We start from the raw sequence: 225,242 nt of genomic DNA, 5'->3' as shown, positions 1-225,242 counted from the left end.
GGTCGAAGGCGAGCAGGCCGGCGACCACGTTCTTCTCGTGGCTGTAGCGATCGAGCCAGGAGTTGCCCTTGTCGTGGGCGTAGATGAAGCGCCCGCGCACGTTGCCGCTGTCGGTCAGCGGCCCGGAGACGTCCACGTCGATACGACGGTTGTCCCAGGACCCGACGCTGGTGTCGATCTGGGCCTGGAAGGTGTCCGTGGGCCGCTTGCGCACGAAGTTGACGGTGGCCGAGGGATTGCCGGTGCCGCTCATCAGGCCATTGGCACCGTGGAGCACGTCGATCTGCTCGTATTCGGCCATGTCCTGGTCACCGATCAGGATCGTCTGGGCGAAGGGCATGCCCATGCCGTCGTATTCGAAGGTGCCGATGTCGAACCCCCGCGAGGTGAATTCGGTGCGGTCGGTTTCGCTCTGTTCCACCGTCACCGAGGGCGCGGAACGCAGGGCGTCCTTGACGCCATTGAGCTTGAAGTCGTCCATCTGGGCGCGGGTGATGGTGGTGATGGCTTGTGGCGTTTCCTTGTCCGTCAGTCCCAGCTTGGTGGTGCTGGACGAGGGCTGTCCCTGGTAGCCCTCGCTCTGGGCGTCGCCCGGAGTGACTGTGCCTTGAATTTGCGTGGCGGGCAGGCTGAGCTCGTCGGCATTCGCCTGCGGCAGCACACTGATAGCGCCCACCAGGAGCAAGGTGGTGGAAAGGCAAGGATTCAAAGTTGTGTTTCCTGATGTGTCCAAAGGAAACGCCATTCTTAATCAATATGATTATCATTACCAAATGTGTCTGGTTTGTTACCTGATACCCAGGTGATTTCATCGTGCGCGAGCCGTCGTGATAGGTGCAGCAGCAGTGCCAGAGCGGCGATCAGTGCTAGGCTTCGCCCTCCCGGTGGCCGGCTTCGCCCGAGCGGGCACCGGATGCCGCCCGCATCGGCAGGTTTCCCTTCCAAGGCTCGCTGCAACCGGGCCCCTGCACTACGAGGAACAATCAGATGAGGCTCTGCCGTTTTGGCCAACCCGGACAGGAACGTCCAGGTGTTGTGGATGCCCAGGGACGGATCCGCGACTTGTCGGCGCACTTGACCGACATCACGCCCGCCGATGTCACGCCCGCCGGCCTGGCACGCATCGCCCGGATTGATATCGACTCGCTGCCGCTGGTCGAGCAGGGCGTTCGCCATGCTGCGCCGGTGGCGGGGATCCGCAAGTTCATCGCCATCGGCCTCAACTACCGCGATCACGCCGAAGAGGCGGGCATGGCGATTCCGGATGAGCCGGTGATCTTCACCAAGGCGATCACCTGTATCTGCGGCCCGCACGACAACATCGTGCAGCCACGCGAGTCGACCCGGCTGGACTGGGAGGTGGAGCTGGGGGTGGTCATCGGCACCGAGGCCCGCTCGGTTGGCGAAGCGCAGGCCCTCGATTTCGTCGCCGGGTACTGCGTGGTCAACGATGTCTCCGAGCGCGCCTTCCAGTTGCAGTCATCGCAGTGGGACAAGGGCAAGGGCTGTGACACCTTTGGCCCCCTCGGGCCCTGGCTGGTGACCCGCGACGAGATTGCCGACCCGCAGAACCTGGACATGTGGCTGGACGTGAATGGCGAGCGCCGCCAGACCGGCAACACCCGAACCATGATCTTCACGGTGGCGCAGATCGTCTCCTACGTCAGTCGCTATATCACCCTGCAACCCGGGGACGTGCTGTGCACGGGTACGCCGCCCGGTGTCGGCATGGGCATGAAGCCGCATCCCCAGTGGCTGCAGCCAGGCGACACGGTACGCCTGTGGATCGAGGGCCTGGGTGAACAGCAGCAGACGGTGGTGTCGGCGCCTTGAGTGGCGCGGGCCGTCAGTCCTCGCTCCCCGCGTAAGGCCATGCAGGGGCCGTCGATGAAGGCTGCCAGTCGATGGCCTGCATGGCGCTGACGGCGTCCTCGAGTTTCCTCGACTCGATCAGGGCGGCATGGGCGATTTCGACATAGCCGGCCTCAGCCAGGATCATGGATTGCCGGGCCAGGTCGCTGGCCAGGGTACTCAGTCGTCCCGAGAGTCGTTCAGCCTGAAAGTGGATCGAGTGTCCCCTGTCATTCACCAGGTCGCTGGAGAGTGCGTCGGTTTCCACCCATGAGCCAGCCGACGGGGAGGCCCATGGGCTGCCGTTGGCTTCACAGGCCTTGCTCGAGGTTGTCTCGGCGCTTGGCTGCGGCTCGCAGGGTGTGCTCCGGTTCTTTTCAGCACAGGCCCTTTGCGCCTCGGCCTGGCTGGGAAATGACGCGACGATCCGACACTTCTCCTGGTTGTCATAAATGTCGAAGCCAGGCTGCGCGAGCCCGGCATCGAAGGCGTGGCCGTTGCGAGGATGGCAAGCCCTGTGTGGGGGCAGCGCCGGGATCACCACGAACCTGGACTTCATCGAAGGCCCCCTTTCATTCAGCTCTTGCGAGAGGTCGGAAGCATGCGCACCAGCGTGTTGTCCCTGACCCAGTAGTGGTGGAACAGGCCCGCTGCGGCGTGCAGGGCAATCAACCAGTAACCGGCGCTGCCGATGAACTCATGCCAATGCTTGAGCTGTTTCGCCAGGTCGGGGCTGACCTCGACCGGGGCCCACACGCTGAAGCCGAAGTAGGGAAACGGCTTGTCTGCTGCGGCAAGCATCAGCCAGGCGAACACCGGTGTGGCGATCATCAGTCCATACAGGGCCAGGTGCATGACGTGGGAAAGGTTTTCCTGCCATTTCACCAGCCTGGGGGTAATCGGCGGGCGTGGCGCCAGGCGTCCGAGCAGGCGAAGCCAGACCAGCGCAAAAATGCTCATCCCGAAGGCGCCGTGCAATCCCAGCAACAGGCTGCGCGCATTGCTTCCCCGCGGGAGAAAGCCCTTGATCTCTATGCAGGCATAGACGCCCACAAACAGGGCCAGCATCAACCAGTGCAAGGTGATGGACAGTGTTGCATAGCGCTGAGGCTTCGTATTGCTGGTCATGAAATACCTCATGAATCCGGGTGGGGAACGACGATGCGCTGAGCCTACTGACGAAATCTTAAGCCAATCTGAAGGCCCCGGCAGCTCTAGCTCAACAGTTTTCAAGTGATGCCCGGTCCGCAGCCGCTGTCACGCTCGATGCCTGGAAGCGCTGGAGCGGTTCTGCGGGCCTCATGTCGGCCTGTACTTGCCGGGTAATCACCTCTACCGTAAAGCCAACGGGGATACCCCGAAGAACCACTACTGAAGGGAAAGAGCGTGCGGCTATTGCTGATCGAGGACGATGTGGCCTTGGGGGAGGGTATCCTCCAGGCGTTGACCCGTGAGGGCTATACCGTCGATTGGGTCCACGACGGACAGGATGCGCTGCACTCACTGCTCAGTGAGACCTTCGACCTGGCCGTGCTGGATCTGGGGCTGCCGCGCCTCGACGGCCTGGAGGTGTTGCGTCGGCTGCGCGACAGCGGCTCGACCTTGCCCGTGCTGGTGCTGACCGCCAGGGATGCGACCGAGGACCGTATCGCGGGCCTGGATGCCGGCGCCGACGACTATCTGGTCAAACCCTTCGACCTGGCTGAGCTCAAGGCCAGGTTGCGGGCGTTGCTGCGGCGCAGCGCCGGGCGGGCCAGCCCGCTGATCGAGCATGCCGGTATCACCCTTGACCCGGTCAGCCAGCAGGTGTGCTGGGGAGGCCAGCCGGTTGCCTTGACACCCAAGGAATACCAGCTGCTTTACGAGTTGCTGTCACCGCCGGGACGGGTGATGACGCGCGAGCGCCTGACCCAGTTGCTGTACGGTTGGGGGGATGAGGCCGAGAGCAATACGCTGGAGGTCCATATCTACAATCTGCGCAAGAAGTTCTCCACTGATCTGATTCGGACCATCCGCGGTGTCGGGTACCGCATGGAAAAGACTTCATGATCTCGATCCGGCGCCGCACGGTGACGCTGATCATCGGACTGCTGTTGCTCGGGCGGCTGATCATCACGCTGCTCAGCCTGCACGATAGCAACCGTGAGATCGACGAAGTCTATGATGCGCAGCTGGCGCAGAATGCCCGCCTGCTCCAGGGGGTGATGCGCATGCCCCTGGCGCCGGGTGACGAGAACAAGCTCTACGAGGCCTTCAACCAGGCGCTGGGGGAAGGCGTGTCGAAGCCCGATGGTCACCCCTACGAGCGCAAGATTGCCTTCCAGGTCTGGAACCCGGCGGGCGACGTGCTGGTGAAAACCGCCAGCGCCCCGAGTTTCGAGCAACGGCCGTCGATCGCGGGGTTCAGTGACGTGGTCGACCTCAAGCACCATGCCTGGCGGGCCTTTGTGCTTGAAGACAAGCAGAATCATCTGCAGATCTGGGTCGGCGAGCGTGACGACGTCCGTTCCGACCTGGTCTATCGGATCATCCGCCACACCCTCTGGCCTAATGTCTTTGGCACGCTCATCCTCGCCGTCCTGGCCTGGCTGGCCATTGGCTGGGGGCTGGGCCCCCTGGCGAAGATGGCCATGATCCTGAGGGGGCGGCACCCAGGCTCCCTGGAACCGCTGCGCCTGGAGCCCTTGCCCTCGGAACTCGAGCCCATGCAGTCGGCCCTCAACCGGGTGTTGGTGCAGGTGCAGGAATTGCTGGGGCGCGAGCGCCGTTTCATCGCCGACGCGGCCCACGAAATGCGCACCCCGCTGGCGGTATTGCGGGTCCATGCCCAGAATCTGCTGGAGGCTGAAACCGAGCAGCAGCGCAGCCAATCCCTGCATCACCTGATCAGCGGCGTGGATCGCACCACCCGGCTGGTCAATCAACTGCTGACCATGGCCCGCCTTGAGCCAGTCAGGGACGTCACGGCGACGCAGTTGATCGATCTTGAGCAGGTCCTGCGCGAGAACCTGTCACAGTTGGGAGCCTGGCTGCTGGACAAGGGGCTGGAGTTCGAGTTCGACGTCGAGCCGGGCGAGTACCAGGCCCGGATCAGTGCCGATGCACTGGCCATTGCCTTGCACAACCTGATCACCAATGCGGCCAATTTTTCCCCGGTCGCAGGCTTGATCTCTGTCCGCCTGTCGAGCCGGGCGGGGCAATTCGAGCTGTCTGTGCAAGACCAGGGTCCCGGCATCGATGAGAGCCAGCGAGAGCGGCTGTTCGAGCGTTTCTACAGCCGTGGGAACGACCAGGGGGCGGGGCTGGGGCTGACGATTGTCCAGACGATTGCCCGACAGTTCGGCGGCCAGGTCCGCCTGGAGAACCGCGAGACCGGTGGGCTGTGTGCCACGTTGACGATTCCGCGTCCCTAGGCCCGTGCTGACCGTTCGATCAGGAACGGGCGGCAGTCTCGGTGCCCGACCGAGGCATCTTCAGATTTCATTAAGGTAATAATGTCATGGTGATATCACGGCTTCCAGTCGCCACGTCCATCACCAATGAGTGGCTGCTGCACTGATGGTCCGATGCGTTGATGACCTGTTGATCTGACGCATTAAAGGCCGCCGTGAGTCGGGCCTATATTGAAATCGGATAAACGGGTGAGTAGTGGACATGCGCAGACTAAAGGTTTCTACCCGGGTTGTAGCAGGCTTTCTCAGTCTTATCGTACTCATGCTGGTGATCGGGTTGGGGTCCCTGGTCCAGATGAAGAAGATGAACCAGAGCGCCCATGAAGTTGATAGCAACTGGTTGCCCAGCATTCTGGCCTTGAACGGCATCGATGAGGCCGTCATGCGCTTGCGAACCCTCACCTTGCGTGCGGCCATCGGGTTCACTGCCCAGACGCCCAATGACGTGACCCGTGCCCGGGAGCAACTGGATGAAGCCGCACGGACCTACAGCGCATTGATCTCCAGCCCCGAAGAACATGCGATCTATGCGCGTTTCCTCACGGCCCGCCAGGATTACGAGCAGACCCAAACCACCATCATCGGCCTGCTGGCCAATCATGAAACCGACAAGGCGATAGAGCTGGTCAACCATGTCCTCAATGCCAAGGGCAGTGCCGTCGTGGCCGAGGTGGATGCCTTGGTCAAGCTGAACACCGAGGGGGCCAGGCAGGCAACCCAGGCCAGTACGGCGGCCTATGAGCAGGCCAACCTGATGGTGATCGCCATCCTGGTGGCCTCCGTGATGGTCGGGGCGTTTCTGGCCCTGATCCTGTCGCGCAGCGTCGTATTGCCTCTGCTGCAGGCGGTGCGCGTTGCCCGGACCGTCGCCTCGGGGGACCTGACGCAGAGCATTCCCAATGAGGGGCGTGATGAGGCATCGCAACTGATGGACGCCCTGCGCGACATGCAAGGCAGCTTGCGCAGCACACTGGGGCTGATTGCGGACTCGTCGGCACAATTGGCCTCGGCTTCGCAGCAGTTGCATGCCGTGACCGAGGATGCCCATCGCGGAATTCAGCAACAGAGTCACGAAATCGAACAGGCCGCCACCGCCTGCAACCAGATGAGCGCAGCAGTCGACGGGGTTGCCCACAATGCGGCGACTACGCTGGAAGCTTCCCGGGAGGCTGACCGGGCCGCCAGTCAGGGGCGAAATCAGGTCGACGAGACGGTGGTCTCGGTCGGCAACCTGGCCAATGACGTGCATTCCAGCGTTTCTCGAGTGGAGGCCCTGGCCAATGAGATGCAGGAGGTCGGCAAGGTCCTGGATGTGATTCGCTCCATCGCCGAGCAGACCAATCTCCTGGCGCTTAACGCGGCAATTGAGGCTGCGCGGGCCGGGGAGCAGGGGCGAGGCTTCGCGGTGGTGGCCGACGAGGTTCGCATGCTGGCCCAGCGCACCCAGCAATCGACGCAGGACATCGAGAAAATGGTTTCCTCGCTGCAGCAGCAGGCGGTCGACACTGTCCAGACGATGCAAGGCAGCGCCAAGCAGGTTCGCGCGACCGTCGAGAGTGCCGAAGCCACCAAGGCGTCGTTGGGCGCCATCGTGCGAACCATTGCCGCCATCAACGAACAGAACGTGATGATTGCCAGCGCCGCCGAGCAGCAGGCCGCGGTTGCCAAGGAAGTTGACCGTAGCCTGGTGAGCATCCGCGACTTGTCCTTCCAGACCAGCGCCGGAGCCAATCAGACCAGCCATTCCAGCCATGACCTGTCCCGGCTGGCCACCGACTTGAAGGGCGTCGTCGCCGGGTTTCGCTTCTGAATCCGGGTGACAGAGCCCCGTCTCTGACGCATTCGACTATAACTGGGTGATGGCTTTTTGCTCTGTTGCTGACAGCGCAGTTGCCCACCAGGAGGCTTCATGAGACAGGCTGTCCCAAAAATCCGCTTGCGCCAATGGATCTGGCGCGCCTTCCTGAGCAGCGCGCTGATACCACTGATCCTGGTGGAAACGGTGTTGATTGCCAGCTACCTGCTGACCAACCAGGTCACGCGGGAGACACAGGTCGACTATCTCAAGCGCAGCGCGATCGACAGTTTGAGCGCCAGTGTCGAGCAGAATGCGCTCATCGTCGAGAGCAAGCTCGAGAGCCTGGGCGGCGTGGCCGGCTTGCTGGGCACCGTGACCTCGCAAGCACTGCTCACGCCGGCCAGCGGGCCGGGTGAAAACCTGGGGGTGACGCCCGAAGGGGCACGCTACAGCACGACCGACCTGGGCGGTGCGGCATCGTTCTATTCGGCGGCCACACCGTTGGCGCGTCAGGATCTGGGCAAGGTACAGCGGCTGGCCCGTCTCGATACCGTGTTCAAGCAGATCAAGCAGACCGATCCGATGATCGCCAGTCTCTACTTCAACTCCTGGGACAGCTACAACCGCATCTACCCCTGGTTTCCTACCAACGAGCAGTACTCGGCGGATCTGCGGATTCCGGAGTACAACTTCTACTATCTGGCGGACGCGACCCACAATCCCCAGAGAAAGACCCGCTGGACCGAAGTCTACCTGGACCCTGCCGGGCACGGCTGGATGATGTCGGCGGTGTCGCCGGTTTACCGTGGTGACTTTCTCGAGGGGGTCGTCGGGCTCGACGTCACCGTTGATGGCATCCTGAACGAGATTGCGCGCTTGCGGGTGCCATGGTCCGGCTACCTGCTGCTGGTCAGCGAGGACATGACCATCATGGCGATGCCGCCCCAGGCCGAGCACGATTTCGCCCTTCGTGAACTCAAGGCGCCCGACGCGAATACGATCGTGCACCAGGAGGTCCTCAAACCCAGGATATTCAATCTGGGGCAACGTGATGACACGGTTGCAATCGCCAATGCGCTACAGACCGCTGCTTCGGGGTTTAGCGAGACGGCCTTGCAGGGCCGCGCGCATCTGTTCGCCTGGAAAACGATCAAGAGCACGGGATGGAAGCTGCTGGCCGTGGCCGACAAGCAAGAGGTCATGGCTGAAACGGACGGTTTGGCCCGGCATTTTCGCAACATCGGCTATTTGATGATCGTCGGCCTGGTGCTGTTCTACGCCGTCTTTTTCACCGTCCTGTGGCGTCGTTCCCGCCAGTTGAGTGAACGGCTGCGCCAGCCCATTTCGGGCATCGTGCAAATGCTCCGCGAGATTGGTCAGGGGCGTTGGCAACCTGTCCGTGTCGAGTCCGGAATACTCGAGCTCGACGAGATGGCCGGCAGCGTCCTGACGATGGGCAGTCAACTGGCGACCAGTGAGCAGCAGCGTGACGTCGCCCAAGAGCGCTTGGCACTGGTCATGGAAAACGCCACCACCGGCCTGTGGGAATACCACCTGGATGACGACAGCCTGACCTTGCGTGGCGGGCTGGTCGCCAGGCTCGATCTGCCGGAAACGCCGATGAGTCGCGAGGCCTTCCTGACTCGACTCGACGCCAACGATGCACAGGCCATGTCCCAGGCGTTCGACTCGCTGCGCATGGGACAGACCAGCCGCATCGATATCGAGTTCAGGCTCAGTCGCCCGGATGGCAGTTTCCTGTGGCTGCTCGGGCGGGGGCGGATGATCAAGGGCATCCTGGACGGCGGGACGGTCGCGCTGGGAACCCTGGTCGATATCGATGCGCTCAAGCTGACGGAAATGGACCTGCGTGAGCGCACCTTGCAGACCCAGGCGGCCAGCCAGGCCAAGTCCCGCTTCATTTCCAGCATGAGCCACGAACTGCGAACCCCCCTGAACGCCATCCAGGGGTTTGCCCAGTTGATGCGCCTGGGGGCGCATGGTGAAGCCGAGGGTCAGCATCTGGACGAGATACTGAGTGCCAGTGCACACCTTGCCCAGCTGGTCGATGATCTGCTCGATTGGTCCAGCCTGCAGGCCGAACCCCAGAAGCTGACCCTCAAGCCGGTACCTGTTCACGCGATGCTCAAGGAGTGTGCCGATATGGTCCGCTCGCAGGCACTGTCGGCGGGGCTGGTGCTGGAACTGGAGCTGACGGCCGCGCCGAAAGAGGTGTATGCCGATGCGCGCCGTTTGCGTCAGGTCCTGTTGAACCTGTTGTCGAATGCGATCAAGTACAACCGTCCCGGCGGTCGCCTGCTGATCGGGGCAGAGGGCGCGGGGGAGTGGGCGCGTCTGTTTGTCGAGGATGGCGGATTGGGTATCGAGCCCGAACTGCAGGCTGCCCTGTTCGAGCCGTTCCAGCGGCTCGGCAAGGAAAACACCGCTATCCAGGGCACGGGCATCGGCCTGGCCCTGTGCCGTGAGTTGGCAGGGTTGATGGGCGGGCAGATGGGGCTTTGCAGCGAGCTGGGCAAGGGCAGCCGATTCTGGATCGAACTGCTACCCACGCACCTGATCGAGCCGGCAGGCACCGGGGAAAAACGACGAACTGCGATTTTTTATGCCGGGAGCGATGAGGCTATTTTGCCATTCATTTCTACCATTGCCGGAGAGCGTGTCGTGCTCAAGTCTGGAACGCTGGAGAGTTGTGTCAATGAATCCCGGCTTGAGGGTGCGCCTGGCATCCTGCTGCTCGACTGTGATGGCGAGGATCCGGATCGTTCGGCTCACCTTGGGCGGTTGAGGCGAAGTCTGAACGCCGAGTTCATGTCGGTCGTGCTGCTGGGCTCTGCCCCCAAGGCGTTGGCCTGGGTTGGCTTCGAATTTCAGGCCGTGCTGAAAAAACCGTTGGAAGTGGACGCGTTGCGCGAGGTGCTCGACGCGCTGCTGGAGAAGGAGAGCTCGGATGTTCACTGATATTCCTCTCGATACCCGCATTCTGATCATTGATGATGTCGCGGCGAACCTGCGCCTGCTGACTTCGAGTCTCAAGGCCTTCGGACTGAATGAGACTGTCAGCTTTTCCGATTCCAGGCAGGGGCTGGAATGGGCCCGGCATGAGGATTGGGACCTTCTGCTGCTGGACCTGGACATGCCTGAACCGGATGGGTTCGAGATTCTGCGACAACTCAAGGATCGCGACCGGTCACGGCAGCCGGTCATCATCCTGACGGCGTTGAGCGATGCGGACAGCCGGCGACGGGGGCTGGAACTGGGGGCCAATGATTACCTCATCAAGCCGCTGGATCTGCCTGAGCTGATCCTGCGTGTGCGCAACTGCCTGCGCCTGGCGCAGACGAGCAGGAAGTTGCAGCAGTTGAATCTTCAGCTGGAGATGAAGGTCGTGGAGCGCACCCTGCAACTGCAGGAAAGCTACCAGGTTGCGATCAGGGCTTTGTCTCGCGCCGCCAGCTATCGAGATAACGAGACTGGAAATCATATTCGTCGCATTGGCGACGCTTCGGCATTGCTTGCAAAGACCATTGGCATGTCCGAGTCCTGGTGCGAGCGGTTGCGCCTGGCGGCCCCCATGCATGACCTGGGCAAAATAGGCATATCGGACGCCATACTCCTGAAGGAAGGACCGCTCACGGATGACGAGCGCAGGACCATGATGCAGCACGCCGCCATCGGTCATCAGATCCTCCACGAGGAGCAGGGAAGTGACCTGACCCGCATGGCGGCGGAAATTGCCTACTGCCATCATGAAAAATGGGACGGAAGTGGCTATCCGCGTGGGCTGGCGGGCGAGGAGATTCCTCTGTCGGCGCGCATCGTTGCGTTATGCGATGTCTACGATGCGCTACGCATGCCGCGTCCCTACAAGGCCAGTTGGTCCGTTGACAGAGCCCAGTCCTACCTGGCCGAGCAGTCCGGACGACATTTCGACCCCTCGCTGGTCGAGGCCATCCAGACCCTCTTCAATGAAATAGAGAACCTGTTTCAGGACGCCCCGGAAGTGGCATTGCAGGGGACGGCCTAAGTGAACACCTTCATTCATGTGCAGGCCACACTGGCTGATGTAGTGGAATGATTTGATGTCAACGCGCAAACAGCCAAGGCTCAAGCTAAGAACACTTATTCTTTTGTTTGCCCTGCTCTCGGCCTGCGTGACGCTGGTGAACAGCCTGTGGGTTATCTACACGGTTCAGCGTGATGCGGTCATCAGTGATGTCCTTGAGGACAACACCTCCTATGCCTACCGGATATCCGTGAGCGTGGATCAACTGCTCAGCGCCGATTTGTCCAGGCTGGACTACAGCGCGGACAGGATTGCCGGCAGGTTCGCGGAACAAGGCCTGGTGAAGGAGGAAATCAGCCGCCTGCTGGGGCAGGACAAGAGTTTCAACTCGGTACTGGTGGCCGATGCAAAAGGCAATGTCTTGGTGTCCGTGCCGGCAAGCCTGAGACTCGATGGCAAGCCCCTGCGTGACATGGAGCCGATCTTGCGGCGCAGCGTCATGATCAGCAACGCATTCAGGTCGATTGCCGGGAACCTGGTCGTCTTCCTCTCTTGCCCGGTCACGGCGGCCGATGGCAGCTACCTGGGGCTGGTCGGCGGCAGTGTCAGGCTGGATGAGGGCAATGCGCTTCATGAGCTGATTGACCAGCATGTGCGTCACGATGGAGCCTTTGTGTACATCGTGGACCGTACCGGCAGGATCCTTTTTCACCCGGACCCGACGCATGTCGGGACGATTGCGGATGATGCCGTGACCCGTACAGCACTGCGCTCGACGCAAGGCAGCCTGCAGACCGAGGAGATGCTGGCAGGTTTCGCCAGCGTGCCGGCCGCGGGATGGGCCGTCATCTCGCAGCAACCGCTGAGCACGACGAATGGAGAGCTGCAGGCCCTGATGTGGAAGGTCTGCCTGGGCCTGATCCCCCTGGGCATACTGGCTGGGATCCTGATCATGGGGGCGGGCACCTACCTGTCCAGCCCGCTGGCGCGGCTTGCGACCTTTGCCCAGCAACTCGATAGCCGTGAGAGCTATGAGCAAATCAGGGCCATTCCCGTTCGGTTCATTGAGGAATGGCGCATCCGTCGTGCGCTCCTGCAGAGTGCCTCGCTGCTCCAGGAGAAAATCAGTCACCTGAACCAGCAGGCCCAGAGTGATGCGCTGACGGGGCTGTCCAACCGCAGGGCGATGGTGGACGCCATTGCCGGCTGGCAGCGCGCAGGTGTTGCGTTTGCCGTCATCTCCGTCGATATCGACCACTTCAAACGGGTCAATGACACCTGGGGCCACAGTGCGGGCGACGAGGCCTTGCGCGTGTTGGCCGGCCTGATGAGGCGCTGCGCGCGCAAGAGCGACCTGGCATGCCGGGTGGGCGGGGAAGAGTTCATGCTCCTGTTGCCGGCGGCCTCGCTGGCGGAGGCTGCCGAGGTGGCAGAGCGACTGCGGCACACGGTGGAAATCACGGATATCGAGACCGTGGGGCGCATCACGATTTCGGCCGGTGTTGCACGCTGGCAGCCGAATGGCGAATCCACTGCTACTGTGTTTGAAGCCGTGGATCGGCTGCTGTACCAGGCCAAGGAGTCAGGTCGAAATGCCGTCGTCGTGCAGGCCCCTGACTCTCCCATGTCATCCTTTCTGCAGTGAGCGCGGGTCGATGAAGGCAAACTCTTTCAAGTGGTCGGTGGGCTGGATGGCCCTGATGCTGCTGGCAGGCCTGGCAGCCAGCTACGTCGTCAGCTACCAGCAGGCCAAGACCATCGAGAGTCATGTCGGCTCGGCCCTCAAGGACGCCGGGGAAGCGATCGGCGATACCCTGCAGACACGCCTGAAACTCTACGAGTACCGCCTTCGCGGCATGCGTGGGGCGATCCAGATGCTGAACCTGGATTATGTCAGCAATCGCCAGATGGCCCGTTTTGGCCAGGGGCGCGACATCGAGAAGGAATACCCGGGGGCGCGTGGTTTCGGTTTCATTCGCCGGGTGTCGCCTGATGGCGAAGATGCCTTCATGCGCAACGTCAGGGCGGACGGTCAACCTGACTTCAAGTTCACCCGCCTGGGTTCCCATCCGGGAGACCGCTTCATCATCCAGTTCATCGATCCGCCGGCCGGCAACTCCCAGGCCCTTGGGCTGGACATCGCCTCGGAGACCCGCCGTCGCGAGGCGGCTGTCCAGGCGATGCGTACGGGGGCTTCCACGCTGACCGCCCCCATCACCCTGCAGCAGGATGCCCAGGAGAGCCAGCGCGCGTTTCTATTCCTGTTGCCGGTCTACAACACCCCGGAAACCCCGGTCGATGCGGCGCTGCGGGAGCAGAACCTGATTGGCTGGACCTATTCGCCCCTGACCATGCGCGAGGTCATGGCCAGCCTCGACCCGCCGAGTCACCGGGTGCATCTGAAACTCTACGATGTTGGTGATACGCAGCAACTGATCTATCAGACCCCGGAGAATGGCCGGGACCCCCAGGTCCTGCAAACCTATACCTTCGAGCGTGAGATCTATGGGCGGCACTGGCGGATGGAGGTAGGCGCCCACCAGGCGTTCGTCGACGCGCTGGACCCGGTACCGGCAAGCCGGGTCTTTGCCATCGGCGCAGCGGCCAGCTTCCTGTTGACGGGACTGGTCGGCACGTTGCTGATCTCGCGCCAGCGCAAGCAGCAATTCCTGGCCGGCCAGGCCCGACTGGCGACCATCGTCGAGAACTCCAGCGATGCGATCATCGGTGAGGCGCTGGATGGCCGGATCATCACCTGGAACCGCGCCGCCGAGCAGATGTTCGGTTATACCGAATACGAAGTGCTCGGGCAGCCCCTGGCGCCGCTGTTGGTACCGGTGGAACGCGTGCACGAGGACGAGCAGCTGCTGGAGCAGGTCGCCCGCGGTGATCGCGGCTCGACCCTGGAAACCCAGCGCCTGCACAAGGACGGCCGGCTGATCGATGTGACCATCACCTGCAGCCTGATCCGTGAGGCCGATGGCACCATCCTGGGCGCGGCGAAGATGATGCACGACATCACCGATCGCAAGCGGGTCGAACGCTACCTGATGGAGTTCAATGCCCAGCTCGAGAAGCAGGTCAGCGAGCGCACGGCCGAGCTGTCCAGGCTCGCCGGGTTGATGCAGGCGGTGCTGGATGCGTCCTCGGAGGTTTCGATCATCGCCACCGATACACAGGGGCAGATCGTCGTGTTCAACCGCGGCGCCGAACTGCTGTTGGGCTATCGCCATGCCGAGATGGTCAAGCGCAAGACACCGACGGACTTCCACCTGCCTGAAGAGGTTGCGGCGCGTTCGGCCGAACTGAGCCAGGAATACGGCATCCCCATCGCAGGCATCGATGTCTTTTGCTACAAGGCCGCCCTGCAAGGCTCCGAAACCCGGCAGTGGACCTATGTGCGCAAGGATCGCTCGCAGGTGCAGGTGTCGATGGTCATTACCCCGATTCGTACCGCCGATGGTGAACTGACCGGTCATCTGGGCATCGCCCAGGACATCACCGAGCGCTTGCGCCACAGCGCGGAACTGCAGGCGGCCAAGGCCAGCGCGGAGGCGGCGAATGCGGCCAAGAGCCTGTTCCTGGCAAACATGAGCCATGAGATCCGTACGCCCATGAACGCCGTGATTGGCATCGCCCATCTCTTGCAGAACAGCCCCTTGAACGAGCAGCAGCGCCAGTTGCTGACCAAGTTGCAGATTGCCGGCCGGTCCTTGCTGGGCATCATCAACGACATCCTGGACATCGCCAAGATCGAGGCGGGCGAGATGCGCCTGGAGCACAATCCGTTCAGCCCCCGGCAACTGCTTGACGAGCTGGGTGAGCTGTTCACGGCGCAAGCCGAGCAGAAGGGGTTGAGTTTTGCCGTCAAAGCGGCGACCCAGTTGCCCGGATTGCTGATTGGCGATGCCTTGCGGATCAACCAGATCCTGATGAACCTGGTGGGCAACGCCCTGAAGTTCACCACGCAAGGGCGGGTCGAGGTGATCGTCAGCCATGAGCCGGATGCCACCGATCACTGCTGGCTGCATTTCAACGTGCAGGACACCGGGTGTGGCATCGCGGCCGATGCCTTGGGCCAGTTGTTCACGCCGTTTACCCAGGCGGATGCCTCCACCACTCGCCGCTTTGGCGGGACCGGGCTGGGCCTGTCCGTCGTGCGTGGGCTGGCCGAGCAGATGGGCGGGCATGTGCGGGTGCGCAGTGAGCTGGGCTGCGGCAGCGAGTTCCAGGTTTCGTTGCCTTTCCAGGTCTGTTCGAGCGAGCTGGAGGCGTCCACCACCGGTGGCAGCCTGGAGGTGCTGATGCTCAGTGACGACGCGGCCTCGGCGCAGGCTCTGCAGCGGGTCTGCCGTGGCCTGGGTTGGCGGGTGTCGTGTGTGGCTGACGAGCAGGCATTGCGTCTGCTGCTTCAGGAGCGCCATCAGGCCCAGGGGCCCTTGCCGGATGTGCTGCTGGTCGATTGGCGTGACCCGGTCGAGCAGGACCTGCGGCGCTTGCGCGAAAGCACGCAACTGCCCGTCATTCTGGTGACCCCGTCCGCTGCCGAGGCGGCGCTCGATGACCAAGTCGACCGGGTGCTGTCCAGGCCGCTGGACAGCTCCGCGCTGTTCAATGCGGTCAACGCCTGTATTGCCCGGTATCAGGGCAGCACTGAACGAGTCCTGCAGTCCACGCGACTGGATACCGGCATGACCCACTGGCTGAGTGGCCTGCAACTGCTGTTGGTCGACGACAGCGAGATCAACCTGGAAGTGGCGACCCTGCTGCTGGAACAGCAGGGCGCCCAGGTGCAGACCTGTATCAATGGCTTGCAGGCCCTGGAGCGCTTGCGCCAGGCCCCGGATTTCTTCGATGCGGTGCTGATGGATGTGCAAATGCCGGAGATGGACGGCTACGAAGCGACGCGGCGGCTGCGCAACGAGTTGGGCTTGAAGACCTTGCCGGTGCTGGCGCTGACCGCTGGAGCGCTGGCCGAGGAGCGACGCCAGGCCGAGATGGCGGGCATGGATGACTTCCTGACCAAGCCGCTGGAACCGAGTGCGTTGATTCGTGCCATACGGCGGGCCGTCGAGCGGGTGCGTGGCACCTCGGTGGCGGTCAGCACCATCGCGAGCTCACAGGATGAGCCCGACGGGGAATGGCCCGTGATCGAGGGGATCGATATCCGGGAGGCGGCCAGCCGGTTCGGTCATGACGTGCAGTTGTACCGTTCTTCGGTCCGCCGCTTTTTCAATGAGTTCGCCGGGTTTGCCGACAGCGAGGCGGTCTTGCAGCGTACCGGGGAGCCCGGCCCGTTGATTGCCGACCTGCACAAGTTACGCGGCGTGGCGGGCCTGCTGGGCGCCACCGTGGTGGGGCAGTTGGCTGGGCAGGCCGAGTCGCTGCTGCGCGATGGGCACGGGGCCGAGCCGGTGCTCAGTGCCCTGAGTGCGGCGTTTTCACTGCTGTTCAAGCAGGCGGCCAACGTCCAGGAGCCCGTGCTGGCGGTGCCGAGTACCGAGACGGACCAGGAAGCGGCCCAGCAGGCCCTGGCGAGCTTGCATGCCTTGCTCGAAAGCCACGACCTGGCCGCGCTGGATCAGTTCGCCGCGGCCGCGCCGGCATTGCGCGCCGCTGCCGGGCAGGTGCTGGTGGAACAGCTTTGGCAGGCCATTGAGGAATTGGAGTTCGAGCGAGCGCTGCACATGCTCGAACGCGCGGATTTGTGACTGGAGAGCCCCTCACGATGCAAGCCTCACCTAGCCTATTGATCGTTGATGATGATATTTCCGCCATCCGCGTGCTGAGCCGGATTCTCCAGGGCCTGGGCCAGATCCGTTTCGCGACCGGAGGCGAGCAGGCGCTGAAGATCGTCCAGGAAATGCGTCCGGACCTGATCCTGCTCGATGCCGAAATGCCCGGCATGAGTGGATTTCAGGTGTGCGAAACGCTCAAGGCCGATCCGCTGCTCAAGGATGTGCCCATCATCTTCATCACCAGCCACACCGAAACTCAGGTGGAAGAGGCCGGCCTGGCACTGGGGGCCGTGGATTTCATTGGCAAGCCGGTCAAGCCGGCGATCGTCACGGCCCGGGTCAAGACGCACCTGAACCTGAAGATGGCCATGGACCAGCTCAGCCTGCTGGCCCAGACCGATGGCCTGACCGGTTTGGCCAACCGCCGGCTGCTGGACCAGCGCATCGAGCGGGAGTGGTTGCGTGCCCGGCGTAATCAAAGTGCGTTTTCAGTGATGTTGCTCGATATCGACTACTTCAAGCGCTACAACGATCGCTATGGCCATTTGCAAGGGGATGAATGCCTGATCAGTGTCGCCCATGCGCTGAAGGGCTGTGTGCGCAGGGCGACCGATCTGGTGGCCCGATATGGGGGAGAGGAGTTTGCCGTGCTGCTGCCGGAAACGGGGGCGGAGGGCGCTCGTCAACTGGCCGAGGAGATCGTCCAGTGCATCTACAATCTGGATCAGGTTCACGAGACCAGTGACTGTGGCCGGGTCACGGTGTCCGTGGGTGTGGCAAGCCTGGAGGCAGGGGAACTACCGCACTTGGGGACGGATGCCAGCGAGGCGCCATCCATTGCTGCCGCCTTGCTCGCCGATGCCGACCGGGCCCTGTACCAGGCCAAGCACGACGGCCGAAACTGCAGCCGGTTCGTGCCGATACAGCAGGTGGTCTGAGGCGCGACGCCGCCGTTCAGGGTGGCGGTGCCTGCGGATTGAGTGTCAGTTCCGGTTCTCGATCTTGAATAGGTGCGCAAAGCCCTGCAGGGTGCTGTCGACGAAGCGCTCGTCGGAGGTCCCGACCGGGAAGTGCAGGACGTTGTGGATCACCAGCGACGCCAGGCCGTGGGTATAGGACCAGCCGGCGAGAGCGGCACGACGCACCTCCGCGTGTTGCACATCCAACCCCAGAATCTCGGCGATGATGCGCTTGAGCTCACCGAAGGCTTGCTCGCGCGCAACCTTGAGCGCCGTAATCATGTCGCCGTGGGCGAACTCCGGGCCAAACATCAGCTGGTAGAGGGCCGGATTGCTGCGGGCGAAGCTGAAGTAGGCCAGGCTCGCGTTACGCAGTTTCTGCACGCCTTCGCTGCCGGCATCCCTGATCACCAGCACCTTGCCCAGCTCGCGAAAACCCTGGGCGGCCAGGTGGCCGATGAGTTCCGCACGGTTCGCGTAGTGGTGGTACGCCGCTGTGGAACTGACCCCAACCCGTTCCGATACGGCCCGCAACGAGAGTTTGGTTGGCCCCACTTCCTCGAGCATCTGCCGGGCGGCGTCGAGCAGTTGCGGAGCCAGGTTGCCCACATGGTAGGTATCGCGTGAGCGAGCGGAAGTCTTGGTCATGCGCGGACGGTCTCGACAACAGGGAATTCGAAGGCACGGAACGGCCTGGATCTTAGCATGGTGAAGTATCTTGACAGTGCTAAGATGTTCTTCGTAGCCTGTGCGCCACAACAACGCCGACGTCGCTTGTCCATGCGAACGGAGGCATACCCGCCCGGTGTGTTTTTTTATCGTGATCTTAGCGCTGATAAGTTAAGGGGAAGAGCATGAAGCACTATGACGCCGTCGTGATCGGCGCTGGCAACGCCGGATTGACCGCCGCGACCGCCTTGCAGCGTGGCGGCAGTCGAACCCTGCTGGTGGAACGGCACAACATCCCGGGCGGTTGCGCTACGTCTTTCGTGCGCGGCAACTTCGAGTTCGAGGTGGCACTGCACCAGCTCAGCGGACTGGGGACTGCGGACAAGCCCTTCATCATGCGCAAGCTATTCGAGAAGCTGGGCGTGATGGACAAGGTCGAGTTCGTCCAGGAGCAGGCGCTGTACCGGTTGGTGGTGCCGGGTGAAATCGATGTGACGCTGCCGGCCAGTTGGTCGGGGTTGCGCAATACTCTGCAGGGGCTGTTTCCGGCAGAGTCCCAGGCGATCGCGGATTTCCTGACGCTGTGCGAGAAAATCACCCTGGAAAGCTTCATGACCCTGCCGCAGGCCCGTCGCGCCAACAGTGAGGCGATGCTCGGGTCGATGTGTCCGAACTTCGTGAAGTACGGCTTTCGTTCAGCGAAGGAGGTGGTGGACGACTTTTTCAGCGATCCCCGCTTGAAGCGGGTGGTCGCCACCTACTGGCTCTACCTCGGCGTGCCGCCCAGCATGCTGCCGTTTCCGGACCTGGCCACGATGCTCTACGCTTACGCGGCGTTCAAGCCCTGGCATATCAAGGGCGGTTCCCAGGCCATGTCCAGTGCGCTGGTGGAGTCGTTCCTCGAAGCGGGCGGCGAGGTCCGTTTCAACTGCGGCGTGGAGCGGATTCATACCCGCGATGGCCGCATCAGCGGTGTGCGTCTGGAGGGCGGCGAAAGCGTTTCCTGTGAGGCGGTAGTGTCCAATGCCAGCCCGCTGACCACCTTCAACGAACTGCTGGATCTAGAGCAGCCACCGCTTCAGGTCCAGCAGGATTTCAAATCCCGGCGCATGGGCACCTCGGCCTTCGTCATCTACCTGGGGCTTGATTGCACCCCGCAGGAGCTGGGCGTAACCCAGGCCTCCAGCTTCATCTACGAGACCCTGGACGAAGAGCAGATCTTCCAGCGCATGGGCAGCCTGGAACCGCCGCTGGGCGGCATGCTGACCTGCTACAACCTTGAAGACCCCGAGGCCGCGCCTGCCGGCAAGAGCCAGGTGGTGCTAGTCTGCCTGCAATATGCCGAACCCTGGAAGGCTGTGTCGCCGGAGCAATACGCGCAGACCAAGTATGCGTTCGCCGAAAAACTTATCGGGGTGATCGAGAAGGTCTACCCGAAGGTGCGCCAGTATATCGAGGAGGTGGAGGTCGCCACCCCGCTGACCATGATGCGCTACCTCAACACACCGGGTGGCGCCATCTATGGGTTCCAGCAGAGCGCGCAGGACTCGGCCTTGCTGCGCGAGCGTCTGGAGGGCGTGCCGGGCCTCTATATCGCCGGTTCATGGACCACCATGGGCGGTTTCCAGCCCACCTACCTGGCGGGCGAATCTACCGCCAGGGCGGTGCTCAAACAGTTGCAGATCAAGGAGGTGGAGCATGTCTGAGCAGAATCTGCTCAATGCCGTCGCCGGCTTTCGCGAGGCCTGGCAGGCCAAGCAAGCGTTGGCCCAGACCGGCAGCGATTTCCGTGAAATCAGGGGAGAGGTTGCCAGCACCGTGGTGCAGCTGCACCCCAAGCGACTGGCACTTCAAGTCGCCGAGATCATCGACGAGACCGCCAGTACCCGCACCTTGCGTCTGGTTGCCGCGGACGGCGGCGTGCTGCCACCGTTCCAGGCCGGACAGTACATCAACCTGTTCGTCGACATCGACGGGGTGGCGACCGCCCGACCCTATGCCCTGTCGTCTTCGCCGGCACAACGTTCCCATTACGACCTGACGGTGAAGCGGGCGGCGAATGGTTTCATTTCCAACTATCTGCTCGACAGGGCCGTGGTGGGGCAGCGCCTGCTCAGTTCCGGCCCCATGGGCAGCTTTCACCACAATCCGCTGTTTCATGGCGATGACCTGGTGTTCCTGGCCGGCGGCTCGGGTGCCGCGCCGGCACGCAGCATCCTGCTGGACATCCTCGAGCGTGGCCTGCCTTACCGCTTCCACCTGGTCTACGTGAACAGCTTCCTCGATGACGTGATCTTCGACGACGAACTGCGTGGCCTGGCCGATCGTCACCCGAACTTCACCCTGAGCGAGGTGATCTCCCGGCCTCCTGCCGGTCATCGGGGTCATGTCGGCCGCCTGACGCAGGCCATGCTGGGCGACCTGCTCGGTGAGATCGGCGACAAGATGTTCTACGTGTGTGGCCCTACGCCGTTCAACGACAGTTGCATCGAGTTGCTGACGGCGCTGGGCGTCAGGCGCCGGCGTATCCGCGTCGAGGCCAACGGCGCACCGAAGGCACCGAACGAGCAGGCGGGATGGCCTGAAGGCGTTTCTCTGGATGACGAGGTGACCGTCACGGTCAATGGGCGTGGCCAGTTCCGCAGTCGTGTCGGCGAGCCGCTGCTCAACGCCCTGGAGCGCAATGGCTATGGCACTGAAAACGCCTGTCGCTCCGGCGAGTGCAGCCTGTGCCGGGTCAAGCTGCTGCGCGGCACGGTGTTCAACCCGCAGGAGGCTCACCTGCGCAAGTCCGATCGGGACTTCGGCTGGATCTACTCTTGCGTGGCATTCCCGACTGGAGATATCGAGATCCTGCTCTGAAGGACCTTCTTTCCAATCGCTCTGGACACGGGGGCGCGAAGATCAGCCCTGCCAACCTGACGCAGAATCAGGGACAGGGCAGTCTTCTCTGTCTGGATGATAGATTTCATGAAAATCAACTTCGTCTCTCCATTCGCTTCAAATAGAATGTGATCAGGCAGGCCTGAGTTCTCTAAAATGCTGCGCATAAAAGAGTATTACGTTAAGAAATGAAGTCGCCGAGAGCGTTTCAGTCTGTCCGCGATCGTGTGGAATGAATCAAGTGCCCTGGATGCGGCGGCAAGCTTTTAGTGAATGACTTTATAGTCATTCACTCGTTACTCAGGTTGATAACAGGTGCATTAAATGACCAGAAAGAAATGGGCGCTTGGTGTTTCTGGGTGCTTTTTTTGGAGCTCCATATTATTGGCGCATGCACTTGATCCAGGCGCCGCACCTGGGAAGAATTTTGACTTGTCCTCCTATCGTTTGCAGACTTTTGATAGAAAGTTGCAGGTTCTTCAAGTGCAATCGATCGATTCGTACCAGGATCCTTTTTTCTTCACTGATCCAGTCACCGGGGAGATGATCTTCCGCGTGCCATCGGGTGCCGGGCATACCGCGCACTCGAAGTATCCCCGAGTTGAGCTGCGCCAAATTTCAAGTTGGTTTATGACAATGAACCCGTCTAAGCCCCACGTTCAGACAGTGAAATTGCGCGTAGTGAATGAGCCTGCCAGGGGCGGTCTGATTTTTGCGCAAATTCATGGTGAAGAAACTGGAGGGTCTGAAGCGCTAAAGCTTCGATGGCGGCAAGGAACCATCGAGGTCGGCTTCAAGGAGCATTATGGTGATGAGGAATCGCGCACGGTCATGTTGAAAGGCCTATCTTTGGGTGACACGATCACATGCCGCATCACCGTTCTGAATGCCGACCTCACTGTTGAAGTGGAAAGTGGGACTGCCAGCTCAAAAAAGACCCTACATTACGATTTGCCATCTTGGCGTGATATTCCTTTGTATTTCAAAGTGGGAGTCTATTCCCAAGATGACCAGGCAGACAGTTCGTACAGCAGTGCGGCGGTACTTGAGCTGACGAACTCTCACTGAATGGTACGCAGTGACGTGGCAGGAGTCTTGCCCAGCACGGACTCCTCTGGCTCAGCGTCTTCGTTGAAGACGCAGGGGCATCATCTCTTTTCTTGCAAAGCCGGGTTGTAGCGACAGGAAAGCCTTTCAGGTACCTGGCGACAGCAATTTTTTCCAATATCCCGGCCACACCGTTATGGCTCAATCCACTGCATGTTGCCGTCCCCAAGGATTTTCCATGCAGTTCACCAGTGGTTTTTTTCTCAGCCTCTCGCTTTGTCTCGATATCGGCCTGGCCAACATCGCCATGATCACCCTGGCGATGCAGCGCGGCTTTCTGCAGGGTTTCTGGCTTGGGCTGGGCACCTGCTTTGGCGACCTGATCTACGCGATCCTGGCCCTGGTGGGCATGACCGTTCTGCTGCAGTTCACCTGGGTGAAGTGGACCCTGTGGATCGGTGGCTCGGCACTGCTGATCTACTTCGCGATTCGCATGATCATCAATGCCTGGCAAAACCATGCCTCCATCCAGGGCTCGGAGCAGGCCAGCAAGCGCTCGGGGGGCAAGGAGTTTCTGCGGGGGATCTTCATGGCCGTGTCCTCACCCAGTGCGATCCTCTGGTTCGCGGCGGTGGGCGGTACGCTCATCTCTCGTTCGGGCGCTGGCGGGCTGGGCAATGCGTCGCTGTTTCTGGCCGGCTTCTTCGTGGCCGGTGTGTGCTGGTGCGTGGGGGTATGCACCGCCGCCAGCCATGGCGGCAAGCTGCTGGGCGATCGGATGCTCAAGTACAGCTACATTGCCTCGGCTGTTATCTTCGCCGGGTTCGCCGTCTACGTGATCGGAACGGGCTACCAGGAATTCATCCTGGGACAGCCTGTTGCCTGACCTGTTCAGCCCCGGTCTTTTCCTGGCGTGCGCGGGCGGCCCTTGAAGGCGTCCGCGTACGCCTGCGCAGAGACGCCCATCACCTTGCGAAAGGCATTGATGAAGTGGCTCTGGTCGTAGAAACCCAGTTCGATCGCCACGTCCAGGACGCTGGCCTGTTCGCGCAGGCGCCGGCGCGATTCGATCAGGCGCAGTTGCATCTGATACTGCAGGGGGGCCAGCCCGATCTGTTTCTTGAAGCAGCGGACCAGATGGTACTTGCTCAAACCCACTGTCGTGGCCAGCTCATCCAGATCAGCCTTCCGGGTGAGGCAGTCACGCAGGTACTCGACCGCCAATGAGACGGCGGCGTGTTGTTCGCCCACTGCCGTATCGCGCGGTTCCAGCCACTGGCACAGCAGGTGCAGGAAGGCTTCCTCGCGAGGGCCACGGTGAGCCAGGGGCGTGCGGGCGAAGTCGAGCAGGGCCTGGTGCAGTCCCGGGTGACTGAACACTCCTTGCTCGAAGGCACCGTTGGCCAGGTTGTTGTCACTGATGACGCGGGAGACGCCCGCGGGATCCAGATGCAGGCTGACATACTCGACGCCACTGGGGCAGAACTCCGAAGCCTGCATGGCCAGCGGGTTGTACAGGGTGATTTCACCGGGACCGGCCGTCAGTGTCCTGCCGTCGAGCCAGATGTGTTCGGTGCCCGACAGGTTTGTGCCCAGGACATATTCATCGTGCGTATGCCGGGGAAAGCTTGCCGTCTCGGCACGAACCCATGAGGCTTCGATCAACGTGCCGGCTTGCCAGTCGTCTGTGACCAGGGGCATGGCTATGGCCTCTCGAACAGCGTCTGGGGCTGCTGCGGTTTCATCAGTTTGAGATCGGGCAGGAAAGTCATGCCGGGCATTGTGCCAGGGGATCGGTACAATGGCCGAATGCTTTATGCCTTGGCGAAGAGTGGGGACGAACGATGATCGAGTTTCAGCTACAGACGCTGCTGGAGGCACGCCACGTGGTCGTGTTCACCGGCGCCGGTGTGTCGGCGGAGAGTGGCATCCCGACCTTTCGCGACGCCCTGACCGGTCTGTGGAGCCGCTTCGATCCGGCTGCCCTGGCTACGCCCGAGGCTTTTCGCAAAGATCCGGCTCTGGTCTGGGGCTGGTACGAGTGGCGGCGCTCGAAGGTGCTGGCCGCCAGTCCCAATGCGGCTCATCTGGCGATCGCGGAACTGGCCAGGCGAGTGCCGAAACTGACGGTCATTACCCAGAATGTCGACGACTTGCATGAGCGCGCCGGTTCCCGGGACGTGATCCACTTGCATGGCAGCCTCCATGCACCGCGTTGCTTTGCCTGTACACGGCCCTATGCCGGGAGCCTGGACCCGCTGAATGAGCCCGAGGAGGGCCGCAGCCTCGAGCCGCCGCGCTGTCACAGGTGCAACGGCAAGATCCGCCCCGGCGTGGTCTGGTTTGGCGAGTCGCTGCCGGCACAGGCCTGGCGCGAGGCAATGGCCGCTGCCGAAGACTGCGACCTGCTGCTTTCAATCGGCACTTCGGGGTTGGTACAGCCCGCGGCGCAAATCCCCAGGATGGCCAGGGCACGGGGCGCCACCGTTGTGCACGTCAACCTGCAGCCGGAGTCGGTCGAGGGAGACAACGAATTCAGTCTGGTCGGCAGGGCGGCCGAGATTTTGCCGGGACTGTTGGGTGGGGGTGAAAAAAAGTATTGCGAATGAACAAATGTTCATTTTAGCATCGCGGCTTCCCCCTTGTGGGCAACCCCCATTGCTATCGGAGCTCCCTCATGAAAACCATCACCAGCGCCAATGCCCCAGCTGCGATCGGTCCGTACTCCCAGGCCAAGGCCTTCGGCAATCTGATTTTCACTTCCGGCCAGATCCCGCTGGTGCCTGCCACTGGCGAAGTGGTGGAAGGCGGCATTCAGGAGCAGACCCTGCAGGCCATCCAGAACCTGGAAGCGGTACTGAAGGAAGGTGGGGTCGGTTTCGAACAGGTGATCAAGACCACTTGCTTCCTGCACGACATGGCTGACTTCGCCGCCTTCAACGCGGTCTACGAGAAGTTCTTCGTGTCCAAGCCAGCTCGTTCCTGCGTAGCGGTCAAGGCCCTGCCAAAAGGCGTGCTGGTCGAGATCGAGGCGATCGCCGCTTCGGCCTGATGCCACGGACCATGGTGAAGCTTTCGCCAGTCGACCAGGCCATCCTGCAGTCGCATGCGACGCTGCTGGACGGCCTGGCCGCCTATCTGGGCGCGGGTTTCGAGTTCGTCCTGCACAGCCTGGACAACCTGGATGCCTCGGTGATCAAGATCATCAACGGGCACCTGACCGGACGCCAGGCCGGTGCGCCGATCACTGACCTGGCGCTGCGCATGCTCGCCCAGATCAACGATTCGCCGGACCGTTCGGCGATGAACTACTTCTGCACGAATCGCAACGGCGAACCGCTCAAGTCCACCACCCTGGTCATCCGTGGGGAGCAGGGCACGCCGATCGGGCTGTTGTGCATCAACTTCCACCTGAACACGCCCCTGCACGAGCTCCTGGCCGGTTTCAGCCAGGCGCCTGCCAGCGCCCCCGAAGTGCTGTCGGAGAACTTTGGCACTGACGTGAATGAGACGGTGGTCGTTGCACTGGTTGCCGCACGCAAGAAGGTTGCCGAAACCCTGGCGGTCTCCTCCAGCGGCTACAACAAGGCGGTCATCAACCTGCTTTACGAACAGGGCATCTTCAAGCTCAAGGGCGCCGTCATTCGGGTGGCCCAGGATCTGGGCGTCTCGCGCAACACGGTCTACCTGCACCTGCGTGCCGTGCAGGATGTCGAGTAACGACCTGGGTCACCTCTGGCATCCCCCAACCTTCTACGACCCGAGCGGGAAAGACGATTGTCCGGCCGCCCGGCGTATTGCATTGTCCAGCGACCAACGGCCGGCACCGCGGCCGGCCAGCAGCAACAGCAGGGCCGCCCAGGTCAGGTGAGTCGGCCAGGCATCGGGGTAGACGAACACTTCGATGACCAGGGTCATGCCCAGCAGGGCCAGGGCCGAAAAGCGGGTGGCCAGACCCATGACCAGCAACAGCGGGAACAGGTGTTCGGCATAGGCCGCCAGGTGGGCCGCCCACTCTGGAGGAATCAGGGGCAGGGCATATTCATCGCGAAACAGCGAATAGGTGCTGGCCTTGATCGTCAGCAGGCCCTCGACCTTGGTGCGTCCGGAGAGCCAGAACACCGAAGCGATGCCCAAGCGGGCCAGCAGTAACAGCAGATTGTCACTCAGCAGGCGAGTCAGCATGGAAGCGTTCATGGAGAGTACCTTCATTCGCAGGGGAGGGGCGTGAATACCTGTGCGGCCATCAACGTGCCGAACAGCGTGGTGAAATCGAGGTCCGGCTCGCGCTGCTGGGCCAGGGCGCTGGCGGCATCCAGTGACAGCCCGTTGGCGCAGGCATCGAGAAAAGCCACTGCGCCGACACTCAGGGGGGCATGGGTGACCCCTTCCAGCTCGCCCACCAGCAAGGTGCCCTCGCCGCGCCAAGCGTCCGGTTGCCGGGCGATGCCCTCGAAACGACTGCAACACCACAAGGCATGGACCGGGTGCTCGGCGCACCACTGCCAGCGCACGCTGGCCCGTGGTCGCAGCACCTGTGCGCCGAGCGCCTCCGGTGCGATACAAGCCAGCGCCGCCGGTGCCAGAGCGGGTTCCACGGTCGAGCAAAAGGCTTCCAGCCACAGGCGGTCCAGCTGCGCCACGCCTGGCAGATAGGGCAGGGCCTGGACGCCCGGGTGCTCGGCCAGGAAGTCGGGGAAACCATGACCATAGAGCGCCAGCCGGGCATCGGTCGGTGGCTGGGTCTGGGTGTAGGTATCGGCCGCGCCACGCATCCAGGACTCACCCACCAGGGTGAGTACGCTGGGGAAGTTGTCGCACAGCGCGTCGATGCACGCGGTGCGTACGGTGTTGCGGTACACCGCAAAGCCAGGTTGTGCGGTGAGTGCCGCCAGTGCCGGAGCCGGGCGTTGGTAGAGGGCTGCGATGAAGTCGTCCTGAAAGCGGGCCAGGTCATTCATGGCGCGTTCTCCAGCAGCGCCTGCGCGTGCGCACGCTCGGTCATCAAGGTGCCGAAGTCCGGCAGTGCGTCATCGCGTTCGATCAGGGTGGGCAGGGGGCCGGTGCGTGCCAGCAGGGCCTGGTAGAGTGCCCAGACCGATTCGCTGACCGGCGTGTCATGGCTATCGATCAGCAGGTGGCTGGCGCCGTCGGCGCGATGCCCGGCCAGGTGCACTTCCATCACCTGGTCCAGGGGGAAGTCCTTGAGGTAGTCGTGGGCCCGCAGGCCCAGGTTATGGGCGCTGACGTAAACGTTGTTCAGGTCCAGCAGCAAGCCGCAACCGCTGCGATGGGCCAGCTCTCCCAGGAAGTCCGGCTCGTCCAGTTCATGGCCTTCCAGGTGCAGGTAGTGACTGGGGTTTTCCACGGCGATGCGCCGACCCAGGGCGTCTTGCGTACGGGCCACGTTGTCGGCGATACGAGCCAGTGCCGCATGGCTGCGCGGGCACGGCAGCAGGTCAGGATAATAGTGGCCGCGCCAGGTGGCCCAGGCCAGGTGTTCGGAGACCAGCACGGGCGCCACGGCATCGGCCAGGTGGCGCAGGCGGGCCAGGTGTTGTGGGTCTGGCGGGGCATCGCCAGCCAGTGACAGCGATACCCCGTGCAGGGCCAGCGGATGACGCTGACCGATGCGTTCGAGCCAGGCGCGGCGGGGGCCACCCAGCAGGTAGTTCTCCGGGTGCACCTCGAACCACAACCCGGGGGCTGTGGCGTCGAGTGCCTCGGTGAAGTGCTGGGGCTTGAGCCCCAGCCCGGCGCCCAGTGAGGCGGTGCTGTTCATCTCAGACGTTTTTCGGGGTCAGCGAGCCGGCGCCGTTGGGCGTCATGATGCCGTTGCAAGTGCCGGCCGGTACTTCCTTGAAGGCGTTGCCCTGGTAGTCCTTTTTCGCGGTGCCTGCGCAGGTGGTGCCGGCACCGGCCTTGCAGTCGTTCTCGCCGGCCTTGGCCACGCCGTAGCATTTTTCCATGGCCGGGTTCTTGCTCATTGCGGCGCCTTGGCTGGTGGTATCGGCCATGGCGGTACCGGCGAGGGCGGCCAGGGCGAGGGCGGCGGCGCTGAGGGCAATAGCTTTCATGAGGTAGACTCCAATGATGTTCAAGATTGAATGGGCCACTGTTTGCAGTGGTCAGTAGCTAATTCGTCGCTCGCTGTCGTTCGGTTACAGCGGTATCGAATTTTTTTCGCAGGGCGGATTTTCATCGTCCTTGTGGGGCTGCCGGGTGCTTGGGTAGGATTTCGCGCTTGCACCGGCCCGCACATTTTTCAGCGGCGGGTTGTAACCAGGGCCCCGTATGCAACGAACTAACAACCAGGAACGCCTTGCCGAGCGTGAGCAGCAGCTCAAGGCCTTGCTGCTCGCCGGGCTGGCCGGTGATGCCGGCAGCTACCGGGCGTTTCTCACGGCATTGGCGGGCCATTTGCGCGCGTTTCTGGGCCGGCGCCTGATCGGCCGCCCGGCAGAGGTCGAGGATGTGGTGCAGGAGGTCCTGCTGGCGGTGCACAATGCCCGGGACAGCTACCTGCCGGGGCAGCCCGTCACCGCCTGGGTGCAGGCCATCGGGCGCTACAAGTTGGCTGATTACCTGCGCACGGCAAGGCGCCTGCAGGCCCGGCAGTTGCCATTGGATGACCAGGCCGAGTGGTTCGCCGAGACCGATGACCAGGCCACCGAGGCAAGCCGGGACCTGGGGCGCCTGCTGAGCCAGTTGCCTGACCGGCAGCGCCTGCCCATCGAGTACGTCAAGCTCGAAGGGCTGTCGGTCGACGAAACGGCGCAGAAGGTCGGGCAATCCATTTCCGCGGTGAAGGTGAACATTCACCGCGGGCTGAAGAGCCTGGCGAAACTGATTCGAGGTGAGCGTAACGATGAACACTGACGAGCTGATCGGGCTGCTGGCCACCGGTAATCCCCGGGTGCCGCCCCATGCGTTGGCACGACGCCTGGGGATGGCGCTGGCCGCTGGTGCCCTGGGTGCGGTGTTGTTGATGGCCAGCCTGTACGGCGTTCGTCCGGATCTGGCCGAGGTCGCACGCACGCCACTGTTCTGGGCCAAGGTGTCCTTGCCCAGCGTCCTGCTGGGCGTGGCGCTGGTGTTGGTCCACCGTCTCGCCCGTCCAGGTGTGAAGGCCGGGCCGGCCGCCGGAGCACTGCTCATCCCGGTGGCACTGGTGTGGCTGGGGGGCGCTGTCGAGTGGTTGGGGGCATCGAGCGTTGATCGCCCGGGCCTGTTGTTCGGCACCACCTGGAAAACCTGCGCGCTGAACATCGCGCTGCTGTCGGTGCCGGCCCTGGTCGCCAACGTGTGGGTGCTACGCAGCATGAATCCCACCCGCTTGCGCGCCGCAGGGGCTGCCGGTGGTTTGCTGGCGGGCGCCACTGCCACGCTGGCCTACTGTCTGCACTGTCCGGAAATGAACGTGACCTTCTGGTGCGTGTGGTATCTGGCCGGCATGCTGCTCCCCACGGCGCTGGGGGCCTGGATCGGGCCACGGGTCCTGAGGTGGTAGGGCGCCGGGGTTGAGTAGTGTGGATCAATCAACCCATGTCACCGTCAGGCTGGTTGCAGGCAATGTGCTTTCACCCTAGGATATACGCGGGGTGTGGCTTTCAACCGAAAGGCGCAGGTTAAAGACTTACGCCGGTCGGGCCGCTGGTGAGGATGACGCATGCCCGCACCCAACACACCCGCTTCCCAAACGATTCCTCGCGCCCAGCAACTCACCCACCAGGCGCTGGCCGCCATCGAGCGCTTCAGTCATATCGAAGCCGTCAGCGGTATCGTACTCGTCATCGCCGCCATCGCCGCGTTGCTCTGGGCCAATCTGCCGGCCTCCATCGGTTACGAAGCCTTCTGGCAAACGCGCCTGAGCCTGTCGTGGGGCGACTTTTCCGCCGGGGCGTCACTGCACTACCTGGTCAATGACGGGCTCATGACGATCTTCTTTCTGGTGGTCGGCATGGAAATCCGTTCTGAAATGAAGGATGGCTCCCTGTCCAACCTGCGCATGGCGACACTGCCGGTCATGGCGGCAGTGGGCGGGGTGGCGGTGCCGGCCCTGGTCTACCTGTTCTTCAATGCCGGGCATGAGTCCATCACCGGTTGGGCCGTGCCGACGGCGACCGATATCGCCTTTGCCGTTGGCGTGCTGGCCCTTCTCGGCAAGTCGATTCCTTCCGGGGTGCGGGTGTTCCTGCTGGCCCTGGCGATCATCGATGACATCGTGGCGGTCCTGATCATCGCCTTGTTCTACACCAGTTCACTGAATCCGCTGGGTGCCGTGGTGGCGGTGGCGGGTATCCTGGCCGTGCTGCTGTTCCAGCGGATGGGGATCGCCAATGCCTGGCTGTACCTGATCCCGGGGGTCATTCTGTGGGCGGGTTTCGCCATCCTGGGCGTGCATCCTACCCTGGCCGGGGTTGTGCTGGGCCTGATGACGCCGGTCTATTCGCGACCGGCGACCGAGCGCCCGCTGGCGATCCTCAGCAAGGCCATTAATGAGCTGAGTGTCCATGTCAGCGAGCGCCCGAACCACGATGCGGTGCACCAGCCGCTCAGCCAGATTCGCCAGGCCCACCGTGAGCTGCTGGCGCCGGTCAAGCGCGTGCAGGTTGCCCTGCACCCCTGGGTGGCCTACGGCATCATGCCGCTGTTTGCGCTGGCCAATGCCGGGGTCGAGATTGGCCATCTGTCGCTGGATTCCGGATCGACCCAGGCGGTCATGGCCGGCGTTTTCCTCGCCCTGGTCCTGGGCAAGCCGGTGGGGGTGGTGCTGTCTTGCCTGTTGTTGGTCAAGACGCGACTGTGCCAGTTGCCGGACGGTGTGGAGTGGCGTGGCGTGATGCTGATCGGCCTGCTGGCCGGTATCGGTTTCACGATGTCGATTTTCATTGCCGGTCTGGCCTACAGCGATCAGAGCCTGTTGGGCATTGCCAAGCTGGGTGTGCTCTGCGCTTCGGGGTGTGCAGCGCTGCTCGGGTTGCTCTGGGGGTTGGGGGCGTTCGTTTTTCGAGCCCCCAGAGCGAGCTGATCGGTGTAGTTCCTCTGCATGTCTTGGGCGCGAACATCGTCACTGGAAAGGCAGAGCCATAGATCGCCCAGGCTCAGGTAGGCCCCGGTTTCCCAGCGTGCCAGCAGCTTGAAACCGAGCACCTCCTGATAGAAGGCGGTGCTGATGGGCAAGTTGCCGGTGGCCAGGGTGAGGTGGTTGAAGCCTGTCAGCATGTGTTTTCCGAGGGAGTATGGGGAGGACCCAAAGGTAGATCACGTCGTTGCAAATGTCAGTGTCCCGCATGGCTTGCTTCCGCATCTGTTTTTCATTCCAGGACGTTCGCATGGCCACATGCAGCGTTACTTGCCCGGGTCGTATCTGGCGCTGCGATATCTGTCCATCACAAACGCCAGTGCCAGCGCGCTGCCAGCGAAAAACACGATGGATCGAAGCGGGTTGCTTGAGTACATCAGAAAAGGTGCAGCACTGCCGGCGACCGCCGAGGCAAGTTGGAACGCCAGGTTGAATGCGGCATTGAGTTGGCTGCGACTTGGGGGAGGGCACTGTTCGGTGGCCTGTAGCAAGAGCTGAGTCGACAGGATCTGCCGGAATGCACAGTATCCCATCCACCCGACAGTCAGGAGACTGAACGTGCTGCTTTCCAGGCACAGAATGAGGACGCTGGCCAGGCAAGCCATATGTAGGAAGCCCGGTGAGAGGCGCCGTGTTTTTTCGAAGGCGCTCAGGCAAAGGCCGCCGCCCAACGCTGCCAAACCGCCAGAGAAGAGAACTGCTGAAGCCATCCCTGTCCCGACAGTGCCCGACAGAATGTTTGGCAGACCGATACTGAGTGAGAGGAATGCCAGCGACAGGGCGAGAAATTGCCCGATACGCCATAGGTTCATGGTTGTGAATGTCTGGTCCGGTTTCACCCCGGGGCCTGGCTGAGACGGTGCGAGGGCGCCTATCCGCCGGACCGACAGCAATACCAGCAAGAGCGCCAGGGTGCAGAGCAGTCCCTGTACCCATATTGCAGTGCGCCATCCGAACTGTTCGCTCAGCATCAAGGACAGTGGTACGACCGACAATGTGGTCAGCGACCCGGTGCTGGCCACCAACCCTGCGATTTTCTCCCGAAAGGGCTGTCTGAAGGAACACATCAGTGGGTAGAGGTTTGAGCCGATCAACGGCATCGCCAAACCGACCAGTATGCGCGACGCCAGCAAGGAGGGGAGCGATTCTGCGTTTGCAAGCCAGAGGGTGCCGAGCATCACCAGCAGGTGGCCAGTCAGGAAAGCCCTGCCAGGATGCAGGGCCCGGGCGAACTGCAACAACGCCAGGTTGCCTATTATTGCCGACGCTGGAAACGTGCTTAGCACACTCGCAAGCATCATGGCCGACAGGTGCATGTCCTGAGCGAGGTCGTCAATGACAGAGCCGAGGATCAGCAGATTGGCCACGACCACGCATTGTGACAGCAGCAAGCCAATCGCAAGCACCGTTCAGGCCTCTCCTGCCAGGAGGTGTCGTGCCAGCCTGGCCAATGAGTGTTTCATGTCCTCTTGTTCGGTCTCTATCGTCAGGTCTGCTGCTACTGGCGGCTCGTAAGGTGCATCAATGCCCGTGAAACTTTGGAGCCTGCCTGAACGGGCCCGTTGGTAAAGACCTTTGGGGTCACGGGCCTCGCAGATATCCAGAGGCGTGCTCAGATAAACCTCGGTGAAGTGCTCCGCTCCGATGATGTCTCTTGCCAGGCTTCTCATGCTGTGTTGTGGAGAGATGGTGGCGACCAAGACGGTCAGGCCGCACTTGTTCATCAGCCGGGCGACCTGCGCAATCCGTCGAATATTCTCCGTTCGATCCGCTTCGCTGAAACCGAGGTCTGCACACAGGTTCTGGCGCAGCTCATCACCGTCCAGGACGGTGATAGGCAAGCGCTCAGCCAGTTGGCGTTGCAACGCCAGGCTCAAGGTTGACTTTCCCGCGCCACTGAGACCGGTAAACCACAGTGTGCGAGGCTTGATGGTGCCAGCGGGCGGTGTGCATGTGGGCTGGTTTGACTTCAAGGAGGTCACGCTTGAGCCTTCCGTTCAGCATTACCCTCGAAGGCTTGAAACTCGAACATCGTGCCCAGGTCCCGACGTGGCCGGGGGGGCGCTGTATAGCGAGCGGTGGCGACCGCGAAACCACCATCGGCGGTTCGGGACAGTTCTATCTCCTCGAAGCCGGCGTCGTGGAACGACTGGCGTGCAGTGCCAACGGCTTCAGGACCATTGTTTCGTTCATCCAGGCTTCGCGTCCAGATCAACAAGGCACCGGTATGACAGAGTTGGCCCAGCGATTGCGCCAAGTCCCCATAGCAGTGTGTTGGTACGTTGCCGAGCACGCCGCTGAGAATGAACACATCGGCCAGGGCAAAGTCCCGGTAGGTCTCGTAGCGGGTGGCATCTGCGCACTGAACCTGAAAGTGTCCCAAGGCATGAAAAGGGGCCAACGCCTGGCGTGCCGAAGCTACCAGTGTAGGGTCCAGTTCGACCAGTTGGCCTTGCAGCTGGGCCGACTCCCACCCGGTGCGACCGAGGGCCAGGACCAGGTCGCGGGCATCTCCACAACAGAGGCTGGATACTACCGCCTCAACGGATTTCTCGAGCAGCCCCTCGGCAATACGCTCTGCCACCAGGTTCAGTCGCGCCTGTAGGGCTGGCTGTTGTTCATATTTGTCATGCCACTTGTTCCAATCCATTGGGATGGTCCTTGTTCAGTTTGCGTGGAGCGAAAGAGCATCGATCTTGGAAGCTGACGATAGGTTTGCCCTGCTGATCGTGGGCTTTGCCGTACGCAGCAGGTGTTCAAAACTGCTTCGCGCCGGATGGAACGATTCCCCCAGGTCGGCCTGGGGATGCATGTGCGCCAGTGCCCGGTTGTAGTGGCGACCACTCATGGCCTTGTTCAGCAGCCCGCTCACTTCAAAGGCCTGGGGGTCTCGTACCTTGATGCTGCGCGCATAGGCCGGGCCAATGGCCTCAATGCCCAGACTCTTTTGAATCCGGGTCAGCGTGATGGGGAACCCGGCTGCGTCGTCCAGAATGAGGTCCGCGCTTTCGAGCCAGGCATGATGTTTCTCCCGAAGCTGCACCGTATTCATGTAGGCCCCGTTGAACACCTCGGGAACAGGGCCTTCACCGTTGGCAAAAAATGATCGCTGCCAGGAGGAGAGACACTGTTCCGGGCTTCTCATGACACTGATCAACAGCGGGCGGCGCGGTTTGAGGGTATCCAGTACTTTCTCAATCGGGTCGAACGTTACTTCCTCAAGGTCGTAGGGACCGAAGGCTTCCTTGATGACTACTGGCTCTCCTGCAAATTCTTTCAGGCTAAGCTTGGGTGGCTCTGCCGCGAGGGCCGAGCGGATGCCATGTTTTATCGGCTGGAACAGCCCTGTATAGGAGGGGCTCGCCAAGGCGTTGAACACGAAGGTGGTGCCACTTCGGCAAGGCCCGATGATGATGACTGCATCAAAGCGCATCAATCAGCGCTCCAATCTGAGTGCTCAACAACTCCTTTTGCTGGTATTGCCAGTCGAATCGCTGCAGTTTGATTGCTCCCAGAAAAGGTTCGGGGTCAAAAGGAGGCTCATCGGCAAACCCCAGCCATTTGGGGCGCTGAGCATCGGCAGGTGTCAGCAGTTGGGAGTACAGGATCTCTCGTGCGTCTTGTGATGAGTCCGAGTCACTGCCACTGTTGGGCAACAGGATCAGCCGCAAGGGCTTTGGTGATTGCTCGATATCGGCCTCATCCATCAATTCGGTGACTCGCGTCTTGATCTTTGGCACATGAAGGTCGCGAATGATGCGCAACTCTTCGAACCATCCCAGTGCATGGGGTTCACCATTGAGCCAGATGAGGGGTAGGCGATCATTAGTGATGTACTTGGCACCTGGCAGCTGCAGGGCCTGAAGTACGCTGGTCGTTTTCCCTTGTCCCTTGCGACCGACGAAGCAGATAGCCTGGCCATTGATTGCGATGGCTGATGCATGCAATACGCAGCCCCCGGCATTCTCCACCTGAGTGATCAGCAACTGTTTGATCACTCGCATCAGGTCTCTTACCAGCGCCTCGCTGTCCTGGTAGATGATCTCGATGCGGTTGCCGGCAATACGAAAGCCCGTGCCGTTTCTGGGGTTGTAGATTTCCCGGCCGTTAGCGGTGTGTCTAGCCAGACCATCGCGGAAATCGGTTACCGCAGGGTCATCCAAAAAAGTGATCGCACTCCATTCGGACCAGTCGTTCGAGGCGTTGAGGTTGGCCTTGGCGAGATGGATCTCGTAATGGGCAACGTCCGTTTCGCTGCAGTGCCTGAAGAACGGTGAGAGATAGTCCGCGTATATCTGCCGGACCAGCTCATTTTCATTGTCGGTCTGGCCGCTTATCTTGAATCTGATCAGTCCGTAGTAATCCAGGAAGACGCTTTTAGCTGGCATAGCGGTCGACATATCCTTTGTTTTGATCAAGAAAGTGCTCCACGATTTCGGTGGGGCAGTAGAGCTTTCCACTTTTCAACGGCACGCCCAGAAAAACCGCTGGGCGGCCTTGGGGCTGTACCATGACCTCGCCATGAATCAGTTCGTCGAGGTTGCTGGCGAAGGTATCCAGCCATTGCGCAACTGCACGGGCGCAGGCGTGTGCGCTGGTGTTGGCCAACGTATGAAAGCGCTGGAGTCGCCACCAGCGCAGTATGTCCGGCCGGGTTAGTTGCGCGCGTAACGCGGCGTTCTCACCGCGTCCAATCAGTTCATCCTGTAGAGACCTGGTCGTCTGGTAGGTCGCATGGTTGGAGAAACCGTCGAAAAGGCATCGTGACTGTTTGTCGAACAACTGCAGTTCGTTGAGGTTGTGGGCGCCGATGATGAATTCGACCGTCGGACATTGATAACGGATCCGGTTGTAGTCGTTCTGGACGCCGACACCCACGACGAAGGCATCCAGTCGTTGTTGGAGGTGGCGGGCCAGGCGCGTGCAGGGGTTGCTGACGACCAGCAGGTTCTTGCCGTTGAGATAAGGCAGGTACTGGTGGGCGATCGACCGGTTGGCTTCGAACAAGCCATCCTTGCTGCCACCGCTCGATGTCCGTTCTCCAGCCAGCAGGATCACAGTATCGGCGTCCAGAATGGAGTCGACGGCATTGCTCACGGTCAACGCGTTGGTCAGGTGGTCCTGAAAACTGGCCAGAAGACGGCAGTGCTGGTGGTCATTGGCCGCATAGTAGGTGGTTTGCCAGTGCTTGCTCTGTGAAAGCAGGGGGATCAGCGATTGGCCTACGGCACCGGTACCACCAATGACACAAACGCGCCCGACCGAGTCCCTTGGTCTTTGTACGATCATGCTGACTTGCCTTTTCGAAGTGGCGGGTGGGTGTTCAAGCCCTCAAGAAAATCGAGCAACGGGCTCTGCGCGCTTGCGGTATCGGCGATGCCGATCTTTCCCATTGGCAAGAGTTGGCCCAGGACTCTCATGCCATATCGGAGTGCTGCCTCACTGTCCGCGGCGCGGGCCAGGCTCCAGAGCCCAGGCTCATTGATCGAGCCGTGGAGCCAGATTCGAAGCGCATCGAGCATGAAGTACAGGCTCTGTTGCACGTGAGCCGTGCGTCGCTCCCAAAGCTCGATGGCCAGCGCGAGTAAAAGCAGCTCGGCGTTCACGCCACCAGCTCCCGAGGCAGGGGGGCGGTTAGCCCACACCAGTTTGGGCGGTATCCTGGGGTGCACGGAGAACCCGATGTCGATGTAGCTGACGACGTAGGGACGTCCGCTTGAAAAAACGGCGGTGTGGCGGCTCAGCAGCTCTCGATGGATCTCAAGTTCAGGGGCTGCAAGGATGAGGGAGAACGCACGCGGGCTGTTTCCATTCCAGGCGATGGCTCCGCACTCGGATCCCTCCCAGGGCTGGCAGAGCAAGGATCCTGTCGATGGGTTCAACGCCTGCTCAATCCGCTGCTGGGCGAACCCCAAACTGTTGAGCAGCCGAGCGTGAGTGGCCAGCGCTTCGGGGCGAACCAGCAGGTCGAGGTCGGTGGGGCAGCGTGAGTGGGGGTTGTTGGCGAAGCGCTGAACATACTCATCGCCCTTGTAAATCAGCCACTCTTCGTCCTGACGGTGGTAAGCGGCGATGACGGGGCTCAGCGAGCGACGGCGGAAGGTGGCAAGTGCACGTAACGCCTGCTGCAATTGCAGGACTTCATGCAGCCCGGTTCGTTTGAGGTAGTCGCTGCTGTCATGGCAAAACTGAGCCAGTTTTGCCTGCATCAGGTAGCGACTCAAATCGGCAGCTGAGGGTGAGAAATGTTGAATGACCCTTTCCAGGCCATCCGACAGGCTGTCGGTAACAGGGTGGCCAATGGAGCGGAGGCCAATCAGCAGGGCTATCTGATCAAGTTGCCGACTTGACCCAGTCTTCGTTTGCCGGGTCCGATAATTCCTGGGGCCTAGATGGGAGTTGAACGTTGACACTTTGCAAATCCATTTGCGAATCATTCCGTTGTCATAAAAGTGACATAATCGGATCTGCATGCCCATTGCATAATCCGAATGGAAAAAATGCATTGAATGCATGGGGTACATGCGCCTGCAGCCCGCTCAGGGTATTGAGGCATGCACTGGGCGCATGCGGGCAAGGCCTTCAGCCGTTTTCCCCCGCCACGCCCATGTAGTTCAGCGTCATCCTGCTCAGTGCCCGGATTCCAACGGCCAGGCTGGGATCGTCGACCTGGAAACCAGGAGAGTGGGTGGGCCACACCGCCTGGCCCTCCAGTGCCGCCGGGGTCACGCCCATGCGCATGAAAATGCCGGGAACCTGGCGGGCGTACTCGGCGAAGTCGTCGGCGCCGTAGGTGCCGTTGTCGACCTGCACCGGCGTGGTCGATACCTGCTCCAGCACCGGTAGCAGGCGGTCGACCAGGGCCGTGTCGTTGTAGCCGGCGCGATAACCGCCCGGCAGGTAGTCGACCTGGGCGGTGGCGCCCGAGGCCTCGGCGATGTTCTTCGCGGTGCGGCTCATGCGTTGCAGCACGTCCTCGCGTTGCGAGTCGCTGACGGTGCGGATCGAGCCTTCCAGGCGCACTTCGGCGGGAATGATGTTGTGTCGGTCGCCGGCCTCGATGCGCCCGACGGAAATCACTGGCGCCGGCAGCAGGCTGAGGTTCGACTGGCGGCTGGGAATGGTCTGCCAGGCGAGGATGACCTGGGCCGCGACCGGCACCGGGTCGATGCCGGTCCAGGGGAACGCGGCGTGGGTCTGGCGGCCGATGATGCGGGCGACGAAGGTGTCGGCCGCCGCGGTGGTGCGTTGTCGGCTGAGGGTGAATGTGCCGGCCTTGCCGGCGGTGACGTGCAGGCCGAAGATCACATCGGGGGCGGGGTTCTGTAGCGCGCCTTGCTGGACCATCAAGCGGGCGCCGCCTTCCTCGCCCAGGGGGGGACCTTCCTCGGCCGGTTGGAAAATAAGCTTGAGCGTGCCCGGCAGTTGCTCGCGATGGGCTGCCAGCACTTCGGCGACACCGAGGGCCATGGCCATGTGCGCGTCGTGGCCGCAGGCGTGCATGACGCCCACTTCCTGGTCGCGGTTGCGCAGGTCGTTGCCGGGGTTTCGGGTACGTACCGTCGAGGCGTAGGGCAGGCCGGTCTGTTCGGTGAGGGGCAGGGCGTCGAGTTCCGCGCGTATCGCCACCACCGGGCCGGGCAGGCCGCCGCGCAGGAGGCCGATTACGCCGGTGTGGGCGATGCCGGTCTGGACCTCCAGGCCCAGTTCACGCAGGCGCTGTGCGATGCGCCGGCTGGTGTCGACTTCGCGGTTACCCAGTTCCGGGTGCTGGTGAATGATATGGCGCAGCGTGATCACGCTGGGCAGGGCCTGGTCGATCTGCGCGTCCAGATCGCTCCACGGTTCTGCGGCCGACAGTGAGCCCGAGAGCAACAGCAGGCAGGCGCCAAGCGTCCTGATGCAGGGCATGGTCATCCTCCGGTTTCAGTAGGTAAAGGCAATGGGTGGTGCCTGGCCATTGAGCAGGTAGTCGCCGATGGCCTTGTACTTGTAGGCCAGCGCGTCGTGGGTGGTGTGGGTGCGCGCGTTGCGCCAGTGCCGGTCGAAGTTGTAGCGCGACTGGGTGGTGGCGGCGCCGCCGACTTCATAAAGGCGTTCGCACACGTGCAACGCGGCACGGGTCGAGGCGATCTTGGCTTCGGCCACCGCGATCGAGGAACGCGTGAGGATCGCTTCCAATGCGTCACCGTCGGCCAGGCCCTGCAACTGGCTGCGGGCGGCCAGGTCGACGGCGCCGGCGGCTTTCTCCACCAGGGCTTCGGCACCATGGATACGGGCCGCCAGGTCGCCGAGGGTGTGCAGGATGTAGGGATCGTGGCGGGCCTGGTCGACACCGCTTTCGCGCACCGGCCGCGAACCGGTGCGCGCCCAGGCCACGGCATCGTCCAGGGCGGCGAGGCCGATGCCGATATCGATGGCGCAGTGGATCAGTTGCGCGGTGGCCCCGACGTAGTTGCGCCGCTGGTACCACTGCGCCAACGGGATCACCTGTTCGGGGAGCACAGGCACCTCTTCGAGCAGGGTGCTGCCGCTGGCAGTGACGCGCTGGCCCATGCCGTCCCAGTCGTCTAGCAGGGTGATGCCTGGCGTGTCGGCCGGCAGCATCACGTAGACCGCACTGCCGGTCTCGTCCACGGCCTGGATTTTCAGCAGGTCGGCGAATAGGCAGCCGGTGCTGTAGAACTTGCTGCCGTTGAGCACTAGTTGTTCGCCACGACGCTCCAGGCGGGTGTGGATGTCGCCGCGAAAGGCGCCGCTGCGTTCGGCAATGGCCCCGGACGACAGCTGGCGCTCGCTGAAGGCCGTAAGGTAGCGCCGCTGCTGTTCGGGGCTGGCGATCAGGCGCAGGTGTTCGACGGTGGCGAAGTGTGGGAACAGCGCCTGGGCGACGCTGGGGTCGGCCTTGGCCAGGGTGATGAAGATCTGCGCCACCTGCAGCAGGCTGATGTCGCCGCCGCCCAGGTCTGCCGGGACGCGGGCGGCGCCCAGGCCCGAGGCGCGGATCAGGTCGAGTTGCGCGTAGGGCAGGACCCGGTTGGCGTCGCGGTCGGCCGCTCCGGGTTGGATCTGGGTGGCCAGTTGCTGGGCCAGGGCGAGGTAGTCGGTCATGGAAGGTCCATCGAAAGTTCAGGAAACGTTGCGCAAGGCGTACCGAGGTACGCCCAGCAGGAGAATCAGGGTGCCGCTGGCCACCAGGGCCGCGACGATGTACAGCGCCAGGCTGATGTGGCCGGTGGAGGTCTTGATCGCGCCGATCATGATCGGCGTCAGCAGGCTGCTGACCTGCCCGCAGCAGTTGACCAACGCCAGGCCGGCGGCCTTGGCGCGGTCGGACAGGTAGTAGGTGGGAATGGTCCAGAAGATCGCCGTGGCCACCAGGTAGCCGCTGGTCATCAGGGTCAGCACGGCGATTGCCGAGTAGGGGCTGAACAGGAAGTGAGGCAGCACCAGCATCGCCAGTGCCGCCGCCAGCCCGCCCAGCGCGAAGTGCCAACGCCGCTCCTGGTGCAGATCCGAATGGCGGCAGGCCCACAGCATCAGGCCCACCCCGACCACGTAGGGCAGCGCCGACAGCAGGCCCAGTTGGCCGAGGTTGCTGATCCCGGAATCACGGATGATCGAGGGCGCCCAGATGTTGGTGACGTTGCCGGTGCACATGATGGTCAGGCAGTAGGCCAGGGTGATGAACCAGACCTTGCGATCTTTCAGCGCCTCGACGAAGCGCTGATGCCCACTCGGCTTGCGCTGCTGCCGTTCATGGGCCAGTGCCTGCTCGATGGCGTGCTTTTCATCGGCGCTCAGCCACTTGGCCGAGGCCGGTTTGTCGTCCAGCCAATACCAGGCGAACAGGCCGGCGAGTACCGGCGGGATGCCGGTGACCACGAACAGCCATTGCCACCCGGTAAAGCCGACAAGCCCGGCGAAGTGCGCCATGATCGTTGTCGACAACGGCCCGCCGATGATGCCGCAGACGGCGATCGCCATGATGAAGCGCGAGGTGATCCGAGCCCGGTGGCTGGCCGGAAACCAGTAGGTCAGGTACAGGATCACGCCGGGAAAGAACCCGGCTTCCGCAGCCCCCAGCAGGATGCGCAGCACATAGAACTGTGCCGGGGTCTGGGCGAACGCCGTGGCGATGGTCACCAGCCCCCAGAGGATCATGATCCGGGTCATGGTCTTCTTCGCGCCGATCTTCTCCAGCAGCAGGTTGCTGGGGATCTCGAACAGCAGGTAACCGATGGAGAACACCCCGACGATGATGCCGAACGTGGCGTCGCTGATGTGCAGGTCGGTCTTGAACTGCAGGTGGGCGAAGCCGATATTGACCCGGTCCAGCCAGTTGAGGACGAAGCACAGGAACAGGAACGGCATGATGCGCCACGCCAGTTTGCGGTACAGGCGCGGGTCCAGGCCCGGTGTCGTGTGGGTGGCTTCGGGCTCGGCGGGCAGGCGGCTGTGCATGTTCATCGGCCGTTACCAGCTCACGTCGACTTTGGCGAAGTAGTAGGCGCCTTCCAGGCCGTAGGGCGAGTACCAACTGTAGGTCGGGTTGTCGGTCGGGAAGTAGTAGTAGCGCTTGGCTTCGTCGTTGAGTTGCTGTGGGCGGCGGCCAAAGATGTTTTCGCCACCGACGGTCAGCTTCACCGTGTCGCTGAGGTAGTAGCCCAGGCTCAGGTCGGTGACGAAGGCCGGGCGGATGACTTCGTCGCGGCTGGCGGAAATCTGGTTACGGCCCACGACCTGGGAGTAGCGGGTTTCCTTGAGGGTGACGTCGAAATCACCCAGTTGCCAGGCAGCGGTCAGCGAGGTGGTGTTCTTCGGATAGGCCGAGGTCAGGTTGCCCTGGCGATCACGACCGACGGCGCTGACCCCGGTGCCGGCCAGAGCGGCCGGTTCCTTGATTTTCTCGATGGTCTGCAGGCTCTGGTTGCTGAGCAGGGTCCATTTGGTCTTGCCGTAGCGGCCCAGGTCATAGCGGTAGTCGGCCACCAGGTCGATCCCGCGGGTACGGGTGTCGGCCAGGTTGCCAAAGTACGAGACGATCTGGTTCGGGTCCAGGCCATGGCTCGCCAGCACGTTGGACACGGCGGTGCCTTGCAGGTTGCTGGTCTGCAGGATGCGGTCCTTGATGTCGATCTGGTAGAGGTCGACGGTGATGTCCAGGTTTTCGGTGGGCGTGGCGACGAAACCGAGGCTGTAGTTCATCGACCGCTCCGGCTTGAGTGCTTTGGCGCCCAGGGCCTGGCCGGCCGCATCGTCGACGGTCACATAGCGGGTGGTGGCCTGTTCCAGCAGGCCGGTGATCGGGCTGGTCCGCCAGGCGGTGAGCGACGAGGAGTAATACTGCTGTTGCAGCGATGGGGCGCGGAAGCCGTTGCTGACCGTACCGCGCACGGCAAAGGCTGGGGTGAAGGCGTAGCGGGTCGAGAGCTTGCCGCTGCCGGTGTCGCCGAAGTCGCTGTAGTGCTCGAAGCGTCCGGCCAGGCTCATGTCCCATTTTTCGGTCAGGCTCTGGCTGAAGTCGATGTAGCCGGCGGTGTTGGTGCGCGAGTAGTTGTGCGCGTCGGCCGGGGTGAAACCGACCAGGCCCGGCGCGCCGGGGTTCGGGCGCTGGCCGGCGAGCGGGCTGCCGGCGGGAAATACGTAGCCGCCGTCGGCGTAGGAGGCGTATTCGCCAGCCTGTATCTCGAAACCGTCGCGACGGAATTCAAGACCGGTGGAGACGTTCAGCGGCTTGGCGAACAGGCCGGTGTCGAACGAGCGGGTCAGGTCGAGGTTGTTGGTCCACTGGCTGGCGATCAGGTTGCCGCCGTCCATGTCACGCGGGCTGTCCGGCCCCAGCGACGGGTTGAGCGAGCGCTCGTTGCGGGTGTTGGCGTTGTTGTAGCCGTAGCTGGTGCTCAGGTCCCAGTGCCAGCCGAGCAGATCGTCGTTGCGCACGCCGAACACGCTCTGGAAGTCGTCTTCTTCGACCACGAAGCGCGGCGAGAACCCGTCCGGGTAGACCGAGACGATGTTCTGCGGCGAGTTGGCGGTGCGGTAGGTGCCCCAACTGGTGGAGTTGCGGTGGCTGACGGTCGAGAACGAATACAGCGTATAGGCGTCGTTCAGCGGCAGTTCGGCGTTGTAGCCGAAGTTGTAGGTTTGCGAACGGGGCTGGCCCAACTGCTGGCGATAGCGGCTTTCGCTGGTTTCCCGTGGGTCGGGCTGGCCGTTCTGGCGGAAGTAGATGCTGGTGCGGTCCGGCACGGCGCCGGCAACGTTGGAGCTTTCCTGGATGCCGATGTCGGCGCTGAGGCTGAAGAAACCGTCGTTGGGCAGCTCGAAGCCCTGGTTGATCTGGCCCTGACCACGGGCACCGAAATTGCCCTTGCCGCCGACCCGGTCCGAGTACTGGCCGTACAGGGCGCTGGCGCTGCCTCCGGAATGGTTGTTCTTGAGGATGATGTTGATCACCCCGGCAATGGCGTCCGAGCCGTATTGCGCTGCCGCGCCGTCGCGCAGCACTTCGACATGATCCACGGCGCTGACCGGGATCAGGTCGAGGTCGGCCGGTGACTGGCCGCTGGCGGTGGCGGCGGTCTGCACGAAGATCAGCGAGGTGTTGTGTCGACGCTTGCCGTTGACCAGCACCAGCACATGGTTGCCGCCCAGGCCGCGCAGGGTCGCGGACTTGACCGACAGGCCGGTGCCACCCGTGAAACCGGCGGCGTTGGTGTAGGACGGTACGCTGGCGGCCAGTGCATCGCGCAGGTTCTGCTTGCCCGAGCGCGCCAGGTCGTCGGCGCTGATCACATCAATCGGCGCCAGGCTCTTGGCCACGGTGCGCCCGCTGTCCCGGGCTCCGGTGACCACCACCGTCTGCAGGGCGGTTTCAGTGGTTGCCGAGGGGTGTCCGGCGTTCTCTTCGGCCAGGGCTGCCTGCTGGGCGCAGAGCCCGAGGATCCCGGCGCTCAGCAGGCTGAGCCGGGGTTGGAAGCGGGTGTGGGGGCGAGACATGGTGAGGCTCCGATGACTAGGTGCCGCTATCCATTCCTGGTGGTGGGAGTTCCTGACAGTACTGGCGAGGCTGAGGTGTTGGCTTTTCTGGTTATGGGATGGGCTCAGCGCCCCTGCATGACGTCCTGGCGGGCCTGGTCGACCAGTGCCATCTGCCGCTGCAGGCGGGTCTTGCGTTCGGCCAGCAGCAGGGTCTTGGTCCAGCCGATCGCCTTGCCGGAGTGGGCCGCCAGTCGCGTCGCCAGCTCCAGGGCGCTGCTGTAGGCATCGTCCACCACCTGATTGACCAGGCCGATGGCCAGGGCCTCCTGGGCGTCGAACGGGCGGGCGCTGAGCATGATGTCCAGGGCCACCGCTTCGCCGACTAGGGTTGGCAGGGTGATCGCGCTGAAACCGGAAAGCATGCCGTGCTGCACTTCCGGAAACTGGAAGCGGGTGTCGTGGCGGGCGATGCGAAAATCGCAGTGGATCGCCAGGCTGATGCCCAGGCCCAGGGTGTGGCCGTGCAGGGCGGCGATCACCGGTTTGCTCAAGTCGTGGCCAACACCGGGCAGGGCGCGAGCCAGCGCCTGGCTGCTGACGGTCTCGCCGGTGGCCTGGATTTCCTTGAGGTCGGAGCCGGCGCAGAAGGCCCGCTCACCGGCACCACGCAGGACGATCGCACGGACTGCGGGGTCCTGTTCGGCGCGTAACCACGCCTCGGAGAGTGCCTGCTTGGCCTGGCTGTCCAGGGCGTTCAGACGCTCCGGGCGATCGAGCGTGAGCAGCAGAATGCCTTCGCCTGCGTACTGGTATTCGACTGTCATGGTGTGGATTTCATCGTGGGTGAAAGAAAGACGCTTTGCCCCTTGAGGTCGGCGTCAAAGTGGGGAAAACTTAATGGATGTGCACAATGCAAACAACATGTTTGTTATATGAACATATTCTTATTGGGTCACAAACGGTTATAAAAAATGAAAGCGATAGTTCTAAAGGCCTTTGGTGGGCCGGAGCAGCTGCAGCTCGAGGAGGTGCCGACCCCACGGATCGGCGCCGGTGAAGTGTTGGTCAAGGTGCAGGCCGCGGGCGTCTGCCATCACGATCTGTTGCACCGTGCCGGGCAGTTGCCGGGGGCCCATGCCGGGGTCGTGCTCGGCCATGAAGTGGCCGGGGAAGTGGTCGAGGTCGGCGCCGGGGTGCTGCAACTGGCGGTAGGGGCGCGGGTGGTGGTCTATCAGCGACGTTTCTGTGGCCAGTGCCGGGACTGCCTGCGCGGTCGCCAGGATCTGTGTCGGGCCCTCGGGCTGCCGTCGGTGGATACCGAGGGTGCCTATGCGCAATACCTGCGGGTGCCGGCGATTTCCGCTATCGAATTGCCCGACGGGCTCGACTACACCCAGGCGGCCCTGGCCTCCTGCCCGATCGCCACCAGCGTGCGGGCGCTGTACGGCGAGGCGGCACTCAAGCCGGGGGAAACGGTGCTGATCAACGGTGCCAGCGGCGGCCTGGGGGCTCATCAGATCCAACTGGCCCGCGCCCTGGGCGCACGGGTGATCGCGGTGACCGGCAGTGCCGACAAGGTCGATTCGCTCAAGGCCCTGGGAGCCGATGAAGTGGTGGTCAGCAGTGCGGGCTACAGCGCCCAGGTCTGGAAACTCACCGCCAAGCGTGGTGTGGACGTGGCCATGGAGAACCTCGGGCATACCCTCGAAGAGACCCTGCGCAGCATGACCCAGGGCGGGCGTGTGGTGGTGCTGGGCAACGTCGAGCCCGGTAGCGTTGCGGTGGCACCGGGGCTGTTGATCGGGCGGCGCCTGCAGGTACAGGGCTCGGGCAGCGCGACGCTCGAAGAGGTGCGCGTGGCCCTGGCGCTGATTCGCGGTGGTCAGGTCAAGCCGCTGATCGACCGGGTGCTGCCGTTCCAGCAGGCGGCCGAGGCCCATGCGTTGCTCGAATCGCGCCAGGTCAGCGGCCGTATTGTCCTGAGTGGGTGGTAGGCATGGATATCAGTACACTGCTGGGCCAGGCCGCCTGCAAATGGCCCGATCGGCCGGCACTGACGCAACTGGGTGATGCCCGCACCCTGACGTTCGCTGAACTGGACCGCGCCCTCAGCGCGTTCGGCCAGGCCTTGGATCGTCTGCAGGTAGTGCCGGGCTCGCGGGTGGCCTTGCTGGCCGACGCGAGTATCGACTACCTGATCGCCGACTACGGCAGCATGGCCTGCGGGCGGGTGCGGGTGCCGCTGGACCCGGCGTTGTCCGTGGAAGAGTTGTTGGCTCAGTTGCGTGATGCGGGTGCCGCCTTGCTACTGTATTCCGGCGCTTATACACCTTTGATCGAAGGTTTTCGGCAGGCCGGTATCCTGTGCCTGCCGCTGGAGGCCGTGGTCGAACCGGGCGCTGTCGACACCGGCCCACGCCCGCCGCAGTCGCCCCGGGCCCTGGCCTCGTTGAACTACACCGGCGGCACCACCGGCACGCCCAAGGCGGTGATGCACCGTCATGCCAGCCTGTGTGCGGTGCAGCAGAACATCGTCATGGGCCGGGGCGCGGCGGTGGGCGATGTGCTGCTCAACGTCCGGCCCCTGTGGCCGATTGCGGCGGTGGCGGTGCTGGCACATGTGCTCAGCGGTGGTCAGGTGATGCTCGCTGGACGCTTCGACGCCACGACCTTCATGGCTCAGCTCGACGAACACCGGGTGGCCTTCAGTTCCCTGGTGCCGACTCAACTGCTGCGCCTGTTGCGCGAAACCGGTTCGGCGCCGGCCCAACTGCCGTACTTCAAGAGCCTCGACGTCGGGGCTGCGGCCTTGACGGGAGAGGTGCTGGAGGGCTCCTGCAGCCTGTTCGGCGAGCGCATCGGCGTGCTCTACGGGATGACCGAGGCGCCCTGGAGCTGCTACCTCGCGCCCGTCGGCATGACGGCGGCACGGCGTTCCGACGGCGGTGCCGATGGCCTGGTGGGGCGCCCATTGTTCAGCGCTGCGGTGCGCATCGACCAGCCCGATGAACAGGGCGTGGGCGAGATTCTGCTGGGCGGCCCACAGCTGATGAGTGGCTACTGGCAACTCGAGGAACTCAGCGCCCGGGCGCTGGACAACGGCTGGCTGCGCAGTGGCGACCTCGGGCGCCTGGATGGCGATGGGCAATTGCGGGTGCTGGGGCGCTGCAAGGACATCATCCGCAGCGGCGGCAAGTCGGTGCAGCCAGGAGAAGTGGAGCAGAGCCTGCTGAGCCATCCCGGCGTACAGGACGTGCATGTCTTCGGCCTGGCGGATATCGAGTGGGGCGAGCAGGTGTGCGCGGTCGTGGTGCTGGATGGTTCATGTGAAGTGTCGGCGCAACAACTGGTGGAGCATTGTCGCGCCCAACTGTCGCGCTACAAGGTGCCGCGGCGGATCTACTTCATCGACCAACTGCCGCGTTCGCACTACGGCAAGGTCCAGAAAAACCGCCTGCTCGCCGCTTTGGGGCCCGATCTCTAGAGATCGTCCAGTTGCGCCGCGATGCCCTCGCAGGCGCGGCGCACGTGGCTGGCCAGGGACGAGGCGGGATGGGTTTCCCCTTCCATGTCCAGGCCGGCCACCACCAACGCGCCAATGGCCTGGCCGCTGCCGACGCGGATCGGGAAGGCCACCGAGGATAGGCCGGGCTTGAACTCGCCATGACCGAAGGCGAAGTCCTGCTGCTCGCGGATCGTCTCCAGGGCTGGCAGCGCCTTGGCGTAGCGCTCTTCGCCGAGAATGCCCTGCGCGGTGGCGGCCTCGTAGGTCGCCAGCACCGCACGGCCGCTGGGGCTGCCGTCGATGGGGAATTGATCGGCCAGGTCGACGATCACATTGAGGGGCGTGGTCGGCGTCCACATGCGCTCGATCAGCACCACCTGGTCGCCGACCGGTACCGACAGCGAGACAATGGCCTGGCGCTCGCCGATCACCCGTTGCAGTTCGATGGCATAGGGCAGGGCGATCTTGCGCAGGTTCAGGCGATTGAGGTACGCGGCGGAGTAGATCAGGCATTCAGGGCCAATGCGGTAGGTGCCGCCCTGGGATTCGATCAGGCTCCAGTGGGTCAGGGTCTTGAGCAGGCGGTGGATGGTGGTGCGGTCGATGCCAGTGAGCCGCGCCAGGTCCAGCGCGCTGGCGCCATGCTTGAGCCCCGACAGTGTGCGCAACAGCACGATCGAGCGGTCGATGACCTGAACGCGTCCCCCTGTGCTTTCCTTGCTGGTGGGTAGGGGAGGAGTCGAAGAAATATCCATTGTGGCAGCGGCTTCCGGAAGCGTGTGGATCGGCAAGCGCGGGTCACGGGCTTGGCCGGTGGTCAAGGTTAGCCGTGATCCGGGGCCGGGTGAAGCGCTGATTGCGATCAGGCAACCTGTTCGACGTAGTTCGACTCGCCGCCACCGCTGGCGCCCGACAGCCAGCCCCAGACGAAGCTCAGTGTGGTGCGCCCTGTGTGATCGACGCCGACCGTGCCACGCGACCAGCCAGAGCGCAGTTCACCGTCAGTGGTCAGGCAGTGGTAAAGCAGCTCGAGGGTGTCGGGGCCTGTGATGCGTCCGACTTGATGGCCGCTGTGGATCTTGCCGCCCCGGTAGGTCCCGGAGATAGCCGCGCCGTCGACGAGGTAGTGAAAGATCGTGTTGGCATCGGACAGCCCATGGGTGTTGCTGGCGACGGCAAAGCGGCGGTTATGCAGGCGTTCGGTGATGGTGGCGAAGGGAGATTCCATGAGTCCTGAGTCCTTGCTGAGAGTGGTCCACTCCGGCGACGGCATCCTAATTCATTTTTTCGTAGGAAATGAGGGCGTGTTTTCTTCAGGGTCATGTACTGTTACGCGACTTGTTCGGAAAGAAACACTTAGCCGGTTGGGGATATGACGAAAAGAGCTCACGGATGGCTATAAAGGCACTGCTGTACGGTTGGGCGACCTGCCTGATTGTTTCATGGCTGACCAGCCTTGGCATTTTCTACAGTGACATTGCACTTGGCAGCGACCTGCACCGTTGGCTCCCCGTCATCGCGAGGGCAGAGGGCTATTTTGTTGCGCATGACCAATTGGATTTTCTGAAGAAAACCGCCTGGATCTACGAAAAGGACCTCGCATTGCAGGCGTTCATGCTGGTCTGGCTTGCTTTGTTCTCTTGGTTCTCACTCAAGGTGAGACTTCATGAGTTCTTCAAGCTGGGCCACTATCGGCACAATTACCTTGCACTGTTGCTGTTGTTGGTCTGTATCTTCATGGTCGCGACCGTCGTTCTGGGGCCGGACATCGAACCGTCCACCCGAGGGCGCTGGAGTAACAGACTCTATGAGTTCAGCGTCATTTTTGGTGCCTTCCATAGCACGCTGGTGTTGTTCCCGCTGATGCCAATGGTTGCCATGGGCTTTGCCGTGTTACTCGATTCCTCTCACGAACGCCTGGCGGCCTGGCGACGTTTGTGAAGGGCGATGGCAGGCCTCTGGCACGCTGTTTTCCGCGGTGAGTCGGCTCTTACGGACAAGATGCGTTTTCAGTAACGGGTCCGGCATGGTAAAAAACTCCATCCCTCCTCAATCGAAGTTCGAAAAATGCCCAAGACACAGCTGGCAGGTAGCTCGGCAGCGACAGCGGCCGATATCGAAAAGTCGATCCAGGCCCTGAACAAAATGGCGGAACGCCTTTGGGGTGATGGCCGGGAGGCGGAAGCCCAGGCACTGCTCAATGCCTTGGACGCCTTGAATCGCGCATTGGACCGGATTCGCATCGGTCAGAGCCGTCGCGCGGCGACGCTTCACTGAAAGCAGGATGCACCTGGCGCTACAGAACGCACATGAATGACCTCCTTGATCTGATCGCTGGCATCCTGAATCTGCCGGATGGTTCAAACCACCGCCGAAAGCGCGTGTTTTCGCCGGGGTTCCTGATCTTCGCGGCAGGCGTGGCGTTTGTGGAACTGTTGCTGCTCAATGCTTGGTACACAGCAGGTGCTTGAATGCTGTCTTATTGAGAGTGCTGGCGATTGCCGGCAGGGCACTAAACCCCTTGCTTTCATGAAGAGCCTGCATAACGAAAAACGCAACAACCACGCCTAGCTCGCGTGTTGTCATATCCCCTGGACATCACACCTGCTATGTTTCAACGTGACCTGGGCAGGCTCGCAACTTTTCAACAGTCGAGCGGCTCCAAGGAGCGACACGTTCACCCAGTGCTTGAGCCATTTCACCTTCACCTGCTTTTTCCTCGGGCACCCGGCCCCTGAGCCGTCGGTGGTCCGATCCTCGATAGCGTAAGACGGATTTGCAAATGACAACCCCAGCAACTGAAAACACGGGCAACTGGCAACAGGTGATCGCGTTGGCCCTGGCCGCCTTTGTCTTCAACACCACCGAGTTCGTGCCGGTCGGGCTGTTGAGTGCCATCGGCGAGAGCTTCGACATGTCGAGCGCCCAGGTTGGCCTGATGTTGACGATCTACGCCTGGGTGGTGTCGCTGACCTCGCTGCCGATGATGCTGCTGACCCGCAACGTCGAGCGACGCAAGTTGCTGATGGTGCTGTTCGGGTTGTTCATCGCCAGCCATGTGCTGTCCAGCATCGCCAGCAGCTTCGGCATTCTGCTGGTGAGCCGGATCGGCATTGCGCTGGCCCATGCATTGTTCTGGTCCATCACCGCGTCCCTGGCAGTGCGGGTGGCGCCCGCTGGCAAGCAGGTGCAGGCGCTGGGGCTATTGTCGACGGGGACGTCCATGGCGATGGTCCTCGGCATCCCGCTGGGCCGGCTGCTGGGCGAAGCCATGGGCTGGCGCACGACGTTCCTGGTGATCGCCGTATTGGCCGCCGGCCTGGTGCTCTGGCTGGGGAAAACCCTGCCGTTGCTGCCGAGCCAGAACTCGGGTTCGCTCAGAAGCCTGCCGGTGCTGTTCAAGCGCCCGGCACTGGTGGCGGTCTACTGCCTGACGGCGTCGGTGATCACCGCGCAGTTCACCGCCTACAGCTATGTCGAGCCGTTCATCAAAACCGTGGCGGGCCTGAGCGGTGAGGTGGTGACCCTGATCCTGTTGCTGTTCGGCGGCGCCGGTATCCTGGGCTCGTGGCTGTTCAGCAAGTTCAACCGGCAGTACCCGCAGCCATTCCTGTTGGCGGTGACTTCGTTGCTGACGGTCTGCCTGCTCCTGCTGCTGCCCTTGAGTGGCAATGTGTCGGCGTTGAGTGTGCTGAGCGTCTTCTGGGGCATCGCCATCATGGGCTTTGGCCTGTCGCTGCAGCGCAAGGTGCTGGAGTTGGCGCCGGACGCCACCGACGTGGCCATGGCGATGTTTTCGGGGATCTACAACATCGGTATCGGCGGCGGGGCACTGGTAGGGAGCTGGGTAGGGCGTCAGCTCGGTTTTTCCTATATCGGCGTGATCGGCGGTGCGCTGGCCGGTGTGGCGTTGGCGCTTTATTGCCTGTCGCTGTACCGTCATTCGCGCAGCGGTGCGCAGGTCTAGCCCCTGTTGTCAGTGAAGCCGGATGGGCTCGAATCCAGCTTGAGTAATGGCTAGGTTGCCAGCCAGTTCTTGGCACTGAAGCGGTCCTGGAAGATGTCCAGTTTCTCAGTGCTGAAGCGCGGCGTGGGCCTGATGATCAAGCGAAAAAGATCATCGAGCCCCAGCGGCGCTGCGACTTCGCACGTATCCCCCGGCCCGAGCCTGACCGCGACTGCGGTGGCTGTCTCCGGCCAATAGCGCATGGCGTCGTTGCTGGACAGATAGGGTCGGTCGCCATTGCGCGTGTGCATGCGCGCCTGGTTCTTTACTGACCACTGTACTGTCGGGTCCAGCTGTTGCAATGCTGCCTGCGCCGCATGATCGTACGAAGCCGCGCAACGCTGCGGGTCAAACCAGATCACGTCGACATCCGTACTCAGGGGCGATACGTTGCGGCCGTGCAGATGGTCCCAGATCGCATTCCTGACGAAGCCGGCGCCGATCCAGCAGTCGGGTAGCCCCAGGAAGTGGACGAGGTGAAGCAGGCGCCAGCGTATGGGATCACCACTAATGATCTGCTGAACTACAGAGAGATTTTCGATCGCCTTTCCCCGACGGCTTCATCCACACGCCCCCCGCATCGTCTCCTCGCTCTCACGCTGCAGCCTCTCGCCCTCGGCGCGCAGTTGCTGCCAGTTGGGTGTGCCCTGGCACTGTTCGGCTACGCGCACCGTGATCTCGCTCATCTTGTGCGTCTGCCGGGCAGAGAGACAGATGCCAGGATTGCCCTGGAGCTGCTGGGTCAAGCGATTGTGATAGGCTTTGCCCTTGCGCTCCGCAGCCTCGCAGCCACCGGAAAGATCCACGGCGGCAACCTCGGCCGAAATCTTGCCGCGCCCGTTGTTGGCACTCCGTGTATAGGCGGTGTTGTCATAGGACGCCCCGGCACCTGATCCATTTGTCCCGCCGGCCTGGCTCAAGGTATTGCCCAGGGCGCTGAGCTGCGCGGCACGGGCCGGGTTGCTGCCGGCCATGCCTTGGCCGACGCCACTGCTCAAGGCGCCGAGCATGTTCAATGCCGTGCCGATGCCCGAATCGGAATCTGCATCATCTGTGCTGGAGCTGGCACTGACGGGAGGTGCAGTGGGGGACGGTGTATCGCTGGCGACCAGCGCGCTGTTCTTGAATACACCACTACGCACCGAGCCATCCGGGGCGCGCATGCTGCCTCGGCCGGTAAGCGTGCCATTGAGCAACTGTCCCTCGTAGTGATAACCCTCGGCCCACTGGATGATGGCCGGGCCGTTGAAGGAGCCCTGGACCATGGTGCCCTCGGTCGTCGAGAAGACCTGACCATTGACCAGCGAAATCAGCACGCCTTTGCCGGATGCAAAGCCCTTGTCGCATTGTCCGGACCAGATGTAGCCGGGATTGGCACGATGGGCGTTCCAGTTCTGTACCTGGCAACCCTTGTCGGTTTTGGCGAGTCGATGGCCATGCAGGGACCGGCCGTTATGGAAAGGGCCAGCAGAGCCGACAGGTGGAGTGGCTTCATGTTCATGTACCGCGAGAGAGAAGGGGGCGGATGAACGATAGTGGCTCATTGATATTGCTGCCACAGGCATGAAGCATTTCAGACGGACTGTCACCTGGCGACCGCCTGCCCAGTGGAGACGTGGCCCTCGAGGCCGCGAGCTATACTGGTTGAGTGTCGGTGCGACTGCGGCGCGTACTCCACAACCGCACACTGGGCATGAACAGTACGTCTGAAGACCGACAGAGGGTTCTGCCATGAAACAACCGTCCCTGCAGCATCTATCCCATGACCTGGGCATGGCCGTGCATGACACCTGGACCACTGCGCGGGTCAAGTCCGCCCTGGCCATGGCGGACTCGGCGCAAAGTCTGCATATCCATGTGAAGACCCATGCCGGCACGGTGACGCTGAGCGGCCGGGTCATGAATCACCGGCAATATGAGCAGGTCGTCGAACGGGTCCGCGCCGTGCCAGGTGTGCTCGATATCGACGCCCATGAACTGCTGACCCACGTGTTCATGCCCAGCGCCTCGATGCAGCCACCTAGCGCGGAGGAGAGTGCCGAGTACCGCTCGCCGATGCCTCCCCACAAGGATGAATGAGTGACTCGCGGCAGGGGCCGTTCAGCGCTGGATGTGGCACCTGACCCGCTGGTTTTCCGGGCCGACCATGACCTGGGGTTTCTCACAACCCACCGTGCAGAGCTGGCAGCGCTCTCGGAAGAAACACCCCTGCGGCAGGTGCCGGTTGCCCGGCAGTTCGGTCGGTGCGGCCACCTGGTCGGCCTGCAGCGGCACGCCCAGGCGCGGCACCGCTTCGAACAGCAGGCGGGTGTACGGATGCAGTGGCGTGTCCAGCACCTGGGCGGCGCTGCCCAGCTCGACGATCTGCCCCAGGTACATCACCGCGACCCGATCGGCCATGTGCCGCACCACCGAGACGTTGTGCGAGATCAGGATGTAGGTCAGCTTGCGCGCGCGCTGCAGTTCGGCCAGCAGGTTGAGGATCTGCGCCTGTACCGAAATATCCAGCGCGGAGGTCGGCTCGTCGAGGACGATGATGTCCGGGTCCGATGACAGGGCCCGGGCGATCGCGATCCGCTGGCGCTGGCCGCCGGAGAACTGGTGCGGGAAGCGATCCAGGTACTCCGGGCGTATGCCTACCTGGGAGGCGACCTTGGCAGCAATCTCGCGCATCTGCTCGCGGGACTTGTGGCCGCGGGCGTAGAGCGGTTCGGTGATGATGCGCCAGATCGGCAGGCGCGGATCAAGGGATGATTGCGGGTCCTGGAAGACGATCTGCACATTGTTGCCGGTCTTGCCACTGCCCTGTGCGGCCCACTTCAGGGCGCCGCTGCTGGGGGCGATCAGGCCCATCAGCAACTGGGCCAGGGTGCTCTTGCCGCAACCGGACTCACCGACGATGCCCAGGGTTTCGCCGGCACGGACTTGCAGGTCGATGCCGTTCAGGGCATGGGCATAGCCTCGTGGCCGTCCAAACCAGTCGTTGCCCACCGGGAAGCGTACGCGGACATCGTCGAGCCGCAGGATTTCGGCTGCCGTTTCCGGCCGCGGATGAATGACGGCACTGTTCATTGCGACAGCTCCTTGGTCGGCAGCCAGCAGGCGCTCTTGCGTTGCTCGTTGCCGTTGATGGGGGTGAGGGACGGACGCTGGGCGCAGGCGGGCATGCGGTGCGGGCAGCGTTCGCCGAAGGTGCAGCCCTCGGGCAGGGCGGCCAGGTTCGGCACTTGCCCGGGAATGGTCTGCAGCGGCTGGCCTGGCTCGACCATCTCCGGCAGGCCGCTGAGCAGGCCGCGGGTGTAGGGGTGCTGCGGATTGCCCATCACGTCGGCCGTGCTGCCCTGTTCGACCACGGCCCCGGTGTACATCACGTAGACCCGGTCGCAGAACTGCGAGACCAACGCCATGTCGTGGGTGATCAGCAGGATTGCGGTGCCTTTCTGCCGGGCTTTCTCGCGCAGCAACAGCAACACCTGGCGTTGCACGGTCACGTCCAGGGCAGTGGTCGGCTCGTCGGCGATCAGCAGCTGCGGTTCGCAGGAGAATGCCAGGGCGATCATCACCCGCTGGCGCATGCCGCCGGACAGTTCGAAAGGGTAGGCGTCCAGCACCTGCTCGGGGCTGGCAATGTGCATGTCGCGCAGCAGGGCGATGGCCTTCTGGCGGGCTTGGGCGGCGCTGATCTTCTGGTGATGGATAATCACGTCGAGCATCTGTCGACCGATGCGCCGGGTCGGGTTCAGGGCGGTCATCGGTTCCTGGAAGATCATCGCCGCATCACGACCGCGAATGTGCAGCAGGTCCTTTTCGCTGGCCGCGAGCATGTCGCGATCGAGCATGCTCAGGCTGCCGGCGGTGATGCGATAGCTGCGCTCGGGCAGCAGGCGCATGCTGAGCATGGCGGTGACCGACTTGCCCGAGCCGGACTCGCCGACCACGCCGACGATCTCGCCGGGATTGACGTGCAGGGAGACGCCGTTGAGCGCCTTGACGTTGTTCTTGTAGGCCGGGAATTCCAGGCTCAGGTTGTCGATGGCCAGGACGGGTGTGGCGGTGCTCATGGTCATTTCCCCTGTTGCCGTGGGTCGAGCAGATCGCGTACGCCATCGCCCAGCAGGTTGAAGCCGGTGGCGGTGATCAGGATCGCCAGGCCCGGAAAGGTCGAATACCACCAGTTGTCGAGGATGTAGTTGCGCCCGGTGGCGACCATCGCGCCCCATTCGGCGGTCGGTTGCTGGGCACCGAGGCCGATGAAGCCCAGGGCCGAGGCCATGAGGATGGCGCTGCCGATATCCAGGCTCAGTTGCACCAGCAACGGCGGCATGGCGTTGCGTGCCACGTGCCAGTGGACCATGTGCCAGCGCCCGGCACCGAAGGTCTGCGCGGCCTTGACGTAGCCCATCTGGCGGATGCTCAGGGCCTGGCCGCGGGCCAGGCGCACATAGGACGGGATCCGCACCAGGGTGATCGCCAGCATGGCATTGAACAGGCTGGCGCCGAGGGCGGCGGCCAGGGCCATGATCAGTACCAGAGAAGGGACCGACAGCATGATGTCCATCAGGCGCATGACCAGGGCGTCGAAGCGTCCGCCAATCACCCCGGAGAAGCAGCCCAGCAGGCCACCGATCAGGCACGAGGCAAAGGCCACGAACAGGCCGACACCGACCGATTGCTGACTGCCGAACAGCACGCGGCTGAAGATGTCCCGGCCGACTTCATCGGTGCCGAACCAGTGCTCGGCCGAGGGTTCTGCCAGGCGCTCGGCCAGGTTCAGCGCATTGGGGTCGTGGCTGGCGAGCCACGGCGCGAAGATCATGCACAACAGCACGATGGAGGTGATCGCCAGGCCCGCCAGGGTCAGTGGACTACGGCGGATCTGGTAGGCCAGGTAGGCGAACTTGTCGCCCCAGCGCGGGGTGCGGGTTGCACTCAAGGGTACGGACATTTCAGCTCACCTCGCCGATGCGTGGGTCGATCACGCGGTACAGAAGATCGATGGCCATGTTCAGCAGCACATAGATGAAGGACACCAGGATCGCGAAGCCCATCACCGCCGGGAAATCCAGCGACTGGATCGACTTGACCACGTAGGCGCCCATGCCGGGCCAGGCGAAGACGGTTTCGGTCAGCACCGCGCCATACAGCAGGTCGCCGAGCGTCAGGCCGAGCACGGTGACCGATGGGATCAAGGCATTGGGCAGCGCGTGGCGCAGGATCACCGTCCAGCGCGACAGGCCGTAGGCCCGTGCGGTGCGGATGTAGTCCTCGCCCAGTTGATCGAGCATGGCCGAACGGATCTGCCGGGCGACTACGCCCAGGGTCACGAAACCGAGGGTGGCGGCGGGCAGGATCAGGTGTTGCAGCACATCGACGAACAGGGTGCCGTCGCCGGCAAGCAGTGAGTCGATCAGGTAGAAACCGGTGAAGGTCGGCGGCGGTGTCAGCCCTTCCGATAGACGACCGCCCCCCGGCAGCCAACCCAGTTGGCCGTAGAACAGCACGATGGTGCCCAGGCCCAGCCAGAACGCCGGTGTGGAAATGCCGGTCACCGCCAGGGTGCGGGCGATCTGGTCGATGGCACGGTTGTGATACACCGCCGAGAGTACGCCCAGCGGCACGCCGACGAGAATCGCCAGCAGCAGCGCCACCAGGGCCAGTTCCAGGGTGGCGGGGAAGAACGCCTGCAGGTCTTCGAGCACCGGCCGGTTGGTACGGATCGAGATGCCGAGGTCACCGTGCAGCAGGTCCATCAGGTAGCGGCCGTATTGTTGATACAGCGGCAGGTCCAGCCCCAACTGGTGGCGGATGCCGGCCACCAGTTCATCGCTGGCGCGGTCGCCGGCGATCAGCCGGGCCGGGTCACCGGGAATCAGGTGGGAAATTGCGAATGTAATCAGCGAAACACCGAACACGACCAATACCAGGCCGAGCAGGCGCTTGCGCAACAGAGTCAGGAAGGCCATCTGGCACCTCAGTCACACGAACGACGGGAACGCCGCGCCCGCCGCGAACGGCCGGCGCGGGCGAGCAGGCTTACTTGCTCATGCTGCCCAGGTTGAAGACCTGTTCGAGCATCGGGTTGAACACGTAGCCCTTGACCGAATCACGCATCGGCAGGGTGTAGCTCTTCTGGTAGAGATAGGCGTAGACGCTGTCCTTGAGCACCTTCTTCTGCGCGGTCTGGTACAGCTCGACGCGCTTGGCGGTGTCGCTGGTGGCCGCTGCCTCACGAATCAGCTGGTCGACTTCCGGGTTGCTGTAGAACGAGCGGTTACCCTGCAGGCCCTGCATCTTGGAGTCGAACCAGAAGTTCATGAACATGTACGGATCGGCGAAGTCGGGGCTCCAGGCGCCGGCGGCGATGTCGTAGTCGGCCTGGCCGACGCGCTCGCGCAGGGTTGCGTTGGCGAGTTTTTCCAGCTTGAGGTTGACCCCCAGAGGGGCCAGTGCCGCTTGCAGCGTCAGGCCGATCGGTTCCCAGTTCGGGTCCTTGTCGGAGTACAGGTAGCTGAGGGTGGTGACCTTCTGCGGTGCCTTGGCCAGGCTCTCCTTGGCCGCGGCCAGGTCCTGCTTCATCGCCGGCAGGGAGCTGTCGTAGGCCCACATGCCATCCGGGATCGGGCCGTTCATCAGCTTGGCCTTGTCCTTGAGGATGCCCTTGACGATACCGCTGTAGTCCACCGCCTCGGTGATGCCGCGGCGGGCGTCGACGCTGGTCAGCGGGCCCTTCTTGTTGTTCAGGTACAGGTAGGTCACGCGCAGCGACGGGAACTCCCGTACCGCCACCCCGGACTTCTTGGCGAGTACGTTGAGTTGGTCTTCGGGCATGTCCTCGATGATGTCCAGGTCGCCTTTTTCCAGCTGCAGGCGACGCACCGACGGCTCGGCGATGATCTTGATGATCACGCTCTTCAGGGCCGGCTTGGCCCCGGCGTAATAGCTGTTGGGCTCCAGGGTCAGCGACTGGCCCTTCTGCCAGTTGCTCAGGCGGAAGGGGCCGGAGCCTGCGGTGTGGCTGGACAGCCAGGCGTTGACGTCGCTGCTCTTGTTCACCACATCCGGGTTGATGATCGAGGCGCCGTTGTGGGCCAGGGTGAACAGGAATGGCGCGAACGGTGTCTTGAGGGCGAAACGGATGGTCTGCGGGTCGACCACCGAGACCACCATGTCCTCGGGGAAGGCCCCGGACGGCCCCTGCTTGAGGGTCATCAGGCGGTCGAAGGAAAACTTCACGGCCGCAGCGTCCACCGGTGCGCCGTCATCGAATTTGTTGCCGGTCTTGAGCTTGAACTCCCAGACCAGGTTGTCGGGGGAGACGGTCCAGCTGTCGGCCAGGTCGCCCTGGACTTCGGTGCTGCTCTTGTCGCCTTCGACCTTGTAGCCAACCAGGCGCTGGTAGGACGGGTAGGTGATGGTCCAGTCGTTGTTGTCGAAGGTCACCGCCGGGTCGAGGGTCTGTGGATCGGCGGGCTTGCCGATGACCAGCGTGTCGGGTGGCGTTGCTGCGGTGGCGGCCTGCCAGGCGCCGAGGCTCAGGGCGCTGCACAGCAGGGTCAGCAGCAGCTTGCCGGTGCCGGGGGCGGTCTTGCGGGTCACGGTGTCGATAGGGTTCATGCCGGTTTCCTTGATCATTCGATGTATGGAAGTTCGTCAGGTTTTTTATAAAAGCTATAACCGGGCAGTTGCAGGTGAAGCGTAAGTAGCGCGGGTTATTGTTGTTCTCAGCCCCTTTGAAGCGGCTGTGCGGTGTGGCGTTCGAGGCTCTCTGGCCGCGTTGGTATCGGGTGGAGCGGTTCCTGGGCGCTTGTCTATGCGTCCTCCAGCAGGGGGTAGTCGTCGGCATTGGGCAGCTCGTAATGCCACCACTCGGTGGCGATGGCCTGGAACCCGGCGGCGAGCATCACGCCGAGCAACAGCAGGCGATTGCGCTGCACCGGGGCGGGCAGGTCGGGGTAGAACTGATGGGAGCGTTCCTCCATGGTGTCGAAGGCACTGCCCATGTCCAATGGCTGGTTGTCATGGCCTACCAGGGTCAGGTCGACGGCCACGCCACGGCTGTGGTGCGAGCCCAGGTGCGGATCGCGTACGTAGTCGTTGTTCGGCAATGCCTCCCACAGCAGGTGCTGGGCATAGGGTGGGCGATAGGCGTCATAGATGCGCAGGGTGTAGCCGGCCTGGCGGGCCAGCCGGCTGGCCAGCGCCAGGCGCTCGGCCGCCTCGCGGTGCAGTTGGCAGCGGGCGTCGGGGTAGATGACTTTCCCGGCCAGGTTGTCCGCGCTGGCGTAGATCATGTCGATCTGCACCTGGTAGCGCTGGGCATCGATCTCTACAAGGGGGTTGCTGTTCACACAAACACTCCGGTTGGGACTTGCTGGGTGTTGAATCAACCTTCGAACTGGCCGAAGGCTTTCTGCAGTTGGCGGTTCCTGGCCAGGCGTTCGTCGAGACGATCGCCATACTTCTCCGCCACTGCCGACACCACCAGGTTGAGCAGGCAGGTCAGCGGGGCAGGGGAGTCCCAGAACTGGCCGACATCGGTTTTCAGTTGCAGCAGGTCCAGCTCATGGTCCCGGGCCCAGGGGCACTGCAGGTCGGTGATCAGCGCCAGCGGCAGCTGGTTGTCCCGCGCCACCTGGCAGAAGGTCTGGGCCACACTGGAATAGGCGCGGAAGTCGGCGATGATCGCGTAGGGATTGGCAAAGCCCGAGTTCAGCGTCTCGGCGTAGATGCCCGAGAGACCGTCGACGTAGTAGACCTTGGGGCGGATGTACTCGAGGTGACTGTGAAAGGCGGTGAGAATCCCGCGGGTCGACTGGATCCCCAGGATGAACACGGCGTCGGCCTCATGGATCCGCTGCACGATGCGGGCGAAAGCCTCGCTGCGGGCCAGGCCATAGGCGTGCTGGATGGCCTCGATTTCGCGGTGCATGGAGCGGTCGAGGGCGTCTTCCTGATTGGACTCGGCACGAAACGCGCCAATGCGGTCGGTGATCAGCCAGGACGCCGGCGCTTCGCCGCGCAGGCTCTTCTTCACGTCATCGATGTTCTGGTAACCCAGCGAACGCAGGAAACGCCCCACGGAGATGCCGGTGGTAGAGGCGTGCTGGGCGATGCTGTCGGCCGATTCGAACGGCAGTTGCTCGGGGTTGCCCAGCAGGTAGCTGGCGATGCGCTTGCCGGTCGGGGTCAGGCTGGAGAACTGTTGCTCCAGTTGCTGCAGAAAGCTGTTTTTTTCCGTGGGCATGTCGGCGGGCCAGCGTTGTGATTGTTATTCGAGTGTCATTTGTCGTTTTCGTGTTACGAACATAACATTGCTTTTCGAGATAGCACAATGCCTTTTTTCCGGCTGAGGCCGGCGGGGCCTTCTGATGTGTTGATCGGCATCAACGGCGCAGGCGGGTGGGAGCGCTAGCCTGCCTGAAAGCCGGTGGCCCGTCTTGTCGACGGACCACTTCCCTTGCGCTTGCCGTCGAGATCCGGGAATTCATGGTCTACCCGCTGCTGCTCACCTTGCACCTGTTTGCCGCGCTGGTCTTCATCGGCACGGTGTTCTTCGAAGTCCTGTTTCTGGAGAACATCCGCCGACAGCTGCCGGCCAAGGTCATGCTGCTGCTCGAACAGGGTGTCGGTCGACGCGCCCGGGCATTGATGCCGGGAGTGCTGCTGGTGCTGTTCGGCGCGGGACTGGGCATGGTCTGGCTGCGCTATCTGCCGGTCCTCGAGCATCCGCTGGCGTCTTCCTTCGGCACCTTGCTCAGCTTGAAGATACTGCTGGCCTTCAGCGTGCTCGGGCATTTCCTGGTGGCGCTGTTCCTGCTCAGGAGCGAGCGCATGACCGCCCGCTACCAGCACTTCATCCACTACAGCGTGTTCACGCACATGGTGCTGATCGTGCTGCTGGCCAAGTGGATGTTCTACCTGAGTTGGTGAGCCGAGCGCAGCAGCCTCGGCTGGATAATCAGGAGGCGTTAGGGGTGATTCTGCCACGCCTGGCGGGGATGGACGCGCGCCGGGTACTCCAGACGCCGGCCTTCGAACAGGTCGACCACCTGGCCGATCACGGTCAGGGTCGGTATCCCGGGTGGGCAGTCACGCGCCAGCTCGGGCAATTGGTGCAAGCTGCCACGAACGACCTGCTGGTCGGGCAGGGTGCCGTTGCTGATCAGCGCCGCCGGTGTCTGGGCGGGCAAGCCGGCCTCGATCAGACGCTGCGCGATGACGTCCAGGTTGGACAGGCCCATGTAGAACACCAGGGTCTGGCTGCCGTCGGCCAGGCTGCTCCAAGGGAGTGACAGCGCGCTGTCTTTTTGCAGGTGGCCGGTGATGAAACGGCACGAATTGGCCAGGTCGCGATGGGTCAGGGCGATACCGGCGTACGCACTGCAGCCGGAAGCCGCGGTGATGCCGGGCACCACCTGGCAGGCGATGCCGCGCTGCAGCAGGTAGTCGAGTTCTTCGGCGCCACGGCCGAAGATGAACGGATCGCCACCCTTGAGGCGCACCACCCGTTGCCCTTGGCTGGCAAGTTCGGCGAGCAGTGCGTTGATCTGCTCCTGGGGCAGGCTATGGCAACCGTTGGCCTTGCCGACGTAGTGGCGGGCGCAGGTGAGGGGAATCAGGCCCAGCAGCGCGTGGCTGACGAGGCGGTCGTACACCACCGCATCGGCCTGCTGCAGCAGGCTCCAGGCCCGCAGGGTCAGCAGGCTCGGATCGCCGGGGCCGGCGCCGACCAGGGCGACTTCGCCTGGCCGCAATGACGACTCGAGCGTGGGCGGTAGAGTAATGGGTGCTGGCATGGGGGGTCCTTGGGCTTCATCAGGTTGGCCGGCAGCCGTGCTCTGTCGGACGGCTTGCCGGTGGACGGTTCAGTGCATGACGCAGGGAATGAGCGGCACGGGCTCAAGGCCGATCTCTTCATCGCTCAGGTGACAGCCGGGGTCCTGGCCCCAGAGGTCGCCCTCGGCCCAGGCGCGGGTACGGGTATTGCCGTTGCAGATCGATAGCCAGCGGCATTGCCCGCAACGGCCACCGATGCGACGTGGGTGTTCACGCAGGCGCTGCAGCAGGGCATCGGGCCGCTCCAGCCAGAGGGTGCGAAAGGGCGTGTGCCGTACGTTGCCCACCGAGTGCTGCCACCAGTAGGTATCCGGGTGGACTTCGCCGGTGTTGTCGATGTTGGCGATGCCACTGCCCGAAGCGTTGCCCCCCCAGGCCAGCAGCATCTCGCGTAGCACCTGATAGTGTTCCGGCAGGCGCCGGCCTACCCAGTGCAGCAGCAGAATGGCGTCGGCATCGTTGTTGCCGCTGACGAAGTCGCTGTCGCGGCCTTGCTGGATGTCTTCCCAGGCCCGTTCGAAGATCAGGTTCATGGCGTCGCGGCTCATCTGCAGATGGGCGTCGAGGCGGCGGCTGCGCCTGCCGCGGCCGCTGTAGTTGAGGTGCGACAGGTAGAATTTCTGCACGTCGTACTCGCGCATCAGGTCCAGCAGCTGCGGCAGTTGCGCATGATTGGCCTGGGTCAGGGTGGTGCGCAGCCCGACGCGAATGCCCTGCTCGCGACACAGCCGGATCGCCCGCATGGAGCTTGCGAAGCTGCCCTTGAGCTGGCGAAACGCATCATGGGTCTGCTCCAGGCCATCGATGCTGATCCCGACATAGTCGAAGTGGGCCTCGGCGATCTGCCCGATGTTGTGTTCATCGATCAGTGTGCCGTTGGTGGACAGGGCGACGAACAGACCTTTGCTGCGGGCATGGGCGCTGAGCTCGAACAGATCGTCGCGCAGCAGCGGTTCGCCGCCGGACAGGATCAGCACTTTCACGCCGGCCTGGTGCAGGTCATCGATCACCGCGCGTGCGGCGGCCGTATCCAGTTCATCGCGAAAGACGCTGTCGGCAGAGGTCGCATAGCAGTGCCGGCAGGTCAGGTTGCAGCGGCGCAGCAGATTCCAGATCACCACCGGCGGCCGCGGGCTGCCCGGTGGGCTGGTTCTGGGTGCGGCCCCCTGGTCGGCCAGGGCGCGCAGGTATTGGCTGATCCTCAACATGTCGGTCTCCTCGGCTCGGCGGGTGTTCAGCGTTGTACGGGCGGTAGCCGCAAGCCGGTCTTCTTCAGGATGCGGCTGCTCACCAGCATCTCGTCGGCCATACAGGCATCTCCCAGCAGGTCGCGCAGTTGCGTGCGATAAAGCTCGATCTCCTCGCGGCTGCGGCCATGGACCATGGCGAACAGGTTGTAGCGCCAGCCATCCTGGCGAGGGCGCCGGTAGCAGTGACTGACGAAGGGCTGTGCACCGATCAGCGCGCCGAGTCGCGGCATCTGCTCATCCTGCACGTCCCAGACCGTCATGCCGTTGTGGCGATAGCCCAGGCGGTAGTGATTCGGGACGGCGGCGATGCGCCGGATCGCCCCTTGGGCCTGCAGGCGACTGAGCAGGTCCAGCGTGACGTCGACGTTCAGTCCAAGCTGTTCGGCGAGCCAGGCCCAGGGGTCTTCCAGCAGGGGCAGGCCGGCCTGGGTCAGCTCGACCAGCCGTTGGGCCAGGACCGAGTCAGACCGGGAGATAGAGACCGACATGGTAGGTGTGCTCCTTGGGCAGGTTCAGTGGCGTCAGGCCGGTCAGGCTTTCGATCCGTTGCAGGGTTTCGGTGATGGCCTGTGGGGTCGGGCAGGCAAGGACGAACCACATGTTCCAGGCGTGTTCGCGTCGATAGTTGTGTGCCACGGCGGGCAGGGCGTGCAGTTGTTCGGCCACCGTGTCGAAGCGTTCTTCCGGCACCGCCAGCGCTGCCAGGGTGAACGCGCCACCCAGTTGTTCGATATCGAACATCGGGCCGAAGCGGCTGAGGGTGCCGTTGTCGAGCAACGCCTGGACGCGTTCGAGCAACTCGGCGCGGTGGCTGCCCAGTTCTTCGGCCAACGCCTGCCAGGGTTGGCGCACCAGCGGCAGGCCCCGTTGCAGGCGGTTGATCAGGCGGCGATCGAGCTCATCCATGGCGCGGCACTCGTGTCGAGGCAGTGAATCGCCCCCCGCACTGCTTGAAGGCCTGAGTGCTGAACAGCAGTTGATGGGGCAGGTCGCTCAACTGCTGCTCGTCGAGCAACGCCTGGATGTGCGCTTCGACCTGTTCGCGCTGGCGTCCGTGAATCATGCAGAACAGGTTGTAGCGCCACTGCGGCAAACGCCGTGGCCGTTGGTAGCACAGACTCACACCGGCGGCCCGGCCCAGGCGTCGACCGACTTCATCGACCAGGGCATCCGGGATGTCCAGTACCAGCATGGCGTTGGCGGTAAAGCCCAGGGCACGGTGATTGAGCACCAGGCCCAGGCGACGAAACAGACCCTGGGCCTGCCACGCCTGCATCTGCTCGAGCACCTGTTGTTCATCCGCTGCGATCCGTTCGGCGAGGGTGCGGTAGGGACGCGAGACCAACGGTAATCCGGCTTCCAGATGGCGACGTAACATCAGTGCCTGGACCGGGCTGAGAGCGGGCTTCATGGCGCGTCTCCCAGGGCGAAACCGAGGTCGATGCGGTAGGCAGTCAACATCGGCAGGTCCAGGGGCGCCAGACCGGTGTCCTGCTGGAGCTCATCGAGCACCCGGTCGAGATGCGGGCGATCCGGGCCGGTCAGCACGAACCACAGGTTGTAGGCATGCTCGCGGGCATAGTTGTGATTGACCTCGGGGTACTGACTGACGCGTTCGGCGACCTGCTGCAAGCGCTCGACAGGAACGGCGAGGGCGGCGAGGGTGCTGGCCCCGGCGCGGCTGTGTTCGAACACCGGGCCGATGCGCGATAGCTGGCCGCTGCGGTCCAGGTGCCGCAGGCATTCCAGCAACTGTTCCTCATCACAACCGAGGGTGCTGGCCATTTCCCGGTAGGGCTCCGGACACAGCGGCATGCCGTGCTGGAAGCGGTTCATTAATCGGCGAGCAAGCGAACCCATGTCCATCTCAGTACCCCATCCTTTGCGCGCGGCTGCTGAAGAAGATCCCGCTCGGCGCGCTGGCCGGCAGGCTGCCCAGGCGCTTGAGGCTGTACGGGTCCCAGACCTGGACCTGGTCACCGTCGCGTGCAGACAGCCACAACTGGTCGCCGCGGGCGGTGAACTCCATGTGCAGCACGGCCGGCCCCGGGCGCAGGTCGGCAACCAGGGCATGGGTTTCGGTGTCGATGACCTGCACCCGATCGTTGTCCGGGTAGGCGAAGTTGACCCACAGTTGGCGGCCGTCCGGGCGTGCGGTGACGAACACCGGTTGGCCGGCCACCGCGATGGTCGCTGTCTGCTGCCAGGTACGCGGGTCCATGACCAGCACCTGGTGGTGGCCGACGGCGGGCACGAAGGCCTGGTCGGCGGCCAGTGCCCAGCCTTCCAGGTGTGGCATCTTGTAGACCGGCAGCTTCTCCTCGCCACGGCCGTAGTGGCCGAGCACCCGTCGCACCCCGCGCTCGGGGTGCCAGAGGTCGAGCTGGGCCATGCCGTCCTCGCCAAACAGGCCTGCCATGTAGTAACGACCGTCAGGGGTGACCAGGGCATCGTAGGGCTGCTGGCCGATGTCCTTGTAACGCTCGATCCGCGGTGTGTGGCCCTGGCTGAAATCGGCGCTCCAGATCTCGCCGGTGTCGAACAGGCTGAACACGAAACGTCGCCCGGGGGCATCCACCAGCCCGACCACCCGTGAGCGCTTGCTGCCATCGGCCAGCGGTGTGGCGGGAATGTCGGCGACCTGCTGCAAGGTCGCGGCGTCGAAGACCTTGACGCCGCCGGGCACGTAGTTGGAGACCGCGATCAGCTTGCCGTCCTGGCTGATGGCGCCACCGATGCTGTTGCCGCCCTGGATGATCCGTCGGTCGAGTCGGCGTTCGAGCAGGTCGATCCTGCTCAGTCCGCCATCCCGGCCGAAGACGTAGGCGTAGCGCTGGTCGGGGGAGAACACCATCGAGGCATGGGACAGATCACCCAGCCCTTCGACACGAGCCAGTGCGGTCTGGTGGGTGCTTTCGATGATTTGCACGCTGCCGCTGGCGCGCTCCACCACCACGCCCAGGTCGCCAGTCCCTCGCGGGGCAACCTGGCTGCAGGCGGACAGCAGCAGGGCGGTCGTGGTGGAAAACAGGATGGAACGGATCATGGTGCGGGATATCCCTTCAGAAGTAGATCGACCAGCCAATGGATGTCCTCGTCGCTGAGCAGCGGTGCCCAGCCGGGCATTGCCGTGCCGGGACGACCAAGGGCGACGGTGGCGACCAGGCCGTCACGGGATTTGCCGGCCAGGGCCGTACGGGTCAGCTCGGGGCCGAGTCCGCCGGTCATGTGCAACCCGTGGCAGGCACCGCAGTCCTGGGCCAGCAGGTGTTCGAGTTGGGCCTGGCGCCGGCTGTCCGGCGCCGCGATCGCAGTGATGGACATGAGCAGGAGGGCGGTCGCAATCGTCAGTGGGTGGTGGAACTGCATGCGCCCTCCTGGTGGCTACTTGAGCGTCAACACCCAACTGGCGAGGGTCTTCGCTTCTTCCTCGGTGACCGGGTTGGCCGGCATGGGTATCGGCCCCCAGTTACCCTGTGTACCGTTCTTGATGTGCCCGGCGAGGGTGTCCACCGCGCCGCTCACGCCGGCATTCTTCGCCGCGACGTCCTTGAGCGAGGGGCCGACCAGCTTGCTGTCGAGGGCATGGCAGGCGCCGCAGGGTTTGCTCTTGAACAGTGCCTGTGCGTCCTGGGCGGCAGCGGGCTGGACACTCAGTGCGGCCCCCAGGACGAGCAGTGAAATCAGCGTATTTTTCATGACGATTCCTTGTATTGATGAGGCTCAATAGATGTCGTTCTGGGTGTTGTAGACGTTGAATTTTCCGGTCGGGGTGATCAGCCGCGGATCCTTGATCACGTCCTTGAGCTTGAGCGTCTTGTCATCGATGACCACCAGCGCCGATTCGTCCGACTGACTGCTCCAGACCGAGAACCAGACCTCGTCGCCGGCCTTGTTGTATTCCGGTTGCACCACGCGCATGGCGCCCTGCTTGAGGCCTGCATACTCGGCGATGGGCAGCGAGGTGTAGCCGGCATCGAGCTTGTCGAGGTTGAACACCGCCACCGACTGGCTGAGCTTGGGGTCCGGGTTGAAGGTGGTGTCGACGTACAGGTGGCGCGAGTTGGGGTGGGTCTTGATGAACAGCGAACCACCGCCCTGGCCCTTGAGCGAGGCCACCTGTTTCCAGGCGTATTGCGGGTGCTTGAGCGGGTCGGTGCCGATCAGCGAGATGGCGTCGTCACCCAGGTGGCTGGTGGCCCAGACCGGCCCGTACTGCGGATGCTCGAAGTTGGCGCCACGCCCTGGGTGCGGGGTCTTTCCGACATCCACCAGGGCGGTCAGCTTGCGCTCCCGGGAGTCGATCACCGCGACCTTGTTGGAGTTGTTGGCGGCCGTCATGAAGTAGCGGTGCGTACTGTCCCAGCCGCCGTCATGCAGGAACGGCGCGGCGTCGATGTAGGTGATGGTGAGGTTCTTGATGTCCTTGTAGTTGACCAGCATGACCTTGCCGGTTTCCTTGACGTTGACGATGAACTCCGGCCATTCGTGGGAGGCGATGATCGCCGCGACCCGGGGTTCGGGGTGATACTCCTGCTTGTCGACGGTCATGCCGCGGGTGGAAACGATCTGCCTGGGCTCCAGGGTTTCGCCGTCCATGAGGGTGAACTGCGGCGGCCAGTAGGCGCCGGCGATGGCGTACTTGTCCTCGTAGCCCTTGAACTTGGAGGTCTCCACCGAGCGGGCCTCGATGCCCACCTTGACCTCGGCGACCTTGGTCGGCTCCTCGGGCCACAGGTCGATCATGTCGATGCGTGCGTCGCGGCCGATCACCAGCAGGTAGCGGCCGGAGGCGGAGATGCGCGAGATGTGCACCGCGTAGCCGGTCTCGATGACCTTGACGATCCGCTTGCTGTCGCCGTCGATCAGGGCGACCTTGCCGTCGTCGCGCAGGGTCACCGAGAACAGGTTGGGCAGGTTGAGCTTGCTCAGTTGTTGCTTCGGGCGATCTTCGGGCTTGACCAGTACCTTCCAGGTTTTCAGCGTCTCGGCCATGCCCCATTCCGGTGGTGTGGGCGGCGTGTGCTGAATGAACTTGGCCATGGCCGTGATCTGTTCCTTGGTCAGCGCATTGGAGGTGCCCCAGTTCGGCATGCCGGCCGGTGAGCCGTAGGTGATCAGGGCCTCCAGGTAGGCCTGGCCACGGGCCTGGGTGATGTCCGGGGTCAGCGGCTTGCCGGTGGCGCCCTTGCGCAACACGCCATGGCAACCGGCGCAGCGCTGAAAGTAGATTTCCTTCGATGAGTCGAACTCGGCCTGGCTCAGGTCAGGTGCGCCGGCGGTCTTGACCATCGCTGGGGGGCTGGCGGTTTCGTCGGCACCAACGGCCTGGCCTGGTGCCAGGACCAGCGCCGAACTCAGGGCGGCGGCGGTCAGGGTGAAGGTTCTTCTAGGACTGATCAGCATTCCATTTCTCCTCAGACAGGGCCTTTCGATGCGCTGCGACGACAGCGCCGGCTCTTGATGCCAGCAAGGCTATGCCGGGGTGGGGCGGGGACCGTTTGACGGCGATCAAGGTTGTTGCCCGTGTGGTGGGGCGGGTTGTCGCAGGGCTGGGGATTCAAGGCGAGAAGGGTCTAAATGACCCTGGGCAAGCGAGTCGAAATAACCCTCCATGGGTCGAAATGACCTCTGTCGTCGCGCTCAGGGGCCCGGCCGGCCAGCATTGGCGGCATCGCGTGGTGGGGCATGCCGTTTGCACTGTTGATTTGTGACAAGGGTGTTCAGTCGCGAATGCCCGATGATTGCCACCTGGATTCACCCTCTGCTTGCGGATGAGTGTCAGGTCGGCGGCAAGGTAGAAGGAGTGGTTTTATGCAAGTGCTTGAGCGCAGCAAGGCGCTGGCGATCACACCGTTGTTCCGGCTGGCCTTCCGGCCATTTTTCCTGGCGGGCTGTGTGCTGGCGGCGCTGGTCATACCGCTGTGGCTGGCGGCCCTTGGCGGTTCGATCGATGACTGGACGCCGGCCGGTGGTTGGCTGGGCTGGCATCGGCATGAGTTGTTGTTCGGCTTTGGTCTGGCAATCATCGCCGGTTTCCTGCTGACCGCCGTGCAGACCTGGGCCGGTCGCCCCGGACTGTGCGGCAAGCCGCTGGCAGCGTTGGCGCTACTGTGGCTGGGCGCACGGCTGGCCTGGTTGATCAACGCGCCGTGGTGGCTGCTGGTGCCGTTGGAACTGGCCTTCCCGTTGGCGGTGGCCGGGGTCATGGGGCGTACGTTGTGGGCGGTGCGACAGCAGCGCAACTACCCGATCGTGGTGGTCCTGCTGTTGCTGGCCGGGGTCGACGCGGTGTCCTTGTACGGTCTGTCCGAGGGGCATGAAGGCTGGCAGCGCCAAGGCGTACTGGGTGGACTCTGGCTGGTGGCGGCGATGATGGGCCTGATCGGCGGGCGGGTCATTCCGTTCTTCACCCAGCGGGGCCTGGGGCGTACGCAGGGCGTTGCCGCCTGGCCCTGGTTGGACTGGCTGTTGCTGGTGGGCTCGGCACTGGCGGCGCTGGCTTATGCCTCGGGGTTGGCGCTGTCACCCAATGGCGGGGTCGGCGGGCTGTTCGCGATGCTGGCGGCGGGGCATGGGGTGCGCTTGGCGCGCTGGCAGGATCGGGCACTCTGGCGCGTGCCGTTGTTGTGGTCGTTGCACCTGGCCTACGGCTGGTTGGCGCTGGCCTGCCTGGTCGTCGCGCTGTGGCATTTCGGCGTGGCGTTGAACCCGAGCCTGGCCGTGCACTGCCTGACGGTCGGTGCCATGAGCGGCCTGATCCTGGCGATGATCGCGCGAGTCAGCCTCGGGCATACCGGGCGTGCACTGCAACCCCCATCGGGTATGACCCTGGCGTTCGTGTTGTTGAACCTGGCGTGCTTGAGTCGTGTCGTGCTGATCATTTTTTTCCCGCTGCCGGCACTCTGGCTGGCCGGGTTGTGCTGGACCCTGGCCTTCGCGCTGTATGCCTGGCGCTACGGGCCTATGCTGCTGCGGGCCCGGGTCGACGGCCACCCGGGATGAATGGACTGCTCATGGCCAAGGGAGGGCGCAGATGTACCCCTATTTGCTGGTGACACACCTGTTGGCGGCGATTGCCTTTATCGGGACGTTGTTCTTCGAAGTCCTGATCTGGCCGCCTGCTCGCCAGCAGTTGACGGATGCGGCCCGCTCGACGGCGGACCAGGCGATTGCCGCGCGTTCGCGCAAGGTGCTGCATGGCGTGGTGGTGCTGTTGTATGGCGCCGGTCTCGGTATGGCGTGGCACTACCGCGACGCACTGGGGCACCCCCTGGACAGCCGGTTCGGCCTGTTGCTGAGCCTGAAGATCCTGCTGGCGCTGAGCATCATCGGTCATTACCTGCTGCTGGCCCGCTGGCTGAGAAACGGACGCATAACGCCCTGCCGTGCCTTGCGCATTCGTCGCAGCATCCTCGGACACATGGTGTTGATCGTGATCCTGGCCAAGGCCATGTTCCTGTGGCATGGCTGAGACCGGTGGGAGGAGCCCTGCCCAGCGTTCGGCCGGCAGGGTTCCTGGAACATCAGCGGGCAGGGTTCAGGGCATTGGCGAACAGTACGTTGTTTTCCAGGTGGATGTGCTGCACCAGGTCGTCGTGAAAGGCCTGCAGTCCGTCATACAAGGTGCGCCAGGTGTGACAGGCGTCGACCGGAGGGGTGCACCCATGGGTCAGTGCCAGCAGCTTGTCCAGGGCCTGGGCATGCTGGTCGTGCTCGAACAGCATCACCTGGATCGGTGGCGCGGCCCGCGCTCCGAAGCCCTGTTGCAGCAGCGGGAAGAGCACATGTTCCTCCTTGCACATGTGGCTTTCGAGCTCCTGTTGCATGTCGGTCAGCAGGTCGGCCAGGCCGTCGGGGCAATGGGCATGCGTGCCATGCACCTGCTCGACCCGGCGCGCCAGGCGGACCAGCTCCGGCAGTTGTTCGCGATGTCGGGCGTGATAGCGCGTCAGCAGGTGAGAGATCAGTTGGGGCGCCGGTTCATCGCGCCAACTTTGTTCCAGCAGGGTCAGGCTCATCGGATTTCCTCATTTGTCCGTGCAGCGATCGACCAGGCCATTGCATCCACTATGCCAAGGGCCATGGGCTGATTTTGCTGGGTTTATTTTTGGTCGTGGTGGAATCGACCCGAAGCTTTTCGGGTCGATTCCACCCTTGAAGGTGATGATTACCATGCTGCGTGAAAGCCTGGCTGCCGACCTGATCGTCGAGCTGCCCAATGCCGTGCGGTTACAACGATTGGTCCAGACCCTGCACGAGTACTTCGGCAGTGGCGCGGTGTGCCTGTTGCGCCTGGATGGCGACAGCCTGCGGCCGGTGGCGACGGTCGGGCTGGTTCATGAGGCATTGGGACGTCGTTTCGTGATCGCCCAGCATCCGCGCCTGGCCGCGATCATGGCTTCGCGTGAGCCAACCTGGTTCGAGCCCGATAGCCGTCTGCCCGACCCCTATGACGGCCTGCTGGAAAACCCGGTCGGCGACTCGTTGCCGGTGCACGACTGCATGGGCGTGAGCCTTTACGTGGAAGGGCGGCCGTGGGGCGCGATCACCCTCGATGCCTTGCAGCCGGGCACCTTCGACTCGTGTGCCCAGGCCGAACTCAAGCGTTGCACCCTGCAGATCGAGGCGGCCGTGCGGGTCACCCGGCTCGAGCAGGATAACCGTGGCCTGCGCCTGTCCCGCCGTGACTTGCGCGATGCGGGCGGTGCAGTGGAAGACGGTGAGATCCTCGGGCAAAGCGAGGTGTTGCAACGGTTGCTCGACGAGCTGGATGTGTTGGCCGATGCCGACCTGCCGGTCTTGCTGCTGGGCGAGACCGGGGTTGGCAAGGAATTGTTTGCCCGGCGCCTGCATCGGCTGTCGCGGCGCAGCCACAAGCCGCTGATTCAGGTCAATTGCGCAGCCTTGCCCGAGTCCCTGGCCGAAAGCGAGTTGTTCGGGCACGTCAAGGGCGCCTTCTCCGGCGCCACCAGCGACCGTGCCGGTCGTTTCGACGCGGCCAGCGGTGGCACGCTGTTTCTCGATGAGGTCGGCGAGTTGCCACTCAGTGTCCAGGCCAAGCTGCTGCGCACCTTGCAGAATGGCGAGATCCAGCGCCTGGGCGAGGACCGGCCGCTGCATGTCGATGTACGCATCATCGCCGCCACCAACCGGCACCTGCCGGACAGTATTCGCGACGGTCTGTTTCGGGCCGACCTGTATCACCGGCTCTCGGTGTACCCGGTGCCAATCCCGGCGTTGCGTGAGCGGGGCCAGGATGTGCTGGTGCTGGCCGGGCATTTCCTGGAACTCAACCGGGCCCGGCTCGGCCTGCGCGGATTGCGCCTGTCGCCAGCAGCCGAGCGGGCGTTGCTGGCTTATACCTGGCCGGGCAATGTCCGCGAGCTGGAGCACGTCATCAGTCGCGCTGCGCTGAAGCTGCTCAGCCGTGGCGGGAGTCGCGCAGTGATCATGACACTGGGGCCGGACGTCCTTGATCTGGACAGCTCGCTTGCGCCAGCGACGGGTGTCGAAGATCCGTTGGAAGGGCTGGTGGCGGTGCCATTCCAGCCACTGGCCGATGCGGTCGACGACTGCCAGCGGCAGAAGGTGCTTCAGGCCCTGAGCCTGAGCGGGGAGAACTGGGCCGGTGCCGCACGGCTGCTGCAGGTGGATCCGAGCAACCTGCACAAACTGGCCCGGCGCCTGCGGCTCAAGTAGCGCTCAGGCGTCGTTGCGACGCCCCGAGAGACGCTCACGTATCTGTTCGCTGGCGGCCGGCCCGGGTTTCACGGTGGCGTTCTCCAGCGCCACCGGCCGGCCATCGGCGTCGTCCGCCAGCATGAAATGCAGCCGGCGTCCGCTGTCGCGCTCGACGATCTGCACGCTTTCACCCTCCGGCGCGTAATGGCGGTTGCCCCATTCCACCAGCGCCATCAGCACGACGCGAAAATCCCGGCCCTTGGCGGTCGGTATGTACTGGTAGCGCAAGGGGCGCTGGCTGTAGGCCTCGCGCTCGAGCAAACCGTCCTCCACCAGGCCGTTGAGGCGGCGGGTCAGCATGTTGGGGGCGATATCCAGGCTGCGGGAAAATTCGTCGAAGCGCTTCAGGCCCTGCAGGGCGTCACGCATGATCAGGATGTTCCACCACTCGCCAACCCGCTCGAGGCTGCGGGCGATCGGACATTCGGCATGGATCAGGGTTTTGCGCTGCATGGCGGCTCCTGCAGGGGAAATCTGCTTTTTGTCAGGTTGCATGTTACTTTCATAATGATAGTAACGTCCACAGGCCATTACCTGGTTCAATAACCTGAAGGAGTTGGATTGTCATGAACAAACGTATCGTTGTCACGGGCATGGGCGCACTGACCCCGTTGGGCTGTGGCGTGGAACCGGTCTGGCAGCGCCTGCTGGCCGGCCGGTCGGGGATACGACCGCTATCCCCGGAACTGGTCGGTGACCTGCCGATCAGCATTGGTGGCCAGGTTCCGGACCGCCTCCAGGACCCGGAGGCTGGCTTCGATCCTGACCAGCTACTGGCGGCCAAGGAGCAGCGCAAGATGGATCGCTTCATCCTGTTCGCGCTGGCGGCTGCCGAGCAGGCATTGACCCAGGCAGGCTGGGCTCCGGACATGCCGCAGGCACAGGCCCGTACCGGTACCATCATCGCCACCGGCGTGGGGGGCTTTCCGGCCATCGCCGACGCGGTGCGCACCACCGACAGCAAGGGGCCGCGACGCCTGTCGCCATTCACCATCCCCTCGTTCCTCGGCAACATGGCGGCCGGGCATGTCTCGATCCGTCATGGCTTCAAGGGCCCGCTCGGTACACCGGTGACGGCCTGTGCCGCGGGCGTCCAGGCCATTGGTGATGCGGCGCGGATGATTCGTGCCGCAGAGATCGACGTGGCGGTCTGCGGTGGGGCCGAGGCCTGCATCCACCGGGTCAGCCTGGCTGGCTTCGCCGCCGCGCGGGCGCTGTCGAGTGATTTCAATGATGCCCCGCAACGAGCCTCCCGCCCTTTCGACCAGGCTCGCGACGGCTTCGTCATGGGCGAGGGCGCTGGCCTGCTGGTGATCGAGGAGCTGGAGCATGCCCTGGCCCGTGGCGCGACCCCGCTGGCGGAACTGGTGGGCTATGGCACCAGTGCCGACGCCTATCACATGACCGCCGGCCCCGAGGACGGTGACGGTGCTCGTCGGGCCATGGAGCAGGCGTTGTTGCAGGCCGGTATCGAACCTGCGCAGGTGGGGCACCTGAATGCCCATGCCACCTCGACGCCAGTGGGCGATAAGGGTGAGCTGGCGGCGATCAGGGCTGTATTCGGGAGCCAGGGCGGCCCGGCGATCAGCTCGACCAAGTCCGCCACCGGGCACCTGCTGGGGGCGGCAGGGGGGATCGAGGCGATCTTCACGGTGTTGGCGCTGCGCGACCAGGTGGCCCCCGCGACGCTCAACCTGGAGAACCCCGATGAGGCCGCCGAAGGCCTCGACCTGGTCCGTGGCCAGGCCCGCCAACTGTCAATGGACTATGCGCTGTCCAATGGCTTCGGGTTTGGTGGCGTGAATGCCAGCGTGGTGTTCAAACGCTGGATCTAGAGGTTGGATCTTGAATTCGGCGTCCCGCAGGAAAGGGACGTCGATCGTCCTGGCAGAGTTGATTGCACCCACGACGCGAATGCTCTGGCCCACATCCGAGACTATCTGCGATAGTCCCGCTCCGCGCGATTTCCAAGCAGGATGCATCGAATGAGCTTACTCCCGGAAAAACTCCTCTTCCTCCCGGGCGCCTCCGGTAATACCCGGTTCTGGCTCCCGGCCGCCGAGCGTATCGCCCATCCGGCGCAAGCGCTTCATTTCGGCTGGCCCGGTTTTGGCGATACGCCGGCCAACCCGAAAGTGAACGGCCTTGAGGACCTGGTCGACCTCGTACTGGGCGAGATCGACCGGCCTGCTGCCCTGGTGGCCCAATCCATGGGCGGTATCGTTGCGGTACGCGCAGCGCTCGAACGCCCCGATTTGATTACGCACCTGATCCTGACGGTTACTTCTGGCGGCGTGGACATGTCGGCCTTTGGCGCTGAAGACTGGCGAGCGGATTTCGCCGCCACCTATCCAGGCCTGCCGCGCTGGTTCCTGGACGAGCAGCGCGATCTCTCGGCACGCATGGCCGAGTTGCGCATGCCGGTCCTGCTGCTTTGGGGAGACGCCGATCCGATCAGTCCGGTCGGGGTTGGGCAGCGCCTGGCGCAGTTGCTGCCAAACGCCGACTTGCAGGTGTTCGCTGGAGGTGGCCATGACCTGGGACATACTCATGCGGTGGAAGTCGCGGCGCTGATCGAGTCGCACCTGAGACGTGTCTGAAGGGGGCGGCCGGTTTGAGGTTTGCAAGGCAGGTGATTGATAGGTGGTTGTGTATCAGAGTGTATCCATACCGCAGACCGATACACAGGCTTTCCCAATGACCAGGGATTAGACACAGGCCGGATACGTCGAGGGGGTCAAATGCATCCAAGGTTTGAAGGGCGTCATCCAGACCCCTGACCAATGGCTGGCAACGGAGAGATCACCATGAAGAAGGCACTGCACAACAAAAACGGTAATGGCCGCCGCCTGGCCGGCTCGTCGATGCTCGCACTCGCCCTGTTCGGCATTTTCGGTGTGGCCCAGACGCAAACGGCTGCCGCCGCGCAGGTCGATGCGAGCAGTGCCAGTGCTTCCCATGCTGCCCCTTCGCCTTTCGGCCCGCTCAAGCACATCAAGGCCGGGTTGCTCGACGTGGCCTATGCCGAAACCGGCCCGGCCAACGGCCCGGTGGTGATCCTGCTGCACGGCTGGCCGTACGACATTCACAGCTACGACGAAGTTGCACCGTTGCTGGCCGCCAAGGGCTACCGGGTGCTGATGCCTTATGCCCGTGGCTACGGCGACACGCACTTCCTCTCTGAGAAAACCCTGCGCAACGGTCAGCCCGCCGCGTTGGCCAGTGACGTCATCGACTTCATGGATGCGCTGCAGATCAAGAAGGCCGTGCTCGGTGGCTACGACTGGGGTGCGCGCTCGGCGGACATCGTCTCGGCGCTGTGGCCGGAGCGGGTCAAGGCCCTGGTCTCGGTCAGCGGTTACCTGATCGGCAACCAGGCGGCTGGCAAGAACCCGTTGCCGCCCAAGGCCGAATTGCAATGGTGGTACCAGTTCTACTTCGCCACTGACCGCGGTCGTGCCGGCTACGAGAAGAACACCCATGATTTTGCCAAGTTGATCTGGCAGACGGCTTCGCCGAAGTGGGCGTTCGATGATGCCACCTATGACCGCAGCGCCAAGGCCCTGGAAAACCCCGATCACGTTGACATCACGGTGTTCAACTACCGCTGGCGTCTGGGCCTGGTCCAGGGTGAGCCGCAGTACGAGGCGCTGGAGCAGAAGCTGGCCACGGCGCCTTCGATCAGCGTGCCGACCATCACCCTGGAGGGCGACGCCAACGGTGCTCCGCATCCGGCACCCGAGGATTACGCCAAGCGCTTCACCGGCAAGTACGAATTCCGCCTGATCAACGGCGGCATCGGCCACAACCTGCCGCAGGAGGCGCCAGAAGCGTTCGCCAAGGCGGTGATCGACGCGGACCACCTCTGACCCGCCTGATGCCCACCCCTGAGCTGCGCACGTTCATCGCCCCCGGGCCTGCTCGTCGCGCAGCGTCATTACCGTACTGCTGACACTGGCAACGAGCTTGCCGTCTTCACGTTCGATCTCGCAAAGATAATGACTGATCGTCCGGCCCTGGTGGACTGCCCGGGCTCGGGCGATCAGTCGTGATTGCCAGACAGGGCGCAGGAACGTCGCCTTCAGGTCGATACTGGTAAAACTCTCCGTTTCCCGCATCAGCGTCGAGTGTGCCGTACCGATGGCGGCATCTGCCAACTCGCACAACAGCCCCCCGTGGACCGTACCTTGCTGGTTGCCATGCAGTGCCGCATCGGCATCGAGCTCCAGGGTGGCCGTGGCCTCGCCGATGGCGACCAGGCGAAAGCCCAGCAGGCGTGAAATCGCCGTCGGGTAGCGCATGTGGGTGGCATCGTCGGCGGCCAGCGTGCTGTCCAGTTGGCGTTGCAGGTAATCCAGTACGGGGAGCGGGTGGGCGAGGGTGTTCATGCAACCTCCGGTCAGATGAGTATCGTCATTGAACGACTGGGCGGTTGGAGTGTGTCTGTCTAGAATGGAACAATCAAAAAATTGTCCTAGGGACATTGCCCGTGGCTGCATCTCCCGTTTCTCTGGCGCTCGAGACTCTGATTGCGGATATCCGCAGCGGCCGTTTACCCCCTGGCACTGCATTGCCCACCCATCGTCAACTGGCCAGCCGGCATGGCATGGCGATCGCCTCGGCCAGCAAGGTCTACGCTCAGCTCAAATCCATGGGACTGGTCGTGGGCGAGACGGGGCGAGGCACCTTCGTGCGCGATCGTCCACGTCAACGCGAGTGGGACAGTGGCGATGAGGCCCGACTGAGTGCCGGCGCGATCGACCTGTCGTTCAATCATCCCGTCTGGCCTGGCCAGGCAGATCAATTGCGCAGCCTGCTGCGTGAGCTGGCGGGCAGCGGTGACTTGGCGGCGCTGATGCACCAGCAACCACCGGGTGGCCGGCGCCACGAGCGGCGGATCGTCAGCGATTTCCTCGCCAGGGAGCGCGGCCTGACGGTGGAAACCGAGCAGGTGTTGCTGGTCAACGGTGCCCAGCAGGGGCTGGACATCTGTGTGCGTGCCTTGCTCCAGCCTCACGATGTGGTGGCTGTCGATGCCTTGACCTATCCCGGCTTCAAGATGCTGGCCGGTGTGCAGAGGCTGGCTTTGCAACCGGTTCCCGGATTGCCCGGGGGACCGGACTTGGAAGCGCTCGACGCATTGTGCCGACAGCAGCGGGTCCGGGCGATCTACGCCATGCCCACGTTGCACAACCCGTTGGGCTGGGTGTTGGACATGAACCAGCGTCAGCGGCTGGTCGCCATAGCCCGGCAGCATGACTGCCTGTTGATCGAGGATGCCAGCTACACGTACTTGGCGGATGATGCGCCGCCTGCGCTGGCGACATTGGCGCCCGAGCGCACGCTTTACGTTTCCAGCCTGTCCAAGAGCCTGGCCAGCGGACTGCGTTTCGGCTTTATCGTGGTGCCTCCCGCCTATCGCGCGCGGGTGAAGGAGGTGATTCGAGCCAGTTCCTGGAGCATGCCGAGCGTGATCACGGCCATGGCGACGCGCTGGATCGCCGATGGTACGGCAGCCCGTCAGGAGCGCTGGCTGCGTGACGAGGCGCGCCGTCGACAGGCGATTGCCCGGCAGGTGTTTGCTGGCATGGAAGTTGTTGCTCATCCGGCGTCGTTGTTTCTTTGGCTACGCTTGCCTGGCGAGCTGCGCATGGACCGGATCGCCACCGCCTTGGCTGAAAACGGTATTGCCGTCTCCAAGGCCGAGGCCTATGCGACCACCCGACATGCGCCCCATGCCTTGAGGTTGGGGCTCGGTTCGGTGCTTTCGATGCAACTGGAGTCCGTTCTGGTGCGCGTCCGACAGGTCATCGAAGGTTTTCCGATCTAGTCTGTCTGTCAGAAAGTTGGCAAAAAGCCATCTCTGGAAAAGCTGGCGGCAGGGAAAAGCATTACTATTGACACTTTTGTTCCGTAAGTAGAAAGGCTAGTCCGTATATGTCGCTTGACCCCACCACGATGTTGACACTCACGATTGCCCTGGCGGCCGCTGCCGCGCTGTACCTGGCGATCGAGTGGCGCAGCGTTCGTGAGCCATCGTTGCTGTTCTGGAGCTCGGGTTTTGCAACCATCAGTATCGGCTCGACACTCGCCCTGTTGCGAGGCAGTGGTTTTCTGCTGATCGGGATCTGGTTTGCCAACGGCCTGCTCGTCACCGCCCACTGGCTTTTCCTGATGGGCGTTGCGCGATTCACGGAAACACGTCTCTCCCGTATCTGGTTCCTGGTTGTCGTGGTCTGGGTTGCCATGCTGTTGCTGCCCAATGATCCCTCGTGGTCGAAGATCATGATGCTGGTCAACTCGCTGATGGTGTCCCTGGTGACCCTGCGTGCCAGTTTTCTGCTGCGCCCGCACGGCAACTCGTTGAGCGTGGGGGCCGTGCAACTGCGTTATGTCCTGTTGATCCACGGGGTTTTCTATCTGATGAAGGCGCTGTCGACGATCCTTCCAGGCACCTTGATCGACCTTGCCGCGTTTCGTGGCGAGATCATCCAGATTTCCCTGGTCGAGGGCGTGATGGCAGTCATGCTGATCGCGTTGTCGATGACCGGTACCGAGCGCTATCGCCGGGAGAAGCGGATCGCGCGGCTGGCGGCTCGTGATCCACTGACCGCGCTGTACAACCGCCGCGCCCTGGAAGTACGTGCCCCACGGCTGTTCGAAGAGGTCTCGGGTGCTCGACCGGGGGCCTTGCTGCTGATCGATGTCGACCACTTCAAGCAGATCAACGACCTCTACGGCCACACCGCCGGGGACCGGTTGCTCGTCGCGCTGAGCGAGATGATTCGTTCGATATTGCCTGAAGGTGCGCTGGCCGCCCGTCTGGGAGGGGACGAATTCGTTATCCTGTTGAGCGACACCTCGCACGAGCAGGTGGTGCACTTGGGCGATGTGTTGCGTGAGCAGTTCTATCAGAACGTTCACCAGACCTTCAACACCCCTCAAGCGGTAACCCTGAGTATTGGTGCCAATCTCTTCGACCAGCCGCCCAGCAGCCTGGCGGCCCTGATCGAGCAGAGCGATGCAGCACTTTACGATTCCAAGCGGGGTGGGCGTGACAGCATTCGCCTGATCGACCGGACCACGCCTGGCAGTGAGGTGCTACCCGCGTCCTGATTCGCTGCAATGGTCAATCGAGGTAAAAGTGAGAAAGCGGCGGCCACAAGGACGAGGCTGCTTGGCTGAAACCGCTATTTTCCAAAAACCATGTCGAAGGCCAACCGGCCCAGCGGAAGCATCAGGACCGCAAAGATGATCCCGAGCTGCCAGTACACGAGTTTGAATCTCGACTCGGTATCCATCTTCAGTTCAGTGATCGATGTCTTCAGCGTGTATCCCTGGTCCTTGATGGCTGCGCGCAGCTCATTGCTCTGGTTCTCCATGGCTGCACGCAGTTCACTGCCTTGCTTCTCCATGGCTGTGCGCAGTTCATTGCCTTGCTTCTCCATGGCTGTGCGCAGTTCATTGCCTTGCTTCTCCATGGCTGCACGCAGTTCACTGCCTTGCTTCGCCATTGCTGTGCGCAGTTCATTGCCTTGCTTCTCCATGTCTGTACGCAGCTCATTGCCTCGCTTCTCCAATGCAAGGTGAAACTCACTGCCTTGTTTTTCCAGGGCAAGCCGAAACTCACTACCTTGCTCCTGCAGCGATGCTCGCAGCTCGTGGCCCTGGTCCTTGATTTCAGAGCGCAGCTCGATGCGCTGTTGGTCGATCAGCGCTCGTAATTGATTGCCTTGCTCCCTGATTTCCGCTCGCAGTTCAGTACGCTGCGTGGAGACGGTCCTGGTCAGCACGGCAATCTGTTCACCCTGCTGTCTGACCGAGGTCTGCAGCTCCATGATCGAGCCGCGCAAGCTATGTCCCAGCTCGGCAATCCTTTGAGTCAGATGCTTCTCGGTGCGGATCAGGGTGGATCGGGATACGAGGTTTTGCATTTCGCTCTCCGGGCCGCGTCGATGGGGTCTGGTCCTTTGTGTGGCCTGTTCACGGGATGTCAGCACGTCGTTCATATCCTGGCCTTGAAGATAGAAGCTGCTTGCGGAGTGTTTTATCCCGGACAGCAACCCTGATCAGATAATCGATCCAAACTCCCTGAACGAGATAGTCAGTGCATTCTCGGGGGGTTGTAAGAAAATACTTCGCTGATCGTGTGCAAAGGAACGGCCAATGTTTCCAAGGTTTTGCGGGTTACAAGGGGGCGAGTCCATTTAGGCTTATTGAGCCTGGCGCATCGGGAGTTCAGTTGTCCTACGATTGGCGCCACCAGGCCAAGCGCGTATTTGCAAAAAAATGTAAGCCAAGTGATGACGCCAATATATTGCCGGCGGCGTTTGTCTACTTGGAAAAGGTCCGGGAAACAGCCGGGTGATTCAGAACCGATGCAAGAGCATCTAAGAGGATGTCTGTCGGGGGGATAGACATGGATGTCGATTTTGGCGTCTGTGGATAGAGGATTGGGCAGATTGTCTGACGTTCCCAACTAACGGCAGACATCTGCGAGTCCTGTGTATGCTACTGCTAATCAATTGCACTCATTGAGTGCGACGCGCTTGATGAAACCGGGAGCGAGGCCGGCGCCAGGGAGGTTACCGGCCAGGCAGGAGGCGCACCTGCTCAGGCGCACACCTTGGCGATCTGCTCGCGCAGCCAGGCATTGGCGCTGTTCTGGCCGGCCTTGCGGTCCCAGAGCATGTCCATGGTGAAGCTGGGAAGGCCCGCCGGTGGCTTGCAGAGAGCGAATTTCGCTTCATTGCAGATCAGCATCTGGATGCGCCGTGGCAGAGTCAGGATCAGGTCCGTTCCATTGATCATCTCCAGTGCCGCTACATAACTGTTGGCCCGGGCAACGATCTGCCGGATATAACCTTGTTTGCCAAGCCAGCCGTCGACCATGTTGGTATCCGACATCCAGGGCGTTGGGAATATATGCTGGCGGGCGACGAAACTTTCGAGATTAAACTTGTTCCCAGCTGGCGCAAAGCTCTTGTCGACCACGCAGACCAGATCATCATCCAGCAGTATCTTGGATTTGAAACTTTTGGCGTCGGGGTGGAAGTTTGGGCCGGAACAGATAACCAGGTCGAAGCGGCCGTCCGAGAGTTTCTCTACAGGGATGTCCTTGTGAAACTTATGAACATTGATAATGACTGGAAAACTGCTTTTGATAAAACTTTTAAGAAGTGTCGGGAGAATCAGTAGCTCAAAGTATTCAGGAGCACAGATATTGAAGACTATCTCTTTTTTCGCCGGGTCGAAGGGCTTGGTTTCGGAGTGACAGAGATTGATGCTCTTGATGATATTGGTGACATGGCTGTACATGCTGGTGGCCTTGCTGGTGGGCCACATGGCATTGCGGGTGTGGATGAACAGCTCGTCCTCGAAGCTGGTCCGCAGCTTCTTCAGGCAGTAGCTGACGGTGGACTGGCTGACGCAAAGGGTTTCGGATACCTCGGTGACGCTGCTCTGCTCATATATCGCGACGAATACCACCAGGTCCTGCATGTCCAGCTTTCTAAGCAAATTGCTATTGAGCATAAGAGATCCGTCTCGATGAAAATCCATTGGTATTACTTTCGTCATGATTTTAGTGTTTCGACGTATTTGTATATTAGCGGATGCAATTTATTTTTTAAATAGCCTCCGCCGGGACTCATCCATATATTCGCCTCTCACATTTTCAGTACCCCTGCACAGGGACGGAGGAGGACGAAATGTTGGTACGTGTCACGGAAAATCAGACACCCTTGTGGTTACAGGCGACGCAAGTTGTGAAAGAAAAATTTCGCAGCTCTTATAAAGCCAACGTGGAGCCCAACCCGCAATACTTTGCTCTAACGCAGGACGCCGACGAGCGGATTCTTTCTTGCGCCGGTATAACTTTTGCCGATCATCGAACGTTGTTCTCCGAGCAATACCTGTCGGAGCCGGTGGAGACGATTCTGTCGCGCCGTTTCGACAAGAACATCGATCGCGCGAACATCGCCGAGATTGGCAACCTGATCTCCCATCACATGACGGCGGGCATCATCATGGTCAACATGATCCCGCTGCTGGCCTGGTGTATGGGTGCCCACTACCTGCTGTGCACCGTTACACCGCGGGTTCGGGAGATGATGGAGAGCTGCCAGATCGTGTTCGAGCCGCTGCTTGACGCCGATCCGGATCGCCTGGCCAACGACAGCGGTCAGAGTTGGGGCAGCTACTACTCCAAGCAACCCGTCACCGGTTTCATCCGCGTCGACCCCCAGCGCTCGCGCTTCGCGGCCATGACCCTGAACACGCTGTTCAGCCAGCTTCCGACCGACCTGCCAGCGAGGGCCCAGCCATGAGTGGTTCATTCATTGCCGAGTTGCGGCAGGCGTTGCAAGCCAACCGTGACGCCATCTGCGCGGTCGATTGTGCGGCGAGCGGCCCGGAGCAGGGCAACACCCTGACTTATGGTCAGTTGGAGCATCGGGCCCTGAGCCTGGCCGCCGAGTTGCAACGGCGTTTCAGCGCGGGCACCGCCGGCGAGCGCGTGGTACTGGGCATCGTGACACGCAACAGCAGCGATTGGCTGGTGGCCGACCTGGCCTGCCTGTTCGCCGGGGTGACGGCCTTGCCCTTGCCACTGGCGTTCAGCCAATCCCAGGCCGAACACCTGGCCGCCCGCTGTGATGGTTTCCTGGTCGACCAGGCCGGCCTGCGTACCCTGAGCGAACGCTGGCGGCTGGACTTCCCCGAGGAGCGCCTGCGCCGTATCGATGTGCCGGCCATGGAGCCGGCGTTGCTCGGTACACCGGACGAAGGCGAGTGGATCTGCAAGATCATCCATACCTCGGGCACGACCAGCCGACCCAAGGGCGTACGGCTGGGCACCGCAGCGGTAGGCGCGGTATTGACCTCCCTGCGCCAGGGCATGCCGGCAGGTGCCCACCGCCGCTACCTGTCGCTGGTGCCGCTGAGCCTGCTGCTCGAACAGGTGACTGCGGCGTATCTGCCGCTGCTGGCCGGCGGCACGGTGTTCTTCCTGCCCGAAGAGGAGCCCCTGCTGGGCGAGCCGGGTGCTTCGCCACAAAGCCTGGTCGACTGGCTGCTGCGCGTCGAGCCGACGGCGATGACGGTGCCACCGGTGATGCTCAACCGTTTTTACGAACAACTGGCCCGGGGCGACGAGCAGGGGGAGCGGCTTTCACGCTACCTGCATAGCGGGGTGCATATCACCTGCGGCGGTGCGGCGGTGAGCGTGGACATCCTCAAGGCGCTGGCCGAGGACGGTATCCCGGTGTTCCAGGGCTATGGACTGTCCGAGAACGCCTCGGTGGTGAGCATGAACACGGCTCGACACCAGCGCCTGGGCAGTGTCGGCAAACCCCTGGCACATGTGCAGGTGCGTATCGGCGCCGACCAGACCATCGAGGTCAAGAGCAGCTCGCTGTTCAGTGGCTATTCGGGGCTGGACCCCAGCGCCTGCTCGATGTCCGAGGATGGCTGGATGGATACCGGCGACCTGGGCGAGCTGGATGCCGATGGCTACCTGTATGTCCACGGGCGCAAGAAAAACGTGATTTGCCTGCCCAACGGCCGCAACGTCAGCCCGGAGCAGGTCGAGCTGGAGTACCGCGAATTTCCGGGGGTGCGTGACGCCGCCGTGTTCTTCGACGAGCAGCATGGCCTGGTAGCCCTGCTCTGCGTCGAGGCGCTGCCGGATCGCACCGAGCTGGCCAACTGGTCCGGTCGGCGTTTCTCCGACATCGAGCGGCCCAGTCGCCTGTGGCTGCTGACCAAGGACGATCCGTTGCTCGAGCAACTCTATACCGTGACCGGCCGCCCGAAGCGCGCCGATATCGCCACCGTTTTCTCCACTCTGCAAGGGAATGCAACCAATGAACTCGCCTGCCTATCACTCTGAAAGTCCAGCGGTCTCCATCATCGAGCCACGTCACTTCGACAGCCTGGGCAAACCTGAACTGTACGAACTGCTGGGTCATTATGGCGTCGTGCTGTTTCGCAATTGCATTCACAGCGCTGAAGACTTCAGCGCCTTTGTCCGCAAGAACAGCTCGCGGCTGAGCCTGGACCCGGCACGGGTGATGGTCGGTGGCGCCGCACAACTGGTGGATGCCGGGCGCGATGCGGTCGGCCTGCACTGCGAAAATGGCAACTCGCCATTTTGGCCGGACATCACCTGGTTCTACTGCCAGGAAGCGCCGCGCAAGGGATCGCAAACCACCTTGTGCGACGGAGAAAAGGTCCTGACGAAACTGTCGTCCGAGTGCCGCCGGTTCTTCGAAGAGAACCCGATCCGCTACAGCCGCACCGTGGCCGGGGACAAGTGGCGTCGGCTGGTTTGCCACTATTCGTCGACGCTCTCGGACCCATCGGCGGTGGTGATCGACGACCTGTTGCAGATCGTCGGCGGCGATCCAGGCACGCAGATCGACTTCAACCCGGCGGATGACTCGATCCATTACGCCTTCAGCACGCCGGCGATCCTGGTCTCCGAATTCAGCCAGCGCCCGGCTTTTGCCAACAGCATCCTCGGTCCGTCCTTCAACTACGAAGCGCCGGTCATCGACACCGTGTCCGGCCAGCCGATTCCGGTGGAGTTCCTGGCCGAAATCGCGGCCGTGACCGCCCAGGAAACCTATCCGGTCGGCTGGCGTGACCACGACATGGTGATGATCGACAACCGCCGGGTCATGCATGGCCGCGAAGCGATCGTCGATGACCGTCGACGCATCTTCAATGCCCTGAGCTACCGTTGAGAGCCCTCCATGAAAAACAATGACAAACAGATCATCACCGGCCAATACGAGACCTACACCGATGGCGCCGGCCGCAGGATCGTCGACCTGAGCGGCGGTTTCGGTTTCCAGGTGCCCCAGGTGATCGAGGCGGTCAGCCGCCAGGCGGGCATCATGGGCCTGTCCAACCGCGTGCTGATGTCCGAGCCGCTGATCGGGCTGTGCCGAACCCTGGCCGGACTGCTGCCTGCGCCGCTGGTCAGCTCCTACGTGTGCAGTTCCGGGGATGAGGCGTTCGAAGGCGCGTTGAAGTTGTGCAAGGGCCTCAAGCCCAAGGGCAACACCATCGTCTTCGTCCAGGGGGGCGATTATGGTTCGTTGAGTTACGGACGTTGCCTCGGCGCCTCGTCCGATTACCAGGAGATCCAGAGCTTCCTGGGGTTCAAGAAGGTGGCGATCCGTCAGGTCGCCGACCTGGACCAGGTGGACTGGGCCGACTGCTTCGCGGTCTGCCACACCAGCACGGTGATCGATGACAGTGGTCGCCTGCGCCTGATCGAACAGGCGCTGCTCGATCAGTTGCAGGCCCGTGCCAGCAAGGTATCGGCCCCGGTCATCGCTGTTGACGTGCAGACCTGCCTGGGCAGCCTGGGCAAGCTGTTCGGCTTTCAGCACTACCAGAACACCCCGGATATCGTGGTGCTGGGCGGGGCACTGGGTGGCGGGGCCATTCCCATTGGCACCTACACCTGCAGCGAAGAGATGGCCTACCAGGTCTACGGTCGCAGCAGCCCGGCGAAACACGGCAGTACCACGGCCGGCAATCCGATGGCCTGCGTGGCGGCGCTGACCGCGCTTGACTACGTGCGTCAGCATGAGTGCGCCAGGCAGTGCCTGGACAACGGTCGGTCGTTGGCCCAGGTGCTGGCCCCGCTGGGGGCCGTGGCACATGGCGGCTGGGTCGGCCTGCCGCTGCCGGGCGACCTGAGCCCGGCCGAGTTGTGCCAGATCCTCTACGAACGCGGTGTCTACGTCACCGCGCCACGCGGCCGTGAGCTGATCCTGCGTTGCCCGGTCACCGCCCGTCCCGAACCCATCCAGCGTGCCGCCCAGACCATCAAGGAGACTCTCAGCCATGTCCTCAACTCTGTCGCATGAGCAACTGCTGGACGATTGCCAGCGCCATTGGAGTGCTTCGGCCGCCAAGCTCTATCGTCTGGGCAAGACCAGCGTCGAGCAGCACACCGATGGCATCTATGTCACCGACCACGCGGGCAAGCGCTTCATCGACTGCGCCTGCAGCTATGGCGTGTTCATCGTTGGCCATCGCAACCCGCTGGTGCGCGAGCAGGTACAGAACCAGCTCAACCGCCTGGCCTGGGTCCCGGAAGGGCGCGTTCACCCTCTGCAGCATGCGTTGTCCGAGCGTCTGCGCGATCTGGTGCCGGGTGAGTGGGGTGATGTGCAGTACATGGTGTCGGGCGCCGAGGCCATCGAGCAGAGCCTGCGTTATGTGCTCAAGGTGCAACGCAACCGACGCGGCATCGTGGTGATGGGCGATTCCTATCATGGCAAGACGCTGGCGGCAATGAGCATCCTGGGCCAGCAACAGCACCATCGCAGCTATGGCACTCACGCCGACCAGGTGACCTATGTGCCCTATGGCGACTTCGCCGCCCTGCAGAAGGCCGTGGGCGAGGGGGTGTGCGCCGTGTATGTCGAACCGATTCTCGGTGGGGCCCACCTGCAGGTACCGCCGGTGGGCTACATGGCCAACATTCGCGCCTTGTGCGATGCCACCGATACCCTGCTGGTGGCCGACGAAATCCAGACCGGTTTCGGTCGCTGCGGCAAATGGTTTGCCGTGCAGTACGACGAGGTGGTACCGGACATCATGATCCTGTCCAAGGGCCTGACCGGCGGCTACACCTCGTTTGCCTGCGCCCTGTACAGCCAGCGGCTGAGCCAGCAGTTCCCACTGCTCGAAATCGAGCCCGACCAGCGCACCCAAGGCGGCCACCCCGTGGCCTGCGCGTCGGCGCTGGCGGCCATCGACTACATCGAGGAGCATGACCTGGTCGAGCGCTCGCGGGTCAACGGCGGTCTGTTGCGCCATGGCCTGCAACGGCTGGCCGAACGTTATCCGGACATCGTCGAGGACGTGCCGGGCGTCGGCCTGATGACCGGCTTGCGCCTGCGTGGCTCGGTGTACGAGGCCCTGATGAGCATGGAACTGGGCAAGCGCGGTATTCACGCCGGGCATTCGATGAATGAAAAGGCCCGGCGTCCGGTGCTGCGTTTCTATCCGCCGCTGAACATCACGCCCGAGGCGCTGCGTCACGTGCTGACCATGACCGAGGAGGCCCTGGAGGCCATCGCCCGGCGCCCCAAACTGGGGGTCAAGGCCTTCTCCCTGGTGGTGCGCAACATGTACCAGATCCCCAACAAGCTGCTGCGCAGCAAGGCAGAGGCTTGAGCATGTTCAACCCCGATACCTTGACCCTGCGCGAGATGGCGGGCCTGCTGCGCCGTGGCGCGCTGAGCAGCACCGAGCTGCTTGAGTTCTACCTGCAACGCATGGCCGAGCGCAACAAGGCGATCAACGCCGTGATTCAGCTCGAATCCATCGATGAATTGCGGCGCCAGGCGCGGGAAGCCGATGAACTGGCGGCTCGTGGCGTTTTCCTGGGCCCGCTCCATGGCGTGCCGCTGACGATCAAGGACGTCTGCCATGTGCGGGGTTTTCGCATGTCGCGTGGCCTGGAGGAATTGCTGGGGGAGCCGAGTGAGCGGGACGCCACGGTGGTCGCGCGGCTACGTGAGGCCGGCGCGATCATTCTCGGCATCACCAACGTCCCCGAGCTGTGCATGGCGTTCGAGACCGAGAACCTGCTTTATGGTCGCACCCTCAATCCCTACGACGCCGGACGTTCGGCCGGTGGCAGCAGCGGCGGTGAGGCGGCTGCGATTGCCGCGGGTTGTTCACCGGCCGGGCTGGCCTCGGACGCCTGCGGCAGCGTGCGTATTCCGGCGCACTTCAACGGCATCTGCGGGCTCAAGCTGACCCAGGGCCGGGTGCCGTTGACCGGGCAGTTTCCCAACGACCGTTCCGGGCTGTTCCACCTGACTTCGGCGTTTGGCGTGATGGGCCGCTACGTCGACGACCTGGCATTGCTCGGGCCGTTGATCAGCGGGGCCGACGGCCAGGACCCGGATACGGTCGATGTGCCGTTCGCCGAAGGCAAGCCCTTGAACGAGCTGCGGGTGGCGCTGTCCTGGGCGTCCAGCCGGACGCAGGCCAGCCGTGCGGTGAAAAACGTGCTGCAGCGTGTCGAGGCGTGCCTGCAGGGGGTGGTGGCGGACGTGAGCCCGGCGGTTCCACCGATGCTCGATGAGGCTTGCGATATCCTCTGGCGGGTATTCATCACCGGGGCGGATGCCGGGCGTAGCTGGCAGCGCCTGTTCCAGGCGATGGGCAAGCAGAACTCCACGCCGGCCACCGCCGAGCTGGTTCGACGCAGCGAACAGGTGGAGCTGAGCGTGGATGAGCTCAAGCGCGACTGGATTGCCATCGATACCTTCCGCTATCAGTTGGCGAAGTTCTTCAGTGAGCATGACCTGTTCATCTGCCCGGTGTACCCGGACGTGGCCTTCGCCCATGGCGAATCGCTGGCCGACCGCGACCGTTATGCCTATGTGTTCCCGTTCAGCCTGTCGGGTTCGCCGGCGGTGGTCATCCGTGCCGGCCATGACCCGGACAGCGGTTTGCCGATCGGTATCCAGCTGGTCGGGCCACACTGGCAGGAGGAACGTCTGCTCGCCGTTGCGGCATTCCTCGAACGCCAGTTGGAACGCTGGACCCCGGTGAATCCCCGAGGCCCGGCGGGTCGCTGAGGCTCAGGCCATAGCAGGCCTGGCGTTACGGCTACCCATTACCAGGGTGGCGATACCGATCGCCACCATCACGGCACCGACGGCTTCCAACAGCGTCGGTTGCTGGCTGAGCCAGAGCCAGTGGTACACGGTCACGAACAACGTATTCAGGTACACGTAGGACACCACCGTCGAGGACTCGATCACCCCGATGGCCCGGTGCAGCAGCCAGAAGGTCGCCAGGGTGCCAAACAGCGCCAGGTAGGCCAGCCAGAACAGATCCCGTCCCGTCAGCAGCGCGCCACTGCGCCAGCCGCCACTGAACAGACAGAACGCCAGCAGGAACACCGCGCCGAACAGCATGTTCCAGAAGGTCATCGCCACCGGGTCGCGTCCCTTGAGCACCTTGACCTTGAAGCGTTGGCTCACCGGCGAATAGAGCGCCATTGCCAGGCAGCCGATACCGAACACCACCACCGGATATTGCGCGGGCAACTCGTCCGGGGCGCTCCCCTTGAGAATCAGCAGTACGGCACCGACGGCGGCGAGTGTCATCGGCAGTACGCGGGTCTTGAGGCTGGCGCTGGGTTGCAGCAGGGCCTCGAAACCCAGGGTCATCAGCGGTACCAGCGTGTACAGCGTGGCGGTATTGACCGCGGAGGTATAGCGCAGGGCCTCGAACAATGAACCGAAATACGTCGCCAGCAGCAGGCCGAGCACCGCATGGGCCAGCAGGCCCCTGGCCGTCAGCGGGGAGTTGTTGTTCAGAAGCAGCAGCGGCAGGAACACCAGGGCTGAGAACAGCAGGCGCAGCCCGGTCAGCAGGATCGGATCAATCGATTGGCCGACCTTGGCGGCAGCGAAGAACGACGCGGCGATCAGCAGCGCCCAGACCAGCATGCCGGCATGAGCGGCAGCGAAACTGACGTGTTTCATGAGCGTCTCCAGTACGGGGAGTGTGTGGCCCAGGCAGGCGGGTACCCGCACCAGACGGTGTGCGTACACGCATGGGGCAGGGCATTGGGGGTTCGGAAGAGGAGGCGGCCCTTTCGAGCCAGGCCGGGCGGCCTGGCGGGAGAGCTGGAAAGGGCCGCCGATGGTTACTGGATGTGCTGGGCGTAATGCTTGGGGTTGAACCGCAGCACCATCAGGATCATCACCGCCATCACGGCGGTCAGCGACCACCAGGCCCACTCGAAACTGCCCAGCTGGTCGCGGATCACCCCGGCGATCAGGGGTGACAGCCCCGCGATCAGGTAGCCGATGCCTTGCACGAAGGCGGTCAGGCCACCGGCGCGACGAGGGTCTTCCAGGTGATCGAGGGAGACGATCAGGCTCATCGGGAACAGGCCGCCGATACCCAGGCCCAGCAGGCATGGCCAGAGCAGGGTGAAGTGTTGCGGGCTGAGAATCAGGCCGCAGAAGCCGGCAATGATCAGGCCCAGCAGCACGGCCAGCACCAGCCGTCGATCCTGGCTGCGGTTGGCCAGCGCCGGCGTGACCAGGCCGGATACCACTTCCATGGCGGTCAACAGGCCCAGCAGCAGGCCGGCGCTCTGTTCACTCCAGCCTTTTTCCACGTAGTAGGGGGCCAGCCAGGCCAGTACGCAGGTGTAGGAGGCGGTGCCGAGGCCGAAGAAAATCGCCAGCAGCCAGGCCCGCGAGTTGCTGACGAACGATTCGCGCCGGGTGTTGCCCGGTGCGGGCGGTAGCACCGGTACCGCCGAGCGCTGGGCGTACCAGAAGATCAGCCCGACCAGGGCCAGCGCGGCCCAGATCGCCAGGCTGATCCGCCAACTGCCGGTCTGGGCCAGCACGAAGGGTGAGAACGACGCGGCGACTGCGGCGCCCCCCATGATCGAGGTGACATACACGCCCATGAACAGCGACACGTTGTGGCTGAAGCGTGACTTGATCAGCGCCGGCATCACCGCCTGAATCAGGGCGATCCCGAGGCCGGCCAGGACCGCACTGAGGATCAGTTCGGCGGTGCTGTTCAGGTACAGGCGCGAAGCGGTCGCCAGGCCGATCACCAGCAGCGACACGACGATGGTGCGGTGTTCACCGAAGCGCAGCGCCAGGCGCATGCCGAGAAACATCGCCAGGCCCATGGCCATGACCGGCAGCATGGTCAGCAGGGCGGCAGCACTGAAGCTGAGTGGGATATCGCCGCGAATCGCCGAAAGCAGCGGCCCGACAGCGGCCATCGAGGGTCGCAGGTTGAGCGCGACCAGTATCACGCTGATCATCAGCCAGACGGCATGAGCGCTTGAAGCTCTAACGTTTTCCATGTGGGAGCCTTCCATGACAAAGCTCCAATTAGGCCATTGCGTGCCAGGCGGGGGCAAATCGAAAAACCAATGGGGGCGATTGAAAAATTAGGTTGGGGCCGTGTTGTCGGCCCCAACCTGGAGGCGGCGGATCGGTGTTCGGCCCCGCCTGCAGGGGGCGTCATGACTCATCGAGCGGCAGGCGCCGCAGTCGGCCGGTCAAGGGGACAGTACCGTGGTCCGGGGTCGGCAGCGAACGACCGGACAGTCCCATGCCCTCGCTGACGATCACCGCCCCCGGCACTACGCACAGGTTGGAGGGGGTATCGAGCTGGCGGGCGAGTACGGTGACCGTCGCGGCCTGCAGGTTGCAACTGAGCAAGCGACCGCTGAAGCGCTGGAAACCACCATGGCGGGTCTCATCCGTCCAGTCCGGGTACAGCGGCTCCAGCAGGCGTTCGCAAAGCTCGAGCACCAACAGGTCGCCAGCTGGCGTCAGTGCCAGGCCGGTGGGCAGTTGCAGCCCGGTGATGACGGGCTCGACCTGGCCATTGTCCAGCCAGACCCGAATGACCTGGCCGGCCTTGTCGGCAAAGTCGATGCCGCGATTCTGCGGCGAGCTGTGCAGTTCACCGGAGAACAGGCTGATCAGCACGGCGTCGCAGGCCGGTTCATGGACCAGCGTCACCGGTACGGCATCCTGGCCCTGGTCGAGGTCGGGCAGGTCGACCAGCACCTGTTCGCCGTGTTCCGGGGTGAATTCGACCAGTTGGTTGGTATCCGGCTTGACCGCCAGCCAACTGCGCCGAGTCGGGTGATAACACAGGGCGTTGAGGTTGCCACGGGCATGGAACACCGGTTCCGGTGGGTTGTATTGCAGGTCGAACAGCTTGGAGCCCTCGACGTAGTCGGTCAGGCTGACCAGGCAGCGATCGCCACCCCGAGCGACATCGGACAGGCCCATGATCTCGTCGCGCAGCATGCGTGCCTGCATGTTCATCGAGCGATAGCCTTCGGCCAGGGTTTCGCGCGGCAGGTAGCCGCCGGGGTGGCGTGGGTCGGGCAGCAGTCGACTGATACGGCCGCTGAAGGGTTGGTCCGGCAGGCCGGAACCGGCCTCGACCAGCAGCAGGCTGCCGTTGTCGAGCAGGCACAGGCCACGAGGGTTCAGCAGCCCTTCGGCGATGATGGTTCCCCGGCGCAGGTTTTCGCCGGGGTGCGTGGGAACATGAATGGGCATAGGCGTTCTCTCCATGGAAAAGGGCGGCTGGATCACTGTGGCGGTTGCCACGGCTCACCGGTGAGATAGGCCCGCAGCAGTGCCCGTTGGCAGGGTGACATCGACCGCACCACGGGCATGAACAGGGTGGTGCCCTTGTAGGCATCCGAGGTCCGGGCGAGGATCGGGTTTTTCGCCGCCATGACCGCGTCGGGCTGGTTCAGCGGGACATAGCGCGACATGGCGGGGAAGGCCAGGTAGTGAAAACGCAGGACGTTGGGGTACATCAGCGGCCAGGTGATGACGGTACCCTTGGGGATGCCGAAGTCGGTCTGGGCGTATTTGCGGAAGTTGGTGAAGTAACCGCTGCTCGCAAGGCCCTTGGCGGTACAGGTCAGCGCGACGAAACCCGCCTGCGCGGCAGTGCCCGGTTTGACGCTGACGGGGACACTGATGGAGAGCTGGCCGGGGTTGAGGGTCAGTGAGGCGGGGAAGTCGATGAAGTCCCAGTATTGCGGCTCATCGTACAGGGCGGGCGCCGCTGCCTGCAGGTCGATTTCGGTAGCGCTGGGCACCGGGCCACCCAGGTACCGGACCTGCAAGGTGATCGACAGGCCATTGGGATAGTCTTCCAGGTAGACGTTACGCTGGTCGGCATAGACCCGATAGGTCGACTCGATGGCCTGGAGCGTGGTCCCGGCAACCTTGCCAGGGGCATTGATGGCCAATGCCGTGGTCCGCACCGCCTGCTGTTGGCTGGTACTCAGGGGCAGATCGACGATACCGCCATATACGTAGTAGTCGACCAGGGGGCTGCTGGTCGGGTCGAGGGTGGTCAGGGCCGTGTTGCCCGCGCTGATGGTGACGGGGCCGTAGTTGGCGTTGGGGCCGATAGGGCTGGTGATATCGTCGCGCACCGCCCTGAAGGTTTGCTTCGGGATCACGTTGACCATGTCGATGCTCAGGGTCCCGCTGTTGCCCAGGTCGGCGTAACCGGCATTCCCCGTACCCTGGTTGACCAGCTGCCGACCCGGCGGGCAGATCAGCGGTTCGTTGGCGAAAGCCGGGGCCAGTGTGCCGATCACCCGGCCAATGCTCGGGTTGGGGGTGTATCTGCCGGCGGCGTAGTCGGCATCCAGTTGCTCGGTGGTCATGGTCGGGCACATTTCGAACATGACGAAACGCAGGACGATCCCGGTCGCTCCCGGTGCCTGGATGATCGAGCGCAGGCCAACGCTGTTCTGGTTCCAACTGACGATGCTGCTCAGGGGAAAGGTCAACTGAAAGGTACCGCTGGCATGGAAGGAACCGGGGGCGTCCATCTTCCTGGGCTCCAGGACTCGCCCGGTAACGTCGAAACTGCTGCACACGGTATTGTTGTGGATCAGCAACTGGACATTGTCGTTGCCGCCGATTTGCAGGCCGCCGACGAAGATCTGGGTGGTCGTCGAAGCGGTGGGGTCCAGGTCCACCATCATCGGCCCGGAAACGGGGCCTTGTCCGCTCAGCGGGTCCACCGATCCCAGCAGGTAGACCGGCTGTCCCACCAGGTCGCCGGTGGTGCTGACATGGCCGGCAGCCCCTTGGGAACTGATCAGGGCGTTCTGCATGTCGACCACGTGCTGCCCATAGTGATTCCAGCCGCCGGCGGTGTAGTAGTTGCCGTTGGGGGCGTTGAGTATGTCGTTCAACTGATCGTCGCTGTAGGACTGCGCACCCGGTGCCAGGGTCGAGGTGGTCAGGTCGAAGATCGGCCAGTCGGGATTGCCGTTGTAGGGGATGGTGGGGGAGTTGTTCGGCACGCTGACATCCGTGCGGATGCCGCCCCAGAAATTCAGGCGTGGCCCGTTCAGAATGCTCATGATCTATTCCTCGTCCTTGTGGGTTTGATCCGGGGTGGTTTTGCCGGCCGGTGCCTGGGCGAATTTGAAAACGTAGGAGAAGTCGGACTTGTAGATGCTCTTGACCGGCGTCGCCATGGAGTGGCAGTTCATGCAACTGCTGTTGGGCTGGATATAGCTCTCCATCGTCACGTTGGCCGAGAGCGCGGGTGTTGGCTGGCCCAGCGGGTTGCTGGGGTTGTTCGGCATCAACGGACGCTGGGTGGTAATCAGCTGGTAGTACTTCAACACGCTTCTTTGCAGGTCCGGGTTGCTGCGGTATTGGCTGTTCACGCCGTTGGTCACTTCGGCGATTGCAGTGAACCGGTTCAGCGGGTTGGGGGTCTGGAAAGTGGTGCCGGGTTTGGGCACGCAGACCATCTGGGTGCCCTGGGTTTGCCAGTCGCAGGGCGACTGGTTGAGCGTGGCGGCCGGTGCATTGGGGTTGAAGTAGGAATAGGCCATGCCGGGTGCCGGCTGGTCGACCCACTGGCCGTTCACCTGCACCTTGGGCGGAACGTTGTCGATCTGTTCGAAGGTCGACCAGATCCATTGTGGATAGCCGTTCACCTTGGTGATGATGTGCAGGCCCACCAGCCCCAGGTAGGCCTCGGTGGCACCGGTGCGCTGGCCCTGGTCGTTGAACGTGGCCACTTGCGCGAGCCGGGTCAGGTAGCGACTGGCGTTGACGCCGGGAGGCAGGATGCGCCAGCTCGACTTGATCTCGATGACCCCATTGGGGAAGTTGATGTGGTTGGCCTTGGAAACGATATCGGCGTTATAGAGGTGGTTGGCGACGATGTAGTTGTAGGAAGGCTCGTTGACTGAAATATCGTAGTAGGTCGGATTGCCGGCCTGGTCGATCAGCCAGCCGCCGACGGCCTGGTCGACCGCCTGGACCGCACTGCTGTTTTTCAGCGCGGCGATATTGATGATGCCCAGGCTCTTGCTGACCAGCGGGGTGTTCCACGGCCCTGGATTAACGCCCTGTGGCAGAAAGGTTTCCTCCACGGTCTTGTAGGTCTGCCAGACGGTGTAGCCAGGGTCCCCGGGTTGCCGGGCGCAGTCGGGCGTACCGCGCTGTCCCGCCTGGGCGGGCCAGTTCATGGCGATGAACAGCTGCCAGCTGTATTGATCGAACAGCTCCTGGCTGGCCGTGGCGTTCGGCGCGGTGCTGGGTGGTTGGCAATTGAGGTTGCTGGCCTGCGTCGACAGCATGGCCTGTTCGCGGGCCAGGGCTGGCAGGCTGGCCAGCCCAAGCAACAGCAGGGTGAGACAGCGTGATGTGTTCATGGCGATCCTTCGTCGTGGGTCAGGGTTGGCGCAGCAGGTTCCACTGGGCTTTTTTTCCGTTGCTCAGGGACGCCGGTGGCTCGAACAGTTGGCAGGGTGGCGGATTGGCCGGACACATCGCGGCCACCTGCGCCCAGGTCTGGGCCGGGTCCGGTTTGGCGACGCGGAAATGGGTATAGTTCTGGCTGACGATGGGGGCATTGGCGACGCTGGTGTCACCGGAGAAATAGAATGACTGGGGAAGCCGCACGGGCGGCTGCCCCGTCGCTTGCTTGTAAAAGGCGTAGCCGAACAGGATCGGACCCTGTGGCGAAGCGAGGTCCAACGCGTAGGCCTGCACACTGCCGCCCAGGTTCTGGCTGCGTGCAGGGCTGTAGGGCAGGTGCTGGATGAAGTCTTGCCGTGGTGGGTGGTTCATCGGCGAGAACGAGCAGCAGGCCGGCATGTCCTTGGGGCGGTCTTGCGGGTAGGTGAGGAAGTACGCCTTGTTGCCCAGGGACACGAAGGAGCAGGTGTAGTTGTTGTTCCTGATCGGGAAGATCGGCAGGCAGTACTTCTCGTAGTGCTCCATCATGGCGCCGAAGCCGTCGCCATCGGCGGGGATATAGGTGGTGTCGTAGTAGCTGGTGCCCTGGGAGACGGTGTAGTCCGCCGGGCTGAGGGTGCTGGGTGGGTTGCTGTAGGGCGGTGGATTTTTTTCGTAGTTGCGCATCACCCGGTACATGGTCCAGTCGCTGATCCAGTACGCCGGGAAAAACGGATCGGAGGGATCGCCTGGCGCGCGCTTGGCGATGCAGTTGCCGTTCTTTTCATTGCAGCCTTCGGTGTTGTGCACCCCCATGGTGAAGTAGACGTCACCGCTGTCGGCCTGGGCGAAAAAGGCGGGACTGAGCAGCAGGATCAGGAGCAACAGCCGGTTCACTATGCTGGTTTTCATACGACACTCCCTTGAAGTGCCGGGTGGCGGGTTCGCCACCCGGTGATGCGGCGTGCAACCTCGATCGGTCAGCGGTTATTGAAGTCGCTCATGCTCAGTTGGATGGGTGGATAGTTGCGCTTGACCAGTGATTGCGCCCAGAGCTCCAGCACCGCCCGGCGGCTTTGCGGCAGATCGCGGGTGATCGGCATGGCCAGGGTGCTTTCCTCCTGGTACTGCTTGCTGACCAGTACGATCAACTGGTCGATGGCCCCCTCGACCCGCGACAGGGAGTTGAGCGGCATGTACTTGCTCATGATCGGGTAGAGGTAATAGAACGGTTCCAGGATGCGCGGGTAGATGAAGCTGGCCCAGATCTCCTGCCCGGCGTCGGCGTTTTGGTAGACCTTGTTCCAGGCGTCGACGAAGTCCTGTTGCAGTTGTGGTTCCAGGGGCAGGACCCGCAGCGGCGCGAGGAAGTCGGTGTAGGCCGAGGTGTAGTCGAAGCTGAAGGGGACGACTGGAGACGGAGTCCCGTCCTGTAGGAAGAAACGCAGGGTCGGAAAGCCCGGGGCGATGGCCTTGATTTTCAGGCTAGCGACTCCCTGGGCGTTGGTCTTGATGGCGGCGATGCTGTACTGCACGGTGTTTTTCAGGGGGTCGTGCAGCACGCCCTCCATGGGCGTGGCGTTTTCCAGGGCCAGGCAGGGGGCCAGGGAGACCGAGGCGGGGGTGGGCAGGTAGGCCTGATAGGTCATCGGCTCCAGGGCTGTGGTGTCGGCTTCGACGCTGACGGCCCTCAACCGTCGACCACTGCCGATGTCCACGGTGTTCTGCACAACGGCGGCGTCGACGAACTGTGGCAGGTTGGACTTGTTGTTGCTGGGATTCGACGGGTCATTGCAAAACAGGGTGAAGTTGGCGTTGTTGCTGAAGGCCAGGTAGTAATCGCTGGTGGTGAGCATGTAGGGATTGTTGTACTCCGCCACCCAGAGTGTCGTGCCCGTCGGGGCTGGCTTGCCGTCGCACTGCACCATGATCTGCAGCTCGCGGCTGTCGCCGACATCGATGAAGCTGCCGCTTTGCACGACCTCGGCTGTCCACTTCTGCTGAGTGGCGGTGGCCGTGGTTGTTCCTTTCTGGCGTAACTCCAGGGTGCCGGTTTGCAGCTTCTGGCGCAGCGACGGATCGAAATGCAGATCGAGAATGCCAGAGCGCTGGTCGAAGGCGGCCTGTTGATACTGGTCAAAGCCGAAGTTCGCCACGGCGGTGAATTGTCCCAGGTTGTTGACGCCCAGGGTGAAATCACCTGCGTGGTACTTTTCCGGCACCGGGATGGCCGCCTTGGGGTTGACCTGATAGAAGGGGAAGGTGTTCAACAGGTCCAGCGAAATGACATCGCTGTCCGTCTGCAGGTGCGTTGAAGTGACTCCCAGGTGGAGGGTGGCTCCCGGTGGAAGAGGACTGTCGCCGGGGGTCTTCTGGTAGACGTTGATCGGTGCGGCAGGTGTCAGGCGCCTTCCCGCTGGCGCGGTGGGGAACTCATCATCGAACCACAGCCCCAGGACACCGTTGGTTCGGCTATAGGCCGGGTTGAAGAAAATATCGGCGACATTGTTCAAGCCCTTCTCATACATCGCGCGAACCTTTTCCTGGGCGGCCAGGTCGCTGCTGTGGGTGTCGATGGGCGGATAGTTGTTGAAAATGCCGTTCTTGTCGTAGCAGGTCAGGTAGGTGGAGAAACGGAACATCAAGCCCTTGGCCTGCTGCCGCTGCATCTGCTCGTAAAGATTGTTCAGCAGTTGCGAACCACCGATCGTCCAATGCAGGTTCTCCTTGGGAAAGCAGGTCTGCCAGGTGGTGGTAACGGTCATCAGCCCGCCCAGTGCCCCCCAGTTGAAGTTGAGGAAGCGATCCATCATCCGATGCTGACGGTCCAGGACCAGGCCGCATTGGTCGTCACCCAGTACCAGCTTGTCGAAGTACAGGGCCGTGAAGGTGTTCTGCCAGGGGCTGATATCGACGAAGCGGGCAGGGGGCAGGCTGTTGCTGCCCAGCGGATTGCCCAGCAACTGGTAGGGTTTGCTGATCAGGGCATCGCTGTCGACGTAACGGCCGCCAGGCAGCTCCCCGCCGGTAATGAGCGAGGTGGTGTCTCTGTAGTTGACCGTGCCGCAGCCGTTGTCACCGAACAGGTCCCATTCGGCAGGAATCATCCTGTGGACCTTGCCGTCCGGTTTCGGGGCATTGGTGGGCACCTGCAGGACATAGTCGGGCAGGGTGCTCATGTCCAGGGGCTTGATCATCCACGGCATCAAGGCCTTGTCGGCGTTCTGCGGGGTGATGTCGTACGAGGCCAGGAAGGGCCAGTTCATTTCCATCTTGACCGCTTCATAGACCGGTAATACGTCGTTGTTGTTGGCCGTCGGCGGGTTCCAGAACATGTGGCCATTGAAGTAGATGCGGGGGAAATTCAATACGCTCATGTCAGGCTCCTTATCTTTGCCAGTGGGCGCGTTTGAGCGACCAGACGTAATCCAGCTTCTTGTAGTCGGCGAAATCCTGGGGCGGTAGCTTGGCGGTTGGATAGACAATGCCGCCCTGTTCCCTGAGGGCGAAATTGAAGTACCCCTTGGTTTTCGAGTACGCCGCCGTGTCATGGCAGGCCAGGCAGGACGACTGGCTCTGGAACGCCGATTCCAGTTGTGAGTTGGCCAGCAGCTTCGGCGTGATCAGCGCCTTGGTCGGGATCGGCTCGTACTGGGTGCCGATCAGCTCGTACTTCGACAGCATCGGATTGGCCGGCTGAAAACTCGTGTTGGCCGCCGCGGCGGCCGTCGTCGGCCCGGTGCTGTTGGTCATTGGCGTGGGCGGTATCGCGTTGGTGACCGTGTACTTGCTGTTGTTGACGTTTTCGAAGGTGGTCCAGACCCAATCCGGCTTGAGCTTGTTGACCACGTGCAGGCCGCTGAGCGCGGCATAACCGACCACGTACTGGCCGTTCTCCTGGTAGTAGGCCTGGGCGATGTAGTAGCCGTCCGCCTGGAGCCTGTTCTGGAAGGTGGTGTCGGCACCGATCCACAGCCATGAAGCCTTCAACTCCCACGCCGTGGGCGGAAAGTCCAGGTCGCTGGTGAGGGCCTCCTGACCGTTCACGTTGTAGACCCCCTTCTGCACGATGTAGTCGTAGGTGTCCTTGGACATCAACAATTGAAAGCGCACCGGCTTGCCCTTGACGGCCTCCGGTACGTCGCCGCCCATTTCCAGGATCATGCCGTCGACCTGCTGCACGGCGTTGATGTTGTGCATGACCCGGGCAGGGTTCATGCCCAGGGCGTTGGCTTTCTCCGCCACTTCGCGTGGAAGCTGGACCCTGGCACCGTAGGGCCCCGGGGCGGAACCATTGCTCAGGTAGACCTGGTCGGAGGGCTTCAAGGTCTCCCAGACCCGGTTCGGATTGTTGCTGGCAGCCGGCTGGTTCAGGCAGGTGAACCAGTTCCAGGTCAAGGTCTCGGGCCCCTGGTCGAACAGGGCTCGAGTCTTGGTGACGTCGCCTCCAAATTTCAGGAAATTGTCGCAATCGAAGCTGCTGGCGCCCTCTGCCTGGGCGAAACCTGCCAGGGTGCTGAGGACTGTTATCGAAATGGCTCGCCGCATGGAAACTCCTTGGCATAGGCCTTATCACGGTTGGGCTGCCCCAGGAAATGTTGCAGGAGCAGTTGCTTCACCGCCGTCACCGGTAGGTGTTCCGGCAGCGGCAGGTCGCAATCGGTAATCAGCAGGGGCCCGTTGGCGGTGTCTTCGGGGAGCCGGCCATGGCTGCCACGAATCATCCGGGTGTCCAGCGGGATCAGGTCCATGTAGTAGCGAAAGCCGAGCTTCTTCTGCAGCAGGCGGCGCGCTATTTTCAGTTTGGGGAAGCGGATCGCCGGGTCGACGAACAACTCCAGGGGGTCGTAGCCGGGCTTGCGGTGGATGTCCACGGTACGGGCGAAATCCGGCGCCTTGCGGTCGTCGAACCAGTAGTAGTAATCGAACCAGAAACCGGGTGCGGCCACGGCCACCAGTTCGCCGCTGCGCGGGTGGTCCAGTTGCCAGGCGCGCTGCTCCTGCTTGTCCAGCACCTGCTCGACGCCGTACTGGCGCTGCAGCAAGGCCTTGATCCGCGGTATGTCCTGGGCCTGACGGATGTAGACATGGGCCACCTGGTGGTCGGCCACGGCGAAGGCGGCACTGGCGCCAGGGTCAAGCAGTTCCCATGACAACGAGTGGCGCACCTGCAACAGTCCCTCCGAGCGCAGCAGGCGGTTCAGGGAGATCGACTGCGATACGCTTTCGATCCCGTATTCGGAAAGCAGCATCACCGCCGCGCCCTCTTGCCGGGCGAAGTCCAGCAGGCGTCCGACCTCGTTGTCGATGGCCCTGACATCCTCGGCGATGCCCGGGTGGTCGGGCCCCAGGCGTTGCAGGCCATAGTCCAGGTGGGGCAGGTAGACCAGTTGCAGGTCGGGCTTGTTGAGCCGGAATTCGGCCATTGCGCAATCGACGATCCAGCGGCTGGAGGCAATGCCGGCGGCCGGCCCCCAGAACCCATGAAAGGGAAATTCGCCGATCTGCCGCTCGATGATTTCATGCAGGGTCGAGGGCGACGAGTACAGGCCGAACTGCTTGCGTCCGTCGGCCGGGTAGTGCGGGCGCGGGGTGATCGAGGCCGCCACGTCGGCATACATGTTGAACCACCAGAACAGCTGGCTGCAGCGAAAGTCGGGCAACTGCCGCTGTAGCGCCTGCCAGACCTTTTCGCCCTGGATCAGTGCGTTGGGCTGCAGCCAGAAGCGCACTTCGGCCTGATCGTGAAAGTACCAGCCATTGCCGACGATGCCATGGGCCGAGGGAGGTGCCCCGGTGAGAATCGAGGCCTGTACCGTCGAGGTGACGGCGGGAAAGACCGGCTGCAAGTGAGCCATTCGCGCGCCCTTGAGCAACTCGTTGATGCGCGGGGTCGAGGCACCGAGCAGGGCCGGAGTCAGCCCCACCACGTTGATCAGCAGCAGCGGCTGGCGTTGACGATCAGCTGACATGGGCGCAAGCCTCCGGCCGGTCTACCTGCAACTGCAGCAATTGCCGGTCCTGCAATTGCGTCTCGACCCACTGCAGTTCCGCGGCGATGCCTTGCAACAGTGCCTGCTCGGTCTGGGGCCGCAGCGGTAGCGGCAGGACGTTCCAACTGTAGGTTTCCACTTCCAGCACCGGCCGGAACCCGGGGTGGTCGGCCAGGAAGTCGAAGGTCTGGTGCAGGGCGTGCTGGCTGCCGCGCAGTTCCGGTAACAGAAACTCCTCGCTGAACAGCGGGACGTGGAAGTGAATCCTCAGCTCGTGGTACTGCGCCAGCTCCTGGGGCGGGCCCTCGAGCGCGGCCGGGAGATCCGGCCAGGCCAGCAGTTGCGTTTGCGGAGATTGCGCCTTGACCTGGTGCAGGTAGGTGGTTTCGACAAAGTCCCCCAGTGCTTGCAGCACCTGGGCACGCCGTTGTTCATCGCATGCGGGCAGGCTGCAGACCAGGGCATTGGACAGCTGGATCTTGCCCACCGGTACCTTGGCCAGGTACAACCGCTCCAGTGATTGGTAGCAGTGCTCGAACACCACCGCCTGGTGGCAGACGTCAAAGCACAGCGCCAGGTACTGGTGATGAGGTGCCGTGGCCTGCCAACGACGGAAGAAGCCGATGGCCTGGTCGGTCGTCTCCAGCACGCAGTCGGGCTCCATCTCCAGGCAGAACACGATCTGCTTGCCGGTCTCGCGTTGCAGGGCGGCCAGCTCGGCGGTGAGCTGACGCAACTGCTGTTCGGCCAATTGTTGCTTGTCCCGGTTCCAGGTCGCGGCATAACCCAGGGGCACCGTGGAAATCACCCCGTGCCGGCAGTCCTCGGGCAACCCGGCGGCCAGCAGGCGTGCCAGTTGCAGGCTGTATTCCAGTCGCCGCGGATCGGCCCAGTCGGGCTGGTAGGCCTCGGCCTTGACCGCACGCTGATGAAACTGCCCGTAGGGGAAACCGTTGAGCGACGTCAGGCGCAACCCGCTGTCGCGCAGCAACGCCAGGAACGCCGCACGGGCCAGGGGCGACTGCAACTCCTCGGCGGCACGGGCGCTGATCCACAGGCCGCTGTCCTGCTCGGGCAGGCCGCGGCGGCGACGTACGCCCTGGAACAACTGCCCGATCGAGGCCCGCAGGGCGGCCAGGTCGGCCGCCGGATGGACGTTGCCGCAATAGCCGAGCTGCGCGGCGTTCCAGCCGCTGCCGCTACTCATTTGACCACCGGTTCCTGACCACGCAGCGCGGAGTTCTCCTGCCATTGCCGACGTTGATCGATCGGCAGGGGGACGCTGACCAGCGCCTTGTCCAACTGACCGCTCTGGGCAAAAAAATCGATCGGGTTGTGAAACAGCACCTGCTCGACCTGGGCTTCACTGAAACCGGCGGCCAGCATCGCCTGGCCGGTCTTGGGCACCTTGAGGGGATCGCTGATGCCCCAGTCGGCGGCGCTGTTGACCACCATCTTCTCGGTGCCGTACTCCTTGAGCAGCGCCACCATGCGTTGTTCCGACATCTTGGTGTTGGGGTAGATGGAGTGACCACGCCAGCAGTCGCTGTCGAGCACCAGCGGCAGGGTCAGCTCATTGAGGTGGTCGATGATCACCAGGTTCTCGGGGATACCCACTTCCCGGATCACCGCCAGGGTGCGCTTGGTGCCGCCGATCTTGTCGCGGTGGGGGGTGTGTACCAGCGCCGGCAGGTTGAATTGCCGGGCCAGTTCCAGTTGTGCGGCAAAAAAACGGTCCTCTTCGGGGGTGATGTCGTCGTAGCCGATCTCGCCGACGGCGACCACGCCATCCTTGACCAGGTAGCGCGGCAGGACCTCCAGGACTTCGTTGGCAATCGACAGGTCATTGGCCTCCTTGGGGTTGAGGCCCATCGTGCAGAAGTGATGGATGCCGAACATGCTGGCGCGAAAGCGCTCCCAGCCCAGCAGGGTATCGAAGTAGTCGACGAAGCTGCCGACGCTGGTCCTGGCCTGGCCTTGCCAGAAGGCTGGCTCGATGACGCCGGTGATGCCGGCGGCAGCCATGTTCTGGTAGTCGTCGGTGGTGCGGCTGACCATATGGATATGCGGATCGAAGTACTTGGGCATGGTGAGGCCTCGTGCAGGTAGGGAGTCTTGCGATCAGGGGTTGAGAGGGAGCTGGTCGTGCCAGTCCGCGGGCAGGCGCTGCTGTCGGTCGAGTTCGACCAGGCGTTGCAGCTGTGGCGGGCTGAGCAGCGCGAAAGCGATCACCTGGACCAGCCCGGCGGACACCGTGCGTTCGGCTGCCAGCTGTTCCTCCAGCAGGTCCAGGGCCAGTTGGTTCAGCGGGTGTCCGCGGCGTCGTGGCAGTCCTTCGGTACGTCGCACATCCAGGCCCATGCCCAGTGCCTTGAGGATCAGTTGGTAAAACGCGCGCTCGTCGTAGTGCCGGGCCGGGTAGGGGTTGTCCAGGGCAATGGCCGCGAACACCTGGCTGTTGTTGGTCCGGCCGGCCTGCAATGCCAGGTCCAGGGCTGCGCCGTGACTGTCCAGCCAATCCAGGGCCCTGAGCAGGGCGATCTTTTCCTGATCGTCGCCCCACAGGAACACCTGCCGCAGCAGGGCCAGGCGCTGGTCCTCGGCCTGGTACTCAAGCGCCTGGGCCAGCAGCAGGACATGGGCCAGTTGCGCATGCGTCCAGGCGCTGTTGCCGGGTACCTGGCGGCCGGGCCCGCGCTTGTACTGGCTGCTCAGCCGTGCCACGGTCTGGGCGTCGGGCTGTGCGGCCATCTGGTCCTCGGCCTGTTGCCACCAATGCCGGGTGCCGTCGTCCAGCGGTTCGGTGAAACGCAGGCGCAAGTCAGCGAGGCTGTCGCGCCGCATCTCCAGTACAGGTACGGGATGGGTCGAGAGAGGCAGGTTCATGTCGGTTTGATCCAGCGCTGAAAGTGGGGAAGCACAAGAAACACCAGGACACAGGCCAGGCTGCCCCAGGGCTGGTTGGCCACGGCCAGCACCAGCGCATCGAACAGCGGCAGGGCGGCCAGCCCGGCTCCGATGAAGGCCCGCACCTGACGTTGCCGGGCATCGGCCAGGTGGCGCCGATAGTTCCAGCCCAGCCAGCCGAGCCAGAACAGCAGCACCAGCCAGAACACCAGGTTGTCGGCGTAGAAGGCCAGCAGCACGGGGCTGAGCATCAGCAGCAGGGGGAGGCGGCTGAGCAGTTGATTGCGGTGTTCCTGGCGAGCCAGGTAGGTCAGGCCGCTGATGTAGGTGCCCAGCAGCACCGCGCACAGCCACAGCGGTTGCGGCGGGATGGCCAGGCTCGCGGCGGCGGTGAGGTACAGGGTCGAGCGACAGGCGCCCATCAGCCAGACACTGTGGGCGTACGTCTTGTGCAGCAGGTTGTAGGCAAGGATGCACGTCACCAGCAGGGTGGCGCTGCCCAGCAGCCAGAGTGGCTCCTCGATCAACTGGCTCAGGCCAATCACCAGCACCGCCGCCAGTACCAGCAGCAACGAGGTGGCCAGACCGACCTGGCGGCGACTGACCAGGCCGAGGGTGATCGGTCGTGGGTTCTGGTGCTGTTGGTCCCAGTCGGCGTCCAGCAGGTCGTTGAGCAGCATGCCGGCCAGGTAAAGCAGCGACAGCGTTGCCAACAGCAGTATCCAGACCAGCGAGGAGGGCGATGCCAGTGCCCCGGCGCTGCTGGCCAGCAGGACCGCAGCCAGGGTGTTGGTCCAGACGGTGGGCAGGTTGGAGACGCGGCCCAGGGTCATCCAGGTCTTGAGGTTCAGCGACGGGTTGTTCATTGCGCGCAACTCCGTATCCCGTCCAACTCGGGGCAGGTGCAGCTCGACAGCCGCTGCAGCGCCTGCTCCATCAGCGCCGGATCGATCTCATGCACGTCCAGCGATTCACCCATCCGGCTGAGCATCGGGATCGACAGTTCACCGCCCAGGTGCTGGCGAAATTCTTCCAGCCCCAGCAGGACCAGCAGGCGCCCCTGCGAGTCTTTCAGCAGCAGTTCCGGTGGGCACAGGCTGAAGCCCAGCTTGAGCAACAGCCGCAACAGGCGCTCGCATTCGCTGTCGCCGAGCAGCCCGCGGGCATTGGCATACAGCGCATCCAGGGCCATGCCCACGGCGACCGCTTCACCATGGCGCAAACGGTGTTGGCTGAGCTTCTCCAGCTTGTGTGCGGCCCAGTGTCCGTAATCCAGCGGCCGACCGTTGCCGCGCTCGAAGGGATCACCCGCCCCGGTAATATGCCCCAGGTGCAGTTCGGCGCAGCGGCGGATGGCATAGCGACTGGCCTGTGGCTCGAAGCGGGCGAGGGCGTCGGCCTGCTGCTCCATCCACTGGAAGAAACGGGCGTCCTTGATTGCCGCAACCTTGATCGCCTCGGCGAGCCCGGCGATCTGGTCCCGGTAGGAGAGGCTGTCGAGCAACTGGAAATCGTTGATCACGGCCGTGGCCGGACAGAACGTACCGAGCAGGTTCTTCTGCTCGAAGGCGTTGATGCCGTTCTTCACCCCGATACCCGCGTCGTTCTGCGCCAGGACGGTGGTGGGGATCCTGATCAGGCGAATGCCGCGGTGAAAGGTGGCGCAGGCATAGCCCACCGCGTCGAGCGTGGCGCCGCCGCCCAGGGCGAGGACATAACCGTGGCGGTCCATGCCCTGTTGCAACAGTTGTTCGTAGAGCTGCTGCAGCACCTCGGGTCGTTTGCTCGACTCGCCCGCCGGTACGGGAAACGGTGCGGTTTGCAGGTGCAGGTCGGCGGCGTGAGCGCTGAAGTAGTCGTCGATCTGCTGCAGCAGTGGCGAGCGGCACTGGAGCAACTGCTCGTCGGCGAAGACCAGCACTTTGACCGGGCCGTCCTGCAGGCGAGTCAGTTGTTGATGCAGGCAGGCATTGTCCGGATCGAACACGTGGTCGGTGAAGACCACCGGGTAGTCGTAGCTCACCTCGAAGCGCCCGTGCAAGGTGTGCTCGGCGTCGTTCCGGGAGTTCAGCCGATAGGCCTTGAAGAGGCTGCGAGCACCGAGGAACAGCCCCGGCAGTACCATGCTGGCGAGGATCGCCACCAGCCAGGCGTTCTGTTCCAGCAGCGCGGTACCGATGGCGCCGTAGGCCAGCGCCAGGCCGGCGTTGGCCAGCGTCGTCACCACCAGGAACTGGCGCAATGGGTAGCGCTGCATGCCTGCGGCCACCACCGAAGTCTCGGCCAGGACCGGCACGCCACGCAGGCAGATCAACGACAGTGTGCTCAGCGGATGGGCGAGCGCAGCTTGCTGGCGGTGCCGGATGTTCAGGCGATTGGACAGCAGGCGGAAGTAGCCGGCACCCAGTCCGTAGCCAAACAGAGCCCCGAGACACAGGCCGATGAAGATCACCAGGTACCCGCCGATGCCGCCAAACAGGGCGATGGCCAGCAGCGCAACCATGCTCGACGGCACGGGCAGCAGCACATCGAGGATCAGCAGGGTGACCAGCAGCAGGGCCAGGTTGAGCTGCTGGGTTGGCGTGGCGGGGTGGGACTGGCCCAGGTGTTCCAGCAAGCCCTGGATCTGCTGTTCGAACAGCAGGAAGCTCACGATCACCAGGCCCGAGAAACAGACGAGTGACAGCCAGCGATACTCGGCTGACCCCTGTTTTGAAAACGCACGATACCACCGGCTGCGCTTCATCAAGCGTCCCTCTTGAATGTAATGACTGAGTTCCGTTTCAGTATTTTGGAGCGGTGGTTTTATATTTCTTAGTTGAACTCTCCGGTCGGGTAAGTGTGCGGCGAGTGTGTGGAGGGTCACACTCTGAAGTGATAGTCATGAACTTAGACGGCGATGGAATTTTTGCAAGTTTGTCTTGTCGTGGCAGGCGAAATAGGGGGCTTTTGGCGGGAGGCTGGGCTTTTTTTCAGAATAGTTGTCATTTAAAACAATGACTTGTGCTTATGGGGCAAGACTCGGCGATCGGATGTTCGAAAAGTAATCACTCCAGATGCAGTTTTCTTTTCTTGCGAACATTTACGCATTGCAAGTTTGTGAGGGAGTATTTTTGGCTATATTTTTTATTGCTATTGGCTATATTCACATGCTTGAAGTCGATCGGTGGTTTCGAAGCATGATGTTGCTGTTTCGCTGAAGTTGCTCTTGAAACTTCGGTTTAAATCTAAATGAGTCGTATTTAAAAATAGCCCGGGAGCAGTAAACCCCCGGGCTGTCTGTGGCCTCATGGCATCTGTGGCAGTTCTTCAGGCCGCAGGTCGAACACCAGGACCTCGGCATCCACCCCGTTGGCCAGGGTCAGCAGGCGTTCCTTGCGAACCCTTACACCGTCACCGGTCTGCAACATCAGGCCGTTGAGTTCGACGCTGCCGCGAGCGACGTGCACATAGGCGTAGCGGTTCTCGGCCAGTTCCAGGCTGGCGGTTTCCTTGCCGTCGAACAGGCCGGCATAGACCCGGGCATCCTGACGCACTTTCAACGAGCCATGTTTGCCGTCGGGGGAGATGATCAGCGCCAGGCGGCCGCGTTTCTGCTCTTCGCTGAAATGCTGCTGCTGATAACGCGGGGTGGCACCACTGACTTCGGGCACGATCCAGATCTGCAGGAAGTGCACCAGCTCGTTGTGCGAATGGTTGAACTCGCTGTGGGCCACGCCGGTACCGGCGCTCATCAGTTGCACATCACCGGGGCGGATCACCGAACCGGTGCCGAGGGTGTCCTTGTGTTCCAGGGCGCCTTCGAGCACGTAGGAGAAGATCTCCATGTCCCGGTGTGGATGCTGGCCGAAGCCCTTGCCGGCGGCGACCCGGTCATCGTTGATCACCAGCAGGTCGGAAAAGCCCTGCTCGTTGAGGTTGCGATAGTTGGCGAAGGAAAAGGTGTGGTACGACTTCAGCCAGCCATGGTTGGCAATACCGCGATCGGAAGCCTTGCGAAGCGTGAGCATGATGAATTCTCCTGGGGGGACGTTGATTCGTCCGAGTGAGGAGAAGCTTAATGTTTACTCATTGGTTAAATAAGTAGATGGAAACTGAAAGACCGTCTCCCTCTGGTTGACAGTGTGGGTCAACCCTCCTGTATGCTTCCTGTTCACCCCCTCTGCCCTGGGTAGCCATCCCCCGGACACCGTGTGGGCGCTGCTCCCTGATGCTCCTCCCTTGATGCGTCTCCTTGATAGTGAAGTGATGTCCAAACAATGAAAACCGTGGCTATGGTGCTGTTTCCAGACTTTCTCCTGCTCGACATGGCCGGGCCCATGGAGGTGTTTTCCATGGCCAATCGCTACCTCAAGCCCGCCGATCACTATCAGCTCGTGACCATCGGCAGTGAGCCGGGGTCGCTACGGGCGTCCAATGGCGTGCGGGTCGAAACCGACCTGGGCATTGACGAGGCGCCGGCGGCATACGATCTGCTGCTGGTGCCAGGTGGACCGGGGGGCTATAACAGGATCCATCCGCAATTGGTCGGTTGGCTGAAGCAGGCTGCCGAAAAGGCCATCAGCTATGGCTCGGTCTGTACCGGCGCTTTCGTGCTCGGGCATGCCGGTCTGCTCGACGGCCACCGGGTGACCACCCACTGGAACTACACCGAGCGTTTGATCAAGACCTTCCCCGCTGCCATCGTCGAGACGGATCGGATCTACCTGCGCGATCGCAAGCTGCTGACCTCCGGCGGGGTGACGGCCGGTATCGACCTGGCCCTGGCCATCGTGGCCGAAGATCACGGCAAGAAAGTCGCGCAGGATGTGGCGAAGGTACTGCTGGTGGTGATGAAGCGCCATGGCGGGCAGGCGCAGTTCAGTCCGCTGACCGCAGCGGTTGCTCCCCAGCAGACCCCCGTGACCTGGGTTCAGAACCACGTGCTCGAACACCTGGACGAAGCCTTCAGTGTGCAGAGCATGGCCGCCCTGGTGAACATGAGCCCCCGCCATTTTTCCCGGATGTTCGTTCGCGAGACCGGCATGACGCCCATGGCGTTCGTGCAGAGCGCCCGCATCGACTACGCCAGGAGCCTGCTGGAATCCACCGACCTGCCGCTCAAGACCGTGGCTTACAAGAGCGGCTTTGGCAGCGTGCGGCACATGCGCTTTCTGTTCGGCGAAAAGCTGGGTCTGACACCCATTCAGTACCGCGAACAGTTCAGCTGAGGCGGGTTTGTCCGCCTCGCGCACCGGGAAGTCCGTAACGCTCCCCCAGACACGGTTGTTCCGTCACGCCTGCCTGCCAAGATGGATGCGGATATTTCGCAAGGGAGGCGTGGGTCCGCTGGATCACTTCGCGCGTCGGTTCTTGCCGTGTCGAAGTCGTGCCCGGCCTGGGCCCGCGAGTGGACATGAGCAGCCTCAGACAATTGGAGGGCGATGCGCTGTTGCGCTTTGGCCCTTATGCCTTTCACCTGCGCCAACGGCTGGTGCTGGACGGTGAGCGCCCACTGCGCATGGGCGGCCGTGCGTTGGACATTCTGCAGATTCTGCTTGAGCACGCGGGCAGTGTGGTCAGCAAGGACGAACTGATCGCCCGCGTCTGGCCGACCTCGGTGGTCGAGGAAATCAACCTGCGCGTGCACATTGCCGCCTTGCGCCGGGCCCTCGGGGACGGTGAAGGCGGGCAGCGCTACATCATCAACGTCCCGCAGCGCGGCTACAGCTTCATCGCCTCGGTGCAGCGCGAACAGGTGGCGCTGCCGGTCTCGTCGGCAGTGGCCCTGAAGTCCGCGCACAATCTGCCCGCCCGACTGACGCCGGTGACCGGGCGCGATTCGTTGGTGGGCAGTCTGGTTCGACAACTGCCGGTGCGACGCTTCATGACCCTGGCAGGGCCTGCCGGGGTCGGCAAGAGTACGGTGGCGCTGCGCGTGGCCGAACTGCTGCTGCAGCACTATCGCGATGGCGTGTGGATGATCGACCTGGTCAGCCTCGACGATCCGGCGCAGGTGGTCGAACAGTTGGCCGATTGCCTTGACCTGGACCGCGACCTGCACGGTATCGCCGAACGGCATGCCCTGGTGGTGCTGGACAACTGCGGGCATCTGCGTGATGGCTGCCGCACCCTGGTCGAGCACTTGCTGGCCATCGCCCCGCGCTTGTCGCTGCTGGTCACCAGTCGTGAATCCCTGGGGGCTGGCGGCGAGTGTGTGCAGCGCTTGCCGCCGCTGGCCGTGCCGCCGGCCTCGGCGCTGCACAGCGTGGACGAGATGATGGGCTATTCGGCGGTTCAGCTGTTCGTCAGCCGGGCGCGGGCCTGCCAGCAGGGGTTTGTCCTGCGTGAGCGGGATCTGCTTGCGGTACGCGATATTTGTCGTCGACTCGATGGCTTGCCGCTGGCCATAGAACTGGCCGCGACCCAGATCAGTGCCCTGGCACTGGTAGGGCTGCAGGCCCAGCTCGGCAACTGTTTTCAACTGCTGACCCAGGGCCGCCGTACCGCCGAACCCCGGCACCAGACGCTCAAGGCGGCACTGGACTGGAGCTACGAGCGGCTGGAACCGCGGGAACAGATCCTCTTGCAGCGTCTGGCGGTGTTCAAGATGTGCTTCAACACCGAGGCGGCCATTGCGGTGGCAGGCGGTGAGTCGCTGGCTGCGGCGCAAGTGCCGGGGTTGCTGGCCAGCCTGGCGGACAAGTCGTTGCTGGCGCTGGAGCAGGGCACCGGCATGCCCCGCTACCGGCTGCTCAATACCACCCGCACCTATGCCCTGGAACAGCTGGCGCGTACTGGGCAGCAGCCTGCGTGGGAGCGGCGCCATGCCGAGTATCTGCGCCAGGCGGAGCGGGTCTCAGGCTGACCGGCGTGGCTCCAGCGTCTGGAGCAACTGGGCGGCGTCGAGCAGGTCCGGCATGTTGCAGCCTTCGCCGAACCGTCCATGCACCGCTGCGAGCAGCTCGTGGGCCGCGCAGTAGCGCCCCTGCTGTTGCCATAACCGCGCCAGCGAGGTCGCGCTACGCAGTTCCCAGGTCAGCGCGCCCTGGTCCTGTGCCACGCTGATGGCCTTGAGCAACAGACTCTCAGCCGCGTCCATCTGGCGCTGTGCCAGCAGTTTTTCCGCCTGTGCGCGCAGGATCTCCGCGCTGCTCCAGCCGGCCGCGCCGCTTTCGGCGCGCTCGAACAAGGTGTCGTCGATGAAACGGCTGTCGAGGGTGACCATGATTTCCTTCACCAGGCCGCTGTTGGTCGGCATCAGGTTGGCCGGTGGTTGCATGGCAAGCACCTGGGCGTACTGCAATCCCCAGTTCTGGAACAGTGCCACCGAGTGCTTCTGCGCCTGCTCCAGCAGCAGTTGCAGCAGCTCCCGGGCGGTACCGATATCGCCGTTGTAGTAGGGAATCAGGCAGCCAGACAGGGCCAGGGTGTAGCAGATGGACGTGCCATGGTTGACCTGCAGGGCAAGGTCCAGCGCCTGGCGGGCGGTGCGCCAGGCCTGCTCGGGCAGGCCCTGCAGCCAGAGAATGCGGGCCAGCACGGTCAGGGCCGCGACGCTCTGGTCGTACTGCACGCCAAAGTCGCGGGTGAAACGGTTGACGTGATCGTTCTGGGCCAGGCGTTGCAGCACCTGTTCGGCAAGCGCCCGGGCGCGCGTCTGGTCGCCGGAATAGTGCAGTGCCAGCACTCGCAGACGCTGGGTGCCAAGCGACAGTGGGGTATCGCTGAGCGCCAGTTGGTCGAATTGCCGGCTCTGCTCCAGGGCCAGCCGGTAGTTGCCACTGCTGAGGTTGGCGGTCATGTGACCGGACACGGCCTTGAGCTGGCCACCGAGATCACCATGGTACTCGGCCAGGGCCTGGGCACTGCTGAAGCTGGCAATGGTTTCGGCGCTGCCGCCATGGGTGTGATAGCAGGCATTGCCCAGGGCCAGCTTGAGCGCGATGGTCAGGTGCGGGCTGGGACGACTCATTCTCTCCAGCAACTGGAGGGCCTTGCGCACATGATCGCCTTGCTCCTTGGGCAAGGACAGCTCCTGCCACAGTGGTGCCGAGGCGGCTGTCAGGCGGATCGCCAGGCCTTGTGGCCCGTTCGGCCCCAGGCCCCACTCCAAGGCCGCGCGCAGGTCTTCCAGGCCGCGAGCATAGCGTTCGATCCAGCGTTCGGTCGGGGTACTTTCCCACTCGGCCTGGGCCTGTTCCATCAGGGCCAGGCAGCGTTCGGCGTGGCGCCGCCGGGTGCCCGGCAGCTCGCAGGCCAGTTCGAGTTTTTCCAGGGCATAGCTGCGGGTGGTGTCGAGCAGCCGGTAGAACACGTCCTCGTCGCCGACCTCGACGTTCAGCAGCGACTTGGCGACCAGTTGCGTGATGGCGGCGAACACCTCGCTGACCTCGACGTTCGCCCCCATGATCACTGCGGCGGCCGAGGCCAGGGTGAATCCGCCGCGGAATATCCCCAGGCGGCGCAGGCAGGTCTGTTCGGTAGGGCTGAGCAGTTCAAAGCTCCAGTCCAGGGTCGCGCGCAGGGTCTGGTGGCGCCCCAGCGGCGCATGGCTGCCCTGGGTCAACAGGCGAAAGCTGTCCTGCAATTGCGCGAGCAGGCCGTGCAGGCCCAGGTCTGCGACCTGGGCGGCGGCCAGCTCGATGGCCAGTGGAATGCCGTCCAGGCGCCGGCAGATCTCGATGGCCTGTGGCAGATGTTCCTGGGTCAGTTCGAAGCTGTCCTGGGAGGCCATGGCGCGCTCGACGAACAACTGCAGGGCCGGGAAGTCCAGCGCCCGCTCACGGTCCAGGGTGGCCAGCAGAGGCGGGCAATCCAGTGATTCCAGGCGCTGTACGAATTCGCCCTCGGCCCGCAGGCTTTCGCGGCTGGTCGCCAGGATATGGACCTGTGGCGCACCACGCAGAAGGCTTTCGCACAGCGGAGCGACGGCATCGAGCAGGTGCTCGCAGTTGTCGATCACCAGCAGCATCTGCCGTTCGCGCAGGCAGGCGACGATACTGGCAGTCGGCTCGTTTTCCGGTAGCGGCACCTCAAGCAGCGTCGCCAGGTGCGTGGCGACCATCGCCGGGTTGTCGAGGGGGGCCAGGTCGAGCAGGCGGATCCCATCGCGGTAGTGGCCGATCAGCTGTTCGGCGACGCTCAGGGCCACGGTGGTCTTGCCGATGCCACCGGGGCCGACCAGGGTGATGAAACGCTGGTGCGAGAAATGCCGGACCATGCCGGCCAGCAGCGCCTGGCGACCGATCATGCGGGTTCGGCGCACGGGCAGGTTATGGCTGACCGGTGCTCCGTCCTCGGGCTGTTGCTCGATCATGTCCAATTGGCAGGGGGCGACGAAGCTGTAGCCACGCTGGGCAACGGTGACGATGTAGCGTTGCCCGGCCTGGCCGTCGCCCAGGGCCTTGCGCAGCGCCGCCATGTGCACGCGCAGGTTGATGTCCTCGACCACGCTGTCGGGCCAGACCCGGGCGATCAGTTCCTGCTTGCTGACCAACTGCCCGGCGTGTTCGAGCAGGATCAGCAGGATGTCCATGGCACGCCGGCCCAGTCGCAGCGGGCGATCGCCCTCCATGATCAGGCGCTGTGCGGGATAGGTTCGATAAGGGCCGAAACGCACGGCCTGCTCGAGTGAAAGGGTCAACGGGTCGCTCCTGCTCGCTTTTTTCTTCTGAATGCCCCCGTGCTCTGTCGACAGAGGGGGCGCATGACCCGGAGCGCACGCAAGGCCCCTGTCTATCACGCAATACCCGTGCATATTCCTCAGGTTTGGGCGGTTGTGCAATGTGGTGGCAGGTTGACTACTCGCAGAAGGGGAAGGCGGCCACCCGTTTCACGACGGATGGCAACCGGATTGCAGGGGATGGCAGCGTAAAGGGCAATGCGGGCAATTATTGTGCGCCAGGTCGCTCGACATAGCACAGGTGGCGCTCGCCACGCCGGGAAGGACGGGCGGCCAACTGTTGACCGCGCCAGGCAAACGGATTGATCCCTTCGCTGCGCGTAAAAATGTGGCAGAAGTACGCCTGGTCGCAGAAGCCGCATTCGAGGCTGATCTGCGTCAGGCTCAGGTCGGTTTCACGAATCAGCTGCTTGGCCCGGGCGATCCGCTGCTGGCGAATCCAGTCCTGGGGCGAGAGCCCGGTGCTGCACTTGAAGGCGCGCGAGAAATGGCTGCGTGACAGCGAACAGGCGCGGGCCAGCTCGCTGATCTCCAGGGTTTCGCTCAAGCGCTCGAGGATCAGTTGCTTGACCAGGTTTTCCCGGCGCGGCGACAGGCCGCCGGGAGCCGGGGTAGGGGTTTCGCTGGCGCGGGTCGCCGCACCGGTGTGCTGTATCTGAACCATGACCAAAGTCCGTGTCGGGGGGAGAGGCGCTGGCACACAGCACGTTGAGTCAGCACCGTCCCACGGGGAATACCGGTAGGGGTTGAGGTCACCATTCTTGGATGAGGGGCGTTAAGGGGCGAGTTAAACGTTGTTAATTCCGCCTCGGCGGGTACGCCTGGCAAGTCAGCACATCCTTTCAAGTATCGGGATGGGGCGCCGATGGATACTGGAGGATCGCCCCAGGCTGACTCGCGAGGAGAGAGTGCCGATGAACCGAAATGACCTGCGCCGCGTCGACATGAACCTGCTGGTGATTTTCGAAGCCCTGATGTTTGAAAAGAACCTGACCCGGGTGGCGGAAAAGCTCTTCATGGGCCAACCAGCCGTAAGCGCCGCGCTGGGGCGTCTGCGCGACCTGTTCGACGATCCGCTGCTGCTGCGCAACGGTCGCGGCATGGAACCGACGGCACGGGCCCTGGCGATTCTCAAGGAGCTGCAGCCGGCGATGGACACTATCTCCGGGGCGGTCAGCCGGGCCAAGGACTTCGACCCGGCCACCAGTCGCGACGTGTTTCGCATCGGCCTGTCCGACGACGCCGAGTTTGGTCTTTTCCCGCCATTGCTGAGCCAGCTGCGTGAAGAGGCGCCGGGCATCATCGTCGTGGTGCGTCGGGCCAACTACCTGTTGATGCCCTCGCTGCTGGCTTCCGGGGAGATCTCCGTCGGTGTCAGCTACACCACCGAACTGCCGGCCAATGCCAAGCGCAAGATGCTGCGCGACATTCCCTGCAAGGTGCTGCGCGGCGACGATCGCCCAGGGCCGCTGACCCTGGACGAATACTGCGAGCGCCCCCACGCGATGGTGTCGTTCTCCGGCGACCTGAGCGGCAACATCGACCTGGACCTGGCGAAGATCGGTCGCAGCCGCCGTGTAGTGCTGGGCGTGCCGCAGTTCAGCGGGTTGCGGGCGCTGCTGGCGGGCACCGAGATGATCGCCACCGTGCCCGACTATGCCGCCTGTGCCCTGGTCGAAGGCTGCGCCCTGCGGGCCGAGGATCCACCGTTCGAGATCGATGCGGCGCAGCTCTCGATGGCCTGGAGCGGCGTGCACGACAACGACCCGGCCGAGCGCTGGCTGCGTTCGCGGATTGCGCAATTCATGTCCGCCCCGCTGGATATTCCTCCACCCTAGCGGTCAGGTGGGGCTTGTTCGCGGATAAATCCGGCTCCCACAAGGTACCGTGCCGCCCACAAATCGTGTGATCAACGCAAACTGTGGGAGCCGGATTTATCCGCGAACAGGCCCGCACGCCTTGCCATGCCTCCAGGGCGCTCGCAATGAACACTTGACGGCGCTCTTGCGGAAAGAGAGCACGTACATTCAATTTTTCCGCAGCCCGCACCCGCACTATCGCTGAACAGTCCGGCCTCCCTGATGCCGGTGGTTTCTTTTGGTGATGGGTGGATCATGAACGCTTCGTGCTGGAATGAACGGGCGCAGGCCCTCGGATTGCTGTTCATGCGCGTCAGCGCCGCGGTGTTTCTGCTGTGGGTCCATGGCCTGCCGAAACTGCTGCACTACAGCACCGAGCTGCAGAACATCGAAGACCCCTTCCACCTGGGGGCAAACCTGACCCTGATGCTGGCGATCTTCGCCGAAGTGTTCTGCCCGCTGCTGATCATCGCCGGCGTGCTGGTGCGCCTGGCGTGCTTGCCTATTCTCTCTGTGTTGCTGGTGGCCCTGGTGTTCGTGCACCCGGAGTGGACGATCGCCGAGGGCCAGTTCGCCTGGCTGCTGCTGATCCTCTTCACCAGCCTTTTCATCGCCGGTCCCGGACGACTGGCGCTCAACCATCGTTTCGCCGGGATCTGGCGCATTGCCTGAGCCGCTGGCGAACCTTTTTTTCACTCATACCCTGTCGAAGGAGAAGCGATGAACGCCGATCTGATTCTGTTCAATGGTCTGTTCCATACCGTTGACCGTGAGAAACCCCGCGCCAGCGCCGTGGCCATCCGTGAAGGCCGTTTCGTCGCGGTCGGCACCGATGCCGAGGCCATGGCCCTGAGGGGTTCGGACACCCAGCTCATCGACCTCAAGGGCCGTTGCGTGATCCCGGGTCTGAACGACTCGCACCTGCACCTGATCCGTGGTGGCCTGAACTACAACCTCGAACTGCGCTGGGAAGGCGTGCCGTCGTTGGCCGACGCCCTGCGCATGCTCAAGGACCAGGCTGACCGCACCCCAACCCCGCAGTGGGTACGTGTGGTGGGTGGCTGGAACGAGTTCCAGTTCGCCGAGAAACGCATGCCGACCCTGGAAGAACTCAACCAGGCCGCACCTGACACCCCGGTGTTCGTACTGCACCTGTACGACCGCGCCTTGCTCAACCGCGCGGCCCTGCGGGTGGTCGGCTACACCCGTGACACCCCGAACCCGCCAGGTGGCGAGATCGTGCGTGACAGCAACGGCGAGCCGACCGGCATGCTGGTGGCCCGCCCGAACGCGATGATTCTCTACTCGACCCTGGCCAAGGGGCCCAAGCTGCCCCTGGAGTACCAGGTCAACTCGACCCGCCAGTTCATGCGCGAACTCAATCGCCTGGGCCTGACCAGCGCGATCGACGCCGGTGGCGGTTTCCAGAACTACCCCGATGACTACCAGGTGATCGAGCAGCTGGCCAAGGAACAGCAGTTGACGGTGCGCATCGCCTACAACCTGTTCACCCAGAAGCCCAAGGAAGAACTGGCCGACTTCAAGAACTGGACCGGTAGCGTCAAGCTGCACCAGGGCGATGACTTCCTGCGCCACAACGGCGCTGGCGAGATGCTGGTGTTCTCCGCCGCCGACTTCGAGGATTTCCTCGAGCCGCGTCCGGACCTGCCAGCCAGCATGGAGGCCGACCTGGAGCCTGTGGTCCGCCACCTGGTCGAGCATCGCTGGCCGTTCCGCCTGCACGCCACCTACAACGAATCCATCAGCCGCATGCTCGATGTATTCGAGAAGGTCAACCGTGACATTCCGTTCAACGGCCTGCCCTGGTTCTTCGACCATGCCGAAACCATTACCCCGCAGAACATCGAGCGTGTTCGTGCGCTGGGCGGTGGTATCGCGATCCAGGACCGCATGGCGTTCCAGGGCGAGTACTTCGTCGATCGCTACGGTTCCAAGGCTGCCGAAGCCACGCCACCGATCAAGCGCATGCTGGCCGAAGGTGTGCCGGTCGGTGCCGGTACCGACGCCACCCGCGTGTCCAGCTACAACCCGTGGACCTCGCTGTACTGGCTGGTCAGCGGTCGTACCGTGGGCGGCCTGGCGCTCTACGAGGAAGGCCTGTCGCGCGAAACCGCACTGGAACTGTTCACCCATGGCAGCGCCTGGTTCTCCTCCGAACAGGGCAAGAAAGGCCAGATCAAGGTCGGTCAGCTGGCTGACCTGGCGGCCCTGAGCGCTGACTTCTTCAGCGTCGAGGAAGAAGCGATCAAGTGGATCGAGTCGGTGCTGACCGTGGTTGGCGGCAAGGTGGTCTACGCCGCCGAGAACTTCGAGAAGCTGGGCCCGGGCAACCTGCCGGTGCTGCCGGACTGGTCGCCAGTGGCCAAGGTGCCAGGGCACTGGCGTCAGAATGCGCCGATGCAGGCGCAAGTCCACCTGTGCAGCGGCCCTTGTGCCGTACACGCCCATGGTCATGAGCGGGCCCGTCATTCGAACGTGCCGATCAGCGACTTCCAGGGCTTCTGGGGCGCCTTCGGCTGTTCCTGCTTCGCCTTCTGATTTCCCACCCCTCGGCGCCGGTCATGCTGGCCGGCGCCACAACTCGTCCCTACCCATGATGGAGTCTCGAAATGAGTAACGTTCCTTACAAACGCCTGGACAAAAATGATGCGGTGGTTCTGCTGGTCGACCACCAGACCGGCCTGATCTCGCTGGTACAGGACTTCTCGCCGAACGAGTTCAAGAACAACGTGCTGGCCCTGGCCGACTGCGCCAAGTTCTTCAACCTGCCCACCATCCTGACCACCAGCTTCGAACAGGGCCCCAACGGCCCGCTGGTTCCAGAGCTGAAGGAAATGTTCCCGGACGCGCCCTACATCGCCCGTCCAGGCCAGATCAACGCCTGGGACAACGAAGACTTCGTCAAGGCGATCAAGGCCACCGGCCGCAAGCAACTGATCATCGCTGGTGTGGTGACCGACGTTTGCGTGGCGTTCCCAACCCTGTCGGCGCTGGCTGAAGGCTTCGACGTGTTCGTCGTGACCGATGCTTCCGGCACCTTCAACGACACCGTGCAACAGGCTGCCTGGAACCGCATGACTCAAGCCGGCGCGCAGATGATGAACTGGTTCGCAGTGGCCTGTGAGCTGCACCGTGACTGGCGCAACGACATCGAAGGCCTGGGCAACCTGCTGTCGCAGCGTATCCCGAACTACCGCAACCTGATGAACAGCTACGCGGCGCTGACAGCCAAGTAAGCTTTTTTGCGATAACGCAAAACCCGCCGCAACGAGCCCTCTCGTTGCGGCGGGTTTTTCTGCATGGAAGGGTCATCCTTGACCGCTCGTTTTTCGTTTGCGGGCTTACTTCAGGTGGGTCTTGAGTTCCAGGGCCGCCTGACGCATCGCCGCTTTCACTTCAGGAATCCCGTTCAGCGGGTTGAGCAGGCCGAAGTCGTGGATCATGCCGTTGTAGCGCACGCTGGTCACTGGCACACCGGCCGCATCCAGGTGACGGGCATAGGCTTCGCCTTCGTCACGCAGCACGTCGAATTCGGCGGTCTGCACCAGCGCTGGCGGCAGGCCGCGAAGCTGTTCGGTGCTGGCCTGCAGAGGCGAGGCGTGGATCTGTGCCCGCTCGGCGCTGTCGGTGGTGTAGTTGTCCCAGAACCACTTCATCATGCCCTTGGTCAGGAAGTGCCCCTCGGCGAACTGCTGGTACGACGCCGTTTCGAAGTGCGCATCGGTCACCGGCCACAGCAGCAGTTGGAAGCGCAGTTGCGGGGTCTTGCGTTCCTTGGCCATCAGCGCCACGACTGCCGCCATGTTGCCGCCGACGCTGTTGCCGGCCACCGCCAGGCGCTTGCTGTCGACACCGATGTCCTTGCCGTGCTCGGCGACCCATTCGGTGGCGCCGTAGGCCTGGTTGATCGCGGTCGGGTAGCGCGCTTCCGGCGACGGCGTGTAGTCGACGTAGACCGCTACCGCTCCGGAGTCGACCACCAGGTCGCGGATCAGGCGCTGGTGAGTCGGGAAATCACCCAGTACCCAGCCGCCGCCGTGGAAGAACATGAACGCGGGCAGCGGGCCCTTGACCTTGGCCGGGCGAACGATCTTCAGGGTGACCGGCTGGCCGTTGACCTGAATCGAGCGCTCGCTGACTTCGATACCCGAGAGGTCGACCTTCACCGAAGCCTGTGCGCCGGTCAGTACCGCCCGGGCGTCACGGGGGCTCAGTTGCTCCAGGGGACCGCCACCGCCAGCGGCGAGGGCATCGAGGAAGGCCTGGGTGTTATGTTCGACACCGGTGCTGCCGGCGGCGAAGGCCTGGCCAACGCTCAGGGCCAGCAGGGTAGTGGTCAGGGTCTTTTGTACGATGTTCATGGTGAAATCCTTTTGATTTGATTGATCTGCGTTAAGTGCGTTTGGCGACCGTCTCAGTGGCTGTCGCTGCAACGTGTGAACAGATTAATGGGATGCCAGAACATGAAAAAGCGGCTATAAAGCGTTTTACTGTCAACCAGGGAGTGACAATGAACCCCTTCGAAGATATGCGTATTTTCTGCCAGGTGATGGACTCCGGCAGCTTCACTTCCGCGGCCGACCAGTTGGGTCTGTCCAAGCAGTTCGTCAGTCGGCGCCTGATGCAACTCGAAGAGCGCCTGGGGGTCCGGCTGCTCAACCGTTCGACCCGGCGCCTGGATGTCACGCCCCTGGGCCAGAGCTACTACGAGTCGGCCCTGCGCCTGCTGGCCGAGGTCGAACAGGTGGAACAGGGCATCGCCGGCCAGACTGCGGAGCCGCGCGGCACCATTCGCCTGAGTGCACCGTTGTCGTTCGCCCTGGCGCACCTGGGTTGCCTGCTGCCGCCGTTCCTGCAGCGTTATGGCGAAGTCAGCGTCGAGGTCGATCTCAGCGACCGGCCGGTGGACCTGCTCGGTGAGGGGTATGACCTGGCGCTGCGGATCGGTACGCTCGAGGACTCGACGTTGATCGCCCGCCGCATCGCCAGCATCGACCGGGTGTATTGCGCCAGCCCCGAGTACCTCGCCGAGCGCGGCACGCCACACAAGCCTGACGACCTGCATTTCCACGACTGCCTGCCGTACGGCCACGGCCGTCAGGTGCAGTGGCGTTTCACCGGGCCGGGCAAGCCGGTGGTGGTCAACGTCACCGGGCGGATGCGGGTCAACAACGGTGACCTGCTCAGGGACGCCGCCATTGCCGGCATGGGGATCACCTATCTGCCGCTGTTCATCGTCGGTTCGGCATTGGAGGAGGGGCGCCTGGTACCGGTATTGAATGACCTGCGCCCCGAGCCGCTGGTGCTGTCGGCGGTGTACCCGCAGCACCGCCAGGCCTCGCGGCCGGTGCAGGCGTTCATCGAGTTCCTGCGCGAGCGGCTGGACCGCATCGAGGGCCGGTCCTAAACGTCGCGTTCAGGATTTCCCGTGGGTAGGGTAATGTCGGCGGGGCGGGTACTCACCGATCATAAGGAGATGGAATGCTGCAGATATTGGGTAAGGCCTCATCGATCAATGTGCGCAAGGTGCTCTGGACCTGCGCCGAGTTGCAGATACCTTTCGAGCGCCAGGACTGGGGCTCCGGTTTCAGGGAGACCCACAACCCTGAATTCATGGCCTTGAACCCCAATGCCATGGTGCCGGTGATCGATGACGAGGGTTTCGTCCTGTGGGAGTCCAACACCATCATCAGGTACCTGGCGAACCAGGCCAACGCCCTGCACCTGTACCCCGCAGACGCAAAGGCCAGGGCACGGGTGGATCAATGGATGGACTGGCAGGCCACCGACTTCAACAAGTCCTGGGGCTATGCCTTCATGTCGCTGGTTCGGCGCAGCCCTGCCCACCAGGACCCTGAAGCGCTTGCAGAGGGTTGTCGGCAATGGTCCAGGCACATGGCGATCCTTGACCGGCAGCTCGAGGCGACGGGCGCGTACGTCAGCGGCGGCGAGTTCTCGCTGGCGGACATTCCGATCGGGCTGTCGGTGAACCGCTGGTTCGAGACCCCGCTGGCCCATCCGGACTTTCCCGCCGTCAGCGCGTATTACGAACGCCTGAGCCAGCGTGCCGGGTTCCGCCTGCATGGGCGAAACGGCACGCCGTGAGGTTGATGTCCTCAGAAATTGACTGAGGCACTCAGGCGCGCCGTCAGCGGCGCGCCCTGGAACAGGTAGTCGTCGCCGATGTACTCGCCGACATCACGCCAGTAGCGTTTGTCGAACAGGTTGTCCACGGTCAGGCGGAACACCGTGTCATAGCCGTCGATACGGGTGCTGTAGCGGCTGCCGACGTTGAAGATCGCATAGGCGCCGGTTTCGACTCCACCTTCATGGCTGGCGTACTTGCGACCGCTGTATTGCATACCGCCGAGCAGCGCCAGGCCATCGACCCAGGGTAGGGCGTAGTCGCCGGACAGGCTGGCGCGCAGCCGCGGCACGTTGATCGCCTGGTGCCCCTCGTAGCTCGGCGTGCCGGTGTCGGTGACCCGTGCCCGAATCGCCGCGACGCTGGCGGCGATCTGCAGGCGCTGGGTCGCCCAGCCATTGGCCGACAGCTCCAGGCCGGTGTTCTTCTGCTGGCCCTGCTGGACGAAGGTGAAGTCGCCGTTGCCGTCAGGCTTGGCGTACTGGTAGCCCTGGCGGATCTGGAACAGGGCGGCGGCGAGGGTCATGCGGCGCCAGTCGTACTTGATCCCGGCTTCGATCTGGTGCGAGAGGGTCGGGGCCAGGGTTTCGTACTGATTGGTGGCGAACCACGGCGCGGTACCTCCCAGGGACAGGCCCTTGCTGTAGCGGGTATACAGCGACAGGTCTTCGATCGGCTTGTAGATCAGTGCGGCCTCGGGCAGGAACACGTATTGCCGGGTATGCCGGGTGGTTTCGCCGGCCTGGTCGAAGGTCCGTTCGTCCAGGCGCACTTCACGGCCTCCAATGATCGTCTGCCACTGTTCGTTGAAGTGGATGCGGTCCGTGGCGAATAGACCGTACTGGCGGCTGTCCAGATGGCGGTAGGAGGGGCCGATGGCGCCGTCGTAACGCGGGAAGTTCTCAGGGTCACTGCCGATGTTGCCGCTGCCGATCATCTCGTTGATCGCATCGTGCTGGTCGACCACACGCCGGAAGGCGCTGGTACCCACGGTCAGTTCGTGCCCAAGGCCGCCGGCGTCGAAATGGCCACTGAGGGCGGCCTGGATCTCGTCGTTGCGCCGGGTATCGTCGGGACTGCGGAAGTCGTAGATGTCGTAGTTGCCTTCAGGACTGAAGTAGTTGGGGACCTTGGCTGTTCCACAACTGGTCGAGCCATAGCACCCCCAGGCAAACGAACTGTAGTCATCGATCACCACCCGGCTGCGCGAAGCGCTCAGGCTGCCTTTCCAACTGTCGTTGAAGTGGTACTCGAACAGACCGTTGATGTTCAGCGCATCGCTGCCCACCTGCGGCGAACCGCTCTGGTGGCCCAGCAGCTTGCGTGGCGAGGCACCGTGGGGCAGCTCGGTGCCGCCAAGCAACTGGTAGCCGGGGGCCGAGCGCTGCTGCTTGTTCTGGTACTCGACGTCCAGTTGCAGCAGGGTGTCGGGGCTGATGTTCCAGTCGAAGGCCAGGGAAGCGAAATCGCGCTTGCCGTTGGTGTGCTCGATGTAGGAATGGATGTCTTCATGGGCCACGTTGGCCCGCAGGCCAAACTGCTGCTCGGGACCGAACCAGCCGCCGACATCGGTGGCCAGGTAGCCGCTGCCGCGGTCGTCGGTGGACACGGTGACCGAGCGCACATCGGCCGGGCGCTTGGTCACGTAGTTGATCACACCGCCCGGTTCGCTGGCGCCGCTTTCAAGGCCCGACAGGCCCTTGAGCACTTCGACCTGCTGCTTGTTCTCAAGGCCCACGTTCTGCTCACCCGTGATGCTGCGGCCATTGATCCGGTAGCTGTTGGCGGCGTTCAGGGCAAAGCCGCGCACGTTGAAGTTCTCGTAGTAGCCGACCGGCGCGTAGCTCTGGCCTACCGCCGCGTCGTTGCGCAGCACTTCACTGAGCAGGCGCGCCTGCTGGTCCTTGATCAACGAATCGGTGATGACCGAAACCGAGGCCGGCGTATCACGCAGGGGGGCACTGTCGAACCCGGCCACCGAGGCGCTGTCGGCGCGGTAGCCACTGTTGTCCTCACCCACCACATTGACTGCCGGCAACTGGGTCTCAGCGGCCTGTGTCGCCGGCAGGCTGGCAGCCATCAGCAGCCCAAGGGCCAGCCGCGGGGCGAAGGGGCCCTGGCCCAGGTGGCGATAAGCCTTGTCCATCAACGATTCCTCGACATCCACTCTGCAAAAGCGCGCCATCATACAGAAGGGACGATTGAGCGGTCGGCAAATCAACCGAGGGGCTCAGTTCCAGCTAAGTCTTGCCAAGTAATCTGCCCACCAGCGCCAGTCGTGGCGTTGCCAGGGAGAGATCACTCACATGAAGCCGCTAACCGGAGCCGACTGGCTCAACAAAGTCCCCGAAGTAACGCTGTCGTTCTGGGTCATCAAGATCATGTCCACCACCGTGGGCGAAACCGCCGCCGACTATCTCGCCGTCGATGCCGGGCTGGGGCAGGGGGTGACCAGCATCGGCATGGCCGTACTGCTGGCCATCGCGCTGTTCGGGCAACTGCGCAGCCGTGCCTATACCCCGTGGATCTACTGGTTGACCGTGGTGCTGGTGAGCATCGTCGGCACGCAGATCACCGATGTGCTCACCGACAAGCTGGGCGTCAGCCTGTATGCCAGTACGGCGGTGTTCGCCGGGCTGTTGGCGGCCAACTTCCTGATCTGGTTCAGGACCGAGCGCAGCCTGTCGATCAACGACATCGTCACCCTGCGCCGCGAGTGCTTCTACTGGGCCACGGTGCTGTGCACCTTTGCCTTGGGCACTGCGGCCGGCGATCTGGCGACCGAGGCCCTGGGCCTGGGCTTCAGCCTCGGCGCCGTGGTGTTCGCCGCCCTGATCGGCGCGACCCTGGTTGCCTGGCGCCTGGGAGGCAACGCAGTGCTGACCTTCTGGATCGCCTACATCCTGACCCGGCCGTTCGGTGCTTCCCTGGGCGACCTGCTGACCCAGGCCAAGACCTACGGCGGCCTCGGCATGGGCGCGATGTGGACCAGCGCGATCTTCCTCAGCGTCATCCTGCTGCTGGTCGGCGTCGCGCAGATCGGCAGCAGCCAGCGCAAAGCCCTTTCCAACTGATTTCACTCAACGTTCAATCAAGGATTCATCATGACCCCTCTTCGCAGTCTCGTTCGTAAAGCCGCCATCCTGTCCGCCATCGCCCTGCTGAGCCTGGCCACCGCTTGCTCGAAGTCGCCCGACGCACCCAAGACCGGTACGACGGAACAGGCTGACGCGAGCCGCACCGCACCGAGCAAGCTGGGTGACCTGTCGGCGTTCCAGAGCATCGCCAGCCAGGTCTCCGGCCTGGTCGACCAGAACGACCTGGCCGGTGCCAAGGCGCGTATCAAGGACCTGGAAATGGCCTGGGACTCCGCCGAAGCCGGCATCAAGCCCCGAGCGGCCAGCGACTGGCACCTGCTGGACAAGGCCATCGACAACGCCCTGGAAGCCCTGCGTGCCAGCAGCCCGAAACAGGCCGACTGCAAGGCCGCCATGGCGGATCTGCTGAAGGCTTTTGCCACCCTGCAAGGGACCCAGTGAACCCAGGTCAGGTGAAGGCTTGAGGGCGGACCGATAAAACGGTTCGCGCCGCGCGCCACAGATGCTTCAATGCAGGCTCGGCACCGGTTGCACGGTGGCCGGGCCTTGCTGGTTGTCGGAGAGGAACATGCGGATACTGCTGGTCGAGGATGATGCGATGATCGCCGAGGCGATCCAGGCGGCCCTGAAGGATGCCGGTTATGCCACCGATTGGCTGGGCAATGGCCTGACCGCCCTGGCAGCGCTGGACACTCAGCACTACGACCTGGTGCTGCTAGATCTGGGCCTGCCGGGCAAGGATGGGCTGGATGTGCTCGACGGCATCCGCCGGGTCGGCAACGCGGTGCCGCTGCTGATCATCACCGCCCGCGACAACCTCGATGAGCGCCTGCGGGGGCTCGACAGTGGTGCCGACGACTTCCTGCTCAAGCCGTTCGAAATGTCCGAACTGCTGGCGCGCATGCGTGCCGTGTTGCGACGCAAGGGCGGTACGGCGCTGTCGCTGCTGAGCAATGGCGTGGTCAGTCTGGACCTGGTGTCCAAGCAGGCCAGCACCGCCGAACATTCCGAGGTGCAGTTGTCGAACCGCGAGTTCTCGTTGCTGCAGGCGCTGCTGATTCGGCCGGGAGCGATCCTATCCCGGGCCGATCTGGAGGACCGTCTCTATGGGTGGGGCAACGAGGTGGAAAGCAATGCGGTGGAGTTTCTGATTCATGCGCTGCGGCGCAAGCTGGGCAGCCAGGTCATCAAGAACGTCAGGGGAATGGGATGGATGGTTTCAAAAGGCGCCTGAACGAGTCGGTCCAGCTCAGGCTGTCCATCGTCCTGTCGCTGGCGATCCTGCTGGTTGCTGGAGTCGCCGGCGGCTTTGCCTTCGTCTCGGCGTTCGATGAGGCACTGGAGTTGCAGGACAACACCCTGCGCCAGGTGGCGGTGCTGGTCGAACGCCAGAACATGACACTGAAACCGTCGGCGGTCACCACGCCGATCAAGGACGATGACGAGGAGTCACGGGTCATCGTCCAGTACCTGGCCGATGGTGCGAAGGCCTCGGGCAATGTCGATGATGGTGGTCCGCTGCCGTTGCCGGCCAGCCTGGCCGATGGCTTGAGTACCCTGGAGGTGGGCGGCGAGCCGTTTCGTGTGCTGGTCAAGACCCTGGCCGGTGGCGAACGGATCGCCGTGGCCCAGGAGACCGGTGCGCGCGACCAGGATGCCCGGGAAAGTGCCTGGCGTGGCCTGTTGCCGTTCCTGATCCTGCTGCCGGTGCTGTTGCTGGTGGTGGCGGACCTGGTGGGCAAGCTGTTTCGACCGATCGCGTTGCTGGCGCAGGAGGTCGACCGGCGCAGCGAACAGGATCTGCACCCGATGGATGAGCAGCACCTGCCCAGTGAAATCCGCTCCTTCGTACGAGCCATCAATCGCCTTTTGGAGCGGGTGGCGCGGTCGATGGACAGCCAGCGGCGCTTTGTCGCCGATGCGGCCCATGAGCTGCGCTCGCCGTTGACCGCGTTATCGCTGCAGGCCGAGCGCCTGGCGGCGGCCGAGCTGTCGGAGGCGGCCCGTGAGCGCCTGCATCCGCTGCAGCGCGGGATCGAACGCGGCAAGAGCCTGATTGACCAATTGCTGGCCCTGGCCACGGCGCAGTCGAGTCCGAACCGGGTCCCTGAATCGATATCAGTACATGGTATGTACCGTCGCGTACTGGAGGACCTGCTGCCGCTGGCTGAACTCAAGGAGATCGATATCGGCGTGGACGGTGATCAGGATCAGCAGGTGGCGATCAGCGAGCAGGACTTGCTGGCGATTGTCCGTAACCTGGTCGATAACGCCATTCGCTATACCCCGGTCGGCGGGCGGGTGGACCTGTCGGTCAATGGCGGGCAGGGCGGGGTGGTGCTGCAGGTCAGCGACAGTGGTCCGGGGATAGCGGTCGAGGAGCGCGAGCGGGTATTCGATCCGTTCTACCGCTGCCTGGGCAACGAGGGCACCGGCTCCGGCCTGGGGCTGTCGATCATCAGGGCGATTGCCGAGCGTATCGGTGCACGAATCCGACTGGACTACACCGATGAGGCGCGGCGCCGGGGCTTGAGGGTATCGGTATGGCTTGCCTCGCAGCCTGTGGAGGCTTCTGTATAAACGGGGCGCCATGCAGGGGAAATTGCGCATAGCATGGGCACTTGGGGAGGCGGGCGTATGGGACTCGCCCCCGGTCAATGGAATGCCGAATGAGTGTACTTACCCAAACAGAAGCCCAGCAGCGCGCCGACGACATACGCGTTTTCCAGTTGGAGCTGGGCCGACTTGAGCACGAAGGCGTGCTGCAACTCTCCGCCGAGCAGCAGAGCGCGCTGACCAGCCATCATCAGGCGCTGCTCGCCAACTACCGCGATACTTTCGATATCGACCTGACCAGCGGTTCCCGGCAGTTGTCGATGGGCATGCGCATTGCCTCGTTTCTCGGGGCACTGGCACTGGCGGCCAGCGTGTTCTTTCTCTTCTACCGCTTCTGGGGCACGTTCTCGACCGTGGCGCAGGTCGTCACGCTGGTGCTGGCCCCTCTGGTGACCTTCATCGGCACGATCTGGCTGCAAGGACGCGACAGCACCGGCTATTTCACCCAGTTGGCGGCGATGGTCGCCTTCGCCTGCTTCGTGCTCGATATCAGTATGCTGGGCCAGGTCTTCAACATCACGCCCTCCGACAAGGCCTTCGTCGTCTGGGGCGCGTTCGCGCTGTTGCTGGCCTACAGCTGCAACCTGCGCCTGCTGTTGTTGGCCGCGATCCTCTGCCTGGCAGGCTTTGTCGCCGCACGGGTGGGTACCTGGTCGGGTATGTACTGGTTGGACATGGGCGACAGCCCGGAGAACTTCTTCCCGGCAGCCGCGTTGCTCGCGCTCGCCGCGCAGTTCTTGCCGCACAAGCGCTTCCCCGGTTTTGCCATGACTTACCGGGTGTCCGCGCTCCTGGCCCTGCTGGTGCCGGTGCTGATCCTGGCCCATTGGGGGGAGGGCAGCTACCTGGCGTTCGAGCCGAAGCGGATCGAACACGGCTATCAGGTGGCGGGTTTCCTGCTCAGTGCCGCCGCGATCTGGCTGGGGATCCGCCGGCATTGGCCGGATGTGGTCAACACCGGCGTGACCTTCTTCGTGATCTTCCTGTTCACCAAGTTTTATGACTGGTGGTGGGAGACCTTGCCCAAGTACCTGTTCTTCTTTCTGGTCGGCCTGGCGGCTGTATTGGCGTTGGTCGTGCTCAGGAAGCTGAGGGCGCCGCAGTCCAGAGGTGTTCAATGATCAAGTGGACAAGCCGTTACACACTGATGGCCGGCGTGACGCTGATTCTGGTGACGCATGCTGTGGTGCTGTCGGGAGTGGCGTATAACCGCAGCGGTACGCCGCAAGCACAACTGAACCTGTCCCAGCGCGAATTGCAGTTGCCCTATCGCGATGACGCCGACAACAGCGGCCTGTCGCTGAACTTGCGTCTACGGGGTTTGCACCCCTACGAGAATGCCTATTCCGATCCGGGCGACGTGACGGTCTGGTTGGACAAGGACAAGCTGGCGAGCCTGGGCTTCGATGTCTCCAGGCCCTACGAGACGCAGTACAGGAGCAGTCGCTACACCAAGCGCTTCTCACGGTCGGTGTTCCTGGCGTTCGAATTCAATGGCCCTGCCTATCAGCGTGCCCTCGAGAAGGCCCGGGCATACGAGGCTCGGGAAGCGCGCAAGGGCGCCTCGAAAAATACCCTGGAGGCGGCCAGCCGGTCGCTGGCCTTCGAATTGAATGGCAACAGTCGACTGTTCCTGATCGATGCCGGGCAGGACGCCCAGGCCTTGCGGGCGAAGTACCCGGACACCCATCGGTACCTGATCCTCCCCGGCAGGATCGAACCTCTGGTCCTCGACAGTACCGAGAGCCGGCCACGGCTGCTGACGGGGCGGGTCACCGAGGTCGATGTGGAAAAGATCAACGTACCGGCGGCCTTCAGCAGCCAGCTTGAGCCGATACGGCAACGGATAAAGGGACAACGCTACGAGGATCGCGAAAGCGACGCCTTCGGCTTCCGTGCGACGGTGTCCTTTGGACAACGGTTCGAGCCGTGGCTCGTTGAACTGAGCCCAACGCAGGCGCCCCCTCATCCGGAGTGAAGGGGCTGGTTGTGTCGAGGATCAGGTCGGAGAGATGGTAGCCAGCAAGCCGATCGCGATGGTCAGTAGCAGGAAGCCGCCAAGGAAAATTGCCATTTTGCCCATGATTTCAGGCCTCCTGAGCCAAGGAATTGCGGTGCAGCGAACAGTGAGTCATATCGAACTCTCCCCTCAAACGCGACCCGGGACGCCGGGCGGTGACTTATTGTCAGGGGAAATCTGATCCCGATACAGATTCAGGTAGTGAAGAAAAATACGGATCAGATGGCATTTGCGAGGGTGGTACAGTACTTGTGGTGAGCGGCAGCTTGCGGTCGAAGTCGCTCTTTTTCACGCTGCCGAAGGCCATGTGTGGGGCGAGGGTGCTGTAGCTGTTGATGAACACCTGTGGTGAGCGGGCTTGCCCGCGCTCGGCTGCAAGGCAGCCGCAAAATCAGCCACCTCGGTTTTCCTGATAGACCGAGGTGGCTGGTTATGGGGGCGCTTTGCGCCCCAGCGCGGGCAAGCCCGCTCGCCACGGAGTGCGGCAACTCGCGGTCGAAGTCGCTCTCTTTCACGCTGCCGAAGGCTATGTGTGAGGCGCAGGTGCTGCAGCTGTTGATGAACACCTGTGGTGAGCGGGCTTGCCCGCGCTCGGCTGCAAGGCAGCCGCAAAACCAGCCGCCTCGGTCTTCCTGATAGGTCGAGGTGGCTGGTTATGGGGGCGCTTTGCGCCCCAACGCGGGCAAGCCCGCTCGCCACGGAGTGCGGCAACTCGCGGTCGAAGTCGCTCTCTTTCACGCTGCCGAAGGCTATGTGTGAGGCGCAGGTGCTGTAGCTGTTGATGAACACCTGTGGTGAGCCTGTTCGGCAGCGGCTCGGTTCAGATCAGTTGCGGTCCAGCCAGACGGTCTGGGCGTTGCAGAACTCGCGTACGCCGAAGTGTGATAGCTCGCGACCAAAGCCGCTCTTCTTCACGCCGCCAAAGGCCACGCGTGGGTCGGAGGCGCTGTAGCCGTTGATGAACACACCACCGGTTTCCAGCTCGTCGGCAATCTGCTGCGCCAGGTCGACGTTGGCGGTGTAGACGGTCGAGGTCAAGCCGAACTCGCTGTCGTTGGCCAGTTCCACGGCGTGGCGAGCGTCGCGGGCGGTAATGATCGACGCCACCGGACCGAACAGTTCCTGCTTGAACGAGGTCATCCGGTCGGTGACGTCGGCCAGCACGGTCGGCTCATAGAAGTTGCCGTTGCCTTCGGCTTTTCTGCCACCCAGCAGCAGGGTCGCGCCTTCGGCCAGGGTCGCCTGGACCTGCTGGTCCAACTCGTCGCGCAGGTCGAAACGGGCCATCGGGCCGATGTAGGTTTCGGCCGACAGCGGATCGCCCACCACCAGTTTGCGCGTGGCTTCGACGAACTTGCGCGTGAATTCTTCCACCACGCCCTGCTCGACGATCAGGCGCTTGGCCGCCGCACAGACTTGCCCGGTGTTCTGGTAGCGACCGATCACCGCGGCCTGCACCGCTGCGTCGAGGTCGGCGTCATTGAGCACGATGAACGGGTCGGAGCCGCCCAGTTCCAGCACGCACTTCTTCAATACCGCACCGGCCTGGGAGCCGATCGCGGTGCCGGCACGCACGCTGCCGGTCAGGGTCACGGCGGCGATACGCGGGTCGGCGATGGCTTTGGAGACGCCGTCGGGGGTGACGTTGATCACCTCGAAGACACCTTCCGGGAAGCCGGCGCGCTTGAACGCGTCGAGCAGCAGGTAGGCGCTGCCCATCACGTTCGGGGCATGCTTGAGCACGTAGGTGTTACCGGCCAACAGGGTCGGAACCGTGCCGCGCAGTACCTGCCAGACCGGAAAGTTCCACGGCATGACGGCCAGGATCGCACCCAGTGGGCGGTACTCGATACGCGCGCTGCCGTTGTTCACCAGGGTCGGCTCAGGTGCGAGCATGGCCGGGCCCTGTTCGGCGTACCACTCGCAGAGCTGGGCGCATTTCTCGACTTCGCCACGGGCCTGGGTGATCGGCTTGCCCATTTCCAGGCTGATCATTTCGGCCATCTGGCTGGCGCCGTCACGCAGGGCCTTGGCCAGGGCGATCATCCGTTGCGCGCGCTGGGCGACACTGGTGCGGCGCCAGCCGGCATAGGCCTTGGCGGAGCGGGCCAGTGCTGCGTCGAGCTGTTCGGCAGACTCGTAGGCATAGTGGCCGATCTGCTCGCCATTGAAGGGGTTGATCGAAATAGCGTGGGTCTGGTTCGACACAGTAGTCATGGCACCGTCCTGCTGGGTGGGTTATGGAGCCAGATTACGGCGCTGTTGTTTTTATGGAAACTGAATAATACTGAGCCATTCATTCACGATTGGAGAATGACGTGGATCTGGTCCAGCTGGAAATCTTCAAGGCCGTTGCCGAGCAGGGCAGCATCAGTGCTGCTGCGCAACTCATTCACCGGGTGCCGTCGAACCTGACCACCCGCATCAAGCAATTGGAGCAGGATCTCGGGGTGGAGCTGTTCATCCGCGAGAAGAGCCGACTGCGCCTCTCCCCGGCAGGGTGGAGCTTCCTGGACTACGCCCGGCGCATCCTCGACCTGGTGGCCGAAGCCCGCCTGACCGTCTCCGGGGAAGAGCCCCAGGGCCCGTTCGCCCTCGGTTCGCTGGAGAGCACGGCGGCCGTGCGCATCCCGGCTGTGCTGGCGGCCTACAACCAGCAATACGCCAAGGTCGAGCTGGATCTGTCCACCGGTCCCTCCGGGACCATGATCGAAGGGGTACTGTCCGGGCGACTGGTGGCGGCGTTCGTCGACGGCCCGATCCTGCATCCGACCCTGGAAGGCGTGCCGGTGTTCGATGAGGAGATGGTGATCATCGCACCGCTGCAGCATGCGCCGATCACCCGCGGTGCCGATGTGAACGGCGAGAGCATCTATGCGTTCCGGGCCAACTGCTCGTACCGCCACCACTTCGAAAGCTGGTTCAGTCACGATGCGGCGGTGCCCGGCAAGATCTTCGAGATGGAGTCGTACCACGGCATGCTGGCCTGCGTCAGCGCCGGTGCCGGACTGGCGATGATGCCGCGCAGCATGCTCGAGAGCATGCCGGGCTGCAGCACCGTCAGCGTCTGGCCGATGTCGCCGGATTTCCGTTACCTGCAGACCTGGCTGATCTGGCGTCGCGGTACGGTGTCGCAGAACCTGTCGGTGTTCGTGCAACTGCTCGAAGACCAGGTTCAGGCGAACCGCAGCCCCGCAGAGTGACGGCCTGATCACCATCCCCTTATGCTTGACGTTTGCCGAGTGCCGACAGGAGCGCGCATGACCCTCAGCTTTGTGAAGATGCATGCCCATGGCGACGATTTTGTCATCATCGACCGCCGTGGCCAAACTGATCCGATCACCAGTGCGGTGGCTCGGCGCCTGGGCGACCGCAATCGCGGCATAGGTTTCAATCAACTGGCGGTGGTGCTCGACTGTGAGGATGCAGCCGCCCGCGTGGTGTTCTGGAACCCCGATGGTTCACCCCTCGACACCTGCGGCAGCGCCACCCGGGGCGTGGCCGATACGCTGATGCGCGAGGCCGGCAGCTCGTCGGTGGTGCTCAGGAGCAATCGTGGACTGCTGACCTGCGTGCGCGAGGAGGGTGGGGCTATCTCGGTGGACATGGGCAAACCATCGCTGGACTGGCAGAGCGTTCCTCTGGCCGAGGCGATGGACACCCTGAACCTGCCTATCGCCGGCAGCCCGGTGGCCTGCAGCATGGGCAATCCTCATTGCACCTTCTTCGTCGACGATCTTTCAGTTATCGATGTGGCCGAGTGGGGGCCGAGGATCGAAACCGATCCGTTGTTTCCGAAAAAGACCAACGTGCATTTTGTCCAGGTCATCGACCGCAGTCATATCCGCCTGCGCATCTGGGAGCGTGGTGGCGGCATCGCCCAGGGCTCGGGTTCGTGCTGCTGTGGCGCGGTGGTCGGCGGCATTCGCCGTGGCCTGCTGGACGAGCGCGTCCAGGTGCAGTGCGACGGTGGCACGGTCAGCGTGCAGTGGGATGGCAGTGGCGGGGTGATCTTGAGTGGGCGGGTGGAGACCGTTCTGCAAGGGACTGTTGCGCAATACTGACTGCCGGGTCCGGCGCCATAGCGGCAGCCGGACCGTTTCAGCGGCGGATCAGAACGGCTTGGTCGGCAGGTACTTGCCGTCCAGGGTGATCACGGCGCGCGAGCCGCCTTCCGGATCCTCGACTTTCTTGATGTCCAGCTTGAAGTTGATGGCGCTGATGATGCCGTCACCGAACTTCTCGTGGACCAGTGCCTTCAGCGTGGTGCCGTAGACCTGCAGCATCTCGTAGAAACGGTAGATGGTCGGGTCGGTCGGCACGCGATTCTCGATGCTGCCGCGCAGCGGAATGCTCTGCAGCAGCAGGACAGCGTCGGCGTCCAGGCCCAGCTTGTCGGCCACCACCTGGGCAGCAGCAAGCGGCAGGGCATGCTGGCCGAGCAACGCGGCCGTGACGAAGGCTTCGGACAGGCCGGTGCCCTCGGTGATCTGGGCGAACGAGAGGTCCTTGCGGGCCTTGGCCAGGAGAATGACTTCGCTCAGGGCAAGACGGGCGTTCTGACTGATTTGCGACTGGATCATGGTGTTGTCTCCTTGGTTGAAAAAAGTATTCGGTGATTGCGGTTCAATGGGAAACGGCGCGGGCATCCGGGTGGTCCACCAGCGACACGAACCGGCCGCTGCTGCCATCGAACGCGTCGATCCGGCCGCTCTCGATGTCGTAGACCCAGCCATGCAGGGTCACGCGACCTTCCTGGAGGGCCAGGCGTACCGAGGGGTGCGTCTGGATATTGGCCAGTTGGGCGATCACGTTTTCACGGACCATCGCATCGACCTTGGCCGGTTGGTCGGCATGCTGGCGGGCTTCGTTGACCACCCGTGCCGAGTCGGCGTAGCGCAACCAGCCGGCCACGGCGGGCATGTGGTCCAGGCATTTGCAGGTGGCGATGGCGGTCATGGCGCCGCAATCGGAGTGCCCGCAGATGACGATGTCCGACACCTGCAGGGCGGCGACGGCGTATTCCACCGAGGCCGACACACCGCCTGGTTCGGGGCCGTAGGACGGTACGATGTTGCCGGCGTTGCGAATGACGAACAGGTCGCCCGGTTCGCGTTGCGTGACCAGCTCGGGGACCAGGCGGCTGTCGGAGCAGGAGATGAACAGCGCCCGCGGGCTCTGCTGGTTGGCCAGGTCCTTGAACAGCTTGATGCGTTCGGGAAAGGCGTCACGCTGAAATTTCAGAAAACCTTCGATGATGTCTTTCATGGCTGATTCCTCTGGTTCGCATTGCGATGGAGCAGAGGTTACGCAGCGCATGACATAAGATAAAAGTCTCATTTATGATGGAGTGCATCAGATAATCTTATGGAGTGAGGCGATGCTTGCCCGGCACATCCAGTACTTTCTCGCCGTGGCGCAACACGGCAGTTTCACCCGGGCGGCAGCGGCCCTGTACGTATCCCAGCCCGCGTTGTCGCAGCAGGTGCGGCAACTGGAGGATGGCCTGGGTGTGCAATTGTTCGACCGCTCCGGACGTTCCACGCGGCTGACCGATAGCGGCGAGGTGTACCTGCGCTACGCCCGCCGGGCCCAGCAGGAGCTGGAAGAGGCCAGGCGTGCCCTGCATGATGTGGGTGACCTGAGCCGAGGGTCACTGCGGGTGGCGGTGACGCCGACGTTCACCACCTACCTGGTTGGGCCATTGGTCGAGGCCTTCCACCAGCGCTATCCGAACATCACCCTGAACATGCGCGAGATCGCCCAGGAGTCCATGGAGGAACAGTTGCTGGCCGATCAACTGGAGGTGGGTATCGCCTTTGAGGAAGTGCATGCCCAGGATATCGAGGCCGAGCCGCTGCTGGTTGAAACGCTGGCCCTGGTGGTCAACGCCAGACACCCGCTGGCCGGGCAGCGCACCCTGGGGCTGGAGGCGCTGAGTGCCGAATCGCTGGTGCTGCTCAGTGCCGAGTTCGCGACCCGTGAGCAGATCGATCGTTATTGCCATCAGCACGGCATTCATCCGCGTGTACAGATGGAGGCCAACGCCATTGGTGCGGTGATCGAGATGGTGCGTCGGACCGGGCTGTCGACCTTGCTGCCTGCGGCCATTACCCTGGCGCACCCGGATCTGGTGGCGATCGAACTGCAGCCGCTGCGCCTGCAGCGCACGGCGGTACTCATGCAGCGCAAGGGTGGCTACCAGAGTGCGGCGGCACGTGCCTTCATCGAAGTGGCCCGGGAGGTCGCCGATCGGCTGGCAAGTTGAACGGTTCTGGACAGAAGGCGGGAAGGCTGGTCCCATACAGCGTTTTTCATCCAGAGATAGCCTGCCATGTCAGAAACCATCGACGAATCGTTCTACGACCGTGCGGACGAGCACATCAACCTGTCCAACGAACAGCTCAAGCAGGTCGAGAACTTCGGCAAGGTCAATGCTTCGATGATGTTCGGCACCACCCGATTCAATGCCTGGGTCAGTGCGCGCGGTTTCAAGTCCGGCGAAGAAATGGCCCAGGCGCGTGAGGCGATGCTGAAGTATTTCTGTGATCAGTATCGGCTGATGCTCGAGGACAACCTTGACGATCACATCAAGAACTTCGACCTGTACATGGGGGCGAAGCAGGACTGATTCAGCGTACCGGTTTCCGATCGTTCCCACGCCCCGCATCAGATCGCTCCCACGCTCCTCATCAGATCGTTCCCACGCTCTGCGTGGGAATGCAGCACGTGACGCTCTGCGTCACCAGGGCGGACGCTGAGCGTCCTCGGAGGCATTCCCACGCGGAGCGTGGGAACGATCGTTGTTCCAGCTAGCGCCCGCGAGTCATTTTCAGAGCCAGCGCCAGTCGCTCCCAGGCCTATGCCGAAACCGGCAACCTCTCGATGGGCGCCACCGCCGAGCACTTGCTGTGGGCTCCCAGCACCGGGCAGCGGACTTCCGATCGCTCCCACGCTCCGCATCAGATCGTTCCCACGCTCTGCGTGGGAATGCAGCACGTGACGCTTAGCGTCACCAGGGCGGACGCTGAGCGTCCTCGGAGACATTCCCACGCGGAGCGTGGGAACGATCATTGTCAGCGCCAGTCGCTACTTCTGTAGACGACTGCTGGTATGTCATTTAGTCAGGTGCAAGCGGGCAACGCTGTCGCTGCCAGCAGCGAGTCCACGATCGCCCGCGACAACTCCAGCGATTGCAGCATCCCTCTGAACAACTCACGGTCAATGCCGTCGAGGTGCGGGCCGATTTCGTCGGCGTTCAATTCGGCGCTTTTGAGCAGGTCCGATACCCGGGCCAAGGCGACCTTGGCGGTGACGCCGGGTTGAATGGCAAAGAGCGCGGGCTTGCCGGCGGAGTCGCTGGTGATGTTGAAGGCAGTTGTGGCGAAGGCATCGAGTGGCTCGGGCGGCGGTGGCTCCGAGTTGATCTGGTCCAGGGCGCTGTACATGGCGTTGCGCAGGAAGTCGCTCTTTTCAGTGGGACTCGAAGTGCGGCAGGGCGGTGGGTCTGGGGTGATTTTCTTGGTCATCGCTCAATCCTTGTTTCAGAGCAACTGAGAATGCCCGCCATCTTTCGTGTCCAAGCGAAAGGGTGGCGAACCGTACGCAGGTTGGACAACCGGGGAAACAAGAACCCGGCACACCCATCACAGGTGTCCCGCGCACAGCTCGCCATAAAGCGAGCACAAGAATACCGCGAACGCGGCGATGTGCGCTTGTTTCCAAATTCGGGTGTCCAAGCCCGGTTGCTGAATTGGCAGCAACACGGAAAGATTAGGCGTCGAGGAGCGCTGAATCAACGGGAAATATGTAGGAAAAATCCTTTAGATGGCTGCAATTATTCTCGAACGAGTCGAGAAATTGGCGTTTCAGAAAGCGCCGAGATGGGTTTTCAGAAAATGAGAGCTGTTCTTGATGCGTTCCCAATTGCGAGCCGATGCTCTACCATGCCGACCGCCGGTTTCCACTCGGAAATAATAGGGAATCCCGGGCCGCCGATCATGGCGGACCAAACGGAACTGCCCCCGCAACTGTAGGTGCCGAGCCCACTCCAACGATGCCACTGGATCCCTGCGATTCGGGAAGGCCGGAGGCGGGCCAGGACGCACCAGTCAGGAGACCTGCCGGCCTACATTCACCAACCGGCGGGGTGTCCGGGATGGCCATCTCCCCTGTAAAGGGCTACGCCTGGCATCACGCCAGGGTGGCGATGCCTGTCCATGCGTCCACTTCGTGTACTGCCCGACAGGAGATCGCCCACCATGCTGCCTCGCTTCGCCACCTTGCTCGCCGGCCTCAGCCTCACCGGCCTGGCCCAGGCCGCTGCCACCCAGTACCCGCTGACCGTGGAAAACTGTGGCCTGCCGCAGACCTTCGCCCAGGCGCCCGAGCGTGCGGTCACCATCGGCCAGGCCGGCACCGAAATGCTTTATGCGCTGGGCCTGGGTGACAAGCTGGTCGGCACCTCGCTGTGGTTCAACAACGTGTTGCCCGAGTTCCAGGCGCAGAACGACAAGGTCGAGCGCCTGGCCGACAACGACCCGAGCTTCGAGGCCGTGGTGGGCAAGCGGCCGCAACTGGTGGCGGTACAGTTCGAATGGATGGTCGGGCCGCAGGGCTCGGTCGGTACCCGTGAGCAATTCAGCGAACTGAAGATCCCGACCTATCTGCTGCCTTCGGACTGCGAAGGCAAGGACAACCTGGTCGGCGCCGATGGCACCCGGTTGCAGCCGTTCAAGGTCGACAGCATCTACAAGAGCATCAGCCAGTTGGCGACGATTTTCGACGTGCAGGATCGTGGTGTCGCGCTCAATGCCGACCTGCAGGCCCGCCTGGACAAGGCGAAGAGGCAGCTGGCCGGCAAGGATCTGTCCGGCACCAGTGCGCTGTTCTGGTTCTCCAGTGCCGACCTGGCGACCGATCCCTACGTGGCTGGTCGCCAGGGCGTGGCCGATTTCATGCTGCAGACCCTGGGTGTGCGCAACGTCGTCGAGTCCCATGAGGAGTGGCCGACCGTGGGGTGGGAAACCCTGGCCAAGGCCAATCCGACCTGGCTGATCATCGCCCGGATGGACCGTCGTCGCTTCCCGGCGGACGACTACCGCAAGAAACTCGAATTCCTGCGCAATGATCCGGTGGCCAGGAACATGGATGCGGTGAAGAACAACCGCATTGTGATCCTCGATGCGGATGCCATGCAGGCCGGCATCCGCCTGTTCCGCGGGCTGGAAACCCTGTCCACGGCCATCGCCACGGGTAAGGCGCCAGAGTGAAGAGCCGCCTGCTGCCCTACAGCCTCTTGGCGCTGGTCGCCTTGTTCGCGGCCTTGCTGGCGGGGATTGCCATCGGTGAGACCAGCCTGTCGCCACGCCTGATCTACCAGGTACTGGCCAACCAGCTGTGGCAGGCCGGTTATCCGGTCGAGCCGATCGATGCGGGCATCATCTGGAACTACCGCCTGACCCGCACCCTGGTCGCAGCGGCCTGCGGCGCGGGGCTGGCGACCTGTGGCGTGGTTCTCCAGGCGCTGTTGCGCAACCCCCTGGCCGAACCGTACCTGCTCGGCCTTTCGGCGGGCGCCTCCAGCGGAGCGGTGGCGGTGGGGCTGCTGGGCCTGGGTGGCGCAGCGTTATCGCTGTCCGGCGGCGCCTTCATCGGGGCCTTGTGCGCCTTTGTCCTGGTTCTGCTGCTATCGCGCGCGGCCGGGGCGAGCAGCAACAATGCCCAGGTGATCCTGGCCGGTATCGCCGGATCGCAACTGTTCAATGCGCTGACGGCCTTCCTGGTAACCAAGTCGGCCACCGCCGAGCAGGCCCGCGGCATCCTGTTCTGGCTGCTGGGCAATCTCAGCGGCGTGCGTTGGCCATCGGTGTGGCTGGCCGTCCCGGTGGCGTTGGCCGGGCTGCTGGTCTGCCTGTGGCATCGGCGCGCGCTGGATGCCTTTACCTTTGGTGCCGACTCGGCGGCCTCGCTGGGCATCCCGGTGCGGCGCACCCAGTTGCTGTTGATCACTGGCGTGTCGCTGGTGACGGCGGTGATGGTGTCCATCGTGGGAGCCATCGGTTTTGTCGGGCTGGTCATTCCACATGCCTTGCGCCTGCTGCTGGGGCCCGGTCACGCTCGGCTGTTGCCGGCCAGTGCGCTGGGTGGTGCACTTTTCCTGGTGCTGGCTGACATCTGCTCGCGCATCCTGATTCCGGGGCAGGTGATTCCGGTCGGCGTGGTCACCGCACTGATCGGCGCCCCGGTGTTCGCCCTGATCCTGATCAGCCGCAGGAGGCATTCATGACGGTCATGACCCGCACGAACATGGCTCCGCTGTCCTGTCTTGGCCTGGGACTGCGCCTGGGCAGCAGTGAGGTATTGCGGGATATCGAACTGACGGTTTTCCCTGGCGAGACGCTGGGTATCGTGGGGCCCAACGGTTCGGGCAAGTCGAGCCTGCTCAAGCTGCTGGCGGGTTTGCGCACGCCCAGCCTGGGCAGTGTTCATCTGTTGGGCGAGCCCATGGCGCGGTTGTCCCGACGACGCGTTGCACAGGTGCTCGCGCTGGTCGAACAGCAGGCCGATACAGGGGAGGCGATCAGTGTCTTCGAAGCCGTGGCCCTCGGGCGCACGCCGTGGTTGTCAGCCCTGGCGCCATTCGGGGCGCAGGATCGCGCCATCGTCGAGCAGGCCCTGGCCGATGCCGATGCGCTGCACCTGCGCAAGCGTCTGTGGCATGAGCTTTCCGGTGGCGAGCGCCAGCGTGTGCATATCGCCCGGGCCCTGGCACAGCGCCCGCAGGTGCTGCTGCTCGACGAACCCACCAACCACCTGGATATCCAGCACCAATTGAGCCTGTTGCGTCAGGTGCAGGCCTTGCCGGTGACCACCCTGGTGGCGTTGCACGACCTCAACCAGGCGCTGACCTGCGATCGTCTGGCGATCCTCGACCGGGGCTGCCTGGTGGCCCTGGGCAAGCCCTACGACGTACTGACCCCCGAGCGCCTGCTGGAAACGTTCGGTGTCCACGCGCATTACCTCATCGACCCGTTTGATGGGGCGCGAATTCTGCGTTTTCGCGGCCACGCCTGACGCGAGGGTGACTGCGCAGGATGTTGTACCGCGCAGATCCTTTTTCCAGATGACAAAACCGCCGGCCATTGTGTGGCCAGCGGTTTGCTCGGATCAGCGCAAGCGGTATCACGCCATCAATGGGCAGAGGCCTTGCGCCATGCGCTCATGATGGTTGCCAACACGATCAGCGCGGCACCGCCGGCCATGCGCAGCGAAGGTTGTTCGCTGAACAGCCACCAGGCACAGGCGATCGCATACACCGGCTCCAGCGCGATGATCATGCCGGCGGTGCGGGCCTGCAGACCCTCCAGGCTCTTCACGAACAGGAACTGCGACAGTCCGGTGCAGAAAATACCCAGTACTGCGAGGTTGACCCAGTCGTCAGTGCGCAGGCTGGTGTTCGCCAGGTGACTGAAGGCGAAGGGCGCCACCAGTGCCGCGACCACGAAGTTCTGCCAGAACGAGGTCTGCATGGCGTTCATGCCGCTGGTGTTGCGACGGTTGGCGACGGTCAGCAGGGCGAACGACAGGCCCGAAACCAGACCCCAGATCAGCCCGACGGTGCCCTTGTCGACCATGTCGAAGGAGGGCACTACCAGGACCAGGCCGGCCGATACCATCAGCAGCAGCAGGCTTTCGGTGGCGCCGATCCGGTCACGGAACACCAGCAGGTCGATCAGTGCGATGAACGCCGGGAAGGCGGCGAAACCCAGGGTCGCCACGGCTACACCGCCGACTTTCACGGCGATGAAGAAGGTGACCCAGTGCGCGGCGAGCAGCGTGCCAGTCAGGCCGATAATCGGCAGGTTGCGCCAGGTCAGTGCGTCCAGCAGGCGGGTGCCCTTGAGCCCGGCGACGAAGCCGAGGGCGATGAAGGCGAAGGTGGCGCGCCCGAAGGTGATCACGCTGGCGTCGGCCTTGATCAGGGCGCCGAGAATACCGGTCAGCCCGAACAGGACCGCGGCGATGTGGGCGACGAGCAGAGCATTACGGTGACCGGTTGCAGAACCGGCACTGGAAATCGATGTAGTAGTCATGGCAGTCAAATCTTCACAATTGTTGCGCACACAGAGATGGTCCGCTCGTGTGCGCGGGTCCATAGGTTCTGAGTCATATGGTTGTCTGCGACCGGTTATCCGGTTCGGAAAGGCGCCGCAGCGTTGGAATTGTGAAGCGAGGCTGCATACTCGCGGTGTCGCGGGACCGGCCTATGGCGGAAGACCGGTCTGTGGGGTGAATTATTGGATTTGCCGACGTTGACGGAGCGATCAGAAACGACACGATTTTGTCGGAATACGACTTGCCGACCAGAGGTGGTGCATTATGGCGATGATGGCTCTAGAGCGGGCCATTGCGGTGCAAGCATCAGGGTGATGAGCGACAGGCCGGGGCAGGAAACGAAGCCGGCATGTCTCGCGTGAAAATCGGCGAGTCTTTCATTGAGTGGATGGACTGGCACGGCGGTGGATCCCACTGCTTCGCAAGGATGGATACAGTGCAGTAACCCATGACCTTCTGGGTGTCTTTCAGGCAAACCACATGGACTACCGCGTGTTTGGCGGCTTGGGCTTTGTGTGCCTTGTTGAAGAGGTATTCATTTATCGAATTCTCTGCGCAATCGAAATTGCTCAGATCGTGCTGTTCATCCAGCCTTTGTGGAGCACTCAGTTCCAGCGTTTTGGCCTTGCCAGGAGTTTTTGCAGACACCGGTTCCCTCGTGCCGGGTTGGCTTCCAACGCTATTTCGAATGAGTCGAATGCACTGTCATCGAGCATGAACATGCGCTTGTCCAGAACGAGCTCTTCTGCTTTCTGGCAGGCAGCGTCCAGAATGAAGCACTCATGTTTAGCTGATGAGATTTTGTGTAGCTCATTGATATACCGATGCCAGGACTGATCAAGTCTTGATGCCGGCCCAGACGTCTATACAACGAAAATTGCTGAAATAAAGGTTGTAGGGGGCCGGGTGTCGCCAATGAAAAAGCCCTGAACCAGGTTCAGGGCTTCGGGTGTCGCGGTCGCTTCGTGCGGGACGAATCAGTCCCAGCTCAGCGCACCACCGGTCTGGTACTCGATCACACGGGTTTCGAAGAAGTTCTTCTCCTTCTTCAGGTCCATGATCTCGCTCATCCAGGGGAACGGGTTGGTGGTCCCTGGGTACTCTTCCTTCAGGCCGATCTGCGACAGGCGACGGTTGGCGATGAACTTGAGGTAGTCCTCCATCATCGCCGCGTTCATGCCCAGCACGCCGCGCGGCATGGTGTCACGCGCGTATTCGATCTCCAGCTGGGTGCCCTGCAGGATCATCTGGGTCGCTTCTTCCTTCATCTCGGCATCCCACAGGTGCGGGTTCTCGATCTTGATCTGGTTGATCACGTCGATGCCGAAGTTCAGGTGCATGGACTCGTCGCGCAGGATGTACTGGAACTGCTCGGCGACGCCGGTCATCTTGTTGCGACGGCCCATGGACAGGATCTGGGTGAAGCCGCAGTAGAAGAAGATGCCTTCCAGCACGCAGTAGTAGGCGATCAGGTTGCGCAGCAGTTCCTTGTCGGTCTCGACGGTGCCGGTGTTGAACTGCGGGTCGGAGATCGAGCGGGTGTACTTCAGGCCCCAGGCGGCCTTTTTCGCCACCGAGGGAATCTCGTGGTACATGTTGAAGATCTCGCCTTCATCCATGCCCAGCGATTCGATGCAGTACTGGTAGGCGTGGGTGTGGATCGCCTCTTCGAAGGCCTGGCGCAGGATGTACTGGCGGCACTCGGGGTTGGTGATCAGGCGGTACACGGCCAGGGCCAGGTTGTTCGCCACCAGCGAGTCGGCGGTGGAGAAGAAGCCCAGGTTGCGCATGACGATGCGACGCTCGTCGTCGGTCAGGCCTTCCGGGTTTTTCCAGAGGGCGATGTCGGCGGTCATGTTGACCTCTTGCGGCATCCAGTGGTTGGCGCAGCCGTCGAGGTACTTCTGCCAGGCCCAGTCGTACTTGAAGGGGACGAGCTGGTTGAGGTCGGCGCGGCAGTTGATCATGCGCTTCTCATCGACCGCGACACGGGCCGAGGCGCCTTCGAGTTCAGCCAGGCCTTCGGCGACGTCGAGGGCGTCGAGGGCGGCCTTGGCGCGGATGATCGCGGCGGAGTCGCTGGCGGTCACGGCACGGGCTTCGAGGGCGGCGGCACCGCCGGCGCTGTCCAGGCGGTCAATGGTGGCTTCGGCGGCTTGACCGACAACGGCACTCTTGGCGGTCGCTTCACCGTCTTCCTTGTCGAATTCGTCCCAGCTGAGCATCGGATATTCCTTGTAAAGAGGGGTGTTTGTAGGCCTGGTTCACTGCCTTTCGAGCAGGCAGGTAGACACGTGTTTGCAACTCCCGTTCAACAGGATTCACAGCACAAGCAGGCAATCGGCAAACCCTGGTGATCCAGGATGATGATAGTGCCGTAGGAGAAGCGTGGCACATCATGTAGTGTTTTTCTTTGATTTCGGCACACTATATGGTGGTTTTTCGGGCGGGTCAATCCGCAGGCGGCACCAGCGCCGTTTCGTCGCAGGTGTGCCCGCCGGTGCTCTAGAACGCGGCTCGCGGGCGTCGGGTCCTGAAGATCCGCAGGTAGACGATGAGGTTGAGCAGCAGCACGATGCTGCCCAGTACCAGTTGTATCGCCGGTGTGAGGCCGGCTGGATAGATCAGTGGAATCAGGTAGTGCTCGATGAAGCCGCCGCCATAGCCGCCTTGTCCGGCGGCCTGGCGAAAGAGGTTTTCCCAGCGGGTCAACGGACATTCCAGGTGCAGGGCTTCGACCAGCACGCCCCAGGTGGCGGCAGGTAGATGCAGCCAGATCAACCAGCGCCAGCGCAGCACCATCAGTCCGCCAAACAGCACGAACAGGATGAACAGCAGGTGAAACGACACCACGGCGTCGGCGGCGATTCGGTAGAACATCTCGACTTCCCTGATTGATGGCTGATCGGCGAATCCTGCCCGGGCAACGCCTCGGCGTCTAGCGCGACACCTGCTTGAGGGCCGTCAGGATCCCTTGCAGCCGCTCGACCAGCGTGTGGCTGCTGGCGAGCATGGGTGCACGCAACTCGTCTCGAATCAGCCCCTGCAGGGCCAGTACACTTTTCACGGGCGCGGGATTGGGTTCGACGAACAGGCTCTGGATCAGCGGGGTCAGTTGGAAAAAGGTGGTTCTCGCGGCGGCCAACTGCTGTTCCCGGACCTGCCGGAACAATTGCACGAACCGCTCGGGATGAACGTGCGCCGAGGCGGCGATCGCGCCGCTGGCGCCCAGGCACAGGGCGTTGAAGATCTGGTTGTCTTCGCCGCACAGCACATCGACCTTGCCGCTGGCCAGCAATGCCAGGGTGTTGTTCAGGTTGCCGCCGCAGTCCTTGATGGCGACGATGTTGTCGTGGGAAACGATGTCGAGCAGGGTCGCCTGTTCGAAGCTCACGCCGGTGCGATAGGGAATGTCATACAGAATCAGCGGGACACTGGAGGCATCGGCAACCGTCTTGAAGAACGCCTGCAGGCCGGCCTGAGACGGACGGATGTAGTAGGGCGCGGGCACCAGCAGGCCGGCCACCGGACGCTTGAGAATTTCGCCCTGGAACTGCAGCAGCTCGGTGAGGTTGTTGCCGGCCAGGCCCATCACCACCTGGTGTGGCTCGGCCACTTCGAGCACCGCATCCAGCACTGCCAGTTGCTCGTGCTTGCCCAGGGCGGCGGCTTCGCCGGTAGTGCCGCAGACCACGAGGCCGTCGACGCCGCATTCGAGCAGATGGCTGGCCAACCGGCGCAGCGCGACGAAGTCGATCGCCTGATTGATGAACGGCGTGACGATGGGAACCCAGATACCTTGAAACGCTGACATGCACTTTCTCCTGATGGTTGACCGTTTCGTCACCGTCAGAAGCGTAGAAGGAAGTTGGGAGGAGGGAGGGTGTCCGTCGCGCTCAATGTCCTGTCAGCTCATCTGACGGGACAGCGCGCCCCGGTCACATGAGCGACTGTTTCTTCGATTTAGGGGCGAACGCAACGCACGCGACAGCCTTGGCCTTCAAGCCAACGGCGATAGCGAAAGAGTTGAGCGTTGCGGACATATTTGTTTACACCCTGGATCAGGTGTCCAGTTTTAAGAGCTGGCGCCGGGTTTGTCAATCCTTGCTGGAATTCGAGCAGTGAAAGGCCTGCTCCTGCAGGCTGCCCTGGATCAATGACGCCAGTTGCCTGACCGCTCCCACTGGTTCGGCCACGGCGCGGTGCAGCACGTAACCCAGGCTGGGTACGCTGGGTAATCCTGGCAATACAGCCAGGTGCTCGGGCAGGCCGATACGGGTGCGTAGGGTGACACCCAGTCCCGCCGTCACGGCGGCCCAGATGCCGCCGACACTGGGGCTGGTCAGCGCCACCCGCCAGGGTATCCGGGCCTGGTCCAGCGCTTCGGTGGCCGCACTGCGCAAAACACAGGGCGCATCGAACATCACCAATGGCAGCGGTGCGCCCTCTTGGTAGAGAGGCTGATCCCTGGGACCGATCCATTGCATGGGCGTAGCGCCTATTCGGCTGGAGTAGGGCGTGCCGAGTGCGGTTTCCCAGGCCAGCGCCAGGTCCAGTTGGCCGCGCTCGATCAGCCCGAGCAGTTCGGCGTTGCGGCCGATTCGCACCTCCAGGCTGACTCGCGGATGGGCCTTGGCGAAGCGGCGCAGGATGTCGCTGAGCAGGTGCTCGCCGAAATCCTCCTGCAGCCCCAGGCGAACACAGCCTTCAACCTGGGCTTCATGCAGGCTGTCGAAGATCTCGTCGTTGAGCTCCAGCAGGCGACGAGCCTGGCTCATCAGCGTTTCGCCCAGTGGTGTCAGCACCAGGCCACGGCCCGACTTGGCCAGCACTGCGCTGCCGACCTGCTCTTCGAGTTTCTTCAGTTGGGCGCTGACGGCCGAGGTCGAGCGCCCGAGTCGTTCGGCCGCCTTGGCGAAGCTGTTCAACTGCACGCCGGTGACAAAGGTCCGCAGGACATCGAGGTCGAAGGTCTGGCGACGCATGATATTAATGTCCACTTAATTGGGATTATTGGTTCTGATTAATCTGATATTCGGCACGATCGTGGCTTGTTAACGTGCTGGCGTCAACCCGATTCCTGGAGCTGTCCGCCATGCCTTTCGCCCGTATTTCGTTGCATCGGGGCAAGTCGCCCGAGTATCTGAAGATGCTGTCCCAGAGCCTGCATGAGGCACTGGTGGAGAGTTTCGATGTGCCGCCTACGGATCGTTTCCAGGTCATTCATCAGCATGAACCGGGCGAACTGATTTTTGACGCGCATTACCTCGGCGGCCCACGCAGTCACGACTACGTGCTGATTGCGATTACGGCCGGACGGCAGCGGGAAACGTCAGTGAAACAGGCGTTCTACCGGACCCTGGTGGAACGCCTGCACGTGGCGCCCGGGTTGGATCCGGAGGATGTGATGGTGGTGATCACCACCACCGCGGCGGATGAGTGGTCGTTTGCCGGTGGGCGAGGGAACTGAGGGGAGGTCAGTGTTCGGCAGCGGCCGCCTGGGCAACCAGTTCGCGAAAGCGCCGCAGGACCGCCGAGCTGTCGCCGATCCGGGTCGCCAGGTGCAGCGGCGCCATCAATCCCGGGCAACCGCTCAAGGGGCGGTAGGCGATGCCATCGCCACGCAGCCGCTGCATCGACGCCGGGACGATGGAGACCCCGAGCCCCGCAGCGACCAGGCTCAGGGTCGCGGCCATGCGCGGCGCTTCCTGGATCACCCGGGGGCTGAACCCCGCCTCGCGACAGGCCACCAGGATGGCATCGTAGAGCCCCAGGCCGACTCGCCGCCGATACAGGACAAAAGCCTCACCAGCCAGGGCGGCCAGGGGCAGCGCCGTGTCGGAGTCCTGTGCCAGGGGATGGTCCATGGGTAGCGCCAGCAACATGGGCTCCGTCAGGATCGGTTCGGCTTGCAGGGTTGGCGTACCGCTCAAGGGGGAGCGGACGAACGCCGCGTCCAGGCGTTCGTGCACCAGGGCATCCATCAATTCGCCAGTGCCGGCTTCCTCCAGGGCGACCGAGACGCCGCCAAAGGTCTCGCGAAAGTGCCGCAGCACCCCCGGGACGAACGGATGCAGCGCCGCCGAGCTGGTAAAGCCGACACCGAGACGGCCCTGTTCGCCACGGGCGGCGCGACGGACGATCTCGGGTACGGCGTTGGCACGTGCCAGCAGGTCCCGGGCTTCTTCGAGCAAGGCCAGGCCGGCGGTGGTCGGGCGCACACCGCGCGGCAGGCGCTCCATCAACGTCACCCCCAGTTCGGCTTCGAGTTTCTGCAGCAGCCGGGTCAGGGGGGTTGTTGCATGTTCAGGCGTTCGGCCGCCCGGGTGATATGGCCTTCTTCGGCGATGGCGACAAACGCCTGCAGGCGACGCAGTTCAAGCATTTTGATACCCTGAAGGTATGGCAGTTCGTCATTATTGGCATTTGTCATCATGCTTTGCAAAACCTACGCTGTGCGCATTCCCTGAACACAAAGAGGAAGCGTGATGACCTGGTCAGCCAAGCAGTATTCAACCTTCGAAGCCGAACGCACCCGCCCGGTACGTGATCTGGTGGCGGCGATTCCAACCCGCGACGTGCGGGTGGCGGTGGACCTGGGATGCGGGCCCGGCAACTCCACCGAGGTGCTGGCCGAACGTTTTCCCGAGGCCCGCGTCACCGGCATGGACAGTTCCGACGACATGCTCGTCAGCGCCCGGGCACGCCTGCCCGGCTTGAGTTTCGAGCTGGCCGACATCGCCACCTGGAATCCGGATCAGGCGTTCGACGTGATTCTCGCCAACGCCTCACTGCAATGGCTGCCGGATCACGCCAGCCTGTACCCGCGCCTGGTGAGCCGATTGGCAAGTGGCGGCAGCCTGGCGGTGCAAACCCCCGACAACATGCAGGAACCGTCCCACAGGCTGGCGCGCGAGGTAGCGGCCGAGGGCCCCTGGGCCGCGAAGATCGGCGCGGTACGGCATCCACCGCGGCATGATGCGGCTTTCTACTACGAGTTGCTGAAGCCGCACTGCGCCAGTGTGGATGTCTGGCGCACCACCTACCACCATCCGCTGGCGGGTGGCCATGCAGCCGTGGTGGAGTGGTTCAAGGGCTCTGCATTGCGGCCCTACCTGGCGCCGCTGGACGAGGCTGAAAAGGCTGCCTACCTGGAGCGCTACCTGGCGGCGATCAGCGAAGCCTATCCGGCACTGCCCGATGGCAGCGTGCTGCTGCCGTTCCCACGGTTGTTCGTGGTGGCGAGTCGCTGATCGGCGATAGGGTCAGGCGCGACGCTGCAGGTATTCACTGAGTGCCTGGCGGGTCAGGTCATTGAGTGTCATGTTCTGCCGATTGGCACTCAGGGCTGCCGCCAGGTGCAGGTCATGCCCGACTCGCACGTTGAAAGATCCCTTGCACGGTATTTCTGGAGCCTGCTTCAGTTGCTGGCAGGTCTGGAGGCAGTCGTCCACGGCCTCTTTGAAAGCGGCTTAAATGTTAAGGGGCCAAGAATGGGGGCTTTCCCTTGGCCTTCAATTGTTAGAGTCGAGCCGTTGAGGTTTCTCACAGGCGATTGGGAGGGGGTATTACCAGTGTCCTTGATGTAGAACACTGGCAAGGGAGTTAGAGCGCCGCTTCCGGTTCCAGGTATTTGGCCGGTGCCTTGTGTTGGTGGGACTGAAGGTCCAATGTCTGTTCGAACAACGCCTGCACTGCCGGTTGGTGACTAACGGCAATCACGCTGCATTGGGGCAGGTGCGTTCTGAGCAGCAGCAACAGCGAGCGGGCGGAGACTTCATCCAACTGGCTGGTGGCTTCGTCCAGATAGAGTGTGTCAGGTCGGTAGAGCAGAGCACGGGCGAAGGCCAGGCGTTGTTGTTCGCCACCCGAGAGTTCGCGGGGCCATTCGGTCTCGCGCTCCAGTTGATCCTGCAGGACGCCAAGGCCGACTGCCTGCAGTATCTCGCGCAGCTCACTTTCCTCGGGTACCTCGTTGGATGGGTAGGCCAGCAGTCGGTCCAGTCGATCAGTGGCCAAATAGGCTTTTTGCGGTAGCAGCAGGCTACGGCCAGGAGGCAGTTGCCAGTGGCCGCAATGGAAGGGCCAGACTCCGCCAAGGGTACGCAGCAGTGTCGATTTGCCCAGGCCGCTCGGTCCGGCCAGGCGCAGCCAGGTACCCGGTTGCAAGTTCAGGCTCAGGTCTTCCAGCAGCGGGTTGCCATTGGGCAGCAGCACGCTTGCCGAGCGCAGTTGCAGTCGGCTGCCGACGGCGGGTTGCGGGCGTTCGGCGTGCGCCTGCTCCAGGGCGTTATGGAATTGCCCCAGGCGTTCGACCGTGGCGCTCCAGTCCATGATCAGCCGGTAGGCGCCGATAAACCAACTAAGCGAGTTCTGCACGGCGCCGAAGGCACTGCGGATCTGCATCAGCCCGCCCAGGGTAATGGTCTTGGCGAGGAACGCGGGCAAGGCGGCGAACACCGGGATGATCAGGCTGATCCGGTCGTAGCTGACGGTGAAAAAGTTCAGGTCGCGCTCGCGGTTCATCAGTGCCCGCCAGTTGTCGGCGATTCGTGCGAAACGTGCCTTGAGCTGATGCGCCTCCACCGTTTCACCGCGATACAGGGCGATCTGCTCAGCATTGTCGCGCTTGCGCAGCAGGTCGGCACGCAGGTCGGCCTCGCGGTGCTGCTGCTCGTAGTTCAGGCGATGTAACGGCCGGCCAATCCAGTGGGTGATCGCCGTGCCGACCACGGTATAAATAGCTGCGATCCAGACCAGGTAGCCGTCCAGTGTCACACTGTAGCTGCCGGCGCTGAAGGTCTGGGTGCCGGACAGTTGCCAGAGAATGCCGAGGAACGCTCCGGCCTGGGCGAAGTTGGTGATGAACGACACCAACAGGCTGACACTGCTCTCGACCAGGCGCTTGATGTCTTCGGCGATACGCTGGTCTGGGTTGTCCGGCTCGCCCTGGTGACCTATGCGATAGAACGCATGATCATCGAGCCAGCGGCCGATGACCTGCTCGGTCATGCTCTGGCGCCAGCGCAGCAGGAGAGCCTTGTGCAACCAGTTCTTGTACACCGCGATCAGCACGAAGGCGGCGAGATAGATCACATATTCACCCATCAACCGATACAGCGCCGAGGTGTCAAAGGCGCCCAGGGTGTCGTAGAAGGTCTTGCTCCAGGCGTTGATCCAGACGTTGATCTGCACGATCAGCAGGCCCATGGCGATCACGCTGCCCAACAGCAGCCAGGATACCCACTGCTGGCGGCTGCGCCAGTACGGCCAGGCCAGCCGGAAGAAGATGCGCAGGGTGTTCATGGACGTGCTCCGGTGGCTGGCAGTACTTGCAATTCGCGCAGGTTGGCCGGGTTCCAGAGGTGTTTGGCCAAGGCCTTGAGGGTTGCCGGTTGCAGGCTCTGCGCCAGTTGCCGTTGCTCACTCAGGTAGCGTGGATCGCCATAGGCTCGTTCGCTGAGGATCAGCCGGTGGAGTTGGGTCTGCGGATCGTTCAGCCGTTCGCGTTCCTGGGCCTGCAATTGCTTGCGCAAGGCGGCGACGCTCTCGGCGTTGATGCGTTGCGGCAGTTGGGCGAGCACGTCGGCGGCCATTTGCCGAAGCTCATCCAGGCGCTGAGGGTCGGTGGTGAACGCCAGGCGGCTGTCGATACGCTGAGTGTCCTGACCCAGCTCACTGTCGAAGGCCAGGCGATACACACCACCGGCCTCGCCGCGTAACTTGGCCTTGAGATCTTCTTGGGCCATGCGCCCAAGCAGTGAGATGGCGGCGGCCTGCGTCGGGCTCCAGGGCATTTCACTGAAACTGTAGGCTTGCAGGTTGGCCCGTGGTTCCAGGGCAACTGCCAGGGTTTTCCGGCGAGCTCCGGCGAGCGGTGCAGCATCGCGGGATGACAGTGCCTGGCCGCGTGGGATGTTGGCCAGGTAGCGAGTGACGCCAGCTTCCAGTTGCTGGGCGTCGACATCGCTCATCAGGTAGTAGGTGACAGGGCTGCGACTCATGCGTTGCCATTGGTCGAGCAGGTCCTTTTGGCTCACAGTGGCCAGTTGTTCGGCATCGGGTTGCAGGGTTGATCGCGGCGCGAAGCGCAACCGCGCCAGGGCTTGGGTTTGCTGGAGCGAGACGCTGTCGGTTTGGCGTGACAGGCCGTCGCGCATTTGCTCCAGGCTATCGTCCATGGCCTGCGGATCGATCCAGGGGTGGGTTTGCCAGGTGTTGTAGAGAGCCAGCAGGGGTTCCAGCCGGGCTCCCGAAGCCTGGCCGGTGAAAGTCAGCCGAAGGGCTTCGCTGCTCAGGCCGAGACTGACGTCCTGGGTGCTGCGCCAGCGTTTCAACTGAGCCTCGTTCCAGCCTTGCGGCGCACTCTGTGAGAGCAGTTGTGCGGCCGTCTGCGCTTGCCACGGCACCAGTCCCTTGGCCAGGTAGCCGGAGGGCGAGTCGATGCGCAACTGTGCCTTGCCGCCAGCACCGGCACGCTTGAGCCAGACCAAGCGATCGCCGTTGCTCAGTTGCCAGTGTTCGACCTGTTCGGCGTCGAAGTGTTGTTTGCTGACCACCTGTCCCGCTGTTTGCGGGATCGGCAGGCTCGGCAGTTCGGCCGGCTCTTCGACCTTGGCCGGTGCTGGGGGCAGGGGGGCTGCCCGCCACTGGGCAATGGTAGACTCTACGTGCTCGACGCTGGGCAGTTGCACGGGCGTGAGCCCGGGTGCCTGGTACTGGAGGACACGATCCGGCTGGTCGGTCCAGTCGTTCCAACGCTGGTTCAGCTCAGTGAGCCGGATATCGTCGAGCAGGTGCAGGGTCAGGTTGGCGATGGTACTCGGACGGACTACGCGATTGTCCTGCACGGCGGCATCGTTGAGGCGGCGTACCCATTCGACGAAGTCACGATCGTCGCCTTTCTTGAGCATGCTCTGGGCAACTTCACGTAGCGCCGCCTTCTGTTCCTGAAACTGCTGCTCGTCAAAACCGTTGCGGCGCAGGCGGGCAATCTCTTCAAGGACTTTCTGCAGGCCAGACTCATGGCCGTTGGCACTGACCCCGGCACCAACCGCAAGCACCGTGGAGGCCTGGCCGATCAGGTGTTTCTGCAGGGTCAGGCTGCGTACGCCCGAGTCGTTCTCGCGGCCCTGGCGAACCAGTTGCTGTTGGGCCAGTGACAGTACCAGACGGTTGATCAGGCGCTGGCGCATGCCTTCGGTGGTGGCAGCCCGGGCATCGGCTTCGTGGAAGCGGAACATCAAGGCGACGTTGCTACCGCCGCTCTGGCTGTCCTGCACCTGGGCGATGTTCAATTGCTTGCGCAGGGGCAGTTCCAGATAGTCACGGGTGGGCGTGGCGGCTGTGGGCAACTGGCCGAACCAGTGGTCCAAGCGCGCTGGCAGGGTGGCGGGGTCGATATCGCCGGTGATCACCAACTGCATGTTGCCCGGCACGTACCAACGCTGGTGAAAGGTCGACAGGTCGGCCCACTGGGCGGTTTCGATGCCCTCCTTGCTACCGATGGGTGGGTGATTGACGTAGCGCGAACCGACCCGTTGGGCGTCACGGCGTTGCTCGTTCATACGTTGGGCGACGCCCAGGCCGCCGCGCCATTCCTCGAGGACGATCGGACGCTCCTGCTGTAGGTCCGCAGCAGTGAAGTCCACCGGGCCACCGATAGTGGCCAGTGCTTGCAGGCCCAGTTCCAACTGCGCCTTGCCGGCGGCCGGGCTGAAGAAATACTGGGTACGGTCGTTGCTGGTAACGGCATTGAAGTTCTGTCCTTGCTTCCAGCCTGCCGCCAAAAGGCTCTGGCGCACGGTACCGGGCAGACTGCCGCGTTGATAGAACGAGAGGTGTTCCAGCAGGTGGGCAACGCCGGTGCGTTCGCCGCTTTCGTCCACCGAGCCGGCCTTCACCAGCAGGCGCAGGTCGACGCGGCCTGGCTGGCTGTGGTCGGGCAGCAGCCAGTACTCCAGGCCATTGCTCAGGGTACCGCGGTGCAGGCGGTCGTCCCAGGGCAGTTCGGTGGTGGCTGGCCGTGAGGCGCAGGCGGTCAACAGCAGCAGGCCGGCCAGGCCTGTACAGAATGTCTTGATCATGAAGGGCTCGGGCTGTTTTCGGTTGGGGTGGTCGGCCTTGTGGGAACGGCTACCGCCTAGAAGCGGTAGCCGACTTCCAGCCAGTACTGACGGCCGATCTCGTAGGTGGTAGTGCCGGAATAGCTGACGATGGGCGACACCTTGTCCAGGACGTTGGTGATGTCGACGGCGGCGAAGACTGCCTGTTCGTGAGCGGTCGGTATCTCCCAGTACAGGCGGGTGTCCCAGGTGGGGGCGGCCTTGACGGTGGCGGCCTCGTAGACGTCGTAGGTCGTCAGGCCGCCTTCTGAGTTGGGCAGGCTGGCGGTCTTGCCGGTGTTGACGATCTGCTGGTATGGGCCGCGATAGCGCAGGAAGTTGCTCCAGGTCAGGTGCAGGGCCGGCATCTCGGTGATTGCAGTCAGGCGGGCCGTCCATGGTCGGTTGAAGTCGCTGGTAGGCAATTCGCTGTAGGCGGTCACCTTACCGTCGTAAAGAACATCGTTATCGTCGACTTCCGAGGCGGAGAGCACTTGCTGATAGTCTGTGTGGGTACTGCGGGTACGGTTCCAGTCCAAGGCCAGTTGCATCGAGGTTGATGTTCCCAGGCCCTTGATTCGCCAGTCCGGGCTGACGGTCAGGCTGACGTTCTCGCTCTCGCTTTTGCCCTTGTTGGTGTAGGTGTAGTAGTTGGCGATGGTGCTGACTCCATCGCCGGTCGGCAGGTCGAGGTTTCTTGCGGTCGAGCGCACCACCTGGTCCTTGCCCTGGCGGTGCACGTACTTGAGGTCGAAGGTTGTATCGAACCAGCGCTGGCTGATGCCCAGCATGACCTCGTCGTCGTAGGGAATGTCCAGCTTGCGGAACGAGTTTTCGTCGACGCCATAGTTGACCCAGCCGGCGAAGTCCGGAATGGTGGTGCCGCTGGCTGCGCCGCGGGTACGACGCCAACGCAGTGCCTCCCGTCCATCGGCCAGGCGGTAGATGAACAGGTTGCGTCCGTAATAGCGGTTCAGGCCACCGGTCAGTACAGTGGAGCGGTCGGCAAAGACGTCGTACTCCGCGGAGAAGCGTGGCGCCAGGGTTTTCTTGTCCATGTAGTCGTCGACGTCCAGGCGTAGCCCCGGACGCAGAGTCAGTTTGCCCAGCTCGATTCTGTCCTGGGCAAACAAACCGTAACGCCGTTCGGTGAGTTCGATCTTGCCTTCACGATAGTAGTTCAAGCTGCGGAAGTACTGGCGAGTCAAGGCCCCGAGCGGGTTCTTGGCGATGGAGCAGTATTCACTGTCGAGAGCTCCGCTGGCGGTATTGCAGGTCAGGCTGCCGTTGGAGGCGCCCACCCCTAGGGTGGTGGCGGTCCAGACATCGCTCGGGCGCTCGTAGGTCGCTGTCTGCTGGCTCAGTTCCAGGCCGGTCTGGAAGTTGTGGTTGGTGCCCCAAAGCTGCACCGGCAGCCATTCCGCCTTGACGCTGTAGGTGGCACCGACCTGGGTCTGGTTCAAGTCGCCCATGCCACCTTCGGCACTGGTGGCCGCCGTGCTGAGGACTCCGTTGCGATACGGGTTGCCCCAGTTCTTCTCCTCGGACCAGCGCCAGGACTTGTAGATGCTACTGTCGGAGGTCCTCGAGCTTTCCAGGTTGGTATACGCGAGCTTGTGGGTGTAGGTGGCCTGATCACCGAGCCAGATCGCCTGCAGCGATGCCTGGTAGCCGCCCTGGTGAATCACTGTGGCCGAGTCGCGGGTGTTGGAGCGGAAGTATTCACCTTCCTGCGGTGCATGGGTGATGTTGAATTTGGTTTCGAGGCGATCGCTGGGGGTCCAAAAACCTTTGAGAATGTAGTTGTCGATCTGTCGGTGCTGATCGTGTTTTCCGTCATCGGTGCCGCTCTGGTAACCGTTGTCGTAGGCATTGAGCGGAATGATCGAGGTTTTACGGGAGAAGTTCGCCATCAGGCCGAAGTTTTCGGTGAGATGCCCTTCGAGGGTAGCCTTGTAGGTGAACTTGCGGAATTCCGGCTGGTTCTGTGCATCGCTCGACTGTTCGAAGGTACTGCGCTGGTCGTCGGCGATATGGAATCGGGTCCAGGACGAACGGGTCATGTTCATCGACACCTTGCCATGCAGGTCTTCGGTTGGACGGCGGGTGATGGCATCCACCACCCCGCCATTGAATCCCCCATATTCGGCCGGCACATTGCTGTCGTAGACCTTGACCGACTCCAGTTGGTCGGCGTCCAGGGCGATACCGTGGGCGCGGCTAGGCAGGCCCTCGATCCGGTTGTAGTCGTTCCAGGTATGACTGCCGGGATCCAGGTCGTTGTTGATGCTGATCCCATCGATCATGAAGTTGTTCTGGTAGTACTTGGCGCCGTTGATGCTGATATCCGCGGGGTCGATCTCACCGGCGGTGTTGGAGCTCTTTTCGTCGGCGCGAAATTTCACGCTGGGGTGCATCTGCAGCAGGGTGGTGATGTCGCCGTTGGCACCGGGAAAGGCTTCGATGGCCCGGCGGTCGATCACCGTTTCACCCTGGAAACCGCTTTCCTGTGGCGTGCCCAGCACCACGATGTTCTCGGTGACCAGTACTTCATGGGTGCTCTGGCGATAGGCGTCGGTTACCGGAATTTCCTCGAGGACCAGGGTGTCGGCGGCAGGGTTGAGCTGCCAGCGCACACCGCTGCCGTGCAGCAGGTCGACCAATGCATCGCGGGCCGAGAGGGTGCCATGGGCACCGACGGAGTCGCGGTTGCGCAGCAGGGCGCTGTCGCTGCTGATCTGGATGCCGGCCTGCTGGCCGAAGGCAATCAGGGCACCGGCCAGCGACTGGGCGGGAATGTCAAAATCGAAACGTTGTTCCAGGCGTTGGCTCACGGCGAGCTGCTTGAGGTCTTCGGCGCAGACACTGGCACTCACCAGGACTCCCACCAGCCCCATGGCGCCCAGCCACTGGCCGGAGCGGCCGAGCAGTCGTTTGTCGGTCGCTCGTTCGAAAGGCGCCGTCCTGGAAATCGTCATTCGTTGCTACTCCCCGTTGCACTGCTGAACGCATACGCGAACTAAAATGCGAACGCATCTCAAGTGCGTCGCAGGCAAATGACGCAGTGCTTCGGGAAATTTTCAGAAAATAGTGAAAATAATTTCAGGCGGGTGTCACGGGAGGGTGGGCAGGCCGGTAAACAAACGGCCTGCCCAGGGTTTCAGGAGCGCGAAATGACCCAGAGATAGTCGGACCAAGTCCGCAGTTGGCCACCATGGGCCTGGACCAGGGCGCGCAGTGCGGCCTGCGGATTGCGCAGGTCGTAGACGCCGGTGACCTTCTCGGCGGCCAGGGCATCGTCGGGCAGCAGGATGAGCCCGCGATGGTAGCGGCGCAGTTCACTCACCAGTTCACCGATGCTCTGGTCATCGGCGACCAGTTGTCCTTGCCGCCAACTGGCGATCTGGGTCGGTTGCAGGTGATTGCGCTGCAGGCGCTTGGCGTCGTAATCCAACTGTATCTGGTCGCCGGCGGTCAGAGCGGTGTCCAACGCATCGGAATGCAGACGCCCGTCGCTGACCTTGACCGCACCGTGGGTGACGGCGACGTTCAGGCGCTCGGGCGCAAGACGTACCTCGAAGGCGGTGCCGGTCACGCGCACCGCACCACTGCCGGCGGTCACGGTGAAAGGGCGTTGCGGGTCCGGGGTGACATCGAAGAAGGCTTCGCCGTGCAGCAGTTCAACATTGCGCTGGCCATCGTTGAAGTGATCGACCAGGGCGCTGTCGCTGCCGAGGGTGACCCGCGTCCCGTCACTGAGTTGTACCAGGCGCATCTCGCCCACACCGCTGGCGTAGTCGGCGTGCCGGTGGGGCAGCGCAGGCAGGAGGGCGAGCACTAGGGCGGCGGCGACCGCCGTGCCGATCCAGGCCCGACGCCGGGGACGCGGTATGCGCCGCATGGGCAGTACAGCCGTCGGCTGTTGGCTGGTCACCGCCGGGGCGGAGCTCCAGTGCTCGGCATGGCGGGCGGACAGACCACCGCTCAAACGCCAGACGCGCTCGGCCTTGCGCCAGGCGGCGGCATGCTCGGGCGCGGCGGCCTGCCAGGCGGCGCAGGCCGCTTGCAGGGCCGTGTCTTGCGGGGCTTGCTGGACGCGTTCGAGCCAGTCCAGGGCGGTGTTCCAGACCGGGTCGTCGGTGAGGGAGGCCTTCATTGGCACACGGTCCTTGCTGGCTTGATGGAGGCTCATTGTCGCATTACTCATCGCCTTCTCCCAGTCGCTCGGCACAATGGGTGAGGGCGGTGCGTACCAGCGAGTGGGCCAGGCCGACGGAGATGCCCAGGTGGTTGGCGACCTGCTGGAGGGTGCAGCCGCCCAGTCGATGCATTTCGAAGGCGATGCGGGTGCGTTCGGGCAACTCGGCCAGGGCGTCTTCCAGTTGGCTCAGTTCGTCCTGGTGATACAGCTGGTGTTCGGGCGATGGCGTGGCTGCGACCAGGGTCTCCAGCAGTTCGGCGCCGCCGGGCTGGTACTTGTCGCTGTGCAGGCGCCGAGTCAGGTCCAGGGCCAGGTTGCGCACGATGCGGTAGAGGTAGGCTACCGGCCGTTGCACGGGGCGGGTGTCACGCGCATCGAAACGCAGCCAGGCATCCTGTACCACGTCTTCAGCCTGGGCCTGGCCGCCGACGATAGGCGCGACATAGTCGACCAGGGCCTGGCGATTGGCGAGGTAGATATCGAGCTTGGAGTCTGGCTCGGCCATGTGAAGAGTAGAGACGCCCTGAAAGTGAGTCATGAACAGCGGGCGCGACTCTACTAGTATTGAGAAGTATTATCAATTGAAGTCTTGCTCATCGGAGAACTCGATGAGCAAGGACTTCAACGCTGATCGGTCAGCTGACCACTCGGTAGCAAGGCTCGTAGGCCGCGCCACCCGGCAGTTTCATCCGGTGCTGGGCCACGAAGGCCTGGAGCAGTTTGTCCAGCGGCTGCATGACCTCGGCATCACCGTGAATCTCGTACGGGCCATGCTCTTCGATCAGGCGGATACCCTTGTCCTTGACGTTGCCGGCGACGATGCCGGAGAACGCCCGGCGCAGGTTGGCCGCCAGTTCGTGGGGCGGTTGGTTGCGATGCAGCTTGAGGCTGGACATGTTGGCGTGGGTCGGGTCGAACGGGTGCTGGAAGCCTTCGTCGATCTTCAGCAGCCAGTTGAAGTGGAAGGCGTCGTTGCGCTCGCGGCGGAACTGCTTGACCGCCTTGAGGCCCTGGGCCATTTCCCGGGCGACCTGCGCCGGGTTGTCGATGATGATCTGGTAGTGCTTGTGCGCCTCTTCACCCAGCGTCGCGCCGACGAAGGCATGCAGCTGCTGCAGGTAGGCCTCGGCGCTGCGCGGGCCGGTGAGGATCACCGGGAAGGGCAGGTCGCGGTTTTCCGGGTGCATCAGGATGCCCAGCAGGTAGAGGAATTCCTCCGCCGTACCGGCACCGCCCGGAAAGATGATGATGCCGTGGCCGACCCGCACGAAGGCCTCCAGGCGCTTCTCGATGTCGGGCATGATCACCAGTTCGTTGACGATCGGGTTCGGCGCCTCGGCGGCGATGATGCCCGGCTCGGTCAGGCCCAGGTAACGGCCGGTGGTGATGCGTTGCTTGGCGTGGGAGATGGTTGCGCCCTTCATCGGGCCTTTCATTACCCCCGGGCCGCAGCCGGTGCAGATGTCCAGGCTGCGCAGGCCCAGTTCGTGGCCGACCTTCTTGGTGTACTGGTATTCCTCGCTGCTGATCGAGTGGCCACCCCAGCACACCACCATCTTCGGCTCCAGGCCCGGGCGCAGGGTGCGCGCGTTGCGCAGCAGGTGGAAGACGTAGTCGGTGATGCCCTGGGAGCTGTCCAGGTCGATGCGCTGGCTGCCCAGTTCGTTTTCGGTGTAGACGATGTCGCGCAGGGCGCTGAAGAGCATTTCCCGGGTGCTGGCGATCATCTCGCCGTCGACGAAGGCGTCCGCCGGGGCATTGAGCAGTTCCAGGCGTACGCCGCGATCCTGCTGGTGAATACGGATCTCGAAGTCCTTGTAGGCTTCGAGGATGGTCTTGGCATTGTCGACATGGGCGCCGGTGTTGAGGATGGCCAGGGCGCACTGGCGAAAGAGCGTGTAGATGCTGCCGGAGCCGGCTTCGCTCAGTTGCTGCACTTCACGCTGGGAAAGGGTTTCAAGGCTGCCCTTGGGGCTGACCGAGGCATTGATTACGGATCGTTGGGTCATTCTCTATTCCATGAAAGCAACGCGGCCGGAGGTTAATGCACCGGTAGCGTCAGAACGGCCGGCACCGACCGAAGTCGGGTGCCAGGGATGAGGCAGGGACGATTCAACTGCGCTGTACCGCCACGCACTTGATCTCCACCAGCAGGCCGGGGTGCGCCAGTTCCGAGACGCCGATCGACGTCCAGGCACAGTGCCCGCGCGGAAAAACACGATTCTTGACCTCTCGAAAGACTGCCATGTGTTGGCTCATATTGACATGATAGGTGGTCATGTCGACCACGTCGTCAAAGCGGCAGCCACCGGCTTCCAGAACCAGGCGCAGGTTTTCCCAGCAGGCGAGGAACTGGGCCTCGGGATCCTGGATCACTTCCAGGGCCGCTGTGCGGCCGACCTGTCCTGCGCAATACAGTGTCGTCCCGACCTTGACAGCTGGCGCGTAGCCCGCTCGTTCGACGATGTTCTGCATGGAGGCTGGAACGATGATTTCGCGGTCTGCCATGGGTGGTGTTCCTGGTAGCTCTGAAAGCGGGCACTGGAAAAAGTGCCCTAGCATAGCTAAATCGCGCGCCCAGGTATGCCCCGTTGCCGGGGCAGGCGAGAGCCACCGATCAGGGGCGTACGACACCCAGCTGCAGTTCGGCGCAAAGCCCGCCACCTTCACGGTTGCTCAGGGTCAGCGAACCGCCCAGGGCCACGGCCAGTTGCTGCGCGATCGCCAGGCCCAGGCCGGTGCCGCCGGTGCTGCGGTTGCGTGAGCTTTCCACGCGGTAGAACGGCTTGAGCACTTCCTGCAGCTCCGCCTCGGCGATCCCGGGGCCACGGTCGAGAATCAGGATCGAGATGCCCTGGTTGGTCTTCGAACGCACTTCCAGTTGCGCGGCACCGGCGAACTTCAGGGCGTTGTCCACCAGGTTGACCAGCACCCGGCGCAGGGCATGGGGGCGGACTTCGATCAGTGCGCCGTTCTTGCCCGTCAGCTCGACTGCCTGGCCAGTATCCTGGTAGTCGAACACCAGGCTGTCGAGGAACGAGTCCAGGTCGATGCGGCAACTGAGCTCGGTTGCGCCATGCACGCTGCGGGCATAGGCGACGCCCTCGCGGACCAGGTGCTCGATCTCGCCCAGGTCCTGCCAGAGCTTGTCCTTCTCCGGCGACTCGTCCATGAATTCGGCGCGCAGCTTCATCCGGGTGATGGGCGTTTGCAGGTCATGGGAAATGGCTGCCAGCAGCTGCATGCGCTCCTTGAGGTAGTCGGCGATGCGTTTTTGCATGGCGTTGAACGCAGTGGCGGCGTGGGCGACTTCCGAGGGCCCGCTTTCGTCCAACTGCACGGCGTGGGCGTTGGGGTCGAGGTTCTCCACCGCCTGGGCCAGGCGGGTCAGCGGGCGCACGGCGATCCGCACCGCCAGCCAGGTGCAGCCGAGCATCAGCAGCAACTGCCCGAGCAGCACGGCCGGCAGCCAGGGCGACATGGGCGCCAGGGAGGGGCGCACGTCGATGGTCACCGGGCTGCCGTCCTTGAGGGTCAGGTGTGCCTGGAAGTGCTTCTTCGGTCCGGGGATGTCGCTGAAAGTTACCGGGTAATCCGGTCCCAGGGCTTCTTCGATCGAGGGGACGGCGATGGGCAGATCGCCCGGACTCATGGGCATGCCCTGTTCACCCTCGTTGAGCAGGTAGCCATAGTTCTTTCGCGCCAGGCGCGGCAGCCAGCTCTCGCGCTCCACCGCCGGCAGGCGCTCGAGAATGGCGATCGAGGTCGAGACGTCGGTCTCCAGGTTGCCCAGCATGGCATTCTTGGCACTTTCGTAGCGCTCGTAGGATTGCGCGCCGAACGACAACGCCTGGGCCAGGATCAGGCACACCAGGAAAATCAGCGACAGCCGCGAGGCCAAGGTGCGCGGCCAGTGCAGCACGCGTCTCATGCTTGGGCTCCGAGCAGCTCGACCGGCAGCGAGAACACATAGCCTTCACTGCGCACGGTCTTGATGTAGGCCGGCTCGCGGGCGTCATCGAGCAGGCGCTGGCGCAGGCGGCTGACCAGCAGGTCGATGGAGCGGTCGAACAGGTCGGCGTCGCGGCCCTGGGTGAGGTTGAGCAGTTGGTCGCGGTTGAGTACCCGTTGCGGATGGTCGAGGAATACCCGCAGCAGGCGGTATTCGGCGCCGCTGAGGGCGACCATGGTGCCGTCCTGATCGAGCAGGTGGCGCGCGGTGGTGTCCAGTTTCCAGCGGCCGAAGCCCAGCAGGCGGCCGCTTTCGGTCACCACCAGGTTCGGTGGCAGCATCCGCGTGCGACGCAGCACGGCATTGATACGCGCCAGCAGCTCGCGGGCGGCGAAGGGCTTGACCAGGTAGTCGTCGGCGCCCATTTCCAGGCCGATGATGCGGTCGGTTTCGTCGTTGCGGGCAGTCAGCATCAGCACGGGGGTGTTCTTGTGCTTGCCGGCGCGCAGCTCGCGGCACAGCAGCAGGCCATCGTCACCGGGCATCATGATGTCGAGCACGATCAGGTCCACCGGGGTGGTTTCCAGGAAGGCGCGCATCTGCCGGCCATCGGCGACTACGGTGGTGCGCAGGCCGTTCTTCTTCAGGTAGTTGCCAACCAGCTCCCTGATTTCCCGGTCATCATCCACGATCAAGATGTGATCGACATGTTCCATCGGTTCAACCTCTGTCAAAAATGGGTTTTGGCGCAGTCTAGCGACAAGCGCCGCGCTTGCCTGCCACGGTTTGTATTGCAGTGTATCTGGCGGGCGACGGATACATGGATATGCAAAAAAAACGGCTCATGGGCGAATGCGCTGGCCATCCTCGGCAAAATCCAGCGGACCGCGATAGTGCTGGCGGATGGATTTGCCGGCTGCATCACGGAACGAGTCGATTTCACCGGGAAGGTGGCTGAGCAGCAGGTGTGATACGCCGGCGCTGTTGCTGATCCTGCCGATATCGGCGGGTGCGGTGTGCAGGGTATAGAGGATCGGCCGGGCATTGGGCGGGTCCAGCACCGGATCGTTGAACACCAGCCATTGCGAGCCCTTGGCGATGCGGGTCAGGGCAGCGTGGGCCTGGGCATCGATGTCGCCACTGAAGGTGATGCTTTTACCCTTGTAGTCGACCCGGTAGATCACCGCCGGTGAGTCGCCATGGTGCCCCCCCACTGCGCTGATGCGCAGGCCGTCCTGTTCGAGGATGACCTGGGGTTGGGTCTTGTCCCCGACGCTGCTGGCCGGGCCGAACAGGTCGGTGACATTGAAGTCGATATGCCCGGCAAAGTCCTGCAGGTAGCTGAAGGCACCGAAGGTGCCGAACAGCAGGTCGACGAACTGGCTGGTGGCGGGAAAGCGCGCGCCGGGCTTGCCGTTGCCCGCAGTGGCTGGGGTGCTGGCGCTGGGGCCGAAGATCCGGAAGTCGATATCGCTGCGGGCACTGACGGCCCGCGCCTTGATGATGCCGGGCAGTTCGGCGACGTGGTCCACGTGCAGGTGGGTCAGCAGCACGATGTCCAGCTTGCGCAGGTCGAGCCGGGCTTCGCCGATACGGGCGAATGTACCGGGGCCGGCATCCACCAGGATACGCGGCGTACCATCCAGCAGCAGTGCATAACCGGCGCCTGCCCGGCCGGTGGCTCCCGGGCCGCCGGAACCGAGCACCACCATTTCCAGCGGTGCGGCCACCGCCGTGTCCTGTGCGGCCAGGGCCGGGCCGCTGCCCAGCAGCAGGCTGAGCAGGGCGGCTCCGAGCCGTCGCGTGTATTTCGACCACAACATCCAGTGACTCCTCGCATCGATCGTTTCTGTCGTGCAGTTCACCGCAGCCATGTATGCGGGATATTTCAGGGCGGTGTGCTGCCTCGATGTGTATCGCTCTGTATCCGAAGGCGTGCCAGACACTTGCGCTTTAACTGCGGCCTGTTCGCGACACACCCGGGATACCTGGCGGGCATTCAATGAGCTCCAACGAGACAACGGTACTCGACCTCACTGAAACCCACCAAAAGGAAATGACCATGAACAGCAAAGCCCTTTTCGCCGCCTGCCTCTTCGCTGCCCTGAACGTCTGCACCCTGTCGGCCCGGGCCGAATCCCAGGCGCAGCCCCAGCCGGAGACCTACAGCTACGGCAGCCACCTGGACGTGCGCAAGGTGCTGTCCCTGAGCCAGGACGAAGGGCCGGAATGCAGCGTGGTCAACGCACGGATGACCTATCTCGACTCCCAGGGCGAGCAGCACATCCTCGCCTACCGCAAGTTCTCCGACGTCTGCCACGAGGGGAATTGAGCCTTGGAACGTTTCGCCCTTGCCCTGTTGGGTTTTCTATTTCTGATACGAGAGTGCATGCCATGAACCACGTCAAAACCTACCTGAGTGCGATCGCTTTCTCCCTGGCCGGTGCCGCGGTACACGCTGACGCCGCGACCGAAAAACGCCAATGCCCGGATGGACACTGCTTCCAGTTGACGCCGGTCGGCGAGCAGCAGAAGACGCCGCTGCTGGTCGAGAACGGCTCCAGCCACACGCCGCAGGGCCGTTACCTGGAAGACATGCAGGCCTGATCCAATCCCGTGCCGCCACTTGCGCCAGACCGGACAAGTGGCGGCGGGCAAACCCTAACGGACAAAAGATAACGAGCAACTCCCAATATCCGACTGCCCGGTTCCCTGCCAATGTGCGGGGCGTTCGGGCGCCGTTCGAGTTGGGCGAGGGGATGATTGTGCGAGGTGTTCGGTAGCGGGGGAGGTAGGCGGCGGGCAGCCCGGTTAAAAAAAAGCTACTGCACGGGGAGTACAGTAGCTGAAGTCTTAACCAAAGGATGATGAAGAAGAGTACGGCCCAATGACTGTTCCAGCAGCCTGCTGGAAACCGATTGAGGCATAACTTTGCCATCGGGGAGCACAGTACCATCGCTGCCGGCTTATCGCTTATCAGTCGCATCAATAGTCATTATTGATACAAACCCGCCCGATTGTATCGAGTCCCGTGCTAGAGCGGTTCCGTAGCAGTTTCTCCACCTTGTGGGAGATTCTGTGGTTTTGCACAAAACCGTGGAGCGGGGCGGTTACTCGCTGAAGTCGGCGTACTCGGCGCCCATGCGCCCATTGCGCTTGATCCGGTACAGCAACTCGTCGACCTTCTCGACAAAGCCCAGTGCCGGTTCTTCAGGAGTGGCGCGGGTGGTACCGACCCCGAGGCTGATACTCAGCGATTCGGACACCGCCGATTTCTCATGGGGAATCTGCTGCTGGCGCACCAGTTGCAGGCAGTTCTGTGCAATCTGCCGGGCCTTGTCCGCCGGTGTTTCCGGCAACAGCCAGACGAACTCCTCGCCGCCGATCCGGGCGATGAAATCCCGTGGGCGGTTGGCTGCGCGAGCCAGGGTCTGTGCGACCTGGCGCAGGGCCTCGTCGCCCTTGATGTGACCGTAGTGGTCGTTGTACTGCTTGAAGAAGTCGATATCGATGATGATCAACGACAGCGGCAGCTGGCTGCGCTGGGCCTGCTCCCACTCGCGGGCGAGCACGGTGTCGAACATGCGGCGGTTGGCGATGCCGGTCAGGCCGTCCTGGAAAGAGTATTCCTCCAGTTGCTTCTGCAGGCGCACCAGGTGTTCCTCGGTTTTCTTGCGCTCGCTGATGTCGAACATGAAACCGATCAGCGCCTCGACTTCCCCGTCCTTGCGCACCACATGCACCACGTCGCGGATCCACACGTACTCGCCGTCGCGGGTCAGCGCGCGGTAGTCGGCCTCATGGTCGACACCGGCCTTGGACTGCGAGACGCAGAAGTTCACCACGTACTCGCGATCGTCCGGGTGCATGCGCGAGACCCAGTCATCGATGCCGACCCAACTGTCCTGCGCCCAGCCGAGCAGGCTCTCGATCTGCGGGCCGATGTAGCTGAAGGTCAGGGTCTTCCAGTCGATCCGCCAGGGAATGGCCCGGGTCGATTCGAGCAGGGTCTTGTAGACGTCACTATCGGTTTCCGCGGGAGTCGGGCTACTCATGGTCGATAAGGGTTCGCAGTGGAGGGGCTGGCTAGAATGTTGTCCGCCGGGCGGGGAATCAAGGCCCAGGCGATGCAAGGCAGGCTATTTTGCCGTCTGCCGTGACAAGCGATGTTGTAAAAGCAGTGACGCATGGGCTTTTTGAGCGTCTACGACTAGAATCCGCGACGTTATCATCATCAGCGTCGATACAGGCCTAAGAGAAAAGGGGACCTTATGATCATCAAACCACGCGTTCGTGGCTTTATCTGTGTGACCACTCATCCGGTGGGCTGCGAAGCCAACGTCAAGCAACAGATTGACTATGTCACCCAGCAAGGCCCGGTCACTGACGGACCGAAGAACGTCCTGGTGCTCGGCGCCTCTACCGGCTATGGCCTGGCTGCACGCATCACCGCCGCATTCGGTTGCGGCGCCAAGACCCTGGGCGTGTTCTTCGAGCGCGAAGGTGACGAAGGCAAGCTGGGCACCGCCGGCTGGTACAACAGCGCCGCGTTCCACAAGTTCGCCGAGGCTGAAGGCCTGTACGCCAAGAGCATCAACGGCGACGCCTTCTCCGACGAAGTCAAGCGCCTGACCATCGAGACCATCAAGCGCGACCTGGGCAAGATCGACCTGGTGGTCTACAGCCTGGCGGCGCCACGCCGTACCGACCCGAAAACCGGTGAGGTCTACAGCTCGACGCTCAAGCCGATCGGCAAGTCGATCACCCAGCGCGGCCTGAACACCGACAAGGAAGTGGTTGCCGAAACCACCCTGGAGCAGGCGAGCGAGGAAGAAATCGCCGGTACCGTCAAGGTCATGGGTGGCGAAGACTGGCAGCTGTGGATCGACGCGCTGGACGAAGCCGGCGTGCTGGCCGACGGCGCCAAGACCACCGCCTTCACCTACCTGGGCGAGAAGGTCACCCACGACATCTACTGGAACGGTTCGATTGGCGCCGCCAAGAAAGACCTGGACCAGAAGGTCCTGAGCATCCGTGAGCGCCTGGCAGCCAAGGGCGGCGACGCCCGTGTGTCGGTCCTCAAGGCCGTGGTCACCCAGGCCAGCTCGGCCATCCCGATCATGCCGCTGTACCTGTCGCTGCTGTTCAAGGTGATGAAGGAGCAGGGCGTTCACGAAGGCTGCATCGAGCAGGTCTACGGCCTGTACAAGGACAGCCTGTACTCGCCGACTCCAATCCTCGACGAGGACGGCCGCCTGCGCGCCGACTACAAGGAACTGGCTCCGCAAGTGCAGGACCTGGTCGCCAAGCTGTGGAACGAAGTGACCACCGAGAACCTAAACGAACTGACCGACTTCGCTGGCTACAAGGCCGAGTTCCTGCGCCTGTTCGGCTTCGGTGTCGAAGGTGTGGACTACGACGCCGACGTCAGCCCGGACGTGGCGATCGCCAACCTGATCCAGGCTTGAGTCGCGCCTGGGGCAACGACCCGCTCGGTTCGTTGCCCCAGGCGTATTGCCGGCGCCAATCGTGGCGCCGGCAATACTCCCTTCCCACGGGCGTTCGCCCGCCGCTGTATCTTGCGCCCCGTTTCCCGGCCAGTCAGCCCGCCAGTCGTTGTATCTTCGCCCAGTGCCCTGGCGCCAGGCCGAAGGTAGAGCGGAACTGACGGTTCATGTGGCTCTGGTCGGCGAACCCGGCCATCAACGCCGCCTCACCCAGCGAATGGCCCTGGGCGAGCAGCGAGCGCACCAGATCCAGCCGACGCATGCTCAGGTAGCGATACGGGCTGGTCCCGAACAGCAGGCGAAAATCACGGCTCAGCGCCCAGCGGTCACGCCCACTGTGTTCGGCCAGTTCATCGAGGGTCACGGTACGGTCCAGGGCGCTGTGAATGAACTCCCGGGCACGCTCGGCCGCCTGGTAGTCGAAACTGCGCCGCTTGACCGGCGCGCCGCACACCGCATTCAGCGCGTGGGCCAGCTCGAAGATCGCATCCTGTTCCTCCAGCGGATCGAGTGCGCGGTCCATGCTCTGCAGCAGGGTTTCGGTGGCGATCCGCAGGCGTGGATCGCCACTGATCCCACCGGGCACGAAAGGCAGCGGCTGGCCGCCCAGGGCTGCCTGGATCAGTGAAGGCTGGAGGTAGATCATCCGGTACTGGAAGCCATCGTGGGTGCCGGCCCGGCCATCGTGGACCTCATCCGGGTGCAGCACCATGGTCCCGCCGGGCAGGCTGTGGCGTTGGCTGCCACGGTACTTGAAGCTCTGTACCCCGGATAACGTACGGCCAATGGCATAGGTGTCATGGCGGTGGGGGCTGAATCGATGGCCATGGAAGAACGCTTCGAAACGCTCCATATGGCTGGTCTGCGGTGCGCGTTGCACCCAGTCGGCGCTCGACGTGTCTCTACCCATGGCCTGGCCCGTTCCACTGCTGATCGAGGGAGCGCCCCGGACTGGCCGAAGCGCGATCAGACACCATGGTAAAGGAAAACGCCGGGCGCCGCTGCTCAGGACCTGAGCCGGACCACGCCTTCGATCTCGACACCGGCAGCGCCGGGCAGGGAGTGCACACCGATGGCCGATCGGGCATGTTCGCCACGCTCGCCGAACAGTTGCACCAGTACCTCGGATGCGGCGTTGATCACCTCCGACTGTGCGCCGAAATCGGCCGTGGCACGCACGTAGCCGGTGATCCGGATCACCTGCTCGACCCGTTGCAGGTCGCCGTCGCAGGCGGCCGCGACGATCGACAGGAAGTTCGCCATGCACAGGCGGGCGGCCTGCCGGGCCTGGTCGAGGGACAACTGTTCGCCGACGCGACCGGTGTAGCGGATCTCCTCGTTGTAGCGCGGTACCTGGCCGGACACCCATAGCAGGTTGCCGTCACGCTGGCTCAGACGGAAATGGCGCGGCGCGACAAAGCGTTGCGCAGCGTCCGGGTAGAGCGCGAGCAACGTCTCCCGAAAGGGTGGCAGTACCTGGGGCAAGGGCAGCCACTGCGGATCAGGCGCCATGATGATCTGCCTCCGGCTGCTGCCAGGTGGCGAAGGCACTGTAGCCACCGACAAAACAGCCGTTCGGCTGGCCTTGTCCGTCCAGTTCGAAGCGCACATGGATATCCGAAGGCCGGCCCATGGCACGGCCCTGATGGACCAGAATCGATCGCTCGCCATTTTCGATCAGACCGTATTGCAGCAGGCCGAAAGCCAGGGCTGTGGCGGCGATACCGGTGGCGGCGTCCTCGGGGTAGCCGGAGGCCTTGGGGAACTGTCGGCTGTCGAATTGTCGTTCGATGCCAGGGCGCGGACAGAACAGGTAGAAACCGGTGGAGTCGATCAGCTCGCACAGTGCCTCGATGCGTGCTGAATCCGGGCGGGCGGCATCGAGCAGCGCCGGGTTGCGTACCGGAATCAACGTCTTGACCCGACTGGTGGCCGCGTTGAGCAGCGGCAGGTCGAGGATGTCTTCGGCCCTGAGACCGATCGCCTCGATGATTTCCTCGCGCAGTTCGGGGCGGCTGAGCGGCTCCACGGTGCCGACCGGCTGGGATATCTCGATGAACGGGTCTTGCGACTCCAGGCCCTGGACATGGGCGGTGACGGTGCCGCTCAGGGTCTCGATGGACAATCGCTCCCGCTGCAGTCGGCCGAGCTTGTGCAGCAGCCACACGGTGCCGATGGTCGCGTGGCCGCACATGCTCATCTCGTGCAGCGGGACGAAAAAGCGGAAGCGGTAGTCGTTGTCGGCGGCCTGTTCGGGATGAAACGCAAAACCGCTTTCATGCCCGTAGCGACGGGCGATGGCCGTCATCTGCTCAGCCGTCAGGCCTTCGGCATCGACGGCGATGGGGGCAGGATTGCCGCCTCCGCTCGCGGACTTGAACACTTCTACAACCTGTACATCACGCATGGCAGACCTCGAAAGGGATGGGAGGAGGTCGATTGTCGCGTCGGGGGAGAAGGCTTGCCGCGACGATCGGGTCGCCGATGCGGACGTTTGGGCCAGCGCCTCAGTGGGGTTTGCGCAAGTCTCGTGGTGCCAGGCCCAGGTAGCGCTTGAACAGCCGCGCCAGATAGGAGGGGGAGTCGAGGCCGACGGCCAGGCTGACCTCGAGAATCGACAGTGACGTGCTGGAAATCAGCCGGGCGGCGGTCTCGACCCGGGTACGGTTGGTGAAGTCCACCAGGGTCTCCCCGGCGAAGGACTTGAACAGGCGGGTCAGGTGGCGCCGTGACAGGTGGAACTGATAGCCGATGCTGTCGACATCGAGTTCATCGAGCAGGTGTTCGCGCACATAGGTCTGGATATCCCGCACCAGTCGGGCGTTGTCCAGGCTTTCACCCACCTGTGGCAGGGGCTGCTGGCAGGCGATCAGTCGGGCGCACTCCTCGAACAGCAGGTGGTTGAGGTGTGGCAACTGACGCTGGAAGGCTTCGGTGCCATGGGTGCGCGCCAGTTGGTCATGCAGGTGCAGGATGCTTTCCAGGGCTTCGCTGCCTTGCCAGAGCCCGCAGAGACGGGTGCGGCCGAGCAGTTCGGCGTAGCCGGCGGCCCTGGCGTGATGCTCGATGTAGCGCGGGTCGATGTACAGCGCCAGGTGTTTTTCCCGTCCGGGCGCAGCCTGGGTCGAGTGGGCGAAGTCTGCCGGCACCAGGGAAAAGCCCTGGCGCGAGACGTGCAGGGTGTTGGCGTTGCTTTCGGTCGACAGCAGCAGCCCGCCCTGGCGCGGCAATAGCAGCATGTGACAGTCGTGGGCATGCCAGTCCTGGGCATAGCCGGTGCTTTCGCTGAGCTCCAGGCGGAACACTTCGGGCAGCATGCCGCCGAGTTTGGGCGATAGGTGGGCCATGGGCTGACTCCCGGTGCTTCGTGTGATCGTTCTTCGCCGCAGCGTCGCGAAGGGGCCCTGGAGATCGACACGGATCCCGCAGGTGGCCCCAGTCTATCCCTTAACGCTCGGCAGCCAATACCTGTCCATCGGTTGAGTGTGGCTGTTCCAGGGATTTCCAGTAGCGCTCGCCGGCCGCATCGTCGTACATGCCTTCCCAGCGTGCCACGACCAGCACCGCGAGGGCATTGCCGATGATATTGAGAACGGTACGTCCCATGTCCATGATCCGATCCACCCCGGCGATGAAGGCCAGGCCCTCCAGTGGAATGCCGACGCTGCCCAGGGTCGCCAGCAGCACCACGAAGGACACGCCCGGGATCCCGGCGATACCCTTGGAGGTGACCATCAATGTCAGGACCAGGGTGATCTGCTGTCCCAGGGACAGGTCGATACCATACAACTGCGCGATGAATAGGGCGGCGATGCTCTGGTACAGGGTCGAACCGTCAAGGTTGAACGAGTAGCCGGTCGGTACCACGAAGCGGCTGATCGCCCGAGGGGCACCGTAGGCTTCCATTTTCTCGATGATGCGTGGCAGCACGGTTTCCGAACTGGCGGTGGAATAGCCCAGGATCAGTTCGGCCTTGAGGATGCGCATCAGCCTGAGTACCGAAAAGCCGCAGAAGCGGGCCACCAGTCCGAGTACCACCAGCCCGAAGAAGGCGATGGCCACGTACACCAGGCCCACCAGCCGGGCCAGTGGCAGCAGCGAGGCGAAACCGAAGTTGGCGACGGTCACCGAAATCAGCGCGAACACCCCTAGCGGGGCGTAGCGCATGATCATGTGCGTGACCTTGAACATGCTCTGCGAAACCCCTTCCAGTACCTGCACCAGGGGCAGGCGCAGCTCGTCCCGCAGACTCGACAGGCCCAGACCGAACATCACCGAGAAGAAGATGATTGCCAGCATGTCGCCCCGTGCGATGGCGGCGAACACGTTCGAGGGCACCAGGTTCAGCAGCGTGGTGATGAAGGCGTGGTTGGCCTCCACTTCGTGAGTGGTCTTTTCGTACTGCGAGATGTCGGTGGTGCCCAGCTGGCTCATGTCGATACCGTGGCCGGGCTGGAACAGATTGGCCAACACCAGGCCGACGACGATTGCCAGGGTGGTGATGAGCTCGAAGTAGAGCAGGGTCTTGAAGCCGATACGACCCAGCTTGCGGCCGTCGCCGACGCCGGCGATACCGACGATCAGCGAGGCGATGACGATCGGGATGACAATCATCTTGATCAGGCGGATGAACAGGTCGCCCGCCGGCTGCAGGAAGGTGGCGATCCACCAGGTCCTGTCGGTGCTGAAATGGTTGAGGAGCGCGCCAACGGCGATGCCCAGGATCAGACCGATGAGGATCTGCCAGGCGAGGCTCGGTTTTGCCTTGGTCATAATAGGTGGGTTCCCATGTTGTTGGAGGTCGATGCGGGGCGCCAGTGCGGGTGTTGCGACTGCCAAGGGGGCCTTGAACGGCAGTGCAGCCTGATCTTGGGCTGTCAGACGGCCCTCGGTAGCGCGGATCGGGCCGACCATGCCCACGATTGGGCCATGCGCGGGGCGAGCGAGTGGCGGCGGGTCTGTTAGAATCGAGGCATTTCATACTGTGAGGTTGACCGATGAGCGAACCGATTCGCCTGACCCAGTACAGCCACGGCGCCGGCTGCGGCTGCAAGATTTCGCCCCAGGTGCTGGAAGTGATCCTGGCGGGCAGCGGTGCCCAGAACCTCGACCCGAAACTCTGGGTCGGCAACGCCTCGCGCGACGACGCGGCGGTGTACGCCATCGATGAAGAGCGCGGGGTGGTTTCGACCACCGACTTTTTCATGCCGATCGTCGACGATCCCTTCGATTTCGGCCGAATTGCTGCCACCAACGCGATCAGTGACATCTACGCCATGGGCGGTGACCCGTTGATGGCCATCGCGATCCTCGGTTGGCCGGTGAACGTGTTGCAGCCGGAGGTCGCCCGTGAAGTGATTCGTGGCGGCCGCTCGGTGTGCGACGCCGCGGGCATCCCGCTCGCCGGTGGGCACTCGATCGATGCGCCCGAGCCGATTTTCGGCCTGGCCGTCACCGGGCTGGTGGACAAACGCAACATGAAGCGTAACGACACCGCCACCGCCGGCAGCATCCTCTACCTGACCAAGCCGCTGGGCATTGGCGTGCTCACCACTGCGGAAAAGAAAGGCAAGCTGCGCAGCGAAGACGTCGGCGTCGCCCGTGACTGGATGTGCACTCTGAACAAGCCCGGCAGCCGTTTCGGCAAATTGGCCGGGGTCAGCGCGATGACCGATGTCACCGGTTTCGGCCTGTTGGGGCACCTGGTGGAAATGGCCGACGGCAGTGGCCTGACCGCCCGTATCGTCTACGAGCAGGTGCCGCGCCTGGCCGCAGTCGAGTATTACCTGGAGCAGGGCTGCATTCCGGGCGGCACGCTGCGTAACTTCGACAGCTATGCGAGCAAGATCGGCCCGCTGCGTGAACTACACAAGCGCGTGCTGTGCGACCCACAGACCAGTGGCGGCCTGCTGGTAGCCGTCACCCCCGAGGGGCAGGCGGAGTTTCTCGCCGTCGCCGCCGAGCTGGGCTTGAGCCTGGAGCCGATCGGCCAGTTGGTGGAGCGACAGAGCCATGCGGTAGAGGTGTCCTGATGCCAGGCGATATCACCGACTACCGCACACTGTTTCTCGATGATGTACCGATGATGGATGCCCGGGCACCGGTCGAGTTTGCCAAGGGCTCCTTTCCCGGCGTGGTCAACCTGCCGCTGATGAACGACCTGGAGCGTCAGCGGGTGGGAACCTGCTACAAGCAGCACGGCCAGCAGGCGGCGATTACCCTGGGCCACCAGTTGGTGTCCGGCGAGGTCAAGGCTGCCCGTCTGCAGGCCTGGGTCGATTTCACCCGGGCGCACCCGGAGGGCGTGCTGTACTGTTTTCGCGGCGGCCTGCGTTCGCAGATCGTCCAGCAATGGCTCAAGCACGATGCCGGCATCGACTACCCGCGGGTCGGCGGTGGCTACAAGGCGATGCGGACCTTCCTCATGCAGACCGTCGAGCAGGCGGTGGAACAGGCTGACTTCGTACTGCTGGGGGGTATGACCGGCACGGGCAAGACCGACGTCATCATCCAGCTGGACAACAGCCTCGACCTGGAAGGGCACGCCAACCATCGCGGTTCCAGCTTCGGCAAGCGGGCCACGGGGCAGCCGTCGAACATCGACTTCGAAAACCGCCTGGCGGTGGACCTGCTGAAGAAACGCGCCCGTGGCATCGGGCAGTTCGTGGTCGAGGACGAGAGCCGCATGGTCGGGCGTTGTGCCTTGCCGCTGCCGCTGTACCAGGGCATGCAACGTTTCTCGATGGTCTGGCTCGAGGACAGCCTGGAAAGCCGGGTCGAACGCATCCTGCGCGATTACGTGGTGCAGCTTTGCGCGGAGTTCATCGCCGTTCACGGTGAACATGGCTTCAAGCTGTTCAGCGAACGCCTGCTGGGCAGCCTGGACAACATCCACAAGCGCCTGGGCGGCGAGTGTCATCGGCGGATGCGCGAACTGATGTCCGATGCCCTGGTGGAGCAGGCGTGCAGTGGCAGCGTCGACCTGCACCGGGCCTGGATCCTGGGACTGCTCAAGGAGTACTACGATCCGATGTACGTGTTCCAGCGCGAGAGCAAGGGTGCGCGGATCGAGTTCGCGGGCGATCAGTCAGCGGTGCTGGAATATCTCAGGAACCGAACACGACGCTGAGAGAGCTGGTCGGGCGGCGATGCTGACCTGTGGGAGCCGGATTTATCCGCGAACCAGGCAATGCAGTTGCCAAGTATGACCGCGTCGCCTAATTCGCGGATAAATCCGGCTCCCACAGGTCCGGTTCCATAGGCAGAAGCGGTGCCTAGAGCACCACCACCGCCACCAAACCGCTGACGATCCCCACCAGCATGGTCAGCGCCGCCACGGTCACCAGTACCCGGGCATCGAATTCCTTGCGCAGCATCAGCAGCGACGGCAGGCTGATGCTGGGCAGGGTCATCAGCAGCGCCACGGCCGGTGCGGTGCCCAGGCCCAGGGTCATCATGGTCTGCACGATCGGGATTTCCGCCGCTGTCGGGATCACGAACAGCGTGCCGACGATCGCCAGCGGTACCAGCCACAGCAGGCTGTTGCTCATCGCGCCGTCGACATGGGGAAACAGCCAGACCCGTGCCGCACCGAGCAGCAGTACCGCCACGATGTAGATCGGAATGGTGCTCCAGAACAGTTGCCAGAGGGTCTTGCCCCAGCGCACGAAGAAGCTCTGGTCGCTGGCCGTGCTGGCCTCGACCACTGCCTCCACGGCCGGCTCCGGCAGGGTGTCGGGGCGAGCGACCCGCTGGGCAATCATCGACACACCCAGTACCAGCACCAGGCCCGCCACCAGGCGGATCGCACTGAAGCCCCAGCCGAGCACAAAGCCCATGAACACCAGGGTGGCCGGGTTGAGCACCGGGTTGGCGATCCAGAACGCCAGTGCCGCGCCCACCGAGACATTCTGTCGGCGCATGCCGGCGGCCACTGGCGCCGCGCAGCAGGAGCACATCATGCCGGGCAGGGCGAACAGCCCGCCGCGCAGGGTCGAGCCGAAACCGGCCCGGCCGAACAGGCGCAGCAGCCAGTCACGGGGAATCAGCACCTGCAGCAGCGAGCCGAGGATCACCGCCAGTACGGCGGCCTTCCAGATCGCCAGGAAGTACACCTGGGCATAGGCCAGCGCGGCTGCCACCGGCGAGGCCGGGTTGTCGTTGATGATCGAGCCGCCGATGCTGTGGCTGTCGGCGGCGACGAAGGCCTTGGCGTAGTAGGGCGACCACTTGACGTAGTACAGGCCGATAGCGGCGATGGCGAGAAACAGCAGCGGTTTCCACCACAGCGACCAACCCCGGGCAGGGGCGGTGGAGGAGAGTGAGGTCATGACGTACGGGCTCTGAAAAGAGAGTGAGAGATATCGAGTGAATGATAACCCAGGGGCTGCACTTCGCCATGCGATCCGGGTGGGATCTGACGTTCCTCTGTCGTCCGATCTGTCGCTATCGCCAGCGAGCCGACTCCCACATTTGCCGGCCACGATGCAGGTGGCGCATTCATTTCACGCCATCGGTGGCAACCGCCGCTTCACCGGGGTTTTCTTGACGATCGCGGTATTGGTCTCGGCATGGCCGTTCAATCGGTCGAGCAGGGTATCCAGCTGTTCCATGTCGCGTACGTGCAGGCGGGCGATGAAGCAGTCGTCGCCAGTGACCTTGTCACACTCGGTGAACTCGGGAATCGCCTGAATCTGCCGTTCCACCTCGTGCAACTGACCGGGCAGCGGGCGGATCCGTACGATGGCTTGCAACTGGTAGCCAAAGGAGCGCGGCTCGACTTCGAGCGTGTAGCCCTTGATCACCCCACGCTCCTCCAGGCGGCGCAAGCGCTCGGCGACGCTGGGGGCAGAGAGCCCGCTGATCTGTGCCAGGGCCTTGAGCGAACGCCGGGAGTCTTCCATCAGGGCCGCGAGCAGGAGTTGGTCGATGGCGTCAGTCATTATGGTCTCGTAAGGTGATCAGGAGAATTTGCCTTGATCATAAAGGCAAAATCGAAGTTTAGCCTTTTATAGTCGCTGGAGAGCCTGCGCAGGTGCTTGGCATACTGTTGCCATCTGCCAAGGAGTCCAATCATGTCTCAATCACTGCATCGCGGGTCGCTGGAAATGATCGCGGCCATGCTGATCTCGGGAACCATCGGCTGGTTCGTGCTGGTGTCGGGCCAGCCGGTACTGGACGTGGTGTTCTGGCGTTGCCTGTTCGGCGCGCTGACCCTGCTGGCGATCTGCGCCGCCATGGGTTTTCTGCGCCCCGGTCTGCTGAGTCGCACCACGTTTGTGCTGGCGGTCCTCAGCGGGGTGGCAATCGTCGGCAACTGGGTCCTGCTGTTCGCCTCCTATTCGCGCGCCTCGATCGCCATCGGTACGGCGGTGTACAACGTCCAGCCATTCATGCTGGTGGGGTTGGCGGCGCTGTTTCTCGGCGAGAGGATCACCGTGCAGAAGCTGTTCTGGCTGAGCCTGGCCTTTGCCGGAATGTTGGCAATCGTCAGTGCCCACGGCCAGCAGGGGGAGAGTGGTGGCGACTATCTGCTGGGCATCGCCCTGGCCCTGGGGGCGGCGCTGTTGTATGCCTTTGCCGCGTTGATCATCAAGCGCCTGGTCGGCACGCCACCGCACCTGATCGCGCTGATCCAGGTCACCACCGGGACCTTGCTGCTGGCACCCTGGGCGAACCTCTCGGGGCTGCCGGTCGAGGCCAGCGCCTGGGGGAGCCTGGTGACCCTGGGCATCGTCCATACCGGTGTGATGTATGTGCTGCTGTACGGTGCGATCCAGAAACTGCCGACGGCCTTGACCGGTGCGCTGTCGTTCATCTACCCGATCGCAGCGATTTTCGTCGACTGGTTCGCCTTCGGCCACCACTTGCAGCCGCTGCAGTGGCTGGGCGTGATCGCGATCCTGCTGGCCGCAGCGGGTATGCAGCAAGGCTGGACACCCTGGAGCCGCCGGGTTGCTGCCCGCAGCTGACCGCTGTACCTGTAGGAGCCAGCTTGCTGGCGATCCGCTGAAGGCGTCCATCCATTGAGTTCCTTGGCGCCAGTGAGGCCGCTATCGCCAGCAAGCTGGCTCCTACAGGGACGGTGAGTCAGCGAGGCAGTGGGTCAGGCGCGGTAGCGCGCTGCCGGCAGCACCTGCAGGTAGTTGGGCAACATCGCCAGGCGCGCAGCCTCCAGGGCCTGCCACTGGCCTTCGTCCGGCAGCGGTGGAATGGTCACGGTCTCGCGACGATCGAAGCCCACCAGTGCCGCATCCACCAGGTCGTCGACCTCCATCACCGCTGACAGGTCCTCGATCCGCTTGCCGGAGCGTTCCCAGATTTCGGTGCGGGTGGCCGCTGGCAGCACGGCCTGGACATACAGCCCCTTGGTACCCAGTTCGATATTCAAGCCCTGGCTCAGGAACAACACGAAGGCCTTGGTTGCACCGTACACGCTCATCTGCAGCTCCGGCGCCAGGCCGACCACCGAGGCGAGGTTGATGATCGAGCCGCCACCACTGCGGACCAGACGTGGCGCGATGGCATTGCTCAGGCGGGCGAGGGCGGTGATGTTCAGGTCGATCACCTGGCTGACCGCATCCGGTGTCTGTTCGATGAAGCTGCCGGCGCCGCTCATCCCGGCATTGTTGACCAGGATGCCGATATTGGCATCGTCCCTGACCCGCGCCTCGATCCCTGCCAGGTCAGCGGCATCGGTCAGGTCGGCCTGCAGCACTTCAACCTTTGCGCCAGTTTCTGCCTGCAGGCGCTCGGCCAAGGCCTGCAGGCGCGACTTGTCCCGGGCGACCAGCACCAGGTCGTGTCCACGCTTGGCGAAACGGTCGGCATAAACGGCGCCGATACCAGTGGATGCACCCGTGATCAGAACAGTGGGTTTGACGGTCATCGCAGTAATCCTCGTTGGCTCGATTTAATCATGATGGTCATCATGTTTATTAAATATGATGTTCGTCATGTATACTGTCAAGCCTATCAACGGAGGTTCTGATGAAAGTCAGTCGTGAGCAGGTTGCGCAAAACCGCCTGAAGATCCTTGAAGCCGCTGGCCGGCTGTTTCGCGAGCATGGCTACGAGTCGGTCAGCGTTGCCCAGGTGATGAAGGCCGCCGGGATGACCCATGGCGGTTTCTATGGCTACTTCGCCTCGAAGGATGAGCTGGTGGTCGAGGCTCTGGCCTATGTGGCTACAACCTCACCGGCGGTGGGCGGCGACCTGGCGGGCTATATCGAACGCTATCTCAGCGGCCCTCACCGTGACGACTGCGCCGGTGGCTGCCCGCTGGCCGGGCTTGCCGCGGAAACCCGGCGCCAGTCCGATGAGGCCAGGGCGCAGATGACCCGTAGCATTGCCGGGCAACTCGAACGCCTGGCGCAGGACATGCCGGGAGATTCCGCCGAGGCCGTTCGTCGCGCCGCTACCGGCAGCCTGGCGACGATGGTCGGTGCCCTGGTCCTGGCGCGGGTGTGTGACAACCCGCAACTGGCCGCACAGCTACTCGATGACAGCCGCGACTGGCTGCTGGAGAAAAACCGGCTCGGCTGACCGCTGCGGCCCGGTTTCGAGCGCCTGCTGCACGCAGCGCAGGGCGAGCAGGGCGGTGGGATCGACCAGGCTGACCACGCCGCTGTCCAGCACGAAGCATTCGGCATGCGGCAGGATCAGCGGCAGTTCGGTGCAGCCCAGGATCAACACCGAGGCGCCGGCCTGGCACAGGTGGTTGGCGGCGTCGAGCAACTGCTCGCGGCACAGGCCCTCGGTGTGCCCGGCCTTGACACCGTGCTCACCGTAGATCGCCGCCATCACCAGCGCCTGCTTGTCCGGGGCCGGCACGATCAGTCGTAGCCCCAGTCGCTCGGCGACGTCATGGTACACGCGGCTCTGCACCGTTCCCGAGGTCGCCAGCAGGCCGATGGTCTTGCCGGCACCCTGTTGCTCGGCGATATGCCTGACGGTCTCGCTGAGCATGTTGATGATCGGCGTCTTCAGGTACGGCTGGATACGCTCGACGAAGGCGTGGGCGGTATTGCACGGGATGGCGATGGCATGCGCGCCTTCCTGTTCCAGGCGCTTGCAGGTGGCATACAGCGCCATGCTCGGATCGGTGGTCTGGTGTAGCAGGTTGGCGGTGCGGTCGGGGATCTGCGGGTTCTGTTCGACCACCATGCGGATATGATCCTGATCCTTGTCCGCCGGTGTGTGCCTGATCACCTTGGCCATGAAGTCGACCGTGGCCGCCGGGCCGACGCCGCCGACGATACCCAGTTTGAAGCGCGGCTCGGGCACCGGGTCGCTGGCCCGGGTCGCGTAGTCGGCGTAGACCCGGTTGGCATCAAGCAGTGCGATGCCACGCCGTTGCAGGTCCTGGCTGACCAACGACAGCTCGGTCAGGCCTGGCAGGATCAGCGCGACGTCCTGCTCCTGCAGTTCCTGACAGACCTGGTGCAGATGCTCCAGCGGGGCACCCTCGAACTGGCCGTCCTTGACCCCATCGACGCCGTACATGGCCTCCATCAGTCGTGCCTGGTTCTGCGCATCGGGATAGACCAGTTCGTGGCGGTCGCCGAAGTAGCGTTCGAACAGCCCGCTATGGCGTACATAGTCCGAGGTCAACACGCCCAGCCGGCCACCGTGGGGCAGGCTGCGCTCGACCTGTTGGCGCAGGGCGTGCAACAGGTCGAACACCGCTATACCCAGCTCGGCCTGGATCTCCTGGAGAAAGGTATGGCTGGCAATACACGGCAGCAGGATCGCGTCGGCTCCACCCGCTTCCAGGGACTGGCACATCTGGAAGGCGTAGAACTTGCGCGAGTGCATGCTGGCGTCGCGGTCCAGCGGCAGCAGCACGTCCTTGAACGGGTGCTGCTCGAACAGAAAGTGATAGCGTCCCTGGTCGGCGAGCACCGCGCGGCTGCTGACCAGCTTGTTGAACAGGTCGGCGCCGGCCAGTGAGCCAAGCCCCCCGACGATGCCGAAGGTCTTGCCGGGAGACGAGAGTTTTTTCGTGTTCATGACGCGGTTCTTCATGGCAATGCTCTTCATGGCCCTGCTCAGGCCAGGGATTGTGCGGTGGGTGCGCTTGGCACGGTAGTAGCCGGCTCAACGGCGGCCACGGTGGGCTGTTTGTCGTCCTCCAGCTTCGCCACCACGGCGGTGGCAATGCTGTTGCCGACGATATTGGTGGCGGTGCGAGCCATGTCGAGGAACTGGTCGATGCCGAGGATCAGCAGCAGGCCGGCCTCGGGCAGGTTGAACATCGGCAGGGTTGCCGCGACCACGACCACCGAAGCCCTGGCCACCCCGGCCATGCCCTTGCTGGTGACCATCAGGGTCAGCAGGATCAGCACCTGCTGGGTGAAGCTCAGGTCGATGTTGTAGGCCTGGGCGATGAACATCACGGCGAAGGCCTGGTACATCATCGAGCCGTCCAGGTTGAACGAGTAGCCCAGCGGCAGCACGAAGCTGGAGATCCGTTTCGAGGTGCCGAATTTCTCCAGCGCCTCGATGGTCTTGGGGTAGGCCGACTCGCTGCTGGCCGTGGAGAACGCCAGCAGCACCGGTTCGCGGATCAGCTTGCCCAGGCGCCACACCGAACGACCGAGAAACAGGCGGCCGACACCGAACAGGATGGCCCACAACACCAGGATGCCCGCATAGAACTCACCGATCAGCTTGCCGTAGTCGAGCAACAGCCCCAGGCCTTCGGTGGTGATCGCCGCAGCGATGGCGCAGAACACACCGACCGGGGCGAAGCACATGACACAGTCGGTGATGCGGAACATGATCTTCGCCAGCTCATCCACCAGGTTGCTGATGCCGGCATAGCCCTGCCTTTTCAGGAAGGACAAGGCAAAACCGAAGAACAGCGAGAACACCACGATCTGCAGGATCTCGTTGTTCGCCATGGCCTCGGCGATGCTGCGCGGGAATACATGGCTGATGAAGGCCTTGAGGCTGAAGTCGCCGACGTTTACCGGTGCCGCCGTAGTGCTGGCAGTCGGCAGCGCAAGGTTCAGTCCGGCACCGGGCTGGAACAGGTTGACCAGCAGCATGCCGATCAGCAGCGACAGCAGCGAGGCGCTGACGAACCAGAGCATCGCCCGCAGGCCGATGCGGCCAACGGAATGCGAGCTGCCGAGGCTGGCGATGCCGCCGACCAGGGTGGCGAAGACCAATGGGGCGATGATCATCTTGATCATGCGCAGGAAAATATCCGTCACCAGGCTGAAGTAACCGGCCAGCTCCTTGGCCGCCTTGGCATCGCTGGAGTAATGATGGCAGGCCCAGCCCACCAGGATACCGAGGACAATCGCCAGGGCGATTTGCTTGGGAAGTCGTTTGCTGTTCACAGGAGCACCCTCAATGACAGTTCGTTGTTTTTTTTGTCACGGGGCCAGTCTATGGCGGGGGGAAGGGCTCGATGATGAGTAAATGCCATACACTGATGCGTAATCGGAATAGTTTGCCGACGGTGATTGCCTGACACTGGCGGCTGCTTATGCCCACCTTTCCTCAGCAGCGGGAATCACCATGCAGATCAAGTGGATAGACGACATCCTGGCGGTTGCCGAACTGAAGAACTTCTCCCGTGCCGCCGAGGTGCGCTGCATCACCCAGTCGGCGCTGTCGCGACGGATCCGTTCGCTGGAGGAGTGGGTCGGGGTGGAGCTGGTGGATCGCGGCACCTACCCGGTGCAACTGACGGCCGCCGGCCGGACTTTCTGCGAGCAGGGGCGGGAAACCCTCGCCGACCTGCAGGAGTTGCGCGCGACCCTGCGCCGTGGCGACCGGATGCCCGGGCGTTCGATCCAGGTGACCGCCGGGCACAGCCTGTCGATGACCTTCCTGCCCAAATGGCTGATGCGTTTCCAGCGGGGGAACGCCGGTTTCAATGCGCGGGTCGTGGCCGCCAACATTCATGACGCGGTCATCGCCCTGGCCGAAGGCGGCTGCGACCTGATGATCGGCTACCATCATCCTCAGGCACCGATCCTGCTCGATCCCGAGAAGTTCATCAGCCTGACCCTGGGGCATGATTCGCTGATCCCGGTTTCGGCACCGGACAAGCGCGGCAAGCCGCTGCATGCCTTGCCCGGGAAGAAGCAGGCGCCGCTGCCATACCTGGCCTACACCGCGACCACCTTCCTGGGGCGGGTGGTGGACGTGATCCTGAAGAATGCCGAAACGCCCTGCCTGCTGGATCGCTGCTATGAGGCCGACATGGCCATGCTGCTGATGAAGATGGCCCAGGAGGGATATGGCGTGACCTGGCTGCCCGAAAGTGCGGTGCAGGATGAGTTGCACAAGGGCACCCTGGTTCGCGCCGGTGGCCCGGACTGGAGCGCCGGGCTGGAAATCCGTTCCTATTGCTCGGTGGCCAATGCCAACCCGACCATGCGCGAGTTGTGGAAGTCGCTGGAGGCCGAGCGCCGGCCTGCCTGAGCGCGCCTCAGTTGCCGATCAGGTACAGGCAGATCGACAGGGTCAGCAGTGAGCCCAGGGTGGAGATCAGGATCGTGCTCGAGACCAGCGAGGCTTCACGCTTGTAGTATTCGGCGAGCATGAACGGACCGGTGCCGGTGGGCAGGGCGCTGAGCAGCAGTGCCGAATGGGCCCACAGCGGCGGCAGGTCAAACACCTTGAACGCCAGGAACCAGGTCAGCAGGGGATGCGCCACCAACTTGAGCAGCACCAGCAGGCTCACGCCCTGGCGAGGCCCCTGTTGCTTGTGCGCCAGGAACAGCCCGAGGGAAATCAGCGCACAGGGAATGGTCGCTGCGCCCAGCAGACTGAGGAATTTCTCGAACGGTGCCGGCAAGGGGGCGCCGCCCCAGGCCCAGAGCGCACCGAGCAGTGGCGACACCACCAGCGGGTTCTTCGCCAGCGCCAGCAGCACCTTGAACACGATGCGGTGCACCTGGCGCTCGGCCTGCAGGCCGATCTCGATGCACACCAGCGCCAGGCCGAACAACACGCAGACCACCAGCAACGAGGCGATCAGCGCCGGTTCAAGGCCATTCTGGCCGAGCACCATCACGCACAGCGGGATGCCGATGTAGCCGGTATTGGCATAGGAAGCGCTTAGGGCATCGATACTGGCATCGGCGAAATGCCCGGCCTTGCGCCAGCGCAGTAGCAAGGTCAGGACGAAGATCGCCAGGGTGCTCAGGGTGAAGGCCAGCACGAATCCCGGATGCCAGATCTGCTCCCAGGTGGCCGTCGCCGTGGCCTTGAACAGCAGTGCCGGCAGGCACAGCCAGACCACCATGCGGTTGATCTCCGAGGCCGCGTTGGGGCCCAGGCGGTGGGTGCGACGGCAGATGAAGCCGACCAGGATCAGGGCGAAGATGGGCAGCAGGACACTTAATACGGAAGACATCGAAGCTCAAGCCTTGGGCATGCGCAGGTGGGGGTGGGGAAGGGTAAGGGGGGAGATCGTTAGCTTGCAATCTTTCTTTGCCGCGGTGGCTCAGGAAAGCCCTGCCAGGGCGCACCGGTTGTTCCGGCACGCCCGTTGGGTTTCATTGGGCCTCGCGGTCGAGCAACTGCCGCTTGCGTTCCACGCCCCAGCGATAGCCGGACAGGTCACCATCGCTGCGCACCACGCGATGGCAGGGAATCGCCACCGCCAGGCTGTTCGCCCCGCAGGCCTGGGCCACGGCACGGAATGACTTCGGCGCGCCGATCATTTTCGCGATCTCGGCATAACTGGCCGTGCTGCCCACCGGGATCGTGCGCAAGGCCTGCCAGACCCGCTCCTGGAAGGCCGTTCCGCGCAGGTCCAGGGGCAGGTCGAGGCCGATCGCCGGCGCCTCGACGAACCCCACCACCTTGGCCACCAATTGTTCGAACCCGGCATCGCCACCGATGAATTCGGCCTTGGGGAACTTGTCCTGCAGGTCCCTGGCCAACACCTGCGGATCATCGCCCAGCAGGATCGCGCAGACGCCGCGCGTACTCTGCGCCACCAGGATCGCCCCGAGGGAGCACTGGGCGATGGCAAAGCGGATTTCGCTGTTGCTGCCGCCGGCACGGTAGTCGGAGGGCTTCATGCCCAGTACCGCATCGCTGGCCTCGTAGAAACGACTGCTGGCGTTGAAGCCGGCATCGTACAGTGCCTGCGTGACCGAGCCGGCGCGGGCCAGTTGCGTGCGCAGCTTGCCGGCACGGTGGGCGGCGGCATAGGCCTTGGGTGTCAGGCCGGTGTGGGCCTTGAATACCCGGTGGAAGTGAAACGGGCTCAGCCCCAGTTGTTCGGCCAGGGGGTTGAGTGAGGGTGTGCTGTCCGACGCCTCGATCAACTGGCAGGCACGGGTCACCAGCGCCACCTGCTGCTGGTGAGTGCTGGTCTGGTCGGCCGCGGCTCGACGACTGGGTCGATAACCGGCGGCCTCGGCCAGTTCGGCGTTGTCGAAGAACTCGACATTCTCCGGGCGTGGCCGGCGGGCACTGCTGCTGGGACGGCAGTACACGCCGGTGGTCCTGACGCCATAGACGAAGTCGCCGTCGGCGCTGGCATCGCGGTTCAGCACCGCCTGCCAGCGTGGATCGTTTTCCACGCTGCTGGCCTGGCGGGAAGTGGCCTGGGTCGAAGTGTTCATGCTGTTCTCCTGTCGGACTAGCCGGTTTCGCTCAGTCTGCGGCCGTGGCGAAAACGGCAAACTCCGAGTCTTGCGGTTGAATTCTACCGTTTGCCGGCGGCTTGTCAGGTCGCGTCGTGAAAGATGATGCCCAGGGTGTGCCGGCGCCCCGTGTGCACGCGGCTGACACCATGGCGCATGTTGACCCGGTAGCAGCCGCGGGCGCCTTCCACCGGCCTTTGGGACACCGCGAAGATCAGTGCGTCGCCCTGTCGAAGGGCGGCCACCTGGGGGCGACTCTGCATGCGCGGGCGCTGCTCGGTCAGGACGAATTCACCGCCGGTGAAGTCTTGCCCCGGCCTGGACAGCAGAATGGCGACCTGCAGGGGAAACACCTGTTCGCCGTACAGATCCTGATGCAGGCAGTTGTAGTCGCCGGCGCCGTACTGCAGCAGCAAGGGTGTCGGTCGCTGTTGACCGGCGGCATGACAGCGCTGCAGCAGTCCCTGGTGGGTGATCGGATAGACATCGTCGCGTTGCAGGCGGCGGTTCCAGTCGTTGGCGATCAACGCCAGGGGCGGATAGAGCGCCGTACGCAGTTGCTGGACCAGAGGCGGCAGCGGATAGCTGAAATACTGGTATTCACCCTGGCCGAAACCGTGCCGGGCCATGACCACCCGTGAGCGAAAGGGGGCTTTCTGCGAGTACAGGGTGGCCAGCTCGTGGCATTGCTCGGGATTGAGCAGGCCGGGGAGCAGGGCATTGCCTTGCCGGTCGAGGTCATGGCTGATCGCTTGCCAGTCGAGTGCGTGTGTTAGGGTGTGCATGGTGTGAGGGCCTTGAAGAGTGTCCAGGCCTGCAGTCTGCGTCGCCCCCCTCACTCGCGACACTCCGACTCTTGCGCTTGAATTACCTTGGCGGGGCTGTGTTTCTTCTGCGCGCTCCCCTAGGATGCTGGCTTTACCCTGTCAGGATTTCTCGTCCATGTCCGCTGTCCACCGCCTTGCCGTGCCGTTGTCCAAAGCCTATCGTCTGCTCAACCACGGCCCGACCGTGCTGGTCAGCGCGGCACACGACGGGCAGCGCAATATCATGGCCGCCGCCTGGGCCATGCCGCTGGACTTCGAGCCGCCGAAGGTGGCGGTGGTGCTCGACAAGTCGACCTGGACCCGACGCCTGCTCGAGGCCTCGGGCACCTTCGTGCTGAACGTGCCCTGCGTCGCCCAGGCTAATGTCGCGCAAACCGTCGGCACCACCTCCGGCCTGGAGCTGAGCAAGAGCCACGGCCGTGACAAGTTCGACGCCTACGGCCTGGAAACCTTCAAGGGCGAGCGACTCGATGCGCCGTTGGTGGAGGGCTGTGTCGCCTGGCTCGAATGCCGCCTGTTGCCCGAGCCGCACAACCAGGAGCAGTACGACCTGTTCCTTGGCGAGGTGATTGCCGCCCAGGCCGACTCACGGGTGTTCAGTGACGGGCGTTGGCATTTCGAGGGGCATGACAGCCTGCGCACCTTGCACCACGTCGCCGGTGGGCATTTCCTCACGATCGGCGACGCCGTGGACGGGCAGGTGCTGCAGCTGTGAATCAGCGCCGCTAGTGGCCTGCGTGGTTCAAGGTCTTTGTGCCTGGCCGAAACGTTCGCGATACACCGACGGGGGCAAGCCCACCCGGTTGCGAAAGGCGACCCGGAACGTCTCGACGCAGCGGTAGCCGCATTGTTCGGCAATACGCTCGCTGCTTTCGTGGCCACTCTCCAGCAACTCGCGCGCCCTGGCCAGGCGTTCGTGCTGCAGCCAGGCCTTGGGCGTGGTGCCGACCGGGCTGCCGGTTGAACAGCACTCGGCCATCCGCTGCGACTGCTGAGCACGGCCGGTCCTGCCGCTGGCATGGCAGGACCGGTTTGTCCCCCAACCGCGCTATACCGCGGGCCCTGAACGGGTGTTAGTCTTGGGACAAGTCGTTTTCAGGGAGCCCACATGGGCAATCACAAGAGTGGGATTCGTCGCAGTAACGTCGAGAAGATTCTCCTCGCAGCGGAGAAGGTCTTTGCCGAGAAGGGCTTTGGTGGCACGGCCATGGCCGATATTGCCGAAGAAGTGCAACTGCCGCGTTCCAACCTGCACTATTACTTCAGCACCAAGAGCGAACTGTACAGCGCGGTGTTGCTCGACCTGCTGGAGGTGTGGAAGCAGGATGCGCTGTGCTTCGAGATGTTCGACGATCCGCGCGTGGTATTGAGCAGCTATATCCGCGCCAAGATGAATCATTCGCGTAGCCGGCCCTACGGCTCCAAGGTCTGGGCCAATGAAATCATCCACGGTGCGCCGACCCTGGGCGAGACCCTGGACCTGAGCCTCTATGACTGGGCCAAGATGAAGGAGGCCAAGATTCGCCAGTGGGTCGAGGATGGCCGCATCCTGCCGGTAGAGCCGTCGAGCCTGCTCTACATGATCTGGGCCTCGACCCAGCACTATGCCGACTTCAGCCACCAGGTGACGATTCTCAACGAACACCAGCCGCTGTCGGACATGCAGTTCGAAAGGGCCGTACAGACAGTGACCCAGGTGATCCTGCGAGGAATCGGGCTGGAGCCCTGATTCCTGCGATTTCCACAAGATATCGAGACACTGCCCCGTCCCGTGGGAGCCGGCTTGCTGGCGATAGCGGACTATCAGCCAGCACGGGGGCGGCCGGCAGATTGCTATCGCCAGCATGCCGGCGCCTACAGGGCGAGGCGGTGTTTGCTGGTCAGGAGGCCACTCGATAGGGGTTGCGCGGATCGTGGTTCCAGTCCAGGAACGGCTTGCCGGTCGCCTGGGGCACCATCTCGATGCAGTTCTCCACCGGGCAGGTGATCTGGCACAGGTTGCAGCCCACGCATTCCGCGTCGATCACCTCATAGCCATGGGTGCCATCGGCCTTGCGCAGACTGGCGATGGCCTGGTGCGAGGTGTCCTCGCAGGCGATATGGCAGCGACCGCAGCCGATACAGGCGTCCTGATCGATCCGGGCGATCACCTGATAGTTGATGTCCAGGTACTTCCAGTCCGTGGTGTTGCCCACCGCCTTGCCGGAGAAATCCTGCAGGCTGGTGTAGCCGTGACTGTCCATCCAGCGTGACAAACCGTCCTTCATCTCGTCGACGATCCGAAAACCGTGCAGCATCGCCGCCGTGCACACCTGCACCGCGCCACAGCCGAGCGCGACGAATTCGGCGGCGTCACGCCAGCTGCCGATACCGCCGATGCCGCAGATTGGCAGGCCTCGGGTCTGCGGGTCGCGGGCGATTTCGGCGACCATGTTCAGGGCAATCGGCTTGACCGCCGAACCACAGTAACCACCGTGGGTGCTCTGGCTGCCGACCATGGGCAGGGCGACCATGCGTTCCAGGTCGATGCTGGTGATGGAGTTGATGGTGTTGATCAGCGACACCGCATCGGCGCCACCACGATGGGCGGCACGGGCGGACAGGCGGATATCGGTGATGTTCGGCGTCAGCTTGACGATCACCGGCAGCGAGCAATAGGTCTTGCACCAGCGGGTGACCATTTCCACATACTCCGGCACCTGGCCCACCGCCGCCCCCATGCCACGCTCCGGCATGCCATGCGGGCAGCCGAAGTTCAGCTCGATGCCATCGGCCCCGGTGGCCTCCACCAGCGGCAGGATGCGTTTCCACGATTGCTCCTCGCAGGGCACCATCAGCGAGACGATCAGCGCCCGGTCCGGCCAGTCCTTCTTGACCTGGGTGATCTCGCGCAGGTTGATCTCCAGCGAGCGGTCGGTGATCAGTTCGATGTTGTTGATGCCCATGACCTCGCGGTTGGGCCCGAAGTGCGCCGAGTAGCGCGACGACACGTTGACCGCCGCCGGATCCTCGCCGAGGGTTTTCCAGACCACGCCACCCCAGCCGGCCTCGAAGGCCCGGACCACGTTGTAGGCCTTGTCGGTAGGCGGTGCGGAGGCCAGCCAGAACGGGTTGGGGGCCTTGATACCGGCGAAGACAATCGAAAGATCGGCCATTTATGCAGCCTCCACATTGAGCATGAGTTGGGTGTGAATGGCCTCGGCGGCCAGCTTGCCGTGCTGCACGGCCTGCACCGTCAGGTCCTGGCCCAGGCTGGTGCAATCGCCGCCGGCGTACACGCCGGGCACGCTGGTGCGCAGTTGCTCGTCAACCAGGAGGCGATCGCCCTGGCGTTGCAGTTGGCGGGCCAGCGGGTCGTCCAGGGCGCTGTCATCGAAGGTCTGCCCGATCGCCTTGAAGATGGCATCGGCTGCCAGTTCGAAGGTTTCCCCGGTGCGCTGCAGCCGTCCGTTTTCCAGGTGGGTGCGGGCGAAGCGCATGCCGCGAACCTGGCCTTGCTCATCGAGCAGTACCGTGTCCGGTTGGGCCCAGGTCAGCAGGCGGACCTGGTTGGCCTTGGCGATTTCCTGCTCATGGACGGTGGCGCCCATGTCCTCCAGGCCCCGGCGGTACACCAGGTTGACGTCCTGGGCACCGAGGCGGGCCATCTGCACCGCCATGTCGATGGCGGTATTGCCGGCGCCGAGGACGATGCAGCGGTTGGCCAGCGGCAGTTGGCTGAGGTCTTCGGCCTGGCGCAGCTCGCTGATGTACTCGGTGGCCGACAGCAGTCCCGGTGCCTCTTCGTCAGCCAGGCCCAACCGACGGCTGGCGGCCAGCCCCAGGCCGAGGAACACCGCATCGAACTGTTGGTGCAGCTCGCTCAATGTCAGGTTGCTGCCCAGTTTCTGCCCGTGGCGGATATCGATGCCGCCGATCTGCAGCAGGAACTCCAGTTCGTGCTGGGCGAAGTCGTCCACCAGCTTGTACTTGGCGATCCCGTATTCATTGAGGCCGCCGGCTTTTTCCCGGGCCTCGAAAATCACCACGTCATGGCCGTGCATCGCCAACCGGTGGGCACAGGACAGTCCCGCAGGACCTGCGCCGACCACGGCGATGCGTTTGCCGGTGCTGGCTGCGCGCTGGAATGGGTGGCTGCTGAAGTGCGCGTTGTCGATGGCAAAGCGTTGCAGCAGGCCGATCAGCACCGGCGCGCATTCGTGGCTGTTGTTCCGCACGCAGGCCTGCTGGCAGAGAATCTCGGTGGGGCAGACCCGCGCGCAACTGCCGCCCAGGATATTGGCCGACAGGATCTTCTGGGCGGCACCCTGTACGTTGTCCTGGTGGATGTTGCGGATGAACGACGGGATGTCGATATCGCTGGGACAGGCGTTGACGCACGGCGCATCGTAGCAGTACAGGCAACGCGAGGCCTCCAGGTGGGCCTGGCGTGCGTTGAGAGGTGGGGCCAGGTCGCTGAAATGGGCGGCGAGGGCGGCCGGGGATTCACTGGGACGGGGGAGGTGGCTCAGGGTCTTGATCACGGTGAAGGCCTCACGATTTTTATGGGCTGCCTCTGTGGGCATTGGTTTTATTCTCGGGTTGGTCATACGGGCTCTGTTCGCGGCGTCCCACCAAGCCCTGCTCCGACAAAGGCCGTGTCGAATTCGGGTCATGTGAACGACACAAATCTGTAGGAGCAGGGCTTGCCCGCGAAGAGGCCCTTACTGACTCCGCTGCACTCAGCGCTCGACCGCAACCGGCCGCTGCGCCTCGGCCCGCTTGCTCAGCAGATCGAACACCGCCGGGTACGCCGGCCGCTCGACATAGCGCCCGGCCCCGCGCTCGGCACGCAGGTCGCCATCGGCCCAGACCAGCTGGCCCTGGCTGATGGTGTGGCTGGGAATGCCGCGCACGGTCTTGCCTTCGAAGATGTTGAAGTCGACCTGCTGGTGGTGGGTCTTGGCCGAGATGGTGCGGGTGCCCTGGGGATCCCAGAGCACCAGGTCGGCATCGGCGCCGACACGGATCGCTCCTTTGCGGGGGAACAGGTTGAAGATCTTGGCGGTGTTGGTCGACGTCAGGGCGACGAAGTCCTGCATCGACAGCCGGCCGCTGTTGACACCCTCATCCCAGAGCACCGCCATGCGGTCCTCGATGCCGGCGGTGCCGTTGGGAATCTTGCTGAAGTCATCGCGTCCGGCAGCCTTCTGTTCGGCGCAGAAGCAGCAGTGGTCGGTCGCGGTGGTGTGCAGGTTGCCCGACTGCAGGCCATGCCACAGCGCCTCCTGGTGCCCACGTGGACGGAACGGCGGGCTCATCACGTAGCCGGCGGCGGTCTGCCAGTCCGGATGGCGGTACACGCTGTCATCGAGCAACAGGTGCCCGGCCAGGACTTCGCCATACACCGGCTGGCCCTTGCCGCGGGCGTAGGTGATCTCGTCGAGCGCTTCACGGGTGGAGACATGTACCAGGTACAGCGGCGTACCCAGGGTTTCGGCAATGCGGATGGCCCGGCTGGCGGCTTCACCTTCGACCTGTGACGGCCGCGACAGCGGATGGGCCTCCGGGCCGCGGATGCCCTGGGCCAGCAGCTTGCGTTGCAGGTGATAGACCAGCTCGCCGTTCTCGGCGTGCACGGTGGGGACCGCCCCGAGTTCCAGGCAACGTTCGAAGCTGGCGACCAGGGTGTCATCGGCCGCCATGATCGCGTTCTTGTAGGCCATGAAGTGCTTGAAGCTGTTGATGCCATGGTGCTTGACCAGCTCGGCCATTTCCTCGCGGACCTGCTCGCTCCACCAGGTGATCGCGACGTGAAAGCCGTAGTCGCTGGCGGACTTCTCGGCCCAGCCGCGCCATTGGTGAAAGGCCTCCAGCAATGACTGCTGCGGGTTGGGGATGACGAAGTCGATGATCGAGGTGGTGCCGCCGGCCAGGCCGGCCGCCGTGCCACTGAAGAAGTCTTCGCTGGCGACCGTGCCCATGAAGGGCAACTGCATGTGGGTGTGGGGGTCGATGCCGCCAGGCATCAGGTATTGCCCGCTGCCATCGATGACCTGGCAGCCGGCTGGAACGTCCAGTTGTTGTCCGATGGCTTGGATCAAGCCCTCGGCACAGAGCACATCGGCTGGGAAACTTTCTTCATGGGTGACCACGGTGGCACCACGGATCAACACAGACATACCGAATTCCTCGCAGGCTTGACCGGTTCTGGCCGGCTCTAGATTTTTACGGGAAGCGTGCCGAGAGGAAGTTTCAATCCTGTCAGCGGTGTCAGGAATGAAATCTAGATGCTGATCATGAAATGAGCAAGATTATTTTTTATAAGCTTATAGTTGTTTTAACTATTTGAAATTTAAAGGAATAAAACTCAAATCACCAAAATGGTGAGGCCTCTCACCATTTTGACGCGCTTGACAAGATTGAAAACTAGGCGAGATTTTACATGGCAAATCAGCTGCTTGAGCGGTGGCCGGGCAGTGATGAACATCGATTGAAAAAAGTTTGCTGCACCAGTTTGAGTCCTGATGTTTCGCCGGCCTGCTCTGCATTCGGCCTGAGTGTAGAAAGACAAGTGCCTGAGGGGTCGCTGGAAAAATAGATAAAGCTGATTGAAGTCAGCCAGTTGCAACTGTTTTGCGGATCAGTCGAACCGGTTTCTCGTGGAACCCGGCACGGATGTTGAGTGCCGTCGAGCACCGGCTGGCAGATCCGTCGATGTCGTGTTGTGTGCAGGCAAGTTTTGCCCAGAACCTCCGGCCATCTTCCGGTGCGTGGTGCTGTCCGCCAGCCGGCCTGATGAGCGAATAATCAGAACAACAGTGGAGCGGCCAATGCAACAGAACAGATCGCAAGTGACCGAGCGTGATGGCTTGTACGAGCTGCAAGCCGGCAACGATGTCCTCGACAGTCCCCGTTACAACCACGATATCGCACCGACCCAGGTTCGCGAGCGCACCTGGAACAAGTGGCACATCACTGCGCTGTGGGTCGGCATGTCCATCTGCGTGCCGACCTACACCCTGGGCGGCGTGCTCACTGCCTACTTCGGCTTGACGGTGGGCGAAGCGCTGCTGGCGATCCTGTTGGCCAACATCGTGGTATTGATCCCTCTGACCCTCAACGCCTTCGCCGGCACGAAATACGGCATTCCATTCCCGGTGCTGCTGCGACCGTCCTTCGGCATCCTCGGCTCCAACGTGCCGTGCCTGATCCGGGCCCTGGTAGCCTGTGGCTGGTTCGGTATCCAGACGCTGTTCGGCGGACTGGCGATCCACCTGTTCCTCGGTTCGATCTTCTCCGGCTGGAAGGCCCTCGGGGGGACCGGCGAGGTGATCGGCTTCCTGATCTTCTGGTCGCTGAACCTGTGGGTGGTGCTGCGCGGGGCAGAGTCGATCAAGCGCCTGGAAACCCTCTCGGCGCCGTTGCTGGTGCTGGTTGGCCTGGGTCTGCTGACCTGGGCCTTGCCACACATCTCGCTGACTGAACTGCTGGCCCAGCCGCCCAAGCGACCCGAAGGGGCAAGTGTCTACGGCTACTTCTTCGCCGGGCTGACCGCGATGGTCGGGTTCTGGGCCACCTTGTCGCTGAACATTCCCGACTTCAGCCGTTACGCCCGCAGCCAGAAGGACCAGATTCTCGGGCAGATCTTCGGCCTTCCGCTGACCATGTTCCTGTTTGCCTCCCTGGGCGTGGTGATGACCGCCGCCTCGGCGTCGCTGGTGGGGCAGACGGTGTCCGACCCGGTCAGCCTGATCGGGCATATCCAAAGCCCGGTGTGGGTCGCCCTTGCCATGGCGCTGATCATCATCGCCACGCTGTCGACCAACACGGCTGCGAACATCGTCTCGCCGACCAACGACTTCCAGAACATCGCGCCCAAGCTGATCGATCGCACCACCGCCGTGCTGCTGACCGGTGTAGTGGGGCTGTTGCTGATGGGCCATGAGTTGCTCAAGAAACTCGGCTGGCTGGTCTCGGACGTGAGCCTGGAAACCGTGTACTCCAACTGGCTGCTGGGCTACTCCAGCCTGCTCGGACCGATCGCCGGGATCATGGTGGTGGACTACTTCGTGATCCGCCAGCAGCGCCTGGACCTGCCCGGGCTGTACCGCGACGACGTGTACCCGGCCTGGAACTGGAACGGCTTCATCGCCTTCGGCCTGCCGGTGGTGCTGACCCTGATGTCCCTGGGCAGCAGCGCTTTCAGCTGGTTCTACGACTATGGCTGGTTCACCGGCTCGGCGCTGGGTGGCGTGCTGTATTACGGATTGTGCCGACTGGGCAGTGGCAAGACGGTGGTGGCGGCCAAGCCTTCGGTATGAGGGGGCAGTGGCCGCGCTGTGTCAGGCCGAGCGTCTGTGCGGGTTTTGCGACCGCTTTGCGGTCGAGCGGGGGCGAGCGCCCTCGCCACCGGGGCAGCGCGCGGTCCGTCATGGCGAGCTGAGCGAACAACAAGGAACTGACTGAGGAGATCATCATGAACGCATTGAGCAATGTTCTGCAGTCCGACCATCAGCACGTCAACAGCGAGCGGCTATGGCAGTCACTCATGGAGTTGGCCAGGCTGGGAGCCACGGTCAAGGGCGGCGTCTGTCGCCTGGCCCTGACCGACCTCGACCGCCAGGCCCGCGACACCTTCGTACGCTGGTGCGAGGAGGCCGGTTGCAGCGTGAGCATCGACGCCATCGGCAACATCTTCGCCCGCCGTCCCGGCCGCAATCCCGACTTACCGCCGGTGATGACCGGCAGCCATATCGACACCCAGCCCACTGGCGGCAAGTTCGATGGCTGTTTCGGCGTGCTGGCTGGTGTCGAGGTGCTGCGTACCCTCAATGACCTGGGTATCGAAACCGAGGCGCCGCTGGAAGTGGTGGTCTGGACCAACGAAGAGGGCTCGCGTTTTCCCCCCTGCATGATGGGCTCTGGCGTGTTCGCGGAAAAATTCACGCTGGAGGACACCCTGGCCAAGACCGATGCCGAGGGCATCACTGTCGGCCATGCACTCAATGCCATCGGCTACGCCGGCCCGCGCCCGGTCAGCGGTCATGCGGTGGGTGCCTATTTCGAGGCGCACATCGAACAGGGGCCGATCCTCGAGGACGAGCGCAAGACCATTGGCGTCGTGCTCGGGGCACTGGGGCAGAAGTGGTTCGACCTCAAGCTCAAGGGCGTCGAGGCCCACGCCGGCCCGACGCCGATGCACCTGCGCAAGGACGCCCTGGTCGGCGCAGCGGCGGTGGTGGCGGCGGTCAACCGTGCAGCCCTTGGTCACCAGCCGCATGCCTGCGGCACGGTCGGTTGCCTGCAGGCCTATCCGGGGTCGCGCAACGTGATCCCTGGCGAGGTGCGCATGACCCTGGATTTCCGGCACCTGGAGCCTGCGCGCCTGGATTCGATGATTGCCGAAGTGAAGCAGGTGATCGACAGCACTTGCGAAGAACACGGCCTGAGTTTCGAGCTGACCCCGACTGCGGACTTTCCGCCGCTGTACTTCGACCAGGGGTGCGTCGAGGCGGTGCGTGACGCTGCGGCGGGGTTGGGCCTGTCCCACATGGACATCGTCAGCGGCGCGGGGCATGACGCGATCTTCCTCGCCGAACTGGGTCCGGCCGGGATGATCTTCGTGCCCTGCGAAGGTGGCATCAGCCACAACGAAATCGAAAACGCCGATCCCAAGGACTTGGCGGCCGGCTGTGCGGTACTGCTGCGGGCGATGCTGGCGGCTTCCGAAGCGGTAGCCAAGCGCAGGCTGGCGGCCTGAAGGCACAACGCGGCCTGTCCCTTGTGAGAGCCGGCAAGCCAGCTCCCACAGGTACATCCTCCCCGATCGTTCCCACGCTCTGCGTGGGAACGCAGCCTGTGACGCTCTGCGTCGCCAGGGCGGACGCATAGCTCCGGGGAACGATCGGTCGCTTCGATATCAGCCCTGGCCCTGCGGACTCCAGCCACCCCCCAACGCCACCATCAAGCCGACACTGGCCTGCAACTGCCGGGTCTGCAGCGCCTGCAACTGGCGTTGCGCCTGCAGGGCGGCGGTCTGTGCGGTCACCACATCCAGGTAGTTCACGGCACCAGCCTGGTAGCTGTTCATCGCCAGGGTCTGGGTGTGCTGTGCGGCATTGACCGCAGCCTGCTCATCACGGGCCTCCTGTTGCAGGTCACGCAGTTGCGCCAGGTTGTCCTCGACCTCCCGCACCGCCCGCAACACGTGACTGCGGTATTGGGCAGAGGCTTGCTCGAACTCGGCCTTGGCCTGTTTCTCCTGAGCGCTGATGCGACCGCCATCGAAGATCGGCAGGTTGACCAGCGGCCCCAGCGCCCAGTAGCGGTTACCCGCCGACAGCAGGTTGCCGACGCCCTGGGTCTGGCCACCGACCAGGCCGGTCAGGCTGAAGTCGGGGTACCACGCGGCCTTGGCCACGCCGATCCCGGCATTGGCGGCAAATACCCGCCGTTCGGCAGCAGCGATGTCCGCCCGGCGTTGCAGCAGGTTGCTCGGCAAGGCGCCTGGTACCGGCGGGATCGACAGGATCTGGGGCGTCGGTGCCAGCTGGAAGTCGCTCGCCGGTTCACCAATCAGTTCGGCGATCGCATGTTCGGCGAGGTTGCGTTGGCCACGCACTTCGTCCAGTTGCGCTTCGGCTTCGGCCAACTGGCTCTGGGCACGGGTCAGGTCGAGTTCCGAGGCGATCTTGCCTTCGTAGCGGTCACGGGTCAGTTGCAGCGCCTGGCTGTAGTCGTCCAGCGAGCTGGAGAGGATCCTGCTCTGGGCATCCAGGCCGTTGAGCTGGATGTACAGGCTTGCCAGTTGCTGTTGCAGGCTCAGCCGGGCCACCGCCAGGTCGTCGCCCGAGGCCTGGACCTGGGCGTCGCCGGCCGCGACCTGGTTGCGGATGCGGCCCCACAGGTCGAGGTCGAAGTTCAGCGCGAAACCGGCAGTGTTGCTGTTGTACGCCGAAGGCTGGGTGCTGCCGCGCAGCGGGCGGTTGTCCGATTGGCGCTGGCGTTCGGGCTGCGCGCTGGCTGTGATCTGCGGGAACAGTCCGGCATGCAGTTGGCTGGCGTAGGCCTGGGCACCATCATAGTGGGCCAGCGCCGCGGCGAGATCCGGGTTGGCCTTGAGCAGGCGTTGCTGCAGGTCGTTCAGGTGCTCGTCCTGGAACAGCAGCCACCACTGGGTGGACAACGCGTTGCCCGGGTTGGCCAGGTGCCAGGGGCCATCGCTGGTCTGTTCGCGATACCGGGCCGGCAGGTCGATCTGCGGGACCTTGTAGGTCGGGGCCAGCGAGCAGCCCTGCAGCCCGGCGACCAGGAGCAGGCAGGCAGCGAGTTTAAGCTTTGCGGGCATGCTGTTCTCCGGCATCGGCGAGTTTCACCAGGTCACCTTCGCGCAGGGCGTCCGGCGGGTTGTCGATCACGGTGTCGGCAGGCTTCAGACCCTGGTCGATGACCAGGCGTTCACCCAGGTCCAGCCCGATATGGATATCACGCAGGTGTACATGTTTCTGCGCGTCCAGCACCGCCACCTGGGTACCCTTGGCCCGGAAGATCAGCGCGCTGGCGGGAATGCTCACACCATGGGTATCGGCCGGTACCGGGATCGTCGCTTCGGCGTAGTCGCCGGGCAGCAGCGCGTTGTCCGGGTTGTCGGCGACGAACTGCGCCAGCAGGGTGCCAGAGCGTGCGTCGACCGCGGTGGAGTTGCCCACCAGGCGGGCACTGAAGGTCTTGCCGGGGTGTTCCGGTACGCTCAACTGCACCTGAAGGCCCGGCCGGATGACGCTGGCGTAGTTCTGCGGGACCGGCACATAGAGGCGCAGCTGATGGGTATCGGCGATATCGAACAGTTCCGGATCGCTGTCACTGTCGGCCTTGACCAACTGGCCGATGTCGGTATTGCGGGCAGTGATGGTGCCGCTGAACGGCGCACGGATGGTCTTGTAGGCTTCCAGCGCCGACAGCCGCGCGAAGTCGGCCTCGGCCGCCTGGGCATTGGCTTGCGCCGCCGCCGCGTTGGAGCTCTTTTCATCGGCCTCCTGCTGTGAGACCGAATGGGTGTTCACCAGGTTCTTCCAGCGGGTCGCGGTGGTCTGCGCCAGGCGCGCGTTGGCCTGCTCCTGCAGCATGTGGGCGTGGGCCTGGGCGACCTGCTGGTCGAGGTCCGGGCTGTCGATCTGCGCCAGCACCTGGCCGGCCTGGACCTGGCTGCCGATATCGCTTTTCCAGTCCTTGAGGTAGCCACTGACCCGCGCATGGATCGGTGCCTTGCTCCAGGCTTCGAGGCGAGCGGGCAGGCGCAGGGTGTCGCCGGCGGCGTTCTGCGTCGGTTGGAACACGCTGACCATCGGCACCGCGGCGGCTTCGGTCCAGGCGGTGACGTCGCGTTCGTGGCGGGTTCGCGCGGCAATCCCGTTGGCCACCAGCAGCGCTGCCAGGGTCAGGCCGCCGACGCCCATGTAGAGCAGGCGTTTGCCCGAGGGTTTGCGATCAGTCATGAGTCATTTCTCCAGCTACGGCGCGAGTGGGTTGTTGACGACCATGCACCAGGCTGAACACCACGGGGACGAACAGCAGGGTGGCAGTGGTCGCCAGGATCAGACCGCCGATCACGGCGCGTCCGAGGGGGGCGTTCTGTTCCTGGGAGATGGCCAGCGGCAGCATGCCGATGATCATCGCCAGGGCGGTCATGCAGACCGGACGGAAGCGGGTGTAGCCGGCCTCCAGGGCAGCCTTGAGGGCATCGCCGTGTTCGGCCAGGCGTTCGCGGCAGAAGCTCACCACCAGGATCGAGTTGGCGGTGGCCACGCCCATGCACAGGATGGCGCCGGTCAGGGCCGGTACCGACAGCGAGGTACCGCTGAGGAACAGCATCCAGACGATCCCGGCCAGGGCCGCGGGCAGGGCGGTGATGATCACGAACGGGTCGATCCAGGACTGGAAGTTGACCACGATCAGCAGATAGATCAGCACTACCGCGCCGAGCAGGCCGAAGCTCAGGCCGCTGAAGGCTTCATGCAGGGCGTCGATCTGGCCGTGCAGGCTGACCACCGCACCCTTGGGCCGCAGCGAGGCCGCCTCGTCGAGGATTTTCTGTACGTCATGGGCCACCGCACCCAGGTCGCGGCCCTGGACGTTGGCATAGATGTCCAGGGTCGGCTGGATGTTGTAGTGCGTCACTACGGCCGGACTGGGCACCCGGTTGATGGTCGCCAGGCCGCCGAGGATCTGCGACTGGCCATTGCTGCCGGTCACCGGCAGGGCTTCCAGCGATGGCAGGCTGTCGAGGCGGTATTGCGGGGTCGCCGCGACCACGCCATAGGACACGCCGTTGGCCGGGTTGAGCCAGAAGGTCGGGGCCACCTGCGAGCTGCCGGCCAGTGAGGCGACCATGCTGTTGGTGACGTCACGCTCGGTGATACCCAGGCCCTTGGCCCGCATCCGGTCGACGTTCACCTGCAGCGACGGATAGCCCTCGGACTGCTGGATGCGCAGGTCGGCGATGCCCGGTACATGCTGCAGGCGACGCTGCAGCTCCACGGCGAACTTGCGGTTCTCCTCGGCACTGCGTCCGGAGATCTTCACGTCCAATGGGGCCGGGGAGCCGAAGTTGAGGATCTGGCTGCTGATGTCGGCCGGCAGGAAGGCGAAGTGGCTGCCAGGGAAACTTTCCGGCAGCGCGCTACGCAGTTGCTTCACGTAGTCGGCCGTTGGCTTGTGGCCCGGTTTGAGCGTTACCTGGATATCGCCGTCCTGTGGTCCGATGGTGCCGCTGGCGCTGTAGGCCATGTCGATACCGCTCAGCGGGATGCCGATGTTGTCGACGATGTTGTTCAGCTCCTCGGGCGGAATGATCTCGCGAATGCGTGCCTCGATACGGTCGAAGGCCGCGGCGCTTTCCTCGATCCGCGAGCCCAGTGGCAGGCGCACATGCATGGCCAGGGCGCCGGCGTCGGTGGCCGGGAAGAAGTCCTCGCCCAGGCTTGGCAGCAGGGCGAAGGACGCCAGCACGCAGCCAAGGAAACCGAGCAGGAAGCGTCGACGGCAGCCCAGGGCGAGGGTCAGCAGGCCATGGTAGGTGTCGCGTACCGCAGAGAAACCGCGCTCGAAGCCTTGCTGGAAGTTCAGCAGCCCTTGTAGCAGCGCATTGCGTTGGCGGCCGTGCTGGTCGCCTTCGTGGTGGTTGATGAAGTCGTCTTCGGGATGGTGCCCGGCACCGCCTTCGAGAACGTGCGGCTTGAGCAGGAACATCGCCAGGGTCGGCACCAGGGTCCGCGAGAGGATGAACGAGCTGGCCATGGCGAAGATCACCGCCAGGGCCATCGGCCGGAACAGATAGCCGGCGATGCCCTGCAGCATGAACATCGGGACGAACACGATGCAGATGCACAGCAGCGAGACGAAGGCCGGGCCGACGATCTGTTTGGCACCGTCGAGAATCGCTGTCTTCACCGCCTTGCCCTGTTCCAGGTGCCAGTTGATGTTCTCGATCGTCACCGTCGCATCGTCCACCAGGATCCCCACCGCCAGCGCCAGCCCGCCAAGGGTCATCACGTTGAGGGTCTGGCCGGTGGCGGCCAGCAGGGCGATGGCCGAGAGCACCGCCAGCGGGATCGACGCGGCGATGATCAGGGTCGAGCGCCAGCTGCCGAGGAACAGCAGGATCATCGCGCTGGTCAACAGGGCGGCAATGATGCCTTCACGGGCCACGCTGCCCACCGACTCCTTCACGAACACCGAGGCATCGCCCAGCAGCGAGGTCTTGAGCTCTGGCGGCAGGGTCTCGTTGATCAGCGGCAGCATGCTGCGGATGCCATCGACGATCGACAGGGTGGAGATATTGCCGTTCTTCATCGCCGGCATCAGCACCGCACGCCGGCCGTCGACCCGCACGATGTTGGTCTGTGGCGGCGAGCCGTCACGCACGTGGGCCACCTGGCCGATGGTGATCAGCGCACCGTCGACGGTCTTGATCGGCAGGTCGTTGAGTTCATCGATCACCTTCGGGCTGTTGTTGAGCAGCACGGTGTATTCGTAGGGGCCGAGTTTGGCGGTACCCACCGGGATGATCTGGTTCTGCGCCGCCAGGGCGTTACCCACGTCCTGTGCCGACAGCCCCTTGGCGGCCAGTGCCTGGGGATCGAGGTCAAGGGTGATCTGGCGCTGCTTGCCACCCATCGGGGTCGGCAGGGCCAGCCCGGGCACGGCGGTCAGTGGCAGGCGGATGTTGTTCTGCACCAGGTCGCGGATCCTGGCTTCCGACAGCGTGGGACTGGAGAACGCCATCTGCAGGATCGGCACTGTCGAGGCGTTGTAGTTGAGGATCAGTGGCGGGGTGATACCGGGCGGCATCTGTTTCAGTACGGTCTGCGAAACCGCCGTCACCTGGGCGTTGGCGGTACGGATATCGACGCCCGGCTGGAAGAAGATCTTGACGATGCCCATGCCGGGCAACGATTGCGACTCGATGTGTTCGATGTCGTTGACCGTGGTACTCAGCGAGCGCTCGTAGGTGTAGATCACTCGGCCGGCCATGTCGTCGGGCGACAGGCCGTTGTATTGCCAGACCACCGCAACCACCGGGATGCCGATATCGGGAAACACGTCAGTGGGCGTACGCAGGGCCGCGAGCGGCCCGATGATGCAGATGAAAATCGCCAACACGATGAACGTGTACGGCTTGAGCAGTGCGGTCTTTACCAGCCCTAGCATGCCTTGGACCTCCGGAGAGTGGAATTGCAAACCCCGGCAGTCTTGCCGCTGGAACTTAACGTTTGGCTTTCACCAACATGAAGGATCTTTTAGATAAGAACTGAAATTCCCTTCATTTCCATTCATTTGTCTAAACCGCTCTGCCTCGCCACTCTTGATGTCGATTTGACGGCGAGCCTAACCGCCGAAACCACAGATGAATGTGAGAGGAATTCATACGATGAACCTGAAACCGCTGATGTTGATCCCGACCCTTGGCCTGGTTTGCCTGCTTTCGGCCTGTGCCGGCCCCGTGCCCAAGGCAGACCCCAGTGAGGCCTGGATCGGCATGCAGGGCCAGTCGAGCGACAACCTGATGGCCGAGCGTGTGGACGGCAAGCGCGTGGACGACGGTCGTTACTTCGAAGTGCAGCCGGGCAAGCACGACCTGGAAGTGACCCTGATCCAGGGCGCCAACGGTGACCTCGACCAGCCGGAATGCACCGGGCATGTCGAGTACGACCAGTTCAAGGCCGGCAAGCAATACCACCTGGTGCAATCCGGCTCAGGCAGTGACGTCGGTGCGGTGCTGGTCAACGACCACGGCAAGCAGGTGGCCGAGTCCCATCTGTTCTCCTGCATCTGACAGCTTCTTCATCTTCGAGGTAATCCTGCATGACACTCAAACCGCTGATGCTGCTTCCCACCCTGGGTCTGGCCGTTCTGCTGTCGGCCTGTGCGGGCCCGATGCCCAAGGCTGATCCGAACCAGGCCTGGATCGGGTTGCAGGAGGAGGCGCCGAATGACCTGCTGGCCGAGAAGGTCGATGGCAAGTCGATCGATGACGGACGCTTCTTCGAAGTGACGCCGGGCGCCCACAAGCTTGATGTGATGCTGGTGGAGATCCCGGTCGGCGACGGCAATCAGGAAGACTGTTCGGGAGAGGTCTCCTACAAACAGTTCAAGGCCGGTGAGCACTACAAGCTGGTGGAGTCGAGCCTGGGTCAGGAGGTCAGCGCGCGGCTGGTGGACTCCCATGGCAAGGAAGTCGCCAACACCGGTGACTTCCAATGCATGCCGGGTTGATGCGCGAGGGGCGCTGACCGTCTATCCAGCCAGGGTGCAGGTTTACGGCAAATTGATATCATGAGGCCATCTTTTCTCTGGCAAGGATGCACCCCATGAGTCGTTCGTTCCTCTCCCTGTTGCGTTATCTCGTCCTGGCGACATGGCTGGCAAGCAGTGGTGTGGCGTCGGCGGCCAACACCCCCTGTTCCGGCAGCAAGGGCGGGATCGCCGGCTGTGATGGCGAGACTTTCCTGTGCAACGACGGCTCCATCAGCGCCTCGAAGAAAAACTGCTCGGCGGTGATGGGGCTGCGCGACGATGTTCGTGCCCGCCCGCAGCAGCGCCTGCAAAGCGCCGAAGGCTGCCAGTGCGGCAGCGGCAGTTACTGCACCGGCCCCCGTGGCGGGATCTACTGCCTGACGCCTGGGGGTAGCAAGAGCTACAAGCGCAAGTAGGTGCCTGGCACGGTTCTCTCCGTGGGCGTCCTATGGATTTTGGCAGGGTTTGCGAGCCTGTTCGCGGATGAATCCGGCTCCCACAGGTTTGTGTCGTGAGTCCATTTTGTACACGACTCAACACTGTGGGAGACGGATTCATCCGCGAACAGGCCGTCAAGTCCTGCGTGGCAGCATCAGGCCCGCCACAGGCAGAGGGCGATGGCTCAAGCCCGCGCCTGGTCCTTGCGATGGGTATTCAGGCATACCCCGATGGCGATGACCACCGGTACCAGCAAACCCCACAATCCTGTCGCCATGTAGAGCAGGGCCGCGCTGATGCACCCGGTGGCAAAGGCCAGCAGGGTGGTGCAGATCGGCTTCAGGCGCTGGCGGATCGTTGCCCGTTGCGCCGGGTCGCGCTCGCCCCACAGGGCGAAGACATCGATGGCGAACTGGGTGACGTTGCCGGTCATCAGGGTGGTGGGCGGTGCGCCCTTGAGATGCTGGCGCGAAATCGCATTCTGGATCGCCATGGCGGCCACCCCGGTCATGCCGGTGATCAGCGCGGTGGTGCTGTCGCTGTCGGTGAAGGGCCCCCACCAGATCGCCAACCCGGCAAAGGCGGCGAGCATCAGCGTGTGCGCCACCAGCAACAGGCGCAACGGTACCAAGCCACGGCGGTGAATCGCCACGGCGGCCAGGTGCGTCAAGCCCACCACCAGCACGAAGACCGGTAGCGCGATCAGCTTGGACAGTGCACCGGAGGCGCCGTTGACGATGCTGACCCCCAGGGTCACGAAGTTACCGGTGACGTGGGCGGTGAACAGGCCCTGCAAGGCGAGAAAACCGAGGGTGTCGACGAAGCCGCCATTGAAGCTCAGGGCCGGAGCCACGCCGGGGTGCAAGGGGGATTCCATGAAATGTCCTTTCTGGTTCAGTTGGAAAACAACGGAGGGTGTCAGCTCGCCGCGGATCACCGATCAGGGTAGAGTCCTACGCAGCCTGATGCTTGTGTCTGAGTGCTGTGTGTTTCATTCCAGGCGCCGGTAGACGTACTGTCCTAGCCTTGTCCGTTCCAGCCATTTCTCAAGGATGTGATGCATGCGCGTACTTCAAAGCAATGCCCAGGACGATTTCCGGGTCAAGGCGTATGCCGGTACCAGTGGGGTGCTGTTGGCCTTCGACCTGGCCGAATCACGCCGCAAGGGTCTGCTCGGCTTTGCCATCGAGCGCCAGGTGGGGACCAAGCCCTGGCTGTTCCTGTTCAACAGCCTGACCTTTCCCGGCAAGGAGCACACCTTCCCCCAGTATCACGCCACCCCCAGCGACGTGGCGCCGTTGCAGAAATTCCGTTGGGCCGACTACAACGTCGAACCCGGTACCACCTGCAACTACCGGGTGCACCTGGTCTATGGCACGGCCGATGCGCCGCAACTGGGCGAGTCGCTGGCCGTGACGGTGACCACCGACAACGGCATGCCGAAGAACCAGCGGGTGATCTTCAACCGGGCCGTGGCGGCGAGCCAGGGCTTCGAGCGCAAGTTTCCCGAGCTGGACAAGCAATTGACCGGGCAGAAAACCCTGCCGATCGAGCAATGGCCGGATGCGGCGCGCCTGTGGCTGGAGAACGGTTTGCTGGAGGAGCTGCTGGGTTTCATCGCGCGGGCCAAGGATGCGCAGTGGGGGCTGGATATCGCCATCTACGAGTACCAGCTGCCGGCGATCGTCAACGCGGTGAACGCGGCCAAGGACCGTGGCGCACGCATCCGCGTGCTGTACCACGCCAAGGTCGGTGACGAGGACACCGCGCTGAACGAGCAGAGCCTGGCGGCGATTCCCGCCGAGAGCAAGCGCGGCCGGGTCACCAGCAACATCTTCCACGACAAGTTCATTGTGCTCAGCCAGCGTGACGCCGGTGGTGAATACCTGCCCGAGGCGGTCTTGTGCGGCAGCACCAACTTCACCTCCAATGGCGTCTACCGCCAGGCCAACGTGATTCATGTGCTCGACGACAGCCGCCTGGCGCTCGAGTACACCCGGGTCTTCGAGCAGGTCTGGGCGACGCCGGCGGATGTCGCCGCCACCCGCAAATGGATCACCCAGAACAATCCTATGGATCCTGCCCAGCCCCTGTTTGCCGGGTTTTCCCCGCGCAGCGGCCAGCCTGACCTCAAGGAATTCGTGCAGATCATCACGGCGGCGCAGAAGGATGTGCTGTTCGCCACCGCCTTTGCCTTGCCCAAGGAAATTCTCGACGCCTTGCTTGGCAAGCCTCATGACGATGTGCTGCGTTTCGGCCTGCAGAACACCGCCAGCAGCATCTCCGGCATCCACGCCGACCGCACTGACGACTTCGTCGCCACGGCGCTGCTCGACAGCGGCCTGGAAGGCTGGATCAAGGAAGGGCTCAAGGGGCAGAAGGGGCACCTGCTGGTGCACACCAAGGCCATCGTCACTGACTTCACCACGGAGGCGCCGACCATCATCAGTGGCAGTCATAACCTCAGCGTTGGCGCGAGCGAGGGCAACGACGAGAATTTCCTGGTCATTCGTGGCGATACCGACCTGGCCGATCGCTACGGCCTGGAGATCCTGCGTTTTTATGAGCACTACCGGTTTCGTTATTACGCCAAGAAACTGGCCCTCAAGCAGGTCCAGCCACTGTCGCCGGACGACAGCTGGAGCGAGGGGTACTACAAGGACGGTGATCTGAAGAGGGTGTCGCGATTGCGGTTTGCGGGGCGCTGATTGGGGCTGCGGTGGTTTGGCTGGCGCTTTCGCGGGCAAGCCCGGCTCCTACAAGGTGGTGGCGTATATAAAAACGTCACTCGACCATAATCTGTAGGAGCCGGGCTTGCCCGCGAAAGCGCGCTCATGGCCCTACACCTCTGCGTGTCTCACCGCAGGCGTTTCATCGCCGCCCGGTACTGCCGTGTCCGCCGTCCGACAAACAGCTGATCCAGCAGCAGTGCCCAGGCCGGCGAAACCTCGGGCTTCGTCCGCCGCCCCCGGCTCAGGCGCTTCAACTGGAACTTGACCACCGCCATGTTCGCCAGCGCCGCCAGCGGCTTTTTCTTCCAGCGGATCGGCGGCAGTTGCGGGTGGCTGTCGCGGCCCTCGCGCCAGTAGCGCGGCAGATTGGGTTCCACGGCCAACGCGGTACCGATACCGGCCATGGCGACGCCGCTGTCGAGTACCTGTTGGACCACGGGCAGGCGGCGGATGCCGCCGGTGACCATCAGTGGCATCGTCGCGACTTTCGCCAGCTCACCGGCCATTTCCAGGAAGTACGCCTCGCGCGCCAGCGTCCGGCCGTCACGCGCTTCGCCCTGCATGGCCGGCGCCTCGTAGCTGCCGCCAGACAGTTCGACCAAATCCACCGGCAGCGCGTTGAGCCATTCGATCACCTGGCGGGCGTCGTCGGCATCGAAGCCGCCGCGCTGGAAGTCCGCCGAGTTGAGCTTGACCGCCACGCAGAAGCCTGGAGACACCACCGCACGAATCGCCTTCACCACTTCCAGCAGCAGGCGGGCGCGGTTTTCCAGGCTGCCGCCCCAGCGGTCGTTGCGCCGATTGCTCAGGGGCGAGAGGAACTGGCTGAGCAGATAGCCGTGGGCCGCATGGACCTGCACGCCGGTGAAGCCTGCCTGCTCGGCCAGTTGGGCGCTGCGGGCAAAGCGGGTGATCACTTCGGCGATATCGGCTTCACTCATGGGCTGGGGCTTGGCGAACATCTTCGAAAACTCGCCCATCTCCAGGGACACGGCCGACGGCGCGAGGCTGGCCTGGCCGAGGTTGGCGAGCGTCTGGCGCCCGGGGTGGTTGAGCTGCATCCAGAGCTGTGCGCCCTTGGCCCGGCCCAGGCTTGCCCACTGGCGGAACTTGCCCAGGTGGCGGTCATCTTCGAGCACCACGCCGCCGGGGCCGGTCATGGCCCGACGATCGATCATCACGTTGCCGGTCAGCAGCAGTCCCGCTTCGCCGTCGGACCAGGCGCGATAGAGCTCCATCAGATGTCGGGAGGGGGCATTGTCCAGGTCAGCCATGTTCTCCTCCATGGCAGCCTTGGCGATGCGATTGGGGATCTGTGCGCCGTTGGGTAACGACAAAGCCTGGAAAGGTGACATGCTTGACTCCGGGGTGGTGGAGCGTTCAGGCTAAGTTTAAAGTAAGGTTTAATGTCAATAGCCGCTGCGAGGATTTCCATGAAGATCGGTGAACTGGCTCAACGCAGTGGCCTGGCGGCCTCGAAGATCAGGTTCTACGAGGCCCAGGGGCTGATTCGCAAGGTGCGGCGCCAGGCCAATGGCTACCGCGAATATCCGGCAGAGGTGCTGCAGACGCTCTCGATCATCCAGTGTGCCCAGCAGGCGGGTTTCAGCCTGGAGGAACTGCGCGCCCTGGTGCCGACCAGCGAGCCGGGCAACTGGGATCACGACGAGATGATCAGCAGCCTGGAACGCAAGATCGGCCAGATCGAGTCCATGCAGGCCCGCCTGGCCCAGAGCAAGCTGCAACTGCTGGGAGTGGTGAACAGCATCCGGAACAAGCCGGCGGACGTCTCGTGCCGGGAGAACGCCGAGCGCCTGATGGCTTCGCTGGGTGGGCCACTGGACGACTGAGCAGGGGCGGGCACGGTTGTCCCGGCCCCTTGTGACAGCGGTTACTGCCGTGCCAGGGAAAACGCCTGGGCACCGGGCAGCGGCTTGCGCATCAGTGTGCCCACCACCAGGGCCCCCAGCAGCGCCAGCAGGCCGGCAACCCACAGCACGGTCCCAAAACCTCCGACGAAGGCCTGGTGCGCCAGCGGTTGCACCAGCGGGCGTGCCGCTTCCGGCAGCGTTGCCATGGCCGCCGGCATGTCACCGGCCACGACCCGAGAGGCGATTTCCTGGGCCTGTTCGAGCCAGGGGCTGGTTTGGCTGGCGAGACTGGCTTGCAGCAGCTCCCGGGTATGTCCGGCCAGCAGCGCACCGAACACCCCGACGGCCAGCACGATCGCGCTGAAACGCATGGTGGTGCTCAGGCCCGAAGCCATGCCCGTTCGATCGCGTGGCACGCAGGCCATGATGTTCTTCTGGGTGTCGCCGTTGAGCAGTCCGGCCCCTGCGCCGGTCACGGCAATCGCCAGGCCGAAACCGAGGTAGCCGCCACTCGATACCGCCCAGGCGCTGAGCAGGTTGCCGCAACCGACCAGGGTCAGCCCGCTGGCCATCAGCGTTGCCGGTTCCAGTCGCGACGCCAGCCGCACGCCGATCCGTGGGCAGATCAGCATGGTCAGGGCAAACGGCAGCATGCCCAGCCCCGAGTCGATCGCCGACAGCTCCAGGCCGTTCTGCAGGTAGAACGGCAGCAGCGTCATCATCACCTGGGCACAGCCGGCATAGGCGAACATGCCCAGCAGCGCGCCGATGAAGCGTGGGTGACGGAACAGCTGCAAGTCGACCATCGGGCGTTTCTGCACACGCTCCACCACTACGAACAGCCCCAGCAACACGGCAGCGGCGACCAGCCGGGCGAGGGTCAACGGGTGGCTCCAGCCAATCTGGTTGGCCTCGATCAAGCCCCAGATCAGGCACAGCAGGGCGCTGCTGAACGCCAGGCTGCCCCAGGGATCGAGACGGGCCGACTGGCTGTCGCGTGACTCCGGTACCGCGTGGCGGACCAGCGCCATCAGCAGCAGGCCGATGGGCAGGTTGATGAAGAAGATCCAGCGCCAACCCAGGTATTGGGTGATCAGCCCACCCACGGTCGGCGCGGCGGTCATGGCCACGCCCATGCAGGCGCCCCAGAAGGCCCAGGCCCGGGCCCGCTCGGTCTCGTCATGGAAGGTATGGCCGATGGTCGCCAGGGCCGACGTCAGCAGCAGCGCGGCGCCCACGCCCTTGATCGCCCGGGCGATATCCAGGAACAGGCTGTCGGGGGCGGCGCCGCACCCCAGGGAGGCGAGGATGAACAGGGTCAGGCCGCAAAGCAGGGTCTTCTTGCGCCCGAAACGGTCGGCAATGCTGCCGGCGGGCAGCAGCAGGGCGGCAAAAGCCAGCATGTAGGCGCTGACCACCCACTCGATGTCGGTGAAATTGGCGCCCAGGTCGCGGGCGATGCTCGGCAGGGTGACGGCGACGATATTGGTGTCCAGCACAATCAGCGAGCAGACGCCGGAGGCCGTGAGCAGCGTCAATCTCGGGTTGATCCGGTTCATGGTCGGGCCTGCATGGGTATGGTTGCCTGGCAGGCAATGAATGCAGGCGAGGTGCCCGCGGCAAGTCCGGCTCGCTCTGAATGGGTGAGGGAAGGCAAGGGGAAAAGGCATTTGACGGACATGGGCAAGGCTCTCTACTGTTGCGGTCAGATCAGCTTAACGCTGGCTTTGAGCGCCTGCGTTAGACCGTTCCTGGCACTTCATTACCTTTGAGCTAATGCCCATGGAAATCCGTCATTTCCGCTATTTTCTCGCGGTGGCCCGCCAGCGCAATTTCACCCGTGCCGCCGAGCAGTTGGACATCGCGCCGCCGACCCTCACACGGCAGATCCAGGACATGGAAAACGCCCTCGGGACCCGCCTGTTCCTGCGTGGGCAGCGCGAGGTCAGCCTGACGGAGGCCGGGGCGGCGTTGTTGCCCGAAGCCGAGGCAACGGTGCGTCAGTTCGAGTTCGCTCAGCGCAATGCCCAGCGCGCCGGGCGAGGGGAGATCGGGCATATCGAGATCGGTTACGTCGCCTCGGCGGTGTATTCAGGGGTGCTGCAGCAGCAGGTCAAGGCGTATGTCCACGACTTTACCGATGTCAGCCTCAACGTACGCGAGAGTCCCATGGCGGCGTTGCCCGGGCTGATCGCCGAAGGCCGCTTCGATATCGGCTACGTACGCTCGCCGATGTCGCTGCCGGAAGGTGTGGAAGCGGTGCGTCTGAACGCCGAGGGCTTCGTGCTGGCGCTGGCCGACGACAGTTGGTTGTGTCGGCTGCCGGGTATCGGTGCCGAACACCTGCAGAACGAGACGTTCATCCTGCCGGAACAGATCAACGGTACCTTGCAGGTTGCCGCCGAGGGCGGTTACGCGCCCAACCTGGGGCCGCAGCCGGGTGGGCTGGTGGCGGTGATCGCCGCGGTTTCCCTGGGGCAGGGCGTGGCCGTGGTGCCCGAGTCGGTGATCGGTCACGTCAACCTGCCGAATGTGGTCTATCGACCGATCGTCGGCTGCCAGGCCACCTCCTGGCTGTCGCTGATCCACCGACGTTTCGAAAAGGCGCCAGCCGTGGCCCGTTACATCGAGCGGGTCAGGCAGGGTTATCGGCGGGAGCAGGGCGCTGCGCGATGAGGCCAGGTGCGTGCTTTCATGATTTGAAATAGTTTGTCTGTCAGGTTCGGTTCATTGGTCATGTAGGATTTATTTCCCTATTAGCCACTCAGGTTGTACATGAACACCCTCACGGAGCCTCCCGGTCGCCCCCTCCCGTTCTTCTTCTTCACGCACGTCTTCCTGTCGTGCCCCAAGCCCGGCAATTCCCCTGTCGAGCGTTTTTCCCACACCTGCAACGTCGTTTCCTGGCCATTCACGGGCCTGGCTTTGTCGTGCGCGTATGTCCTGACTGACCCAGGGAGAGCATTTTAAATGGAATGGTTGGCTGATCCGACGGCCTGGCTTGGCCTGGCGACCCTGATTTTCCTGGAACTGGTGCTGGGCATCGATAACCTGGTGTTCATTGCGATCCTGGCAGACAAGCTGCCACCCGAGCAGCGTGACCGGGCGCGGGTCATCGGCCTGTCGCTGGCGCTGCTGATGCGCCTGGGCCTGTTGGCGAGCATCGCCTGGATGGTGACCCTGACCCAGCCGCTGTTCGAGGTGCTGGGCAAGACGTTCTCCGGCCGTGACCTGATCATGCTGTTCGGTGGCGTGTTCCTGTTGTTCAAGGCCACCATGGAGTTGCATGAGCGGCTGGAAGGGCATGTCAGCCAGCGTTCGGCGAACGGCAGTTATGCGCTGTTCTGGCCGATCGTCGCGCAGATCGTGGTGCTCGATGCGGTGTTCTCGCTGGACGCGGTGATCACGGCGGTGGGCATGGTCGAGGAACTGTCGATCATGATGATCGCGGTGATCGTCTCCATCGGCCTGATGATCGTCGCCAGCAAACCGCTGACCCGCTTCGTCAACGAGCGGCCGACGGTGATCATGCTGTGCCTGGGCTTCCTGATGATGATCGGCTTCAGCCTCACCGCCGAGGGCCTGGGCTTCCATATTCCCAAGGGCTACCTGTACGCGGCCATCGGTTTCTCGGTGCTGATCGAACTGTTCAACCAGGTGGCGCGAGCCCGGCGCAAGCGCTCGGCCCATGGTCAGCGGCCGCTGCGTGAGCGCACGGCCCATGCCGTGTTGCGCATGCTGGGCGGGCGTCGCGTGTCCAGCGAGGAAGTGGACGAGGAGATTGCCGACCTGCTCGAGCCTGCGGCGGACGAGACCCTGGTGCCGTTCGAACGCAGTGAGCGGGTGATGATCAGTGGCGTGCTGCAGTTGGCCGAGCGGCCGATCCGCACGTTGATGACGGTTCGGGCGCAGGTCGACAGCCTGGATGTGGCCGACAGTCCGGCGGTCATTCGGCAGAAGCTGATCCGCTCGTCCTACTCGCGCCTGCCGCTCATCCGGCAGGGCAAGGTCGATGAGCCGCTGGGCTTCGTGCACAAGAAGGAACTGCTCAAGGCCTACCTGGAGGGGAGTGAGCCGGGACTGGAGTTTCTCGCGCGCCGGGCGATAAACCTATTAGACAGCTACTCTGTGCTCAACGCTCTGGAGCAGATGCGCCAGGCTTCGACCCACATCGCCTTCGTGGTCAACGAGTTCGGTGACTTCGTCGGTTTGTTGACGATGACCGACATCCTCGAGTCGATCGCCGGCGAGTTGCCGGATGCCAGCGAGGTGGAAGGTCCCGAGGTGGTCGAGGAAGCGGAGGGGTTCCAGGTCAGCGGTGCCATGACTCTCAGCCGTGCGCGTCAGCGTATTGGACTTGAGGCCAAGGCCACCGAGGATTACCAGACGCTGGCCGGGTTGGTGATGAGCCTGCTCGACCGGCTGCCGATGATCGGTGACCAGGTGCAATGGGCAAGTTGGCAGATGACGGTGGTTGCCGTGCAGGAGCGGCGGGTGACCCGATTGTTTCTGAAGCGCTTGTAAAGGCTGTCACTGGGGGTCGTATGTGCCTCGCGGGAAATAATGGCCATTTGCCTGTTTTCCCGTGCGTTCGTTGATGGAGTGGGTACAATCGGCGACTTTTGGCGAGCCGGACGCTGATCCGGCATGGAGTTTGAGAGAATTTCCAATGCTCACCGGTAGTTACTCCTCATCGCTGGTCATCATGTCGCTGTGTGTCGCGATCCTGGCTTCCTATACCGCCCTGGACCTGGCTGGACGAATCGCCACCGCCAGCGGGCGCGCGGTCTACATGTGGATGCTCGGAGGCGCCCTGGCCATGGGCGTGGGCATCTGGTCGATGCATTTCGTCGGCATGCTGGCCTTCCGTCTGCCGATCGAGTTGGGTTATGACGGCTCGATCACGGCGTTGTCGCTGCTGATCGCCATCCTGTCCAGCGGGTTTGCCCTATGGCTGGTCAGCCAGCCAAGCCTGCCGTTGCTGCAACTGGGGTTCGGCGCGTTGATCATGGGCGCCGGCATCAGCGCCATGCACTACACGGGCATGGCGGCCCTGCGGATGCAGCCGGGTATCGACTACGATCCGACTCTGTTCGGTGCCTCGCTGCTGATTGCCGTCAGTGCTTCAGCGGCGGCGTTGTGGATTGCCTTCCACCTGCGTCGCAACACGCCCTATATCCGCCTGGCTCGCGCCGGCGCCGCGGTGATCATGGGCGTGGCGATCGTCGGCATGCATTACACGGGCATGGCTGCGGCCAATTTTCCCGAAGGCAGCTTTTGTGGCGCGGCGGTCAGTGGCCTGGCGGTCAAGGGTCTGGACAACCTGGTACTGGTCACCAGCCTGGCGGTGCTGTCGATCGCCTTGCTGACCTCGGTGCTCGATGCCCGGCTGGAGGAACGCACCGCCGACCTGGCCGATTCCCTGACCCTGGCCAACCGGGAACTGACCCAGTTGGCCCTGCACGACAACCTCACCGGCCTGCCGAACCGCATGTTGCTGGCCGACCGCATTGACCAGGCGATGCACAAGGTCAGCGCCGAGGGCGGGTTGTTTGCGCTGATGTTCATCGATCTGGATGGTTTCAAACCGGTCAACGATGCATTCGGCCACCACGTCGGCGACCAACTGCTGCGGGCGGTTGCCCATCGTCTGCGAGATGAACTGCCTTCGCAGGACACCCTGGCCCGGATCGGTGGCGACGAGTTCGTCCTGCTGGCGCAGTTGTCCGAGCCGGACGATGCGCTGGAGGTGGCTGCGCGTCAGGTCAGCCTGGTGTCCCAGGTGTTCCAGGTGGTCGAGCAGGACCTGCAGATCTCCGCCAGCGTTGGCATCGTGCTGTATCCCGGCAGTGGCCACACCGCCGAGGAATTGCTGATGAATGCCGATGCGGCCATGTATCACGCCAAGAGCGCGGGCAAGAACGGCTACAGCTTCTTCGATGCCTCGATGAACGGCAATGCGCGCAAGAAACTGAAGTTGCAGCAGGATTTGCGCCAGGCGCTGGAGAACAGCGAGGAATTCCGTCTGCACTACCAACCCAAGTTCGATGCCCAGAGTGGCCAGCCCATCGGCGCGGAGGCCCTGTTGCGCTGGCATCACCCCGAGCAGGGGTTGATGATGCCGGATACGTTCATCCCCCTGGCGGAGAAGAGCGGGCTGATCATCCCGATCGGGGAATGGGTGCTGAACGAAGCCTGCCGGCAGATGCGTCTATGGTACGAACAGGGTTACCGGCACTGGCGTATTGCCGTGAACCTGTCGGCCCAGCAGTTCTGCCATGCCGGGCTGGTCGCCAGCGTTGCCAGCGCCCTGAACCGGCATCACCTGCCGGCCAACAGCCTGACCCTGGAAATCACCGAAACCACGACCATGAGCGATGCCGATGCGAGCATGACGGTGTTGCGCCAGCTCTCGGAAATGGGCGTGGACCTGTCCATCGATGACTTCGGCACCGGCTATTCGAGCCTGATGTACCTCAAGCGGCTACCGGCCACGGAGTTGAAGATCGACCGCGGGTTTGTCCGGGACCTGGAGCACGATTCCGACGATGCGGCGATTGTCTCGGCCATCGTCGCGCTGGGCCAGGCGCTGGGGCTGCGGATCGTCGCCGAGGGCGTGGAGACCGACGAGCAGCGTGACTTCCTCACCAGCCTGGGTTGCAACTCGTTGCAGGGTTATCTGCTGGGGCGGCCGATGCCGGCCGATCGGTTCATGGCCAGCATCCGCCAGGCGGAGGAGCAACAGGCCACCGGCTGATGGGCGAGCGGTGACCGTTGAGCCCAGGGTGGAAACGCTGCTGTGGGAGCCGGCGCTGCCACCCGCCACGCGACCACTGGCGCTACACCGCCAGTGGGGCTTCGCCGCCGACATTGCTGCCGGTCTTCGTGCGCATCAGGGTGGCGGCGATGCCGGCGCCCAGTGCGGAAAACACTGCGCCCGCCAGAAAGGCCGCCTGATAACCGTCATTGAGCGACACCAGCTCCGCCAGTCCCGCGCCCAGGTGCAACTGCGTACGCGCTGCCGCCAGGCTCGCCAAGGCGGCCAGCCCCAGGGCACCGCCCATCATGAAAGCGGTATTGACCACGCCGGAGGCCAGGCCCGACTCGGACGGCGCGACATCGTTCATCGCCGCCAGCAACAACGGGTTGAAGGCGATTCCGGCCCCCAGTCCCAGCAGCACCATGCCCGGCAGGATGTCGTGGAAGAAGTTGCCATCCACCGGCGCCTGGGCGAACAGCAGCAGGCCGAGCGTAGCCAGGCCGAGGCCGGCCGCCAGAGGCCCGCGGATACCGAAGCGCATCACCAGCCTGGCCGAGATGCCCAGGGAGAACACGGCCATGATCAGGTTCGCTGGCAGGAACGCCAGGCCAACCTGCAGTGGTGTGTAGCCCAGCACCAGTTGCATGTAGAGCGCCGAGAGAAAGAACCAGGCGAACATGGCGGCCGCCCAGAGCACACCGACGATATTGGCCACCGCCAGGTTGCGCAGGCGGAACAGCCGCAACGGCATCAATGGGACCTTCACTCGGGTTTCGATCACCAGGAACGCCATCAGCAGGCCGATGGCCAGGGCCAGTTGCCCGAGGGTACGCGGCGACTCCCAGCCCATCTCGTTGCCGTTGACGATGGCGTATACCGCCAGCATCAGAGAGGCGGTCACCGTCAGGGCACCGATCACGTCCAGGCTGCGTTCGGGGTGCTGGTTGAGGGACCTGGACAGCAGGCGCAGCGACATCACGATCACCGCCAGGCCGATGGGCAGGTTGACCAGGAAGATCCAGTGCCAGCTCAAGGTACTGGTCAACACCCCGCCGAGCAGCGCACCCAGGCTGCCGCCACCGGCACAGACGAAGCCGTAGACCCCCATGGCCCTGGCCCGTTCGGCCGGTTCCGTGAACAGGTCCATGATTAGCGACAACGCGACGGCCGTGACCACGGCGGCGGCCAGGCCCTGGAAGGCCCGGGCCCCGATCAGCAGGGTCTGGGTCTGGGCGATGCCGCAGGCCAGTGAAGCCAGGGTGAAGAAGGCGATCCCCAGCAGGAACAGCCGGCGGTGCCCGTACAGGTCACCCAGGCGACCACCGAGCAGCAGGAAGCCGCCGAAGGTCAGCATGTAGGCGTTCACCACCCAGGCCAGGGAGGTTTCGTTGAACTGCAGGTCGGTCTTGATCGAGGGCAGGGCAACATTGACGATGGTGGTATCGAGCACGATCATCAACACCCCCAGGCACAGTACGACCAGGGCCAGCCAGCGCTGTCGGGGTTCTTGGGAGGTGCAATCAGGCGCGGTCATGATGGACTCTCTTATCAGGCAGGCGCGAGAGTTTAGGCACCGGTTCAGGACGGGCTCAATGGCGAAATTGTCGGGGCTTTGTGAAGGGATGTTGCGTCCGGCGCGCCGCTTGCCGGCGGTAGCGGTGTGTCGGTCAGGAGGGTGTGTGGCCGGGCGATCGCTTTCGCGGGCAAGCCGCGCTCCTACAGGGGGCCATGGCGTTCACAAAAGTGTGTACACCCTCAGCGTCATAGGCGCGCGGCTTGCCGGCGAACGGGGCCTAAGGTTTTACCGGGTCAGCAAGGCTTCCAGTTTTTCCTGGTCACGGGCGAACTGGCGAATACCCTCGGCCAGTTTCTCGGTGGCCATGGCGTCTTCGTTGGAGGCCCAGCGGAATTGCGCTTCGTTCAGGCTCTGGCGGGCTTCGCCAGCGGTGCCCGGGGTCAGCTTGCGTACCAGCTCGCCCTGGTCCTGGGAGAGTTTTTCCAGCAGGTCCGGGCTGATGGTCAGGCGATCGCAGCCGGCCAGGTGTTCGATCTGGTTGAGGTTGCGGAAGCTGGCGCCCATGACCACGGTCTTGTAGTCATTGGACTTGTAGTAGTTGTAGATGCGGGTGACCGACTGCACGCCCGGATCATCGGCACCGGTGTATTCGTTGCCGGTGGATTTCTTGTACCAGTCGTAGATGCGGCCCACGAACGGCGAGATCAGGAACACGCCCGCATCGGCACAGGCCACGGCCTGGGCGAAGGAGAACAGCAGGGTCAGGTTGGTCTGGATACCGGCCTTCTCCAGTTTCTCGGCGGCGCGGATACCTTCCCAGGTCGAGGCCAGCTTGATCAGTACGCGGTCACGACCGACACCGGCCTTGTCGTACAGCTCGATCAACTGGTTGGCCTTGGCCAGCAACGCGGCTTCGTCGAACGACAGGCGCGCGTCGACCTCGGTGGAGATACGTCCCGGAATCGCCTTGAGAATGCCGGCACCGACCGATACCGCAAACTGGTCGCAGGCCAGGCCGACATCGCCCTTGGCATGAGCGACAGCGCTCTTGAGCAGGTCGGCGTAGCCTGGCAAGGCAGCGGCCTTGAGCAGCAGCGACGGGTTGGTGGTGGCGTCGACCGGCTTGAGGCGGGTGATCGCGTCGAGGTCGCCGGTGTCCGCGACCACGGTGGTGAACTGCTTGAGTTGTTCCAGCTTCGAAGTCATGAGCGTCTCTGTCGGGAAGGGCATGGATCAATGCACTGATTGAGTGCCTGTGGCGTAAAAAGTTCTGTTGCAGGAATAGCTCAAGGATGCCGCGCCAGCCGGTGTTGTGCAACCCGCAACACGGGCCGGCTCATGCCGGGGTTGCCGGCATCAGCGTGGCGATCAGGGCGCGGACGACGCCGGGCAGGGCTTCGAGTTCACGCACCAGAATGCTGCGTTCGCGAATTGCCCAGGGTTCGTCCAGCGCCACGCTCACCAGTTGCATCGTCCGGCTGTGCCGAACGGCTGCCGATTCGGGAATGATGCCGATGCCCACGCCCGCCTCGACCATCCGGCAGATGGCCTCGAAGCTGGAAACCTGGATACGCAGCGAAAGGGTCTTGCCGATGCGCTCGACGTGTTCGCGCAGGAAACTCAGCAATGTGCTGCCTTCATGCAGGCCGATGTGCTGATAGGCCAGGGTCTTGCTCAGGTTGACCGAAGGCTGCCCCGCCAGCGGGTGGTCGGCCGGGACGATCAATACCAGGCGATCGGTACTGAAGTGCATGACCTGCAGGCCGCTGGCCTCGACGGGGCCGGCGATGATGCCCATGTCGCTGGTGCCGTCGAGCACGCCGCGCACGATGTCCCGCGACAGCCGTTCCTGCAGGTCCACCGTCACCCCCGGGCGTTCCGAGAGAAAGCCGGCCAGCACTTCCGGAAGGAATTCGGTGACTGCCGTTGTGTTGGCGAAGATCCGGATGTGTCCGGCGGAGTCACTGCCATAGTGGGTGAATTCGCTTTTGAGGTAGTCGACCTGACGCATGATCAGGCGTGCATGCTGCAGCAGTCGTTCACCGGCAGGGGTGACTTCCACCCCCCGGCTGTCGCGGTACAGCAGGCGAGTATCGAACTGCGCCTCCAGCGCCTTGATCCGCGCGCTGGCGGCGGCCGGCGAGAGGAAGGCGCGCTTGGCGCCCTGGGTCAGGCTGGGCGATTCAGCTATATGTATGAAGAGACGCAGATCCGCCAGGTCGAAATGCATGGATGGCTCCACTCAAGGTCTGGCGTTCAGCATACCTGAACGCCGGCTTATCGAAATGCAGATTCTCGGAACGGCGATCAACTTGCATCATCGGCGCACAACGATAACCGGCAAGGGGAAACCTTCCATGAGTGTGACGGATCTGAGTGCCTGGCTGGGGCGTACCGAAGAGGCCCACGACCAACTGAGTCGCAACCTGCTCAAGCGTATCGCCGCAACCTTTGGCGAAACCGCGCCGGCTCACGGCGAGGCGTTGCCAGCACTCTGGCAGTGGTGCTTCTTCCAGGACCCGCTGCCCGAAAGCCAACTGGGCGGCGACGGTCATCCGGCCCGCGGCAGCTTCCTGCCCCCGGCGGACAACCGCAATCGCATGTGGGCTGGTGGACGCCTGGAGTTTTTCGACAGCCTGAAGGCCGGCTTCGATGCCACGCGCGTCTCCACCATCACCCATATCGAGGAAAAGCAGGGGCGCACCGGGGCGCTGCTGTTCGTCACCGTGCGCCATGAATATTCCCAGGACGGGCGCCTGGCGATCCGCGAGGAACAGGACATCGTCTACCGCGAGCCGACGCCACCCAAGCAGGGCAGCGGCGAGGCGCTGGCTGAAGGGCAGTGGCGCGAGGCGGTGGAGCCGACGCCAACCCTGCTGTTCCGCTACAGCGCCGTGACCTTCAACGGTCACCGCATTCACTACGACTATCCCTACGTCACCGGCACCGAGGGCTACTCAGGCCTGGTCGTGCACGGCCCGATGATCGCCACCCTGAACCTGCGTGCCTTCTGCCGGGCCCAGCCCGAGGCGCGGTTGCGACGCTTCGCCTACCGCGGCCTGCGTCCGCTGATCGCGCCGCAGCCCTTCGAGGTGGGCGGGCGGATCGTCGAGCCCGGCGTCGCCGAACTGTGGGCCGGCAACGCCGACGGTATCGCCCAACGTGCCGAAGTGCATTTCGAATAAAGCCTGTACGTCGACTGATCAAGACAATAAGAAAAGGTCATCCGCTGATGAATCCCAATCAAAACGAAGAACTCAATGCCATCCGCGAGGGCGTGCGCGCCTTGTGCGCGGAGTTTCCTGCCGAATACTGGCGCCGCATCGATGAGGAAAAAGGCTTCCCCGAGGCCTTCGTCAAGGCCATGACCGAGGCCGGCTGGCTGTCGGCGATGATTCCCGAGGAATATGGCGGTTCCGGCCTGGGCCTGGCCGAGGCCTCGGTGATCCTCGAAGAGGTCAACCGCTGCGGGGGCAACTCCGGCACGATCCACGGCCAGATGTACAACATGTTCACCCTGCTGCGGAACGGCAGCGACGAGCAGAAGCGCCACTACCTGCCGAAACTGGCCAGCGGCGAGTTGCGCCTGCAGTCGATGGGCGTGACCGAGCCCACCACCGGCACCGACACGACCAAGATCAAGACCACCGCCGTGCGCAAGGGTGACAACTATGTGATCAACGGCCAGAAGGTATGGATCTCGCGCATCCAGCATTCCGACCTGATGATCCTGCTGGCGCGCACCACGCCTCTGGCCGAGGTCACCCGCAAGTCCGAAGGCATGTCGATCTTTCTCGTCGACCTGCGCGCAGCCATCGGCAACGGCCTGACCGTGCAGCCGATCGCCAACATGGTCAACCACGAGACCAACGAGCTGTTCTTCGACAACCTGGAGATTCCGGCCAGCAGCCTGATCGGCGAAGAGGGCAAGGGCTTTCGCTACATCCTCGACGGCCTGAACGCCGAGCGTACGCTGATCGCGGCCGAATGCATCGGCGATGGCCGCTGGTTCGTCGAGAAGGCCAGCCAGTATGCCCGTGACCGGGTAGTGTTCGGCCGGCCGATCGGGCAGAACCAGGGCGTGCAGTTCCCGATTGCCGAGGCGCACATCGAGATCGAGGCGGCCGACCTGATGCGCTGGCGTGCCTGCGAGGAATATGACTCCGGGCAGAACGCCGGTGCCTCGGCCAACATGGCCAAGTACCTGGCGGCCAAGGCCAGTTGGGAGGCGGCCAACGCCTGCCTGCAGACCCATGGTGGCTTCGGCTTCGCCAACGAATACGACGTCGAGCGCAAGTTCCGCGAAACCCGCCTGTACCAGGTGGCGCCGATCTCCACCAACCTGATCCTGTCCTACGTGGCCGAGCACCTGCTCGAACTGCCGCGCAGCTTCTGAGGAACCCCGCATGAGCCATACCCAAGCCCTTGCCGAATTCCTCGCCGGCCTGCGCTACGAGCAGGTGCCCGATGCAGTGCTGGCGCGTACCGAAGACCTGTTCCTCGACTGGCTGGCCTCGGCCCTGGCCAGCCAGGGTGCCCACCCGATCCCGCTGTTCGAGGCCTATGCGCGCAGGATGGGCCCGGCGCAGGGGCCGGCGCGTATTCTGGTCAACGGCGAGAGCAGTTCGGCCTACTTCGCCGCCCTGGTCAATGCCGCCTCGTCCCACCTGGTGGAGCAGGACGACCTGCATAACAGCTCCGTGCTGCACCCGGCCACCGTGGTGTTCCCGGCGGCCCTGGCGGCGGCGCAGGACCTGGGCAAGTCCGGTCGCGAGCTGCTGCTGGCGTCGATCGCCGGCTATGAGGCGGGGATTCGCATCGGCGAATTCCTCGGCCGCTCGCACTACCGCATCTTCCACACCACGGCCACCGTCGGCACCCTGGCGGCAGCCGTTGCCGTGGGCAAGCTGATGGATTTCGGCCAGGAACAGTTTCTCAACCTGTTGGGCAGTGCGGGTACCCAGGCCGCCGGGCTCTGGGAGTTCCTGCGCGATGCCGCCGATTCCAAGCAGTTGCACACCGCCAAGGCCGCCGCCGATGGGCTGTTGGCCGCCTATCTGACCGCCGACGGCCTGACGGGCGCACGCAACATTCTTGAGGGTGACCAGGGCATGGCCGCCGGGATGTCCAGCGATGCCGACGCGACCCGGCTGTCTGACCGCCTGGGCAGCCGCTGGGCACTGCTGGAAACCTCGTTCAAGTTCCATGCGTCCTGCCGACATACCCACCCGGCTGCCGATGCCCTGTTGCAACTGATGGCGCAGCAGGGGTTGCGCCATGAGCAGATCGAGCGGGTGGAGACCCGTGTGCATCATGGTGCCATCGACGTGCTGGGACGGGTCAAGGTGCCGCGGACCGTGCATCAGGCGAAGTTTTCCATGGGCACCGTGCTCGGCCTGATCGCCGTGCATGGCAAGGCCGGCTTGCCCGAGTTCCATGAGCTGTCGCTGACCGACCCGGCGGTCGCGGCCTTTCGCGAGAAGGTCGGCATGACCCTCGATCCCGAGGTCGACGCTGCCTACCCACGACGCTGGCTGGGCCGGGTGGTGGTCACCACGGTCGACGGCCGCACCCTGCACGGGGCCATCGACGAGCCCAAGGGCGACCCGGGCAACAGCCTGTCGCGGCCCGAACTGGAAGACAAGTTCCGTCGCCTGGTGCAGTTCTCCGGCGCTCGCTCGCCGGAACAGGCCAGCACCCTGATCCAGCAGGTCTGGGACCTGCGTCACGCCACCGATTTGAAGGAGCTGCGCTGATGGGCAAGACAGCGGGCAACAACGTGGCCCCACGGCCACTGGATGGCATCACCGTGATCAGCCTGGAACACGCCATCGCCGCGCCGTTCTGCACCCGGCAACTGGCCGATCTCGGCGCGCGCGTCATCAAGGTCGAGCGCCCGGGCGTGGGTGATTTTGCGCGCGGCTATGACCAGCGGGTCAACGGCCTGGCCTCGCACTTCGTCTGGACCAACCGCTCCAAGGAGAGCCTGACCCTGGACCTCAAGCAGGGCCAGGCCGGCGAGATTCTCGAGCAACTGCTGGGCCAGGCCGACGTGCTGGTGCAGAACCTGGCGCCCGGCGCTGCCGCACGCATGGGCCTGTCGTTCGAGGCGCTGCATGAGCGCTTCCCCCGGCTGATCGTCTGCGACATCTCCGGCTATGGCGAGGGTGGCCCTTACGAGAAGAAAAAGGCCTACGACCTGCTGATCCAGAGCGAGGGTGGGTTCCTCTCGGTCACCGGTGGCCCGGGCGAGGACGAGCTGGCCAAGGCCGGTTGCTCGATTGCCGACATCGCCGCCGGCATGTACGCCTACAGCGGGATTCTCTCGGCACTGTTGCTGCGGGGCCGAACCGGGGAGGGCAGCCGGGTCGACATCAGCATGCTGGAGAGCCTGGTGGAGTGGATGGGGTATCCGATGTACTACGCCTTCGACGGTGCGCCGCAACCGCCCCGCGCCGGCGCGGCGCACTCGACCATCTATCCGTACGGGCCGTTCCCGGCCGGCGATGGCGGCACGGTGATGCTCGGCCTGCAGAACGAGCGCGAATGGGCGGCGTTCTGCGACAAGGTGCTGCTGACGCCGGCGCTGGCGGTGGACGAGCGGTTTTCGGCCAACTTCAAGCGTTCGGCCAATCGCGAAGTGCTGCGCCAGATCATCGTCGACAGTTTCTCCAGGCTCAGCACCGAGCAGCTGATCGGTCGCCTGGAAGAGGCACAGATCGCCAATGCGCGGGTCAACGACATGCAAGGCGTGTGGCAGCACCCGCAACTCAAGGCCCGTGACGGCTGGCGCGAGGTCGACAGTCCCTCGGGGAAACTGCCGGCCCTGTTGCCTCCGGCGCGCAACGCCGCTTTTGCTCCGCGGATGGACGCGGTGCCGGAGTTGGGCCAGCACACCGAGGCGATCCTGGGACAACTGGGGTTTTGCGCCGAAGCCGTGGCGCAGTTGCGGGCGGGTGGAGTGGTCTGAGCCCTGTGTTTGATCTTGAGGGCCCATTCGCGGGCAAGCCCTGCTCCTACAGGACTATGTTGCATGCGCGCCTGTGAACGGCACGGTTCTGTAGTAGCGGGGCTTGCCCGCGTATGAGGCCCCTCGGATCACCAATCTCCCAAACAGCTGCGCGCATCAACACCGAACAAGGAATTCACCATGTCTTCATCCATTCTCCGTTCCGCGCTGTTCGTACCCGGCAGCCGCCCCGAGCGCTTCGCCAAGGCCCTGGCCAGCGGTGCCGATGCGGTAATCGTCGATTTCGAGGACGCCGTCGAGGAACCGCTCAAGCGCGCCGCCCGTGACCACCTCGGGACGTTTCTCGAGGAAAACCCCGACGTCCGCGTGCTGGTTCGCGTCAATGCCCCGGAACACGCCGAACACGCCGCC

General features: G+C 63.4%; 201 protein-coding genes, 6 pseudogenes and 1 riboswitch (2 of these 208 running past the window's edge). Of the genes and pseudogenes, 90 read left to right on the top strand and 117 right to left on the bottom strand.

Annotated elements, in window-relative coordinates:
• A protein-coding gene (locus tag HU752_RS19380; RefSeq protein ID WP_225920024.1) for a TonB-dependent siderophore receptor crosses the window boundary here: on the bottom strand, positions 1-709 show its 5' end (the start). Its footprint begins 1,394 nt before the window's first position; only the first 709 of its 2,103 coding nucleotides appear in the window; its start codon is at positions 707-709; the stop codon falls past the left edge of the window.
• 278 nt (positions 710-987) lie between these two features.
• Between HU752_RS19380 and HU752_RS19375 the strand changes: the two genes are divergently transcribed.
• The gene (locus HU752_RS19375; RefSeq protein WP_186679227.1) at positions 988-1,833 is read left to right on the top strand and encodes a fumarylacetoacetate hydrolase family protein; all 846 of its coding nucleotides are present in this window, start codon (positions 988-990) and stop codon (positions 1,831-1,833) included.
• 13 nt (positions 1,834-1,846) lie between these two features.
• Here the strand turns inward: HU752_RS19375 and HU752_RS19370 are convergent, their stop codons facing one another.
• Both HU752_RS19370 and HU752_RS19365 read right to left on the bottom strand, forming a co-directional pair.
• Complete coding sequence (locus HU752_RS19370) at positions 1,847-2,410, bottom strand: hypothetical protein (RefSeq protein ID WP_186679236.1); 564 nt, start codon at positions 2,408-2,410, stop codon at positions 1,847-1,849.
• A 17-nt stretch (positions 2,411-2,427) separates the two neighbouring features.
• Positions 2,428-2,979 (bottom strand): cytochrome b, encoded by a 552-nt coding sequence (locus HU752_RS19365; RefSeq protein WP_186679238.1) that lies wholly within the window; start codon positions 2,977-2,979, stop codon positions 2,428-2,430.
• A 258-nt stretch (positions 2,980-3,237) separates the two neighbouring features.
• Between HU752_RS19365 and HU752_RS19360 the strand changes: the two genes are divergently transcribed.
• From HU752_RS19360 to HU752_RS19325, 9 genes and pseudogenes are all read left to right on the top strand, one after another.
• Positions 3,238-3,900: a response regulator gene (locus HU752_RS19360; protein ID WP_186679247.1), complete on the top strand. Its 663-nt coding sequence runs from the start codon at positions 3,238-3,240 to the stop codon at positions 3,898-3,900.
• Positions 3,897-5,264: a sensor histidine kinase gene (locus HU752_RS19355; RefSeq protein ID WP_186679248.1), complete on the top strand. Its 1,368-nt coding sequence runs from the start codon at positions 3,897-3,899 to the stop codon at positions 5,262-5,264. The genes HU752_RS19360 and HU752_RS19355 overlap by 4 nt, the downstream gene beginning before the upstream one ends.
• A gap of 241 nt (positions 5,265-5,505) precedes the next feature.
• Positions 5,506-6,255, top strand: a pseudogene (locus tag HU752_RS32225) (MCP four helix bundle domain-containing protein); the annotation flags it as partial.
• Positions 6,232-7,113 carry a methyl-accepting chemotaxis protein gene (locus tag HU752_RS32220; RefSeq protein WP_437182379.1) on the top strand — a complete coding sequence of 294 codons (882 nt, stop codon included), beginning with the start codon at positions 6,232-6,234 and terminating at the stop codon, positions 7,111-7,113. The pseudogene HU752_RS32225 and the gene HU752_RS32220, both read left to right, overlap by 24 nt.
• Positions 7,114-7,212: 99 nt before the next feature.
• Positions 7,213-10,080: a sensor histidine kinase gene (locus HU752_RS19345; RefSeq protein WP_186679254.1), complete on the top strand. Its 2,868-nt coding sequence runs from the start codon at positions 7,213-7,215 to the stop codon at positions 10,078-10,080.
• Entirely contained in the window at positions 10,070-11,146 is a 1,077-nt protein-coding gene (locus HU752_RS19340) for an HD domain-containing phosphohydrolase (protein WP_186679256.1), read from the top strand. Before HU752_RS19345 ends, HU752_RS19340 begins: the two co-directional genes overlap by 11 nt.
• A gap of 55 nt (positions 11,147-11,201) precedes the next feature.
• Entirely contained in the window at positions 11,202-12,770 is a 1,569-nt protein-coding gene (locus HU752_RS19335; protein WP_186679258.1) for a sensor domain-containing diguanylate cyclase, read from the top strand.
• A 55-nt stretch (positions 12,771-12,825) separates the two neighbouring features.
• Positions 12,826-16,836: a CHASE domain-containing hybrid sensor histidine kinase/response regulator gene (locus HU752_RS19330; RefSeq protein ID WP_186679595.1), complete on the top strand. Its 4,011-nt coding sequence runs from the start codon at positions 12,826-12,828 to the stop codon at positions 16,834-16,836.
• 17 nt (positions 16,837-16,853) lie between these two features.
• Positions 16,854-17,801, top strand: a complete 948-nt coding sequence (locus HU752_RS19325) for a GGDEF domain-containing response regulator (protein WP_186679261.1) — start codon at positions 16,854-16,856, stop codon at positions 17,799-17,801.
• Positions 17,802-17,846: 45 nt separating this feature from the next.
• Here HU752_RS19325 and HU752_RS19320 read toward each other — a convergent pair whose 3' ends face one another.
• A complete protein-coding gene (locus HU752_RS19320; protein WP_186679264.1) occupies positions 17,847-18,470 on the bottom strand; it encodes a TetR/AcrR family transcriptional regulator in 624 nt (207 codons plus the stop codon).
• Between the two features lie 206 nt (positions 18,471-18,676).
• Here HU752_RS19320 and HU752_RS19315 point away from each other — a divergent pair, with 206 nt between their 5' ends.
• From HU752_RS19315 to HU752_RS19300, 4 genes are all read left to right on the top strand, one after another.
• The gene (locus HU752_RS19315; RefSeq protein WP_186679266.1) at positions 18,677-20,197 is read left to right on the top strand and encodes a phytoene desaturase family protein; all 1,521 of its coding nucleotides are present in this window, start codon (positions 18,677-18,679) and stop codon (positions 20,195-20,197) included.
• Positions 20,190-21,353 (top strand): 2Fe-2S iron-sulfur cluster-binding protein, encoded by a 1,164-nt coding sequence (locus HU752_RS19310; RefSeq protein WP_186679268.1) that lies wholly within the window; start codon positions 20,190-20,192, stop codon positions 21,351-21,353. Before HU752_RS19315 ends, HU752_RS19310 begins: the two co-directional genes overlap by 8 nt.
• 345 nt (positions 21,354-21,698) lie before the next feature.
• Positions 21,699-22,442, top strand: a complete 744-nt coding sequence (locus tag HU752_RS19305; RefSeq protein WP_186679270.1) for a polysaccharide lyase family 7 protein — start codon at positions 21,699-21,701, stop codon at positions 22,440-22,442.
• A gap of 217 nt (positions 22,443-22,659) precedes the next feature.
• The gene (locus tag HU752_RS19300; RefSeq protein WP_186679280.1) at positions 22,660-23,307 is read left to right on the top strand and encodes a LysE family translocator; all 648 of its coding nucleotides are present in this window, start codon (positions 22,660-22,662) and stop codon (positions 23,305-23,307) included.
• Positions 23,308-23,312: 5 nt separating this feature from the next.
• Here the strand turns inward: HU752_RS19300 and HU752_RS19295 are convergent, their stop codons facing one another.
• Positions 23,313-24,122 (bottom strand): AraC family transcriptional regulator, encoded by an 810-nt coding sequence (locus HU752_RS19295; protein WP_186679282.1) that lies wholly within the window; start codon positions 24,120-24,122, stop codon positions 23,313-23,315.
• Positions 24,123-24,265: 143 nt separating this feature from the next.
• Between HU752_RS19295 and HU752_RS19290 the strand changes: the two genes are divergently transcribed.
• From HU752_RS19290 to HU752_RS19280, 3 genes are all read left to right on the top strand, one after another.
• Complete coding sequence (locus HU752_RS19290) at positions 24,266-25,030, top strand: SIR2 family NAD-dependent protein deacylase (protein ID WP_186679284.1); 765 nt, start codon at positions 24,266-24,268, stop codon at positions 25,028-25,030.
• Positions 25,031-25,098: 68 nt separating this feature from the next.
• Entirely contained in the window at positions 25,099-25,473 is a 375-nt protein-coding gene (locus HU752_RS19285) for a RidA family protein (RefSeq protein WP_186679286.1), read from the top strand.
• An 11-nt stretch (positions 25,474-25,484) separates the two neighbouring features.
• Positions 25,485-26,141 (top strand): helix-turn-helix transcriptional regulator, encoded by a 657-nt coding sequence (locus HU752_RS19280; protein ID WP_225920022.1) that lies wholly within the window; start codon positions 25,485-25,487, stop codon positions 26,139-26,141.
• Between the two features lie 33 nt (positions 26,142-26,174).
• Here the strand turns inward: HU752_RS19280 and HU752_RS19275 are convergent, their stop codons facing one another.
• The 4 genes from HU752_RS19275 to HU752_RS19260 are packed head-to-tail and all read right to left on the bottom strand — an operon-like array spanning position 26,175 to position 28,498.
• Positions 26,175-26,618: a DoxX family protein gene (locus HU752_RS19275; RefSeq protein ID WP_437182265.1), complete on the bottom strand. Its 444-nt coding sequence runs from the start codon at positions 26,616-26,618 to the stop codon at positions 26,175-26,177.
• A gap of 11 nt (positions 26,619-26,629) precedes the next feature.
• On the bottom strand, positions 26,630-27,382 hold the full coding sequence (locus tag HU752_RS19270; protein WP_186679294.1) for an HvfC/BufC N-terminal domain-containing protein: 753 nt from the start codon (positions 27,380-27,382) through the stop codon (positions 26,630-26,632).
• Positions 27,379-28,203: an MNIO family bufferin maturase gene (gene bufB / locus HU752_RS19265; RefSeq protein WP_186679296.1), complete on the bottom strand. Its 825-nt coding sequence runs from the start codon at positions 28,201-28,203 to the stop codon at positions 27,379-27,381. The genes HU752_RS19270 and bufB overlap by 4 nt, the downstream gene beginning before the upstream one ends.
• Before the next feature lies 1 nt (position 28,204).
• A complete protein-coding gene (locus HU752_RS19260) occupies positions 28,205-28,498 on the bottom strand; it encodes a BufA1 family periplasmic bufferin-type metallophore (RefSeq protein ID WP_186679298.1) in 294 nt (97 codons plus the stop codon).
• Positions 28,499-28,715: 217 nt separating this feature from the next.
• Between HU752_RS19260 and HU752_RS19255 the strand changes: the two genes are divergently transcribed.
• The 3 genes from HU752_RS19255 (at position 28,716) to nhaA (ending at position 31,452) form a co-directional block, all read left to right on the top strand.
• Entirely contained in the window at positions 28,716-29,300 is a 585-nt protein-coding gene (locus HU752_RS19255) for a sigma-70 family RNA polymerase sigma factor (RefSeq protein WP_186679300.1), read from the top strand.
• Positions 29,290-29,931, top strand: a complete 642-nt coding sequence (locus HU752_RS19250; RefSeq protein ID WP_186679302.1) for a DUF1109 domain-containing protein — start codon at positions 29,290-29,292, stop codon at positions 29,929-29,931. The genes HU752_RS19255 and HU752_RS19250 overlap by 11 nt, the downstream gene beginning before the upstream one ends.
• Before the next feature lie 159 nt (positions 29,932-30,090).
• Positions 30,091-31,452, top strand: coding sequence for a Na+/H+ antiporter NhaA (gene nhaA / locus HU752_RS19245; protein ID WP_186679304.1), 1,362 nt, complete (start codon positions 30,091-30,093; stop codon positions 31,450-31,452).
• A 38-nt stretch (positions 31,453-31,490) separates the two neighbouring features.
• Here nhaA and HU752_RS31800 read toward each other — a convergent pair.
• The 13 genes and pseudogenes from HU752_RS31800 to HU752_RS19180 all read right to left on the bottom strand — a co-directional run.
• Positions 31,491-31,646: pseudogene (locus HU752_RS31800) on the bottom strand (VOC family protein); the annotation flags it as partial.
• Positions 31,647-31,772: 126 nt separating this feature from the next.
• Positions 31,773-32,912: an MFS transporter gene (locus tag HU752_RS19235; RefSeq protein ID WP_225920021.1), complete on the bottom strand. Its 1,140-nt coding sequence runs from the start codon at positions 32,910-32,912 to the stop codon at positions 31,773-31,775.
• 3 nt (positions 32,913-32,915) lie between these two features.
• Positions 32,916-33,488, bottom strand: a complete 573-nt coding sequence (gene cysC / locus HU752_RS19230) for an adenylyl-sulfate kinase (protein ID WP_186679323.1) — start codon at positions 33,486-33,488, stop codon at positions 32,916-32,918.
• A complete protein-coding gene (locus HU752_RS19225) occupies positions 33,485-34,156 on the bottom strand; it encodes a hypothetical protein (RefSeq protein WP_186679325.1) in 672 nt (223 codons plus the stop codon). Before HU752_RS19225 ends, cysC begins: the two co-directional genes overlap by 4 nt.
• A gap of 15 nt (positions 34,157-34,171) precedes the next feature.
• Positions 34,172-34,939, bottom strand: coding sequence for a sulfotransferase family protein (locus HU752_RS19220; protein ID WP_186679327.1), 768 nt, complete (start codon positions 34,937-34,939; stop codon positions 34,172-34,174).
• On the bottom strand, positions 34,929-35,924 hold the full coding sequence (locus HU752_RS19215; RefSeq protein ID WP_225920020.1) for a hypothetical protein: 996 nt from the start codon (positions 35,922-35,924) through the stop codon (positions 34,929-34,931). The genes HU752_RS19220 and HU752_RS19215 overlap by 11 nt, the downstream gene beginning before the upstream one ends.
• On the bottom strand, positions 35,884-36,795 hold the full coding sequence (locus tag HU752_RS19210) for a lactate/malate family dehydrogenase (protein ID WP_186679329.1): 912 nt from the start codon (positions 36,793-36,795) through the stop codon (positions 35,884-35,886). Before HU752_RS19210 ends, HU752_RS19215 begins: the two co-directional genes overlap by 41 nt.
• Positions 36,792-37,985, bottom strand: coding sequence for a nucleotidyltransferase family protein (locus HU752_RS19205; protein ID WP_186679331.1), 1,194 nt, complete (start codon positions 37,983-37,985; stop codon positions 36,792-36,794). Before HU752_RS19205 ends, HU752_RS19210 begins: the two co-directional genes overlap by 4 nt.
• A gap of 103 nt (positions 37,986-38,088) precedes the next feature.
• Complete coding sequence (locus HU752_RS19200) at positions 38,089-39,417, bottom strand: amidohydrolase (protein ID WP_186679332.1); 1,329 nt, start codon at positions 39,415-39,417, stop codon at positions 38,089-38,091.
• A gap of 15 nt (positions 39,418-39,432) precedes the next feature.
• A complete protein-coding gene (locus HU752_RS19195) occupies positions 39,433-40,617 on the bottom strand; it encodes an acyl-CoA dehydrogenase family protein (RefSeq protein WP_186679336.1) in 1,185 nt (394 codons plus the stop codon).
• Positions 40,618-40,635: 18 nt separating this feature from the next.
• On the bottom strand, positions 40,636-41,976 hold the full coding sequence (locus HU752_RS19190; RefSeq protein ID WP_186679337.1) for an MFS transporter: 1,341 nt from the start codon (positions 41,974-41,976) through the stop codon (positions 40,636-40,638).
• 6 nt (positions 41,977-41,982) lie between these two features.
• Positions 41,983-44,508 (bottom strand): TonB-dependent receptor plug domain-containing protein, encoded by a 2,526-nt coding sequence (locus HU752_RS19185; protein ID WP_186679339.1) that lies wholly within the window; start codon positions 44,506-44,508, stop codon positions 41,983-41,985.
• Positions 44,509-44,612: 104 nt separating this feature from the next.
• Positions 44,613-45,314, bottom strand: coding sequence for an enoyl-CoA hydratase/isomerase family protein (locus tag HU752_RS19180; protein ID WP_186679341.1), 702 nt, complete (start codon positions 45,312-45,314; stop codon positions 44,613-44,615).
• A 147-nt stretch (positions 45,315-45,461) separates the two neighbouring features.
• On the opposite strand from HU752_RS19180, the gene HU752_RS19175 reads away from it, so the two are divergent.
• Together HU752_RS19175 and HU752_RS19170 are read left to right on the top strand one after the other, a co-directional pair.
• A complete protein-coding gene (locus HU752_RS19175; protein ID WP_186679344.1) occupies positions 45,462-46,484 on the top strand; it encodes an alcohol dehydrogenase catalytic domain-containing protein in 1,023 nt (340 codons plus the stop codon).
• A 2-nt stretch (positions 46,485-46,486) separates the two neighbouring features.
• Positions 46,487-47,974: a class I adenylate-forming enzyme family protein gene (locus HU752_RS19170; protein ID WP_186679346.1), complete on the top strand. Its 1,488-nt coding sequence runs from the start codon at positions 46,487-46,489 to the stop codon at positions 47,972-47,974.
• Here the strand turns inward: HU752_RS19170 and HU752_RS19165 are convergent.
• Positions 47,971-48,750 (bottom strand): IclR family transcriptional regulator, encoded by a 780-nt coding sequence (locus HU752_RS19165; RefSeq protein ID WP_186679348.1) that lies wholly within the window; start codon positions 48,748-48,750, stop codon positions 47,971-47,973. The two genes, HU752_RS19170 and HU752_RS19165, sit on opposite strands and share 4 nt — an antisense overlap.
• Before the next feature lie 107 nt (positions 48,751-48,857).
• Positions 48,858-49,223 (bottom strand): avidin-fold protein, encoded by a 366-nt coding sequence (locus HU752_RS19160; RefSeq protein WP_186679351.1) that lies wholly within the window; start codon positions 49,221-49,223, stop codon positions 48,858-48,860.
• 164 nt (positions 49,224-49,387) lie between these two features.
• On the opposite strand from HU752_RS19160, the gene HU752_RS19155 reads away from it, so the two are divergent.
• The 4 genes from HU752_RS19155 to HU752_RS19140 all read left to right on the top strand — a co-directional run bounded on the left by HU752_RS19155 (position 49,388) and on the right by HU752_RS19140 (position 51,962).
• Positions 49,388-49,936: a hypothetical protein gene (locus HU752_RS19155; protein ID WP_186679354.1), complete on the top strand. Its 549-nt coding sequence runs from the start codon at positions 49,388-49,390 to the stop codon at positions 49,934-49,936.
• Positions 49,937-50,062: 126 nt separating this feature from the next.
• Positions 50,063-50,272 (top strand): hypothetical protein, encoded by a 210-nt coding sequence (locus HU752_RS19150; RefSeq protein ID WP_026145362.1) that lies wholly within the window; start codon positions 50,063-50,065, stop codon positions 50,270-50,272.
• A gap of 32 nt (positions 50,273-50,304) precedes the next feature.
• On the top strand, positions 50,305-50,466 hold the full coding sequence (locus HU752_RS19145; protein ID WP_186679357.1) for a hypothetical protein: 162 nt from the start codon (positions 50,305-50,307) through the stop codon (positions 50,464-50,466).
• A 311-nt stretch (positions 50,467-50,777) separates the two neighbouring features.
• On the top strand, positions 50,778-51,962 hold the full coding sequence (locus HU752_RS19140; protein WP_186679360.1) for a sugar transporter: 1,185 nt from the start codon (positions 50,778-50,780) through the stop codon (positions 51,960-51,962).
• Positions 51,963-52,012: 50 nt separating this feature from the next.
• On the opposite strand, the gene HU752_RS19135 is transcribed toward HU752_RS19140, so the two are convergent.
• Positions 52,013-52,543, bottom strand: coding sequence for a nucleotidyltransferase family protein (locus HU752_RS19135; protein ID WP_186679597.1), 531 nt, complete (start codon positions 52,541-52,543; stop codon positions 52,013-52,015).
• Between the two features lie 18 nt (positions 52,544-52,561).
• The gene (locus HU752_RS19130; RefSeq protein WP_217838492.1) at positions 52,562-53,545 is read right to left on the bottom strand and encodes an MORN repeat-containing protein; all 984 of its coding nucleotides are present in this window, start codon (positions 53,543-53,545) and stop codon (positions 52,562-52,564) included.
• Between the two features lie 187 nt (positions 53,546-53,732).
• Here HU752_RS19130 and HU752_RS19125 point away from each other — a divergent pair, with 187 nt between their 5' ends.
• The gene (locus HU752_RS19125) at positions 53,733-54,080 is read left to right on the top strand and encodes a BON domain-containing protein (protein WP_186679365.1); all 348 of its coding nucleotides are present in this window, start codon (positions 53,733-53,735) and stop codon (positions 54,078-54,080) included.
• 21 nt (positions 54,081-54,101) lie between these two features.
• Here HU752_RS19125 and HU752_RS19120 read toward each other — a convergent pair whose 3' ends face one another.
• From HU752_RS19120 to HU752_RS19090, 7 genes are all read right to left on the bottom strand, one after another.
• Positions 54,102-55,073 carry an ABC transporter ATP-binding protein gene (locus tag HU752_RS19120; RefSeq protein ID WP_186679368.1) on the bottom strand — a complete coding sequence of 324 codons (972 nt, stop codon included), beginning with the start codon at positions 55,071-55,073 and terminating at the stop codon, positions 54,102-54,104.
• Positions 55,070-56,068 (bottom strand): ABC transporter ATP-binding protein, encoded by a 999-nt coding sequence (locus HU752_RS19115; RefSeq protein WP_186679371.1) that lies wholly within the window; start codon positions 56,066-56,068, stop codon positions 55,070-55,072. Before HU752_RS19115 ends, HU752_RS19120 begins: the two co-directional genes overlap by 4 nt.
• Positions 56,065-56,946, bottom strand: coding sequence for a D,D-dipeptide ABC transporter permease (gene ddpC, locus HU752_RS19110; protein WP_186679374.1), 882 nt, complete (start codon positions 56,944-56,946; stop codon positions 56,065-56,067). Before ddpC ends, HU752_RS19115 begins: the two co-directional genes overlap by 4 nt.
• A 1-nt stretch (position 56,947) precedes the next feature.
• On the bottom strand, positions 56,948-57,964 hold the full coding sequence (locus HU752_RS19105; protein ID WP_186679376.1) for an ABC transporter permease: 1,017 nt from the start codon (positions 57,962-57,964) through the stop codon (positions 56,948-56,950).
• Positions 57,965-58,034: 70 nt separating this feature from the next.
• Positions 58,035-59,615 carry an ABC transporter substrate-binding protein gene (locus HU752_RS19100; RefSeq protein ID WP_186679379.1) on the bottom strand — a complete coding sequence of 527 codons (1,581 nt, stop codon included), beginning with the start codon at positions 59,613-59,615 and terminating at the stop codon, positions 58,035-58,037.
• 194 nt (positions 59,616-59,809) lie between these two features.
• Positions 59,810-60,349 carry a D-alanyl-D-alanine dipeptidase gene (gene ddpX / locus HU752_RS19095; RefSeq protein ID WP_186679384.1) on the bottom strand — a complete coding sequence of 180 codons (540 nt, stop codon included), beginning with the start codon at positions 60,347-60,349 and terminating at the stop codon, positions 59,810-59,812.
• A 35-nt stretch (positions 60,350-60,384) separates the two neighbouring features.
• Entirely contained in the window at positions 60,385-61,245 is an 861-nt protein-coding gene (locus HU752_RS19090) for a MurR/RpiR family transcriptional regulator (RefSeq protein ID WP_186679387.1), read from the bottom strand.
• 242 nt (positions 61,246-61,487) lie between these two features.
• On the opposite strand from HU752_RS19090, the gene HU752_RS19085 reads away from it, so the two are divergent.
• Positions 61,488-61,931, top strand: a complete 444-nt coding sequence (locus HU752_RS19085; RefSeq protein ID WP_186679389.1) for a CopD family copper resistance protein — start codon at positions 61,488-61,490, stop codon at positions 61,929-61,931.
• A 38-nt stretch (positions 61,932-61,969) separates the two neighbouring features.
• Here HU752_RS19085 and cobA read toward each other — a convergent pair whose 3' ends face one another.
• The 10 genes from cobA to HU752_RS19035 form a co-directional block, all read right to left on the bottom strand.
• A complete protein-coding gene (cobA, locus tag HU752_RS19080; RefSeq protein ID WP_186679392.1) occupies positions 61,970-62,797 on the bottom strand; it encodes a uroporphyrinogen-III C-methyltransferase in 828 nt (275 codons plus the stop codon).
• A 69-nt stretch (positions 62,798-62,866) separates the two neighbouring features.
• Positions 62,867-64,045, bottom strand: a complete 1,179-nt coding sequence (gene nirJ / locus HU752_RS19075) for a heme d1 biosynthesis radical SAM protein NirJ (protein WP_186679395.1) — start codon at positions 64,043-64,045, stop codon at positions 62,867-62,869.
• A 26-nt stretch (positions 64,046-64,071) separates the two neighbouring features.
• Positions 64,072-64,575: a siroheme decarboxylase subunit beta gene (gene ahbB, locus HU752_RS19070; RefSeq protein ID WP_186679398.1), complete on the bottom strand. Its 504-nt coding sequence runs from the start codon at positions 64,573-64,575 to the stop codon at positions 64,072-64,074.
• Positions 64,550-64,993 carry an Lrp/AsnC family transcriptional regulator gene (locus tag HU752_RS19065; protein WP_186679400.1) on the bottom strand — a complete coding sequence of 148 codons (444 nt, stop codon included), beginning with the start codon at positions 64,991-64,993 and terminating at the stop codon, positions 64,550-64,552. The genes ahbB (HU752_RS19070) and HU752_RS19065 overlap by 26 nt, the downstream gene beginning before the upstream one ends.
• Positions 64,986-65,498, bottom strand: coding sequence for a siroheme decarboxylase subunit beta (gene ahbB, locus HU752_RS19060; RefSeq protein WP_186679402.1), 513 nt, complete (start codon positions 65,496-65,498; stop codon positions 64,986-64,988). The genes HU752_RS19065 and ahbB (HU752_RS19060) overlap by 8 nt, the downstream gene beginning before the upstream one ends.
• On the bottom strand, positions 65,495-65,953 hold the full coding sequence (locus tag HU752_RS19055; RefSeq protein WP_186679403.1) for an Lrp/AsnC family transcriptional regulator: 459 nt from the start codon (positions 65,951-65,953) through the stop codon (positions 65,495-65,497). Before HU752_RS19055 ends, ahbB (HU752_RS19060) begins: the two co-directional genes overlap by 4 nt.
• Before the next feature lies 1 nt (position 65,954).
• Complete coding sequence (locus HU752_RS19050; RefSeq protein WP_186679404.1) at positions 65,955-67,133, bottom strand: cytochrome D1 domain-containing protein; 1,179 nt, start codon at positions 67,131-67,133, stop codon at positions 65,955-65,957.
• Entirely contained in the window at positions 67,130-67,456 is a 327-nt protein-coding gene (locus HU752_RS19045; RefSeq protein WP_186679405.1) for a c-type cytochrome, read from the bottom strand. The genes HU752_RS19050 and HU752_RS19045 overlap by 4 nt, the downstream gene beginning before the upstream one ends.
• Positions 67,457-67,471: 15 nt before the next feature.
• Complete coding sequence (locus HU752_RS19040; protein ID WP_186679406.1) at positions 67,472-67,786, bottom strand: c-type cytochrome; 315 nt, start codon at positions 67,784-67,786, stop codon at positions 67,472-67,474.
• A 24-nt stretch (positions 67,787-67,810) separates the two neighbouring features.
• Positions 67,811-69,493, bottom strand: a complete 1,683-nt coding sequence (locus HU752_RS19035) for a nitrite reductase (protein ID WP_186679407.1) — start codon at positions 69,491-69,493, stop codon at positions 67,811-67,813.
• A 408-nt stretch (positions 69,494-69,901) separates the two neighbouring features.
• Between HU752_RS19035 and HU752_RS19030 the strand changes: the two genes are divergently transcribed.
• Positions 69,902-71,092: an NnrS family protein gene (locus tag HU752_RS19030; RefSeq protein ID WP_186679408.1), complete on the top strand. Its 1,191-nt coding sequence runs from the start codon at positions 69,902-69,904 to the stop codon at positions 71,090-71,092.
• A gap of 31 nt (positions 71,093-71,123) precedes the next feature.
• A complete protein-coding gene (locus HU752_RS19025; RefSeq protein WP_186679409.1) occupies positions 71,124-71,561 on the top strand; it encodes a CopD family copper resistance protein in 438 nt (145 codons plus the stop codon).
• A gap of 52 nt (positions 71,562-71,613) precedes the next feature.
• On the opposite strand, the pseudogene HU752_RS19020 reads toward HU752_RS19025, so the two are convergent.
• Positions 71,614-72,090 (bottom strand): annotated as a pseudogene (locus HU752_RS19020) (hemerythrin domain-containing protein); the annotation flags it as partial.
• Between the two features lie 172 nt (positions 72,091-72,262).
• On the opposite strand from HU752_RS19020, the gene norR reads away from it, so the two are divergent.
• A complete protein-coding gene (gene norR / locus HU752_RS19015) occupies positions 72,263-73,789 on the top strand; it encodes a nitric oxide reductase transcriptional regulator NorR (RefSeq protein WP_186679427.1) in 1,527 nt (508 codons plus the stop codon).
• A gap of 3 nt (positions 73,790-73,792) precedes the next feature.
• On the opposite strand, the gene HU752_RS19010 is transcribed toward norR, so the two are convergent.
• The gene (locus tag HU752_RS19010; RefSeq protein ID WP_186679429.1) at positions 73,793-74,284 is read right to left on the bottom strand and encodes a winged helix-turn-helix transcriptional regulator; all 492 of its coding nucleotides are present in this window, start codon (positions 74,282-74,284) and stop codon (positions 73,793-73,795) included.
• Between the two features lie 113 nt (positions 74,285-74,397).
• Here HU752_RS19010 and fabF point away from each other — a divergent pair, with 113 nt between their 5' ends.
• The 3 genes from fabF to HU752_RS18995 all read left to right on the top strand — a co-directional run bounded on the left by fabF (position 74,398) and on the right by HU752_RS18995 (position 77,700).
• Positions 74,398-75,666 (top strand): beta-ketoacyl-ACP synthase II, encoded by a 1,269-nt coding sequence (gene fabF, locus HU752_RS19005; RefSeq protein ID WP_186679431.1) that lies wholly within the window; start codon positions 74,398-74,400, stop codon positions 75,664-75,666.
• Between the two features lie 150 nt (positions 75,667-75,816).
• Entirely contained in the window at positions 75,817-76,431 is a 615-nt protein-coding gene (locus tag HU752_RS19000; RefSeq protein WP_186679433.1) for an alpha/beta fold hydrolase, read from the top strand.
• Positions 76,432-76,638: 207 nt separating this feature from the next.
• Positions 76,639-77,700 (top strand): alpha/beta fold hydrolase, encoded by a 1,062-nt coding sequence (locus tag HU752_RS18995; protein ID WP_186679434.1) that lies wholly within the window; start codon positions 76,639-76,641, stop codon positions 77,698-77,700.
• A gap of 33 nt (positions 77,701-77,733) precedes the next feature.
• Here the strand turns inward: HU752_RS18995 and HU752_RS18990 are convergent, their stop codons facing one another.
• Positions 77,734-78,219: a PaaI family thioesterase gene (locus HU752_RS18990; protein WP_186679435.1), complete on the bottom strand. Its 486-nt coding sequence runs from the start codon at positions 78,217-78,219 to the stop codon at positions 77,734-77,736.
• A 101-nt stretch (positions 78,220-78,320) separates the two neighbouring features.
• Between HU752_RS18990 and HU752_RS18985 the strand changes: the two genes are divergently transcribed.
• Both HU752_RS18985 and HU752_RS18980 read left to right on the top strand, forming a co-directional pair.
• The gene (locus HU752_RS18985; protein ID WP_186679436.1) at positions 78,321-79,661 is read left to right on the top strand and encodes an aminotransferase-like domain-containing protein; all 1,341 of its coding nucleotides are present in this window, start codon (positions 78,321-78,323) and stop codon (positions 79,659-79,661) included.
• Positions 79,662-79,768: 107 nt separating this feature from the next.
• On the top strand, positions 79,769-80,947 hold the full coding sequence (locus tag HU752_RS18980; protein WP_186679437.1) for a GGDEF domain-containing protein: 1,179 nt from the start codon (positions 79,769-79,771) through the stop codon (positions 80,945-80,947).
• Between the two features lie 74 nt (positions 80,948-81,021).
• Here HU752_RS18980 and HU752_RS18975 read toward each other — a convergent pair whose 3' ends face one another.
• Positions 81,022-81,765, bottom strand: a complete 744-nt coding sequence (locus HU752_RS18975; protein WP_186679438.1) for an apolipoprotein A1/A4/E family protein — start codon at positions 81,763-81,765, stop codon at positions 81,022-81,024.
• A 679-nt stretch (positions 81,766-82,444) separates the two neighbouring features.
• Complete coding sequence (locus HU752_RS18970) at positions 82,445-83,365, bottom strand: LysR family transcriptional regulator (RefSeq protein ID WP_186679440.1); 921 nt, start codon at positions 83,363-83,365, stop codon at positions 82,445-82,447.
• 176 nt (positions 83,366-83,541) lie between these two features.
• Between HU752_RS18970 and HU752_RS18965 the strand changes: the two genes are divergently transcribed.
• The 6 genes from HU752_RS18965 to HU752_RS18940 are packed head-to-tail and all read left to right on the top strand — an operon-like array spanning position 83,542 to position 90,450.
• Positions 83,542-84,159 (top strand): thermostable hemolysin, encoded by a 618-nt coding sequence (locus HU752_RS18965; RefSeq protein WP_186679442.1) that lies wholly within the window; start codon positions 83,542-83,544, stop codon positions 84,157-84,159.
• Positions 84,156-85,721, top strand: coding sequence for an AMP-binding protein (locus HU752_RS18960; RefSeq protein ID WP_186679444.1), 1,566 nt, complete (start codon positions 84,156-84,158; stop codon positions 85,719-85,721). Before HU752_RS18965 ends, HU752_RS18960 begins: the two co-directional genes overlap by 4 nt.
• Positions 85,696-86,577 carry a TauD/TfdA family dioxygenase gene (locus HU752_RS18955; protein WP_186679447.1) on the top strand — a complete coding sequence of 294 codons (882 nt, stop codon included), beginning with the start codon at positions 85,696-85,698 and terminating at the stop codon, positions 86,575-86,577. The genes HU752_RS18960 and HU752_RS18955 overlap by 26 nt, the downstream gene beginning before the upstream one ends.
• 9 nt (positions 86,578-86,586) lie before the next feature.
• A complete protein-coding gene (locus HU752_RS18950; protein WP_186679449.1) occupies positions 86,587-87,714 on the top strand; it encodes an aminotransferase class III-fold pyridoxal phosphate-dependent enzyme in 1,128 nt (375 codons plus the stop codon).
• Positions 87,692-89,032, top strand: coding sequence for an aspartate aminotransferase family protein (locus HU752_RS18945; protein ID WP_186679451.1), 1,341 nt, complete (start codon positions 87,692-87,694; stop codon positions 89,030-89,032). The genes HU752_RS18950 and HU752_RS18945 overlap by 23 nt, the downstream gene beginning before the upstream one ends.
• Positions 89,033-89,034: 2 nt before the next feature.
• Positions 89,035-90,450, top strand: coding sequence for an amidase (locus tag HU752_RS18940; RefSeq protein WP_186679453.1), 1,416 nt, complete (start codon positions 89,035-89,037; stop codon positions 90,448-90,450).
• Positions 90,451-90,453: 3 nt separating this feature from the next.
• On the opposite strand, the gene HU752_RS18935 is transcribed toward HU752_RS18940, so the two are convergent.
• The 15 genes from HU752_RS18935 to HU752_RS18865 form a co-directional block, all read right to left on the bottom strand.
• The gene (locus tag HU752_RS18935) at positions 90,454-91,365 is read right to left on the bottom strand and encodes a DMT family transporter (RefSeq protein WP_186679455.1); all 912 of its coding nucleotides are present in this window, start codon (positions 91,363-91,365) and stop codon (positions 90,454-90,456) included.
• A gap of 164 nt (positions 91,366-91,529) precedes the next feature.
• Positions 91,530-92,720, bottom strand: coding sequence for a cyanate transporter (locus tag HU752_RS18930; RefSeq protein WP_186679463.1), 1,191 nt, complete (start codon positions 92,718-92,720; stop codon positions 91,530-91,532).
• A 160-nt stretch (positions 92,721-92,880) separates the two neighbouring features.
• Positions 92,881-93,939 carry a hypothetical protein gene (locus tag HU752_RS18925; protein ID WP_186679464.1) on the bottom strand — a complete coding sequence of 353 codons (1,059 nt, stop codon included), beginning with the start codon at positions 93,937-93,939 and terminating at the stop codon, positions 92,881-92,883.
• A gap of 32 nt (positions 93,940-93,971) precedes the next feature.
• The gene (locus HU752_RS18920) at positions 93,972-95,780 is read right to left on the bottom strand and encodes a hypothetical protein (RefSeq protein ID WP_186679465.1); all 1,809 of its coding nucleotides are present in this window, start codon (positions 95,778-95,780) and stop codon (positions 93,972-93,974) included.
• 3 nt (positions 95,781-95,783) lie between these two features.
• Complete coding sequence (locus HU752_RS18915; RefSeq protein WP_186679467.1) at positions 95,784-97,091, bottom strand: hypothetical protein; 1,308 nt, start codon at positions 97,089-97,091, stop codon at positions 95,784-95,786.
• 19 nt (positions 97,092-97,110) lie between these two features.
• Positions 97,111-98,028 (bottom strand): hypothetical protein, encoded by a 918-nt coding sequence (locus HU752_RS18910; RefSeq protein WP_186679470.1) that lies wholly within the window; start codon positions 98,026-98,028, stop codon positions 97,111-97,113.
• Positions 98,029-98,096: 68 nt separating this feature from the next.
• Positions 98,097-100,493 carry a hypothetical protein gene (locus HU752_RS18905; protein WP_186679473.1) on the bottom strand — a complete coding sequence of 799 codons (2,397 nt, stop codon included), beginning with the start codon at positions 100,491-100,493 and terminating at the stop codon, positions 98,097-98,099.
• Positions 100,494-100,503: 10 nt separating this feature from the next.
• The gene (locus HU752_RS18900) at positions 100,504-101,664 is read right to left on the bottom strand and encodes a hypothetical protein (protein WP_186679475.1); all 1,161 of its coding nucleotides are present in this window, start codon (positions 101,662-101,664) and stop codon (positions 100,504-100,506) included.
• Positions 101,643-103,088 (bottom strand): alkaline phosphatase family protein, encoded by a 1,446-nt coding sequence (locus HU752_RS18895; protein ID WP_186679478.1) that lies wholly within the window; start codon positions 103,086-103,088, stop codon positions 101,643-101,645. Before HU752_RS18895 ends, HU752_RS18900 begins: the two co-directional genes overlap by 22 nt.
• Positions 103,078-104,316 carry a metabolite traffic protein EboE gene (gene eboE / locus HU752_RS18890; RefSeq protein WP_186679492.1) on the bottom strand — a complete coding sequence of 413 codons (1,239 nt, stop codon included), beginning with the start codon at positions 104,314-104,316 and terminating at the stop codon, positions 103,078-103,080. Before eboE ends, HU752_RS18895 begins: the two co-directional genes overlap by 11 nt.
• Entirely contained in the window at positions 104,313-105,197 is an 885-nt protein-coding gene (locus tag HU752_RS18885; protein WP_186679503.1) for a TatD family hydrolase, read from the bottom strand. Before HU752_RS18885 ends, eboE begins: the two co-directional genes overlap by 4 nt.
• A 33-nt stretch (positions 105,198-105,230) precedes the next feature.
• The gene (locus tag HU752_RS18880; protein ID WP_186679512.1) at positions 105,231-105,995 is read right to left on the bottom strand and encodes an EboA domain-containing protein; all 765 of its coding nucleotides are present in this window, start codon (positions 105,993-105,995) and stop codon (positions 105,231-105,233) included.
• The gene (locus HU752_RS18875; RefSeq protein ID WP_186679515.1) at positions 105,992-106,882 is read right to left on the bottom strand and encodes a UbiA family prenyltransferase; all 891 of its coding nucleotides are present in this window, start codon (positions 106,880-106,882) and stop codon (positions 105,992-105,994) included. Before HU752_RS18875 ends, HU752_RS18880 begins: the two co-directional genes overlap by 4 nt.
• Complete coding sequence (locus HU752_RS18870; protein ID WP_186679518.1) at positions 106,879-108,762, bottom strand: 3-dehydroquinate synthase; 1,884 nt, start codon at positions 108,760-108,762, stop codon at positions 106,879-106,881. Before HU752_RS18870 ends, HU752_RS18875 begins: the two co-directional genes overlap by 4 nt.
• 541 nt (positions 108,763-109,303) lie before the next feature.
• Positions 109,304-110,026, bottom strand: coding sequence for a pirin family protein (locus HU752_RS18865; RefSeq protein WP_186679521.1), 723 nt, complete (start codon positions 110,024-110,026; stop codon positions 109,304-109,306).
• 249 nt (positions 110,027-110,275) lie between these two features.
• Between HU752_RS18865 and HU752_RS18860 the strand changes: the two genes are divergently transcribed.
• Both HU752_RS18860 and HU752_RS18855 read left to right on the top strand, forming a co-directional pair.
• Positions 110,276-111,226: a GlxA family transcriptional regulator gene (locus HU752_RS18860; RefSeq protein ID WP_186679522.1), complete on the top strand. Its 951-nt coding sequence runs from the start codon at positions 110,276-110,278 to the stop codon at positions 111,224-111,226.
• A 185-nt stretch (positions 111,227-111,411) separates the two neighbouring features.
• Positions 111,412-112,863: an ATP-binding protein gene (locus HU752_RS18855; RefSeq protein ID WP_186679523.1), complete on the top strand. Its 1,452-nt coding sequence runs from the start codon at positions 111,412-111,414 to the stop codon at positions 112,861-112,863.
• On the opposite strand, the gene HU752_RS18850 is transcribed toward HU752_RS18855, so the two are convergent.
• On the bottom strand, positions 112,855-115,641 hold the full coding sequence (locus HU752_RS18850; protein ID WP_186679524.1) for an ATP-binding protein: 2,787 nt from the start codon (positions 115,639-115,641) through the stop codon (positions 112,855-112,857). The two genes, HU752_RS18855 and HU752_RS18850, sit on opposite strands and share 9 nt — an antisense overlap.
• 247 nt (positions 115,642-115,888) lie before the next feature.
• On the bottom strand, positions 115,889-116,344 hold the full coding sequence (locus tag HU752_RS18845) for a helix-turn-helix domain-containing protein (RefSeq protein ID WP_186679525.1): 456 nt from the start codon (positions 116,342-116,344) through the stop codon (positions 115,889-115,891).
• 250 nt (positions 116,345-116,594) lie between these two features.
• Here HU752_RS18845 and HU752_RS18840 point away from each other — a divergent pair, with 250 nt between their 5' ends.
• The 4 genes from HU752_RS18840 to ycaC all read left to right on the top strand — a co-directional run bounded on the left by HU752_RS18840 (position 116,595) and on the right by ycaC (position 120,796).
• Positions 116,595-117,518 carry a LysR family transcriptional regulator gene (locus tag HU752_RS18840; protein WP_186679526.1) on the top strand — a complete coding sequence of 308 codons (924 nt, stop codon included), beginning with the start codon at positions 116,595-116,597 and terminating at the stop codon, positions 117,516-117,518.
• A gap of 276 nt (positions 117,519-117,794) precedes the next feature.
• A complete protein-coding gene (locus HU752_RS18835) occupies positions 117,795-118,211 on the top strand; it encodes a DoxX family protein (RefSeq protein ID WP_186679535.1) in 417 nt (138 codons plus the stop codon).
• Between the two features lie 48 nt (positions 118,212-118,259).
• Positions 118,260-120,098, top strand: coding sequence for an amidohydrolase (locus tag HU752_RS18830; protein ID WP_186679538.1), 1,839 nt, complete (start codon positions 118,260-118,262; stop codon positions 120,096-120,098).
• 71 nt (positions 120,099-120,169) lie between these two features.
• The gene (gene ycaC / locus HU752_RS18825; RefSeq protein ID WP_054059284.1) at positions 120,170-120,796 is read left to right on the top strand and encodes an isochorismate family cysteine hydrolase YcaC; all 627 of its coding nucleotides are present in this window, start codon (positions 120,170-120,172) and stop codon (positions 120,794-120,796) included.
• A 105-nt stretch (positions 120,797-120,901) separates the two neighbouring features.
• On the opposite strand, the gene HU752_RS18820 is transcribed toward ycaC, so the two are convergent.
• Entirely contained in the window at positions 120,902-121,921 is a 1,020-nt protein-coding gene (locus tag HU752_RS18820; RefSeq protein WP_186679541.1) for an alpha/beta hydrolase, read from the bottom strand.
• Positions 121,922-122,070: 149 nt separating this feature from the next.
• On the opposite strand from HU752_RS18820, the gene HU752_RS18815 reads away from it, so the two are divergent.
• Positions 122,071-122,967, top strand: a complete 897-nt coding sequence (locus HU752_RS18815) for a LysR family transcriptional regulator (protein ID WP_186679544.1) — start codon at positions 122,071-122,073, stop codon at positions 122,965-122,967.
• A gap of 74 nt (positions 122,968-123,041) precedes the next feature.
• A complete protein-coding gene (locus HU752_RS18810) occupies positions 123,042-123,665 on the top strand; it encodes a glutathione S-transferase family protein (RefSeq protein WP_186679547.1) in 624 nt (207 codons plus the stop codon).
• 11 nt (positions 123,666-123,676) lie between these two features.
• Here HU752_RS18810 and HU752_RS18805 read toward each other — a convergent pair whose 3' ends face one another.
• Positions 123,677-125,851 (bottom strand): TonB-dependent siderophore receptor, encoded by a 2,175-nt coding sequence (locus HU752_RS18805; protein WP_186679550.1) that lies wholly within the window; start codon positions 125,849-125,851, stop codon positions 123,677-123,679.
• Between the two features lie 160 nt (positions 125,852-126,011).
• Here HU752_RS18805 and HU752_RS18800 point away from each other — a divergent pair, with 160 nt between their 5' ends.
• The 6 genes from HU752_RS18800 (at position 126,012) to HU752_RS18775 (ending at position 131,397) form a co-directional block, all read left to right on the top strand.
• Entirely contained in the window at positions 126,012-126,779 is a 768-nt protein-coding gene (locus HU752_RS18800) for a COG4705 family protein (RefSeq protein WP_186679552.1), read from the top strand.
• Positions 126,780-126,809: 30 nt separating this feature from the next.
• Positions 126,810-127,244, top strand: a complete 435-nt coding sequence (locus HU752_RS18795) for a hypothetical protein (protein ID WP_186679554.1) — start codon at positions 126,810-126,812, stop codon at positions 127,242-127,244.
• 127 nt (positions 127,245-127,371) lie between these two features.
• Positions 127,372-128,037, top strand: coding sequence for a response regulator (locus HU752_RS18790; protein WP_186679556.1), 666 nt, complete (start codon positions 127,372-127,374; stop codon positions 128,035-128,037).
• The gene (locus HU752_RS18785; RefSeq protein WP_186679558.1) at positions 128,013-129,383 is read left to right on the top strand and encodes a sensor histidine kinase; all 1,371 of its coding nucleotides are present in this window, start codon (positions 128,013-128,015) and stop codon (positions 129,381-129,383) included. The genes HU752_RS18790 and HU752_RS18785 overlap by 25 nt, the downstream gene beginning before the upstream one ends.
• 89 nt (positions 129,384-129,472) lie before the next feature.
• Entirely contained in the window at positions 129,473-130,540 is a 1,068-nt protein-coding gene (locus HU752_RS18780) for a DUF2157 domain-containing protein (protein WP_186679560.1), read from the top strand.
• Entirely contained in the window at positions 130,537-131,397 is an 861-nt protein-coding gene (locus tag HU752_RS18775; protein ID WP_186679562.1) for a DUF4824 family protein, read from the top strand. The genes HU752_RS18780 and HU752_RS18775 overlap by 4 nt, the downstream gene beginning before the upstream one ends.
• Positions 131,398-132,264: 867 nt before the next feature.
• Here the strand turns inward: HU752_RS18775 and HU752_RS18770 are convergent.
• Positions 132,265-133,656, bottom strand: a complete 1,392-nt coding sequence (locus HU752_RS18770; RefSeq protein WP_186689296.1) for an aldehyde dehydrogenase family protein — start codon at positions 133,654-133,656, stop codon at positions 132,265-132,267.
• 101 nt (positions 133,657-133,757) lie between these two features.
• On the opposite strand from HU752_RS18770, the gene ptrR reads away from it, so the two are divergent.
• Positions 133,758-134,642, top strand: coding sequence for a putrescine utilization regulator PtrR (gene ptrR / locus HU752_RS18765; protein ID WP_186689298.1), 885 nt, complete (start codon positions 133,758-133,760; stop codon positions 134,640-134,642).
• Positions 134,643-134,699: 57 nt separating this feature from the next.
• Complete coding sequence (dapF, locus tag HU752_RS18760; RefSeq protein WP_186689300.1) at positions 134,700-135,503, top strand: diaminopimelate epimerase; 804 nt, start codon at positions 134,700-134,702, stop codon at positions 135,501-135,503.
• 48 nt (positions 135,504-135,551) lie between these two features.
• Here the strand turns inward: dapF and cynS are convergent, their stop codons facing one another.
• On the bottom strand, positions 135,552-136,022 hold the full coding sequence (gene cynS / locus HU752_RS18755) for a cyanase (RefSeq protein WP_186689301.1): 471 nt from the start codon (positions 136,020-136,022) through the stop codon (positions 135,552-135,554).
• A gap of 43 nt (positions 136,023-136,065) precedes the next feature.
• Complete coding sequence (locus HU752_RS18750) at positions 136,066-136,707, bottom strand: carbonic anhydrase (protein WP_186689303.1); 642 nt, start codon at positions 136,705-136,707, stop codon at positions 136,066-136,068.
• A gap of 112 nt (positions 136,708-136,819) precedes the next feature.
• Here HU752_RS18750 and cynR point away from each other — a divergent pair, with 112 nt between their 5' ends.
• A complete protein-coding gene (gene cynR, locus HU752_RS18745; RefSeq protein WP_186689305.1) occupies positions 136,820-137,707 on the top strand; it encodes a transcriptional regulator CynR in 888 nt (295 codons plus the stop codon).
• Positions 137,708-137,773: 66 nt separating this feature from the next.
• Positions 137,774-138,070 (top strand): DUF3144 domain-containing protein, encoded by a 297-nt coding sequence (locus HU752_RS18740; RefSeq protein ID WP_186689308.1) that lies wholly within the window; start codon positions 137,774-137,776, stop codon positions 138,068-138,070.
• A 493-nt stretch (positions 138,071-138,563) separates the two neighbouring features.
• Here HU752_RS18740 and HU752_RS18735 read toward each other — a convergent pair whose 3' ends face one another.
• Positions 138,564-138,968, bottom strand: a complete 405-nt coding sequence (locus tag HU752_RS18735) for a DUF6124 family protein (protein ID WP_186683425.1) — start codon at positions 138,966-138,968, stop codon at positions 138,564-138,566.
• Between the two features lie 411 nt (positions 138,969-139,379).
• Positions 139,380-139,581: riboswitch (cobalamin riboswitch) on the top strand.
• Positions 139,582-139,700: 119 nt separating this feature from the next.
• Between HU752_RS18735 and HU752_RS18730 the strand changes: the two genes are divergently transcribed.
• The 3 genes from HU752_RS18730 to HU752_RS18720 are packed head-to-tail and all read left to right on the top strand — an operon-like array spanning position 139,701 to position 142,515.
• On the top strand, positions 139,701-140,711 hold the full coding sequence (locus tag HU752_RS18730) for an ABC transporter substrate-binding protein (protein WP_186683426.1): 1,011 nt from the start codon (positions 139,701-139,703) through the stop codon (positions 140,709-140,711).
• Entirely contained in the window at positions 140,708-141,727 is a 1,020-nt protein-coding gene (locus HU752_RS18725) for a FecCD family ABC transporter permease (RefSeq protein WP_186683427.1), read from the top strand. Before HU752_RS18730 ends, HU752_RS18725 begins: the two co-directional genes overlap by 4 nt.
• Positions 141,724-142,515 (top strand): ABC transporter ATP-binding protein, encoded by a 792-nt coding sequence (locus HU752_RS18720; RefSeq protein ID WP_186683428.1) that lies wholly within the window; start codon positions 141,724-141,726, stop codon positions 142,513-142,515. Before HU752_RS18725 ends, HU752_RS18720 begins: the two co-directional genes overlap by 4 nt.
• A gap of 116 nt (positions 142,516-142,631) precedes the next feature.
• On the opposite strand, the gene HU752_RS18715 is transcribed toward HU752_RS18720, so the two are convergent.
• From HU752_RS18715 to HU752_RS18685, 7 genes are all read right to left on the bottom strand, one after another.
• The gene (locus tag HU752_RS18715; protein ID WP_186683429.1) at positions 142,632-143,534 is read right to left on the bottom strand and encodes a DMT family transporter; all 903 of its coding nucleotides are present in this window, start codon (positions 143,532-143,534) and stop codon (positions 142,632-142,634) included.
• A gap of 328 nt (positions 143,535-143,862) precedes the next feature.
• A complete protein-coding gene (locus tag HU752_RS18710) occupies positions 143,863-144,204 on the bottom strand; it encodes a hypothetical protein (protein ID WP_225920019.1) in 342 nt (113 codons plus the stop codon).
• The gene (locus tag HU752_RS18705; RefSeq protein WP_264084003.1) at positions 144,162-144,356 is read right to left on the bottom strand and encodes a type II toxin-antitoxin system TacA family antitoxin; all 195 of its coding nucleotides are present in this window, start codon (positions 144,354-144,356) and stop codon (positions 144,162-144,164) included. Before HU752_RS18705 ends, HU752_RS18710 begins: the two co-directional genes overlap by 43 nt.
• A 177-nt stretch (positions 144,357-144,533) precedes the next feature.
• On the bottom strand, positions 144,534-145,781 hold the full coding sequence (locus HU752_RS18700) for a ribonucleotide-diphosphate reductase subunit beta (RefSeq protein ID WP_186683430.1): 1,248 nt from the start codon (positions 145,779-145,781) through the stop codon (positions 144,534-144,536).
• A gap of 280 nt (positions 145,782-146,061) precedes the next feature.
• Complete coding sequence (locus tag HU752_RS18695) at positions 146,062-146,436, bottom strand: DUF2784 domain-containing protein (protein WP_186683431.1); 375 nt, start codon at positions 146,434-146,436, stop codon at positions 146,062-146,064.
• A gap of 58 nt (positions 146,437-146,494) precedes the next feature.
• The gene (gene dapA / locus HU752_RS18690; RefSeq protein WP_186683432.1) at positions 146,495-147,370 is read right to left on the bottom strand and encodes a 4-hydroxy-tetrahydrodipicolinate synthase; all 876 of its coding nucleotides are present in this window, start codon (positions 147,368-147,370) and stop codon (positions 146,495-146,497) included.
• A gap of 283 nt (positions 147,371-147,653) precedes the next feature.
• Positions 147,654-148,541, bottom strand: coding sequence for a LysR substrate-binding domain-containing protein (locus HU752_RS18685; protein WP_186683433.1), 888 nt, complete (start codon positions 148,539-148,541; stop codon positions 147,654-147,656).
• Between the two features lie 110 nt (positions 148,542-148,651).
• Between HU752_RS18685 and HU752_RS18680 the strand changes: the two genes are divergently transcribed.
• The gene (locus HU752_RS18680) at positions 148,652-149,026 is read left to right on the top strand and encodes a tautomerase family protein (RefSeq protein ID WP_186683434.1); all 375 of its coding nucleotides are present in this window, start codon (positions 148,652-148,654) and stop codon (positions 149,024-149,026) included.
• Between the two features lie 7 nt (positions 149,027-149,033).
• On the opposite strand, the pseudogene HU752_RS18675 reads toward HU752_RS18680, so the two are convergent.
• A pseudogene (locus HU752_RS18675) lies at positions 149,034-149,941 on the bottom strand (LysR family transcriptional regulator).
• A gap of 103 nt (positions 149,942-150,044) precedes the next feature.
• On the opposite strand from HU752_RS18675, the gene tam reads away from it, so the two are divergent.
• A complete protein-coding gene (gene tam, locus HU752_RS18670; RefSeq protein ID WP_186683435.1) occupies positions 150,045-150,809 on the top strand; it encodes a trans-aconitate 2-methyltransferase in 765 nt (254 codons plus the stop codon).
• A gap of 12 nt (positions 150,810-150,821) precedes the next feature.
• Here the strand turns inward: tam and HU752_RS18665 are convergent.
• From HU752_RS18665 to HU752_RS18615, 11 genes and pseudogenes are all read right to left on the bottom strand, one after another.
• A pseudogene (locus HU752_RS18665) lies at positions 150,822-151,028 on the bottom strand (toxin-antitoxin system HicB family antitoxin); the annotation flags it as partial.
• A 133-nt stretch (positions 151,029-151,161) separates the two neighbouring features.
• On the bottom strand, positions 151,162-152,862 hold the full coding sequence (locus HU752_RS18660) for an ABC transporter ATP-binding protein/permease (RefSeq protein WP_186683436.1): 1,701 nt from the start codon (positions 152,860-152,862) through the stop codon (positions 151,162-151,164).
• On the bottom strand, positions 152,859-155,642 hold the full coding sequence (locus HU752_RS18655) for a M16 family metallopeptidase (protein ID WP_186683437.1): 2,784 nt from the start codon (positions 155,640-155,642) through the stop codon (positions 152,859-152,861). Before HU752_RS18655 ends, HU752_RS18660 begins: the two co-directional genes overlap by 4 nt.
• A gap of 56 nt (positions 155,643-155,698) precedes the next feature.
• Complete coding sequence (locus HU752_RS18650; protein WP_186683438.1) at positions 155,699-158,638, bottom strand: TonB-dependent receptor plug domain-containing protein; 2,940 nt, start codon at positions 158,636-158,638, stop codon at positions 155,699-155,701.
• Positions 158,639-158,820: 182 nt separating this feature from the next.
• On the bottom strand, positions 158,821-159,816 hold the full coding sequence (locus HU752_RS18645; protein WP_186683439.1) for a FecR family protein: 996 nt from the start codon (positions 159,814-159,816) through the stop codon (positions 158,821-158,823).
• Between the two features lie 43 nt (positions 159,817-159,859).
• On the bottom strand, positions 159,860-160,366 hold the full coding sequence (locus HU752_RS18640; RefSeq protein ID WP_186683440.1) for a sigma-70 family RNA polymerase sigma factor: 507 nt from the start codon (positions 160,364-160,366) through the stop codon (positions 159,860-159,862).
• A 130-nt stretch (positions 160,367-160,496) separates the two neighbouring features.
• Positions 160,497-161,870, bottom strand: coding sequence for a nucleotide 5'-monophosphate nucleosidase PpnN (gene ppnN / locus HU752_RS18635; RefSeq protein ID WP_186683441.1), 1,374 nt, complete (start codon positions 161,868-161,870; stop codon positions 160,497-160,499).
• Between the two features lie 103 nt (positions 161,871-161,973).
• Entirely contained in the window at positions 161,974-162,369 is a 396-nt protein-coding gene (locus HU752_RS18630) for a RidA family protein (RefSeq protein WP_186683442.1), read from the bottom strand.
• 109 nt (positions 162,370-162,478) lie between these two features.
• Positions 162,479-163,792 (bottom strand): ATP-binding protein, encoded by a 1,314-nt coding sequence (locus tag HU752_RS18625; RefSeq protein ID WP_186683443.1) that lies wholly within the window; start codon positions 163,790-163,792, stop codon positions 162,479-162,481.
• The gene (locus HU752_RS18620; RefSeq protein ID WP_186683444.1) at positions 163,789-164,529 is read right to left on the bottom strand and encodes a response regulator; all 741 of its coding nucleotides are present in this window, start codon (positions 164,527-164,529) and stop codon (positions 163,789-163,791) included. Before HU752_RS18620 ends, HU752_RS18625 begins: the two co-directional genes overlap by 4 nt.
• Before the next feature lie 126 nt (positions 164,530-164,655).
• A complete protein-coding gene (locus tag HU752_RS18615) occupies positions 164,656-165,636 on the bottom strand; it encodes an MBL fold metallo-hydrolase (protein ID WP_186683445.1) in 981 nt (326 codons plus the stop codon).
• A 239-nt stretch (positions 165,637-165,875) separates the two neighbouring features.
• Here HU752_RS18615 and HU752_RS18610 point away from each other — a divergent pair, with 239 nt between their 5' ends.
• Together HU752_RS18610 and HU752_RS18605 are read left to right on the top strand one after the other, a co-directional pair.
• On the top strand, positions 165,876-166,145 hold the full coding sequence (locus HU752_RS18610; RefSeq protein WP_186683446.1) for a DUF2790 domain-containing protein: 270 nt from the start codon (positions 165,876-165,878) through the stop codon (positions 166,143-166,145).
• Between the two features lie 62 nt (positions 166,146-166,207).
• Positions 166,208-166,420 (top strand): hypothetical protein, encoded by a 213-nt coding sequence (locus tag HU752_RS18605; RefSeq protein ID WP_186683447.1) that lies wholly within the window; start codon positions 166,208-166,210, stop codon positions 166,418-166,420.
• Positions 166,421-166,923: 503 nt separating this feature from the next.
• On the opposite strand, the gene HU752_RS18600 is transcribed toward HU752_RS18605, so the two are convergent.
• A complete protein-coding gene (locus tag HU752_RS18600; protein ID WP_186683448.1) occupies positions 166,924-167,868 on the bottom strand; it encodes a sensor domain-containing diguanylate cyclase in 945 nt (314 codons plus the stop codon).
• Positions 167,869-168,084: 216 nt separating this feature from the next.
• Between HU752_RS18600 and fabV the strand changes: the two genes are divergently transcribed.
• Positions 168,085-169,281, top strand: a complete 1,197-nt coding sequence (gene fabV, locus HU752_RS18595; RefSeq protein ID WP_186683449.1) for an enoyl-ACP reductase FabV — start codon at positions 168,085-168,087, stop codon at positions 169,279-169,281.
• Between the two features lie 133 nt (positions 169,282-169,414).
• On the opposite strand, the gene HU752_RS18590 is transcribed toward fabV, so the two are convergent.
• The 5 genes from HU752_RS18590 to gltP all read right to left on the bottom strand — a co-directional run bounded on the left by HU752_RS18590 (position 169,415) and on the right by gltP (position 174,093).
• On the bottom strand, positions 169,415-170,230 hold the full coding sequence (locus HU752_RS18590) for an AraC family transcriptional regulator (RefSeq protein WP_186683450.1): 816 nt from the start codon (positions 170,228-170,230) through the stop codon (positions 169,415-169,417).
• A gap of 95 nt (positions 170,231-170,325) precedes the next feature.
• A complete protein-coding gene (locus HU752_RS18585; protein WP_186683451.1) occupies positions 170,326-170,832 on the bottom strand; it encodes a RidA family protein in 507 nt (168 codons plus the stop codon).
• A complete protein-coding gene (locus HU752_RS18580) occupies positions 170,822-171,727 on the bottom strand; it encodes a PhzF family phenazine biosynthesis protein (protein WP_186683452.1) in 906 nt (301 codons plus the stop codon). The genes HU752_RS18585 and HU752_RS18580 overlap by 11 nt, the downstream gene beginning before the upstream one ends.
• Positions 171,728-171,827: 100 nt before the next feature.
• Positions 171,828-172,667: an AraC family transcriptional regulator gene (locus HU752_RS18575; RefSeq protein WP_186683453.1), complete on the bottom strand. Its 840-nt coding sequence runs from the start codon at positions 172,665-172,667 to the stop codon at positions 171,828-171,830.
• 100 nt (positions 172,668-172,767) lie between these two features.
• Positions 172,768-174,093: a glutamate/aspartate:proton symporter GltP gene (gltP, locus tag HU752_RS18570; protein WP_186683454.1), complete on the bottom strand. Its 1,326-nt coding sequence runs from the start codon at positions 174,091-174,093 to the stop codon at positions 172,768-172,770.
• Between the two features lie 224 nt (positions 174,094-174,317).
• On the opposite strand from gltP, the gene selD reads away from it, so the two are divergent.
• Together selD and mnmH are read left to right on the top strand one after the other, a co-directional pair.
• Entirely contained in the window at positions 174,318-175,352 is a 1,035-nt protein-coding gene (gene selD / locus HU752_RS18565) for a selenide, water dikinase SelD (RefSeq protein ID WP_186683455.1), read from the top strand.
• Positions 175,352-176,449 carry a tRNA 2-selenouridine(34) synthase MnmH gene (gene mnmH, locus HU752_RS18560; protein ID WP_186683456.1) on the top strand — a complete coding sequence of 366 codons (1,098 nt, stop codon included), beginning with the start codon at positions 175,352-175,354 and terminating at the stop codon, positions 176,447-176,449. Before selD ends, mnmH begins: the two co-directional genes overlap by 1 nt.
• Before the next feature lie 145 nt (positions 176,450-176,594).
• Here the strand turns inward: mnmH and HU752_RS18555 are convergent, their stop codons facing one another.
• Both HU752_RS18555 and HU752_RS18550 read right to left on the bottom strand, forming a co-directional pair.
• Positions 176,595-177,650, bottom strand: coding sequence for a permease (locus tag HU752_RS18555; protein ID WP_186683457.1), 1,056 nt, complete (start codon positions 177,648-177,650; stop codon positions 176,595-176,597).
• 174 nt (positions 177,651-177,824) lie between these two features.
• Entirely contained in the window at positions 177,825-178,262 is a 438-nt protein-coding gene (locus tag HU752_RS18550; protein ID WP_186683458.1) for an Lrp/AsnC family transcriptional regulator, read from the bottom strand.
• Between the two features lie 132 nt (positions 178,263-178,394).
• Here HU752_RS18550 and HU752_RS18545 point away from each other — a divergent pair, with 132 nt between their 5' ends.
• Positions 178,395-179,291 carry a DMT family transporter gene (locus HU752_RS18545; protein ID WP_186683459.1) on the top strand — a complete coding sequence of 299 codons (897 nt, stop codon included), beginning with the start codon at positions 178,395-178,397 and terminating at the stop codon, positions 179,289-179,291.
• A 134-nt stretch (positions 179,292-179,425) separates the two neighbouring features.
• Here the strand turns inward: HU752_RS18545 and HU752_RS18540 are convergent, their stop codons facing one another.
• Positions 179,426-180,208, bottom strand: a complete 783-nt coding sequence (locus HU752_RS18540; RefSeq protein WP_186683460.1) for an SDR family NAD(P)-dependent oxidoreductase — start codon at positions 180,206-180,208, stop codon at positions 179,426-179,428.
• Positions 180,209-180,309: 101 nt separating this feature from the next.
• On the opposite strand from HU752_RS18540, the gene HU752_RS18535 reads away from it, so the two are divergent.
• Entirely contained in the window at positions 180,310-180,864 is a 555-nt protein-coding gene (locus tag HU752_RS18535; RefSeq protein WP_186683461.1) for a TetR/AcrR family transcriptional regulator, read from the top strand.
• On the opposite strand, the gene cuyB is transcribed toward HU752_RS18535, so the two are convergent.
• Positions 180,814-182,346 (bottom strand): cysteate racemase, encoded by a 1,533-nt coding sequence (cuyB, locus tag HU752_RS18530; RefSeq protein ID WP_437182378.1) that lies wholly within the window; start codon positions 182,344-182,346, stop codon positions 180,814-180,816. The two genes, HU752_RS18535 and cuyB, sit on opposite strands and share 51 nt — an antisense overlap.
• A gap of 23 nt (positions 182,347-182,369) precedes the next feature.
• Positions 182,370-183,668: a dicarboxylate/amino acid:cation symporter gene (locus HU752_RS18525; protein WP_186683462.1), complete on the bottom strand. Its 1,299-nt coding sequence runs from the start codon at positions 183,666-183,668 to the stop codon at positions 182,370-182,372.
• 181 nt (positions 183,669-183,849) lie between these two features.
• On the opposite strand from HU752_RS18525, the gene HU752_RS18520 reads away from it, so the two are divergent.
• Complete coding sequence (locus HU752_RS18520) at positions 183,850-184,761, top strand: LysR substrate-binding domain-containing protein (RefSeq protein WP_186683463.1); 912 nt, start codon at positions 183,850-183,852, stop codon at positions 184,759-184,761.
• A gap of 7 nt (positions 184,762-184,768) precedes the next feature.
• Here HU752_RS18520 and HU752_RS18515 read toward each other — a convergent pair whose 3' ends face one another.
• The 3 genes from HU752_RS18515 to HU752_RS18505 all read right to left on the bottom strand — a co-directional run bounded on the left by HU752_RS18515 (position 184,769) and on the right by HU752_RS18505 (position 187,726).
• Positions 184,769-185,698, bottom strand: a complete 930-nt coding sequence (locus tag HU752_RS18515; RefSeq protein WP_186683464.1) for an AEC family transporter — start codon at positions 185,696-185,698, stop codon at positions 184,769-184,771.
• Positions 185,699-185,840: 142 nt separating this feature from the next.
• A complete protein-coding gene (gene ada / locus HU752_RS18510) occupies positions 185,841-186,920 on the bottom strand; it encodes a bifunctional DNA-binding transcriptional regulator/O6-methylguanine-DNA methyltransferase Ada (RefSeq protein WP_186683465.1) in 1,080 nt (359 codons plus the stop codon).
• 104 nt (positions 186,921-187,024) lie between these two features.
• Positions 187,025-187,726, bottom strand: a complete 702-nt coding sequence (locus tag HU752_RS18505) for a 2OG-Fe(II) oxygenase (RefSeq protein ID WP_186683466.1) — start codon at positions 187,724-187,726, stop codon at positions 187,025-187,027.
• Positions 187,727-187,883: 157 nt separating this feature from the next.
• On the opposite strand from HU752_RS18505, the gene HU752_RS18500 reads away from it, so the two are divergent.
• A complete protein-coding gene (locus HU752_RS18500; RefSeq protein ID WP_186683467.1) occupies positions 187,884-188,483 on the top strand; it encodes a flavin reductase family protein in 600 nt (199 codons plus the stop codon).
• 27 nt (positions 188,484-188,510) lie between these two features.
• Here the strand turns inward: HU752_RS18500 and HU752_RS18495 are convergent.
• Positions 188,511-188,714, bottom strand: a pseudogene (locus HU752_RS18495) (helix-turn-helix domain-containing protein); the annotation flags it as partial.
• Positions 188,715-188,876: 162 nt separating this feature from the next.
• On the opposite strand from HU752_RS18495, the gene HU752_RS18490 reads away from it, so the two are divergent.
• Entirely contained in the window at positions 188,877-189,497 is a 621-nt protein-coding gene (locus HU752_RS18490) for a TetR/AcrR family transcriptional regulator (RefSeq protein WP_186683468.1), read from the top strand.
• Positions 189,498-189,648: 151 nt separating this feature from the next.
• Here HU752_RS18490 and preA read toward each other — a convergent pair whose 3' ends face one another.
• The 3 genes from preA to hydA all read right to left on the bottom strand — a co-directional run bounded on the left by preA (position 189,649) and on the right by hydA (position 193,929).
• A complete protein-coding gene (gene preA / locus HU752_RS18485) occupies positions 189,649-190,923 on the bottom strand; it encodes an NAD-dependent dihydropyrimidine dehydrogenase subunit PreA (protein WP_186683469.1) in 1,275 nt (424 codons plus the stop codon).
• Positions 190,924-192,291 carry an NAD(P)-dependent oxidoreductase gene (locus tag HU752_RS18480; protein ID WP_186683470.1) on the bottom strand — a complete coding sequence of 456 codons (1,368 nt, stop codon included), beginning with the start codon at positions 192,289-192,291 and terminating at the stop codon, positions 190,924-190,926.
• Positions 192,292-192,489: 198 nt separating this feature from the next.
• Positions 192,490-193,929: a dihydropyrimidinase gene (hydA, locus tag HU752_RS18475; RefSeq protein WP_186683471.1), complete on the bottom strand. Its 1,440-nt coding sequence runs from the start codon at positions 193,927-193,929 to the stop codon at positions 192,490-192,492.
• A 651-nt stretch (positions 193,930-194,580) separates the two neighbouring features.
• Between hydA and HU752_RS18470 the strand changes: the two genes are divergently transcribed.
• Together HU752_RS18470 and HU752_RS18465 are read left to right on the top strand one after the other, a co-directional pair.
• Positions 194,581-196,071 carry an NCS1 family nucleobase:cation symporter-1 gene (locus HU752_RS18470; protein ID WP_186683472.1) on the top strand — a complete coding sequence of 497 codons (1,491 nt, stop codon included), beginning with the start codon at positions 194,581-194,583 and terminating at the stop codon, positions 196,069-196,071.
• Positions 196,072-196,226: 155 nt separating this feature from the next.
• Positions 196,227-197,510, top strand: coding sequence for a Zn-dependent hydrolase (locus HU752_RS18465; RefSeq protein WP_186683473.1), 1,284 nt, complete (start codon positions 196,227-196,229; stop codon positions 197,508-197,510).
• A 159-nt stretch (positions 197,511-197,669) separates the two neighbouring features.
• Here HU752_RS18465 and HU752_RS18460 read toward each other — a convergent pair whose 3' ends face one another.
• The 3 genes from HU752_RS18460 to HU752_RS18450 are packed head-to-tail and all read right to left on the bottom strand — an operon-like array spanning position 197,670 to position 203,458.
• A complete protein-coding gene (locus HU752_RS18460; RefSeq protein ID WP_186683474.1) occupies positions 197,670-199,097 on the bottom strand; it encodes an efflux transporter outer membrane subunit in 1,428 nt (475 codons plus the stop codon).
• The gene (locus HU752_RS18455) at positions 199,081-200,244 is read right to left on the bottom strand and encodes an efflux RND transporter periplasmic adaptor subunit (protein ID WP_186683475.1); all 1,164 of its coding nucleotides are present in this window, start codon (positions 200,242-200,244) and stop codon (positions 199,081-199,083) included. Before HU752_RS18455 ends, HU752_RS18460 begins: the two co-directional genes overlap by 17 nt.
• On the bottom strand, positions 200,237-203,458 hold the full coding sequence (locus tag HU752_RS18450) for an efflux RND transporter permease subunit (RefSeq protein ID WP_186683476.1): 3,222 nt from the start codon (positions 203,456-203,458) through the stop codon (positions 200,237-200,239). The genes HU752_RS18455 and HU752_RS18450 overlap by 8 nt, the downstream gene beginning before the upstream one ends.
• A 220-nt stretch (positions 203,459-203,678) precedes the next feature.
• Between HU752_RS18450 and HU752_RS18445 the strand changes: the two genes are divergently transcribed.
• The 3 genes from HU752_RS18445 to HU752_RS18435 all read left to right on the top strand — a co-directional run bounded on the left by HU752_RS18445 (position 203,679) and on the right by HU752_RS18435 (position 204,960).
• Positions 203,679-204,083, top strand: coding sequence for a PA0061/PA0062 family lipoprotein (locus tag HU752_RS18445; RefSeq protein WP_186683477.1), 405 nt, complete (start codon positions 203,679-203,681; stop codon positions 204,081-204,083).
• A gap of 29 nt (positions 204,084-204,112) precedes the next feature.
• Complete coding sequence (locus HU752_RS18440; RefSeq protein WP_186683478.1) at positions 204,113-204,523, top strand: PA0061/PA0062 family lipoprotein; 411 nt, start codon at positions 204,113-204,115, stop codon at positions 204,521-204,523.
• Between the two features lie 95 nt (positions 204,524-204,618).
• Positions 204,619-204,960: a YdcA family protein gene (locus tag HU752_RS18435; protein ID WP_186683479.1), complete on the top strand. Its 342-nt coding sequence runs from the start codon at positions 204,619-204,621 to the stop codon at positions 204,958-204,960.
• Positions 204,961-205,166: 206 nt separating this feature from the next.
• Here HU752_RS18435 and HU752_RS18430 read toward each other — a convergent pair whose 3' ends face one another.
• A complete protein-coding gene (locus HU752_RS18430) occupies positions 205,167-205,859 on the bottom strand; it encodes a YoaK family protein (RefSeq protein WP_186683480.1) in 693 nt (230 codons plus the stop codon).
• A gap of 184 nt (positions 205,860-206,043) precedes the next feature.
• Between HU752_RS18430 and HU752_RS18425 the strand changes: the two genes are divergently transcribed.
• Entirely contained in the window at positions 206,044-207,690 is a 1,647-nt protein-coding gene (locus tag HU752_RS18425; protein WP_186683481.1) for a phospholipase D-like domain-containing protein, read from the top strand.
• A gap of 149 nt (positions 207,691-207,839) precedes the next feature.
• Here HU752_RS18425 and HU752_RS18420 read toward each other — a convergent pair whose 3' ends face one another.
• Positions 207,840-209,069, bottom strand: coding sequence for an NADH:flavin oxidoreductase/NADH oxidase family protein (locus HU752_RS18420; RefSeq protein WP_186683482.1), 1,230 nt, complete (start codon positions 209,067-209,069; stop codon positions 207,840-207,842).
• A gap of 78 nt (positions 209,070-209,147) precedes the next feature.
• On the opposite strand from HU752_RS18420, the gene HU752_RS18415 reads away from it, so the two are divergent.
• Positions 209,148-209,564 carry a MerR family transcriptional regulator gene (locus HU752_RS18415; protein WP_186683483.1) on the top strand — a complete coding sequence of 139 codons (417 nt, stop codon included), beginning with the start codon at positions 209,148-209,150 and terminating at the stop codon, positions 209,562-209,564.
• A 41-nt stretch (positions 209,565-209,605) separates the two neighbouring features.
• Here the strand turns inward: HU752_RS18415 and HU752_RS18410 are convergent, their stop codons facing one another.
• Positions 209,606-211,144, bottom strand: coding sequence for an MFS transporter (locus HU752_RS18410; protein WP_186683484.1), 1,539 nt, complete (start codon positions 211,142-211,144; stop codon positions 209,606-209,608).
• A gap of 223 nt (positions 211,145-211,367) precedes the next feature.
• Between HU752_RS18410 and HU752_RS18405 the strand changes: the two genes are divergently transcribed.
• From HU752_RS18405 to HU752_RS18395, 3 genes are all read left to right on the top strand, one after another.
• Complete coding sequence (locus HU752_RS18405; protein WP_186683485.1) at positions 211,368-212,261, top strand: LysR family transcriptional regulator; 894 nt, start codon at positions 211,368-211,370, stop codon at positions 212,259-212,261.
• Positions 212,262-212,555: 294 nt separating this feature from the next.
• The gene (locus HU752_RS18400; protein ID WP_186683486.1) at positions 212,556-214,109 is read left to right on the top strand and encodes a TerC family protein; all 1,554 of its coding nucleotides are present in this window, start codon (positions 212,556-212,558) and stop codon (positions 214,107-214,109) included.
• A gap of 145 nt (positions 214,110-214,254) precedes the next feature.
• Positions 214,255-216,342, top strand: a complete 2,088-nt coding sequence (locus tag HU752_RS18395; protein WP_186683487.1) for a putative bifunctional diguanylate cyclase/phosphodiesterase — start codon at positions 214,255-214,257, stop codon at positions 216,340-216,342.
• Between the two features lie 82 nt (positions 216,343-216,424).
• Here the strand turns inward: HU752_RS18395 and HU752_RS18390 are convergent, their stop codons facing one another.
• From HU752_RS18390 to HU752_RS18380, 3 genes are all read right to left on the bottom strand, one after another.
• Positions 216,425-217,879, bottom strand: coding sequence for a DHA2 family efflux MFS transporter permease subunit (locus HU752_RS18390; protein WP_186683488.1), 1,455 nt, complete (start codon positions 217,877-217,879; stop codon positions 216,425-216,427).
• A gap of 267 nt (positions 217,880-218,146) precedes the next feature.
• Positions 218,147-219,067 carry a transaldolase gene (tal, locus tag HU752_RS18385; RefSeq protein WP_186683489.1) on the bottom strand — a complete coding sequence of 307 codons (921 nt, stop codon included), beginning with the start codon at positions 219,065-219,067 and terminating at the stop codon, positions 218,147-218,149.
• 130 nt (positions 219,068-219,197) lie between these two features.
• Positions 219,198-220,091 carry a LysR family transcriptional regulator gene (locus HU752_RS18380; RefSeq protein WP_186683490.1) on the bottom strand — a complete coding sequence of 298 codons (894 nt, stop codon included), beginning with the start codon at positions 220,089-220,091 and terminating at the stop codon, positions 219,198-219,200.
• Between the two features lie 127 nt (positions 220,092-220,218).
• On the opposite strand from HU752_RS18380, the gene HU752_RS18375 reads away from it, so the two are divergent.
• The 5 genes from HU752_RS18375 to HU752_RS18355 all read left to right on the top strand — a co-directional run.
• Entirely contained in the window at positions 220,219-221,046 is an 828-nt protein-coding gene (locus HU752_RS18375; protein ID WP_186683491.1) for an HTD2 family dehydratase, read from the top strand.
• A 47-nt stretch (positions 221,047-221,093) separates the two neighbouring features.
• On the top strand, positions 221,094-222,257 hold the full coding sequence (locus HU752_RS18370) for an acyl-CoA dehydrogenase family protein (protein WP_186683492.1): 1,164 nt from the start codon (positions 221,094-221,096) through the stop codon (positions 222,255-222,257).
• Between the two features lie 10 nt (positions 222,258-222,267).
• On the top strand, positions 222,268-223,617 hold the full coding sequence (locus HU752_RS18365; RefSeq protein ID WP_186683493.1) for an MmgE/PrpD family protein: 1,350 nt from the start codon (positions 222,268-222,270) through the stop codon (positions 223,615-223,617).
• Positions 223,617-224,831: a CaiB/BaiF CoA transferase family protein gene (locus HU752_RS18360; RefSeq protein WP_186683494.1), complete on the top strand. Its 1,215-nt coding sequence runs from the start codon at positions 223,617-223,619 to the stop codon at positions 224,829-224,831. The genes HU752_RS18365 and HU752_RS18360 overlap by 1 nt, the downstream gene beginning before the upstream one ends.
• Before the next feature lie 180 nt (positions 224,832-225,011).
• On the top strand, positions 225,012-225,242 hold the start of the coding sequence (locus HU752_RS18355) for an HpcH/HpaI aldolase/citrate lyase family protein (RefSeq protein ID WP_186683495.1). The gene runs 582 nt beyond the window's last position; the window shows 231 of its 813 coding nt (coding positions 1-231); the start codon lies at positions 225,012-225,014; its stop codon lies beyond the right edge, outside the window.

The organism is Pseudomonas vanderleydeniana (genome assembly GCF_014268755.2).
Classification (GTDB): Bacteria; Pseudomonadota; Gammaproteobacteria; order Pseudomonadales; family Pseudomonadaceae; genus Aquipseudomonas; species Aquipseudomonas vanderleydeniana.
This window is presented reverse-complemented; position numbering and strand designations above follow the sequence as displayed.

What these genes read in the sequence shown, in the direction of transcription:
- HU752_RS19375 (WP_186679227.1), top strand. Translation starts at nt 988, where the DNA reads ATGAGGCTCTGCCGTTTTGGCCAACCCGGACAGGAACGTCCAGGTGTT.
- HU752_RS19370 (WP_186679236.1), bottom strand. Translation starts at nt 2,410, where the DNA reads ATGAAGTCCAGGTTCGTGGTGATCCCGGCGCTGCCCCCACACAGGGCT.
- HU752_RS19365 (WP_186679238.1), bottom strand. Translation starts at nt 2,979, where the DNA reads ATGACCAGCAATACGAAGCCTCAGCGCTATGCAACACTGTCCATCACC.
- HU752_RS19355 (WP_186679248.1), top strand. Translation starts at nt 3,897, where the DNA reads ATGATCTCGATCCGGCGCCGCACGGTGACGCTGATCATCGGACTGCTG.
- HU752_RS32220 (WP_437182379.1), top strand. Translation starts at nt 6,232, where the DNA reads ATGGACGCCCTGCGCGACATGCAAGGCAGCTTGCGCAGCACACTGGGG.
- HU752_RS19345 (WP_186679254.1), top strand. Translation starts at nt 7,213, where the DNA reads ATGAGACAGGCTGTCCCAAAAATCCGCTTGCGCCAATGGATCTGGCGC.
- HU752_RS19340 (WP_186679256.1), top strand. Translation starts at nt 10,070, where the DNA reads ATGTTCACTGATATTCCTCTCGATACCCGCATTCTGATCATTGATGAT.
- HU752_RS19335 (WP_186679258.1), top strand. Translation starts at nt 11,202, where the DNA reads ATGTCAACGCGCAAACAGCCAAGGCTCAAGCTAAGAACACTTATTCTT.
- HU752_RS19330 (WP_186679595.1), top strand. Translation starts at nt 12,826, where the DNA reads ATGCTGCTGGCAGGCCTGGCAGCCAGCTACGTCGTCAGCTACCAGCAG.
- HU752_RS19325 (WP_186679261.1), top strand. Translation starts at nt 16,854, where the DNA reads ATGCAAGCCTCACCTAGCCTATTGATCGTTGATGATGATATTTCCGCC.
- HU752_RS19320 (WP_186679264.1), bottom strand. Translation starts at nt 18,470, where the DNA reads ATGACCAAGACTTCCGCTCGCTCACGCGATACCTACCATGTGGGCAAC.
- HU752_RS19315 (WP_186679266.1), top strand. Translation starts at nt 18,677, where the DNA reads ATGAAGCACTATGACGCCGTCGTGATCGGCGCTGGCAACGCCGGATTG.
- HU752_RS19310 (WP_186679268.1), top strand. Translation starts at nt 20,190, where the DNA reads ATGTCTGAGCAGAATCTGCTCAATGCCGTCGCCGGCTTTCGCGAGGCC.
- HU752_RS19305 (WP_186679270.1), top strand. Translation starts at nt 21,699, where the DNA reads ATGACCAGAAAGAAATGGGCGCTTGGTGTTTCTGGGTGCTTTTTTTGG.
- HU752_RS19300 (WP_186679280.1), top strand. Translation starts at nt 22,660, where the DNA reads ATGCAGTTCACCAGTGGTTTTTTTCTCAGCCTCTCGCTTTGTCTCGAT.
- HU752_RS19295 (WP_186679282.1), bottom strand. Translation starts at nt 24,122, where the DNA reads ATGCCCCTGGTCACAGACGACTGGCAAGCCGGCACGTTGATCGAAGCC.
- HU752_RS19290 (WP_186679284.1), top strand. Translation starts at nt 24,266, where the DNA reads ATGATCGAGTTTCAGCTACAGACGCTGCTGGAGGCACGCCACGTGGTC.
- HU752_RS19285 (WP_186679286.1), top strand. Translation starts at nt 25,099, where the DNA reads ATGAAAACCATCACCAGCGCCAATGCCCCAGCTGCGATCGGTCCGTAC.
- HU752_RS19280 (WP_225920022.1), top strand. Translation starts at nt 25,485, where the DNA reads ATGGTGAAGCTTTCGCCAGTCGACCAGGCCATCCTGCAGTCGCATGCG.
- HU752_RS19275 (WP_437182265.1), bottom strand. Translation starts at nt 26,618, where the DNA reads ATGAACGCTTCCATGCTGACTCGCCTGCTGAGTGACAATCTGCTGTTA.
- HU752_RS19270 (WP_186679294.1), bottom strand. Translation starts at nt 27,382, where the DNA reads ATGAATGACCTGGCCCGCTTTCAGGACGACTTCATCGCAGCCCTCTAC.
- bufB (WP_186679296.1), bottom strand. Translation starts at nt 28,203, where the DNA reads ATGAACAGCACCGCCTCACTGGGCGCCGGGCTGGGGCTCAAGCCCCAG.
- HU752_RS19260 (WP_186679298.1), bottom strand. Translation starts at nt 28,498, where the DNA reads ATGAAAGCTATTGCCCTCAGCGCCGCCGCCCTCGCCCTGGCCGCCCTC.
- HU752_RS19255 (WP_186679300.1), top strand. Translation starts at nt 28,716, where the DNA reads ATGCAACGAACTAACAACCAGGAACGCCTTGCCGAGCGTGAGCAGCAG.
- HU752_RS19250 (WP_186679302.1), top strand. Translation starts at nt 29,290, where the DNA reads ATGAACACTGACGAGCTGATCGGGCTGCTGGCCACCGGTAATCCCCGG.
- nhaA (WP_186679304.1), top strand. Translation starts at nt 30,091, where the DNA reads ATGCCCGCACCCAACACACCCGCTTCCCAAACGATTCCTCGCGCCCAG.
- HU752_RS19225 (WP_186679325.1), bottom strand. Translation starts at nt 34,156, where the DNA reads ATGGATTGGAACAAGTGGCATGACAAATATGAACAACAGCCAGCCCTA.
- HU752_RS19220 (WP_186679327.1), bottom strand. Translation starts at nt 34,939, where the DNA reads ATGCGCTTTGATGCAGTCATCATCATCGGGCCTTGCCGAAGTGGCACC.
- HU752_RS19210 (WP_186679329.1), bottom strand. Translation starts at nt 36,795, where the DNA reads ATGATCGTACAAAGACCAAGGGACTCGGTCGGGCGCGTTTGTGTCATT.
- HU752_RS19205 (WP_186679331.1), bottom strand. Translation starts at nt 37,985, where the DNA reads ATGGGCATGCAGATCCGATTATGTCACTTTTATGACAACGGAATGATT.
- HU752_RS19200 (WP_186679332.1), bottom strand. Translation starts at nt 39,417, where the DNA reads ATGCCCTGCATCAGGACGCTTGGCGCCTGCCTGCTGTTGCTCTCGGGC.
- HU752_RS19195 (WP_186679336.1), bottom strand. Translation starts at nt 40,617, where the DNA reads ATGACCGACTACCTCGCCCTGGCCCAGCAACTGGCCACCCAGATCCAA.
- HU752_RS19190 (WP_186679337.1), bottom strand. Translation starts at nt 41,976, where the DNA reads ATGAACATGCACAGCCGCCTGCCCGCCGAGCCCGAAGCCACCCACACG.
- HU752_RS19185 (WP_186679339.1), bottom strand. Translation starts at nt 44,508, where the DNA reads ATGTCTCGCCCCCACACCCGCTTCCAACCCCGGCTCAGCCTGCTGAGC.
- HU752_RS19180 (WP_186679341.1), bottom strand. Translation starts at nt 45,314, where the DNA reads ATGACAGTCGAATACCAGTACGCAGGCGAAGGCATTCTGCTGCTCACG.
- HU752_RS19175 (WP_186679344.1), top strand. Translation starts at nt 45,462, where the DNA reads ATGAAAGCGATAGTTCTAAAGGCCTTTGGTGGGCCGGAGCAGCTGCAG.
- HU752_RS19170 (WP_186679346.1), top strand. Translation starts at nt 46,487, where the DNA reads ATGGATATCAGTACACTGCTGGGCCAGGCCGCCTGCAAATGGCCCGAT.
- HU752_RS19165 (WP_186679348.1), bottom strand. Translation starts at nt 48,750, where the DNA reads ATGGATATTTCTTCGACTCCTCCCCTACCCACCAGCAAGGAAAGCACA.
- HU752_RS19160 (WP_186679351.1), bottom strand. Translation starts at nt 49,223, where the DNA reads ATGGAATCTCCCTTCGCCACCATCACCGAACGCCTGCATAACCGCCGC.
- HU752_RS19155 (WP_186679354.1), top strand. Translation starts at nt 49,388, where the DNA reads ATGGCTATAAAGGCACTGCTGTACGGTTGGGCGACCTGCCTGATTGTT.
- HU752_RS19150 (WP_026145362.1), top strand. Translation starts at nt 50,063, where the DNA reads ATGCCCAAGACACAGCTGGCAGGTAGCTCGGCAGCGACAGCGGCCGAT.
- HU752_RS19145 (WP_186679357.1), top strand. Translation starts at nt 50,305, where the DNA reads ATGAATGACCTCCTTGATCTGATCGCTGGCATCCTGAATCTGCCGGAT.
- HU752_RS19140 (WP_186679360.1), top strand. Translation starts at nt 50,778, where the DNA reads ATGACAACCCCAGCAACTGAAAACACGGGCAACTGGCAACAGGTGATC.
- HU752_RS19130 (WP_217838492.1), bottom strand. Translation starts at nt 53,545, where the DNA reads ATGAGCCACTATCGTTCATCCGCCCCCTTCTCTCTCGCGGTACATGAA.
- HU752_RS19125 (WP_186679365.1), top strand. Translation starts at nt 53,733, where the DNA reads ATGAAACAACCGTCCCTGCAGCATCTATCCCATGACCTGGGCATGGCC.
- HU752_RS19120 (WP_186679368.1), bottom strand. Translation starts at nt 55,073, where the DNA reads ATGAACAGTGCCGTCATTCATCCGCGGCCGGAAACGGCAGCCGAAATC.
- HU752_RS19115 (WP_186679371.1), bottom strand. Translation starts at nt 56,068, where the DNA reads ATGACCATGAGCACCGCCACACCCGTCCTGGCCATCGACAACCTGAGC.
- ddpC (WP_186679374.1), bottom strand. Translation starts at nt 56,946, where the DNA reads ATGTCCGTACCCTTGAGTGCAACCCGCACCCCGCGCTGGGGCGACAAG.
- HU752_RS19105 (WP_186679376.1), bottom strand. Translation starts at nt 57,964, where the DNA reads ATGGCCTTCCTGACTCTGTTGCGCAAGCGCCTGCTCGGCCTGGTATTG.
- HU752_RS19100 (WP_186679379.1), bottom strand. Translation starts at nt 59,615, where the DNA reads ATGAACCCTATCGACACCGTGACCCGCAAGACCGCCCCCGGCACCGGC.
- HU752_RS19090 (WP_186679387.1), bottom strand. Translation starts at nt 61,245, where the DNA reads ATGCCCACGGAAAAAAACAGCTTTCTGCAGCAACTGGAGCAACAGTTC.
- HU752_RS19085 (WP_186679389.1), top strand. Translation starts at nt 61,488, where the DNA reads ATGGTCTACCCGCTGCTGCTCACCTTGCACCTGTTTGCCGCGCTGGTC.
- cobA (WP_186679392.1), bottom strand. Translation starts at nt 62,797, where the DNA reads ATGCCAGCACCCATTACTCTACCGCCCACGCTCGAGTCGTCATTGCGG.
- nirJ (WP_186679395.1), bottom strand. Translation starts at nt 64,045, where the DNA reads ATGTTGAGGATCAGCCAATACCTGCGCGCCCTGGCCGACCAGGGGGCC.
- ahbB (WP_186679398.1), bottom strand. Translation starts at nt 64,575, where the DNA reads ATGTCGGTCTCTATCTCCCGGTCTGACTCGGTCCTGGCCCAACGGCTG.
- HU752_RS19065 (WP_186679400.1), bottom strand. Translation starts at nt 64,993, where the DNA reads ATGGATGAGCTCGATCGCCGCCTGATCAACCGCCTGCAACGGGGCCTG.
- ahbB (WP_186679402.1), bottom strand. Translation starts at nt 65,498, where the DNA reads ATGAAGCCCGCTCTCAGCCCGGTCCAGGCACTGATGTTACGTCGCCAT.
- HU752_RS19055 (WP_186679403.1), bottom strand. Translation starts at nt 65,953, where the DNA reads ATGGACATGGGTTCGCTTGCTCGCCGATTAATGAACCGCTTCCAGCAC.
- HU752_RS19050 (WP_186679404.1), bottom strand. Translation starts at nt 67,133, where the DNA reads ATGATCCGTTCCATCCTGTTTTCCACCACGACCGCCCTGCTGCTGTCC.
- HU752_RS19045 (WP_186679405.1), bottom strand. Translation starts at nt 67,456, where the DNA reads ATGCAGTTCCACCACCCACTGACGATTGCGACCGCCCTCCTGCTCATG.
- HU752_RS19040 (WP_186679406.1), bottom strand. Translation starts at nt 67,786, where the DNA reads ATGAAAAATACGCTGATTTCACTGCTCGTCCTGGGGGCCGCACTGAGT.
- HU752_RS19035 (WP_186679407.1), bottom strand. Translation starts at nt 69,493, where the DNA reads ATGCTGATCAGTCCTAGAAGAACCTTCACCCTGACCGCCGCCGCCCTG.
- HU752_RS19030 (WP_186679408.1), top strand. Translation starts at nt 69,902, where the DNA reads ATGCAAGTGCTTGAGCGCAGCAAGGCGCTGGCGATCACACCGTTGTTC.
- HU752_RS19025 (WP_186679409.1), top strand. Translation starts at nt 71,124, where the DNA reads ATGTACCCCTATTTGCTGGTGACACACCTGTTGGCGGCGATTGCCTTT.
- norR (WP_186679427.1), top strand. Translation starts at nt 72,263, where the DNA reads ATGCTGCGTGAAAGCCTGGCTGCCGACCTGATCGTCGAGCTGCCCAAT.
- HU752_RS19010 (WP_186679429.1), bottom strand. Translation starts at nt 74,284, where the DNA reads ATGCAGCGCAAAACCCTGATCCATGCCGAATGTCCGATCGCCCGCAGC.
- fabF (WP_186679431.1), top strand. Translation starts at nt 74,398, where the DNA reads ATGAACAAACGTATCGTTGTCACGGGCATGGGCGCACTGACCCCGTTG.
- HU752_RS19000 (WP_186679433.1), top strand. Translation starts at nt 75,817, where the DNA reads ATGAGCTTACTCCCGGAAAAACTCCTCTTCCTCCCGGGCGCCTCCGGT.
- HU752_RS18995 (WP_186679434.1), top strand. Translation starts at nt 76,639, where the DNA reads ATGAAGAAGGCACTGCACAACAAAAACGGTAATGGCCGCCGCCTGGCC.
- HU752_RS18990 (WP_186679435.1), bottom strand. Translation starts at nt 78,219, where the DNA reads ATGAACACCCTCGCCCACCCGCTCCCCGTACTGGATTACCTGCAACGC.
- HU752_RS18980 (WP_186679437.1), top strand. Translation starts at nt 79,769, where the DNA reads ATGTCGCTTGACCCCACCACGATGTTGACACTCACGATTGCCCTGGCG.
- HU752_RS18975 (WP_186679438.1), bottom strand. Translation starts at nt 81,765, where the DNA reads ATGCAAAACCTCGTATCCCGATCCACCCTGATCCGCACCGAGAAGCAT.
- HU752_RS18970 (WP_186679440.1), bottom strand. Translation starts at nt 83,365, where the DNA reads ATGCTCAATAGCAATTTGCTTAGAAAGCTGGACATGCAGGACCTGGTG.
- HU752_RS18965 (WP_186679442.1), top strand. Translation starts at nt 83,542, where the DNA reads ATGTTGGTACGTGTCACGGAAAATCAGACACCCTTGTGGTTACAGGCG.
- HU752_RS18960 (WP_186679444.1), top strand. Translation starts at nt 84,156, where the DNA reads ATGAGTGGTTCATTCATTGCCGAGTTGCGGCAGGCGTTGCAAGCCAAC.
- HU752_RS18955 (WP_186679447.1), top strand. Translation starts at nt 85,696, where the DNA reads ATGAACTCGCCTGCCTATCACTCTGAAAGTCCAGCGGTCTCCATCATC.
- HU752_RS18950 (WP_186679449.1), top strand. Translation starts at nt 86,587, where the DNA reads ATGAAAAACAATGACAAACAGATCATCACCGGCCAATACGAGACCTAC.
- HU752_RS18945 (WP_186679451.1), top strand. Translation starts at nt 87,692, where the DNA reads ATGTCCTCAACTCTGTCGCATGAGCAACTGCTGGACGATTGCCAGCGC.
- HU752_RS18940 (WP_186679453.1), top strand. Translation starts at nt 89,035, where the DNA reads ATGTTCAACCCCGATACCTTGACCCTGCGCGAGATGGCGGGCCTGCTG.
- HU752_RS18935 (WP_186679455.1), bottom strand. Translation starts at nt 91,365, where the DNA reads ATGAAACACGTCAGTTTCGCTGCCGCTCATGCCGGCATGCTGGTCTGG.
- HU752_RS18930 (WP_186679463.1), bottom strand. Translation starts at nt 92,720, where the DNA reads ATGGAAAACGTTAGAGCTTCAAGCGCTCATGCCGTCTGGCTGATGATC.
- HU752_RS18925 (WP_186679464.1), bottom strand. Translation starts at nt 93,939, where the DNA reads ATGCCCATTCATGTTCCCACGCACCCCGGCGAAAACCTGCGCCGGGGA.
- HU752_RS18920 (WP_186679465.1), bottom strand. Translation starts at nt 95,780, where the DNA reads ATGAGCATTCTGAACGGGCCACGCCTGAATTTCTGGGGCGGCATCCGC.
- HU752_RS18915 (WP_186679467.1), bottom strand. Translation starts at nt 97,091, where the DNA reads ATGAACACATCACGCTGTCTCACCCTGCTGTTGCTTGGGCTGGCCAGC.
- HU752_RS18910 (WP_186679470.1), bottom strand. Translation starts at nt 98,028, where the DNA reads ATGAAAACCAGCATAGTGAACCGGCTGTTGCTCCTGATCCTGCTGCTC.
- HU752_RS18905 (WP_186679473.1), bottom strand. Translation starts at nt 100,493, where the DNA reads ATGAGCGTATTGAATTTCCCCCGCATCTACTTCAATGGCCACATGTTC.
- HU752_RS18900 (WP_186679475.1), bottom strand. Translation starts at nt 101,664, where the DNA reads ATGCGGCGAGCCATTTCGATAACAGTCCTCAGCACCCTGGCAGGTTTC.
- HU752_RS18895 (WP_186679478.1), bottom strand. Translation starts at nt 103,088, where the DNA reads ATGTCAGCTGATCGTCAACGCCAGCCGCTGCTGCTGATCAACGTGGTG.
- eboE (WP_186679492.1), bottom strand. Translation starts at nt 104,316, where the DNA reads ATGAGTAGCGGCAGCGGCTGGAACGCCGCGCAGCTCGGCTATTGCGGC.
- HU752_RS18885 (WP_186679503.1), bottom strand. Translation starts at nt 105,197, where the DNA reads ATGCCCAAGTACTTCGATCCGCATATCCATATGGTCAGCCGCACCACC.
- HU752_RS18880 (WP_186679512.1), bottom strand. Translation starts at nt 105,995, where the DNA reads ATGAACCTGCCTCTCTCGACCCATCCCGTACCTGTACTGGAGATGCGG.
- HU752_RS18875 (WP_186679515.1), bottom strand. Translation starts at nt 106,882, where the DNA reads ATGAACAACCCGTCGCTGAACCTCAAGACCTGGATGACCCTGGGCCGC.
- HU752_RS18870 (WP_186679518.1), bottom strand. Translation starts at nt 108,762, where the DNA reads ATGAAGCGCAGCCGGTGGTATCGTGCGTTTTCAAAACAGGGGTCAGCC.
- HU752_RS18865 (WP_186679521.1), bottom strand. Translation starts at nt 110,026, where the DNA reads ATGCTCACGCTTCGCAAGGCTTCCGATCGCGGTATTGCCAACCATGGC.
- HU752_RS18860 (WP_186679522.1), top strand. Translation starts at nt 110,276, where the DNA reads ATGAAAACCGTGGCTATGGTGCTGTTTCCAGACTTTCTCCTGCTCGAC.
- HU752_RS18855 (WP_186679523.1), top strand. Translation starts at nt 111,412, where the DNA reads ATGAGCAGCCTCAGACAATTGGAGGGCGATGCGCTGTTGCGCTTTGGC.
- HU752_RS18845 (WP_186679525.1), bottom strand. Translation starts at nt 116,344, where the DNA reads ATGGTTCAGATACAGCACACCGGTGCGGCGACCCGCGCCAGCGAAACC.
- HU752_RS18840 (WP_186679526.1), top strand. Translation starts at nt 116,595, where the DNA reads ATGAACCGAAATGACCTGCGCCGCGTCGACATGAACCTGCTGGTGATT.
- HU752_RS18835 (WP_186679535.1), top strand. Translation starts at nt 117,795, where the DNA reads ATGAACGCTTCGTGCTGGAATGAACGGGCGCAGGCCCTCGGATTGCTG.
- HU752_RS18830 (WP_186679538.1), top strand. Translation starts at nt 118,260, where the DNA reads ATGAACGCCGATCTGATTCTGTTCAATGGTCTGTTCCATACCGTTGAC.
- ycaC (WP_054059284.1), top strand. Translation starts at nt 120,170, where the DNA reads ATGAGTAACGTTCCTTACAAACGCCTGGACAAAAATGATGCGGTGGTT.
- HU752_RS18820 (WP_186679541.1), bottom strand. Translation starts at nt 121,921, where the DNA reads ATGAACATCGTACAAAAGACCCTGACCACTACCCTGCTGGCCCTGAGC.
- HU752_RS18815 (WP_186679544.1), top strand. Translation starts at nt 122,071, where the DNA reads ATGAACCCCTTCGAAGATATGCGTATTTTCTGCCAGGTGATGGACTCC.
- HU752_RS18810 (WP_186679547.1), top strand. Translation starts at nt 123,042, where the DNA reads ATGCTGCAGATATTGGGTAAGGCCTCATCGATCAATGTGCGCAAGGTG.
- HU752_RS18805 (WP_186679550.1), bottom strand. Translation starts at nt 125,851, where the DNA reads ATGGACAAGGCTTATCGCCACCTGGGCCAGGGCCCCTTCGCCCCGCGG.
- HU752_RS18800 (WP_186679552.1), top strand. Translation starts at nt 126,012, where the DNA reads ATGAAGCCGCTAACCGGAGCCGACTGGCTCAACAAAGTCCCCGAAGTA.
- HU752_RS18795 (WP_186679554.1), top strand. Translation starts at nt 126,810, where the DNA reads ATGACCCCTCTTCGCAGTCTCGTTCGTAAAGCCGCCATCCTGTCCGCC.
- HU752_RS18790 (WP_186679556.1), top strand. Translation starts at nt 127,372, where the DNA reads ATGCGGATACTGCTGGTCGAGGATGATGCGATGATCGCCGAGGCGATC.
- HU752_RS18785 (WP_186679558.1), top strand. Translation starts at nt 128,013, where the DNA reads ATGGATGGTTTCAAAAGGCGCCTGAACGAGTCGGTCCAGCTCAGGCTG.
- HU752_RS18780 (WP_186679560.1), top strand. Translation starts at nt 129,473, where the DNA reads ATGAGTGTACTTACCCAAACAGAAGCCCAGCAGCGCGCCGACGACATA.
- HU752_RS18775 (WP_186679562.1), top strand. Translation starts at nt 130,537, where the DNA reads ATGATCAAGTGGACAAGCCGTTACACACTGATGGCCGGCGTGACGCTG.
- HU752_RS18770 (WP_186689296.1), bottom strand. Translation starts at nt 133,656, where the DNA reads ATGACTACTGTGTCGAACCAGACCCACGCTATTTCGATCAACCCCTTC.
- dapF (WP_186689300.1), top strand. Translation starts at nt 134,700, where the DNA reads ATGACCCTCAGCTTTGTGAAGATGCATGCCCATGGCGACGATTTTGTC.
- cynS (WP_186689301.1), bottom strand. Translation starts at nt 136,022, where the DNA reads ATGATCCAGTCGCAAATCAGTCAGAACGCCCGTCTTGCCCTGAGCGAA.
- HU752_RS18750 (WP_186689303.1), bottom strand. Translation starts at nt 136,707, where the DNA reads ATGAAAGACATCATCGAAGGTTTTCTGAAATTTCAGCGTGACGCCTTT.
- cynR (WP_186689305.1), top strand. Translation starts at nt 136,820, where the DNA reads ATGCTTGCCCGGCACATCCAGTACTTTCTCGCCGTGGCGCAACACGGC.
- HU752_RS18740 (WP_186689308.1), top strand. Translation starts at nt 137,774, where the DNA reads ATGTCAGAAACCATCGACGAATCGTTCTACGACCGTGCGGACGAGCAC.
- HU752_RS18735 (WP_186683425.1), bottom strand. Translation starts at nt 138,968, where the DNA reads ATGACCAAGAAAATCACCCCAGACCCACCGCCCTGCCGCACTTCGAGT.
- HU752_RS18730 (WP_186683426.1), top strand. Translation starts at nt 139,701, where the DNA reads ATGCTGCCTCGCTTCGCCACCTTGCTCGCCGGCCTCAGCCTCACCGGC.
- HU752_RS18720 (WP_186683428.1), top strand. Translation starts at nt 141,724, where the DNA reads ATGACGGTCATGACCCGCACGAACATGGCTCCGCTGTCCTGTCTTGGC.
- HU752_RS18715 (WP_186683429.1), bottom strand. Translation starts at nt 143,534, where the DNA reads ATGACTACTACATCGATTTCCAGTGCCGGTTCTGCAACCGGTCACCGT.
- HU752_RS18700 (WP_186683430.1), bottom strand. Translation starts at nt 145,781, where the DNA reads ATGCTCAGCTGGGACGAATTCGACAAGGAAGACGGTGAAGCGACCGCC.
- HU752_RS18695 (WP_186683431.1), bottom strand. Translation starts at nt 146,436, where the DNA reads ATGTTCTACCGAATCGCCGCCGACGCCGTGGTGTCGTTTCACCTGCTG.
- dapA (WP_186683432.1), bottom strand. Translation starts at nt 147,370, where the DNA reads ATGTCAGCGTTTCAAGGTATCTGGGTTCCCATCGTCACGCCGTTCATC.
- HU752_RS18685 (WP_186683433.1), bottom strand. Translation starts at nt 148,541, where the DNA reads ATGCGTCGCCAGACCTTCGACCTCGATGTCCTGCGGACCTTTGTCACC.
- HU752_RS18680 (WP_186683434.1), top strand. Translation starts at nt 148,652, where the DNA reads ATGCCTTTCGCCCGTATTTCGTTGCATCGGGGCAAGTCGCCCGAGTAT.
- tam (WP_186683435.1), top strand. Translation starts at nt 150,045, where the DNA reads ATGACCTGGTCAGCCAAGCAGTATTCAACCTTCGAAGCCGAACGCACC.
- HU752_RS18660 (WP_186683436.1), bottom strand. Translation starts at nt 152,862, where the DNA reads ATGAACACCCTGCGCATCTTCTTCCGGCTGGCCTGGCCGTACTGGCGC.
- HU752_RS18655 (WP_186683437.1), bottom strand. Translation starts at nt 155,642, where the DNA reads ATGATCAAGACATTCTGTACAGGCCTGGCCGGCCTGCTGCTGTTGACC.
- HU752_RS18650 (WP_186683438.1), bottom strand. Translation starts at nt 158,638, where the DNA reads ATGACGATTTCCAGGACGGCGCCTTTCGAACGAGCGACCGACAAACGA.
- HU752_RS18645 (WP_186683439.1), bottom strand. Translation starts at nt 159,816, where the DNA reads ATGAAGGCCTCCCTCACCGACGACCCGGTCTGGAACACCGCCCTGGAC.
- HU752_RS18640 (WP_186683440.1), bottom strand. Translation starts at nt 160,366, where the DNA reads ATGGCCGAGCCAGACTCCAAGCTCGATATCTACCTCGCCAATCGCCAG.
- ppnN (WP_186683441.1), bottom strand. Translation starts at nt 161,870, where the DNA reads ATGACCCAACGATCCGTAATCAATGCCTCGGTCAGCCCCAAGGGCAGC.
- HU752_RS18630 (WP_186683442.1), bottom strand. Translation starts at nt 162,369, where the DNA reads ATGGCAGACCGCGAAATCATCGTTCCAGCCTCCATGCAGAACATCGTC.
- HU752_RS18625 (WP_186683443.1), bottom strand. Translation starts at nt 163,792, where the DNA reads ATGAGACGCGTGCTGCACTGGCCGCGCACCTTGGCCTCGCGGCTGTCG.
- HU752_RS18620 (WP_186683444.1), bottom strand. Translation starts at nt 164,529, where the DNA reads ATGGAACATGTCGATCACATCTTGATCGTGGATGATGACCGGGAAATC.
- HU752_RS18615 (WP_186683445.1), bottom strand. Translation starts at nt 165,636, where the DNA reads ATGTTGTGGTCGAAATACACGCGACGGCTCGGAGCCGCCCTGCTCAGC.
- HU752_RS18610 (WP_186683446.1), top strand. Translation starts at nt 165,876, where the DNA reads ATGAACAGCAAAGCCCTTTTCGCCGCCTGCCTCTTCGCTGCCCTGAAC.
- HU752_RS18605 (WP_186683447.1), top strand. Translation starts at nt 166,208, where the DNA reads ATGAACCACGTCAAAACCTACCTGAGTGCGATCGCTTTCTCCCTGGCC.
- HU752_RS18600 (WP_186683448.1), bottom strand. Translation starts at nt 167,868, where the DNA reads ATGAGTAGCCCGACTCCCGCGGAAACCGATAGTGACGTCTACAAGACC.
- fabV (WP_186683449.1), top strand. Translation starts at nt 168,085, where the DNA reads ATGATCATCAAACCACGCGTTCGTGGCTTTATCTGTGTGACCACTCAT.
- HU752_RS18590 (WP_186683450.1), bottom strand. Translation starts at nt 170,230, where the DNA reads ATGGGTAGAGACACGTCGAGCGCCGACTGGGTGCAACGCGCACCGCAG.
- HU752_RS18585 (WP_186683451.1), bottom strand. Translation starts at nt 170,832, where the DNA reads ATGGCGCCTGATCCGCAGTGGCTGCCCTTGCCCCAGGTACTGCCACCC.
- HU752_RS18580 (WP_186683452.1), bottom strand. Translation starts at nt 171,727, where the DNA reads ATGCGTGATGTACAGGTTGTAGAAGTGTTCAAGTCCGCGAGCGGAGGC.
- HU752_RS18575 (WP_186683453.1), bottom strand. Translation starts at nt 172,667, where the DNA reads ATGGCCCACCTATCGCCCAAACTCGGCGGCATGCTGCCCGAAGTGTTC.
- gltP (WP_186683454.1), bottom strand. Translation starts at nt 174,093, where the DNA reads ATGACCAAGGCAAAACCGAGCCTCGCCTGGCAGATCCTCATCGGTCTG.
- selD (WP_186683455.1), top strand. Translation starts at nt 174,318, where the DNA reads ATGAGCGAACCGATTCGCCTGACCCAGTACAGCCACGGCGCCGGCTGC.
- mnmH (WP_186683456.1), top strand. Translation starts at nt 175,352, where the DNA reads ATGCCAGGCGATATCACCGACTACCGCACACTGTTTCTCGATGATGTA.
- HU752_RS18555 (WP_186683457.1), bottom strand. Translation starts at nt 177,650, where the DNA reads ATGACCTCACTCTCCTCCACCGCCCCTGCCCGGGGTTGGTCGCTGTGG.
- HU752_RS18550 (WP_186683458.1), bottom strand. Translation starts at nt 178,262, where the DNA reads ATGACTGACGCCATCGACCAACTCCTGCTCGCGGCCCTGATGGAAGAC.
- HU752_RS18545 (WP_186683459.1), top strand. Translation starts at nt 178,395, where the DNA reads ATGTCTCAATCACTGCATCGCGGGTCGCTGGAAATGATCGCGGCCATG.
- HU752_RS18540 (WP_186683460.1), bottom strand. Translation starts at nt 180,208, where the DNA reads ATGACCGTCAAACCCACTGTTCTGATCACGGGTGCATCCACTGGTATC.
- HU752_RS18535 (WP_186683461.1), top strand. Translation starts at nt 180,310, where the DNA reads ATGAAAGTCAGTCGTGAGCAGGTTGCGCAAAACCGCCTGAAGATCCTT.
- cuyB (WP_437182378.1), bottom strand. Translation starts at nt 182,346, where the DNA reads ATGAAGAACCGCGTCATGAACACGAAAAAACTCTCGTCTCCCGGCAAG.
- HU752_RS18520 (WP_186683463.1), top strand. Translation starts at nt 183,850, where the DNA reads ATGCAGATCAAGTGGATAGACGACATCCTGGCGGTTGCCGAACTGAAG.
- HU752_RS18515 (WP_186683464.1), bottom strand. Translation starts at nt 185,698, where the DNA reads ATGTCTTCCGTATTAAGTGTCCTGCTGCCCATCTTCGCCCTGATCCTG.
- ada (WP_186683465.1), bottom strand. Translation starts at nt 186,920, where the DNA reads ATGAACACTTCGACCCAGGCCACTTCCCGCCAGGCCAGCAGCGTGGAA.
- HU752_RS18505 (WP_186683466.1), bottom strand. Translation starts at nt 187,726, where the DNA reads ATGCACACCCTAACACACGCACTCGACTGGCAAGCGATCAGCCATGAC.
- HU752_RS18500 (WP_186683467.1), top strand. Translation starts at nt 187,884, where the DNA reads ATGTCCGCTGTCCACCGCCTTGCCGTGCCGTTGTCCAAAGCCTATCGT.
- HU752_RS18490 (WP_186683468.1), top strand. Translation starts at nt 188,877, where the DNA reads ATGGGCAATCACAAGAGTGGGATTCGTCGCAGTAACGTCGAGAAGATT.
- preA (WP_186683469.1), bottom strand. Translation starts at nt 190,923, where the DNA reads ATGGCCGATCTTTCGATTGTCTTCGCCGGTATCAAGGCCCCCAACCCG.
- hydA (WP_186683471.1), bottom strand. Translation starts at nt 193,929, where the DNA reads ATGTCTGTGTTGATCCGTGGTGCCACCGTGGTCACCCATGAAGAAAGT.
- HU752_RS18470 (WP_186683472.1), top strand. Translation starts at nt 194,581, where the DNA reads ATGCAACAGAACAGATCGCAAGTGACCGAGCGTGATGGCTTGTACGAG.
- HU752_RS18465 (WP_186683473.1), top strand. Translation starts at nt 196,227, where the DNA reads ATGAACGCATTGAGCAATGTTCTGCAGTCCGACCATCAGCACGTCAAC.
- HU752_RS18460 (WP_186683474.1), bottom strand. Translation starts at nt 199,097, where the DNA reads ATGCCCGCAAAGCTTAAACTCGCTGCCTGCCTGCTCCTGGTCGCCGGG.
- HU752_RS18455 (WP_186683475.1), bottom strand. Translation starts at nt 200,244, where the DNA reads ATGACTGATCGCAAACCCTCGGGCAAACGCCTGCTCTACATGGGCGTC.
- HU752_RS18450 (WP_186683476.1), bottom strand. Translation starts at nt 203,458, where the DNA reads ATGCTAGGGCTGGTAAAGACCGCACTGCTCAAGCCGTACACGTTCATC.
- HU752_RS18445 (WP_186683477.1), top strand. Translation starts at nt 203,679, where the DNA reads ATGAACCTGAAACCGCTGATGTTGATCCCGACCCTTGGCCTGGTTTGC.
- HU752_RS18440 (WP_186683478.1), top strand. Translation starts at nt 204,113, where the DNA reads ATGACACTCAAACCGCTGATGCTGCTTCCCACCCTGGGTCTGGCCGTT.
- HU752_RS18435 (WP_186683479.1), top strand. Translation starts at nt 204,619, where the DNA reads ATGAGTCGTTCGTTCCTCTCCCTGTTGCGTTATCTCGTCCTGGCGACA.
- HU752_RS18430 (WP_186683480.1), bottom strand. Translation starts at nt 205,859, where the DNA reads ATGGAATCCCCCTTGCACCCCGGCGTGGCTCCGGCCCTGAGCTTCAAT.
- HU752_RS18425 (WP_186683481.1), top strand. Translation starts at nt 206,044, where the DNA reads ATGCGCGTACTTCAAAGCAATGCCCAGGACGATTTCCGGGTCAAGGCG.
- HU752_RS18420 (WP_186683482.1), bottom strand. Translation starts at nt 209,069, where the DNA reads ATGTCACCTTTCCAGGCTTTGTCGTTACCCAACGGCGCACAGATCCCC.
- HU752_RS18415 (WP_186683483.1), top strand. Translation starts at nt 209,148, where the DNA reads ATGAAGATCGGTGAACTGGCTCAACGCAGTGGCCTGGCGGCCTCGAAG.
- HU752_RS18410 (WP_186683484.1), bottom strand. Translation starts at nt 211,144, where the DNA reads ATGAACCGGATCAACCCGAGATTGACGCTGCTCACGGCCTCCGGCGTC.
- HU752_RS18405 (WP_186683485.1), top strand. Translation starts at nt 211,368, where the DNA reads ATGGAAATCCGTCATTTCCGCTATTTTCTCGCGGTGGCCCGCCAGCGC.
- HU752_RS18400 (WP_186683486.1), top strand. Translation starts at nt 212,556, where the DNA reads ATGGAATGGTTGGCTGATCCGACGGCCTGGCTTGGCCTGGCGACCCTG.
- HU752_RS18395 (WP_186683487.1), top strand. Translation starts at nt 214,255, where the DNA reads ATGCTCACCGGTAGTTACTCCTCATCGCTGGTCATCATGTCGCTGTGT.
- HU752_RS18390 (WP_186683488.1), bottom strand. Translation starts at nt 217,879, where the DNA reads ATGACCGCGCCTGATTGCACCTCCCAAGAACCCCGACAGCGCTGGCTG.
- tal (WP_186683489.1), bottom strand. Translation starts at nt 219,067, where the DNA reads ATGACTTCGAAGCTGGAACAACTCAAGCAGTTCACCACCGTGGTCGCG.
- HU752_RS18380 (WP_186683490.1), bottom strand. Translation starts at nt 220,091, where the DNA reads ATGCATTTCGACCTGGCGGATCTGCGTCTCTTCATACATATAGCTGAA.
- HU752_RS18375 (WP_186683491.1), top strand. Translation starts at nt 220,219, where the DNA reads ATGAGTGTGACGGATCTGAGTGCCTGGCTGGGGCGTACCGAAGAGGCC.
- HU752_RS18370 (WP_186683492.1), top strand. Translation starts at nt 221,094, where the DNA reads ATGAATCCCAATCAAAACGAAGAACTCAATGCCATCCGCGAGGGCGTG.
- HU752_RS18365 (WP_186683493.1), top strand. Translation starts at nt 222,268, where the DNA reads ATGAGCCATACCCAAGCCCTTGCCGAATTCCTCGCCGGCCTGCGCTAC.
- HU752_RS18360 (WP_186683494.1), top strand. Translation starts at nt 223,617, where the DNA reads ATGGGCAAGACAGCGGGCAACAACGTGGCCCCACGGCCACTGGATGGC.